Annotated in this window: 166 protein-coding genes and 3 pseudogenes (1 of these 169 running past the window's edge); 80 read left to right on the plus strand and 89 right to left on the minus strand. The window is 58.1% G+C overall.

Annotation, left to right across the window (positions count from 1 at the left end; genetic code table 11):
• Positions 1–771, minus strand: the 5' portion of a protein-coding gene (locus tag DXT96_RS20585; protein WP_153516239.1) for an efflux transporter outer membrane subunit. Its footprint begins 657 nt before the window's first position; the window shows 771 of its 1,428 coding nt (coding positions 1–771); the start codon lies at positions 769–771; its stop codon lies off the left edge, out of view.
• 148 nt (positions 772–919) lie between these two features.
• On the opposite strand from DXT96_RS20585, the gene DXT96_RS20590 reads away from it, so the two are divergent.
• From DXT96_RS20590 to DXT96_RS20600, 3 genes are all read left to right on the plus strand, one after another.
• Positions 920–1,606, plus strand: a complete 687-nt coding sequence (locus tag DXT96_RS20590; RefSeq protein WP_153516240.1) for a response regulator transcription factor — start codon at positions 920–922, stop codon at positions 1,604–1,606.
• Between the two features lie 2 nt (positions 1,607–1,608).
• Positions 1,609–2,883 carry a HAMP domain-containing sensor histidine kinase gene (locus tag DXT96_RS20595; RefSeq protein ID WP_153516241.1) on the plus strand — a complete coding sequence of 425 codons (1,275 nt, stop codon included), beginning with the start codon at positions 1,609–1,611 and terminating at the stop codon, positions 2,881–2,883.
• Between the two features lie 203 nt (positions 2,884–3,086).
• Entirely contained in the window at positions 3,087–4,271 is a 1,185-nt protein-coding gene (locus DXT96_RS20600; RefSeq protein ID WP_153516242.1) for a patatin-like phospholipase family protein, read from the plus strand.
• 253 nt (positions 4,272–4,524) lie between these two features.
• Here DXT96_RS20600 and DXT96_RS20605 read toward each other — a convergent pair whose 3' ends face one another.
• From DXT96_RS20605 to DXT96_RS20640, 8 genes are all read right to left on the minus strand, one after another.
• Positions 4,525–5,454: an electron transfer flavoprotein subunit alpha/FixB family protein gene (locus tag DXT96_RS20605; RefSeq protein ID WP_153516243.1), complete on the minus strand. Its 930-nt coding sequence runs from the start codon at positions 5,452–5,454 to the stop codon at positions 4,525–4,527.
• Positions 5,455–5,478: 24 nt separating this feature from the next.
• Positions 5,479–6,228, minus strand: a complete 750-nt coding sequence (locus DXT96_RS20610) for an electron transfer flavoprotein subunit beta/FixA family protein (protein ID WP_153516244.1) — start codon at positions 6,226–6,228, stop codon at positions 5,479–5,481.
• A 14-nt stretch (positions 6,229–6,242) separates the two neighbouring features.
• Positions 6,243–7,673, minus strand: a complete 1,431-nt coding sequence (locus DXT96_RS20615) for an aldehyde dehydrogenase family protein (protein ID WP_153516245.1) — start codon at positions 7,671–7,673, stop codon at positions 6,243–6,245.
• Between the two features lie 14 nt (positions 7,674–7,687).
• Positions 7,688–8,422 (minus strand): ABC transporter ATP-binding protein, encoded by a 735-nt coding sequence (locus DXT96_RS20620; protein ID WP_153516246.1) that lies wholly within the window; start codon positions 8,420–8,422, stop codon positions 7,688–7,690.
• On the minus strand, positions 8,419–9,237 hold the full coding sequence (locus DXT96_RS20625) for an ABC transporter ATP-binding protein (protein WP_153516247.1): 819 nt from the start codon (positions 9,235–9,237) through the stop codon (positions 8,419–8,421). Before DXT96_RS20625 ends, DXT96_RS20620 begins: the two co-directional genes overlap by 4 nt.
• Entirely contained in the window at positions 9,234–10,550 is a 1,317-nt protein-coding gene (livM, locus tag DXT96_RS20630; protein WP_153516248.1) for a high-affinity branched-chain amino acid ABC transporter permease LivM, read from the minus strand. Before livM ends, DXT96_RS20625 begins: the two co-directional genes overlap by 4 nt.
• A gap of 5 nt (positions 10,551–10,555) precedes the next feature.
• Positions 10,556–11,473 (minus strand): branched-chain amino acid ABC transporter permease LivH, encoded by a 918-nt coding sequence (locus DXT96_RS20635; RefSeq protein ID WP_153516249.1) that lies wholly within the window; start codon positions 11,471–11,473, stop codon positions 10,556–10,558.
• Positions 11,474–11,544: 71 nt separating this feature from the next.
• Complete coding sequence (locus tag DXT96_RS20640) at positions 11,545–12,666, minus strand: branched-chain amino acid ABC transporter substrate-binding protein (RefSeq protein WP_153516250.1); 1,122 nt, start codon at positions 12,664–12,666, stop codon at positions 11,545–11,547.
• A gap of 333 nt (positions 12,667–12,999) precedes the next feature.
• On the opposite strand from DXT96_RS20640, the gene DXT96_RS20645 reads away from it, so the two are divergent.
• The 6 genes from DXT96_RS20645 to DXT96_RS20670 are packed head-to-tail and all read left to right on the plus strand — an operon-like array spanning position 13,000 to position 21,740.
• Positions 13,000–15,084, plus strand: a complete 2,085-nt coding sequence (locus DXT96_RS20645) for a hydantoinase/oxoprolinase family protein (RefSeq protein WP_153516251.1) — start codon at positions 13,000–13,002, stop codon at positions 15,082–15,084.
• Positions 15,085–15,094: 10 nt separating this feature from the next.
• On the plus strand, positions 15,095–16,780 hold the full coding sequence (locus DXT96_RS20650; RefSeq protein ID WP_153516252.1) for a hydantoinase B/oxoprolinase family protein: 1,686 nt from the start codon (positions 15,095–15,097) through the stop codon (positions 16,778–16,780).
• Entirely contained in the window at positions 16,777–17,988 is a 1,212-nt protein-coding gene (locus tag DXT96_RS20655; protein ID WP_153516253.1) for a pyridoxal phosphate-dependent aminotransferase, read from the plus strand. Before DXT96_RS20650 ends, DXT96_RS20655 begins: the two co-directional genes overlap by 4 nt.
• Positions 17,989–18,009: 21 nt before the next feature.
• Positions 18,010–18,822: an NAD(P)-dependent oxidoreductase gene (locus DXT96_RS20660; protein ID WP_153516254.1), complete on the plus strand. Its 813-nt coding sequence runs from the start codon at positions 18,010–18,012 to the stop codon at positions 18,820–18,822.
• Positions 18,823–18,833: 11 nt separating this feature from the next.
• The gene (locus DXT96_RS20665) at positions 18,834–20,027 is read left to right on the plus strand and encodes an FAD-binding oxidoreductase (RefSeq protein WP_153516255.1); all 1,194 of its coding nucleotides are present in this window, start codon (positions 18,834–18,836) and stop codon (positions 20,025–20,027) included.
• Positions 20,028–20,054: 27 nt separating this feature from the next.
• Complete coding sequence (locus tag DXT96_RS20670; RefSeq protein ID WP_153516256.1) at positions 20,055–21,740, plus strand: thiamine pyrophosphate-binding protein; 1,686 nt, start codon at positions 20,055–20,057, stop codon at positions 21,738–21,740.
• A gap of 168 nt (positions 21,741–21,908) precedes the next feature.
• On the opposite strand, the gene DXT96_RS20675 is transcribed toward DXT96_RS20670, so the two are convergent.
• Both DXT96_RS20675 and DXT96_RS20680 read right to left on the minus strand, forming a co-directional pair.
• Complete coding sequence (locus DXT96_RS20675) at positions 21,909–22,640, minus strand: FadR/GntR family transcriptional regulator (RefSeq protein WP_156535496.1); 732 nt, start codon at positions 22,638–22,640, stop codon at positions 21,909–21,911.
• Between the two features lie 62 nt (positions 22,641–22,702).
• Positions 22,703–25,759 (minus strand): FAD-binding and (Fe-S)-binding domain-containing protein, encoded by a 3,057-nt coding sequence (locus DXT96_RS20680; protein WP_153516258.1) that lies wholly within the window; start codon positions 25,757–25,759, stop codon positions 22,703–22,705.
• Between the two features lie 93 nt (positions 25,760–25,852).
• Here DXT96_RS20680 and DXT96_RS20685 point away from each other — a divergent pair, with 93 nt between their 5' ends.
• The 4 genes from DXT96_RS20685 (at position 25,853) to DXT96_RS20700 (ending at position 28,386) form a co-directional block, all read left to right on the plus strand.
• Complete coding sequence (locus tag DXT96_RS20685; protein WP_153516259.1) at positions 25,853–26,602, plus strand: SDR family NAD(P)-dependent oxidoreductase; 750 nt, start codon at positions 25,853–25,855, stop codon at positions 26,600–26,602.
• Positions 26,595–27,341: an SDR family oxidoreductase gene (locus tag DXT96_RS20690; protein ID WP_153516260.1), complete on the plus strand. Its 747-nt coding sequence runs from the start codon at positions 26,595–26,597 to the stop codon at positions 27,339–27,341. Before DXT96_RS20685 ends, DXT96_RS20690 begins: the two co-directional genes overlap by 8 nt.
• 80 nt (positions 27,342–27,421) lie before the next feature.
• Complete coding sequence (locus DXT96_RS20695; RefSeq protein WP_153516261.1) at positions 27,422–27,604, plus strand: hypothetical protein; 183 nt, start codon at positions 27,422–27,424, stop codon at positions 27,602–27,604.
• Between the two features lie 8 nt (positions 27,605–27,612).
• The gene (locus DXT96_RS20700) at positions 27,613–28,386 is read left to right on the plus strand and encodes a pyrroline-5-carboxylate reductase (RefSeq protein WP_153516262.1); all 774 of its coding nucleotides are present in this window, start codon (positions 27,613–27,615) and stop codon (positions 28,384–28,386) included.
• A gap of 232 nt (positions 28,387–28,618) precedes the next feature.
• Here DXT96_RS20700 and DXT96_RS20705 read toward each other — a convergent pair whose 3' ends face one another.
• The 6 genes from DXT96_RS20705 to DXT96_RS20730 all read right to left on the minus strand — a co-directional run bounded on the left by DXT96_RS20705 (position 28,619) and on the right by DXT96_RS20730 (position 33,769).
• Positions 28,619–29,341 (minus strand): amino acid ABC transporter ATP-binding protein, encoded by a 723-nt coding sequence (locus DXT96_RS20705; protein WP_153516263.1) that lies wholly within the window; start codon positions 29,339–29,341, stop codon positions 28,619–28,621.
• A 99-nt stretch (positions 29,342–29,440) separates the two neighbouring features.
• Positions 29,441–30,106 (minus strand): amino acid ABC transporter permease, encoded by a 666-nt coding sequence (locus DXT96_RS20710; protein WP_246670612.1) that lies wholly within the window; start codon positions 30,104–30,106, stop codon positions 29,441–29,443.
• An 11-nt stretch (positions 30,107–30,117) separates the two neighbouring features.
• Positions 30,118–30,780: an amino acid ABC transporter permease gene (locus DXT96_RS20715; RefSeq protein ID WP_062577870.1), complete on the minus strand. Its 663-nt coding sequence runs from the start codon at positions 30,778–30,780 to the stop codon at positions 30,118–30,120.
• A 124-nt stretch (positions 30,781–30,904) separates the two neighbouring features.
• Entirely contained in the window at positions 30,905–31,708 is an 804-nt protein-coding gene (locus DXT96_RS20720) for a transporter substrate-binding domain-containing protein (protein ID WP_210251598.1), read from the minus strand.
• A gap of 136 nt (positions 31,709–31,844) precedes the next feature.
• Positions 31,845–32,852 carry a trans-3-hydroxy-L-proline dehydratase gene (gene lhpH / locus DXT96_RS20725; protein WP_153516265.1) on the minus strand — a complete coding sequence of 336 codons (1,008 nt, stop codon included), beginning with the start codon at positions 32,850–32,852 and terminating at the stop codon, positions 31,845–31,847.
• Positions 32,853–33,103: 251 nt separating this feature from the next.
• Positions 33,104–33,769, minus strand: a complete 666-nt coding sequence (locus tag DXT96_RS20730; protein ID WP_153516266.1) for a GntR family transcriptional regulator — start codon at positions 33,767–33,769, stop codon at positions 33,104–33,106.
• 213 nt (positions 33,770–33,982) lie between these two features.
• Here DXT96_RS20730 and DXT96_RS20735 point away from each other — a divergent pair, with 213 nt between their 5' ends.
• The 5 genes from DXT96_RS20735 to DXT96_RS20755 are packed head-to-tail and all read left to right on the plus strand — an operon-like array spanning position 33,983 to position 39,509.
• Positions 33,983–36,232 carry a N,N-dimethylformamidase beta subunit family domain-containing protein gene (locus DXT96_RS20735; protein WP_153516267.1) on the plus strand — a complete coding sequence of 750 codons (2,250 nt, stop codon included), beginning with the start codon at positions 33,983–33,985 and terminating at the stop codon, positions 36,230–36,232.
• Positions 36,165–37,244 (plus strand): Ldh family oxidoreductase, encoded by a 1,080-nt coding sequence (locus tag DXT96_RS20740; protein ID WP_371418949.1) that lies wholly within the window; start codon positions 36,165–36,167, stop codon positions 37,242–37,244. Before DXT96_RS20735 ends, DXT96_RS20740 begins: the two co-directional genes overlap by 68 nt.
• Before the next feature lie 32 nt (positions 37,245–37,276).
• The gene (locus tag DXT96_RS20745; protein ID WP_153516268.1) at positions 37,277–37,714 is read left to right on the plus strand and encodes a GNAT family N-acetyltransferase; all 438 of its coding nucleotides are present in this window, start codon (positions 37,277–37,279) and stop codon (positions 37,712–37,714) included.
• Between the two features lie 50 nt (positions 37,715–37,764).
• A complete protein-coding gene (gene solA, locus DXT96_RS20750) occupies positions 37,765–38,904 on the plus strand; it encodes an N-methyl-L-tryptophan oxidase (RefSeq protein ID WP_153516269.1) in 1,140 nt (379 codons plus the stop codon).
• 53 nt (positions 38,905–38,957) lie between these two features.
• The gene (locus DXT96_RS20755; protein ID WP_246670613.1) at positions 38,958–39,509 is read left to right on the plus strand and encodes a plasmid pRiA4b ORF-3 family protein; all 552 of its coding nucleotides are present in this window, start codon (positions 38,958–38,960) and stop codon (positions 39,507–39,509) included.
• 167 nt (positions 39,510–39,676) lie between these two features.
• Here the strand turns inward: DXT96_RS20755 and DXT96_RS20760 are convergent, their stop codons facing one another.
• The gene (locus tag DXT96_RS20760; RefSeq protein ID WP_153516271.1) at positions 39,677–40,558 is read right to left on the minus strand and encodes an AraC family transcriptional regulator; all 882 of its coding nucleotides are present in this window, start codon (positions 40,556–40,558) and stop codon (positions 39,677–39,679) included.
• 136 nt (positions 40,559–40,694) lie between these two features.
• Between DXT96_RS20760 and DXT96_RS20765 the strand changes: the two genes are divergently transcribed.
• The 5 genes from DXT96_RS20765 (at position 40,695) to DXT96_RS20785 (ending at position 43,745) form a co-directional block, all read left to right on the plus strand.
• Positions 40,695–41,438 (plus strand): SDR family NAD(P)-dependent oxidoreductase, encoded by a 744-nt coding sequence (locus DXT96_RS20765; RefSeq protein WP_153516272.1) that lies wholly within the window; start codon positions 40,695–40,697, stop codon positions 41,436–41,438.
• A gap of 14 nt (positions 41,439–41,452) precedes the next feature.
• Entirely contained in the window at positions 41,453–41,848 is a 396-nt protein-coding gene (locus DXT96_RS20770; protein ID WP_153516273.1) for a VOC family protein, read from the plus strand.
• Between the two features lies 1 nt (position 41,849).
• Complete coding sequence (locus DXT96_RS20775) at positions 41,850–42,833, plus strand: trans-acting enoyl reductase family protein (RefSeq protein WP_153516274.1); 984 nt, start codon at positions 41,850–41,852, stop codon at positions 42,831–42,833.
• 10 nt (positions 42,834–42,843) lie between these two features.
• Positions 42,844–43,170 (plus strand): nuclear transport factor 2 family protein, encoded by a 327-nt coding sequence (locus DXT96_RS20780; RefSeq protein WP_153516275.1) that lies wholly within the window; start codon positions 42,844–42,846, stop codon positions 43,168–43,170.
• A 104-nt stretch (positions 43,171–43,274) separates the two neighbouring features.
• Complete coding sequence (locus DXT96_RS20785) at positions 43,275–43,745, plus strand: nuclear transport factor 2 family protein (RefSeq protein WP_153516276.1); 471 nt, start codon at positions 43,275–43,277, stop codon at positions 43,743–43,745.
• Between the two features lie 81 nt (positions 43,746–43,826).
• Here DXT96_RS20785 and DXT96_RS20790 read toward each other — a convergent pair whose 3' ends face one another.
• Together DXT96_RS20790 and DXT96_RS20795 are read right to left on the minus strand one after the other, a co-directional pair.
• Positions 43,827–44,219 carry a VOC family protein gene (locus DXT96_RS20790; protein ID WP_153516277.1) on the minus strand — a complete coding sequence of 131 codons (393 nt, stop codon included), beginning with the start codon at positions 44,217–44,219 and terminating at the stop codon, positions 43,827–43,829.
• Between the two features lie 8 nt (positions 44,220–44,227).
• Positions 44,228–45,043 (minus strand): annotated as a pseudogene (locus DXT96_RS20795) (NAD(P)H-binding protein); the annotation flags it as partial.
• Positions 45,044–45,296: 253 nt separating this feature from the next.
• On the opposite strand from DXT96_RS20795, the gene DXT96_RS20800 reads away from it, so the two are divergent.
• The gene (locus DXT96_RS20800) at positions 45,297–45,695 is read left to right on the plus strand and encodes a winged helix-turn-helix transcriptional regulator (RefSeq protein WP_371418950.1); all 399 of its coding nucleotides are present in this window, start codon (positions 45,297–45,299) and stop codon (positions 45,693–45,695) included.
• 320 nt (positions 45,696–46,015) lie between these two features.
• Entirely contained in the window at positions 46,016–46,339 is a 324-nt protein-coding gene (locus DXT96_RS20805; RefSeq protein ID WP_153516278.1) for a helix-turn-helix domain-containing protein, read from the plus strand.
• A 31-nt stretch (positions 46,340–46,370) separates the two neighbouring features.
• Here DXT96_RS20805 and DXT96_RS20810 read toward each other — a convergent pair whose 3' ends face one another.
• The 3 genes from DXT96_RS20810 to DXT96_RS20820 all read right to left on the minus strand — a co-directional run bounded on the left by DXT96_RS20810 (position 46,371) and on the right by DXT96_RS20820 (position 48,780).
• Complete coding sequence (locus DXT96_RS20810; RefSeq protein WP_246670614.1) at positions 46,371–46,709, minus strand: type II toxin-antitoxin system RelE/ParE family toxin; 339 nt, start codon at positions 46,707–46,709, stop codon at positions 46,371–46,373.
• A 432-nt stretch (positions 46,710–47,141) separates the two neighbouring features.
• Positions 47,142–47,828: a nucleotidyltransferase domain-containing protein gene (locus DXT96_RS20815; RefSeq protein WP_371418951.1), complete on the minus strand. Its 687-nt coding sequence runs from the start codon at positions 47,826–47,828 to the stop codon at positions 47,142–47,144.
• A gap of 34 nt (positions 47,829–47,862) precedes the next feature.
• Complete coding sequence (locus DXT96_RS20820) at positions 47,863–48,780, minus strand: WYL domain-containing protein (RefSeq protein WP_153516281.1); 918 nt, start codon at positions 48,778–48,780, stop codon at positions 47,863–47,865.
• Positions 48,781–49,020: 240 nt separating this feature from the next.
• Between DXT96_RS20820 and DXT96_RS20825 the strand changes: the two genes are divergently transcribed.
• From DXT96_RS20825 to DXT96_RS20835, 3 genes are all read left to right on the plus strand, one after another.
• Positions 49,021–50,166, plus strand: a complete 1,146-nt coding sequence (locus DXT96_RS20825) for a metallohydrolase (RefSeq protein ID WP_246670615.1) — start codon at positions 49,021–49,023, stop codon at positions 50,164–50,166.
• 68 nt (positions 50,167–50,234) lie between these two features.
• Entirely contained in the window at positions 50,235–52,454 is a 2,220-nt protein-coding gene (locus tag DXT96_RS20830) for a hypothetical protein (RefSeq protein ID WP_194287692.1), read from the plus strand.
• Positions 52,451–53,236: a hypothetical protein gene (locus DXT96_RS20835; RefSeq protein ID WP_153516284.1), complete on the plus strand. Its 786-nt coding sequence runs from the start codon at positions 52,451–52,453 to the stop codon at positions 53,234–53,236. Before DXT96_RS20830 ends, DXT96_RS20835 begins: the two co-directional genes overlap by 4 nt.
• A gap of 76 nt (positions 53,237–53,312) precedes the next feature.
• Here DXT96_RS20835 and DXT96_RS20840 read toward each other — a convergent pair whose 3' ends face one another.
• Positions 53,313–54,452 (minus strand): RHE_PE00001 family protein, encoded by a 1,140-nt coding sequence (locus DXT96_RS20840; RefSeq protein ID WP_153516285.1) that lies wholly within the window; start codon positions 54,450–54,452, stop codon positions 53,313–53,315.
• Positions 54,453–54,639: 187 nt separating this feature from the next.
• On the opposite strand from DXT96_RS20840, the gene DXT96_RS20845 reads away from it, so the two are divergent.
• Positions 54,640–55,788 carry a site-specific integrase gene (locus DXT96_RS20845; protein WP_371418952.1) on the plus strand — a complete coding sequence of 383 codons (1,149 nt, stop codon included), beginning with the start codon at positions 54,640–54,642 and terminating at the stop codon, positions 55,786–55,788.
• A 204-nt stretch (positions 55,789–55,992) separates the two neighbouring features.
• On the opposite strand, the gene DXT96_RS20850 is transcribed toward DXT96_RS20845, so the two are convergent.
• Entirely contained in the window at positions 55,993–56,616 is a 624-nt protein-coding gene (locus DXT96_RS20850) for a hypothetical protein (RefSeq protein WP_153516286.1), read from the minus strand.
• 321 nt (positions 56,617–56,937) lie between these two features.
• Between DXT96_RS20850 and DXT96_RS20855 the strand changes: the two genes are divergently transcribed.
• Positions 56,938–58,257 carry a hypothetical protein gene (locus tag DXT96_RS20855; protein ID WP_153516287.1) on the plus strand — a complete coding sequence of 440 codons (1,320 nt, stop codon included), beginning with the start codon at positions 56,938–56,940 and terminating at the stop codon, positions 58,255–58,257.
• A 576-nt stretch (positions 58,258–58,833) separates the two neighbouring features.
• Here the strand turns inward: DXT96_RS20855 and repC are convergent.
• The 3 genes from repC to repA all read right to left on the minus strand — a co-directional run bounded on the left by repC (position 58,834) and on the right by repA (position 62,480).
• Entirely contained in the window at positions 58,834–60,048 is a 1,215-nt protein-coding gene (gene repC / locus DXT96_RS20860) for a plasmid replication protein RepC (RefSeq protein ID WP_153516288.1), read from the minus strand.
• A 173-nt stretch (positions 60,049–60,221) separates the two neighbouring features.
• Complete coding sequence (gene repB, locus DXT96_RS20865) at positions 60,222–61,181, minus strand: plasmid partitioning protein RepB (protein ID WP_153516289.1); 960 nt, start codon at positions 61,179–61,181, stop codon at positions 60,222–60,224.
• 102 nt (positions 61,182–61,283) lie between these two features.
• Complete coding sequence (gene repA / locus DXT96_RS20870; protein ID WP_020046783.1) at positions 61,284–62,480, minus strand: plasmid partitioning protein RepA; 1,197 nt, start codon at positions 62,478–62,480, stop codon at positions 61,284–61,286.
• A gap of 366 nt (positions 62,481–62,846) precedes the next feature.
• On the opposite strand from repA, the gene DXT96_RS20875 reads away from it, so the two are divergent.
• From DXT96_RS20875 to traR, 31 genes and pseudogenes are all read left to right on the plus strand, one after another.
• The gene (locus DXT96_RS20875) at positions 62,847–63,482 is read left to right on the plus strand and encodes an acyl-homoserine-lactone synthase (RefSeq protein WP_153516290.1); all 636 of its coding nucleotides are present in this window, start codon (positions 62,847–62,849) and stop codon (positions 63,480–63,482) included.
• Complete coding sequence (trbB, locus tag DXT96_RS20880) at positions 63,479–64,450, plus strand: P-type conjugative transfer ATPase TrbB (protein ID WP_371418953.1); 972 nt, start codon at positions 63,479–63,481, stop codon at positions 64,448–64,450. Before DXT96_RS20875 ends, trbB begins: the two co-directional genes overlap by 4 nt.
• Positions 64,440–64,844, plus strand: coding sequence for a conjugal transfer pilin TrbC (trbC, locus tag DXT96_RS20885; protein WP_153516292.1), 405 nt, complete (start codon positions 64,440–64,442; stop codon positions 64,842–64,844). Before trbB ends, trbC begins: the two co-directional genes overlap by 11 nt.
• Positions 64,837–65,136: a conjugal transfer protein TrbD gene (locus DXT96_RS20890; protein WP_153516293.1), complete on the plus strand. Its 300-nt coding sequence runs from the start codon at positions 64,837–64,839 to the stop codon at positions 65,134–65,136. Before trbC ends, DXT96_RS20890 begins: the two co-directional genes overlap by 8 nt.
• Before the next feature lie 3 nt (positions 65,137–65,139).
• The gene (locus tag DXT96_RS20895) at positions 65,140–67,608 is read left to right on the plus strand and encodes a conjugal transfer protein TrbE (RefSeq protein WP_153516294.1); all 2,469 of its coding nucleotides are present in this window, start codon (positions 65,140–65,142) and stop codon (positions 67,606–67,608) included.
• Entirely contained in the window at positions 67,580–68,389 is an 810-nt protein-coding gene (trbJ, locus tag DXT96_RS20900) for a P-type conjugative transfer protein TrbJ (protein ID WP_153516295.1), read from the plus strand. Before DXT96_RS20895 ends, trbJ begins: the two co-directional genes overlap by 29 nt.
• Positions 68,386–68,613, plus strand: coding sequence for an entry exclusion protein TrbK (trbK, locus tag DXT96_RS20905; RefSeq protein WP_371418955.1), 228 nt, complete (start codon positions 68,386–68,388; stop codon positions 68,611–68,613). The genes trbJ and trbK overlap by 4 nt, the downstream gene beginning before the upstream one ends.
• Positions 68,607–69,797, plus strand: coding sequence for a P-type conjugative transfer protein TrbL (trbL, locus tag DXT96_RS20910; protein WP_153516297.1), 1,191 nt, complete (start codon positions 68,607–68,609; stop codon positions 69,795–69,797). The genes trbK and trbL overlap by 7 nt, the downstream gene beginning before the upstream one ends.
• Before the next feature lie 18 nt (positions 69,798–69,815).
• Complete coding sequence (locus DXT96_RS20915) at positions 69,816–70,493, plus strand: conjugal transfer protein TrbF (RefSeq protein WP_153516298.1); 678 nt, start codon at positions 69,816–69,818, stop codon at positions 70,491–70,493.
• A gap of 17 nt (positions 70,494–70,510) precedes the next feature.
• Positions 70,511–71,362, plus strand: a complete 852-nt coding sequence (gene trbG / locus DXT96_RS20920) for a P-type conjugative transfer protein TrbG (protein WP_153516389.1) — start codon at positions 70,511–70,513, stop codon at positions 71,360–71,362.
• On the plus strand, positions 71,362–71,838 hold the full coding sequence (gene trbH / locus DXT96_RS20925) for a conjugal transfer protein TrbH (RefSeq protein WP_153516299.1): 477 nt from the start codon (positions 71,362–71,364) through the stop codon (positions 71,836–71,838). Before trbG ends, trbH begins: the two co-directional genes overlap by 1 nt.
• An 11-nt stretch (positions 71,839–71,849) precedes the next feature.
• Entirely contained in the window at positions 71,850–73,169 is a 1,320-nt protein-coding gene (gene trbI, locus DXT96_RS20930; RefSeq protein WP_153516300.1) for an IncP-type conjugal transfer protein TrbI, read from the plus strand.
• Positions 73,170–73,443: 274 nt separating this feature from the next.
• Positions 73,444–73,784, plus strand: a pseudogene (locus tag DXT96_RS27225) (DUF1403 family protein).
• A 490-nt stretch (positions 73,785–74,274) separates the two neighbouring features.
• Entirely contained in the window at positions 74,275–74,544 is a 270-nt protein-coding gene (locus DXT96_RS27425) for a DDE-type integrase/transposase/recombinase (RefSeq protein WP_371418956.1), read from the plus strand.
• 431 nt (positions 74,545–74,975) lie between these two features.
• Positions 74,976–76,163, plus strand: coding sequence for an FAD-dependent monooxygenase (locus DXT96_RS20950; protein WP_153516301.1), 1,188 nt, complete (start codon positions 74,976–74,978; stop codon positions 76,161–76,163).
• A gap of 109 nt (positions 76,164–76,272) precedes the next feature.
• Positions 76,273–76,956, plus strand: coding sequence for a TetR/AcrR family transcriptional regulator (locus DXT96_RS20955; protein ID WP_153516302.1), 684 nt, complete (start codon positions 76,273–76,275; stop codon positions 76,954–76,956).
• A 205-nt stretch (positions 76,957–77,161) separates the two neighbouring features.
• Positions 77,162–78,118, plus strand: a complete 957-nt coding sequence (locus tag DXT96_RS20960) for an alpha/beta hydrolase (protein ID WP_153516303.1) — start codon at positions 77,162–77,164, stop codon at positions 78,116–78,118.
• Positions 78,119–78,130: 12 nt separating this feature from the next.
• Positions 78,131–79,006, plus strand: coding sequence for an ABC transporter permease (locus tag DXT96_RS20965; protein WP_153516304.1), 876 nt, complete (start codon positions 78,131–78,133; stop codon positions 79,004–79,006).
• The gene (locus tag DXT96_RS20970) at positions 79,006–79,914 is read left to right on the plus strand and encodes an ABC transporter permease (RefSeq protein WP_153516305.1); all 909 of its coding nucleotides are present in this window, start codon (positions 79,006–79,008) and stop codon (positions 79,912–79,914) included. Before DXT96_RS20965 ends, DXT96_RS20970 begins: the two co-directional genes overlap by 1 nt.
• Positions 79,915–79,920: 6 nt before the next feature.
• Positions 79,921–80,994 (plus strand): ABC transporter ATP-binding protein, encoded by a 1,074-nt coding sequence (locus DXT96_RS20975; RefSeq protein ID WP_246670617.1) that lies wholly within the window; start codon positions 79,921–79,923, stop codon positions 80,992–80,994.
• Positions 80,995–80,996: 2 nt separating this feature from the next.
• Positions 80,997–82,430 (plus strand): aldehyde dehydrogenase family protein, encoded by a 1,434-nt coding sequence (locus tag DXT96_RS20980; protein WP_371418957.1) that lies wholly within the window; start codon positions 80,997–80,999, stop codon positions 82,428–82,430.
• 15 nt (positions 82,431–82,445) lie between these two features.
• Entirely contained in the window at positions 82,446–83,648 is a 1,203-nt protein-coding gene (locus tag DXT96_RS20985) for an aspartate aminotransferase family protein (RefSeq protein ID WP_153516391.1), read from the plus strand.
• Positions 83,645–84,685 (plus strand): agmatinase, encoded by a 1,041-nt coding sequence (speB, locus tag DXT96_RS20990; RefSeq protein WP_153516307.1) that lies wholly within the window; start codon positions 83,645–83,647, stop codon positions 84,683–84,685. The genes DXT96_RS20985 and speB (DXT96_RS20990) overlap by 4 nt, the downstream gene beginning before the upstream one ends.
• A 44-nt stretch (positions 84,686–84,729) precedes the next feature.
• Entirely contained in the window at positions 84,730–85,878 is a 1,149-nt protein-coding gene (locus tag DXT96_RS20995) for a PotD/PotF family extracellular solute-binding protein (protein ID WP_153516308.1), read from the plus strand.
• A 132-nt stretch (positions 85,879–86,010) separates the two neighbouring features.
• On the plus strand, positions 86,011–86,922 hold the full coding sequence (locus DXT96_RS21000; RefSeq protein WP_153516309.1) for an amidohydrolase: 912 nt from the start codon (positions 86,011–86,013) through the stop codon (positions 86,920–86,922).
• 116 nt (positions 86,923–87,038) lie between these two features.
• On the plus strand, positions 87,039–89,816 hold the full coding sequence (locus tag DXT96_RS21005) for an FAD-binding and (Fe-S)-binding domain-containing protein (RefSeq protein ID WP_246670618.1): 2,778 nt from the start codon (positions 87,039–87,041) through the stop codon (positions 89,814–89,816).
• 294 nt (positions 89,817–90,110) lie between these two features.
• On the plus strand, positions 90,111–90,812 hold the full coding sequence (locus DXT96_RS21010; RefSeq protein ID WP_153516392.1) for an Asp/Glu racemase: 702 nt from the start codon (positions 90,111–90,113) through the stop codon (positions 90,810–90,812).
• Between the two features lie 12 nt (positions 90,813–90,824).
• On the plus strand, positions 90,825–91,607 hold the full coding sequence (locus DXT96_RS21015) for an alpha/beta fold hydrolase (protein ID WP_246670619.1): 783 nt from the start codon (positions 90,825–90,827) through the stop codon (positions 91,605–91,607).
• 24 nt (positions 91,608–91,631) lie between these two features.
• Positions 91,632–92,663 (plus strand): leucyl aminopeptidase, encoded by a 1,032-nt coding sequence (locus DXT96_RS21020; RefSeq protein ID WP_153516312.1) that lies wholly within the window; start codon positions 91,632–91,634, stop codon positions 92,661–92,663.
• Between the two features lie 63 nt (positions 92,664–92,726).
• Positions 92,727–93,380 carry an isochorismatase family protein gene (locus DXT96_RS21025; protein WP_153516313.1) on the plus strand — a complete coding sequence of 218 codons (654 nt, stop codon included), beginning with the start codon at positions 92,727–92,729 and terminating at the stop codon, positions 93,378–93,380.
• A 325-nt stretch (positions 93,381–93,705) separates the two neighbouring features.
• Positions 93,706–94,410, plus strand: a complete 705-nt coding sequence (gene traR / locus DXT96_RS21030) for a transcriptional regulator TraR (protein WP_153516314.1) — start codon at positions 93,706–93,708, stop codon at positions 94,408–94,410.
• 61 nt (positions 94,411–94,471) lie between these two features.
• Here the strand turns inward: traR and DXT96_RS21035 are convergent, their stop codons facing one another.
• The 5 genes from DXT96_RS21035 to traA form a co-directional block, all read right to left on the minus strand.
• Entirely contained in the window at positions 94,472–94,780 is a 309-nt protein-coding gene (locus DXT96_RS21035; protein ID WP_025430017.1) for a transcriptional repressor TraM, read from the minus strand.
• Positions 94,781–95,092: 312 nt separating this feature from the next.
• Entirely contained in the window at positions 95,093–95,716 is a 624-nt protein-coding gene (locus DXT96_RS21040; RefSeq protein ID WP_153516315.1) for a TraH family protein, read from the minus strand.
• Positions 95,717–95,729: 13 nt separating this feature from the next.
• The gene (locus DXT96_RS21045; RefSeq protein WP_153516316.1) at positions 95,730–96,995 is read right to left on the minus strand and encodes a conjugal transfer protein TraB; all 1,266 of its coding nucleotides are present in this window, start codon (positions 96,993–96,995) and stop codon (positions 95,730–95,732) included.
• Positions 96,916–97,443 (minus strand): conjugative transfer signal peptidase TraF, encoded by a 528-nt coding sequence (traF, locus tag DXT96_RS21050; protein WP_153516317.1) that lies wholly within the window; start codon positions 97,441–97,443, stop codon positions 96,916–96,918. The genes DXT96_RS21045 and traF overlap by 80 nt, the downstream gene beginning before the upstream one ends.
• Positions 97,440–100,742, minus strand: coding sequence for a Ti-type conjugative transfer relaxase TraA (traA, locus tag DXT96_RS21055; RefSeq protein ID WP_371418960.1), 3,303 nt, complete (start codon positions 100,740–100,742; stop codon positions 97,440–97,442). The genes traF and traA overlap by 4 nt, the downstream gene beginning before the upstream one ends.
• Before the next feature lie 257 nt (positions 100,743–100,999).
• Between traA and traC the strand changes: the two genes are divergently transcribed.
• The 6 genes from traC to DXT96_RS21085 all read left to right on the plus strand — a co-directional run bounded on the left by traC (position 101,000) and on the right by DXT96_RS21085 (position 104,646).
• Positions 101,000–101,296, plus strand: a complete 297-nt coding sequence (gene traC, locus DXT96_RS21060; RefSeq protein ID WP_153516318.1) for a conjugal transfer protein TraC — start codon at positions 101,000–101,002, stop codon at positions 101,294–101,296.
• A 4-nt stretch (positions 101,297–101,300) separates the two neighbouring features.
• Entirely contained in the window at positions 101,301–101,516 is a 216-nt protein-coding gene (traD, locus tag DXT96_RS21065) for a type IV conjugative transfer system coupling protein TraD (protein WP_194287693.1), read from the plus strand.
• Complete coding sequence (traG, locus tag DXT96_RS21070) at positions 101,503–103,473, plus strand: Ti-type conjugative transfer system protein TraG (RefSeq protein WP_153516319.1); 1,971 nt, start codon at positions 101,503–101,505, stop codon at positions 103,471–103,473. The genes traD and traG overlap by 14 nt, the downstream gene beginning before the upstream one ends.
• Entirely contained in the window at positions 103,470–103,922 is a 453-nt protein-coding gene (locus DXT96_RS21075; RefSeq protein ID WP_153516320.1) for a thermonuclease family protein, read from the plus strand. Before traG ends, DXT96_RS21075 begins: the two co-directional genes overlap by 4 nt.
• Before the next feature lie 96 nt (positions 103,923–104,018).
• Positions 104,019–104,285: a WGR domain-containing protein gene (locus tag DXT96_RS21080; protein WP_153516321.1), complete on the plus strand. Its 267-nt coding sequence runs from the start codon at positions 104,019–104,021 to the stop codon at positions 104,283–104,285.
• Between the two features lie 82 nt (positions 104,286–104,367).
• Positions 104,368–104,646 (plus strand): HU family DNA-binding protein, encoded by a 279-nt coding sequence (locus DXT96_RS21085; protein ID WP_153516322.1) that lies wholly within the window; start codon positions 104,368–104,370, stop codon positions 104,644–104,646.
• A gap of 45 nt (positions 104,647–104,691) precedes the next feature.
• On the opposite strand, the gene DXT96_RS21090 is transcribed toward DXT96_RS21085, so the two are convergent.
• Positions 104,692–105,000 carry a DUF736 domain-containing protein gene (locus tag DXT96_RS21090; RefSeq protein ID WP_153516323.1) on the minus strand — a complete coding sequence of 103 codons (309 nt, stop codon included), beginning with the start codon at positions 104,998–105,000 and terminating at the stop codon, positions 104,692–104,694.
• A gap of 549 nt (positions 105,001–105,549) precedes the next feature.
• On the opposite strand from DXT96_RS21090, the gene DXT96_RS21095 reads away from it, so the two are divergent.
• Both DXT96_RS21095 and DXT96_RS21100 read left to right on the plus strand, forming a co-directional pair.
• Positions 105,550–106,161 (plus strand): hypothetical protein, encoded by a 612-nt coding sequence (locus tag DXT96_RS21095; RefSeq protein WP_153516324.1) that lies wholly within the window; start codon positions 105,550–105,552, stop codon positions 106,159–106,161.
• A 39-nt stretch (positions 106,162–106,200) separates the two neighbouring features.
• Positions 106,201–107,556: a phospholipase D family protein gene (locus DXT96_RS21100; RefSeq protein WP_153516325.1), complete on the plus strand. Its 1,356-nt coding sequence runs from the start codon at positions 106,201–106,203 to the stop codon at positions 107,554–107,556.
• 228 nt (positions 107,557–107,784) lie between these two features.
• On the opposite strand, the gene DXT96_RS21105 is transcribed toward DXT96_RS21100, so the two are convergent.
• The 3 genes from DXT96_RS21105 to DXT96_RS21115 form a co-directional block, all read right to left on the minus strand.
• Complete coding sequence (locus DXT96_RS21105) at positions 107,785–108,369, minus strand: hypothetical protein (protein WP_194287694.1); 585 nt, start codon at positions 108,367–108,369, stop codon at positions 107,785–107,787.
• A 692-nt stretch (positions 108,370–109,061) separates the two neighbouring features.
• Positions 109,062–109,712 carry a hypothetical protein gene (locus tag DXT96_RS21110; RefSeq protein WP_153516326.1) on the minus strand — a complete coding sequence of 217 codons (651 nt, stop codon included), beginning with the start codon at positions 109,710–109,712 and terminating at the stop codon, positions 109,062–109,064.
• 81 nt (positions 109,713–109,793) lie between these two features.
• Positions 109,794–111,509: a ParB/RepB/Spo0J family partition protein gene (locus DXT96_RS21115; RefSeq protein WP_153516327.1), complete on the minus strand. Its 1,716-nt coding sequence runs from the start codon at positions 111,507–111,509 to the stop codon at positions 109,794–109,796.
• Between the two features lie 320 nt (positions 111,510–111,829).
• Here DXT96_RS21115 and ligD point away from each other — a divergent pair, with 320 nt between their 5' ends.
• The gene (gene ligD / locus DXT96_RS21120) at positions 111,830–112,876 is read left to right on the plus strand and encodes a non-homologous end-joining DNA ligase (protein WP_153516328.1); all 1,047 of its coding nucleotides are present in this window, start codon (positions 111,830–111,832) and stop codon (positions 112,874–112,876) included.
• Positions 112,877–113,048: 172 nt separating this feature from the next.
• Here ligD and DXT96_RS21125 read toward each other — a convergent pair whose 3' ends face one another.
• From DXT96_RS21125 to DXT96_RS21230, 22 genes and pseudogenes are all read right to left on the minus strand, one after another.
• Positions 113,049–118,136, minus strand: coding sequence for a helicase-related protein (locus DXT96_RS21125; protein ID WP_153516329.1), 5,088 nt, complete (start codon positions 118,134–118,136; stop codon positions 113,049–113,051).
• A 99-nt stretch (positions 118,137–118,235) separates the two neighbouring features.
• Complete coding sequence (locus DXT96_RS21130; protein ID WP_153516330.1) at positions 118,236–118,853, minus strand: DUF1419 domain-containing protein; 618 nt, start codon at positions 118,851–118,853, stop codon at positions 118,236–118,238.
• Positions 118,854–118,983: 130 nt separating this feature from the next.
• On the minus strand, positions 118,984–119,919 hold the full coding sequence (locus DXT96_RS21135) for a DUF3991 and toprim domain-containing protein (protein ID WP_153516395.1): 936 nt from the start codon (positions 119,917–119,919) through the stop codon (positions 118,984–118,986).
• Positions 119,920–120,094: 175 nt separating this feature from the next.
• Positions 120,095–120,274 (minus strand): hypothetical protein, encoded by a 180-nt coding sequence (locus DXT96_RS21140; RefSeq protein WP_020046815.1) that lies wholly within the window; start codon positions 120,272–120,274, stop codon positions 120,095–120,097.
• A gap of 819 nt (positions 120,275–121,093) precedes the next feature.
• On the minus strand, positions 121,094–121,624 hold the full coding sequence (locus tag DXT96_RS21145; RefSeq protein ID WP_153516331.1) for a hypothetical protein: 531 nt from the start codon (positions 121,622–121,624) through the stop codon (positions 121,094–121,096).
• A gap of 129 nt (positions 121,625–121,753) precedes the next feature.
• Positions 121,754–122,446 (minus strand): annotated as a pseudogene (gene xth / locus DXT96_RS21150) (exodeoxyribonuclease III); the annotation flags it as partial.
• A gap of 445 nt (positions 122,447–122,891) precedes the next feature.
• Positions 122,892–123,845, minus strand: a complete 954-nt coding sequence (gene speB, locus DXT96_RS21155) for an agmatinase (protein ID WP_153516333.1) — start codon at positions 123,843–123,845, stop codon at positions 122,892–122,894.
• 21 nt (positions 123,846–123,866) lie between these two features.
• Positions 123,867–124,607, minus strand: coding sequence for an MBL fold metallo-hydrolase (locus DXT96_RS21160; RefSeq protein ID WP_153516396.1), 741 nt, complete (start codon positions 124,605–124,607; stop codon positions 123,867–123,869).
• Positions 124,608–124,864: 257 nt separating this feature from the next.
• Positions 124,865–125,245, minus strand: a complete 381-nt coding sequence (locus tag DXT96_RS21165) for a hypothetical protein (protein WP_153516334.1) — start codon at positions 125,243–125,245, stop codon at positions 124,865–124,867.
• A gap of 46 nt (positions 125,246–125,291) precedes the next feature.
• Complete coding sequence (locus DXT96_RS27340; RefSeq protein WP_153516335.1) at positions 125,292–126,917, minus strand: ABC transporter ATP-binding protein; 1,626 nt, start codon at positions 126,915–126,917, stop codon at positions 125,292–125,294.
• Entirely contained in the window at positions 126,914–127,831 is a 918-nt protein-coding gene (locus tag DXT96_RS21175; protein ID WP_153516336.1) for an ABC transporter permease, read from the minus strand. Before DXT96_RS21175 ends, DXT96_RS27340 begins: the two co-directional genes overlap by 4 nt.
• Entirely contained in the window at positions 127,824–128,777 is a 954-nt protein-coding gene (locus tag DXT96_RS21180; RefSeq protein WP_153516337.1) for an ABC transporter permease, read from the minus strand. The genes DXT96_RS21175 and DXT96_RS21180 overlap by 8 nt, the downstream gene beginning before the upstream one ends.
• A gap of 8 nt (positions 128,778–128,785) precedes the next feature.
• Entirely contained in the window at positions 128,786–130,381 is a 1,596-nt protein-coding gene (locus DXT96_RS21185; protein ID WP_194287695.1) for an ABC transporter substrate-binding protein, read from the minus strand.
• 100 nt (positions 130,382–130,481) lie between these two features.
• Positions 130,482–131,321, minus strand: a complete 840-nt coding sequence (locus DXT96_RS21190) for an SDR family NAD(P)-dependent oxidoreductase (protein ID WP_210251597.1) — start codon at positions 131,319–131,321, stop codon at positions 130,482–130,484.
• A 199-nt stretch (positions 131,322–131,520) separates the two neighbouring features.
• Positions 131,521–132,423: a LysR family transcriptional regulator gene (locus DXT96_RS21195; RefSeq protein WP_153516340.1), complete on the minus strand. Its 903-nt coding sequence runs from the start codon at positions 132,421–132,423 to the stop codon at positions 131,521–131,523.
• A 191-nt stretch (positions 132,424–132,614) separates the two neighbouring features.
• Positions 132,615–132,974 carry a cupin domain-containing protein gene (locus DXT96_RS21200; protein ID WP_153516341.1) on the minus strand — a complete coding sequence of 120 codons (360 nt, stop codon included), beginning with the start codon at positions 132,972–132,974 and terminating at the stop codon, positions 132,615–132,617.
• 53 nt (positions 132,975–133,027) lie between these two features.
• Positions 133,028–133,480, minus strand: coding sequence for a hypothetical protein (locus DXT96_RS21205; protein ID WP_153516342.1), 453 nt, complete (start codon positions 133,478–133,480; stop codon positions 133,028–133,030).
• The gene (locus DXT96_RS21210) at positions 133,477–135,162 is read right to left on the minus strand and encodes an ABC transporter ATP-binding protein (RefSeq protein ID WP_153516343.1); all 1,686 of its coding nucleotides are present in this window, start codon (positions 135,160–135,162) and stop codon (positions 133,477–133,479) included. Before DXT96_RS21210 ends, DXT96_RS21205 begins: the two co-directional genes overlap by 4 nt.
• Complete coding sequence (locus tag DXT96_RS21215) at positions 135,152–136,039, minus strand: ABC transporter permease (RefSeq protein ID WP_153516344.1); 888 nt, start codon at positions 136,037–136,039, stop codon at positions 135,152–135,154. Before DXT96_RS21215 ends, DXT96_RS21210 begins: the two co-directional genes overlap by 11 nt.
• A gap of 17 nt (positions 136,040–136,056) precedes the next feature.
• Complete coding sequence (locus DXT96_RS21220) at positions 136,057–137,028, minus strand: ABC transporter permease (RefSeq protein ID WP_153516345.1); 972 nt, start codon at positions 137,026–137,028, stop codon at positions 136,057–136,059.
• Between the two features lie 59 nt (positions 137,029–137,087).
• Positions 137,088–138,692, minus strand: coding sequence for an ABC transporter substrate-binding protein (locus tag DXT96_RS21225; protein WP_153516346.1), 1,605 nt, complete (start codon positions 138,690–138,692; stop codon positions 137,088–137,090).
• Positions 138,693–138,766: 74 nt separating this feature from the next.
• Positions 138,767–139,609: a phytanoyl-CoA dioxygenase family protein gene (locus tag DXT96_RS21230; protein WP_153516347.1), complete on the minus strand. Its 843-nt coding sequence runs from the start codon at positions 139,607–139,609 to the stop codon at positions 138,767–138,769.
• 317 nt (positions 139,610–139,926) lie between these two features.
• Here DXT96_RS21230 and DXT96_RS21235 point away from each other — a divergent pair, with 317 nt between their 5' ends.
• The gene (locus DXT96_RS21235; RefSeq protein WP_153516348.1) at positions 139,927–140,952 is read left to right on the plus strand and encodes a LacI family DNA-binding transcriptional regulator; all 1,026 of its coding nucleotides are present in this window, start codon (positions 139,927–139,929) and stop codon (positions 140,950–140,952) included.
• 25 nt (positions 140,953–140,977) lie between these two features.
• Here DXT96_RS21235 and DXT96_RS21240 read toward each other — a convergent pair whose 3' ends face one another.
• The 13 genes from DXT96_RS21240 to DXT96_RS21300 all read right to left on the minus strand — a co-directional run bounded on the left by DXT96_RS21240 (position 140,978) and on the right by DXT96_RS21300 (position 154,323).
• Positions 140,978–142,633 carry an IS66 family transposase gene (locus DXT96_RS21240; RefSeq protein WP_153516349.1) on the minus strand — a complete coding sequence of 552 codons (1,656 nt, stop codon included), beginning with the start codon at positions 142,631–142,633 and terminating at the stop codon, positions 140,978–140,980.
• A gap of 45 nt (positions 142,634–142,678) precedes the next feature.
• On the minus strand, positions 142,679–143,026 hold the full coding sequence (tnpB, locus tag DXT96_RS21245; protein ID WP_044459718.1) for an IS66 family insertion sequence element accessory protein TnpB: 348 nt from the start codon (positions 143,024–143,026) through the stop codon (positions 142,679–142,681).
• The gene (locus DXT96_RS21250) at positions 143,023–143,418 is read right to left on the minus strand and encodes a transposase (protein WP_153516350.1); all 396 of its coding nucleotides are present in this window, start codon (positions 143,416–143,418) and stop codon (positions 143,023–143,025) included. Before DXT96_RS21250 ends, tnpB begins: the two co-directional genes overlap by 4 nt.
• A gap of 485 nt (positions 143,419–143,903) precedes the next feature.
• Complete coding sequence (locus DXT96_RS21255) at positions 143,904–145,055, minus strand: mandelate racemase/muconate lactonizing enzyme family protein (RefSeq protein WP_153516351.1); 1,152 nt, start codon at positions 145,053–145,055, stop codon at positions 143,904–143,906.
• 57 nt (positions 145,056–145,112) lie between these two features.
• Entirely contained in the window at positions 145,113–145,937 is an 825-nt protein-coding gene (locus DXT96_RS21260; protein WP_153516352.1) for a carbon-nitrogen hydrolase family protein, read from the minus strand.
• Between the two features lie 58 nt (positions 145,938–145,995).
• Complete coding sequence (locus DXT96_RS21265) at positions 145,996–146,838, minus strand: ABC transporter permease (protein WP_153516353.1); 843 nt, start codon at positions 146,836–146,838, stop codon at positions 145,996–145,998.
• Positions 146,839–146,850: 12 nt separating this feature from the next.
• Positions 146,851–147,747 carry an ABC transporter permease gene (locus tag DXT96_RS21270; RefSeq protein WP_153516354.1) on the minus strand — a complete coding sequence of 299 codons (897 nt, stop codon included), beginning with the start codon at positions 147,745–147,747 and terminating at the stop codon, positions 146,851–146,853.
• Between the two features lie 67 nt (positions 147,748–147,814).
• Positions 147,815–149,023: a PotD/PotF family extracellular solute-binding protein gene (locus tag DXT96_RS21275; protein WP_194287696.1), complete on the minus strand. Its 1,209-nt coding sequence runs from the start codon at positions 149,021–149,023 to the stop codon at positions 147,815–147,817.
• A 52-nt stretch (positions 149,024–149,075) separates the two neighbouring features.
• The gene (locus DXT96_RS21280) at positions 149,076–150,164 is read right to left on the minus strand and encodes an ABC transporter ATP-binding protein (protein ID WP_194287697.1); all 1,089 of its coding nucleotides are present in this window, start codon (positions 150,162–150,164) and stop codon (positions 149,076–149,078) included.
• Positions 150,165–150,209: 45 nt separating this feature from the next.
• Entirely contained in the window at positions 150,210–151,679 is a 1,470-nt protein-coding gene (locus tag DXT96_RS21285) for a TCP-1/cpn60 chaperonin family protein (protein WP_153516357.1), read from the minus strand.
• Between the two features lie 23 nt (positions 151,680–151,702).
• Positions 151,703–152,461, minus strand: a complete 759-nt coding sequence (locus tag DXT96_RS21290) for an SDR family NAD(P)-dependent oxidoreductase (RefSeq protein ID WP_194287698.1) — start codon at positions 152,459–152,461, stop codon at positions 151,703–151,705.
• Positions 152,458–153,393 carry an NAD(P)-dependent oxidoreductase gene (locus DXT96_RS21295; RefSeq protein ID WP_153516358.1) on the minus strand — a complete coding sequence of 312 codons (936 nt, stop codon included), beginning with the start codon at positions 153,391–153,393 and terminating at the stop codon, positions 152,458–152,460. Before DXT96_RS21295 ends, DXT96_RS21290 begins: the two co-directional genes overlap by 4 nt.
• Before the next feature lie 66 nt (positions 153,394–153,459).
• Positions 153,460–154,323 (minus strand): cyclase family protein, encoded by an 864-nt coding sequence (locus tag DXT96_RS21300; protein ID WP_371418959.1) that lies wholly within the window; start codon positions 154,321–154,323, stop codon positions 153,460–153,462.
• Between the two features lie 341 nt (positions 154,324–154,664).
• On the opposite strand from DXT96_RS21300, the gene DXT96_RS21305 reads away from it, so the two are divergent.
• The 4 genes from DXT96_RS21305 to DXT96_RS21320 all read left to right on the plus strand — a co-directional run bounded on the left by DXT96_RS21305 (position 154,665) and on the right by DXT96_RS21320 (position 158,886).
• Complete coding sequence (locus DXT96_RS21305; protein WP_246670620.1) at positions 154,665–155,330, plus strand: GntR family transcriptional regulator; 666 nt, start codon at positions 154,665–154,667, stop codon at positions 155,328–155,330.
• A gap of 40 nt (positions 155,331–155,370) precedes the next feature.
• Positions 155,371–157,080, plus strand: a complete 1,710-nt coding sequence (locus tag DXT96_RS21310) for an IlvD/Edd family dehydratase (RefSeq protein WP_153516361.1) — start codon at positions 155,371–155,373, stop codon at positions 157,078–157,080.
• Between the two features lie 23 nt (positions 157,081–157,103).
• Positions 157,104–157,406: a GlpM family protein gene (locus DXT96_RS21315; protein WP_256368024.1), complete on the plus strand. Its 303-nt coding sequence runs from the start codon at positions 157,104–157,106 to the stop codon at positions 157,404–157,406.
• A gap of 352 nt (positions 157,407–157,758) precedes the next feature.
• On the plus strand, positions 157,759–158,886 hold the full coding sequence (locus DXT96_RS21320) for an oxidoreductase (protein ID WP_153516363.1): 1,128 nt from the start codon (positions 157,759–157,761) through the stop codon (positions 158,884–158,886).
• Positions 158,887–158,947: 61 nt separating this feature from the next.
• On the opposite strand, the gene DXT96_RS21325 is transcribed toward DXT96_RS21320, so the two are convergent.
• The 5 genes from DXT96_RS21325 to DXT96_RS21345 all read right to left on the minus strand — a co-directional run bounded on the left by DXT96_RS21325 (position 158,948) and on the right by DXT96_RS21345 (position 163,235).
• Complete coding sequence (locus tag DXT96_RS21325; protein WP_153516364.1) at positions 158,948–160,111, minus strand: M20 family metallopeptidase; 1,164 nt, start codon at positions 160,109–160,111, stop codon at positions 158,948–158,950.
• A 17-nt stretch (positions 160,112–160,128) separates the two neighbouring features.
• Entirely contained in the window at positions 160,129–160,920 is a 792-nt protein-coding gene (locus DXT96_RS21330; RefSeq protein ID WP_371418961.1) for an ABC transporter ATP-binding protein, read from the minus strand.
• Complete coding sequence (locus DXT96_RS21335; RefSeq protein ID WP_153516366.1) at positions 160,907–161,629, minus strand: ABC transporter permease; 723 nt, start codon at positions 161,627–161,629, stop codon at positions 160,907–160,909. The genes DXT96_RS21330 and DXT96_RS21335 overlap by 14 nt, the downstream gene beginning before the upstream one ends.
• Positions 161,629–162,345 carry an ABC transporter permease gene (locus DXT96_RS21340; protein ID WP_153516398.1) on the minus strand — a complete coding sequence of 239 codons (717 nt, stop codon included), beginning with the start codon at positions 162,343–162,345 and terminating at the stop codon, positions 161,629–161,631. Before DXT96_RS21340 ends, DXT96_RS21335 begins: the two co-directional genes overlap by 1 nt.
• Before the next feature lie 140 nt (positions 162,346–162,485).
• Positions 162,486–163,235 carry an SDR family NAD(P)-dependent oxidoreductase gene (locus DXT96_RS21345; protein WP_153516367.1) on the minus strand — a complete coding sequence of 250 codons (750 nt, stop codon included), beginning with the start codon at positions 163,233–163,235 and terminating at the stop codon, positions 162,486–162,488.
• Positions 163,236–163,316: 81 nt separating this feature from the next.
• Between DXT96_RS21345 and DXT96_RS21350 the strand changes: the two genes are divergently transcribed.
• From DXT96_RS21350 to DXT96_RS21365, 4 genes are all read left to right on the plus strand, one after another.
• On the plus strand, positions 163,317–164,108 hold the full coding sequence (locus DXT96_RS21350; RefSeq protein WP_153516368.1) for an IclR family transcriptional regulator: 792 nt from the start codon (positions 163,317–163,319) through the stop codon (positions 164,106–164,108).
• A gap of 1 nt (position 164,109) precedes the next feature.
• Entirely contained in the window at positions 164,110–164,877 is a 768-nt protein-coding gene (locus DXT96_RS21355; RefSeq protein WP_153516369.1) for an SDR family NAD(P)-dependent oxidoreductase, read from the plus strand.
• A 59-nt stretch (positions 164,878–164,936) separates the two neighbouring features.
• Positions 164,937–165,776 carry a polysaccharide deacetylase gene (locus DXT96_RS21360; protein WP_153516399.1) on the plus strand — a complete coding sequence of 280 codons (840 nt, stop codon included), beginning with the start codon at positions 164,937–164,939 and terminating at the stop codon, positions 165,774–165,776.
• A gap of 259 nt (positions 165,777–166,035) precedes the next feature.
• Positions 166,036–166,881 carry a transporter substrate-binding domain-containing protein gene (locus DXT96_RS21365; protein ID WP_153516370.1) on the plus strand — a complete coding sequence of 282 codons (846 nt, stop codon included), beginning with the start codon at positions 166,036–166,038 and terminating at the stop codon, positions 166,879–166,881.
• 421 nt (positions 166,882–167,302) lie between these two features.
• Here the strand turns inward: DXT96_RS21365 and DXT96_RS21370 are convergent, their stop codons facing one another.
• The 10 genes from DXT96_RS21370 to DXT96_RS21415 form a co-directional block, all read right to left on the minus strand.
• The gene (locus tag DXT96_RS21370) at positions 167,303–168,736 is read right to left on the minus strand and encodes an aldehyde dehydrogenase family protein (RefSeq protein ID WP_153516371.1); all 1,434 of its coding nucleotides are present in this window, start codon (positions 168,734–168,736) and stop codon (positions 167,303–167,305) included.
• 64 nt (positions 168,737–168,800) lie between these two features.
• The gene (gene kdgD, locus DXT96_RS21375; RefSeq protein ID WP_153516372.1) at positions 168,801–169,709 is read right to left on the minus strand and encodes a 5-dehydro-4-deoxyglucarate dehydratase; all 909 of its coding nucleotides are present in this window, start codon (positions 169,707–169,709) and stop codon (positions 168,801–168,803) included.
• A 72-nt stretch (positions 169,710–169,781) separates the two neighbouring features.
• Positions 169,782–170,987, minus strand: a complete 1,206-nt coding sequence (locus tag DXT96_RS21380; protein WP_153516373.1) for a pyridoxal phosphate-dependent aminotransferase — start codon at positions 170,985–170,987, stop codon at positions 169,782–169,784.
• Between the two features lie 61 nt (positions 170,988–171,048).
• The gene (locus DXT96_RS21385) at positions 171,049–172,686 is read right to left on the minus strand and encodes a hydantoinase B/oxoprolinase family protein (protein ID WP_153516374.1); all 1,638 of its coding nucleotides are present in this window, start codon (positions 172,684–172,686) and stop codon (positions 171,049–171,051) included.
• 14 nt (positions 172,687–172,700) lie between these two features.
• Positions 172,701–174,791 carry a hydantoinase/oxoprolinase family protein gene (locus DXT96_RS21390; protein WP_153516375.1) on the minus strand — a complete coding sequence of 697 codons (2,091 nt, stop codon included), beginning with the start codon at positions 174,789–174,791 and terminating at the stop codon, positions 172,701–172,703.
• Positions 174,792–174,963: 172 nt separating this feature from the next.
• Positions 174,964–175,809: a transporter substrate-binding domain-containing protein gene (locus DXT96_RS21395; RefSeq protein ID WP_153516376.1), complete on the minus strand. Its 846-nt coding sequence runs from the start codon at positions 175,807–175,809 to the stop codon at positions 174,964–174,966.
• Between the two features lie 40 nt (positions 175,810–175,849).
• The gene (locus DXT96_RS21400) at positions 175,850–176,500 is read right to left on the minus strand and encodes an amino acid ABC transporter permease (RefSeq protein ID WP_153516377.1); all 651 of its coding nucleotides are present in this window, start codon (positions 176,498–176,500) and stop codon (positions 175,850–175,852) included.
• A gap of 9 nt (positions 176,501–176,509) precedes the next feature.
• On the minus strand, positions 176,510–177,178 hold the full coding sequence (locus tag DXT96_RS21405) for an amino acid ABC transporter permease (RefSeq protein ID WP_153516378.1): 669 nt from the start codon (positions 177,176–177,178) through the stop codon (positions 176,510–176,512).
• A 10-nt stretch (positions 177,179–177,188) separates the two neighbouring features.
• A complete protein-coding gene (locus tag DXT96_RS21410; RefSeq protein ID WP_153516379.1) occupies positions 177,189–177,929 on the minus strand; it encodes an amino acid ABC transporter ATP-binding protein in 741 nt (246 codons plus the stop codon).
• Positions 177,930–177,964: 35 nt separating this feature from the next.
• Positions 177,965–178,438, minus strand: coding sequence for a RidA family protein (locus DXT96_RS21415; RefSeq protein WP_153516400.1), 474 nt, complete (start codon positions 178,436–178,438; stop codon positions 177,965–177,967).
• Positions 178,439–178,886: 448 nt separating this feature from the next.
• Here DXT96_RS21415 and DXT96_RS21420 point away from each other — a divergent pair, with 448 nt between their 5' ends.
• Positions 178,887–179,639 carry a FadR/GntR family transcriptional regulator gene (locus DXT96_RS21420; protein WP_153516380.1) on the plus strand — a complete coding sequence of 251 codons (753 nt, stop codon included), beginning with the start codon at positions 178,887–178,889 and terminating at the stop codon, positions 179,637–179,639.
• Between the two features lie 222 nt (positions 179,640–179,861).
• Here DXT96_RS21420 and DXT96_RS21425 read toward each other — a convergent pair whose 3' ends face one another.
• The gene (locus tag DXT96_RS21425) at positions 179,862–181,367 is read right to left on the minus strand and encodes a tripartite tricarboxylate transporter permease (RefSeq protein ID WP_194287701.1); all 1,506 of its coding nucleotides are present in this window, start codon (positions 181,365–181,367) and stop codon (positions 179,862–179,864) included.
• A 13-nt stretch (positions 181,368–181,380) separates the two neighbouring features.
• On the minus strand, positions 181,381–181,848 hold the full coding sequence (locus DXT96_RS21430; RefSeq protein WP_153516382.1) for a tripartite tricarboxylate transporter TctB family protein: 468 nt from the start codon (positions 181,846–181,848) through the stop codon (positions 181,381–181,383).
• Positions 181,849–181,969 lie beyond the last annotated feature (121 nt).

Below are 181,969 nucleotides of genomic sequence, written 5' to 3' on the forward strand. Positions count from 1 at the left end.
TCTGACGACGAGCTCATCTCCGCCTGTCAGCTGGACGAGCGATTTGACAATGATCTCGCAATCCCCACGCTGAGCAGTCAAGTTGGACGAGGATGTTGCTGCGCTCGCACGCGCAAGTGCCAGATCGGCCGTCGAGGTAAATCCTGACTGTGCCGATTTCTCAGTGACACGGATCGTTTCTGTCTGCGAAGCAAGTTCATCGCGGTAAAGCCGTTCCAGCTGACGACAAGCGCGATACTGCACATAGTAGTCACCAACTTCGGCCGCGACGGAAATCCGTGCGTCATGCCACGACCAGATCTGACCCTCAGCCCGTGACGCCGCGGCTTGTGTCTCTTTCTTGGTCTTGCCGAACAGGTCGAGCTCCCATCCGGCATCCAGAGCGCCACTTTTATTTGCTCCGGCAGTGATTTTGTTGACATCGTCACCCTTGTTGCCCTCGCGGGTTGCGGACGCCGAGCCATCGAGCGACGGAAAAAGGCCTGCTCTTGCGGTATCGAGCGTGGCTCGAGCCTTGTTGATATTGGCAATCGCCTCCTGGACCGACGGATTTTCGCGTGCCGCCAGGCCCAGCAGTCCATCCAATGAGGGGTCCTTGAAGCTTGCCCACCAGGACAAAAGGTCGGCGGGACGACCGCCATGCGGCAATGTCGCGTGCCAGTAGGCGGCCACGACAGACCTCGAAGGTTTGAGCTCGCCCAAGCTCGTGCAGCCGGTGAGTAACGCCACAGTGGCGAAGATCGAAATTAAACAAGAAACTATACTGCGCATGGGATCCGTGCTGCTTCGAAAGCTGTCGGCCGCACTATAGGGATCGTGGTGTTAATGTCGGTCAAGAACGTGTTAAGTTATGTAAAAGTGCTGTATTCGCCGCCTGCAAGCCTTAAAGGTGCGCGCATTGACCTGACGGATGCAACACATGACCAAGGTACTTTTGATCGATGACGATATCGAGCTCACGAATTTGCTCTGCGAATACCTGACTCAGGAAGGTTTCGCCGTCGAGACAACCGCGGACGGCAGGATCGGTGTCGCCGAAGCAATGTCGTCCTCAACCGATCTCATCGTTCTGGACATCATGATGCCTCGTATGAATGGCATCGAGGTCTTGCGGAAAATCCGGCAGGTAAGCGACGTACCGGTGCTGATGCTGACGGCCCGCGGTGACGATATTGATCGTATTTCCGGTCTCAATCTGGGAGCGGATGATTATGTTTCCAAACCCTGTTCGCCAGGCGAGCTGTCGGCCCGAATCCGCGCGATCCTCCGCCGTTCTGGCCGGGCAGAACGGGATGGCTCGGTAGAAGAATTAAAGACCGGCGAATTAGTCCTCTATCCATCGAACCGGAGAGCTGAGTGGCATGGTGCGCAGCTTGAACTGACCGGCACAGAGTTCAGCCTGCTGGAGGTTCTCGTGCGGTCTGCCGGCCAGCTTGTCTCCAAGCAGGAGATCTCGCTGCGGGCTTTCGGCAAGCCCCTGACCGCATTCGACCGACGGATCGACGTCCATATCAGCAGTATTCGTCAAAAGCTCGGGGCCCGCGCGGACGGACAGTCCTGGATACAGGCCGTGCGGGGTCGTGGCTATCAGCTACTAGAAGGCTAGCAATGCGTCGACTGTTCTGGAAGTTCTTCACCGTCGTATGGTTGGCCATGGCCGGGTCCATAGCGCTGCTATTTGCGATCAGCATACTGTTTGAGTCGCCCTTCGAGGAAGAAATCCTCAACCGTGAGCACGTCCTTGCGCTGGAAACTGCGGCGCAGATTCTTCAATCAGACGGAGTGGAGGCAGCGACGCACCTAATTGCGGCCATGGGACGAACGGGTCGCACCATCCCGATCAGTATAGTCCCGATCGGACCGGCAATCGACTGTGCATTGGCCAACGGCAATGACCTCATCAGAACCGCTGTGTGGGATGGGAACTGCTACCAGGTACGGATTGCCGGTTCGGCACAGAGTATGGTTTCCAAGACATGGCCACGGACGGTACCTTGGCTGGCGGCACTTCTTGCAGCTGCAGCGGCAGCTTACTGGCTGGGCCGCTATTTCATTACTCCGGTCGAGCAGCTTCGTTACGGGCTTCGATCCTTGGCAAACGGCCAACTCGATGTGCGAATAGCCCATACGATCGGCAGCAAACGCGACGAGATAACGTCTCTGGCGCACGATCTGGATATCACCGCGGCGCGCCTTCAGGAACTTCAGGTCGCCCAGCAGCAGTTGTTCCATGATGTCTCCCATGAGCTTCGCTCGCCGTTATCGAGGCTGCAGGCAGCCATCGGCGTGTTGCAGCAAAACCCCATGCGACTGACGGCGATGATCGAGCGAATGGGGCGGGAGGTTGAACGTCTCGATGAACTGGTTGGGGAAATCCTGACACTGGCAAGGCTATCTGAACGGGATACCCTGCGCTTTGACCGCCAGACGTTGGATGTCGTCGATCTCGTCAAGGAGATTATTGAAGACGCCGGCTTCGAAGGCCAGGGCCGGGGAATAGAGGTCCGGTATAAAGGCGTCGATTCGTGTGTAGCCTCGGTCAATGGCGAACTGATTTATCGGGCACTCGAAAACGTGATCCGCAACGCGATCGCACACACGGAAGCTGGCACATCGGTACTTGTCGCCTCAGAGGTGAAGGGGCATCAATTTTTACTGTCGATCGAAGACGAAGGCCTCGGTGTGCCAGAAGAGGAATTGGAGGCCATTTTCCAGCCATTCTCTCAAAGTTCCACTGCCACCGCGCGCTCAGGGTTCGGCCTCGGCCTTGCTATCACGCGCCGGGCAGCCGAATGGCATGGTGGCAGGGCGACAGCCCAAAATAAGGCGTCCGGCGGTCTTCGTGTAGAGATTACAATTCCGGTCTATCGCGCCAGTCAATAATCGCCCGCCGCCCTTAGGTTCTGGATCTGCCTGTTCAATTCGTGACGGCTTTGGTCTTCCCGCTCTGATTTGGCCATGGGGTATCGGACGAGGGAGTGCCTGTACCAGATTTCTAACCAAGGCCCTCCAATGGATCAAGATTCGCTTACAGATGGCAGGGTATGATGGGGTTAACACCGCTGGTTTTCGTCGCACGGGCATGCATGGATGGCTATATTTCTGCCTTGTCAGGCAAGCGAAAACCGTATCGGGCCTTTGCTTTGACGCTTGCGATCCTCGTTTCCCTTACCGTTTCCGGTTGCGTGACAACAGCCCGGGTTGCTTACACAGCCCGTGACGCGGCGGTCGCTTATATCGACGGTTTCGAGAATATCCGCGCGTATGTCGATGCATCGCGTGCCAGCCTTGGGGACCAGGCCCAGTGGGTACCGCTCACCTCAGCAAAGACCCTCAACATTCTCTGCCTGTCAGGTGGAGGATCAGGAGGAGCATTTACAGTCGGCGTTCTATCGGCCTGGAGCGATAAACAAACGCGCCCAGTGTTCGACGTTGTCACAGGAGTGAGCACAGGCGCGCTCATAGCGCCCTATGCGTTTCTGGGTTCGACATACGACACGGAGCTTTCCGAGCTTTATACCGGAGGCCAGGCAAAGGAACTCATAGACGCAAGGTGGATGGGTACCGGGCTCTTGGGAACAAGCATACTCAAAGGCGAGCGATTGCGGCAGATGATTTCGAAATACATAACAAACGGTGTCTTGCAACAAATCGCGGCTGAACACCGTCGGGGAAGACGGCTTTTTGTCTTGACGACCAATCTTGATTCACAGCGCGGTGTTGTATGGAACATGGGCGCCATTGCGAGCAGTGGCCAGCCCGAGGCGCTAACGCTCTTCCGGGATGTTTTGATCGCCTCCGCCAGCATACCAGGCGTGTTTCCAGCAGTGACTATCAAAGCCAAGGCCGGCTCCAAGCAAATTGAGGAACTGCACTCCGATGGCGGAGCATCCACGCAGTTCTTGGGCTTGCCTGAGGCAGTGCTCGCATCACCGATCAAATCGAATTTCCCTACGAAACAGCGACTTAATATCTATGTGGTTGTGAACAACGCCCTCATTCCGGAGTTTGCAACGACGAACAACTCTACAATCTCGGTCGCCGGTCGTTCTTATGCGACGATGGTGAAATCGCAGACCAAACAAGCTTTGCTTGCGCTCTATAACCACAGTCAAAGGACCGGCAGCCGACTGAGGATCGCATCAATCGATCAGCAAATTCCCTATAAGATGCTTGATCCATTCAATACCGACTATATGCGTGCCGTCTTCGCCGACGGTTATAGCCAGACGGTGGTTGGAAAAGTATGGAAGGAAACGCCAGTCTTTTGATCGATGAGCAATGCAAGCGGACGCTGCCACACCTATTTTCAGGGCATCGGTCCCTCCGACGTAACTTTGATTTCCCTGACGAAGTTCACCAAACAAGAGTCGATGATCAAGGAATGTATTGTGCGCGGCATACGGCTTCGTCGAGACAATCGGCTCGATCGTCGTCTAGTCCTGACCTGAGCCCCTTATCTTCCTCCAAGTTTTGGTAGAATCCGTCGTCTCACCTGCGCTCCGATCCCTGCAACAACGCCTCTTAGAGTGCTTTTTCGAGTTCCGGCAGGATGACGAAGAGGTCGCCGACGAGGCCGTAGTCTGCGACCTGGAAGATCGGGGCTTCCTCGTCCTTGTTGATGGCGACGATAACCTTCGAGTCCTTCATGCCGGCCAAGTGCTGGATGGCGCCGGAAATGCCGACCGCGATATAGAGCTGCGGGGCGACGACCTTGCCGGTCTGGCCGACCTGCCAGTCGTTCGGGGCATAACCAGCATCGACGGCAGCGCGCGATGCGCCGACGGCAGCACCCAGCTTGTCAGCGACGGGCAGGATGACTTCCTGGAATTTTTCCGCAGAACCGAGCGCCCGGCCGCCGGAGATGATGATCTTGGCCGAGGTCAGTTCCGGACGGTCGGACGAGGACAGGGCGTCCTTGACGAAAGTCGAAAGACCCGGATTGGCCGCAGCCGTGATGGTTTCCACGGCAGCCGAACCGCCTTCGCCGGCCGAGGCGAAGGACGCCGTGCGAACGGTGATGACTTGTCTGGCCTCGGTCGTCTGCACCGTCTGGATGGCATTGCCGGCATAGATCGGGCGCTTGAAGGTATCGGCCGAGATGACCTCGATGATTTCCGAAATCTGGGCGATGTCGAGCAGCGCTGCAACGCGCGGCAGGACGTTCTTGCCGGTCGAGGTGGCGGCCGAGAGGATGGTGTCGTAGGAACCGGCCAGCGAGACGATCAGGGCTGCTAAGGGCTCGGCCAGATTGTTGGCAAGGTCGTCGCTGTCGGCAAGCAGAACCTTGGAAACGCCGGTCAGTTTTGCCGCCGCATCGGCCGCGGTCTTGGCGCCCTTGCCGGCCACGAGAACGTGGACGTCGCCGCCGATCTTGGCAGCAGCCGTCAGCGCCTTGGCGGTCTGGTCGGAAAGCGTTGCGTTGTCGTGGTCAGCCAGAAGAAGAATGGCCATGGTGTTAGTCTCCTTTTCTGGACCTTAAAGCACGCCGGCTTCGTTCTTGAGCCTGTCGACCAGCTCGGCGACCGTCTTGACCTTGATGCCGGCCTTGCGACCCGAGGGCTCCTCGGTCTTCAGAACTTTCAGGCGCGGGCTCGTATCGACGCCGAAATCGGCCGGGCTCTTCTTGTCGAGCGGCTTCTTCTTCGCCTTCATGATGTTCGGCAGCGAGGCATAGCGCGGCTCATTCAAACGCAGGTCGGTGGTAACAACGGCTGGAAGTTTGATCTCGATGGTCTGCAGACCGCCGTCGACTTCGCGGGTCACTTGCGCCTTGCCGTCACCGATCTCGATCTTCGAGGCGAACGTGCCCTGCGCCCAGCCGAGCAGCGCTGACAGCATCTGGCCGGTCTGGTTGGAGTCATCATCGATCGCCTGCTTGCCGACGATGATCAGGCCGGGCTGTTCGGCTTCCGCCACGCCCTTGATGATCTTGGCAACCGCCAGCGGTTCGACGGCATCATCGGTCTCGACCAGGATCGCCCGGTCGGCGCCCATGGCAAGAGCGGTGCGCAGCGTCTCCTCGGCCTTGGCCGGGCCAACCGAGACGACGACCACTTCCTCGACCTTGCCGGCTTCCTTCAGCCGCAACGCCTCCTCGACCGAAATCTCGTCGAACGGGTTCATCGACATCTTCACATTGGCAAGCTCAACCCCGGAACCATCCGGCTTCACCCGGATCTTCACGTTGTAATCGACGACACGCTTGACGGTGACCATGATTTTCATCTTTGTATCTCCAGCTATGCCAACGTGTAGGCGGTCTTGACTGTTGTATAAAACTCGGCGGCGTACCTGCCCTGTTCGCGTGGCCCGTAGGACGAACCCTTGCGGCCGCCAAACGGCACATGGAAATCCACGCCCGCTGTTGGCAAATTGACCATGACCATGCCGGCTTCCGAATTTCTCTTGAAATGCGTTGCGTGCTTTAGACTCGTCGTCGCAATGCCGGAGGACAGACCGAACGCGGTATCGTTCGCCACCGACAACGCTTCCTCGTAGTCCTTGACGCGGATGACCGCTGCAACTGGGCCAAATATCTCTTCCCGGCTAATCCTCATCGCATTCGTGGCCTCGGTGAACAGCGCCGGCTGGAGATAGAACCCGGGAGTTTCTCGCTTAAGAGTATCGCCTCCAAAGGCGAGCTTTGCCCCCTCACCTTTCCCGATCGAAATATAGTCGACATCCTGTTTGAGCTGGCTCGCATCCACGACCGGGCCGATCTGGGTGCCGGCTTTCAGGGCATCGTCGACGACAAGAGACTTTAGGCGCTCGGAAAGGGCTGCGACAAACCGGTCATGGACACCTTCTGTGACGATCAGACGCGAGGACGCCGTGCAGCGCTGACCCGTCGAGAAGAAGGATGAATTGGCTGCAGCCTCAACAGCGACCGTCAGATCCGCGTCATCGAGAACCACAAACGGATTCTTTCCGCCCATCTCAAGCTGGAATTTCCGATTGTTCTCGACAGAGGAGACAGCGACGCGTTTCCCCGTTCCCGTAGATCCGGTGAACGTAATTGCATTCACGTCAGGACTATCCAGTATCGTCTGCCCGACTACTGAGCCCTTCCCCATCACAAGGCTAAGGACGCCTGCTGGCAGACCCGCCCGATGCAGTATTTCGACCAAGGCCCAGGAACTGGCGGGAACGAGGTCGGCAGGTTTGAAGACCACGGTGTTTCCAAAACACAGTGCCGGCGCGATTTTCCAGGCGGGAATGGCGATCGGAAAATTCCACGGCGTGATGATCCCGATGACGCCGACGGCCTCGCGGGTGATCTCGATACCGACGCCCGGCCGAACGGATGGCAGTGTCTCTCCGGAAAGGCGCAGGGCCTCGCCGGCGAAGAAGTCGAAGATTTGCGCGGCGCGGACGGTCTCACCGATCGCCTCGGGAAGGGTTTTTCCCTCCTCCCGGGCGAGGAGTGACCCAAGCTCCTCCCTGCGGGCCATGATTTCATCGCCAGCTTTCTTGAGGATGGCGTGGCGCTCGAGGATAGGCGATCGCGACCATGCGGGAAACGCACTTTTGGCGGCTGCAATCGCAGCCAGGGTGTCGTCAGTGGAGGCCCTGGCGAATTCGCCGACAACCTCGTTGGTATTGGAAGGATTGATGTTGGTGGATGCGTCGCCGCCGACCCACTCACCGGCAATGAGATTCTTATGTAACATCGTCGTTTCCTGAATTAGTGAAGACCGAGATAGGCCTTGCGCACGTCCTCGTTGGCGAGAAGCGAAGCGCTGTCGCCGGACAATTGGATCTTTCCGTTGACCATGACGTATGCGCGTTGAGACAGCTTCAGCGCATGATTGGCATTCTGTTCGACCAGGAAAATCGTCTTTCCCATTGCCGCGATTTCCGCCAGAACTTCAAAGACCCGTTTGACGACAAGAGGTGCTAAGCCGAGCGACGGCTCGTCGAAGAGGATGAGTTCGGGACGCGCCATCAAGGCGCGCGCAATGGCAAGCATCTGCTGCTCGCCGCCTGACATGGTTCCGGCAGTTTGATTGCGGCGTTCTTTCAGCCGAGGGAAAAGCTCGAACATCGCCGCCCGGTCTTCTTCGAAGTGCGACATTCCGATCGCCGTGGTGCCCATCATCAGATTTTCCTCGACAGTCATGTCCTGGTAAATCTGCCGGCCCTCCGGAACGAGAGAGATGCCCCGTCTCGCAATCGTGTTGGTGGGCAACTTGGAGATGTCTTCGCCGCGGTGGCGGATCTGACCCGATGATGCACGCGGGACGCCGAAGATCGTGGAGAGCAAGGTGGTCTTGCCCGCTCCATTGGCGCCGATCAGGCTGACGATCTCGCCCGCACACACGTGCACGTCGACGGTTTTCAGGGCCTGGATCGCGCCGTAATGGGCTTCGACGCCGACGAATTCCAACAGAGGTTTGGATGCGGGTGCTGGAGTGCTCATTGCGTTACTTCCTCTTCGCTGACGCCGAGATAGGCGGCGATGACGGCAGGGTCGTTTGCGACCTCGCTTGGGGTGCCGTCCGAGATCGCCTCGCCATGGTCGAGGACAACGATGTGATCGGCGATGCTCATCACGAGACCCATGTCGTGCTCGATCACGAGAACGGTCAGGTCATGATCCGATCGCAGGCGCCGGATCACCTGCGAGAGTTCCCGCGTCTCGGAGGGGTTGAGGCCCGCCGCAGGCTCATCCAGGCAGATGAGCTTTGGAGAGGTACACATGGCGCGAGCGATTTCCAGACGGCGCTGACGACCATAGGGCAGTTGGCCGGCAAGGCGGTTGGCATCCTCAACCAAGTTCATCTGACCAAGCCAGTAGTAGGCCCGATCGATGGCTTCGACCTCTGTCTTGCGGAAGCGCGGCGTTTTGAAGATGCCACTGAGAAGGTTGTTGGTGGTTGCCAGGTGCTGTGCGATCAGCAGGTTTTCCACGACCGTCATTTCCTTGAAGAGCCGGATGTTCTGGAAGGTCCTGGCGATGCCTGCGCGTGTAACCAGGTGTGAGCCACCTACGATCGGCTTGGTGATCAAATCACCGATGTTGCACGAACGACCATTCGACTGCAGGACGATCCGGCCTTCACTGGCGCGATAGAAGCCGGTGATGCAGTTGAAAATCGTGGTCTTTCCTGCGCCGTTCGGCCCGATCAACGCCGTTATGTCGCCCTGCTTTACCTTGAAGCTGACATTTCTGTTGGCGACGATGCCACCAAACCGCATCGTCACGTTCTCGACCTGGAGGACAGCGTCTCTCATCGTGCCACCTCCAAAGGCTGGTTCGCATTCATGGCTACGGCGGATGACGTCGAGGGGAAAAATGCGGGGCGCGTGATCCGCACGAGACCACGCGGCTTCCAGATCATCATGACGACCATGAGAATGCCAAAGACGAAGACCCGATATTCGGCAAAATCCCGCAGAACCTCCGGCAAAATGGTCAGGACCAGTGCGGCGAGGATAACGCCGACCGTCGATCCAAGTCCGCCGAGGACGACAATTGCAAGGATCAGGGCCGACTCGAAGAATGTAAACGACGTGGGATTCACGAAGCCCTGGTGCACCGCGAAGAAAACACCTGCGAGGCCACCGGTGGAAGCGCCCAGCATGAAGGCCGACAGTTTGGTGAACACGTGGTTCACGCCAAGCGAGCGGCAGGCAATCTCGTCTTCTCTGAGCGCCTCCCAAAGGCGGCCGAGCGGCATGGCACGCAAGCGATGGACCGCATAGACCACGGCGCAGACGACGAGAAACAGTACGATGTAGATCAGCCAGAATTTATAGTCGGCACTATAGGGAATACCGAAATATTCGTGGAAGGGCACGCCGCCCTGGCGCGCGGTTCGGGTAAATTCCAGCCCGAAGAGTGTAGGCGGCGGCGCCGGAGCGCCGTTCGGCCCACCTGTAAACTCCAGCCAGTTGGTCAGGACCAGGCGGATGATCTCGCCAAATCCAAGCGTCACGATGGCAAGATAGTCGCCGTGCATGCGAAGGACCGGGAATGCCAGGATCATCCCGAACAGGCCTGCGAGGAATGGGGCGATGAGAAGCGCGCTCCAGAAACCAAGCCCGAGATATTGGGACCCCAGCGCCAGAAGATAGGCGCCGACGGCGTAGAAAGCGACAAAGCCGAGATCGAGAAGCCCCGCAAGACCGACCACGATATTGAGGCCAAGGCCGAGCAGAACGTAGATAAGGGCGAGGATCGCCACACCAAGGTAATATTTGTCCGCGAAGGCTGGAAACGCCAGGCCCCCGACAATCACCAGAGCGAGAAGAAGGTAGGGAAATTTCTCCTTGCCCGTGTTGACGGTGACCCCGCCTCCGCTGTTGCGGCTGAAGCGTTCGAGCAGCCTTGAGCCGATTGCAGTGCTGAGCGCCAGCGAAACGAGAACGCGTCCGGCAGCGACGGTTGCAGCAAGCGAAAGGGCGCGCGCCAACTCGCTTTTGAACGAGAAACCCTCAAGAACGAGACCGGAGATCGGACCCAGGACGATAAGAGCGATTACGAACGTGAAGAGTGCCTCATTGGCCAGCTTCACAACTAAATTTGGCTTGATGGCGTTTTCCATTGACGTCAGACCTTCTGGATTTCCGGCCGGCCCAACAGACCGGAGGGGCGGAAGAACAGGATGATGATGAGCAGCGCGAAGGCGAAAACGTCCTTGTAGTCCGTGCTGACATAGCCAGCGAAAAGCGCTTCGGTCAGTCCAAGCAAGAGCCCTCCAAGGATGGCGCCGGGCAACGATCCGATCCCGCCGAGCACGGCGGCGGTGAACGCCTTGATGCCCATGACGAAGCCGATGAAGAAGTTGAACGATCCGTAGTTGAAGGTCACCAGTGTCCCTCCAACGGCAGCCGTGGAGGCTCCGATGACGAAGACGGTTGAGATAATCCTGTCGGTGTTCACCCCGAGAACGGCGGAGATCCCCCGGTTTTGCTGCGTGGCCCGGCACTGCCGGCCGATCTGCGTGTGGTTGATCACATAGGTCAGGATCGCCATGGCAATCAGCGACGCCAGCAGGATCACGACCTGCATGTAGGTGATCTGCGCGAAATCCTTTTCCGTGCCGAAGCGAAAGGCGCCGCTGATCAAGATCGGCACGCCTTGATCGCGAGCACCCTGGGCAATCTGCACATAGCTTTGCAGTATCAACGATATACCAATGGCGGAGATCAATGGGGCGAGTTTTGTCGAGCCTCGCAACGGACTATAGGCCACCCGTTCGATCGCCCAGCCGTATACGCCTGTGACAAAACAGGTGATGACAAGCACGGAGACAAGCGCGAAAGGAACCGACTGGACTCCGAAGAAGCTCAGCACGGCGAGCGTAATCGCTGCGATATAGGCGGAGACCATGTACACGTCGCCGTGTGCAAAATTGATCATCCGGATAACACCGTAAACCATTGTGTAGCCAACGGCGATCAAGCCGTAGATCGTGCCCAGTGTGATACCGTTCACCAGCTGTTGTGCCAGAATGTAAAAATCCATGGCGACCCCCATTTTTGTTTGGCAAAAGAATGCCGGCCGAAGATGCCTCGGCCGGCTCGCTTGAGCGGATGTCAGTTCGAAGCGACGGGGGTGCCCTTGTCGTCGAATTTGTAAAAGACGAACTTGAAGTCCTTGACGTCGCCCTTGTCGTTCCAGCCGAGCTTGCCGACCGCCGACTTGACGTCATTCTTTCGCAGCCACTCTATCTGCGATTTCACATCGCCATCCTTGGTGCCTTGCAGGGCAGCGACGATGGTCTGGGCGCTGGCGTAACCAAACAGCGTGTAGTTGTCCGGCGCGATATTTGCCTTCTTCAAGGCAGTCTGGGCATCGGCGGTCTCGGGGTCTTTCAGGGGATCGGCTGCCGATGAGTAGTAGACATTCGTCAGGTTCTGCGCACCGCCGGCGGACGTTACGATTTCAGTCTGCGCAAGCGCATCGCCGCTAACGAATTTGACAGTGAGGCCTTGCTCCTGAAGCTGGCGGATCAAAGGGCCAGCTTCCGGGATGAGGCCACCGAAGTAGACGGCCTCTGCGCCGGAGCTCTTGATCTTGGTGACAAGCGCGTTGAAATCGCGTTCGCCGCGGGTCAGGCCTTCATAGAGAACCGGCTCGACGCCACGCTCCGTAAGGGTCCGCTTGAGCGCGTCCACCAGGCCCTGGCCATAAGTGTCCTTGTCATGGATCAGCGCGATCTTGGTGAGCTTCAGCGTATCCAGAATAAAGCTACCCGCCACCACGGCCTGCTGGTCGTCGCGACCGCAGGTCCGGAACATGGTGTCGAAGCCACGGTCGGTCACGATCGGGTTTGTGGAAGACGGCGTTACGGTCAGAACGCCGGCATCATTGTAAATTTCCGATGCCGGAATGGTGCTTGACGAGCAGAAATGGCCGACAACCGCCTGCACCTTGTCCTGATCGACAAAACGGTTTGCAACCGCCACCGCTTGCTTTGGCTCGCAGGCGTCATCGCCCTTGACGAGCTCGATCTGCTTGCCTTCCACGCCGCCTGCCGCGTTAACTTCTTTGATATAGGCCGAAACGCCGGTCCAGACCTGCTCGCCAAATGTGGCGTTGGCACCCGTCATCGGGCCTGCCACACCAATCTTGATCGTGTCTGCGGCAAGTGCGGATGCCGCAAGTAGCGACGTCATCACCGCGGTGGTCGCCAAGAATTTTGTTACGGATTTCATCATAATTTCCCTCTGGTTTAAAACCGGTTCGTTGGCTTCATCCGGCGTGGGTGCGTCCCGCGTCCTGGTTTTCTTGCGACCGCTCAGGGCCGTGCAATCGATCTGAAAAGTTCCTTTCCGTTGCGCTCGCGGCGCTTCAGCCGTTGGAGGCCGTCGTGGTTGCTTTCCAGTTGACACATGTATGATAAGTGATATATCCGATGAACGTCAAGCGGAATTATCGGCGCGCCCGACTGCTGTAAAATGGGTTGGAAGCTATTGAAAACGCGAAGATAATGTGCGCGCCTGTATGAACGGGACCAAATAGCTGCTCACGAATCTGGGGATCAAAAAATGGTGAACAATGCACGACGAAACTGCCGCGTCGGAGTCGATATAGGTGGAACTTTTACCGACATCGCTCTCGATCTGGACGGCGCGCTGCATTCCACCAAGATCCTCACGGACTACACCGCTCCTGAGCGGGCCATTCTCAAAGGCGTCAAGGCCGTCGCCGAGCTTGCCGGCATTCACCTTTCAGAGATCGACATCCTCATCCACGGCACCACGCTCGCGACCAACGCGCTGATTGAGCGGCGCGGTGCGAAAACGGCCTTCGTCACGACGGAGGGATTTCGCGATGTTCTCGAGATGCGCACGGAAAACCGCTTTGAACAGTATGATCTGAACATTGTCTTGCCGCCCGCCCTCATCGAGCGCGCCGACCGCTTCGTTGTCCGCGAGCGCGTCGATGCGTCCGGAAAGGTGCTGCTTGCGCTCGACGACGCCTCGGTGAAAGCCGCTGTGGACGCGATTGAAGCTGGCGGATACGAAAGCGTTGCGATCGGCTTCATTCATGCCTATGCGAACGGCGCGCATGAGGCACAGGTCCGCTCAGCGATGCTGAAGCGCATGCCGGCCCTCTCGGTCTCGATATCTTCCGAGGTGTCGCCGCAGATGCGCGAATTCGAGCGGTTCAATACGGTCTGCGCGAATGCCTATGTAAAGCCGGCGATCAAATCCTATCTCGACCGTTTGGTAATTGCCCTTAAAGAGATCGGCGTCGGCTGCCCGGTCTACATGATCCATTCGGGCGGCGGGATCGTCTCCGTGACAAGCGCATCCGAGTTTCCGGTCCGCCTTGTCGAATCCGGCCCGGCGGGTGGCGCCATCTTCGCGGCCGATATCGCTCGCCACCATGGCCTTGACGCCGTATTGTCGTTCGACATGGGCGGCACCACCGCGAAAATCTGCCTGATCGAAAAACAGGTTCCAAAAACTGCCAAGACATTCGAAGTGGCACGAACCTACCGCTTCCGCAAAGGCAGCGGCATGCCGATCTCCATTCCGGTTGTCGAAATGGTTGAAATCGGCGCTGGCGGCGGCTCCATCGCCAGCGTGGATTCGATGCGCCAGATTCGCGTTGGACCGCATAGCGCGGCGTCCGAGCCCGGTCCTGCCTGCTATCAGCGTGGTGGCACGCGGCCGACAGTCACCGATGCAGACCTTATTCTCGGCAAACTCGATCCCGACAACTTTGCCGGCGGCGCCATTCCGCTGTCCGTCGAGGCAAGCCGTGCAGCCATGGTCAATGAGATCGGCGCGCTCCTCAATCTGGACGCCGATGCCGCCGCCTACGGCACGTGCGAGATGGTCGATGAAAACATGGCCAATGCCGGACGCGTTCACACGGTCGAAAACGGCAAGGACATCTCCGACTTCACCATGATCACCTTCGGCGGCGCCGGACCGCTCCACGCCGCACGTCTTTGCGAGAAAATGGGCATATCGACCTTCCTCGTTCCGCCCGGCGCCGGCGTCGGCTCGGCGATCGGCTTTCTGCGGGCTCCTTTCGGCTACGAATCTGTGCGAAGCGCTGTGTTCAATCTCCAGCGATTCAATGCGGCGGAGGCCAATAAACTCGTCGCCGCGATGACCGACGAGGCTCTGAGCTTTGTCGAAGGCGGTCTCGAGGGCGTGCAGCCTGTGATCGAGCGCACGGTGTTCATGCGCTATGCCGGACAGGGCTGGGACATTCCAGTCCCCCTCGCCTTCGAACAATTCGATGGCACGAGTGCTGCCGCGATCATTGAACTGTTCGAGCTTGAATATGCCCGCTTCTTTGGCCGCGCCATCGAGGGGCTGGAAATCGAGATCGTCAGCTGGTCGGTCAAGGCAAGCTCACCGCTCCCAGACGTCGCCAGGGTTGCGCCCGTCGCAACGGGCGCCGTGGTGACACCAGCATCGCAGCGCAAGCTTTTCGATGCGGCCAGCAACGCGTTTCTCGACGCAGGCATTCACGATCGCACCGGTCTGGTGCCCGGCAATGTCGTCAACGGCCCTGCCGTCATCGTCGAACGGGAAACGTCGACTGTTCTCACCTCTTCGTTCAAGGCAACCGTCCAGACCGACGGCTGCCTTCTCGTAACCCGTCTCTGAGGAAGATCCCATGAACCAGTCCATGATCGATATCCATATGCAGGTCATGTGGAACCGCCTCATCTCGGTCGTTGAGGAACAGGCGCAGACCCTCATCAGAACGGCTTTTTCCACCAGTGTGCGCGAAGCGGGCGATCTTTCGGCCGGCGTCTTCGATCTTAAAGGTCAAATGCTGGCACAGGCCGTCACCGGCACGCCCGGCCACGTCAACGCAATGGCGGAATCGGTTGCCCATTTCGTCAACGATATCGGCCCCGGCAATATTTTCGAGGGCGACATCTATATCACCAACGATCCCTGGAAAGGCACCGGCCATCTTCACGACATCACCATCGTGACGCCGTCCTTCCACCACGGCAAACTGGTCGGCTATTTCGCATCGACTGCGCATGTCGTCGATATCGGCGGTCGCGGCTTCGGCCCCGACGCGCGCGAAGTGTATGAAGAAGGCCTCTTCATTCCGATCATGAAGTTCTTCGATCGCGGAAAACTGGACCGCACGCTGATCGAGATCGTCAAGAACAACGTTCGCGAAAGCGACAAGGTGGTGGGCGACTTCTATGCGCTGGCGGCCTGCAACGAAACCGGTCATCGCCGCCTGATCGATATGCTGACGGAATTCAATCTCGACGATCTCGGCACGATCGGCGCGTTCATTCTCCAGCACAGCCGCGAAGCGACCCTTGAGCGGCTTCGGAATCTTCCGCACGGGAGTTGGTCCTATAGTCTCAATCTCGACGGCTACGACGAGCCGGTGACCCTGGCGGCCAAACTCACCATCAGCGCCGACGGCGTGCTTGTCGATTTCGACGGTACATCGGGCATGAGCAAATTCGGCATCAATGTTCCGCTCGTTTATGCCAAGGCGTATGCCTGCTACGGCATCAAATGCGTGGTTGCTCCGGAAATCCCCAACAATGCCGCATCGCTGGCTCCGTTCGATGTGGTCGCCCCGGAAGGCTGCATCCTCAACGCCAAGCGGCCGGCACCCGTGGCGGTACGTCACGTGCTCGGTCACTTCGTGCCGGATCTCGTGCTGGGAGCCCTTCACCAGGCGCTGCCCGGGCAGGTGCCGGCCGAAGGTGCCAGCGCGCTCTGGAACCTTCACATGAGCGTTCGCCCGGTCTCCGACCAGATCGGCGGCAAGGGTGCCGAAATCCTGATGTTCAATTCCGGCGGAAGCGGTGCGCGGCCTGCCCTGGACGGCCTCAACGCCACCGCCTTTCCAAGCGGCGTGCACACGATGCCGATCGAGGCAACCGAAAATGTCGGCCCGGTGATCGTCTGGCGCAAGGAATTGCGCGAGGGATCGGGTGGCGCCGGTGCGCATCGCGGCGGTCTCGGACAAACCATCGAGATCTCGGCTGCCGAAGGCTACAGCTTTCGGTTTTCGGCCATGTTCGACCGGCTCGAACATCCGGCGCGCGGCCGCGACGGCGGCAAGGCCGGTGCTTCCGGGTCGGTTTCGCTGGATGATGGCACCCAATTGCGCGGCAAGGGCCTGCAGTTCGTGCCGGCAGACAGGAAGCTCGTTCTCCAGCTTCCCGGCGGCGGCGGCTATGGCGATCCGTCCAAGCGGCCTGCCGCGACGGTGAGCCATGACCTGAAGCAAGGCTACATCACGGCCGAGCAGGCGGAGACCTATACGGACAAGAAGACGGGCACAGACAAAAAGACGCCAGGAGTGGAAGCATGAATATGATCAGGTTCGAGAGCACCAAGGCCGCGAGCATCAAGTCGTCGCCGTCCATGGCCGTTTCGATGGCCGCCAAGGCGATGCGCGCCAAGGGTGAGAACGTCATCGACCTTTCGCTGGGCGAGCCGGACTTCGAAACGCCGGATTTTATCGTCGAAGCGGCAATCGAAGCGATGCGCAACGGCAAGACGCGATACACCAGCCCCGATGGCCTGGAGGAGCTTCGCGCGGCGATCGTTGCAAAGTTCAAGCGCGAAAACGGTCTGGACTACGCCATGGACCAGATTTCGATTGGCAATGGTGCAAAACAGATTCTGTTCAATGCCTTTCTCGGCACGTTGGAGCCGGGCGACGAGGTCGTCGTTCCCGCTCCCTATTGGGTCTCCTATACGGATATCGTCATCCTCCATGGCGGCGTTCCGAGGGTTGTCCCCTGCGGCGTGGAAGATGATTTCAAGCTGACACCGGAGCGCCTCGAAGCGGCCATTTCGCCGAAGACCCGCTGGTTCCTGTTCAATTCCCCCTCCAACCCGACCGGCGCCATCTATACGGCAGCCGAGCTTGCGGCGCTGGGCGCGGTGCTGGACCGTCACCCACACGTGTCCGTCATGTCGGACGAGATTTACGAGCATATCGTCTGCGGCGATGTTCCGTTCACGTCGTTTGCCAATGCCTGCCCACAGCTTGCCGACCGGACGCTGATCATCAATGGGGTTTCGAAAGCCTATGCGATGACCGGCTGGCGGCTCGGCTATGCCGCCGGTCCAAAGAGCCTGACAAAGGTCCTGAACAAGATGCAGTCGCAAAGCACGACCTGCCCCTCGTCGATCTCCCAGATCGCCGCAGCGGCGGCTCTGAATGGGCCGCAGGACTTCGTGACGCGCGCCGTTGCCGAATACAAGCGGCGCGGTGCGCTGGTCGCCAAGGGCTTTTCGGCAATCCCGGGCCTGGAAATGCGGCCACCTGACGGAGCGTTTTATCTTTTCCCGAAATGCGCCGCTTATATTGGCAAGACCGCCCCGGACGGCAGCCGCATCGGCAACGATACGGAACTGGCGAGCTACCTGCTGACATCCGCCAAGGTGGCGACGGTTCCAGGGGCGGCGTTCGGCGTCGAACCCTATATCCGCCTGTCATTCGCGACGTCGCAGGAAAACCTGTCTATTGCGATCGATCGGGTCGCAGACGCGCTCGCCCAACTTCGTTGAATATGATTGCGGGATAAGATCATGACTGATTACCAGCGTACGCTTCTCACCGGTGCTGCCGGTGCGCTCGGGACCGAACTACGCAAATCGGGCACCAAGCTTGGCAAAATCGTTCGTCTATCCGCACGCAAATCGTGCCAGGATCTGGCGCCTCACGAGGAGGATATGCCGGCCGACCTTGCCGATTTCGACGCCGTCTCTGCCGCGGTCAAAGGCTGTGATGCGATCATCCACATGGGCGGCCAGGGTCTTGAAGGACCGTGGAAGACCATTCTCGATGCCAACATCGCAGGCAGCTACAACCTCTACGAGGCCGCGCGGCAGCACGGCGTGAAACGTATCGTCTATGCAAGTTCGGTGCATGCAATCGGCTTTTACGAACGCACCGAGATGATCGACGGCAATGTCCCGACACGGCCGGACAGTCTCTACGGCGTTTCCAAAACGTTCGTGGAAAATCTCGCACGCTACTACTTCGACAAGTTCGGCATCGAGACGGTGTCGCTTCGCATCGGCTCGAGCTTTCCCGAGCCAACCGACCGCCGCCACCTGATCACCTGGCTGTCCTATCGCGACTGCCGGCAACTCGTCGAAAAGAGCCTTGCGGCCCCTCGCGTCGGCTTCATGGTGGCCTACGGCATGTCGAACAACAGCGAGTCCTTCTGGGACAACCGGACGGCCGCCGTCCTCGGCTACAAGCCGCAGGACAGCGCGGACGACTACCGCGAAAAGGTATTGGCCAACACGTCGCAGGGCGACCCGAATGATCCGGCCGTGCGGTTTCAGGGCGGAAGCTTCTGTGCCGCCGGTCATTACGAAGACGATCACAAATAACGGGTGCAATCATGCAGTCTTCCAAGACGTCCTATGATGTGGTGATTGTCGGCGGCGCGGTCGTCGGCAGCGCCACGGCCTACTTCCTCGCCACCAATCCCGATTTCAAAGGCTCGATCCTGGTAATCGAAAAGGACTGGAGTTATGCCCGGTCGGCGACCGCGCTGTCGTCGAGTTCGATCCGTCACCAATTCTCCAATCCGATCAACGTTCAGATATCGCAATTCGGCACCGACTTCATCCGGGACTTCAGGACGCATGTCATTGTTGATGGCGACGCGCCGGAACTCGGCTTCCATGAGAACGGCTACCTGTTTCTGGCAGGCGACGAAAAAGGGCGGGCGGTTCTGGAGCGGAACCACGCCACGCAGGTGTCGTGCGGGGCGCAGGTCAGACTGCTGGAGCCGGACGCGCTCGGCGCTCGCTTCCCGTGGCTTAACCTCGAAGGTCTGACCCTCGGCAGCTACGGCGAGCGCGGGGAAGGCTGGTTCGACAGTTCCGGCCTGATGCAAGGGTTCCGCAAGAAGGCACGCTCACTTGGCGCCGAATATATCGAAGACGAGGTGATCGCAATCAATCGTCAGGGTGACAGGATCGTGTCGGTGACTACCAAAAGCGGGCAAACGATTGCCTGTGGCACCCTGGTCAATGCATCGGGCACCCGCGGCAAGAAGATGGCGCGCATGGCCGGTCTCGACATTCCCGTGGAGCCGCGCCGCAGGTCGCTTTTCGTCGTCGACTGCAAGACGCCGCTACCGGGCGTGGTCGGCCTGACGATCGATCCGACCGGCGTCTTCTTCCGCCCCGAGGGCCAGTTCTATCTGATGGGGACCTATCCCAAGCATGACCCGGAAGTTGACCCCGAAGATTTCGACGTCATGCATGACGAGTTCGAGGAAGAAATCTGGCCGATCCTTGCGGAACGCGTCCCGGCCTTCGAGGCGATCAAGGTCGTCAATGCCTGGGCCGGGCATTACGACTACTGCACGCTCGACCATAACGTCATTCTCGGGCCTCATAGCGCGGTCCGCAACTTCCTGTTTGCCAATGGCTTCAGCGGGCACGGTCTCCAGCAATCGCCAGCCATGGGCCGGGGATTGAGTGAACTGATCACCTACGGCGCCTTCAAGACGCTCGATCTGTCGCCGTTTGGGTACGAGCGCGTGCCAGCCAACCGCCCCTTCCTGGAAGACGCGGTCATCTAAATCAGAATAGAGTGAGGGGAAATGCCGATGGCGACCACCAAAAACACCCGCAACGGCGGGCAGGTTCTTATTGACGCATTGCGTATCCATGGCGTCGAACGTGCTTTTTGCGTGCCGGGCGAGAGCTATCTTGCGGCACTGGACGCACTCCATGACGTCGCCGACGACATCGAGCTGATCGTCTGCCGGCAGGAAGGCGGCGCGGCCTATATGGCGGAAGCCTATGGCAAGATGACGGGTAAACCCGGCATCTGCTTCGTGACACGCGGGCCTGGGGCGACCAACGCCTCCGTCGGTGTTCACACGGCCTTTCAGGACTCGACCCCGATGATTCTGTTCATCGGTCAGGTCGCACGCGATCAGGTCGAACGGGAAGCCTTCCAGGAACTCGACTATCGCCGGATGTTCGGCCAGATGGCCAAATGGGTTGTCGAAATCGATGACGCCGCCCGCATTCCGGAATTGATCAGCCAGGCGTTCCACAGGGCCATGAACGGTCGTCCGGGACCGATCGTCGTTGCGCTGCCGGAAGACATGCTGACGGATGAAGTAACCGTTGCTGATGTTCCAGCGTTCAAGAAGGTCGAGGCCCATGCCGGCGAGGCGCAACTCGCTGAACTGGTCACCCTTCTTGATAAGGCCGAACGGCCGATGATTGTCGCCGGCGGTGGCGGTTGGACGACAGCTGCGGTAAACAACCTTCGTAGATTTTCTGAGGCGTTTTCTCTCCCCGTTGCCGCGTCCTTTCGCTGCCAGGACCTGTTCGACAACACGCATCCCAATTATGCGGGTGATCTGGGATTGGCCGCAGGCCCGAAACTCATTCAGCACATGAAGGATTGCGACCTTCTCATTTCGATCGGCGCCCGGCTGGGTGAAATGACGACGGGGGCCTACACCCTCATCGACATCCCGGTTCCCAGGCAGATTCTTGTTCACATTCACCCCGGCGCGGAAGAACTGGGGCGTGTTTATCACGCGACGCTTCCAATCAACGCGGCAGTCGGTGCTTTTCTCTCGCAGGCAATCAAGCTCAAGCCGGCAGCTCCGCCCCAGTGGACGGAATGGACCAGGACCGCGCATGCTGATTATCTGGAAAACCTGGTGCACCCACAGGTTCCCGGTCCTGTCCAGATGGGCGACATCATGGCGTGGTTGCGCGGACATCTGCCCGTAGACTCAATCCTGACGACCGGCGCCGGCAACTACTCTGCATGGGCGCACCGGTTCTATCAGTACCGGCACTTCCGCACACAGCTGGGACCAACGAACGGCTCGATGGGATACGGCGTTCCGGCAGCGATCGCCGCGAAGATTACCGACCGCGCGCGTACAGTGGTCGCCTTTGCAGGCGATGGCTGCTTCCTGATGAACGGCCAGGAGTTGGCCACGTCAATGCAGTATGATGCGCGTGTCATCTTTCTCGTCATCAACAACGGCATGTACGGCACCATCCGGATGCATCAGGAACGGAGTTATCCTGGCCGCGTTTCCGGCACGCAGCTGACGAACCCCGACTTCGCCGCCCTTGCCCGTTCCTACGGGCTACACGGTGAAACGGTCGAGGCGACAGAGCAGTTCGCCGGCGCCTTCCTGCGTTCCGAGGCATCGGGAAAACCCGCGCTGATCGAGATCAGGATTGATCCTGAGGCGCTGACCCCGAAAATGAGCCTCTCGCAAATTCGCGACCAGGCCATCGCGCAAGGTCGATAGCCAAGCAGAACGGCAAAGCCCGCCTGCTAGCGCGGGCGGGCTTTGTATGTTTCAGCCCCATCGCCCCGGCTTGGGACTGGAGTCGATCTCGTCTCGCGCCGGATCATGGAACGCGTTGACATAGAGAGCCAGGAGCGACGCGAGAAACTGGCGCACGGCTCGCATGGATTATTCTGCCAGTTCGGTGCTGGCGGGCTCGTCCAGCATGGTCCGGTAGCGATTAAGGCTTTCCTCGAGGTGCTGTGCCAGCGCGTTCTTGGCAGCCTTGACATCGCCTTGCGTGATCGCCGACATGATCGCCGCGTGCTCCTTGTTGATCTTCTTCAGATAGCTCTGATAGGTCCGCGCCGATTGGCGGTGCTTCAACACGAGATCAAAGCTGATTTCACCGATGACCGCTTCCAGGAAGCGCGGAAAATGCGGATTGCGCGTGGCCTTTGCGATCGCCAGATGAAATTCGAAATCGGCCTGCGCTTCAATCTCTGCGTCGTCCGTCTGAAGACCCTCCAGATGATCATAGGCCCTGGCGATCTCGGCGAGCGCCTCTGGCGTGCGTCGCGCTGCAGCGAGCGCAACGGACTGCATTTCCACGCCAAGGCGCAATTCAAGGATCTGCATCGCAGACCTGATGTCGTCAATCCGGCTGATCTCGAAATTGAGCGACTTTGAGTCCCTGTCGGTCACATAGACGCCGGCGCCTTGGCGTGCAATAACGCGTCCGCTGACCTTAAGTGACGTCAGCGCCTCGCGAATGACCGTTCTGCTGACGCCGAACTCCTCGCACAGCAGTGCGCTCGATGGTATCTTCTCGCCGGGCGTATAAAGGCCCGAGTCGATGCGCGTGGTCAATTGCGCTACGACTATTTCGGCAAGGTTGCCGCGCTGGGTTATCACGGACACATTATTGCTCCAAATTTCGGCGGACTCGACAGAGACCTCACATATCACATATCATGTCAATCCTAGCTAAGCGACGGCGATTTATCAACAATGAGAGCGTTGATCACCTGAAGCGGATGTTTCAGGGACTTCTCCTCCATGATTTTTACCTGAGACCGGCAGGAATACCCCGTCGCCATCAATATCTCGCCTTCTACTGGACGAGAAAACGCATCACTCCAGCTCAACGCATAGATTGCCTCAGATAATCCGCGATTGCGAACCTCATGGCCGAAGGTGCCGGCCATTCCACAACACCCGACTTTCGCCAGAGCCAGTTTGATCCCGAGACTTGCGAAGATAGCCGACCATTGAGCGCCGGCGGCCGGAAGGCTGGTTTGTTCCGTACAGTGAAGAAACAGCTTGAAAACCCCGATATCACCGAGAGTTGCCTCTCGTTGAAGGAGATCTAGGTTCCTAGAAAGCCACTCCTGTGGCAGCAAGACCGTTGGCGCCTTTCCGATCGTAGGTAGGTTCGCGTATTCGCTGCGGTAAACCAGCGTCATTGACGGATCCAATCCAACGAGTGTCGCTCCCGCTTCGGACAGTGCGTTCAGGTAGCTGCTGGTATCCGATGCCTTTCTCGCAAATCTGCCGAGATATCCATGGACATGCAGGGCCTTGCCGTTTTCGTGGAGCGCCGACACGAACGGGATGAAGCCCATCCGCCGTGCCAGGTCGACAGCATCGAGGACAACCTGAGAATCGAAGTGCGTTGTGAAAGCATCCTGCACGAAGACAACTGCGCGCGCTCGTTCTTCCATCGGAAGGCGCAAGATCCGCTCAGGCGTCGCGGTTGCGACACCGCGATCCTTGACCCCTCGTCGGGCAGATCGCGGCGACATCTCAGGCAGCGCCGTCAATCCCACGAACGTCAAAAGACGCCGGCCAATTCGGCTGCCGACCCATGCGTTGTAGATCGACTTCATCCAAGCCATCGCAGGCAGGACTGTTTCGATGGACGCGACCAAGGGATCCTTCAGAGGACGCAGATACCGTCCATAGTAAAGTTCAAGGAATTTTGCCCGAAACGCGGGAACGTTGACTTTCACGGGGCATTGTCCAGCACATGCCTTGCAGGCGAGACAGGTGTCCATCGATCGTCGGACTTCGTGGGAGAAATCCGATCGGTTGGCGGGATTAATTGAATTCCAGGCCCGGGCAACCACTCGCCCGAAGCCGAGGGCGCTTCTTTGACGCTCCGCCTCACGTCTCGGGTCAATACCGTTTGTTGTCAGTAAGCGGAGCCATTCGCGCATGAGCGAAGCCCTCCCCTTTGGCGAATAGCGCCTGTCACGGCTTCCCTTGAACGATGGGCACATGAGCGAGGTCTCGCTGAAATCGAAGCATGCGCCGTTGCCATTGCAGTAGGCTGCATTGTCGAAGGCTGCGCGGATCTCGGCGCCAATCGTGCGATCGAAGCTGCCGCGCAGCGGCACTTCATCGATCTTTGTGAGATCCCCCGGCCCGGCGACCGCGATCTTGCCGGGATTAAGTTGATTAAAGGGATCGAACGCCTGTTTGATTTCCTGCAGGCACGGATAAAGATCACCGAAAAAGAGCGGCACATATTCCGACCTGACCCCCTTTCCATGTTCGCCCCAAAGCACGCCACCATATTTTCGGGTGAGTGCGACAACGCCATCGCTCACGCGCCTGACCAGGAGAGCGTGATCCTCACGCGTCAGATCGAGTGCCGGCCGCACATGCAAAACACCCGCGTCGACGTGACCGAACATACCGTAATCGAGGCCCTCGCCGTCCAGGAGCTCTCTGAACTCCCGGATATAGGCGGCCAGATTCTCGGGCGGCACTGCGGTGTCCTCGACGAATGCCACGGGCCGGACGGCCCCCTCGACATTTCCGAGCAGCCCCACGGCCCGCTTGCGCATCGTCCAGATCGCGTCGATGTCCGTCTTGGACGTTGCAACCGTAAAACCGTTTCTTCCCGGAATGGGATGACTGTCGAGTCGCGAGGTCACCGTCGCGATCTTACCGGCCAGTTCGTCCTGATTGTCCGCAAGAACCTCAACGATATTGATCCCGTTGGCCATTCCCGCGGCATCATTGGGAAAGAAGAGCGAGATTGCCGGCCAGACGATGTCACCCTTGGCCAGGCGCAACACCTTCTCATCCACGGTTTCGACGGAAGCCACCCTCATGGCCGTCAGCTCGCGCGCGTCTTCAAGGGCCGTGTTAAAATTCTCGTAGCGGATGTTGATGAGCGCGGCGAAGGCAGGAATTGGAAGTAGATTCAGTTCCGCCTCGGCGATCATAGCCAGGGTACCCTCCGATCCGCAGAGGACAGAATTCATGTTCAGCCCGCCGTCTTCCGATCTCAGATGGGCAAGGTCATAGCCGGTGAGGTAACGGTTCAGTTTCGGGAAAGTCTGGTCAATCAGCATCCGATTGTCCCGCTCAATCCGATCGAGGACACGGCAGATCTCCCCTACGCGATCGGATCGCTGTTGCAACTGCGCTAGTTGCTGCGGCGTCGTGGCACGGGACCACCAATCGGTTCCGTCCGCAAATATGACGCGGAGACCTATTACATGATTGCTGGTTTTTCCGTAGACGCACGACCCCTGGCCGCACGCATCCGTGTTGATCATCCCTCCGATCGTCGCCCTGTTGGAGGTCGAGAGCTCAGGCGCGAAGAACAGCCCATACGGTTCGAGCGCCCTGTTCAACTGATCCTTGACGACACCCGCTTCGACGCGAGCAACCCGTCGAACCGGGTCTATTTCGAGAATTCGGTTCATATGGCGCGAACAATCCACAACGATGCCGTCGGAAAGGGACTGGCCATTCGTGCCCGTTCCGCCGCCCCTCATGGCGAGGACGACGGTCGAAAACTTCGGCTCTGAGACCACCTTTGAAATGGCGACCAAATCGTCACCGCCTCGCGGAAAAAGGACACCGGCGGGCGCAACCTGATAGATTGAATTGTCAGTGGAATACACGGTGCGTGTCGCCTCACTGACGTCGATATCTCCGCGAAACCCCGCCTCGACAAGGTGTTCGAAGAAACCGGTTCTCGGCATGGCGTGGGAAGATGTGGCGACGAGGCGAGGGATCATTTGCGCGTCCGAAAAAAGATCTTGAAACCTTGAAAGTTGGCATATAAGTGATATCATACCAATAAAGCAAGGCAACTAAATAAGGGGTGGACTATGAAAGACCAGACGGTGGTTATCGTTGGCGGAGCATCCGGGCTGGGCCTAACGACCGCAAAGCTTATGGTTTCGCATGGCGCCACGAAAATCGGATTGATCGATCGCAACGAACAGCTGCTCGAAACGGCAGCCGAAACGCTGAGGGGCCTGGGGGTCGAAGTGGCAACCGCTGCGGCCGACATATCCATCTGCGAGAGCGCGCATCGTGGCTTTGATACGGTCGCCCAGAAGCTTGGCCGTGTCCATTCCCTGGTCAACAGCGCCGCCATTTACCCACGCAAGTCGATCCTCGAAATCACCGACGCGGACTGGGATCTCGAAAACGCAATCAACATCAAGGGCACCTACCATATGATGGTCGCCGCCGTCCTGCACATGCGCAACTACGTGAACCCGCCTGAGGTGACCGGCCGGATCGTCAACATCACCTCCGTCGACGCGTTCAAAGCGCACCCGCAAAACGCCCACTATGCGGCGACCAAGGCAGCGGTCGTCAGCCTCACCAAGTCCTTCGCGCAGGAATGTGCGAAGGATCAGATCCTCGTCAACTCAGTCGCGCCGGCCGGCTTTGCCACTGACCGCGCCAAGGAACTCGGTTTTCTCCCGGAGCTGGCAAAAGCGAGCGCTTTGGGTCGTGCGGCCGAGCCGGTCGAGATGGCGGAATGGATTGTCATGATGGCAAGCAGCCGCAACACCTATGCGACGGGCGAAAACGTCGTCATCAGCGGCGGTTACATCTATGTCTGAACCTCTCCCCTATCGCACTGCTGTCGTTACGGGTGCGACCAGCGGGATTGGCCGTGCGACGGTCCTGAAACTGCGCGAGCTTGGGCTGACAGTCTACGCTGTTGGCAGAAACGAAGATAAGTTGCAGGAATTGGCGGTGCTTTCCGGCGCCAAGCCCATCATGGCGGATGTCCGCGACACAGGCGAAATCTTCGACCAACTATCGGGTGTCGAAGTCGATATTCTCGTCAACAATGCCGGCATTCTTTCAACCCGGGCATCATTTCATGAGATCGACCCTGCCGAGATCGATGCCATGATCGACATCAATCTCAAGGCACCGATGCATCTGACGCGAGCATTCCTGCCGGGCATGGTCGAACGGAAGCGTGGCCATCTGATCTATCTCGGCTCCAGCGGCGGCCGGGCACCCTACCCCTCGATGGGCGCCTACGGCCCCTCGAAGGCAGGTTTGAGCCTCTTCTGCGACAACTTGCGCTGTGATCTGCTGGGAACGTCCGTCCGCGTCAGCGAGGTCGTGCCGGGTCGGGTCCAGACTGAACTCTATCGCACGGCAATCGCCGGAAACCAGGCGAGAGAGCTTCTTTACGATGGCTATCGCCCAATCCAGCCCGAGAATATTGCAACCATTATCGCCAACGTCATCACGCTCCCGACATTTGTCGATGTGTCGCGTGTCGAGGTCTTTCCCACTGACCAGGCAACCGGCGGCGGTACCATGGTCAAATATCAACCGTAACAACGACGGCAAACGCACTGCCATGGAAACCTCATTGATCTATTCGTTTCCATCATTGTCCCAAATTGAAGGAGGCCCAGTTGAAGGACAGAAAAACTGAAAGCGCCAAAGAACTGGACCTCTCTGTTCACTACCGTCCGATTGCGCTGAAGGCGGTACTCGCCGCGCACACGGTCTGCGCAGATACGCCCTGGACTGATCAGAAGGTGCCGCAACGGCAGAACCGGATGGTGAATCCTCGACTGGAAGCGGATAGGGATTGAGGGCTGTCATGGAAGGCAAATTGGGTTTCGTTGGCACCGGCACAATCACCGAGGCGATTATCACCGGTGTTTTCGCCGAGCCGAATCGTGCGGTCGAAATTCTGGTTTCGCCTCGCAATACCGACGTGGCTGCAAGGCTAGCGGAGCGATATCCTTCCGTCCGGGTTGCCAGCAGTAACCAGGAAATCGTCGATGCCGCGGATATGCTCTTCCTCGCTGTCCGCCCGCAGATTGCAGAAGAGGTGATACGGTCGCTGCGCTTTCGCCCTGATCAGCTCGTTGTCAGTCTCATCGCCGCGGTTCAGGAAGCAAAGCTCGTGGAGTGGATCAACCAAAAGGTTGATCTCGTCCGGGCGGTTCCACTTCCATTCGTCGCCGATCGAACGGGTGTTACGATGCTCTATCCACCCGAACTCCGCACCGCATTGTTCTTTTCGGAGCTCGGAACCGCCGTCGAATGCGAAACCCAGAATGAGTACGATCTGCTCACAGCAGCGAGCGCCACGATGGGGACCTATTTTGGTATTCTGGAGCGCGCGACAGATTGGCTGGCAAGCCAGGGCATACCCGATCAAAAAGCACGAGACTATCTTATTTCGCTTTTTGCCAGCCTCGGCAAGATCGGCGCAAAATCGGTCGAGCGCCCTCCGGGCGATCTACGACGCGAGTTCTCCACGAGAGGTGGCCTAAACGAGCAGCTCTTCAGAGAGTTCGAGCAGGGTGGCGGAAGTGAGGCGTTGACTGCGGCACTAGAAAGCGTCCTGCGTCGGATCAAAACATAGAGCGCCGTCAGATTTCGAGGGGGGCTAAGTCAGGGTAAGCGCAGATATAGATCAATGCTCCGTCGCTTCAGGCCTAGCGCATAAGGAACGTGTCCGGTTGACATCCCGGTACGCCGGACGATGTTGTCAGAGTCTCGCTCGCCGATCGTGGTCGCTTTGAAAGGATTTGAACTGCCGGCCAGGTCCAAACACATTGAAGATCAGGTAATATATCTTTCAAAGACTTATTTAATCAAAGCACTGACCGCAGGAAATCTGCCGTTTCAGAACGCTGCGGACTATCAAATATCTGCTCAGGCGTTCCGAGTTCATGGATAAGCCCTTCGCGAAAAAATGCCACGCGATCGGAGACCTCGCGGGCAAACCGCATTTCATGCGTGACTACGATCATGGTCATGCCTTCCTGGGACAGCATGCGCAGCGTGTCCAACACTTCGCCGACCAGTTGCGGATCAAGGGCGGATGTGACCTCATCAAACAGCATGTAGTCCGGCGACATCGCAAGTGCGCGCGCAATTGCCATTCGCTGCTGTTGTCCGCCCGAGAGGCGCGAGGGAAAAGCTTTCAGCTTTTCACCAAGGCCGACATGCTTGAGCTGCTCTACCGCGATCGCCTCGGCCTCCGCCTTTGATTTACCCAACACCTTTCTCAGCGCAAGCATCACGTTTTCGAGCACCGTTAAATGGGGGAACGCGTTCCACTGCTGAAACACGATCCCTATCTTTCGGCGCAGTTTGTTGAGATCGGTGCTCTTCGCATGCACGTCTGTGTTATCGACACGAATGCGGCCGCCCTGTATTTGCTCAAGTCCGTTGATACACATCAACATTGTCGATTTGCCTGAGCCCGACCCACCGATCATAGAAAGCACTTCGCCTTTCTGGACGTTCAGACTGACACCTTTCAAAACATGCAAGGTGCTGAAGTGTTTATGGACGTTTTCGATTTCAATCATTGTTTCTGCAACCTTTGTTCAAGTCATGGCAACGGCCGTGCCAAGGGCTGATGAGGGCTCGTGAGAGCGAGGATCAAGCCAACAAGTAGCCTTTCGGGTTCAATCGTTTTCGCGCCACCTGGCTTCCAGCCGGGCACCGAATCGAGAGATGGGAAAGCACAGGACGAAATAGGCCAGTCCAACGATACCAAGGACGAACAGCGGCTCCTGAATCCGTGTCACAATGATCTGCGAGGAGCGAAGCAACTCGACGACGCCAATCCATGAAACGAGCGCCGTGTCCTTCATGACCCCGAGCGTGAGGCCAATCCAGTTCGGCAATGCGACCCGCAGCGCAATTGGAAACACGACCTCCTTCAAGTCCTGGCCCCAGGTCATTCCAAGGGACCGGGCCGCGCGCCGGGTGGTTGGAGGTACGGCCAGAATGCCGGCACGAACCACCTCTGTGCAGAAGGATGCTGTATAGATGGCCAGAACCACACAGCCGACGGTAAAGGCCGACAAGTTCAAACCGATGATGGATTTGAATGAATTGGCGAGCACAAACTGGATCAACAGTGGAACCGAGCGGAAGATGTCGAGCACAAAGCCAATCGGTCCGTTAAGCCACCAGGGCGCGCTTGCACGTCCCAAACCGAGCAACAGCCCGAGTATGGATCCACCAAGCACAGCCCAGAACGTAATCGAGATCGTAACACCGGCACCTTTGAGCATGAACAAGAAGTCATTGAGGGTCAGGGAGGTGTCGAAAAAGGTCTGCATCATAGCGGTGGCCCTCAATATCGGAACAGGCGCCACGCCATCAGGCGCGCCGAGCCGATGACCAGCTTGGTCATCAAATAATAGAGAACAGCGGCAATCGCGAAGAACTCGAACGTACGGAATGATCTGACATTCAGGTCTTGTGTCACACCGGTAAGGTCATTCGTCAGGCCCACCACCACGCCGAGGGACGTCATCAGGATCGCCCAGACCATCTGGTTTGTGAGCGGCGGAAAGACGACGCGAAACATCTGTGGCAGCACGATGAGGCGAAACGCCTGTAATTGCCCCATCCCGAGAGACCGAGCGGCACGCATTTGCGTGCCAGGGACTGCTCGAAGTCCGCCACGGAAGGTTTCGGCAAGATAACCCGCATTGTTGAATGTAATGGCTGCCAGCAAAGCTAGGAAGCTGTCGAGGAAGATCCCCAATGACCCCAGACCAAAATAGACCATATAAATCTGGAACATCGCCGGCGTGTTACGGGCCAGCTCAACCCAACTGAAGGCAAGAGCCCGAAGCGCGCGGAAGCGGGAGCCGGATGCGACAGCCAGCAAGATCGCGAGGAACGTGCCAAGCACCATCGACAGCAGGGCGACCTCAAGCGTCACAAGGGCGCCCCAGAGCATATCAGGCAGCGCTCGAAACGCCGCTCGCCATTGAAAAGTATAGTCCATGGTCGTTCCCGCCATTTGGAAAAGATCGGGGAAAGAAACTCAGTTGGGAGATCCCGTCACGTCGAACTGCGGCGGGCACGACTTCCTGTCGGGAGGAATGTCTGCCCGCCGAGGTCGCAATCGATCAGCGATAGACGCCGGGGATCGTCAGATCAGGTGCGTCGCCAACGCCGACCCATTTATCCCAAAGCTCCTTGTAACGACCTGTGCGTACCTGCTGGTGGATGAAGAGGTTCAGGTAGTTGATCAGTCCCTGCTCCTGGCGAAGCGTGACCAGTGCCGTGTAGTCGATCTCATAAGGCGTCTCGCCGGCAACCACGACGCCCTTGTATTTGCCGTCGTTCACGATGGTTGCAGCAACAGGGGCCGTCACCACGGTCGCCTCAATCTGACCTTGTGACAGCGCGAGGAACACATCGGCCTGGCTCTGGAAAGCTCTGAAGGATCCGCCGCCCCACGCCTTGACATCCTTTTCGAGGGCCATTGCCTCATAGCCGCCGGCGACACCGCCGACATTGCGACCTTTCAGCTTTTCATAGGTATCGATCCCGAGCCCCTCTTTCGCGAGAACAACCACGGCCAGCGCGGTGTAAGGCATGGTGAAGCCGACCGTCTTCGCCCGCTCCAGAGTGTCCGATGTCTGAGCGACGGCGATGTCAGCCCTGCCAGACACCAGTGCCGGAATACGATCCGGGAACGTGGTCTCAACGATCTCCGCCGTCACACCGAGCGCTTTGGCGATGTCATTGCAATAATCGACGTCGTATCCGGCCGGATTGTTCTCCGCGTCGCGCAGGCCCATCGGCGGATAGTCGAGCACCACCGCGCAACGCAATGTGCCGGAAGCCATGATGTCATCCAGCTTGTCAGCATGAGCGACCGTGACAGTTGATGCCACCAGTGTGGTGGCTAGAATAATTGAAGCCATACGCATTGTTGCATTCCCCTTTTTGTTGATTGGAAGGACTTGGAGTACGGAAAATATCGTATTTCCAATATCGTATACGTTTATTCGCAGTAGGTTCGATCTAACGAACGAGTCTGCTGCGGATGTGAAACTGTAATTATTGTACCAAGAAGCCGAACGTCAGCGGGTCTTCTTCATCGATCGTCCAGTTTGCAAACCCGCATATGTAGGCCTTGCCACTAACTTCCGGAATGACAGCGTCAAAGTCGCCGACCTTCGTCTCGCTCAGCACGCGTCCCTTGAAGACCGTGCCGATGATCGACTCGTTCACCAATGTTTCCGATCCCGACAGCTCGCCGCGAAGGTAGAGTTGTGCAATCCGGCCGGCAGTGCCTGAACCTGTCGGCGAGCGGTCGATGGCCCTGTCCGCATAGACACAGCAATTCGCCTGGGTCGAGCCTTCGTGGCGAGGATCGCCATAGACCATGACGCCATAAACGTCATTGAACTCAGGGATCTCAGGATGAACCACGGGCATCTTGGCATTCACGGCAGTCTTGATCTCGTAACCGAACTGCTGGATTCTCTGCACGTCCTTTTCTCGGATAGCGATGTCGTGCGGGCGACCGTCAACATAGAAATAGGTTGCACCGCCATAGGCGATATCACCGGTCACCTTGCCGAAGGTCGGGGTATCGACCGTCACATCGCGCATAAAGATGAAGGACGGAACATTCACGAAGCGAACGTTCCCTGCCCGCTTTCCATCCCATTCGACGAAAGCCTCGATGAAGCCGCATGGCGCATCGATGCCGACGCGGGTTTCGGGCGACTTGCGCTCGACCCAGCCGAGCTCCAGGGCTGCGGTTGCGAGCGCAATGACGCCATGACCGCAATGCGGGCTGTAGCCCATGTTGTTCAGAAAGATCACACCGAAATCGGCATCCGCACTGACCGGCTCCGTGAGGTAGCCGCCGTACAGGTCTTTATGGCCGCGGGGTTCCAACATAACTGCGCGTCGATACTGGTCAGCATTCTCCTGAAGCCAGGCGCGGCGCTCGACGATGGTCGCTCCAGGGATCTTCGGCAGACCTTGGGTAACGAGGCGGAACGTCTCACCGCACGTGTGCAGCTCGACGGTTGTGAGTGATCTTTCAAATTGCATGCGGACTTCTCCAAGGCATCGCACCACACAGTCACCGGCAATTCGGTCGTCAGGTGGCTATTTTTAGATATCGTATACGATAAACGATAACGGTCAACCGCAAAAATGGAAGAACGGCGCTTTTTCATACAAGCATGATTTTTGTGCAGCAGCGTTCCGAGCCGTCGGTCAACCGAATGGTGTGCGCAGTCGCACCCGCGATCTTGCGAGCGCGGGTCACACGTGGGCTCCAGCGATACAATGGAGTTTGGTTATTTCCGGATGTTTGCGAGAAGCGACTCGCAGGCCTTGGTAATATGCTGTGTCAGCAGCTCAGCGGCCTTCTCAGCGTCGCGCGCCCGGCATGCGGCGAGGATCTCGCGATGCTCCCTGTCGTCGACACCGGTTCCTCCGGACAGCGTCAGCTGAATACGGAGATAACGCTCGATGCGATCATTGACTGAACGGATAAGGTTGAGAAGGAACGACCGCTCGGCGTCCTCGTACAGGCAGGAATGGAACTGCCAGTTCAATTCCGCCCATCTCGCGACATTCGTCTCCTGGGCAAATGCGTCGCAATATTCCTCTGCCCTTTGAAACGTACGTGCCGTCATCCTTGGCACCGCCAGCCTGATGGCGTTTGATTCGAGCATGGCGCGTACTTCGAAAATCTGTGCAATTTCCGGCTCGGAAACGCTTGTCACCACGGCTCCGCGGTTCTTCTGAAACTCGACAAGCCCCTCAGCCTCGAGCCTCTTCAATGCCTCACGCACAGGGATCTTGCTGACATCGAACAGCTTTGCGACGTCGTCCTGGCGGATCGGCTCGCCCTCGTCAAACTCTCCACTGACGATCGCTTCGCGAATGTGCTTGGCGATGATGTCAGACGCCGTTGGCGCTGTTCCAAGTGATGGCAGATCCGCGGGGTTAAGGGGCAATGAAATCTCCGAGTCTGCAGTCGATGCGGGAGTGATCGAATAACGTATTCGATATTAGATCGCAATGTTCGGGCTTGCTATCAGACACGGCCCTATCGTCTTCATGCTAAAACTGGGTTGACAGGGATAGATAACGTATACGATATTCTATTTAGTGTGCCGCCCGACGAATGTCCAGCGGCTCAACTAATCGCCCCTCTCGCCCGGTGAAGCATGTCTATCCAGGAATACAAGCCGCCAAGGGTTATTGGTTACGTGACCCCGCTCAGTGCCAGGCCGGGTGAACGGCTGGACTTCAAAATCTCATCGCTGGGCGATCGTGCGATCACCGCGAAGGTTGTCAGGCTGGATTGTTGTGATCCGAACCCACTCGGCCCCGGATTGAAAAGCGAACAGGTGGAATTCGGCTTATCGGCAGTCTATCGGGCCACAGAGCAAAAAGCCCATCTTGGATCCTGCGCCTTCGGCGCGCTGCCAACCATCCCTGTCACAAAACACCTGACGGTCGAACTGACAGTCCGCCCGGGCTTTGTCAGCGCAACCGATCAGACAATCTTTTCCTTGCAGGATGTTGCCGGCACGACGGGTGTCGCCTTGATTATGAAGGATGGGGGTCTCTTCCTCAAAAGTCTGCGGTCACCGGCGCAACTCGAAAGCCTGGATCTTTCGCTCAAATTGAACGCATGGAGCAAGCTGGAGGTCTGTTTTTCGGATGTTGGCGTGATCGTGCGCACATCGACACCAGAGACGTCAAAGGTCGCCGAGTCCAAGTTGATCGCAGGCATGGGCGAAGCATTGCGCGATGTCGACCATATCTGCCTTGCGGCATTGTGGTCAGGACATCCCAAGGATTGCTTCAACGGTTCGATCGAGGCGCCACGTCTGTCGGTTGCTTCGCCAGAGGCCCCAGAATCCGGCCGCACGATCATCGCCCAATGGACTTTCACCGATAGCGGCAACAGCGAATGGGTGAGCGACGATATCGATCGATCTCTTGGGCTTCAATTGATCAACCTGCCGATGCGCGCCGTTCGCTCTTCGTCCTGGACCGGCCAGCACATGGACTGGAAAGTTGCACCGGAAGAATATGCGGCAATTACATTCCATTCAGACGATCTGAGTGACTGCGCATGGGAGACGACGATTACACTCACCGTGCCCGACGGCATGCCTTCGGGGGTCTACGGCCTTGTGATCGATAATGAGATCGCAACCGATACGATCCCGTTTTATGTCCTTCCGGGTGCCAATGCCCAGCGCCAAAAGATCGTTTTCCTGGCGCCGACCTTCACCTACATGGCCTATGCCAATCATGCGCGCGGAAACTTTGCCGGCCCACTTGAGGCCCGTGTGAAGGAATGGGCGGCCTATCCCCATAATCCGGATATTGTCGGCAGCTACGGCTACTCCACCTACAACTGCCATCCGGATGGAACCGGCGTAACGATTTCTTCCCGGCTGCGTCCGATCCTGACGATGCGCCCTGGATACCTTGTCTATTTTGATGAACGCGGCTCGGGAATGCGTGGCTTCCCGGCAGACTCGCATCTGACCGACTGGCTAACCACAAAGGGTTTTGCATTCGACGTGCTGACCGACGAGGACCTGGACCGCGACGGTGTCGATGCGCTCTCGCCCTATGATGTGGTTCTGACCGGCTCCCATCCTGAATATCATACCCGTAGAACGATCGAGGCCATCCTCGCCTATCGCAGGGCCGGCGGGCGGCTGATGTATCTTGGAGGCAACGGCTTCTACTGGAAGATCGGCCGCGACCAAAACTTGCCACACATCCTAGAACTCCGACGCGCCGAGGGGGGCATGCGCGTCTGGGCCAGCAAGCCCGGCGAATATTATAACCAGCTTGATGGCGAGTACGGCGGCCTCTGGCGACGAAACGGCATCCCTCCCCAGGCGGTTGCGGGCGTCGGCTTTACCGCTGAAGGCAATTTCGAAGGGACTTACTACCTCCGCACCAACGAGTCGTTTGCCGAAGAGCTGGCCTTCCTGTTTGAAGGCATTTCAGCCGGCGAAAAACTTGGCGATTTCGGCCTGTCAGGTGGCGGCGCTGCCGGCTTCGAGATCGACCAGGCGTGCACGGAACTTGGAACGCCGGATTTCGTAAAGGTGGTGGCGGCGTCCGAAGGGCATGGGCCGTCGTTTGAGACCACATACGAGGAGCTTCTAACCCCCGGCGTCATCGATGGCGGCCCTCGCCCCTATGGTGGCATGCGCTCGAACATCGTCTACGGCCTCGACGAGAACGGCGGCGGCCTGTTCTCGGTCGGCTCCATCACCTTCTGCGGCAGCCTTTCACATAATGGCTACGACAACAACATTTCCCGGCTTCTCGAAAATTGCCTCCGAAAGTTTCTTTCGACCCCGCGCCGCGCCGGTGATCCGCACGCTCCGTCGTCCACCGACACCACTCCTCCTATCGGCAGCCATTCCCATGACACATGAACAACAGCACGTCCGCGTCGAATTCGACGCCCTGAAATCTCTGCTCCTGCAGATCTTCCTAAAACACGGGACATCGCAGACTGTCGCCGATATCCTTGCGGCAAACTGCGCCGGCTGCGAGCGCGATGGCGCGATCAGCCATGGCATCTTTCGTATTCCGGGTTACCTCGCATCGCTCGACACCGGCTGGGTTGATGGAAAAGCTGAACCCGAAATCTCTGTCGTCAGCCCGTCGTTCATCCGCATCGATGCTCGCAACGGATTTGCCCAGCCCGCACTCGCCGTCGCAGCAGACGCAATCGATGCGGCTGTGGAGGCGACTGGCATTGCTGTCGTCGCGACCCGCAACTCTCATCATTTCAGCGCGCTATGGCCGGATGTGGAGCCATTTGCACGAAGAGGCCTGATGGCGATCACATTTGTCAACGGTCTGGCGAATGTCGTACCCCATGGCGGTCGCGCCCCGGTGTACGGCACCAATCCGATTGCGTTTGCAACGCCGGTTTCTGGCGCGGATCCGCTCGTCGTTGATCAAGCGACGAGCGTGATGGCCAACGGCGAGGTCAGGCTACACGCACTGGCGAACCGAAGCCTGCCTGAGGGAACGGGCGTCGATCGTAACGGAATCCCATCCACCGATCCGCATGCGGTGCTCGCCGGCGGAGCGCTCAACACGTTCGGTGGCTACAAGGGATCCTCGATTGCATTGATGGTCGAATTGATGGCAGGCGCCCTCACCGGTGGCCAATTATCTTTCGAGAATGACTTTGGCGATTGTCTCGGAGCGCAAACACCGAAAGCGGGACAGCTCCTGATCGTAATCGACCCGGAGCGTGGGGGAAACAACGACTTTGCCAGACGCGTTTCGGTTCTCTGCGATCGTCTCATAGAGGCCGGCCAGGAAAGACTGCCCGGAGCACGGCGCTACGAGAACCGCCGGCAGTCAACTCTCCTTGGCATTCCCGTTTCGGATGGAAAGCTCCTCGAACTGGAAAACCTTGCCGGCAACTGAGCCGGTCAACACGCACATTTGCCGAGGCACACATGAACAACATCCCGCGCGACAAAAGCCGACTGCAGCTGCATCGCTTCTTGAACGACCACCAGCTCGACCAACTGGTGACATTGTTTCAGGAGGAGTGGTGGACCAAGGGCAGGACAAAGGCCGACGTTGTGACAGCACTCGCCTCCGGTGGCCCGATCTTCGCCTTCGTCGATCCTGAGGGCGATGAGCTCGTTGCGTTTGCCCGCGCGATGACTGATGGCGTCTACAAGGCAATGATCTTCGACATCATCGTCAAATGCACCTGGCGCAACACCGGGCTAGGCGGGCTGCTCATGGAAACGGTGATGAACGATCCCGCACTGGCGAACATCAAACACCGAGAGCTCTACTGCCTGGCTGAGATGGTCCCCTTCTATCAGAAGTGGGGTTTTACCGATGAACTAACCGGCCTGCATTTCATGCGGAAATCCATCTGACGCCGTGACAGTCCCGAGCCAATCTTCAACTGCTGGAGAAGCGACCCACAATGGATACCCATTCGATCGACTTAGCGGTTATAGGCTTGGGTGCGGTGGGCGCGGCGACGCTTTACCAGCTGGCCAGGCGGGGTGCGAAGGTTGTTGGCATCGATCGCTACCTGCCGCCGCATCCGTTCGGATCGAGCCACGGACATGCCCGGGTAACCCGCAACGCCGTGGGCGAAGGATCTGCCTATGTGCCGCTGGTCAGGCGTTCGCAGGAAATTCTCAGCGATCTGGAGCGAACATTCAATGCGGACCTGATGGGGCGGAGCGGCACGCTCATCGTCGGATCTGAACGACCGACCCATGGCGGCGATTTTGTCGCAGCTACGGTCAAGATCGCGCAGCAGGATGGGATCGAGCATGAGCTGCTCTCGTCCGCCGAGCTGAAACGACGATATCCGCAGCTGATTGGGTTAACCGACTTAGACTACGGATATTTCGAGCCCAAGGGAGGCTTCCTGAAGCCCGAGCCGATCGTATCGCTGCAGATTTCAGCCGCACAGCAACTTGGTGCGACGGTATTGACCGACAGCGCGATGGAGCGTGTTTCCCAGGAGAATGGCTGGGTGATCATTGGAATGGGTGAGTATCAGATCAGAGCCAGACATGCCGTCATTGCTGCGGGTCGTTGGGCCGGAGAAATTCTCGGGCCACCCTTCGACCGCCTCTTGAAGGTCACTGAGCAAAGGACTTTTTCGTTCAGACCTGAAGCTGCGGCACGGTATCAGGCAGGCAATTTCCCGGCTCTGATGTGGTTTCGCTCCGGGGCGGGAAACCGATGCATCACGACGTTTCCTCAGTCGCAGGATGGAACGGTTAGCTTCTTCGTCGAAGGCATAGACGTGGCGGCAGATGTTGGCGAAACAGGTGGGCACTTCTTCGAGCAGGAAATCGGGCCATTCTTCAATGGCTTCACCCCGCAGATTGTCGGTTCTGATCTCTGCTACTACACGCTGACACCCGACGGAGGTTTCATCATTGATCGCCCACCGGGCAATGACCGGATTCTGGTCATCTCGGCCTGCTCAGGGCACGGTTTCAAACACTCGCTTGCTGTAGGTGAGTTGGCGGCTCAAATGCTTCTTCGAGAAGGCACAACCTGTGACGCCACCTCATTTTCGGTTGGCCGATTTTACGGCTGATCAACTGCTTTTCTTTTGATGGGAACCGATCACACGACGACCCCGGAAAATCCTTGCACGCCGCGCCCCATTGGAACCTGGAGCATTTGCATCTCGGAATTCAGGCCGCATTCAACTGGTGGAACTATCATCTCTATGAGTTCCGCATCGGTGGTCTCCGGTATGGGGACGTTGAGATCCTCACGGAAGATGCGACCGACGACGATCCTCGGGTCTTCGATCAGAGCGAGGTTCGCCTGATGGACTTCGAGCAAGGTGCCGTCTTTAGCTATCACTATGATTTCGGGGATGGCTGGCGGCACACCGTCGCGGTCGAGGAGTTCCTGACGCTCACTGCTACACCCAAACACGGGAGCTGCGTCGCCGGGGAAAGGGCGCGGCCGCCCGAGGATGTTGGCGGCGTATCGGGTTACGAGCGGTTTCTGGAGATCATCGCCGACCGGGACGATCCCGAATATGCCGAAACCATTCAGTGGTGCGGCGGCTACTTTGATCCGGAATGGTTCGACCTGTCGATCGTGGACAAGGATGTCCGCAATGCTTTGCGCTTGAACGCCAAACGGCGTCTATATCAGCCGAAGCCGAAATCTGTCCCAAAGAAATGAGTTAGATAGGGTTCAGGGTGAGCGGCTTGAACGGGTTTGAACCAGTGTTCCACCAATCATGGGCGCGCTAAATCATTGATAAAATCAGGACCGCACGTTTGGTGCTAACAGTAATCCTTCGACCGGACATCCCTCAATAGTCGCCGCGCACCCTGCCCTCCGCGATGTCAGGCCGCCTCGCCTCGAAGCCGTATCGCGTCCTTGGATGGAGGCAATCCAAACTGTCGGGCATATTCCCGGCTGAACTGGTTCGGACTTTCATATCCTACACCGAACGCCACTGATGTCGCGTTTCCCTCCCCAGACATAAGAAGTCTCCGTGCATGCAATAGTCGCACCTGCTTCTGGTACTGGATCGGGCTGAGTGCCGTGACCGCCTTGAAGTGACGATGGAAGGCTGAGATGCTGAGGGAGGCCATCTCGGCAAGCGCCTCGACCCTGAGAGGCTTGGCAAAGTTCTCGCGGATCCAATGGATGGCAACGCCGATCCGCGAGATGGCGGCATCAGGTGCTGCGATATCACGGAGCATCCAGCCGAGCGGACCCTGCAGCACCCGGAACAGTATCTCCCGTTCATAGGCGGGTGCCAGCACGTCAATCTCGTCCGGACGGTCCATCAGGCGCAGCATGCGCACCCAGGCATCGAGAAGCTCTTCGCCAACTGGCGCAACCGAGAAACCCGATCCGAACAGCTTGCCGCAGACCTGCACGGGCAAGTCGCTGATGAGGGCTGCCACTGTCGGCGGATGCAGCGTCAGGCTGACCGCGAGATAGGGTTCACCGTGCGCAGATGGATGCACCGATCCGACGGCTGGAAGATCGACCGACATCACGAAATAGGTGGCGGGATCATAGGCGAAGGTCCGTTCACCGACCGTCATCGTCTTCGAGCCTGTCAGGATCAGGTTGATCATCGGCTCGTAGACGGCTGACAGCCGATGTTCGGGGATCTCGCCCTGAACCATTGCCACGCGCGGGATGCCTGTCTCAGTACGGCGGTTTTCCGCGGACGAGGCCAGTCCGCGCAGTTCCTGAAGTTGCTTTTCCATGAGAGCGACCGTGACAGAACAGGGGCCAGTCGGCAACGGCAAAGCAGAAATAGGCAAGCCTTAGAGAGAAATAGGTGAGCGCGGGAGAGCGTGCGGGCTTAGCTTGAGATCACACAGAACAGGGAAGGAATGCCCCATGAAGATCGTCATCGTCACCGGCAGCAGTCGGGGTCTTGGAGCCAGCACCGCCGTCGAATGCGCCCGCAACGGCTTAGGCGTAGTCGCCACCTATAACAACAATGCCGGCAAGGCCGAGCAGGTCGTGAAGACGATCGTCGAGGGTGGCGGCAAGGCCGTGGCGTTGAAGCTCGATGTCGGCGATGTCGGTTCATTCCCGGCGTTTCGAGATGCGCTTGCCGAGAAGCTTGAAATCCTCTGGGGGCGTGGCGACTTCGACTATCTCGTCAACAATGCCGGATACGGTCTCTACAGTCCGATTGCCACGGTGACGCAAGAGCAGTTCGACGGCTTGTTCAATGTCCATCTCAAAGGGCCGTTCTTCCTGACCCAGATCCTGCTGCCGTTGATGGCCGACGGCGGCCAGATCGTCAACATCACCAGCGCCACCTCGCGCGTGGCGACGGCCGGTGTCGCACCCTATGCCGCGTTCAAGGGTGGCCTCGAAGTCCTGACCCGCTACATGGCCAAGGAATTCGGCGAGCGGCGCATCCGGGCGAACTCGATCGCACCCGGCGCGATCCGCACCGAACTCGGCGGCGGGTTGAACGATGACTTCGAGGCAATGCTCGCGGGCCAGACGGCACTTGGTCGCGTTGGCGAGCCGGAAGAGATCGGCGGGGTCGTCGCCAGCCTCCTGTCCGGGCCGAACCGCTGGATCAATGCCCAGAATATCGAAGTTGCGGGTGGCTACATCATCTAACGAAAGAGGCCACCATGCTCGATCATGTCTTCATTTCCGTCAGCGATATCGCCCGGTCCATCGCGTTCTACGAGGCAGCGCTCGCCTCTCTCGGGATTGTTCACGTCCATGACTACGATGGAAAGGATGGCCCTCCCGGTCACCCAGACCTGAAGGGGTTTGGCGCGAATGGTCGGGTGTTCTTCTGGCTCCGCGAAGGTGTGGTCGAGGGACGCGCCGCACATATCGGCTTCGTCGCCAACAGCAAGGCCCAAGTCGATACCGCCTTTTCCGCTGCGATGTTGGCGGGCGCATCGGAAATCCATCCGCCCGGAGCACAGCTCCACTACGACCCACGTTACTACGCCGCGCAGGTGCGCGACCCCGACGGCTACAGCCTCGAATTCGTCTACAAGGAATGGCAGCACTGACATGACAAAACTGATGATCTATGGCGCGACCGGCTATACCGGCCGCATGGCGGCAGAACATGCGAAGACGGCAGGCACGCCTCTCGTTCTGGCTGGCCGCAACGAAGCGGCCCTCTTCAAACTCGCATCCGAACTTGGGGTGGACTATCGCGTCTTCAGTCTCGACGAACCGGCTGAGGTCGACAGGGGCCTCGCAGGCATCACCGTCCTCCTGAACTGCGCCGGACCCTTCATGCGCACCGCCGAGCCACTGATGACGGCAGCGATCCGCTCCGGCGTTCATTACCTCGACACTGCGGCCGAACTCGACAGCTACCGTCTGGCGGAAGTGCTCGACGATCAGGCCAAGGCCGCTGGTACAATGCTCATGCCCGGCGGTGGCGGAAGTGTCGCGATGCTCGGCAGTCTCGCGGGACATGCCGCTGCGCGGGTTGCGAAACCGTTCGGGATCCGGGTTGCCCTGCATGTCGCGGGCGGACTGTCGCGCGGGTCGGCGATCACCGCCATGGAGAATGTTACGACCGAGACCCTGGCACGCGTCGACGGCCAGCTCGTCGCCATCCCGGCGACCGGCATCCGCAAGTTCGACTTCGGCAAGGGCGCGGTCGACTGCTTCCCTGTGACGCTACCCGACCTTGTCACCATCGCTCGGGCCACAGGTGTCGCTGATATCGAGACCTTCGTGCATGTCACCGGCGACGGTTTTCCGCAGGGTGATCTCTCAGCTCTCCCGGACGGCCCGAGCGAAGCGGAGCGTCTGGCCAACCGCTACCAGGCAGCCGTCGAAATCACCGACACGGATGGAAGGATCACCCGTTCCGTTCTCGAAACCGTCAACGGCTATACGTTCACGGCAATGGCCGCAGCCGAGGCCGGCCGTCGTGTGCTGGCAGGCGAGGCCCTTCCCGGTTTCCAGACGCCCGCGGCACTGTTCGGAACCAGCTTCGCGCAGACCATTGCCGACACGATGATCATCGACATCTGAGGAGCCGACCATGCAAGAGATCGTCGAATCCTTCATCCGGACAGCCAATGCATTCGATGTCGAGGCAACCTTGTCCCTGTTTGCACCGGATGCGGTCATCGATGATGTCTCGGTGGGCGATGGCTTCGCGGGAACTGACGGCGTTCGCCAGTATCTCGAGCGATTCTTCGTTGGCTACCACACCGAGACCAGGCTCTTGTCCATCGAGATGCTCGATGACCGCACATCAGATGTCCGCGTCGATTTCACCGGAGATTTCGGTCATGAGATCGGCATCCTCAAGATCGTGATAAATGCGGCGGGACTGATCGAGCGGATCGACGCCGACCTCGAATAGCGGTTCCACCCAAGCTCACCCCACCACAACCATCGGCTCCCATGGCGCCGAGGCCGGAAAAGGTTTGCATTCCGCAGGCCTCCGGCATGACAAGGAGTACATTCATGACAACATCATCCTCCCTCACGCAAGACGCTGCCGACAGGCTGGCGGTCGTTGAAGCCCTCTATCGCTTCGCAGCAGGCATCGATCTGCGCGACCAGGCGCTTCTGTCATCGTCGCTTGCCGAAAACGCCGTTTCTGATTTCAGGCCAGCCGGGGCGAAGGCGGGTTTCGAATATCCGGTTATCGAAGGCAGGGATGTTATCGTTACGGCCCTGTCGACGTCGCTTCGCTCTGTCGACACGACCCACTCCGTCAGCAATCCTCTCGTCACCATCGACGGCGATACCGCCCGGATGGACGTGCTCGTGGAAGCCCAGCATGTTCTGCGCAGCGATCCATCACGATTTTATATGATGAAGAACCGCTACGATGTCGAACTGGCGAGGAGCGGTGATGTCTGGGTCATCACGCGCAACACGGTCGACAATGTCTGGCGTTCCGGGGACCCGGCCGTGCTTGCCGACATCTAGGCCGATGTGAAATCAGCGAAAGACGGCAGGAGCAAGGTTCCTGCCGTCTTTCGCTTGCTCGTTTTCGCGCAGCAGATCTATTCAACTCATCTGCGGCCCCAAGAAATACACCGCAAGCTTGTTGCCATCAGGATCGCGGGTGTAGGCTGCAACAGCATGCGGTGCCCAAGGTCTTGGCCCGACCGGACCCTCATCCGGGCTTCCGAAACGCAGCGCCGCAGTATGAAAAGCAGTGACAGCAGCACTCGAAGGTGCCTGGAAGCTTATAGTCGCACCGTTTCCGAAAGTCGCCGCTTCTCCGTTGATCGGCCTCACGGCGAGGAAGGCCGGGCGGTCAATCCCCCAAGCCGATCCGCTATCGCCCATGTCCCCAAGACGGCTCCATCCGAGCGCACTCAAAACGGCATCGTAGAACTTGCGTGACCGGACGATATCGTTCGTGCCGACGGTGACATGCGTGAATGATCGTTGCATCTCAATCCTCACGGCAACAGAGAAGAAAGAACATGGCGCAGACTCTGCGGAACGCGCCCTGTCAATCGTTCCACATCACCCGAGAGGTAGTCGAGGTTATGGGCTGCAGAATCACGCTTGGTTTCCACGATCGCCTCCACGAGGTCGGTAGGTAGGTTCGCCGCGGCAAGTCCGGATCGCAGATCGCTTTCTGAAAGTGCGATGAATCCGACAGGCTTCCCGATCAGTTCGCTGACCAGAGCGGCTTTCTGTTCGCCGCTGATCCTCTCGGGTCCACTGATCTGGTAGATGGCTCCCTCGTGCCCGTCGCCCGTCAGAACAGCCGCGGCGGATCGCGCGAGATCGTCGCGGGCCATATATGTCACCGATTCATATCCGAGCCCGGCCAGCATGCCATGGGCGGCCGACATCTGGACTTCCTGCGCGAAGGCCTCCGCATAGAATCCAGACCGAAGGATTGTCCAGGACGATGCGTTTGCAATGAGATGCTGTTCGCCGATCCAGAAATCGCGCCCCATGGAAGGCCCATCGACCTTCCGCGTGCCCTGCAGAGAGACCACGACGACATGCTTCACCCCCGCTGCGACCGCTGCGTCTATGGCGGCACGGAACTGTGGCCCCCGCACGTTTGGCCTGAGATCGGCACTGGGAATGAGAAGCAGCCGGTCAAGCCCGGCATAGGCTTCCGAAAGGCTGTCGGGTCGATCATAGTCGCCGAACCGCCCCTCGACGTTCGCGATCACTGTCTCCGGCTGGCGTGATATGCCGACGAGATCGTTTCCTCCATGCTCGACGAGATAACCGAGGACGGCCTTTCCAAGTTGCCCGTTCGCGCCGCTGACACATTCTCATACACATTCTCCAACGAACATTATGTTCGTGACAAACATATGGAAATCGGGGGTATCGGCACAAGAATGCACAAATTTGTTCCCTACGATCACCGATGTTCGTGGCATGGCTGGGGCGCGCACCTTGAGCGACGGCAATCCAGTTCTGATTTGATCGTCACGAACTATTTGTTCGTTTGGTCGCGTGCTATCGTGACCGCCATCTGCAGAAATCAAGGAGAAGCTCGTGTCGCAACAGGACCAGTCAGGTCTACCAAAATTCGCAGACAGCGATCATAGCCAGTGCCAGATGATTTCCAGCCTGCTTGACCGCGTCGGCGACAAGTGGACGGTGATGGTGGTCGGCGTGCTTGCCGATGGACCAGTGCGTTTCAATGCGATCATGAGAGAGGTCGGCGGCGTGTCGCACCGCATGCTCACCCTAACGCTGCGGGGTCTTGAGCGGGACGGCATCGTGGAGAGGCGGGCTTTTCCCACGATACCTCCGAAGGTGGAATACGAACTGACGCCCCTCGGACAATCGCTGGTCGAACCGTTGGAGCAGGTGATGAACTGGGTTCGTTTGAACCAGGAGATTATCGAGAAAGCGCGTGGTGCATTCGATGCTCGACCATCGACAACGTGAGAAGGCTGGTACCGGATTAATCGCGAGATCCAGTTTTTAATGCTCTTGAACGGATTCGAACGGGCAACCACCTTCACTTCATTGAAAAATCAATTATTTTCAAATGAGGCCTCAGCATCTGAAGAGAACGGCAACATTGTAGGCCGGATGGTGGAAGACCGCAGTGTGTGCGTAAAGACGTTTGGCGTTCGTTGACTTTGAACGCTGATAGTTCCGTGCAACATTTTGCCGGACCGTGCGATCCTTGGCCTCCCGACTTGACGGCCCCGTCATTTTGACCTATTTACAGAATTCTGTAATTTTAAGTTTGGAATTCTGCTATGACACAGCTCGAATACGATAACATTTTCGACTCGATCACGGACGATCCGGTCGAAGCTGCGGATTTGACGTTGCGATCAGATCTCGTCAACACGCTCGTCGCCATCTTCAAGGAGCGCGGCTGGAAGAACGTCGATATTGGAGCCGCACTTGATATCCCGCAGCCGCGAGTGAGCGAACTCGTGCGCGGCAAGATCGCCGTGCTATCGGTTCAGAAGCTCTTCGGATATCTGGCCGTTCTCGGCTACCGATTCAAGCCCTCGTTCGACGGCAGCCATCACGTCGTCTGCGGCGTTGAAGAAAAACAAAGAGAGGCCGCGTAAACGGCCTCTCTTTGATCCGGTCGCCGGAATTTTATTTCTTCGACGGCTTCTTGTCTTTCGCGGCTCTTGCTTCGGCCTGGGTTAACTCCCGGACCTCTGCCATCATCTCCTTGTAGCGGGAGAGTGCCGTATCCATTTCCTTCTGATCCGCCTTTTCGCTGGTCTTGGTGAAGGCATGGAGGATGTAGACTGTGTCGAGGTGCTTTGCGCAGTATACGGCTCTGTAGGCGGGCGAACCGTTTTCGCGCAGTTCGATGACGCCTTTCCATTCGCCCTTGAGAACCTTGAAATCGTCGAGTGGGTCGTCGCCGTCCTGAACTCTTCGTATCTCGCCTGAAAAATTGATTCTAATATCTTTTGGCAGGTCCATGAAAGCGCGCCTCGCGCCTTCGTTCACATACTTAAATTTCTTGGACATCGAATTTCGGATTCCTCATTGCTTATATGACTCTCTTTCTCCCGCTTAGCGGGGCTGGTTTCAGCCGGAATGCAAAGCGCACATAGGCCTACAAGCGTTAACATACGTTATCGCCTGACAAGAGTCAATAGCATCATAGAGGGATTTCCTATGATCCGACCATACAGGCCTTAAAAAAAGGTGTCAAGCGACTTTTTTAAAATAAATCAGATCATTTTTCGACGGCAGACGGCACAAGTGAGAGCGGCGCGGAAGCAAATATGCCCGAACTATTTATGCCCCTTAAATTAAGGGGCATCATGGCGTCGATAGCCAGTCAACGTCGGGGTGACGGGATTGTAACCGTCCACACTTGAAACTGCCCCTTTTCTGCGAGATGGGCATTCACTCGTGATACCCTAAGGACGCAACTGCATCGGCCCTAAGGGTTCCGAGACCAACTTTATTCATAGTGCTGTCAAACCGCCGGCGGTAGTCCGAATAACTACCCGTTGGTCGAAATATCCGCTTCCCGCCGAAGCTCGCTAAAAGAACCTCAAGGTCCCGCAGTATCTCAGCATCTATGATAGTCTCGTCCTTGTTCTTCACGAGTGTCAAAACAGCGTTTGATTTGGCGAATTCAGCCAAACTCAAAGCAGAGAAGACGGGGATGCCCGTTTCAGCCGATCTCGAGATCAATATGGTGCGAACGCACCAGGCGATGCGCTTATTGACCAGAGCACCGCTGCCTATGCTCATGCCGTGCTCGACAAGAAACCAGCCGAGGTCGGTCGCACGCTGAATCTCGTCCCCATAGGACTGCCGAAAACTGAACTCGGATCTGAGCATGTTCAGCTGGTCAGCGGGATCGTAAATTGGAATCGACTCCCGGAGAATATGGCAGACGAAAAGGTCCCCGTTTTGAGCGCGACTTCGAAGGTCTTCAAACGAGTATAGTGACGTCGAGAGATGTCCGTTCATCACATGCCTCGGAGCGTCTTCCTGCGTTATGAGAAGTAGGTCCGTGTCTGAACGTGAATCTTGGTCACCTCTTGCATGACTGCCAAACAGAAGCATTGCTGTGGCTGTCATGATGGTTGTTGACCGATACGTGAAAAATCCAAACTCATTTGGAGGGGTTCACTTTTCTCAGTGCTTCGACAGACATTTTCCGCGCAACATCTCTGGCCTGCAAAACGTCATTGACGTTTTGAAGAATTAACTGCTGCTTTTCCGGTTTTAGGGCGCCTACTGGCACGTCAAGGTTATGTTCGTTGATGAGGTAAAATGCGGCGCTGAGCCGGCTTGTCAGCACAAGTCGACCGTCGGTCATCTCGTACTCAGCCGCTACCGCGTCCTGCTTTGCTTGGGCGAGTGTTGGATTTGGAATGAGAATCAGATCGATTGTGTGGTGCCATTCGAGATCGAGCTTCGGGTCGACTGTACAGGACAGAGGCAGTCCCGTGCGCTTAATGCGATTCAGACTGTAATCTCGAAAATCGTTGTGGTCTTTGGACCATGCACGCACGTACCATCTTCCGCCGGCATATAGGAACGAATGCGGGGCTATTATCCGCGCGCCGCCAGCTGCCCCAGTCAAAGACTCATATTCAATTTCTAGCTCGGCATTCTGCTTTATCGCATCGAGCACTCGAAGCAGATGGTCTGGCCTAGTTGCGCGACGTCGAAGCGAGCCAACAACTTCGACCGGCGGCGTCTCATCAAACCATGTGTCGTCCTTACTCATCCAACCACGCTCCATCGCCATCAGCTGGAGCAAAAAGCGATCTGAAAAATGGCCAATGAAGACTGGTTCGTACTCCGCCGTTCTGACGTAGGTTTTCCTGGTTTTATCGTATTCGAGATTTTTGGTTGCCCGCTCTTGATAGTGAGAGATGTCCGATGACGCCTGTTGCGCAGAAATTCGGAAGAAATCCACAAGGTCCTTGCGGTTAAAGAACCCGTCCCAAAACAAACGAAAATCAATAAATTCCAGTCTCTTAACTACACCCCAGCGCAGTTCGCGATCGCCATCTTCCGACATTGACGCCTCCCATTTCCCGATTCGTTCATAAAAAACGCATCGCATTACTTGATTCGTTATGGCTTCGTGCTTACCTTTTATGGAGGCACACGAGTCTCGCGTCAATGTACTGGGGATAGCATCGAGACAACGATTGGAAAGAGTTGCTCGTCTGTCACGCATCATTCCTGAATTCATCAACCCAAGAAAGTTTAAGCAATGACTGCACAGACGACGCATTTCAAAGTGGGGAACGGGGATATGACCCTCATCGAAACCGGCGACGGACACTCTGTCCTTGTTGACATCAACATACGAGCCGCAGCCGATGACCCTAAAGGTGATGCCCCTGACGTCGCCGCACAACTTAAGGGGCGGCTCAAACGCGATGAACACGGCCGCCGCTATGTGGATGCATTTTTGCTTACGCATCCTGATAACGACCACTGCCGTGGGCTGCAGAAGCACTTTCATCTCGGTCCTTTGGACAACTGGAACGAAAAAGACGACAAAATCGTCATCAGAGAGATGTGGTCGTCGCCGATCGTTTTTCGGCGAGCGTCTAGCCAACACTCCCTCTGCGATGATGCGAAAGCCTGGGCTGCGGAGGCACGTCGCAGGGTACGTCACTTTCGAGCCAACGGTCACGCGTATGAAGGTGACAAGATCAAAATTCTCGGCGAGGACGTCGGCGGCAAAACCGACGACCTAACGGAGATCCTTGTGAAGGGCGGCGATGTATTCCACACGATCTGCGGCGTAACAGATGCCACTTTCGGGGCTCATCTTCTGGCACCGTTGCTGGCCAGTGATGACGAAGAGGCCGAGTTCCTTAGCAAAAATAATTCGAGTGTCGTAATCAACCTCTCCCTGGGAAAAATAGACCTTTCCAACCCGACGTACTATCTCCTCGGTGGAGATGCTGAAGTCGGCATTTGGGAGCGGATGTGGAACAAGTACGGAGAGGATCCTTCTGTTTTCCAATACGACATCCTTGTTGCTCCCCATCATTGCTCCTGGCACAGCCTCTCGTGGGACAGCTGGTCCGAATGCGGTGAAGATGCCGAGGTTTCGGAGGACGCTCGGAAGGCTCTGGGACAGCCGTTGTCGGGTGCAACGATCGTTGCAAGCAGCAAAGAGATCCTCGACGACGAGGCAGACCCTCCGTGCATCCGGGCCGAGCGCGAATACAAATCGATCCTGAAACCTGTCACTGGCACATTTACTTGCTTAGGCGAGCTCAAAGGCAACGAGCCTCTCGAATTCGAGCTCACGTCCTCCGGCGGGCCGAAACAAAAAGACAGAAAGGTAACGTCAAACCTCACAGCTCCCGCAATTCTTGGGCTTGCAGGGGCAGCGGCAGGAAGCTCCAGCGCACTTGGCGCTCAGCCGTTTAAACACGGATGACGGCGGTGGAGATCCCCAACTCGGCAATCCAGCGCGCGGTGCGGCTCATTCGAGCACATCCGCGCGTAATGGGTGTTGAAGACCATTTAGGAGTCAATCTTTCGATCGTCGTGCATATCGACACGGGGTTGGGCAACAGATGGCGCGCGCGTGGTTTCAGCGACAATGGCGTTCTCGCGATTGAGCCCCTTACGTTCCGATTTTCCAATTTGTACCCTATCGACGTTCCCGATGTGACCCTGCGGGCCGATTTTGACAGGTCTCATCCTCACCTCCTGCCCGCTTCATCATCAGAGCCCCCCAAACCTTGCTATATTGATGGCAGTCCACGTGATCTAATAAGGCTGAGAGGCGCACAGGGTCTTGTTACGCAACTTGCTGACTGGCTGGAAAAAGCGGCGAGAGCGGAGTTAATCAATCCGACTCAAGGGTGGGAACCTGTCCGTCGTGACCACTTGGACGATTTCGTCGAAGTCGACGCCGTCGCTCTTCGCAGCCGCGTGGATGCAAAGGGCGGCGGCACTTTCTATCAAGCGCCTTTCACAATGGTCACCAATGGTGATTGGCGCTGCTATTGCGCCCACTTCATCGGCCCCACAACGTTGCGAGATAACAGCCTCCAAGAGTGGAGCCAGCGCTTCGGTCAGGTCGGGCTTGGGATCGTGGTTTGGCCTGGACGTGCTGCATCGGGCGGCCCATTCCTCGCTGGGCGCTACCTACCAGAATCTGTTTCCAGCGTGGCTGAGCTTTTTGACCACGCCAAAAGCCTCGGCGTAGCGGATCATCTCAAAGCTCAGATAGGTTTGCTCCAGCGGAGACTGAAATTTCTTACGGGTTCTTCGCCTGTCCTTATTTCCATCATCCTGATGGCACGTCGCCCAATAGACGTCATAGGCCAGGATTCCCCAATAGAACTACTGCCATACGTTGTCGAAATCCAACGCACCAGCGATCTGGACGAGGCCAGCCTGTGTCACGTTCGACTTGCAGCCCAGCGAGATGTGATAAGCGACAAACTGATGCGGCGAATGTCGGGTAAGCCAGTAAGCCACAATCCCCGATGGACGCTGCTCGGCGCAGGAAGCATCGGCTCGAAACTGGCACTCCACTTGGCGAGAGAGGGATCGGCGCCGCGGATAGTCGTCGATAACGGCAATCTGAGGCCCCACAACTTTGCGCGCCACGGGCTTCTTCCACGTCACAGAATTGAGGCTTTCAACGACGGAAAGACACAGGCGCTCATCGATGCGATTGGCTTACTCGGACAGGCTACCTCTGGCTTTCATCGTGACGTAGTCGCGCTCTGCGCGCTGGGCGGTGACGACGAGCGCAAGACCGCATGGCCGAACGGAACTCAGTTTATCGTGGATTCGACCGGGTCGCCGGCAGTGACCGATGCCCTTTGTCTTCCCATGGTACTTCTCTCCAGGCCGAGAGCGATCGAGACGAGCTTGATGGGCGGCGGAAGGGTGGCTTACCTCGCTGTTGAAGGCGCAAGCTCGAATCCAAACGTACAGGACCTTGCTGCTGAGGCCTATCGTCTGATCAGCGCAAGCCCCACACTTAAGGAGACGGTCTTCGCCAAATCGGGAGATCTCGTCCAAGTCGGTCAAGGATGTTCAACGCTCACGGCGCGAATGTCCGACGCGACTCTTTCGGCCCCAGTTCCAGCAATGGCTATGACCTTGTCTCGGATCCTTAATGGTGATTCTACCAACGACGGTGAAATCATGTTAGGCGAGATCGATGACGATCTCCTCGGTCAGCAATGGACCCGACACGCCGTGCCGCCCTTCACGATCGTAGCAGGCGCAGGCGCGCCCTCAGTTCGAATTTCTGCGCATGTCGCCAATATTATCGAGAGAGCAATCTATGCCCGGCCGAATGTTGAGACAGGCGGTGTCTTGATGGGCCGTTTCAACGAGACCACCAACAGCTTTCACATCGTTGATGCGATACCGCCGCCTGCCGATAGCGAGTTTTCAGCTAGTCTGTTTCTGCTCGGAATCGAAGGGCTTGCTGAGGTACTACAGTCTTACATTGACCGGGCGAGCGGTACACTTTTCCCTGTTGGGACTTGGCACAATCATCTCGCGGAAAGTTCGGCATCTCGAACGGACCTCGCCACCGGTGTGCAAATGGCTTTTGCGCAAACGTTTCCCGCTCTCATCATCATCCGGACTCCGGAAAGATTTCATGGTCTGGTCGTCGATGCGGTGGGCTCCACGGAGCCTGGGGCTGAAAGCGCTGTTGCCCACGTAATTTCGATCTCGGAGGTAAATTCATGATACCTGGTTTGCCTGACACTTATACGCTAAGAGCGCGTATTATCCCCGCCTTGATCGCTGCCATTCCTGTATTCGTGCTTGCCACATTGCTCGTGCCATGGAACAGATTCAGTCTCTCGCAGGCTCTGTCGTCTCTATCTGTTGCGATCTTGCTCTTCGCTTTGTCGGATTTTGCCAGACGGCACGGGAAACGGATTGAACCAAAGCTCTATGCCAGATCGGGAGGCAAACCGACCGTGACCATGCTGCGTAATCGAGACCAGGTACTTGATGAAATCACGAAATTAAAAATTGTTTCGTTTCTTGCTGGCAAACTTGGTGAAAAACCGCCTTCAGCCGAGGAGGAGTTGGCGCACCCGGAAAAGGCTGATGCCTTCTACGAGCGGTGTGGAACCTGGTTACGGGAGAACACCCGAGACCAGAAGCGCTTTGCCATTCTGTTCAATGACAACGTCACTTACGGATATCGTAGAAATCTACTCGGCTTGAAATCAATTGCGCTCATCTTGAATGCACTCGTTTTGACGACAGTCGGCACGGTTCTGTGGCTAAGATGGGAAGATGGATTTACAGAAGACCTCAACAACAAAATGTTGGGTGTTGCGGCCATCGCCGGCCTGCACTCGGTCTATCTTTTGTTGGGCGTCACAGAAGCGTCGGTTGCTGAAGCGTCAAAAACATATGCCCGACAACTACTCCTGTCGTGTATCAGCCTCGGAGAGGCTGGTACCCCAAATACAAAACAACCATCTCGATCGTCGAGACGTCCGACAACATCTTAAGATCACTATTACTGTGCTGATTTGCGCAAGGTCTGCCGATCAGGTGGACGAGGCCGGGATGTTTGTACCCTCACCACTAGAATATTCCCCATGCCCGAAACCTCCCCCTCCCGGTCATTTCCCTCAAGCCCAGCTCCAAAACAATCCGCCGCGCCGCCTGCGGCGTGACGTCCAGCGTCTTTACGACCATCCCCGCCGACACCAACGGTCGCGCTATCACTAGCTCAACCAACTCCGGTAGTTTTGAAGACGTTCGTCGCCCGGTCAGCTTCCGCTCCATCATCGTTTTCGCGAGCGCCAGCCGGTCATGCTCCTTCATCCCGATCTCGGCAGCCGCCAAAAAACCGTGGGCGATGGCGAGCAGCCGGGTCTCGCGGTCTCGATGCCGGCGCCGATCGACAGGAATGGTTTTTAGGCCGAGATTGACGGCGCCGAGATGCGCGCCCGACGTCACACCGGCCTGGCGCAGGATCGACGCCGCGAACAGCCGGCCGAGCCAGGGCGCGTGCTGCAACACCGAAAACTCGTTCCAGGCATCGAGGGCAACAATCGCCTGCAGCACCGCCGGCAGATTTTCTGCCTGCCGCAGCACGCCGCGCCATTCGTCGAGCCTTGAATCCTCGTCCCAATCGAGATCATAGATCATCGGATCTTTTCCGGCCCCGCCGCCGCGGCCGGGCCTTGTCGCGTTTGCGATCGCCGCATCCGATCGTGCGAGCACGGCATCGATGGCGGCATAATCGATGCCGGGGAGATGTTCGATGTCGTCGGCGTATTCCCCCTCGCCTTCCGGATCGTTCGCGACAGCGCGCCGGATGGCATCGGGGGGCGTCACCTCGCCCGTGTCAGCCGCCGTGGTCTCCGAGGTTTTGCGCAGCGACCGAATCCCGTCTTCCGACAGGGCCCAGCCTGGGAGTTGGGCAGCGATCCGCCGACGAGTGCGCAGGACGTCGCGGGCGATTGTCAGCTCATGGGTAGGTGTGCGAATATCCTTCGTGGCGTCGTGGAGGACGAGGTCTTCGAGATGGACGAGTTCCCCGTCGATCCACAGCGAGGCGCAGGCGTCAGTGAAGTGGCTGCGCTCGATCCACCCCTGACCGACCGGCGAACGGGCGACGCGCTCGTCCAGACGCGTCAGCGCGACGCCGGCGTCAAATGCCGGCCGCATCAAGGTCGGTATGCTGATTTTCGCGATATCGTAAGCCATTGAAATCATGGTAAATGATTTGTTATACGAACTCTATTTAAATATTACAGTTCCCCACATGGTATGATTGCCGGTTGACGCTCTAACCACCGATAACTAGCGCTTATCGATGGTAGTTGATCTGGAGTCGCAAATCAGAAAGAATCGGGCCTATCATGGCCCTGGAGGCCGCTGAAACCGTCCTTTTGGAGCGTCCGTGGCCAAAGCCAAGACATCACTGACCGCCGTCGAACGACGCGCCGAAGAACTCGACACCATTGCCGCCGTGCTGCCGATGGAGCGCCGCGACGAACTCGCCGAGCTTTTGACCGACCAGGACATCGAGACGCTGCGCCATCTGGTCAACCAGGGCATGGGCGACAACACGCTGCGGGCGCTGACCTCGGATCTCAGTTATATCGAGGCGTGGGGCCTGTCAGCAACCGGGAAATCGCTGCCTTGGCCCGCGCCAGAAGCGCTCCTACTAAAATTCGTTGCGCATCATCTCTGGGACCCGCAACGCCGCGAAACGGATGCCAATCACGGCATGCCGGGCGACGTCGACGAAAACCTTCGAAGCCAAGGGTTTCTGAAATCCGTCGGCCCGCACGCGCCGGCGACGGTGCGCCGGAGGCTGGCGAATTGGTCGACCCTGACCAAGTGGCGGGGTCTTGATGGCGCCTTCGCCTCCCCTGCCCTGAAATCGGCCATCCGCCTTTCGGTTCGCGCCGTCCCCCGGACGCGGGGTCGCAAGAGCGCCAAGGCGGTCACCGGTGACGTCCTGGCAAAACTGCTGTCGACCTGCGCCACCGACAGCCTGCGCGATCTCCGTGACCGGGCAATCCTGATGGTAGCGTTTGCGTCCGGCGGCCGGAGGCGCAGCGAGATCGCCGGGCTGCGCCGCGAGCAGCTGACCGTCGAGCCACCGATCCCAGTCGAAAACGGCACCCCCCTCCCCTCTCTCGCCATCCATCTCGGCCGCACGAAAACCACCTCCGGGGAACAGGACGATGTCGTCTATCTGACCGGCCGGCCGGTGGAGGCGCTAGATGCCTGGATGGCGGCAGCCAAGATCGAGAGCGGAAGCGTGTTTCGAGCGATCGGACGCTGGGGAACTGTATCGCGGCGGGCGATCGATCCGCAGTCGGTCAACGCGATCCTCAAGCAGCGGGCTGAGATGGCCGGGTTGGAGAGTGGAGAGTTTTCGGCGCATGGCTTGCGATCGGGTTATTTAACAGAAGCTGCCTATCGCGGCATTCCGCTTCCCGAAGCCATGGAGCAGTCAAGGCATCGATCGGTGCAGCAGGCGTCGAGCTATTACAACAATGCGACACGGCGTAGCGGGCGCGCGGCGAGATTGCTGTAATCGCGAAAAAGAGTGGGACCGTTTGAGAATCGCTTCAACCAGCCGCAGCATCATAGGGTGCCGTACACACTTTCGGATCCAATGCCGCATCAATTGGCGCTCCGGTACATCAACCTATTGATGCAGGAAGCCGCTCAACTGCTATCAGTCTGACCCGCTGAACCTGATCGCCGGCGTGCGAGGCATGGAGCCCGAGGTTACAGCCTAAATTGCCTTTAGTTCCTTGATTGCCTCCCGCAATTCGATGTTCTGAAGTTCTAGCCGGGCAATCACGCTAGCGGCTTTCTTGAGTTGTGACAGGGAAAGTGCCGAAGAAATCGATATATCGAATGTGCGTGTAATCCGATGAACTTCGTTGGCGAGCACCTGCAAAGCGCTCGCTCGCCTCGCTGCCAAAAAAGCATCACGTGTGATCACAACCAAAGCCCCAGCCGTGGCTATGACGCCTATGGCTCGGTAAAGGTCGGCACCGAACGTGCAATACACGAGCATAATGAAAGATATAACCGCAGAGATCGCGTAAAACCATGTAGTGGACGCGTTAGCCGGGGCGGTCCGGGCCGCGTCCGAGTTAATGAACTTGGCAGCGGATGACAGCAGACCTTGCCTCTCGCTAGTGTTTGGGACTTGTGCTCCACTCGCGGTGATCGCTTTTAGCGTCGTATCTAAGTGCTTGAACTTCAGAACGCTCGACCGAAGGAGGCGGCTGACATCAGGCCCTGCCACAACGAAGGCTAACGATATGGCGACTGTCAGCTGAGCAACAGACTGGAAGTCTGACGCCTTCATAGTCCCGTAAACAAAAAAATTCAAAAACCAATCAAGCATGGATGCTCCTCGTATATATATACCTTGCGGACTACCATGCACGATTGAACATCGTGTTATCAGGATTGATTATATTGCACTTATTCATCTCCTGTGGTTGGTATTTTAATGTAGGTTTCGCAAACCGTTCAGCGGGAATACGATGCTCAATCACGAGTGTTCCGACGCAAAAATCGGGAGAACTTCGTCGCAGTCTTAGCGGGAATTCACAAATTAGGATGTCCACTCGGCTAGGTTTGAGTGTTTGACTTGCCGCTCAAGGTCAGATCACTCATAGGATGAGCGCTCAAGTGTAGTCAGTCGGCGACGAGGGACATCCGGATGTACGACTATCAAGAAACTCAGAAGCGCTTGGGCAAGAGAGACTACTTTCCTAACTCAGGCACCGTAGCCTATTTTGATCCGCAGTCCCAAACGATCCATCTTAATGCTTTCAAAAAGGGCGACTTTATCGCCGCTTTACAGAAGAAGCAGCCAACGGCCGACCTTCGAAACATGTTCGGCACAATGATGCACGAGACAACCCACTGGGCTGATCTGATTGGGACGCTTTGGGGTAGAACTCATCTTCGTTGCCTCTACGACTGCTACCGACTTCTGCCCCGTGTTAACTCGGCAGGGGTAGAGACCGATCTCCATCGCTTCATCGACCTACACGATCGCGAGCGGAGGATGATGCATTCCCGATACTTCCGGACAGTTCATCCAAACCCGACACCGCACGATCACAAGATGCCTTGGCGGCTTCAATTCACGGCCGGATGCGAGTTTGACCCGGCCGGCAAACTGGATGAGAGTCGACCAATCGTGTTTACGAGGTTTCTCGACAACAAAACGTCCGATCAAATTGCTCGGCAGCCCATCGTGGCGGGAGCACTGCTCGAAATCAACGCCGTCTGGTCCGAAATGAGGACCAATCTAGAATTCATGGGAGCCTTGGCTAAGGACGAGTTTGCCGTTGAGCAGCGGCTGTACGGTCAGCAACTCCTCAGATTTTTGTACAATCCGGATCTCACGCTCTATACGGCGCCCGCCCACCTCATCGCGCATTATTGCAAGATTTCAGATGTCATGCTCGCTTACGAGCTGTCCTCCGAGCTCGCACATATTGTGCTTAACCTGACGTCCGAAAATTTTGAGGCTCTGTCTCCTCCTGAGGCGCTATCGGATTGGAGGGGATTGTTCGCCGGATTCAAGAACACGAGAGACTGTGGCTTCGCATTCAAGGTGATCGCGTCCGTCAGCGATCGCTGGGAAGAGGGCATGAACAAGCGAGAATGGCTTGATGCATCCCTCAAACGGGCTGGCCTGCCTGAATCCCAAGAAATCCTCAGACAGGCCATCCTGAAGATGGAGCAGTACTCGCCTGGCAATCTGAACAGTCCAGTAAACATTGCCGAAAACTACCTTCTTGAACTAGGGCAGAAGATTTTTGGAATGCGATCTCTTGGCGATACAGCAATAACTCATAGACGGGTCATTGCGGCTGACCTGCCGATCGTTCCGATGTTCGATCCGGAAGGCGATTTGATTGCGATAGGCAAGACTTTCGATCTCGCGAAGTTCTCGCCGGAAGATATGCACGCCCTGTCCGCAACGCTTGTGACCCAGATGAAACTGTTTCGAGAAGCCTGCAGATAGCACGAGGCCATATACGCTCGGCACATCCAACGGGTATTCTGGGCGTCCGCAGTAGATGAAGCGCGAACTTAGCGCCCCAACCGTTTTATCATACCCGTTATTATATTGGCTGAAGTTGCCAGCCGGAAACTTTAATAAAACCGGAAAATATGGTCAAAATATCAGATGGTTAAACGTTATGATCAGTATTGAACAAACGCCATGCGGCGGCTTGGTTCGTCGCGGCGTGACGTCGTCTCGGTCTGGGATCACATCTACATTCGTAACCCGTATCTATACAAGCGATCGCGACCGTGCACCAGGCGAGCTTGTGGTAGACGTACCCGCCCTTGACGCGGGCTCAATCGCAAAGTTTACCCAGCACCAACCCGCACCCCCTCCATTTGATGGTCGATGGAAAAAGCAAAGGGAAATAAACGGCGCTTGGTATCTAGCCTTGAGGTTCGACATTGACAAGTCGGGCACCGGGCTTTGGATCGACGAAGAGCTCCTCTCGAGGAGCCGGTGAGGGGCTAAAACTCCGCTCTTGCGTGTGGCGTTTAGCGGTCTTGGCGAACCTTTCCGTTCCACGGTTATTCACGCCGATTTTTTCCCAGCTTCCCCGTTCAATCTCAGCAGTGCCATCACCATTGGCCCGAGCGAAAACTCGCCACGCCCCGCCCGGTTGGTGAGGTCACGCAGATAGCCACCGGCGGAATTGATGTGCCCTGCCCTCTCCAGGATACAGGCAATCGCAACCGCTGCATTTTCAGGCCCCATGGTTTCGCAGGCCTCCTGATAGGCGGACGGGCTGACGCCCAGCATCGATCTCACCACGATCGCGGCCGACATGAGATCGCGCCAACCAGCCACAGCGCCTGCCGGTCCATAGTCGATAATCTGCGGGCATGCCTTCAGCACTACACCGAGAGGAAAGGCCTTCAGCGTCTCGCTGTTAGGCCCGCGGATCTTGCTCGGCTTTTCGCCCTGCTCTTTTTCAGAGCTAGGTTCAAGTTCATTTAAGGATTCGGATTTTGAACTCTGTATGTGCTGCTCAATATGAGCAGCATTGGTGCTATTAAATTCTGAATTTGACTGCGAATTCAACAAATTAAGGATTTCCTCGCGAAGTAGCTCAAGTTCATCGAGGATGCTCGCGACGTCGGCGAGGGTTGGGGACCGTGGAATGCGGGCAACGAGGTCGATGTACATCGCCTCGATCGCCATCCAGTCGCCGTCGGCCCCCTCCTCTATCGCAGCAGTGATAAGCTTACGGACATCCCGGCGGCAGATTGTCAGGTTCTCTTTGGCCTTACGGAATGCGGACCGAGCAGCGACGACTTTTTGCGCAATGAGGGCAAGCTCTTCGGATCGGGCGAGGATTGGCGAAAGGTCGAACCCAAACGCATTCTCGATCTCGCCGGCGCCGTTCTTCCTCGCATAGCGTTTGCCGTTGGCACTATCCTTGCGAACAATAAGGCCCGCATCGACCAGAAGCGCAAGATGACGACGTAACGTGGCGCCTGCCATGCCATGGGCTCGAAGGATTAATTGCGCGTTTGACGGAAACACCACTAGATGCGCGTCCTTGCGCAATTCGTTCTCCGGATAGAAGCTCAGGAGCGCGTCGAGCACAGCCAGGCTATTCGACTGCAAGCCGAGCTCTTCTCTCGCTTCAGAGGCATCACGGAAGACTTTCCATTTCTCGACCGTTTTACCAGCCTTGATATCATTTGTGGCCACTTGCCGCTTCACCAAGGCGAGCGTCATCGGCCGCCGCCCAAAGGGCGTCGTCACACTTCCTGTCTGCATTTCGTTCACCTTTCAAAAGGCAAAGAAAAGGCTACGCCGGGGCGGCGTTGACTCTTGACTGGGATTCCGGGAAATGCGATTCTCTAAGCGACCAAACTGAGAGAGGCCTTCTGGAACACCGTTTCGGAGGGCTTTTTCTTTGCGCTATCGTTCCTTTCCTGGTTGCGATCTTCTTACTGCTTCGACCTCTTGAACGAAGCGTAGATTTCTGGGAGCGCCGACATCAGGTAGTCCGCAAATTCCGGAGCGGCCTTTTTGTCGATCATTAAAGTCAGTGTACGCTTGTCTTGCTTGTAACGAGCGGCCTTGGTGCCGTCCTCGGCTTTCCAAACTTCCGCCTCAATCTTCACTGCCTTTGTCTTCTTAGGGGTCACAGCTTCGAATACTCGAGCGAAACGCTCGTCAGAATTCAAGCGTTTCACCGCATCGTCATTGAGCAACGTACGGGCAGTTTCCGATGCGCCATCTTGTCCCAGACGGCCTGACAATTCGTACCAACGGTCCCGACCGGTTTTGGGGGCAGCGCCGATCAAGCGGATAATATCTGCTGGAAGCTGTTTAGCGGCCTGGATCAATCGGGAAAGATTGCTTTTATCAACTGCAAGCGCCGCCATAATGACCGGCCGCTGAAATCCACCGGCTTCGAGCTCTGCGGCGTATAGGGCGCGCTCGATAAATGAAAGATCCTGCCGAGCGCTGTTCTCTTGCCCTTGCGCCAGAACCAACTCGTCATCCGACAAGGTGCGAACCGCAGCCTTCACTTTGATGCCGGCAGCCTTCACTGCTCTCAGGCGTCGGCGCCCGTAGGCAATCTGGTATCGACCTTCGACAGACGGGTGAGGGCGCACGAGGATGGGGACCTGCTGACCGTGCTCTTTTATGTTACGAGCGAACTCTTCGAACTGCTCTGGAGACTCCTCCAAGCGGTCTGCCACGAGCGGCGCGTCAATGAGATCTGGATCGAGTTCCGTAAGCGACTGAGACTTCAAAAGCTCGATGGAGCGCGAGACCGCACCTATCGCACCACGTGGGGAATACTGCGGAGCGGCAGCATCCTGCGCGGCAATGTCTTCGGAGTTTCCGGCTGGCAACTTTGGTCCAGCGAGGTCGGAGAGCAGGTGTTTTCTAGCCATTAGTGGCCCCCTCGGGTGTCGAGATTGCCGCCCCACAATAAGCGGTTTCCCGAAAGTTTCCGGCTGACAACTTTTGCGCTTCTACGCGAGATGCGAGCGTCCTCATTTGCGCCCCCATGCGCTTTGAATGAGCTGTGCGATTTCAGTATTCACGTTGTCCAGCGACTCCATCGCCCGGTCGTAGGTCGCGCGCGTAAACTGGTCACGGCTGACTTCATAGAGCGTCTGCTTCGTAATCCCGGCGTCGGAGATAGCTGTACTTTTCAACATTGGATGATTGAGGACATGGTCACCGAACATCGTCCTCATAAACGATACCATCTGGTTCTGAGGACCATCACCGGGCTCGTAGCGAGTGACTAGGTACCGCATCCAGTCGTAATTCATGCTTCCGCCTGCATCGGCGACGACGCTCAGCAATTCCGATGTCATCAAAAGAAACTGGCACATGGACATGACGTCCAGCATCTGCGGATGAACCGTGACGAGGACTGCGGTCGCTGCACACAGAGCGGAAATGGTTAGAAAGCCAAGCTGCGGAGGGCAGTCGACGACGACGACATCATAGTCGTCCGCGACTGAAGCAATCGCATCGTCCATGCGCGTGAAGAAGATGTTTTTCCGATCGTTCGAGCCCAAGACCTTTGCCGTATCGTGCTCGAACTCCATCAGCTCCAGGTTGCCTGGCACCAGATCGAGGTTGGCGAAATAGGTCTTCTTGATCACGTCTTTCAACGGACGACGTTCAGCGTCATACCGCATCGCACCGTATAGCGTCTCATTGTCCTTGACGTCGAACTCAGGCTGAAACCCGTGCAGTGCCGACATACTGGCCTGCGGATCAAGATCGATGGCAAGAACACGATAGCCGTTCAATGCGAGATATTGCGCCAAGTGCGCGGCCGTCGTCGTCTTTCCGCTGCCACCTTTGAAATTGACAACAGTGATAACCTGCAAATGCTCTTTGCCTGAGCGTTTGGGTGAGTAGCGGCGATCGTTTTTCCCGGTTAGATCAAGGTATTCGCGTAGGGCCTGAATCGTTTCCACCGTATAGGACCGGCGATTGTTGTTGCCAATTTCCGGCTGCGGACCTTTCCCCTCGATCGAGAGGTGACGGAGATATCCGTCGTTGACACCGATAAGCTTTGCAGCTTCCGTTGAGGAGAAGGAACGCAATGTTTTGCGCGCCTCTGGCGGGTACAACTTCACACGGTGTTCGTGCAAGGCACCGGAGAGGTCTCGCGCGTGGGCAGCGATCAGTTTATGAATAGCCTTTTGAAGCTGAGCGGGATTTTCCACGACTTCCTCTCGTACACACGGTAATTTTCGTAAACACACCTATTTACCGTGGATAGCACAACCTATTCCACTACGGTTTGCAAGATATTTAAAGTTAATCAATAGTTAACGCGTTTTCACTCGATCAAAGGCCTATTCCGATTCATTGATTGGAATCGGTGACTTACATCTGTTTGCGTAAGTCGATCTCGTCGGGGCAAAATGCAGATTTGCACATGAATCTGCTCCTCGTAACTCACCACACGCTCACTTTCTAAGAGCCGGACCAGCGACTCGCTAGAATCACCTGAGGTGCAGATCTGCACATAGGCACACGCTGAATGAGATGATTTCTGTCCGCATGACCTTGTTCAAGCGGAGATCATCATGCGGATATTGACCGTCGCACCCGAGAAATGCGAGCGCCATCGCGACTTCCTGAGACAGATGCACCGTCTTCGCGCGACGGTATTTGGCGGACGTCTCGCCTGGGACGTCTCCATCACCGCGGGAGAAGAGCGCGACCAGTACGATGGTTGCAGCCCCACTTATCTTCTGGCAATTGCCGACGGTGGAAAGGTCGCAGGTTGCGTTCGTCTCCTTCCAGCTTCCGGTCCCACAATGCTGGAGCAGACCTTCCCCCAGCTTCTCGATGCAGGTTCACTTCGCCCTCATTCTGGGATGGTCGAGAGTTCACGCTTCTGCGTCGATACCTCGCCAGCCTCGCAGAGGGGGGCAAGCCAACTGCATCTTGCGACGCTTACCTTGTTCGCCGGTATCATCGAATGGTCTATGGCGAGCGGCTACAGCGAGATCGTCACGGCCACCGATCTCCGCTTCGAGCGCATCCTGAAGCGAGCGGGATGGCCGATGCAGCGTATCGGCGAACCGGCCAAGATCGGTAACACCATCGCTATCGCCGGGAGACTTCCGGCCGACCGTGGCAGCTTTGAGCAGGTATGCCCACAGGGTTATCATTCGACCCCGCAGATCGATGGGTCATTGCTCAGGAGCGCTGCGTGACCCAGCTCCGCTCCCATCCCCGCCTGGTCCGCAAACTACAGGACGCACTTGGCGACCAACTCTGCATCGCCCTCGATGATGCGACCGTGGTCGAGATCATGCTCAATCCGGACGGACGGCTGTTCATCGAACGGCTGGGGCACGGCGTGGCACCGGCCGGGGCAATGAGCACTGCCGCAGCCGAAGTTGTCATCGGCAGTGTTGCGCATGCCCTCCAGTCGGAGGCCGACGACGATCGGCCGATCATTTCTGGGGAGCTTCCGATCGGCGGACACCGATTCGAGGGGCTGTTGCCGCCGGTGGTATCTGGACCGACGTTCACGATCCGCCGTCGTGCCTCGCGTCTCATTCCATTGACAGAGTTTGTGAAGTCGAAGGTGATGACGGAAGCACAGGCGTCCGCCATTCGAAGCGCGATTGATGCGCGGATGAACATCGTCATCTCCGGTGGCACGGGGTCGGGTAAAACGACGCTTGCCAACGCCATCATCGCCGAGATCGTCACTGCGGCCCCGGACGATCGAATGGTCATCCTCGAAGACACCGCCGAAATCCAATGCGCGGCCGAGAACGCCGTGTCCCTACATACCAGCGATACCATCGACATGGCGCGCCTGCTCAAGAGCACGATGCGTCTGCGTCCCGACCGCATCATCGTTGGCGAGGTCCGCGATGGTGCGGCGCTAACACTGCTCAAGGCCTGGAACACCGGCCATCCCGGCGGCGTCACCACGATCCATTCCAACACGGCGATGTCAGCCTTGCGCCGGCTGGAGCAACTGACGGCGGAAGCCAGCCAGCAGCCGATGCAGGAGGTCATCGGCGAGGCCGTCGATCTCGTCGTCTATATCGAGCGAACGGGAAAGGGGAGGCGGGTCCGTGAGGTGATCCACCTCGAAGGATACCGCAACGGCCGCTACCAGACCGAACATTATGCCCAGATCGATGAGGACAGCCATGTCGCGTAAAATCGCCATTCTTCTCACAGGCGCGACACTTGTCGCCATTTCTGTCGGTTTTGCCGATTCCGCATTCGCTTCCTCAGGAGGCGGCGGTCTTCCGTGGGAATCGCCACTGCAACAGATCCAGCAATCGATCACAGGCCCTGTCGCCGGGTTCATTGCGCTGGCCGCTGTCGCCATTGCCGGCGCCATGCTGATCTTCGGAGGCGAGCTGAATGATTTCGCAAGACGGCTTTGCTACGTCGCGCTGGTGGGCGGGGTACTCCTCGGTGCTACCCAGATCGTTGCTCTCTTCGGTGCGACCGGCGCCTCGATCGGCGAGGCCCACGCACAGGCCGAGCAAGGTACTCCCGAACCAAGGGCGACGCCGGCCACAGCGGGGGAGGGGGCTCATGGCTGAGGCCGGCTCTTTTCTGGCACGCTCGCGTGTGCACAGGGCGTTATCGCGTCCGAACCTGCTAATGGGTGCTGACCGCGAGCTCGTGCTGCTGACGGCGCTGGCCGCCATCATCCTGATCTTCGTCGTCCTGACCTGGTACGCAGCACTGTTCGGCATCGCGTTCTGGATAGTCGTAGTCGCGGCACTCCGCATGATGGCCAGATCCGATCCGCTGATGCGCCGGGTCTATCTCCGCCACATCTCCTACAAGACGTCGTATCGCGCGACGTCGTCGCCGTGGCGCAAGTTCTAAGAGATGGTAGCGCTCAAATCATTCCGCCATTCCGGACCGTCATTCGCCGATTTGGTGCCTTATGCCGGCCTCGTCGATAATGGGATCATCCTGCTGAAAGACGGCTCCCTGATGGCCGGCTGGTATTTTGCCGGGCCGGATAGCGAGAGCTCGACCGACGCCGAGCGTAACGAGGTGTCGCGCCAGATCAACGCGATCCTGTCGCGGCTGGGCTCGGGATGGATGATCCAGGTCGAGGCTATCAGGGTGCCAACCGCCGATTATCCGACTGAGGGGGAATCTCACTTTCCCGATCCCGTCACGCGGGCCATCGACGATGAGCGACGGGCGCATTTTCAGACGGAAAGGGGTCATTTCGAGAGCCGGCACGCTCTGATCCTGACGTGGCGGCCGCCCGAGCCGCGGCGCTCGGGGTTGACGCGCTATATCTATTCGGATGCCGCAAGCCGCTCCGCCACCTATGCCGACAAGGCACTGACAAGTTTCCTGACCTCGATCCGGGAGGTCGAGCAGTATCTCGCCAATGTCGTGTCCATCCGCCGGATGATGACGCGGGAAACGTCGGAGCGCGGTGGGTTCCGTGTCGCGCGCTACGACGAGCTGTTCCAGTTCATTCGCTTCTGCGTGACCGGCGAAAACCATCCGGTGCGCTTGCCTGATATTCCCATGTATCTCGACTGGCTGGTGACGGCCGAGTTGCAGCATGGCCTGACCCCAATGATCGAAAACCGCTTTCTCGGTGTGGTGGCGATCGACGGTCTGCCAGCGGAGAGCTGGCCGGGGATACTCAACACGCTCGACCGCATGCCGCTCACCTATCGCTGGTCTTCCCGTTTCGTCTTCCTCGATGCGGAGGAAGCACGGGCACGGCTCGAGCGTACCCGCAAGAAGTGGCAGCAGAAGGTGCGGCCGTTCTTCGACCAGCTTTTCCAGACACAAAGCCGCTCGGTCGATCAGGACGCCATGATGATGGTGGCCGAAACCGAAGACGCCATCGCCGAAGCTTCCTCGCAGCTCGTCGCCTATGGTTATTACACACCGGTCATCGTCATCTTCGAAGAAGACTCAGGTCGCCTCCAGGAAAAGTGCGAAGCTATCCGCCGCCTGATCCAGGCCGAAGGTTTTGGCGCACGCATCGAGACGTTGAATGCCACGGACGCTTTCCTCGGCAGCCTGCCCGGGGTTTCTTACGCCAATATCCGCGAGCCGCTGATCAACACCCGCAATCTCGCCGATCTTATTCCGCTCAATTCCGTCTGGTCGGGCAGTCCAGTAGCACCTTGCCCATTCTATCCGCCGGCCTCGCCACCCTTGATGCAGGTGGCCTCCGGATCGACGCCGTTCCGGCTGAACCTGCATGTCGATGATGTCGGACACACGCTGATCTTCGGCCCAACGGGCTCTGGCAAGTCGACGCTGCTGGCGCTGATTGCCGCGCAGTTCCGGCGTTATGCCAGTGCCCAGGTGTTCGCCTTCGACAAGGGCGGCTCGATGCTGCCGCTAACGCTCGGCCTCGATGGCGATCACTACCAGATCGGCGGCGATATCGGCCCGTCGGCTGGTGGTAAGGTGAAGGCGCTTGCCTTTTGCCCGCTCGCCGAACTGTCGACCGACGGCGACCGTGCCTGGGCCTCCGATTGGATAGAGATGCTGGTGGCGCTGCAAGGTGTGACCATCACCCCTGACTATCGCAACGCCATCTCCAGGCAGTTGGTCCTGATGGCGGAATCCCGTGGCCGCTCGCTGTCGGACTTCGTTTCCGGCGTGCAGATGCGCGAGATTAAGGACGCACTGCATCACTACACCGTCGATGGTCCGATGGGCCAGTTGCTCGATGCCGAGCAGGACGGCCTGGCGCTTGGCGCGTTCCAGTGCTTCGAGATCGAGGAACTGATGAACATGGGCGAACGCAATCTCGTCCCCGTTCTCACCTACCTGTTTCGGCGCATCGAGAAACGCCTCACCGGTGCGCCCAGCCTGATCATCCTCGACGAGGCCTGGTTGATGCTCGGTCATCCGGTCTTCCGCGACAAAATCCGCGAATGGCTGAAGGTGCTGCGAAAGGCCAACTGCGCCGTTGTGCTCGCCACCCAGTCGATCTCGGATGCGGAGCGCTCCGGCATCATCGATGTACTGAAGGAAAGCTGCCCGACAAAAATCTGCCTGCCGAACGGAGCGGCACGCGAACCGGGCACGCGCGAGTTCTATGAGCGCATTGGCTTCAACGAACGGCAGATCGAGATCGTCGCAACCGCCATTCCCAAGCGCGAATATTACGTCGTCTCACCGGAGGGCCGAAGGCTCTTCAATATGGCGCTCGGTCCGGTCGCGCTCTCGTTTGTCGGGGCGACCGGTAAGGAAGACCTCAAGCGCATTCGAACCCTTCATTCCGAACACGGGGCCGCATGGCCTCTCCACTGGCTCCAGCAAAGGGGGATCGCCCATGCCGAAACACTCTTCCCGGCCGCCTGATGCGGCGCGCGCCGTCATGATCGCGGCCATCGTCATCCCGGTCACTTTACCCATTCCGACCTATGCGGGCGGTGTCACGGGTCAGGCCACGGAATGGACGCAGATTGCCAACAATACCGAACTGATTTCCCTGGTCGGCAAGTCGGCCGAGCAGGTGAACAACCAGATTACCCAGATCTCGCAGCTTGCCGAGCAGATCCAGAACCAGATCAACATCTACAACAACATGCTGCAGAACACGGCTCAATTGCCGAGCCACATCTGGGGTCAGGTCGAAAATGACCTGAAGAACCTGCAGAACGTCGTGGCGCAAGGGCAGGGCGTCGCCTTCTCGATGGGCAATATCGACGACGTGCTCAAGCAGCGTTTTCAGAGCTTTGCCGAGATGAAGAGCAATCTGCCCGACGGGGCAGGCTTCTCGTCCACCTATCAGAACTGGTCCGACACCAACCGCGACACGATCGCCGGTTCCCTGAAGGCCGCAAACCTGACGGCCGACCAGTTTTCGAGCGAGGAAAGCACGATGTCGTCGCTGCGCTCCATGTCGGAGACGGCCGACGGGCAGATGAAGGCGCTGCAGGTCGGGCACCAGATCGCCGCCCAGCAAGTCGCGCAAATGCAAAAGCTGCGCGGTCTCGTTTCCCAGCAAATGACGATGATGGGCACTTGGTTTCAGTCGGAGCAGGCGCAAAAGGATCTCGCCCAGGCGCGCCGTGAACAATTTTTCAGCGGAAGCGAGCACGACATCCGCGGCGGGCAGACGATGGAGCCCCGCTGGTGAGCCCGCGTCTTGTCTTCATCCTCGCGATAGTGGGGATCATCGCGTCCGGTGTCGGGATTGCCAGGGGGATCGTCCAGCCGCCTGCGGCAGCCCTGTCCGGAGCGGGCGAAGCGTCACCGCAAGCTGCATCCGACGCAGACCGCCGGGCTCACCGGGAGAAGTTCTTTGGCGGCAACGTCGAGCGCGACATTCGCGGCGGCCAGGAGATGAAGCCGAGATGGTGATCGTTCATCCCTCCCGGCGCATTGAGCGCGCCGTCGTCGCAATCGGCCTCGTCCTGGTCGCGAGCACGCCGGCTTTGGCGCAGCAGGGTCAAGTGCTGACGACCTTGGAGAACTCCGTCGTCGCGGCCGCCAAGGGCTGGGAGACGACGGTCATGAATGCGGCGCGGTCGCTGTTCTGGATCCTGGCGGGCATCGAGGTTGGCATCGCCGCAGTCTGGCTGGCGATCAGTGCTGCCTCGCTCGACAGCTGGTTTGCCGAGCTCGTCAAACGCATTATGTTCATCGGGCTCTTCGCCTTCATCCTCGATCAAGGGCCCGCCTTCGCAAAAGCCGTGGTCGACAGCCTTTACCAGATCGGCGCCGGAGGTGGGTCGGCCTCTCCAGCCAATATCTTTGACGCTGGCATTCGGGTTGCGACCAAGATGTCTGAGCAAGCGAAATTTGGCCTCTTTGAAGATAACTCTCTGGCGATCGCCGCCGTCTTCGCCATGGTCGTAGTCGTCGTCTGCTTCTCGCTCGTTGCCGCCATCTTCGTCTCGGTCATGGTGGAGATGTATGTCGGGCTGCTCGCCGGCATGATCATGCTCGGCTTGGGCGGTACGTCCTATACCAAAGACTTCGCAGTCAAATACTTGGTCTATGCCTTTTCGGTCGGCATGAAGCTGATGGCGCTGGTGATGATTGCCAAGATCGGCTCCGACATCCTGCTGGGCTTGGCCGAGGCACCGACAGCCACCTCCGAGCAGTTCATCACGACGCTCGCGATCGCCGGCATCTCTGTCGTGGTCTTCGTCATCGCCATGTACGTGCCCCCGATCCTGCAGGGCTTGGTCCAGGGTGCCTCCGTGTCCGGTGGCATGGAAGCGATCCGCCATGGAGGCCAGGCCGCATCTTTTGCGGCGGGGGCCGGCTTTTTGGCGACGGCAGCAGCCAGCAGAGGTTTTCAGGCAGCAGGCGCGGCACGGTCAGGGGGAGCGTCCCTTGGCAGTGCCGCGATGCGCGGCATGGAGGCAGGCATCGGTGGTGCGGCAGGTGCCGTCGGTTCAGCCGCGAAAGACAAGGCGGTCGGGTCCCCCGGCGCCTATGCCGGTTCGCTGCTCGGGCTTGCCAATGCGAAACTCGACCAGCAGTCGGGTCGGACCGCATCGCCGCCTCCACCGCCGCCCCTTAACGAGACCAAATAACCTGGAGGACGATCCGCCATGGCCGGACACAATCCGCTCGATAATCCCGATTTTGCCAATCCGTATATCGCCGCCCGCAACGAATGGAACGAGCGCTATGGCTCCTATGTCAGATCCGCCGCCGCCTGGCGCATCGTCGGCATCGCCGGCATGACCATGGCGGTGATCGGCTTTGGCTACGCGCTCTACCAAAGCACCCAGGTCAAGCTCGTTCCCTATATCGTCGAGGTCGACAAGCTCGGCACGGCCGTCAATGCCGGCTTCCCGCAGCAGATCGAATATGCCGATCCGCGCGTGGTGCGTGCGACCCTCGGCAGCTTCGTGTCGAACTTTCGAAGCGTGACTCCGGACGCCATCGTGCAGAAGCAGTACATCGACAGAACCTATGGGCTGCTGAGGACATCCGATCCGGCAACCGAGAAGGTCAATGCGTGGTTTCGCTCGAACTCACCGTTTGAGAAAGCGAAGAACTCGACGGTGGCCATCGAGGTGAACAACATCGTCGCGCTCTCGAACCAGAGCTACCAGATGGACTGGACCGAATTCGAGCGTGACCGGCGCGGCAAGGAAACGGCCGTCCGCCGTTTCCGCGGCATTGCAACCGTGACCCTGACGCCGCCGCAGGACGAGGGCGTCATTCGCTTGAACCCCATCGGTCTCTATCTCCGCGACTTCGACTGGACAGCACAGCTTTGAAAGGCATGGCCCCGAACATGATCATCCCGCGCACAAGAACACGGGCCACGCTGACGGGCGCGCTCGCCTCGGCACTGTTGGCGTCTTCAGTGGTTGCTCCTCTGCATGCATATGCTGCCGATCGCGTCACAGCCAACGAGGCAAAGGGCATGGGGATCTCGACCCAGTGGCGCGGGTCGCGCGGCTTGGTGACCAAGGGTGCCGACGGCAAGGTGATCTTCCTCTACGGCGAGGTCCAGCCCTCTGTCGTCTGCTCGCCGCTACAGGTTTGCGATATCGAGCTTCAGGGCGGCGAGGTGGTCCGCGACGTCTTGGTCGGCGACACGGTGCGCTGGAAGGTGGAGCCTGCGACTTCGGGTGCTGCCGGCGGTCAGGCGATTCACCTGATCGTCAAACCGTCGGAGCCGGGTCTCGTGACCTCGATGGTGGTGACGACGTCCAGGCGGACCTACCACATCCAGCTCAAATCCCATTCGACCCAGTATATGGCGCGTGTCGGGTTCGAATATCCTGAAGATGTTTCGGTGAAGCTGGCCGACATCAACGCCCGGATCGAGGCGACCACCATCCCAGGCGCAGGCGTCCCCGCCGAGCAGCTGAACTTTTCCTATTCGGTCTCGGGCAACGCCGGCTGGCGGCCTACGCGGGTCTACTCCGACGGGCTCAAAACCTACATCCAGTTTCCACGCTCGATCGCCGGCCAGGATGCGCCGGTTTTGTTCGTCACGTCAGGCGGGCAGAACCGGATCGTCAACTACCGGATGAAGGGCGACATGATGGTCGTTGACTACCATGTCGATCGCGCTGTGCTCGTTTCTGGCGTTGGCTGGAAACAGGAGAAGATCATGATCAGAAGGGGAGGAAGGTAATGCATATCGTGCTTTCCCATTCGCGCGGCCTGCCACCCATCCGCAACCTTGCCGCAGCCTGCGCCTTCGCTATCCTTCTTTCCGGATGCCAGTCGACGGGAACAGAAGGGCTGGTCGCCAGCAACGCGCCGCCAGAAATCTCGGGTCCCGCCGCCAGTGCGATCGCCGGCGATATGGTGAGCCGCCTTGCCGAACAGATCGGGCCGGGAAAAGCGACCGTTGCGCTCAAGACTGATACCTCGCCCTTCGGACAGGCGATGGAAGCGGCGCTGAAGGGATGGGGCTATGCCGTCGTCACCGACCAGAAGACGGATCGCGGCGCGACGGTCATCCCGCTCGCCTATGTGATCTTGACTGTCGATGGTCAGGTGCTGGCCCGTCTATCGACAAATAGCGTCGAGCTCGGCCGCGCCTATTCAGTCACGGCGAGTGGCGCGACGCCTGCGAGCGCCTTGTCGCTCATGCGGCGCGGGTGAGGGAGGATCATATGGTGCAATCTCTCAATCTCGGCGGCGCCCCAAACAGCCAGGGCCCATCCACTATCCGGCGGATCAACCGCCTGCCGATTGCCGTCATCATCGTTCTTGCGCTCGCGTTCCTTGGCGTCATCTTCTACGGGCTTGCATCCCGCGGACTGTACTTCGGCAAGGACACCGGCCCGGAGACGAGTTCGGGCAATCCGGCCTCAACCTATGCCGACCAGATCAAACGCGGCGTCACCGATGGTATTATCGGCGAGCCGCAGCAGCAGACCATCTTTCAGCCGACGCCGGTCGAGACGAAACAGGCGGAAGACAAGAACAACAATCCCTTCACGCCGCAGCCAGGGCAGCGCGAGGTGCAGCAGCGCGGTCAGGACCTCGAAGCGGAAGCGGTCTGGCGGGCTCGTCTTCAGCGAGAACAACAGGAACAACTTCTGCGTGAGCAGCAGCGCCAGCGGATGGCCCGCCTGCAGGCAAACAACGCTGCCTATGATGCGCCGCTTGCCATCGATCGCGGAAAATTGGACGGGGGTGCTGAAACCCATGATGCGACCGCAGACACGGCTGCAAGAGCCGCGATAGTTCCGACAAACAACGGAAGCTCCCCCGATCTCTATGCAGCAGCGCTCCGCGCCAGGCTCGGTGGTCAAAACGTTGATCCCAATGCCCAGGGCGCCAAGGAAGACTTCTTCAATGCCGACCTGAAAGAGCTTGGCTACCTGCCGAACCGTGTCGTGCCCCAACAATCGCCCTTCGAGCTAAAGCGCGGTTCGGTCATTCCGGCAACACTGATTACGGGAATCAATTCAGATCTGCCGGGCCGGATTACCGCGCAAGTAACCCAGAACGTTTACGACAGCGCGACAGGCCATCGTCTGCTTATCCCGCAAGGAACAAAGCTCTTCGGTCGTTACGACAGCAAGGTGTCTTTTGGTCAGAAACGCGTTCTTGTCGTGTGGACCGACATCGTCTTCCCGAACGGTTCGACTTTGCAGATCGGCGGCATGTCGGGGACGGATGCGCAAGGGTATGGCGGTTTCAGCGACAAGGTGAACAACCATTATCTGAAAACGTTCGGCTCGGCGGTGTTGATTGCCCTGATCGGGACCGGTATCGACATGGCCGTTCCGGAAAGCTCGACGCTCGCGACCCAGGACACGGCCTCGGATGCGACGCGGCGAAATTTCGCAGAGACCTTCGGCCAGGTGGCGGACCGCACGATTCAGCGCAACATGGATGTTCAGCCGACGCTTGAAATAAGGCCCGGGTACAAGTTCAACGTACTTGTCGATCAAGATGTTGTTTTTTCAGGCAGTTATCAATAATAATGGCAGGTAGCCGCGGTCATGGCGCAGCGCAAGCGAACTACAACCATGAACTTACGTGGAGATGATTTCGCAATATCTGACTGAGCCGATATTGCAAGATTACCGGACGTATTTTTATGACGACGAGTGGTGCGGTTTGTTGCGATGTGTGTGGCATAAACTATGCCCATGATTTATCCTTCGTCGTAAGGATTCGTACCCGCCCGCAACCCAACCACCGTCGAGTTGCTCCCCCCGCCTGCCAGGCTGGGCGCTGTCGCGCGGCTGTGATATCAGCGAGTCCGACGCTGTCTTTGCCGCCAGTATCGCCTTGAAATCGCTCGATAATCTAATTCGCGCCGAGCCGCCATGGTTTGGCTGCTGGCGCGATCCCTCGCTCTCAAATCGGCCGCCGTCGCCGCCAGGATGGTCGGGCGCGGCGAGCAGGAAGACGCCATCCGAGACGCCGTTTTGCTGACTGCAGCTGGTGACGATCCCGCCCCTGGCAGAAAGCTTTTTCTGGCCACGAATGCTGTCGCGCCGCTCCGTCCCGATAAAGACATCCTGCGTCAGGGAGCTCGCCGAGCTTCTCCCTCCGTGGGGATGATCGGCTTGCTGTGGTCGCCGATGTAGCAGATTTTGCGAATCAGTCCGGGCGAGCAGCCCTCTTCGCGGTGGCGCACTTTTTAACGCGATCTCTGCAGTTCGCCCCGGATGCCGAAGTACTAGCGCTTGGACTGGCCGAAGTTGTCCTGGCGAATAAGCTGAATGACCGCGACAAGTTACCCTGTTGCTGCCTGAACGTCTTGGTCCAGCCTTTCGCACGATCGGCGGACGAGGCCGTATCCGGCCGGGCGAACGGCTTATCCAAAAGCGATCTGTTTGTCTTTGGTCGATGGCGGCGATGCTGCGCACCAAGGGTGCGAAACCGGTGATCCGCAGTAAGCCTTCGGTCAGGCCATTTTTGCGGGAATTTGGACCTTCCACGGCAAGAGTTCATCGATCCGGTTGATCGGGCGGTCGGCAAGGCGGGTCCACGTTTTCGCACCACGCCGTGCGTCTTTGGGTTGACAAATTCGGTCGGCCCTTTGCTGGCAAAATCCGCAGGCGATCCACCCGACTGATGGGTGACAAATGTCATCTCGATGAGGTTGTCATCTCCACTGGGGGGATGAAGCATTGGCTGTGGCGTGCTGTTGGTAAGGAGGGCATCGTTCTCGACGTGCTAATTCAGAGCCGCCGCAACACAAAGGCCGCCAAACGCCTGATGCGAAAGCTTCCGAAGGGAGACGGGCTATTTCCTCGAGTTATGATCACCAACAAGATGCGATCTCACGGCGCGGCGAAGCGCGATATCATGCCAGGCATCGAGCATCGCTCTCACAAGGCCTGAACAATATGGCGGAGTATTGTCATCAACCCGTCCGACGACGGGAGAGGATAATGTAAGGCTTCAAATTAACCCGACATCTCAGCGTTTCGCCTCCATCCATGACCCTGCCGCCAACCTTTTCCACCACGATATTCCATCCGAACACCACCTCGAACTGAGAACTGCAGCCATGAAAATGTGGAATGAGATCGCGCGCCTTCAGGCCGCATAGGCGAAACCGGGGGGCGGCACTTTCGATCCGAGGCCGCTAATTCGAGAGTAACGAACTGCGTCATCGGTCAGCAAATTTGACGGGTCCGATTCCTTTCAGAACCGGATTGACAAAATTAATCACACGGGTAATTAAAAGAGAACGGCTTGGTGGATCTTACTTACTGATGTGAGTGTGGGGCCATGCATGCAAATAAACGGTAGCAAGTGAGGAAACCTTCATGCGAGTAGGCATTGTCGGCGGGGGAATTGGCGGAGTCGCGCTTGCGCACTCTCTTCGGATGAAGGGTCATCACGTTGAGATTTTCGAGCGTGCAACCGCGTTTGGAGAGGTCGGGGCCGGTATCCAGATGACCCCCAATGCTGTCAAGGCGATAAAGGCGATGGGACTGTTCGAAAAGATGAAAGCTGTGAGCTTTTATCCAAAAGCGATAGTTGGGAAAAATTGGCGCACTGGCCGACAGAACTTTCAAATACCTTTGGGAGAGGATTTCACGAAATTTTACGATGCTCCGTTCATCCACATCCATCGAGCGGACCTCCACGCACTTTTTGCCACAGAGCTTCCCGCAGATATTTGCCACTTTGGGATGAATTGCGAGAGCGTAAAAAGTAGCGGACGTGGCGCCAAAGCAATATTTTCCAACGGCACGACTTTCGAAGCTGATCTGATCGTGGGGGCGGATGGTGTGCGATCCGTTGTGCGCAATAGCCTATTCGGCAGTGAGGCGCCTAAGTTCACTGGACACATGTGCTATCGAGCGCTCGTTGAGACGGGCGGTTTGGTGGACTACGTTTTGCCGGCATCAACTTTCTGGATGGGGCCTAACGCCCACGTTGTAACCTACTACGTCAAAGGTGGCACGGCGGTAAATATTGTTGCTGTTTGTGAAGCGCGCGATTGGGTGGAGGAAAGCTGGTCAACGAAGGCCAGCAAAAGCGAGCTCCTCGCCGCCTTCAGCGGCTGGCATCCGGACCTTCAACAACTTTTCTCTAGGGTAGACGAGGTGTTCAGATGGGGATTGTTTGACCGCGATCCGATGGACACGTGGTCAGATGGAAACATAACCCTGCTGGGGGATGCAGCCCATCCAATGCTGCCGTTTCTATCGCAAGGCGCGGCGATGGCGATCGAGGACGCACTTGTGCTTTCCGAGGCTCTCACTTTGGCACCAAACAGACTTGCGGCTGCGCTGACCAGCTATGAGGAGGAGAGAAGGCCGCGCACTGCGAGGGTCCAGCTCGCAGCACGCGAGCGTGGACGGACCTACCATTTGCCAACACGCGGCCAGCAGATTAAGCGCGATTTGAGCTATCGTCTCCGCAGCATATTCAACCCGCGCAGCACGGGGATAAAAGCTGACTGGGTGTACGAATACGATCCCCGCGGATTTACGGTGCCCGACTAGCGTTTGGAAACCTACGCCGATAAACCTGTTGGACAGGACGCTTCACGGTTGGAATGATGGGAGATGTCCATCATTAACCGACCGGCAAACGAACAAGGGTTAACGGTAGATGGAAAAGCCACTTAAGCAGATTACAACGAAGAGGAAGAGTTCGACAAAGCGCAATGGACCTGGTCGGCCAGAGGGGCAGACTAATCTACGTGATAAAATCCTCGACGTAGGAGAGCGTCACTTCGCGGAAGTTGGCTATGCTGGCACGTCGATGCGACAAGTGGCGGTGGATGCGGAAGTAAATACGGCACTCATAAGCTATTATTTTTCCTCGAAAGAGAACCTATTCAGAGAGGTTTTTATACGCAAGGGCACTCAAGTGGCGGGCGAACGCATGGTGGCGCTCGAAAAGCTGCGTGCCGAGAAGGCGTTGAGCGTTGAGAGCCTCGTCCGTGCATTCCTGACTCCACCGCTACTCCTAAGAGAAACCCAACAAGGTTGGGCATTTCTGAGGTTGCATGCACGACTGCATATGGAGCCGGAGAGCCTGTCTTACGAACTGCGCAGCCGCGTATACGACGAATCAACCCACGCGTTTGCTGCCGAGTTTTCAACTTTGCTACCGCAAAGGAGTTTAGAGCAGATCTATTTCGATATGTCACTGATGATCGGTGCTTATCTATATGTCTCATCCGACAGCAACAGGTTGAGTCAGCTTGTTCCCGATCGAAAAGAGCAGGTGGAGCCGCAAAAGCATCTCGACAGGATGGTGGAATTCATCACGAAGGGGATGATGTCTTAACCAGGCGTGCGTGCCTAGGGGCCGACATAGGCGAGCGCTAATCGAGCATGCGGAATGAAACCAGGTTTTTCTTGAAGCATCGGTAGACAGGTCCGTAAATTAATTATACGATGGATTAAATAAATGCTTCTGTAGTTCTGGCTTGTGTGCGGAGCGTGCGGCAAATCTGAAATTCTGTCGTCAGATATCCAAGGGGAGGAAAGTTATGACAAAAAGAGAATTTGTGTTTTTCAGTGAGGGCGTGAAACTTCGCGGCGAGCTATATCTACCTGCCGACTACAAGGCTGGTGAGAAGCGTCCAACAGTGATCGTCGCGTCTGGTCGGCTTGGCCTTAAGGGCTGGATTCCGCCGCGTTGGATGCCGTTGTTCCTCGAAGCAGGCTTCGTTTGCGCTGCTTTCGACTATCGCAACCTCGGTGCAAGTGACGGTGAGCGCGGCCGTTTGTTTCCCGAAGAGGAAATTCGCGATGTCGTAAACGCATTTACCTTCCTTGAGCAGCAGTCCGAGGTTGATGCTGAGCGATTTGCACTGGTCGGATGGGGCTTGGGGGGCGGGATCGCTGTCTCTGTTGCTGCGCGTGATCCTCGTATTAAGGCAGTTGCCTGCGTAAATGGGTTCGGCGATGGCGAACGGACTGTTCGGGCTGGAGTTCCCTACGATTCATGGCTCCAGCGCAAGCACCAACTGGCTGCAGACCGTGTAAAGCGCGTTCTGGAAGGGAAGTCTGACTATATCTCATATGTCGACGTCACTCATCCCGGAAAGACACCTAACGTAGGGCAATATCAGGACTTCCGCAACGCTCTGAACAACGCGGTTGGCGAGCAAGACGACCGCTCCACGGGTTTGGGTCATGGCCTGCCGGACCGCTTTACCCTTGAATCAGCTGAGGCGCTTTATGAATTTAGGCCTGAACGGGAGGCACACCTCATCGCGCCGCGTCCGCTGCTTGTGATGCATGGCGAGGACGATGACTATTATCCCGTGGACGAGGCTTACAGCCTTTATCAACGGGCCGCAGAGCCAAAGAAACTGGTGATCATCAAAAACGCAGGCCACATAGATTGGATTGAGACGAGTCACCCTCTGCATCGTCCAAACGTGCAGGCTGCCGTCGAATGGTTCGTCGAGCAGATCGGAAATCTGCCCGCTTCAAGCTAGCGCGAGTTTGTCATGGGAAAGAAGTTCAAAAGTCACAATGATGGCGTGCCCTGGCTTTTGCTTGGGCCAGCCATGGTGTCGGTCGCATTCTTCATCGTCGCCCCGATCGTGTTTATCGGAGCTTACTCCCTGCTGGGGCGCGCGCCATCAGGTGCGATAGAATACCGTATAACGTTTGAAAACTGGAACTACGTTTTCAGCGATCTTTTCTATCTCGGTATCCTCGCAAAAACAGCGCTAATGGCGTTCATTGCCACGCTCCTCTGCGCGGTAGTCGGATACGCTCCAGCCTACTTTCTGACGAGCGTGTCCCCGGGTCTGCGCAACTTCTTGCTGATGCTGATCTTTCTGCCGTCATGGATTAGCTATGTCATTAGGACGATGGCGTGGATTCCAATTTTGGGGTCGGAAGGACTTGTGAACCGGCTGATTGTCCTTACAGGTTTTAGTACTGGTCCCATCGGCCTGTTATATAACGACTATTCCGTTTACGTCGGTATTGTCCAATACGTTCTGCCTTTTATGATAGTCAATATTTTTCTGGGGTTACAATCGGTGGACCAGAACGCGGTCCTGGCTGCGCGGACGCTCGGGGCCACCGGGAGCCAGGCCTTCTTTACCGTCACCTTCCCGCTTGCCTTGCCGGGGTTAAGTGCTGGAGCACTGCTTTGTTTCATCCTCGCGATGGGGACTTATGTCACTCCACTTCTGCTGGGTGGAACGGGGACGACATACTATGCCAAGCTGATCTACGACGCGATCATCATGGAGAACGACTGGCCGGTCGGCGCAGCGGTTTCGCTTATCCTGGTAGGCTTTCTCGGGGCTGCAATAGCACTCTACAGTCGCAAGTTTGGACTGAACCACGTTCTAAAGGGGGCAAGCTGATGAAATTGTTTCCTCTGGCGCGGATTTTGCTGGCACTGAGCTACATACTGGTTCTCATGTTTATGCTCGGGCCAGTTCTGGTAATCGTGCTCTTGAGCTTTAATTCCGCGCAGTATGGCAGTTTTCCCATAGAAAACTTCAGTTTGCATTGGTTCAAAGAGCTTACAAAAGACCAGTCGATCATTACAGCTGTAAAAACTTCGCTTCTAATAGGTGTTACTTCTAGCTTTATCGCTACGCTGATCGGGACGAGCGCAGCCTATGCGGTTTCACGATTTCGCTTTTGGGGTCGCGGTATAATCCAGATGCTGCTTACCCTGCCAATCCTAGTTCCTCATGTCATCTTGGGGGTAGGCCTACTGGTAAGCTTTCGTTTCTTCGGCCTCAACAAGAGCCTCCTGCTTCTCATCGTTGGCCACGTGGCTCTCATTCTTCCTTTTGTCGTGTTGACCACCCAGCACAGATTGCAACTCATACCGATATATCTGGAAGAGGCTGCACGCACCCTTGGAGCGGGACGTCTGCATACCTTCAGGACTGTTACGCTTCCACTGACGATGCCTGCGATTGTAGCAGGTTGGATTTTGGCATTTATGTCATCCTTCGACGAGGTTACTGCGACGCTGTTCTGGAGGCCGGCAAATACCGAGACGATTCCAACCTATGTCATGGGAATGCTTCAGTTCTCGGTTGATCAGCGGTTAAACGCGCTCGGAGCAGTTCTGGTTGGATTGACGACCTTCATCCCGCTCGCTGTAGCAATGATACGCCTTTTCTCAAGGCAATCCTCGATCTCTTTGCCGTCTCTGAGAGAGACGTCGTCAACCAATTTGTCACGTCGAGTTCTCTGTATCTCCTCACCTAAATTAACGCCGTTGGACGAGGCCACCGTCCCAATCAGGAGTTGAATGGCCATGGCCGGAAAAAACGTTACAATCTCAAATGTTAGCAAATTCTATGGAAGCGTTACAGCAGTAGATAGCGTCGAATTCGATGTGCGCGAGGGTGAGTTCGTTTCATTGCTCGGGCCCTCAGGATGCGGGAAAACTACCACGCTACGAATGATCGCAGGGCTCGAGACGATCAGCGATGGAGACATACGGATCGGTGGCAAACGGGTCAACGACGTCCCGGTGCATAGACGCAACATTGGTATGGTGTTCCAAAACCATGCCTTGTTCCCGCATAAAACCGCCTTCGACAATATCGCTTATGGTCTTCAGTTGCGCAAACTCTCGAAGACGATGATCGAGGAGCGGGTGCGCCGAGCACTTGATGTTGTGCGCCTCCCACACATTTATGACCGGCTGCCAGCTCAGTTGTCGGGCGGGCAACAGCAGCGTGTTGCAGTTGCACGAGCTATCGTTATTGAACCCGATCTGCTGTTGTTCGACGAGCCGCTCTCAGCGCTGGACGCAAATCTGCGCGAAGAGATGCGCGTTGAGCTGAAGCGGATTCAGCGTGATCTCGGCATAACCACGATTTTCGTAACCCATGATCAGGCAGAAGCTCTCGCAATGTCTGACAAGGTCGTTGTGATGAACCATGGTCGAAAGGAACAGGAAGGGCCGCCGGAGGAAATTTTCAATCGGCCGCGTTCCGAATTCGTAGCGAAGTTCTTCGGCCAGTTCTCCCGCGTACGGGCAGAGATTAAAGATAACGGAGAAACTTGCTCGTCAGCGCTCTTAGGTGGACAGTTTCCCGCTCGTCTAGCAGTACGACTCCCCATCGGAAAGACACAGGAACTTCTTTTGCGCAGCGAGAGGGTTCTCGTCGACACGGATCACCCGGAAATCTCGGATGCGGATATTTTCGAAGGTGTTGTCTTGGCGTCCGAGTACCTTGGAATGCTTGTGAGATATACCGTTGCTGCCCTCGGAACTGAGGTCGGCGCAATCCAGCCACATCATGGCCGATCACTGCCCGTCGGGAGTCGGGTTAAATTGCGCGTCGCCCATGACGCTTGGCTGGTTCTGCAGGAGGACTGAACGTGATTGAACCCAGAAGCTTCTACATTGACGGGATGTGGCGACCTGCCATCCAAAATCCTCGGATCGAGCTTGTCGACCCTGCAACTGAAGACGTTTTCGAAATTATATCGGATGCTGAACAAGCAGACGTTGAGGAAGCAGTTGCGGCCGCAAAGGCAGCGTTCTCATCGTTTTCAGCAACCCCGAAAGGGCAGCGCGTTGCCCTGTTGAGGCGAATCGCTGAAGTTTATGATCGCCGAAAGCACGAGATTTCCGAGACGATTATCCGGGAAATTGGCGCTCCCAAGTACTTAGCGGAAGGCGCACACGCCCAAGGCGGCTCGCTTTTCCTACGAGGCATGGCGGACACGCTTGAGAGTTTCGAGTTCGACGTTGCGGAAGCTAACACGTTGGTCATGAAAGAACCGATCGGCGTGTGCGCGCTCATCACCCCTTGGAATTGGCCGATCAACCAGATCGTCAATAAGGTTGCCCCGGCTTTAGCGGCTGGTTGCACGATGGTTCTTAAACCAAGTGAAATCGCACCACTAACAGCGATGGTATTTGCCGATATGCTTCACGAGGCGGGAGTGCCGAAGGGTGTCTTCAACCTCATAAATGGTTACGGACCCCGATCCGGTGCTTGGCTTGCGGCTCATCCAGATATCGACATGGTCTCATTCACAGGATCCACCAGGGCCGGTACGGAAATTTCGCGCGTTGCCGCCGCTTCAATCAAGCGCGTCACACTCGAGCTTGGAGGAAAATCGGCTAATATTCTCCTTGATGACGCAGATTTTACGACAGCGGTCCCAAGGGCGGTTGAGCTCTGCTTCAACAATTCGGGCCAAACCTGCAACGCGCCCACCCGTTTGGTCGTACCACGCTCCAAGTACGACGAGATCTGCGCTCTGGCAGTGCAGACAGCCGAAAACATCAGCGTTGGTTCGCCGCATGAGGAGAGTACAAAGCTCGGTCCGGTAGCGAATGAAACCCAGTTCACGAAGATTCAGCAGTTCATTGAAGCCGGCACCTCCGAAGGCGCGCGCATCTTGACGGGCGGTCCTGGACGACCCGCGGGACTTACGAAGGGATTTTACGTCAAACCCACCATTTTCGCAGACGTACAGTCGTCGATGACAATCGCGCAGCAGGAGATCTTCGGGCCAGTCCTCGTTGTTATTGCCTACGATGACGACGACGACGCCGTGAGGATCGCGAACGACAGTCCGTATGGCCTGGCGGGCGATGTCCAGTCTTCGAATGTCGAGCGCGCTCGTGCGATAGCGCGGCGCGTCCGCGCCGGTACTGTCCGTATCAACTATCCGCCGCTCGACCGAAACGCGCCAATGGGAGGCTATCGCATGTCCGGAAACGGTCGTGAACGTGGTGTCTATGGACTGCACGAGTACTTAGAAATCAAAGCCATTATGGGCTTCGGCGCCGGCCGCTAACGCTGAGAGAATATGATGACCATTACTGCCCTCATGCCTACTTTCAACCGTTCACCGATCGCCTTTGAGCGAGGAGAAGGTGTATGGTTGTGGACAAATAACAACGAGAAGTATCTCGATTTCGGCTCTGGTATAGCCACCAATAGCCTCGGCCATGGAAACAAGCATCTCGTTGGAGCTATCGCCGAACAGGCCGCGAAAGTGATGCATGTGTCTAACCTCTACAGTGTGCCCCAGGCATCCCGCCTTGCCGAGCGGCTCGTTGGCGCATCTTTTGCCGACAGTGTATTCTTTTGCAACAGCGGCGCCGAAGCCAATGAAGGGCTCATCAAAATGGTTCGCCGCTTTCAAAGCGACCAAGGCCGTCCCGAACGGTACCGCATGATATGCTTCAACGGAGCGTTTCACGGACGTAGCCTTGCCACCATAGCGGCCACGGGGAACCCGGCTTACCTGAAAGGGTTCGGACCGGTTGTCGAGGGTTTCGATCATGTCGAACCAAATGACCTCGCCTTAGTGGAAGCGGCGATTACACCGGAAACTGCGGGCATTCTCATTGAACCTGTTCAAGGCGAAGGCGGGATACGGGTCATTCCGGCGGATTTTCTTCAAGGTCTAAGATATCTCTGCGATAAGCATGGTCTGGTTCTTGCAATGGATGAAGTGCAGACAGGGGCAGGGCGTACCGGAAAGATGTTTGCCCACCAATGGACAGGCGTCACACCCGACATCCTCTCTGTTGCCAAGGGCATCGGGGGCGGCTTTCCGCTAGGCGCGATTCTGGCCACTGAATCGCTAGCGAAGCCGATGGTTCCGGGAACTCACGGCACGACGTATGGCGGCAATCCGCTTGCCTGTACGGCGGGCAACGCTGTGTTGGACGTTATCCTTTCGGATGGCTTTTTTGATGCAGTAGTTGCGCAATCTGTCCATCTGCGCGACGGACTTGAGCAAGTTGTGAGGGATTTTCCGCAACTATACTCCGATGTGCGTGGGAAGGGCCTTTTGCTCGGTGTGAAGTGCATTGTTTCCAATGCACTCGTGCGCAACGCGTTGCTCGACCAGCGGCTTCTGACTGTTAATGCCGGTGATAATGTTGTTCGTTTCGTACCGCCTTTGATCGTGAGCGCCGAAGAGTGCTCGGAAGCCGTTGAGCGATTTCGAAAAGCCTCGAAGCAGTTGGCGCAGGCGGATTGTGAAAGGAAATCCGTGTCATGAGCAAAACTGATATCGAAGCACTTCGGGTGCAGTTTGCCGATCCAGCCACCTCTAATGGCAATGCCGATGGACTGGATAGGGTTAGGGCCAGTCTTGCCCGAACCAGACCCCGTTCGCCGTATTCCGGAGTTCAGACATTTCTGTCGATGCCGAACCGGGAAGATCTGAGGGAGACATTATCCTTTTCAGAACTCGATGTAGCAATTGTTGGAATCCCGTATGATCTCGGGGTCACCAACCGGGCGGGTGCTCGGTTGGGACCAAAAGCCGTCCGGAATGTCGAACGCGTCGGTCCCTTTCATCCAGTCCACCGAATTGCGCCGTCCGCGAAACTTAATGTTGCCGATATTGGCGATGTCGATTTTCGAGAGCGATACAATATCGTTTCGTGTGTAGAAGACATTGAGGCACTTTACACGCATCTGGTTCGCCACTCTGTGACGCCGTTGACTGTTGGCGGGGATCATTCGATTAGCTTTCCTGTTCTTAAAGCGATCGGCGCGAAAGAACCTGTAGGCCTCATCCATATCGATGCGCATACTGACACCAGTGGGCCGGGGAACGGCACGGCTTTCCACCACGCCACTCCCTTCCGAAACGCGGTCCTTGCGGGCGTGCTCGACCCTAGCCGTACTGTTCAGCTGGGTATGCGTGGCTCAGGCGGCCTTTGGTCTGAATTTTCGCATGCATCGGGAATGACAGTAATTACCACGGATGCCTTTCTGGAACTTGGGCCTGTTGCTGTGGCAAATCAGGTTCGTTCGATCGTTGGCGACGCGCCGGCTTACGTTAGCTTCGACATCGATAGCGTCGATCCGGGTTTCGCGCCGGGGACCGGGACCCCCGAAGCTGGAGGCTTGGCGCCGCGTGAGATCTTTGCATTCTTACGCAAACTTGCCGGTGTCAATGTCGTCGGGGGCGACGTTGTGGAACTCGCCCCTCAATATGATCCGACGACTAATTCGGCGCTGGTTGCCGCGCAAACGTTATTTGAAATTCTCAGCCTGGTCGCTCTGAAGAAAACCCCCAATCGCTAAAAAAACAAGCCGGCGAAAAGACCGGTTCAACCGAGGAGAACAACATGGACATTACATCAGCATTCGACCGCCTTCATACCCGTCTTAAGGATGGGGATATCTCCCGCCGCACTTTCTTGGGAAGAGTTGGGCTTCTCGCTGTCGCGAGCGGGGTGAGCGGTTCGGCTGTATCCGCCTTTGCGCCATTCGCCCGAGCCGCCGGCAAGGTTCGTTTCGATGGATATGGCGGCGCCGCTCAAGACGCCTGGAGCGAGATCATATTCAAGCCGTTCAATGCCAAAACCGGCATGTCCGTCGATCAAGGCTCTTTCAGTAGCAACGATGAACTTCTGTCGAAGATCACAGCGGACGGAATCGAACAATACAACTACTTCGATTGTGGTAGCCCGCTCGACGCATTGCGCTACTGGCGGCAATCCTATCTGCAGCCGCTTGATGAAACCAAACTGCCAAATCTCACTAACGTGACACCCCGAGCCGTCGAGAGCTTCAAAAAGCCGTTTGACGGCAATCTGGTTGGCATTCCATATACCGTGACCGGCTACCTTGTTTGCTACAACACAGAACAGATTTCGGAAGACGAGATCAAAGCTAAGGGCGTGAACATACTGGTGGACCCTGCCCACAAGGGGCGTATCACTGGTCAGGACCGTTGGTCCACGCGCATCTGGTTTGCTGCCCTCCAGACCGGCCAGGACCCGAACGCGATCACCGATATGGATGCGATTTGGGAAAAGATTCGCGAGAGCCGAGAGTTGGTGCTGAAGTACTATACAAGCGGCGCCGAACAAACGCAGCTACTATCTTCTGGAACTGCTCATCTTGGCGACGGGTTCTTTATCAGGGTTCACAACATGGAGCGTCAGGGCTTGCCGATACGCGGCCACCAGGTGCCTGGATTGAGCCTTTCTTTCGGCGCATTGGTTCCGCTCAAGGGAAGCCCGCAGGAACCATTCTATGAAATGGCAAATATCCTCTTGATGCCAGAAGTCCAAATCCAACTTGCCCTCGGTCTGGGCACAATGTGCGCCCTCGACATGTCGAAAGCCGACGTCCCCCAGGAAATTAAGAACATGCCGGGCTACGATCCTACCGGCGAGCTCAAAGGGTGGACCATACCCGATCCTGTCTACTGGACGGACAACGCCGATCAGTGGCAACGCCAATATCAACGCCTGATGGCGCGCGGCTAAACCTTTCAAATCGCCGGGTGCGGCATACGTCGCGCCCGGTTTGTCGCTGGTCCGGACAAAGAAGACGCCGGCTTTTACCCCTATGTGTTGCTTCGATCTTTTCCGTGTAGTTTCCTTATCGTTGGATGTATGATGTCTACATTGCCCGCACCTCCGCCGTCCTGTCCTTCTCCCGACGGCATCACTAGACCTGCGCAACGCCTTAAACTTCCCGTTGGAGCGGTCGACTGTCACGCTCATGTAATTGGCTCGGCGCCGGATTTCCCGCTCATTGAAAACCGCAGCTACACGCCTGTCCCAGTCTCGTCGCAGGACTATCTCGCAATGTTGAGTGCATCTTCGGTGACCTTTGGTGTACTCGTGCAAATCAGCGTTCACGGAAATGACAACCAGTATATGCAGCAAGCTCTGCGTGCCGCGCCCGGTCGTCTCCGCGGTATTGCTGTCATTGGGCCACAGCCGACAGAGCGCGAGTGCAACCAATTGGCCGATGATGGTGTGGTTGGCTTAAGAATCAACGCAATGTTCCGCGGCGGCGCGTCTGTTTCGAAGCTTGAGCGTTACGCGGACATTTGCCGAGACCGGGGCTGGCATCTTCAATTGCTAGTGGACGGCAATGATATAGCCGAGGTCGGTCAAACTGTTTCTCGCCTGAGAGTGCCCGTGGTGTTCGATCATATGGGCCATCCGAACGTGGAAGTAGGCCTAGAGGGTCAGGGTTTCAAGACACTTCTTGGGCTAGTCCGAGATGGTGCATGGGTCAAATTGTCTGGTGCTTACCGGTTCAGTCAAACATTAGCCCCTTATGATGATGTCCTGCCATTTGCCCGCGCGCTTTACGCAGCAGCTCCTGAGCGCTGCCTTTGGGGATCCGATTGGCCGCACGTTGCACACTGGGGTCCAATGATGAATGTCGGAGACTTGCTCGACGCCTTGGCTGACTGGCTGCCTGAGGAAAAGCAGCAAATTCAGGTCTTGACCACAAACCCACAGCGGCTTTACGGCTTTGCGTCGGCAACAAGTACAAAACTGGGCCGGTCGTAATGGCACCGTCTAATTTACGAGACGCCTCAATAGACCTTTATCACCGACTCCGACTTTCACTTCTAGATGCTGGCTTCGAAGGCGAAATCATAGATGACCCTGCATCGCTAGCGTCCATGTCTACTGACAATAGCGTGTACGAGATTAAACCGGACCTGATCGTCTGCCCGCGCCAACAAGCGGACGTCCGCCGACTCACCAAAGTCTTGGGCGGACAGTCCTTTGCTGAAGTCGCCATCACCGCGCGTGGTGGTGGTACGGGTACCAATGGACAGTCGCTCAATCGCGGCGTGGTAGTTGATTTCCGGCGCCACATGAACCGGGTCATCGCTATCAATCTCGAAGAGCAGTGGGTTGAAGTGGAGCCCGGAATTGTAGTTTCCGAACTTAACGATGCGATCGCCTATACCGGATTGTTTTTTGCGCCGACCACATCCACTGCCAACCGATGCACGATCGGTGGTATGATTGCCACGGATGCCTCCGGTAAGGGATCCCGTGTTTATGGCAAGACCAGTGACAATGTTCTTGGGCTGGAGGCGGTTCTTCTCGATGGCCTTCTTCTAGACAGCTTCGCCGACCCTATTCCGGAAGCCGAGTTGCGTTTGAAAGAAGTGGCAGCTGCCTGCGATAGTGGTCGAAACGCACTGCTGGAGCGGGTGCCCGCGCTGTCGCGCCGGTTTACCGGCTATGACTTGGAGCGCGCGCGGCCTAATCGCCAGACATTGGAATGGTGGAGGCTGTTGATAGGAGCTGAGGGCACGCTCGGGCTGGTCACAAAAGCCCGCTTGAAGCTGGTACCGAGGCTTCAGGAAAATCGGCTTATGGTTATAGGCTATAGTCGTTTCGAAGAGGCGTTGGCCGCCGCTCCGTTATTGCTGCAGCAACAGCCGCTTGCCATAGAAGCTCTTGATGACTGGGTACAGCGGCTTGCTGACGATGCCGGCCTTCTTGATAACCTACCAGCAGCACTACGAGGCGGCGCGGGGAGCAGGCCGGTTTACAATTTCGTGGAATTTGCCGGAAATGATGCCGCAATCGTTGATGAAGCTGTCCAGAGTACTATTAAAGCATTATCGGATATGCGCGGGGTCAGGGGCTATCATGTTGCGACCAGTCCTTCAGAGATTGCTGATCTCTGGTCTGTTCGGGCCGCAAGCGTCGGCCTACTTGGAAAATCACGCACCCACCGTAAACCCATCGCTTTCGTCGAGGATTGTGTCGTGCCGCCGGAAAACCTGGTAGGCTTCGTGACAGAGTTTTCCTCAATGATCCGCGAACGCGGTTTGAGTTACGGTATCTATGGTCATCTCGATGTTGGATGCCTGCATGTTAGGCCTGCACTGGATATGGGAGAATTTAAGGATCAGGCGATACTGAAGAGTCTTTCCGATGATGTCTATCGATGTGTGACGCGTCATGGAGGCATTTTCTGGGGGGAGCACGGAAAGGGTGTGCGTGGCGAGTATTTGGCAGATTTCGTTGGTCCCACGGCTTATCAGTCGTTCAGACGGATCAAGGCCGCGTTCGATCCAGGGAACCGGTTTAATCCTGGAAAGCTTGTAAGCAATCGTGGTGCGTTGTATGGCGTGTCCAGCACACCGTTCCGACAAGCGCTCTCGCCCGGTGCGCCGGATGTGAACAGAGCGGTCGCATGCAACGGAAACGGGCTTTGCCTGAACTATGCCCCGAGCGTTGCGATGTGCCCGTCCTTTAAAGCGACAAAAGATCTGCGGCATTCACCAAAGGGCCGCGCGGAAGCGCTCAAGGCATGGGCGCAAGCCACGGCCACAAAAGCACCGGACCTAAACCTTGTGGAAGAAGCAACATTCGCGGCGCTGGACGGCTGTCTCGGATGCAAAGCCTGCGCGGGAGCGTGCCCGGTCCAGGTTGACATCCCAACTATGAAATCGCGATTTCTCGAGGCGTACTTTAATACACGCCAGCGAAGCATTGCAGATCGCGCAGGGATCGCACTTGAACGATTTTACCCGCAGCTAAACTTCGCTCGCCCGTTCTTACGCTTTGGGCAGTTACTTCGTATGGACCGGGCCATCGCTAAAATTACAAAGCTCTGTGACGTCCCGCGATTTTCAGCCCGTGGGCTCAGATCACTACCCTATCCGATGGTTGACCCTCGCACTCTGAGTTGTAGTCAGCCCAAGAAAAGGGTTTTCATCGCGCCAGACGCCTTCACGGCTCTTTTCGATGTGGAGGCGGTCCGCGACGTTTGTGATGGACTTGCTTCGCTTGGCTTTGAACCGGCAATTCTCGCGCTACCTGGTGGTGGAAAAGCTGCGCATGCAAAGGGCGATCGTCGCACTTTTCTCAAGCAGGCCACCCGTCTGGCACAGACCATAGAAAAAGTGACCCTTATGGATCGCCCGATCGTAGGCGTAGATCCCGCATTTGTGTTGATGCTGCGTGATGAATATCGGGACGCGGGTGTTCTCAACCATACAAAGGTCCTTCTCGTTCAGGAGTTTATCCTCGATAATCTCCAAGGCCTTGTTTTGCCTCCTATCTCCAAGGTGCAGCCGGACGCATCACTATTTTTACATTGTACCGAAGCGACGCGCAGCAGTTCTGCGCGGGATCAATGGCAGAAAGTATTAGACGGCTTGGGCTTGCCCGGTAGAGTAGTAAGTACAGGCTGCTGTGGCATGGCAGGTTTATTCGGTCACGAGCTGGAGAAGCTCTCTATCAGCCGAGATATTTTCAACTTGTCTTGGGCCAAGCCACTCGCGGCGCAAAAGAATGCCTACGCAACCGGCTTTTCCTGCCGATGCCAAGTCAAGAGATTTGGTCCCCGCCCTATTGCGCATCCGATGCGCCTCATCGCCAATGCTTTCAAAGGTTCGGACAACTCTAAACCCAGCCGACCCTTTCATTAGGTTCCAGCGTCCGAAGGGCAGGGTGCGCTCCCAGCCCGTCGTGGGCTGATTTCGACCGGCTTCAAAAGTCCGCAGTCATTTGATGTCCGTAGTGATGGGGGCGTGCAGTCGGGCTTCGGCCAGGCATTCGAACCTATTTACGAAATATTTGATGCCTTTTCGAAATGAGAAATGATGAAATCTGGCTTGTAATTACACGTGTAATTAAATATGTATGGGCGCATAGCAACGGCATAGGTAGTTCTCATAATGCACTTTCGAATCGGCCAGATCGTCCCGAGTTCCAACGTCACAATGGAGACCGAAATTCCGGCGCTACTGAGGGCTCGCGAACTCGTTTCACCGGAGCGCTTCACGTTTCACTCCTCCCGCATGCGGATGAAGCACGTCACGGCAGCGGAACTGAAGGCCATGGACCGGGACAGCGACCGCTGCGCCCTTGAACTGTCGGACGCGCGCGTTGATGTCATGGGTTATGCCTGCCTCGTCGCCATCATGGCGATGGGGCATGGTTACCATCGCCAGTCGCAGGAGCGCCTTCACAAGGCGACGGTAGATAATGGCAATCCGGCGCCGGTCGTGACGTCGGCAGGCGCGCTGGTCGAGGGCATCAAGGCGATCGGCGCGAAGAAGATCGCGCTTGTCGCGCCCTACATGAAGCCGCTCACGGAGCTCGTCGTGGACTACATCCGCAACGAGGGTATCGAGGTCAGCGTTTGGCGGGCGCTGGAAATCTCCGACAATCTCGCGGTCGCCGCGCATGACCCGATGAAGCTGCCCGGCATCGTCCGTGCGATGGACACCAGCGATGTCGATGCCATCGTGCTATCCGCCTGCGTCCAGATGCCCTCGCTGGCGGCCGTTTCCGAGGCGGAGGCGATCACGCGCAAGCCGGTCCTGACGGCGGCGATCGCCACCACATGGTCGCTGTTGAAGGCGCTCGACCTCAACACGCGCATTCCCGGCGGCGGCACGCTGCTCTCCGGCGCCTATTAAGGGGAGGGCGCCTTGGCTAGGGGATACAACGTTCACGCAAACGGCATTCGCCAGCACCTGCTCCACTATCCGGGGCCGGGCCCGCAGATGCTGCTCGTTCCCGGCATCACGTCGCCGGCCATCACCTGGGGCTTCGTCGCCGAGCGGCTGGCGGCGAGGTTCGACGTTCATGTGCTCGACGTGCGCGGCCGGGGACTTTCCGAGGGTGGTGCCCTGGATTTTTCGCTTGATGCTATGGCTGAGGACGCCGTCAGGGTCGCAGAATCGGCGGGACTCGAGCACCCAATTCTGCTCGGACACTCGATGGGTGCCCGTATCGGCATTCGAGCCGCGTGCAGGGATCGGCAAGCGTTTTCGGGTCTGCTCCTTATCGACCCACCTGTTAGCGGGCCGGGTAGGCGCCCCTACCCAGCATCCTGGGCCTGGTACGAGGATTCCATCCTCCTTGCGCAGCGCGGCTGCTCGGCATCGGAAATCAAGCGGTTCTGCCCGAGTTGGAGCGAAGAGCAGTGCGCCCTTCGCGCCGAGTGGCTGCACACCTGCCAGCTCGACGCGATCCGAACGGCCTTCGACGGGTTTCACACCGACGATATCCACGCCGACCTGCCCGCGCTCGGCCTGCCGATCCGGCTGGTTGTGGCAGGCGGCGCGGCGGTCATCGAGCCGGCGGATGTCGCGGAGATCGCGCACCTCGCCCCGGCGATCGAGATGCGCACGGTCGAGCGCGCGGGACACATGATCCCGTGGGACGACCTGGACGGCTTCCTCGCCGCAGTCATGGACTTTGCAGCGTAGTTTTCAAAAGAAGGATTCCGAGCAATGGACCACACGAGTTTCACCGAAATCTGCCTCCACCAGCTGAAGATGTCCGGCGTGCGCGACGGCGAGCGTCTTGTCGTGCTCACGCAGGGCAATGAACGGCTGGACTATGCCGATGCGTTTCTCGCCGCCGGCCAGCGTCTCGGCGCGAACATGTACCACATGCGCCTGCCGGCACCCTTGCCGAGGGGCGGCTGGAATGTCGGCGTCACCGGCCTTGCCGCAATGCCGGATGCGGTCGAAGCCCTCAAGAACTGCGACATGCTGATCGACTGCATCTTCCTGCTCTTCTCGCCTGAACAGATGGCGATCCAGGCCGCTGGCACCCGTGTGCTGACGGCGGTCGAGCCGCCCGAACTTCTCGCCCGCATGCTGCCCTACAAGGAACTGCGCGAGAAGGTGGAGATCGGCGGCGAGATCCTGTCGAAGGCCAAGGTCATGCGGATCACGTCCCCGCATGGGACCGACGTCACCTACAAGTTGAACACCTATCCGACGGTCACGGAATATGCCTGCACGGACGAGCCGGGCCGGTGGGACCATTGGCCGTCCGGCTTCGTCTTCACCGGCGGGGACGATGACGGCGTCGATGGCCAGATCGTCGTCGCACCGGGCGATATCCTGCTGCCGCAGAACATCTATGCGCGCGAGCCGATCATCTACACGATAGAGAAGGGCTGGATCACTGATATCCGCGGCGGCCTCGATGCGGAAATCGTCAAGTCCTACATGCAGTCCTTCAACGATCCGAACGGTTTTGGCATGAGCCATGTCGGCTGGGGCATGAATCCACAGGCGAAATGGCACAACTTCGTGCCGGGCGCCTTTCCGGGCGGCATGGGCATGGAGCCGCGTTCGTTCTACGGCAACGTCATGTTCTCGACGGGCCCGAACAACGAACTCGGTGGCCCGAACGACACGCACTGCCACCTCGATATCCCGATGCGCAGTTGCTCGCTGTTCCTCGATGACGCGGCAATCGTCATCGATGGCGACATCGTCGTGCCGGATATGAAGATGGAACGGCACTGATCGGTGGTGGAGCAGCCTCGCCGGGTGCGCAGCTGCTTCTCCGGAAGCACAGGAGGAACGGCAATGTCGCAGGAAGAAATCTATGAGGCGGCCGGCTTCGGTCGTGCCGTGCCGCGCGGTTCCCGGCCCGCCATCGTCGTCGTCGACTTTACCTATGGTTTCACGGATACGCGTTACCCGACGGCAGCGGACATGGGTACGGCGATCGCGGCGACTCGTCGGCTGACGGACTTTGCACGCTCGGCCGGCTATCCTGTCGTCTACACCACCATCGCCTATCACCGAGGAGAGATTGAACGAGTGGCTTGGCTGAAAAAGTCGACAGGGATGACGGCACTCATGCATGATACTCGTACAGTAGAGATAGATCTTGACACCGGCATACAGCCCGGCGATCCAGTGATCGAAAAGAAGGGCGCTTCCGCATTTTTTGGTACAGCTCTCGCTGGGCTACTTACCTCCTCTAAGATTGACACGGTGGTCGTAACCGGAGCAACAACATCAGGTTGCGTTCGCGCAACAGTGGTCGATGCGGTCCAGTCCGGCTTCAATGTGCTTGTCCCTCGTGACTGCTGCGCTGATCGTGCTGTCCCACCGCACGAAGCAAGCCTTTATGACATGCACCAAAAATATGCCGATGTTACTGATTCGGCGGATATTATTGAGTGGATGCGTTGCTTACTTGACGAGAGTGCAGGATTTCTATTCCGTCGCTGAGATGTTGTATTGCAGATCTTGCAAGGTATCCCGCGACCGTGGGTACCCACATTCAAGCACCGGGCCAGGGGCGTAGCGAGATCAAAAGGAATCTCGCCTTTGGCGGTTCGATTGGCAGGAGAGCAAAAAATCGCGAGTTCAATAGGGATTGCCGTTAAATGAGCCGACTCGCCGCGCGTGTCATTCGCGTTATCGGGTTCGGGTACCTCGCGATGTTCCATAAGTCTGCTTATGCAATCTAGGGTTGATTTTTGCGCGCATGTAATAATAAACGTCGAGGGGCTCTCGTGATCTGTTCCACCTGACCACCAAAACGGAGTGAAAAATGCAGCACTGGCTTGACAAGCTCACCGATCTTGCGGCGATCCAAGGCGACGAATGCATCCTGACGCAAGGTCTTGCAGACCTTACCGAGCATTTCGGCTTCACCGGCTACGCCTATCTCCATATTCAGCACCAGCACACCCTCGCGGTCACCAACTATCATCGCGAGTGGCGTTCGACGTATTTCGAGAAGAAGTTTGACAAGGTCGATCCGGTCGTCAAACGCGCGAAGTCAAAGAAGTATGTCTTTACGTGGTACGGCGAGCAGGATCGCGCGAGGCAATCGAAGGAGGACCGTGCCTTCTACGCGCTCGCTGCCGATTTCGGCATCCGCTCTGGGGTTACCGTTCCGATCAAGACCGCCAACGGCTCTATGTCGATGTTCACCTTGGCGTCGGAAAGGCCCGCAATCGATCTCGACCGTGAGATCGACGCGGTCGCAGCTGCTGCGGCCGTCGGGCAACTTCATGCCCGCATTTCATTCCTTCAAACCACTCCGACTGCGGAAGACGACGCCTGGCTCGATCCCAAAGAGGCGACCTATCTCAGATGGATCGCCGTGGGCATGACCATGGAGGAAATTGCTGATGTAGAAGGTGTGAAGTACAACACCGTTCGTGTGAAGCTTCGCGAGGCTATGAAACGCTTCGATGTCCGGAGCAAGGCTCATCTCACCGCGCTTGCAATTCGCAGAAAGCTGATGTGAAAGCGCCCCGACCGCCTCGACTTGACCTATCGGCGCACCAGTCTTGTCCAAAAAAGCCAGATCAGTTCGTGGCCATCTTTGGAACGTACCCAAGCACCCCCAGGAGCGTGTTAAGAGCGCTCATCTGTGCATGCATCTCGATCATTGCTTCGATGTATTCGAGATGCTGAACGCCACCAGTGATTTTTCCCGTCCTGTACTCCTCCGGCAAAGCCTGGAACAGTTGATCCGCTTTGTCCAGAAGTTGCCTGTGCAGCCGAATTGCGTTGACCGTCAACGTCTCTACGTCTGCCGGTGCGAGACCATCCGTCAACCCGATCACCGGGCGCAGTTCACATGTGTCCGACACTGCTGAATCTTTCAAATCCATTGGTGGTCCAACCCTTGAGTATAGTCTGCGGTGCGCCCCCGCAAACGTTAATCTCTGATCCCAAGCCGGGGGTTGGAAACTGTATCTGGACAGTCCTGCGACCTTTAGCCGGAGCCTGGACATACGTCACAGGCCCCCGGCCACATGGTCAGAGGATTCTGATGCTGCAACGGCCAGCACCAGCCACCAGATAGAGGTTTCCACACCCCGGGACAGCGCGTACTGCCCTACCCGCGCTTATATCGGGTGAATGTCGTTTTCGCTAGGGCGACGGATGAACAATTGCCGTGCAGAGCTGCAGATACGGCGAAGTCATTTTGAACCAATACCGGACAGGTCGATCCTGATCCCTGCTTTGTTGGGATCGGACGCCGAAGTTTCGGCTGGTTCTTCCGCCGTGGCTTCATTCTCCGGAATATCGACTTGCGTTTCTGAGCCATCGCGGCGACCCGGCTCCGGCTGGGCAAGGTTTACGTTTCCTGGATCTTCCACCCGAAACACTGCCGTTCCCTCGAAATATCCCGTCTGCCAGGCGATGATCGCGTCGTCGAACACTTGCGGCAGGACATCCTTGGCCGTCGGATTTCCATACCATTTCATCACGATCCGATAGACCTTGGCGAACAGGGCCGTGCCCATGCGCATGTTCTCGCAAGCATCGACCAGGTCCGGCTTCAGCTGGCCCGCCTCCAGGATGCCGAGCCCAGCGGGATATTGTGTGATCCCGACGCGAACGGTATTGCGACCGAGATTGTCTCGGATAAGCGCCAACGCTTCCTCCGCCGTCTTCGGCCTGGGCACCAGAACGACGCGGTTTCCGGAGCGAATCGTTACCGCCAAGGGATCCTGCGACCCTGCCTGCTCGATGAACTGTTCGACGATCGCCGGCTTCAGGCCGGGATCGCTGCATTCCTTGATGAGGGCGGCATCGACCATCGCGAACAATTCCTTATCTGTTGAACGCTGTGACGACGGGCAGTCCGAACAGTTTTGCCCAGGCCATCACGCTCGCAGTCTGAATGGCGACGATCGACGTTCCCGCGGTCCACCAACCGTTGCCCGGGGCAACGATTGCGGTGGGGGAATGCAGCATCGACTGCAGGACCGGCCAAAGGAGGAGCTGTTCATAGCAGATCAGCGCGGCGAGCTTCTGGCCGTCGCTTTGCACAACTGGATTGCCGAAGAGGTTGGCGCGGGCTCCAACGCCCTGCCCGGTCCATGCCCGCCACGGCCGCCACATGGACACTGGGACCGGCATGCGTTCGCGATAGAGAATTCGTGCCTCGTCAGCCGAAATCGCCACCATGACATTGTCGTAGCCGCCCGGATCGATAACGGCCGCGCCGGCGATCACAGTTACCTCCGAGCCTTGCAAGCCTTGGCTCCAAAGCCGCGCGACGGTCGGCGTCCAGAAGCCCAGCGCACTTTCGGGAAGAACGATGTAGCGGGTTTTCACTGATGCCGCCGCGCGAACCGTTGCGATCAGGTCGCGGTGATAGTCGAGCGAGCCGTCTCTTCCGAGTTTCTGACCCTGTTCGAGGTCGACGCCCTTCCATCCTTCCGGTAGGTTCGGTGATGTCCACGTAGCGGTGGACCAGAGCCACAATGCTCCCAGGACGATGGCGGTAGCCGGCCAATATCGCGATGTCATCATCGCGAGGCCGGCTGTCATCGCGATCAGCCCCCACCATCCCCATCCCGGAAAGAGCACGCCAGTAACAGTGAGCGGATGTGCCCAGCCGGTTATGCCGAGGGGCGGCAGTCCCATGAGAAGCGCCGCCGCCAGATAGCGCCCCGCCATTGCCATTCCCATTCGACCACCTCCCGGAGACTTGCCTTCCGGTCGCCCCTTCCAGAGCGCCGCATGCACGCCGGCAAAGGAAAGCGAAGCAGCTGCCCAGAGCAGAAGCCCGGGCCAGAGATCGGCGGCATAGAAGTTGGCGACGCCTTGCGGCAGCCCACGCGACGCAGCCAGAAAATATCCGGCCGACACGAGCAGCGCCGTCAGCCGCGACGGCGACATCGCCCAGAGCGCCGGCAACAACACAGCGACAGGAAGGGCCAGCAGATGACCGCTCCAGGCAGTCCAGCCGCAAGCGACTGATACAGCAATCAGCAGGCAGGTTAGCTGCCAATTACGGTTCGAACGTGAGGACTGGCCGCGCCAGGCCGAGAAGGCCCGTGTCGGGAACCGGCCCAAAGTACCGACTATCATAGGAGCTCGCAAAGGATGAGTGAAGGAACAGATTTTTGGGCGGCACGATGCCGGTTTTGAACGGTGTGATCGGCCTGCCCTCGCCATCGCTCGCGCGAACGATCGATGAGGCGAGAGGCTTGCCGTCGACAGTGACATTCACGCCGATTTTGGCATGCTGTCCGGGAAGCGCCGCCACTGTCTTGATCAGCGGCGCAAAGCCACCGGGGCAGAGGCCACGCCTGACATAGCCGCGGCGCCGTGCCTCCTCGAATGAGGCGGTCACCGGTGGGCATATGAACACAAGATCGCCGGCTTCGACCGGACGCTGCAGGGCCAGGATACGCCAGAGCCCAAGCGGCACGCTCGGCGTCAGGTTCAGCCGAAAGCCGCCGAAGTATGCGATTGCCACCAGAGCGGCGATCGCCACGCCCGCGCCGGGCAGGAATAGGGGAACGCGCCGCGTCATTGCTTCATCACCGGCGTCTGGCGCTGGGCGAGACGCAAATCTTCGGCTTGCCGCAGAGTCTGGACGGTGCGCTCGTGAGCGGCGAGCTGCTGGGACGTGCGCATGATCGGCCAGGCTTCCTTCAGACGCTCCTTCTGCTCGGGCTGCATCCCGTCGGAAAGTTTGTCGAAGAGCTTTCCGGAGGGTTCGCGCGCGGAAGTGGTGAGCATGGTACGCTCGCCGAAGCGTTCGGTGACGGCTTGGTTGAACCCGTCAATTTCCAGCTTGGTTTCCCGGTTGCTGACGGCATAGGCCATCGCCGCCGGCAGATCGTTGCGGTCGATCGCATCACGCACGCGCTCCAGCACCACATGTGCTGCCGGCGACAATGCCGGGATGTCGATCGACACGCGCTGACGCAATGCCTGCTCGTCAGCCTGCAGCCGCTGCACGGCAGCCTCGCGCATCCTTAGATACTGCTCAAGATCGCGCTTCAGGGCCGGAACATTGAGGTCCGCAACGCGACGGTCCTCGCGCTCAGTCTTGCTGACAAGAATGCCGGTCTTGCCCCGCAGCGGCCCAATCGATGCCGGCTCCGCCTCCAGCTTACGAAGCACGTGCCGTGCGGTATCCTTGTCGGCCAATACAGCGTCGAAGTTCAACGCCCGGAAAGCAGTTTCGGGATCGGCAAAGACGTAAGCAAAACGAGTCGAAACCTCTTCCCATTGTTGTCTGAGGGCTGGATCGGTGTCGAGCTTTTGCTCCACCGTATCGGCGACGGAACCGGAGAATGTCTTGATGCCTGTGACCATGGGCGCGGCCTCCTTCATCGTTTGGGTTTTCGGGGGATGGTGCAGACCGAGACGCTCTGCAAAGACGGCAAGGCGCTGGCCGAGATCGACCAATTTCGTCTTCTGCCGCAGGGTCCAATCGAGTTGGTCGCGTAGAAGCGTACGCGCCACCTGGACGATGTTGAGGCCACGGTTTTCTGCGTACCGCAGCGCCTCGCGGTAAAGCTTTCCGCGCTCATAATCGAGCGTGGTCTCCTTGGCTTGTCTTCGGGAAAGTACCTTGGCCAGGCCGCCGTTAAAGGCGAAGGACCGGTGGCCGTAATAAAGCTGGAGGTCCTCGCGATGGCGGGTCATCGCCACATAGGTCAGATGCCGGTCCAGCGAGAGGCTTGCCAACACCTTAACGCGATCGACGGTAGCGCCTTGCGATTTATGGATCGTCGTGGCGTAACCATGATCGAGATTGCTGTAGAAGCGTTGCTCGACGATGACCTGCCGACGCTGATCACCCTCTCCGACGACAGCAACGATCCTGTTCGGTGCGGCCTCAATGACATGAGCGATCATGCCGTTCTTGACGCCGAGCGAGGTCTCGTTCTTCAGGAAGACGATCTGGTCGCCCACGTCGAACTGGCGAATGCCGTCAGCCGTTTTGAAGACATGGCCCTCACCGACAATGCCGCGTTCAACGAGTTTTTTCCGAGCCATAATGTTCAGTATGCGCACGTCGCGGCGCAGATGCGCGACGATCAACGTTGTCTTCGTCTGATCGTAATCGTGGTTCCAGTCACCGATCAGCCGCTCGACCGCTTCGGCCTTGAGGCGCGTTCCCGTGATCCTGACATTGGCATCGTAAGCGGTCAGCGCCTTTTCCACGTTGCCCCGGGCAAGATCGAGCGACGCCGTGCGCATCCAGTCCTGGCGCTGGCGATAGATCGTCTCGAGTTCGGCATAACCGACGCGGTCGACAATGGCGCGGAAGGCAGCCCCCGCCTCGATCGGTTGGAGCTGTTCAGGATCGCCGACCAGCACGATCTTGGCGCCTGCCTTGACGACGGCATCGACAAAGCCGGCCATCTGTTTTGAGGCGACCATGCCGGCCTCGTCCATGACGAAGACGGTTTTATCATCGAGAACGTCACGGCCTCGGTTCCAGCGCAGTTCCCATGACGCGAGCGTGCGGCTTTCGATGCCCGCTTCGCTCGAAAGACCCTCGGCCGCCTTGCCGGCGAGCGCTCCGCCGACCACACGATAACCGGCAAGCTCCCAGGCTTCTCGGGCGGCCAGCATCATCGTAGTCTTTCCAGCCCCGGCGCGTCCAACGACGGCTGCAATCCGGGCAGGACCGGCGATCCGCTCGATTGCCGCTTTCTGCTCCTGGGACAACCGCACATGCCGCCGGAACGTTGCGTCCATAGCAGCTTCAGAGACAGGATGACCGTCCCGGTTCGCCAGCCATAACGCCTGCCGCACCATCGTCGCTTCCAGCCGGATCATTGCCCGGGTCGAATAACGGGCGGGTACTTTTTCTCCGGTCGCGAACTCGATGGTGTCACGCTGCAAACGCAAGACTTCCGGGTTCAGGATGATGCGAAACATCAGTTGCTGGAAGACAGTCGGGTCATCGACATAGCGATGCAGAACCTTGGCGACATCGCGTTCATCGAAGACACTCTTCTCTCGCGTGATCAGATCGAGCACGATGGCTGGATTGTTCAGAATGCGGCGGGTGTTTTCGCTCCGCCGCTGTTCGTTCAATTCGATGCGCTCAAGCTCTGGCCGGACGCCCTGCTCCTGCGCCTTGCGCTCGATCGCCTTGGCGCCAACGCCGAGATGGATCGTCGGTTCGAGGCCGATACCCTGCTTCTCGTAGGAACGGCCGTCGATCTTGAGATCGATCCCGCCAAGCGCCAGGTGATGGTTGAGCCGCTCGAACCATCCATCGCGTAAGGAATTGAAGTCGTCGGTCGATCCGGCCCAGAGCTCATAGAGGATTTTGCCGGACTTCGTTCGGATCGGCTGGCCGTCCTCGCCGATGACCGCCATCTTCTTCGATCCGAACCCGTCCTCGGTCAGCGGACGCAATGTGGTCATCAGATGGATATGCGGATTGCCGGGATTGTCATGATAAACCCAGTCGGCGACCATACCCTTGGCGTGGATGTGTTTTGCCACGAAGTCGCGAACTAACGCGATGTTCTGCTCCGGGGTGAGCTCCAGCGGAAGAGCGATTGTCAGGTCGCGAGCGAGCTGCGCATCGGAACGCTTCTCGAAGGCCTCGATCTTGTTCCAGAAGGCTTCCGAAGCTCCGGCGACAGAGCGGTCGGCGATCATCGCGCGGACCCATTTCGGGGCGTCGGCCGGAAGCATGAATTCCTCATGCAGCAGCCCCTCTTTACGGGTGTAGTCGATGGTGCGGGCCTCGCGCTCATATTCCATCTTCGCGCAGTGCCGGTAGGCCGCGGACAGCACCACGCTGCGGCCGCCGCCGCGGCTGACGATGCTGGCTGAGAAATGGGCGATGGCCACGGCGTAAAACACTCCCGGTTCGAACCTCGCTCATTGGGAGCGGCAACCCTACGACGGCCCCGCCAGGGCCGTGGGCAAGCACGTCGCATCAGCGACGTATAATTGCGCCCTTGGATCCGCTCCTTCGGAACGGCGGGATCATCCTCCAAAGTGTCGGCTTTGCCGACGTGCAGATCTGCACATTCCTTCGGAAGTGCTTTTGAGGAAATCTTGCAACGGAACAGAGCCGTCAAGATTTCCAGGGAGATACGACCGGAATGAAGAAACCATCGTCGAGGATCAGGGAAGAAATCGCCAGATTACAGGATCAGCTGAGACAAGCAGAAACACGCGAGGCCGAGCGCATCGGCCGGATCGCGCTGAAGGCCGGTCTCGGTGAGATCGAGATCGAGGAAGCCGAGCTACAGGCCGCGTTCGAAGAGATCAGCGGGCGGTTTCGCGGAGGTAAGGCGCCTTCGACCGGAAGAAAAAATGCCGGGGATGTTCGAACCGACGGTGAACCGGCGGCGACGATCGAAACTGGCGGGCCTGCGGGCAGGCCTGGTGAAGCTTGAACGCATGGCGCGCACGATGACGACTGACGCGCGAAAGAAAGACACGCGCGAAAAAATCGAGCTCGGTGGCCTGATCGTCAAGGCAGGACTTCGCTACGAGAAGCGGGCACTGCTGCTCGGCCTGCTGATCGACGCCAGTCGTCGCCTTAAGGGCAACGATGCGGAGCAATCGCGCCTCACGGCGATAGGCGCGGAGGCGTTCGCTCATGACGGCGAGTAAAGTGTTCCTCGCCGTCATCCCTGCCACGACGATGATCGCCGTGGTGGTCTTAATGCCGGGGATCGAACACTGGCTGGCCGCGCTCAGCAAGACGGCGCAGGCCAAGCTGATGCTCGGGCGTATCGGCCTCGCGCTGCCCTATGCCACTGCGGCTGCAATCGGCACGATCTTCCTGTTCGCGGCAAATGGCGCAGCGGGTATCAAGGCGGCGGGATGGGGTGTCGTCAGCGGAAATGGAGTGGCAATCCTCATCGCTCTCCTGCGCGAAGGGGTTCGCCTGGCCGGGATCGCTGGCGACATCCCGAAAGGTCAATCCGTGCTCGGATATGCTGACCCCGCAACGATGCTTGGCGCGTCGACAACGTTCCTCGCCGGCGTCTTCGCACTGCGCGTCGCGATGAAGGGCAACGCAGCTTTTGCCAAAGCCTCGCCACGGCGGATTGGGGGAAAGCGAGCGGTGCATGGCGAGGCTGACTGGATGAAAGTGCAGGAGGCGGCAAAACTTTTCCCCGATCCAGGCGGCATCGTCGTCGGAGAACGGTATCGCGTCGATCGCGACAGCGTTGCGGCTGTGTCGTTCCGCGCCGACGATCCGTCGACCTGGGGCGCGGGGGGCAAGAACCCGCTTCTATGCTTCGACGGCTCTTTCGGCTCCTCGCATGGCATAGTCTTCGCCGGATCCGGTGGCTTCAAGACGACGTCGGTCACGGTCCCGACCGCGCTCAAGTGGGGTGGCGGCCTCGTTGTCCTCGATCCATCGAGCGAAGTCGCGCCGATGGTATCAGAGCATCGCCGCAAGGCTGGCCGTAAGGTGATCATCCTCGATCCCTCTGCGTCAGGCGTCGGCTTCAACGCGCTCGACTGGATCGGTCGTCACGACAGCACGAAAGAAGAGGACATCGTCGCCGTCGCAACGTGGATTATGACCGACAATCCCCGCTCGGCCTCTGCGCGCGACGACTTCTTCCGGGCGTCGGCCATGCAGCTTCTGACGGCCCTGATCGCGGACGTCTGCCTGTCCGGTCACACGGACGAGCAAGACCAGACGTTGCGCCGGGTGAGAGCCAATCTCTCCGAGCCGGAGCCGCAGCTGAGGGCGCGCCTGACCAAGATCTACGAGCAGTCGGAATCGGACTTCGTGAAGGAGAACGTTTCGGTCTTCGTCAACATGACACCCGAGACCTTTTCCGGCGTCTACGCCAATGCGGTGAAAGAAACCCACTGGCTGTCCTATCCGAACTACGCCGCGCTCGTCTCGGGCGACAGTTTCTCGACCGACGATCTTGCCGATGGCGGGACAGACATCTTCATTGCGCTCGATCTGAAGGTCCTCGAAGCCCATCCGGGACTGGCGCGTGTCGTTATCGGATCGCTGCTCAATGCCATCTACAATCGAAATGGCGATGTGAAAGGTCGCGCGCTCTTCCTGCTCGACGAAGTTGCCAGGCTCGGCTATCTACGCATCCTGGAGACCGCGCGCGACGCCGGGCGCAAATACGGCATCACGCTGAAGATGATCTTCCAGTCCATCGGCCAGATGCGCGAGGCCTATGGCGGGCGGGACGCGACGAGCAAGTGGTTCGAATCCGCGTCGTGGATCTCGTTTGCTGCGATCAACGACCCTGATACCGCCGACTATATTTCGAAACGCTGCGGCGATACGACGGTCGAGGTCGACCAGACAAACCGCTCTTCAGGAATGAAGGGATCGTCGCGCTCACGTTCCCGGCAGCTCAGCCGGCGGCCTCTGATACTGCCGCATGAGGTGCTTCGCATGCGTGCTGACGAGCAGATCGTGTTCACGTCAGGCAATCCGCCGCTTAGATGTGGACGCGCCATCTGGTTCAGACGCAGGGACATGAGCGCGTCCGTCGGAGAAAACCGCTTTCACAAGCAAATCACAGACGGGGTGAAGACCTATAAGGCCGCTCCGATGACAGACAATGAGGATAAATGACATTGAGACTTTTTACGGCCGTCGCCAGCCTGTCTCCCTTAGCCATTGGCTTCCTCGCATCTGTTGCCTCAGCCCAGCCTTCAAGCAGTGCAAGCGGCTCGAGCGAAGCCTTCTCTATATGCGGAAGCGGGCAACGTATCACCTGCGTGGTGGACGGCGATACGTTCTGGTTTCGAGGCGAAAAGATCAGGATCGCCGACATCGACACGCCGGAGCTCAGCCCGCCAAGATGCGAACGCGAACGCGAGCGCGGACTTGCGGCGAAACAGCGCCTGCTCGAGATCCTCAATTCGGGTCCGCTCTCGTTCAAGACGTCAGCCAGAGATGAAGATCGCTTTGGCCGGAAGCTCAGGATCGTCTACCGGGATCGGCGCTCGGTCGGCGATATGCTCGTCGCCGAAGGACTGGCCCGGAAGTGGCAAGGATCGCGGCGGAGTTGGTGCGAATGAAACTAACGCCGACGGATCAACATTGTGAATCGATGATGCCCGACCGATTCAAAACTCTCATTGGACGGCAGATTCCGAACGCGCGATTCTGCGGGCATGATCACGCAGCCCTACCACCTCTATGTCGAACGTATCGCGCCGGAAAAGAACATGGCGCGGTTCTATGCGCTTTCTGTTCAGCCGACATTGTTCGGAGAGGTTTCGCTTGTGCGCGCCTGGGGTCGGATTGGAACGCGCGGAAAGCAGATGTTGCATCTGTTCGACAATGAGAGCCAGGCCATCAACGTGTTCCTCGACGTGCTTCGCGAGAAGCGTAAACGGGGTTATCGGCCAAAAGGACCTGTGGACATCCAGAGGATCTGAACTTTGTCCCAATCCTCGCCGATGACAATCCGCTCATAAGCTGACACGGATTTTATCTTTGACAGGAAGATGCGAGGAATCCATGACCACCACCAATGAAATCGCCGAAAAGATCGCCGCCGACAACGGCCTGACGAAGGTTCAGGCCAAGGGGATCGTCGAAGCCGTGTTCCAGGCCATCGCCGATGCCGCAGGCTCCGACGCTGAAACCTCCATCCCAGGCTTCGGAAAATTCAAGGTAAAAGCTTCGCCTGAGCGCGAGGGTCGCAATCCCGCGACCGGAGAAAAGATGACTGTTGCCGCTTCGAAGAAGCTGACCTTCGCGCCTGCCAAGGCGCTCAAGGATGCACTGAACAAGTGATCCCTGACGTGGAGAGCCCCGCCTTGGCGGGCGGGGCATCCAGTCTCAGTCCCGGTTCGACCGGGACCAGATGAGGGAGAGGCCTTCCTCGCCTTCGACCTCGATCAGCGTGGCGTAGATCGGGGCCGGGAAGCTCGGATCGTCGAGCTTGATCGAGAGGTAGTCGCGGCCTTCGTTCGAGGTCTTCTTCCAGCCTGCCCCGAATTCCGTGGCTCCCGCGAGGATGCGGTAGTCAGGGCCCTTTTCGGAAGTGCGCTCGACGGCGCGGATGGTTGCCTTGACGTTGAGGTTGAGGGTCTTGATGGTGCCGGAGAAGCCGTTACCGGAAGCGGTGAAAGAGCCGATAGTTGCCATTGTCGTAATCCTTTTCGGTTGTTCGGGCCGCGTCCATCGCGGCCTCGATGGCAGTCGATAGGACCGGGGACGATCGGCCTGCATCCAACGGACCGAAACGGAGTGGAGGACGGCCAGGGAGAGGCTTTCTTGTCTCGCGAGGAATGGGCGCTTCAGCGCACAGGGGAAGAAAACGAGCCGGCCGTTGCGGATGCCGATCGAGCCGAGCACCGCGAGGCGGTCTTTGGTCAGACATGCCCCATCGAGACCGCAGTGGACGTGCGAGCTGGCGGATAAAGGGGTACGGCAATGGCAACCATCTGGGCGGAATACGTTGCAACAGGTTAATGACGAGGCCAGCAACTAGCGCGGCAAAAGTGGACTGAACCAACGCTTTTCATTGTCCCAATCAAATCGACCCGGAAACCGAGGCAGGGCATTTGAAAGTGGGCGATGCTGGAAAACAGCCGGGTCGATCGACGCGGTACAGTCCTATACGATGCCAGATCAGATGATCCTCGGTGGTGCGATATAAGATCGTCCGGTAGATTCGACCAAGAGGAAAAGCCCGTGGTACGCAAACGACAAACTAAAAATGAGATCGCCTGGTCATCTGAAGCGGTCGTTTCTTTCTTCGGACGAAGCAATTGGCTCGACGAATTTGTTCTTCGCCCGCTTTCTCACATCGCATCCTGCTGGGAACTTCGTCGCACGGGAACAATCGGTGTTTTCAGGGAGGAGGAAGATAGCCTTGCGGGTCTCATGAACACTCTCATCGAGGACATTTCCGTGGCAACGCCGTCCGCCAACTATCATGCGCACGAGGATGAGGTCATTCGACTGCGCGATGGGCCAGAAAACAGCTCGATATATCTGGAGGGGAAGAGATGGCGTGATCGTAGGACCGGTGAGCCTCTCGGAAAATCCGCCATCGGCGGGCTACTCGAACAGGCTGCGATTGGTTACGACGACGTTCCCGACCTGATACTTGCCGCAGCTGGCCGCGTCGCGGTCGCCCTGAAGTTTGGTCAAGCAAACTTCGACGATCTCGACGATGGCCACTCGGACATGTTGTCGGAGGTATTGACGGTCATCCTATTCATTCGAGCAAACGCAACGTGGCTTCCAGAACAGGCAGAGCGCGAAGCGGCATTGGAAGCTGGTCTACCGAGCCAGTTCTGATCGAAAATAGCCGCCCTCCAACGCGACAAAGGATTTGTTTTGGAACTGCTTCTGAACGGGATTAACGGAAACTACCTGCGCAATATTCTGCTCCAAGCCACAGAAGAGACGCACCGCGTCGATGCCGCAGTCGCCTATGCAACTGAGAATGACCTGCTTTTCGACTGGTGCTGGGAAAACAAACTACCCCTTCGATTTTGGGGGCGTTTTGATGACCAGGTGCCCGTCAGCATTCCGATACTAGAACGTTTCTTATCCCGAAAATCCGGAAGGTATGTCTGCAAGCTCGTTCGCCAGTTTCATCCGAAGGTCATCTGGTGGAGAGGCTTCGGCGCCTACATCGGGTCCGCAAATCTCACTCAGAGCGCGTGGTGGAACAACGTCGAAGCCGGTGTATTTTTAAGTGAAACGGAGCTTGTCGATGGCGGCCACGATTTAGAGCTTGAGCAGTTTTTCGCGCAAATCGAGGCGCACGCTGCGCCTTTAACCCAAGAACTTTTCGATCTCCTGTCGGCGCGCAACAAGGAACTGACCAGGCGCAAGATAGCACACAAAGAAGCCGATGACGCATTTAACGCCACAACTCTAGTTCCCCATTTCCCGGGACTGGCTCGGACGAGCACCAAATCTGCCAACGAAAAACGCCGCCAAGCCTTCCTTGACGAGTGGAACAGCACGATTCAGACCATCCGGGACATTGCGGCTAAGATTTCCGTTGACGCCAATAGGCCTTCCTGGGTGGGAGCCACCGCTCCGCTGGGAGCCCAAGCCGATCAGTTCCTGCATGCCCATTATTACCAGAACACGTTTGACGGGCGTCGGGCGGACTTTGAAACCCATTTTACCAAAAATCACAACGACCCGGATGCCGCCGTTGAAGCCACGATCAAGTGGTGGCGTAAACTTCCGGACAGTTCTGCTGAAAACAGGATGCTTAACAAGACCGCGCCGGTACCGCGACGGGCGTTTTCTGAAGAGTTATTGCCTGGCCTGACTGAAGATCAGTTCGTCAAGGTGCTCGGCAAAGTCCATGCAACTCGCGAATACGCGCGCCGTGCGCCCAATCGCCTGATTGGCCTGAAGGGCGGCCAGCCGTATGACATTCCTGAAAAGGTTGACGCTCTGGCAAGGCATATTTATCGCGCTCCGACACGAGGGGGTGTTTCCGCTCTGGAGACCTTGTCCTACATCCTTTACGGCGGGCGCATCGACGATGTTCCGCAGCGTCTGTGGGATGCCATAGTCGACCCGAAAAGGAAAATCGAGTTGATAGGCGTTAGCGCACTCGGCGAGATTGTCGGCTGGGCGCTTCCGGATCGGTTTCCTCCTCGCAACGGACGAACCAGCAAGGCACTGCGGTCTCTCGGCTACGACGTAACCGTCCATGTCGGGTGATCAGATTGAAGACGGTCTACCAAAAGCGTCATGTGGATAAACATGATTTCATTCCATTCGTGCACTAATTGGTCTTGTTGGTGTGTGCATGGATTTCCGACTGCGACCGCGAGACCGGACTGGTAGTTCGGCCTCTTGTTTGCTCTTAAACGCTATCGTTCTTGCTAGCGAGACTGAGCCAGATCTGTTAGCGGCAATGAACGCGGGGCCGTGGCCCCGCGGTAACATTTATTCGAATGCTGACATCTGGGCAGTGGCGGCTTGCCTGTCGACCGAGTTGGCAGGCTGCTCGACCGTGCGCTCGTAAGGCTTCCAGGTTTCGCCAGTGATATCCTCGTAAGCAGAGACGGCACCTTCGGCTGCCATTCGAAGCACGTGGGCCTGCAGGCCCATGTCGGCGGCGAACTCGCGCTTGCGCTGGGCTCGGCTGTCGAAGCCTACCGGGCCGTCCAGGTCCTCGTCTCTGGTATCGTTGGAAAGCTTCATGGTGAGATCGCGGGCTTCTGTGACCGCGCGGCTGTAGAATTGCCCGGCGCCGTAGGCTGAGCCGACGAAGGATCCGACGATGCGCTGCATGTGGATCTGCATGGCCTTTTCGGCGAGGCCGTCCTTCAGGGCATCGGCGCTTTCGATCAACTGGCCGCGGTGGAGATCGCGGACCCCGTCGCTGTCGATGAGGGCAAGGCCGAAGCTTTCGGAGATGCGCAGTGCCTGGGCTGTATCTGGGCAGGCGTGCCTGACCATTTCGAGTGTAGTGGCGCGTTGGGATTTTGCCGGACGGTTCTTTTGGGTGGAGCGGTTGAGCGGTGCCATGATCGGATCCTTTATGAGCGATGTTTCAGCGAAGCCCGGGGTGCCGGTTGTCGTCCGGCTCAGCCTCTCGGGTGCGGGCAAAAGGACATGGGCACCAGCGGCCCGGCCCAAGGTCAGGGCATTGCCAGGAGGAGCGGGGAAGGTTTGCGGATGGTGCAGCCCGCACTTGCGGGCTGCGACAGACGCGGGCCTGCCTTGCAACGAGGCGATGATCCTGCCGCAACGCGGCGTGGCACACGGCCTTTGACCGGGACGCGCCCATGTCAGACCGCAGCAAAACCGAGGTGCTGTGCCGGCCGACGATCTGGTCCACGACAGCATGATGCAATCGCCATCCCCGATCCGACCCCAGGCAACGCCGCGTCACCCACTAGGGGAACTGACAAATCTCGGGGCCAAGCACATGCCATTGCAAGCCGGTTGCCCCGTGCCATGTCTTCCGCGCTTCCGATCAACGCTTTATCACACCCTCACCTTGGCTGGGCTTTCCGCTCTCACCCGGCTCCGTTGATATGGTGCAGAAGTCGATGGTGGGCGATGCCGTGCCTTGCATTTCCACCGCGACTTCGTTTTTCGTGTCCGCTCTGCCCGCCGGGAGCGGCAATCCTGCTGCCGTGCCCAGATCCTGCGATAGTGCTCGATGAAATCGATCACCTGATTTTGGGGAGGGTGACAGTCGGTGGACGCCACAGTCATCGCCGCGCCGCCCAGGTCACAAAGCTTGACGGACCATCATATGGCTCGTGCTTGACCGGATCGATGACGAAGCCATGCCGGCCGATCGTGTAGTCGGAGCGTGGAACCAGAAACCGCCGTTCGCCGGTCTCGCCCCGGATCCCGCCCAGCGTTGCTATGCATTCGACGAAACCCGGCTCGTGATCGGAATTGAGGGCTGCGATGACCACCCAGTCGTTGCGATGACGACTCTCGAATTCCTGTCGTTCCCGCAAATGAGACTGACTGGCATTCAGCGTGACGCTCATGACCCGCTCGTAGGCATCAGGGTAATAGTTGCGAAGTGTGCGATCAGCCATGCGCCGCTCATAGGCGGTGAACAGCTGCGGGAAGGCATGGGCGACCTTCGCCCATTCACAATCCTCCTCGTAGAATCCGCCGTCATTACGATAGAGGGGATGGACGACGGTGTTTGCAATTTCATCCAGACTGAAACCACCGTGGCCTGCGGTCGAATGCAGAATTATACCATCGGCATATCGCCGCGAGTCTTGTGCCATGCCCCAAGGCGTCGACGCTCCTGCCTGTATCGTCGGCCGGTCCAATGCCCTTAGTTCAGCCTGATGCACCGCTTTTTCGGTGGCCATGTCATCACGGATCTCTGCCATGACAAACTCCTTCTGATTGCTCGAAACGAAAACGCCGCCGGCGTGAGCGAGCGGCGGCGATTCAGATCCTGTTGCCTAGCGCTATTCGGCAGCCTCGCGGAAACCCTCGTCGGCCTCTTCCTCGGCGGCGGAATGAGATACAACGCCACTGCCGGGAGGCTGATCTTCAAGCGTAGCGGGAGCGTCTTGAGCATCCTCCGATCCGCTATCGACACTGGCAAAACGTCCAGCCCAGGACCGCACGTCCTCAGTCGAAGGCGCAAGTAGCGCTGCCGGATGCACCAGCTTTCCCTCGGCAAAATGCTCGACCAGAGCCACGCGCGTATCCTTCACCTTGATCCGGCCGGGCACGCCTGCTGTTTCCGCTGCAGCCTCCAGCGCAGTGCGTGACAGGCACGAGAGGAAGTCTTCAGTGCCCATATTGGGCAGGAACTCGTCAGCACCGATAGCGTCGCCGGCAATACGGGCGATCAGGCCGCTATCAGAGCGATTGCGCCGCAGAGACAGGACTTCGATCAGAACCCAGCGTGCGGCCTGCAGCAAGGTCTCGCGATCGAAGGACAGCTTGCCGTCCTCGCCGATCAGCCGGGCAGCATGCGGCGCGCATTTCGCATGACCATAGGGATTGTCCGATGCGCCGCTGGCAATGCTGACATTCGTGCCGGTGAAGGCCAGAATGAGCAGAGCCATCAGCGTGTCGTCCTCGATCGGCGCGCGAGCAAGCGCCTCGTGCAGAGCGTCAGTCCGCAAGTCGCCGATCATGTCGAGACCCTTCTGGGTCACATCGGGCCGCACTTTCGGCGCCTCGACCTCCTCGACGAGGGTATCGACACCCTCGGCATCCTTGACCAGCTTCGGCTTCTTCACTTCGGGCATGCGGTAGGCAACCGACTGAACCGAGCCATCGCGCGCATTGATGTACCAGCCGGTCAGGTCGCCCTTGCCGGGCTTGCCGTAGACCTGTTGTGCCTTGGCCGGGAGTTTGGCCTGGCCGTATTCGTTGGCCTCTATGACCGATCCGCGCTTGGGCAGATTGTTGGCCAGCCACTCCTGCTGCGCCCCGAGAAACGCCTCGACATCCGTGGTGTAGCGGCTGTCCTCGTCAGCGGGTGCAAACAGGTCCTCGACCCAGACGATACCATAGGCCTGCGCCAGATCATCACCGAAGCTTGCATGTTTGGCGAGCATCCGGGTCGTGGTCAGCGCCCGGGCAACCTCCCACCACGAGACCTGCGGGTCCTGCTTCTTCGGCCTGTACTTCTTCCACACTTCGGCCTGCTCGTCCTGGCCTGCGGCGGCGATCGTGCGCAACTGCTGCTCGTTCGGCATGTCGCCGCGCGCCATCTGGTCGAGCATGGCGGGCAGGATATTGGCGAGCAGCCGTAGCTTGCGGATCTGGCGGCTCGGAAGCGCCAGCGCCATCGCGATCGACTCTTCGGTCCACCCCAGGGCCACCAGCCGTTCGATGGCGCGCCATTGATCGACGGGGTTCAGCGGCTCGCGGGCGATGTTCTCCGCAAAGGACTGCATCGCGCCGAGATCGTCGGAGGGATCGGCCAGCAGCAGCGGAATTTCCAAGAGATCCGCGGCGATAGCCTGGGCGGCGCGGCGATGTCCGAAGACGATGACGTAGCTATTGCCGCCCTCCGGATCGAGTTTGACAATCGGTGGCTGAACGACGCCGATGGCCCTGATCGATGCGCAGAGCAGTGCGTCGGACTGGGGTGAGGATTTCGACTGGCGGGACCGGTCAGGATTGTCCTTCAGGCTGCGCGGATCGGCTGTAATCAACTGCATGGGAATGACCTTTCGGTTTCGGGCGGACGGAGTGTCCTTGCCTCCTCATCTTCTTTTCGAAGACATCTCCCGAACCGCAGGACGGGCCAGCGGCTGCAATTGCGCCGGAGCAGACCTGGCTTGCGGAAGAGCGAGGCACACCTGCCTTGCGAGACAAGCTGGCCCGGTCTCGGCGACCGGCGCGATTGAGGGAACCGTCAGCCGTTGGACCGTCCTTGCGAACCGGTTTCCATCTCCTTTTCCTCCCCCATCTTTTCCTCCCATCCTCCATCCCCCGGTGATGTCACACGATTTTAAGCAATTGCTGCTGAACTCTGACCATGACAAAGCCGCCGCGCCAAAAATCCCAACCGCTTTTGCGGGAGACGGATGCTCCAATCCGCTCGCGACCGCGCAAACCACGCGACCCGGCGCAACCGCAATTGCCGTTCGACCCGATGCCCGGTCGCATCGAGCCGTGCCTGGCGCTGTTGAAAGCAAAGCCGCCATCGGGACCGGACTGGATCTACGAGATCAAATGGGACGGCTATCGTGTAGCTGTTCATATTGAGCCGAACGCGGTGCGGATCATCACACGTGGCGGTCATGACTGGACCGACAGGTTTCCGGCGATCGCCGCCGCTGCGCGCAAGCTCGGCTTAGGAACGGCTATTCTGGATGGGGAAGCCGTTGTCCTCGATGCCGTGGGCCGCTCGGACTTCGGGGCGCTGCAGCGTTCACTTGGTGGGCGCGGGGGGAAGAAGGCGTCAGACGAGGCCATCCTCTACGCATTCGACTTGTTGTATTTCGATGGCCATGACCTGACGAAGATGGAGTTGTCCGGACGTCGCCACCTGCTGGAAGACCTGATCGGCGAGAGCGAAGGAGCGATCCGCATCTCGCAGGAGGTCGAAGCGGATGGCGCGACACTTCTGGCGGCCGCGCGCGAGCACGGCCTGGAAGGCATCATCGCCAAGCACCGCGAAAGCACCTACCGCTCGGGCCGACCTGGCGACTGGCTGAAGATCAAATGCATCCAGAGCGAAAGCTTCGTAATTGTGGGCTACGAGCCGTCGACCGCGGCACGCGGCGGGATCGGCAGCCTGTTGCTCGCGGCCTACCAGGGCGACGCGTTCGTCTATGTCGGTTCGGTCGGGACTGGCTTCAAAGAGAAGGATGCAATCGAGGTACGCCGGATGCTGGACACGCTGAACACAAAGCGTGCGCCGGTTGCGGTCGATAAGAAGGGGGTCGTCTTCGTTCAACCGACACTGATTGCCGAGATCGAATATCGTGCCTGGACCGACGATGGCAAATTGCGGCACGCTTCATATAAAGGCCTGCGGGAACAGCAGGACAATGCCGCGATCTACAAGCTCGGCGAATAGCGCCTGAAGATCAAAAACGAAAGGGCGCTCGACCCTTTCGGGGAGCGCCCTTCCAACCCGGACAGCTTCAAACGCGCGGCAATCGCCACTGCATGAAACCATCGAAACGGGTGATGACCGGTAGATGTGTATGACCCGACCCGGTTTCAAGTGACGGTGGAAATGCCGCTGTTTATGCAGCTTTCTTGCGATCCTCCTCTGGTTCGTCGGCGGTTGCCGCCAGATCCCTTTCGATCTCGTCCAGTTGGCTCAGCTTGAGTTCAAGCTCGGCTTCGAATGAGAAGCTTTCACCCAGTCGCGGCGTATAGGAGGCGAGACGCCTTTTCGCATCGGCGAGCCGATTGCGATAGTTCTCTCGTTCCTGTTCAAACCCGCCAAGCGCATGTTCGAGGCGGGAGATGGCGCCGATCGGGGTTGTGGTCACGGCCAGGTCGATCTCGTAGTCGCCACCGGTGCGCTGAAGAAACGTGTCGTAGCGGTAGCCGTCCTTTCCGAACCGCTCGCCATGATAGGCGAGATCGAAGCCGCCGATGGTGGCGATGATCACCTCTTTCTCTTCCTGTAGCTGAACCAGCGTCAGGATTTCCTTCATCAGCGCGCGGCCAGCAAGCTTGCGCTCGTCAAATTCGGCACTTACGACCTGCATCATGAATGCATCGCCCGCGGTCGCGACCAGACGGTCGATGTCCTTGCCCACATACTCGATCCGGCGGCTGGAGAATTCGATATCCCGTTCGGCGTCGCGGATCTGCCGGCGGATCGCATGCTGATCGTCGATATGGGCGGCGCGGAGGCGATCGAGGCGGGCGATTTCTGCTTCCAGCCCGGCCTTCTGCATCAGTCGCTCGTCGCCGGACGCGATGGCCTTGGCTATGGCAAACTGGTTTGCCTGCCCCTCGCCCATATCCTCCAGCCGCCGAACGCTGGTGTCACCGGAGAGAGCCGCCGCGATGAAGCGCGCCTTGCGCTCGTTGTTCTGCCACATGGTGGCATCGAGGCTGCCGAGCGTCGCATAGGCGAAGACATCGACCTCGTCATGCTGGTTACCCTGACGAATGATGCGGCCCTCTCGCTGTTCGATCTGCGACGGGAGCCAAGGCACGTCGAGATGATGCAGGGCTTTGAGCCGCGCCTGGACATTGACGCCGGTGCCCATGGTTTCGGACGAGCCGATGAGCACGCGGACCTTACCAGCATTGAAGTCGTTGAACATGCGCTGCTTGGCGTCCGACTTCTTATAATCCTGCATGAAGGCAATTTCCGAAGCCGGTACGCCAAGGCGGACGAGCTCATCTCGGATCCAGCGATAGGCGGAGAAGCCGCGCGTCGCCTCGACATTGATCGTGCCGAGATCGGAAAAGATCAGCTGGCCGGCGCCCGGCCGGTCAAACGGCTTGCCGTCCTTGCGACGATACTCTGCCTCTCCCGTTTCCTGCCAGATCCGGTGGGTGTTCGTGACCAGCGCATTCAGCTTGTTGGCGGCCTCGTTGCCCATCGCCTGATCGACGAGGCGCAGATCGATCGCGGCGTGACGTCCGTCGGTGATGACCGAGAGCAGGATGTCGTCGCCGGGCTTGACCGGGCCATCGCGCATCTCGATCGCCTTGATCCGCGCGTCCAGCTGTTTCTGGTAGGACTTGAAAGCGGCCGTCGGCTCGGCGGTGACGATCTGGCGCTTGCCGCCGGAGACATCGGGGACCTTCACATAGGTCCTGAGATCGACTGGCAGCACAACGTCGGCGAACGATCGGAACATGGCAATCAGTTCCGGCACGTTGACGAACTGGCTGAAGCGCGTGACCGGCTTGTATTTGCCTGATGGCTGCAGTTCGAGTTCCGTCGAGGTATCGCCGAAGGTCGAGGCCCAGGCGTCGAACTCGTGCAGACCACGGTGCGATAACGCTTGGCTGTCCATCATTCGCTGCACCGAGAACATCTCGCCGAGCGTGTTGGTGATCGGCGTGCCCGACGCCAGCACCAGCGCCCTGCCAGGGTTCTTCGTCTCAATGAAGCGGGATTTGACGAACAGGTCCCAGGCGCGCTGAGAGCCGTTCGGATCGACACCTCGAAGCGTCGACATATTGGTGGCAAAGGACAGCTTGCGGAACTCTTGCGCCTCGTCGACGATGATCTGGTCGATCCCGAGCTCCGAGATGGTCAGCAGGTCGTCCTTGCGGGTGGCCAGCGCTTCGAGCCGTTCCTTATGGCCCTCCTTCATGCGTTCGATGCGCTTGCGCGACAGCCGATCCTGGCTATCGACCTTAACCAGCAGCTCCTCGTAGAGCTCCAGCTCGTCCTGGATCATCTGTGCCTCGAAGACCGATGGCACCGAGATGAAGCGGAACGCCGAGTGGGTGATGATGATGGCGTCCCAGTTGGCGGTGGCAGCCCGCGACAGAAAGCGATGGCGCTTTTCCCTGGCGAAGTTGGTCTCGTCGGCGACAAGGATGCGGGCATTGGGATAGAGCGCCAGAAACTCACGCGCGGCCTGGGCCAGGCAATGGCCCGGCACGACGAGCATCGCCTTGCTGATCAGACCCAGACGGCGCTGCTCCATGATGGCGGCGGCCATGGTCAGCGTCTTTCCAGCACCGACGGCGTGCGCGAGGTAGGTAGTGCCGGCCGAAATGATCCGCCAGATGCCGCGCTTCTGATGACGGTACAAAGAAAAGGCGCCAGAGGCGCCGGGCAGTTGGAGATGATCGCCGTTGAAGGCTCGCGGCGCGATGTTGTTGAAAGTGTCGTTATAGACGCGCGCCAGCCGGTCGGTGCGATCCGGATCCGACCAGATCCAAGATTGGAAGGCGGACTTGATCTTGGCGAGCTTTTCCTTGGCGGCTTCCGTCTCCACAGTGTTCAGCACCCGACGCTCGGTCTCCCCATCGCGGATCGTGTCGAAGATCTGCGGTACGGACGAGTTGAGAGCGTCGGAGAGAAGCTGACCGGCATGGCGGCGGTGGGTGCCCCATTCCGTGGTGCCGGCTGCCGACCATTCCAGCTGCCGGGCATTGACCGTCCAGGTCGCCAATTCCGGCAGATGGTGAATGGAGATATCGGCATCCATGGTCTGCTTCACGAAGGCGACGACGTCATCGGCGGGGATCCATGGGGCGCCGAGGCGTGCGGTGATATCCGAGGGCCGCAGATCGGCTGGCTGGACGCGCTCAAGCGCCGCGACGTTGCGCGCAAATGCGGGAGCGAGATCCGCAGCCGCGCGTGCGGTCACCAGCTTCGACCGGACCGCACCGGACAGATAGGCATCGGCCATTTGCCAGGAGCCATTGGACGGATCGCGGAAGACCGCCTCGCCCAGCTCGCCGATGACATCATCAACGTCGCGGTGCAGTAGCTCGGAGACATGATTCAGATCGACATGGCCGCGCTCGTTGAGCACCACCGCGAGCGCATCGAGCGCCGAAGTGATCACTGGTGCCGGCGGCGGCGCTATGACGCGTCCGGTAAAGATCGGACCCGGCTTGGCGGTGTTGGTCTCCAGATCGTAGTCTTCGATCGAGGCCACCAGCCAGCAATCGGGATCGTCGAGGAACGGCGCCAGGTTCGGCCGGCGGTGGGTTTCTCTGATCTCCCCGGTTTCCGGGTCTTCCGCGGTAGAGACGCTGGTGAAATTGATCGGGCCGAACTCGCGTATGAAGCTCGACCAGGCGATGCGCAGCGACGCTTGCGCCTTTTGCCATGGCTGATCGCGTTCCTGAAGCTTGAGAATGAGCCGGACCGCATCGCGGATCGGGATGAGCTTGCGGATAACGAGGGCATGCTTGGCGAAGATGCCATCGGTGCTGCGGCCCTTCCTGACCTCGACCGGGACAGCAACCCCATCCACCACCTGCATCAGGGCCGTGGCTTTTCCGACGAAATAGCTGCCCTCGCGGACCTTGGGATCATCAGGCCGCTCGGCCATCGCATCCGCCACCTCATCCTGAAGTTCGAAATCGATCGTCGTCAAATCGCAGTCGTAGATGTCGGCTGGTAGCTGACTGATCGCGGCGTTCAGGCTTGTTTCGAGATCATCACCAATCGGGAGGCAGGTATAGGTCTCGCCGAATGGGCCTGAGCTGATCGCATGGCGGCCCAGCACCATGTCGGGATGATCGACGAACCACCTGTTGATACGGATGCTACCGCCCTCGCCTTCCGACTGGACATCCACGAGATCAAGCCAGCTGTCGTTGCCAGCCGGCTCGTCTGCATGACGCTTTCGGAAGAAGAGGATATCGGCGACCACATCCGTTCCGGCGTCGGCGCGAAAGCTGCCTTCGGGCAGACGGATGGCGCCGCTGAGATCGGCCATGCCGGCGATGTATTCGCGGGCGCGGGCGTCGGCCTTGTCCATCGTGCCGGACGAGGTCACGAAGGCTGCAAGACCTCTCGGCTTCAGCCGGTCGATGGACTTGGCGATGAAATAGTCATGCAGCCGAAAACCGAGAGAGCGGAAAGCCGGGTCGCTTTTCACCGTGCGGTCGGAAAACGGCGGATTGCCGATCGCCAGATCGAAATGCGCCGGTAACTCTGTTCGCGCGAAATCGCCGTTGAGAATTCTGGCCCGCGGTTGCAGCAGCCGGACGATGCGGGCGGTGACAGGATCGAGCTCGACGCCGGTAACGTGGCTGACCTTGGAGATCGCATCCGGCATCAGCGCCGGAAACATGCCCGTGCCAATACCCGGCTCCAGGATCCGGCCGCCCTTGAAGCCTATTCGGACCAAGCCTGCCCAGATGGCGCGAACGATAAACTCCGGCGTGAAGTGAGCATATTGCGTGCACCGCGCCAGAGACGCGTAATCGGCCGCCGCAACGGCGCTTTCGAGATTGCCGCCGAGTTCTTCCCAGCCTTTGCGAAACGCCTCGTCGCCCGGACGTCGGAATATGCCGTTGGCCAGATCCGATGCACCGAAGCCGGTGAACTTGATCAACCTTGCCTGCTGGTCAGATCGGGCCGGAAGGCCGTGACGCTCGATCTCGTTGGCCAGTTGGATGGCGGCGATATTGTCTCGTGCCCGGTCGCGCCAGGTTTTGGCGAGACCGCGAGTACCCTGCAACCGGAAATCGACCTTCGTCCGTATCTGCGGCGTGGTTTTCGGTTCTTTGCGGACCGGAGCGGCTGGCGCCAGCTTCGAGGGCCGGGGATCGATTTCGATAACGGGCCCGAAGTCTGCTGCGAAACCCGGCACACCGAGATCGAAACCGGATGCGAGAGCTGTATTGCCGAACAGGTCGACGGTGAAAGGATCGTCATGCGCCATTGGAAAACTCCTGTGAGTGGGCGCGCCAAGGCACACTCGCCGTCGGATGCGGGTGTTGCCAGGAGGCGGATGGTGGAGGTTTGGAAGTGAAGGCTGCCTTCAGGCTGCAATGGTTTCAGGAAGAAGACGGAACTGCACCGGCAGCTTGGCGGCAATCTCCTCGTCGGACAGATCGTCGAGCAGCTTCCAGACCTTGCCTTGAGCCGAGGGATAGACCAGCACGATCTGGCGATTGCGCAGATCGGCTGGAAATCTTTGGTCGGCATAACCACGGAAATCCGGACCGGTCGCGCTCCAGATATGATCGAGCTTTTCCTGTCGGTTCATGGCGCGGACGGGACGGGATTCGCGGGTGATGATTTCGGCGCGCATCCTGTCAGGCGACTGGCGATCGTCCAAGTCGCAATAGCCGTGAAACCATCGGGACCGATCATCGATCGGCAGGGAGAAGAATACGCTGGTGACGCTGGCGGCCAAAAACTCGCGCATGGCGAACATGTCGCCACGGTAAAACAGCGGCGGGAGGATCTCGAACATGTGGTCGTGGTCGGCTTCGGATATCTCAAACCACTCGCCGACATATCGCGTGCCGTTCATCCTGTCATCGTCGAACGGCGACTGGCTATGGCGATTGAACAGGGCGTACATTTCGTGGCGGCTAGTGACGCCTTCGAACACTTTGCGATGTGCTGGACGGATTGCGGGGGAAACGAACATTTGCGGCTCCTTCGGGGTTGCGACTGAAGCGAAGCCTGATCGACCTCTCTGTTCAGTCCTTTGATCACCCCTCCTCAGCCGGCGCCTCGCGGGCAGCGGGTCAAGGGCCGCCGTCAGGCGGGCGGCAGCTTCACCCTTGATGCGCTGGCAGCGTATGCGGCAGCTCTCCTCTCTCCCTCCTCTCCTTCAATTCCTCATTCCAATCCTCCGATTCTGGCCTCAGCCGCGAGAAATCGCAAGCAGCGCGATCCGCCATCTGGCGCAGGCGATCGGCAAAAACCTCACCCTGAACGTTGTTGTCGGTCGCGGCCACCAGCCATACGCCTTTCCCGGACGCCAGGGTCTCCAGCGCCAGCGCGGTCAGCGGCGACCAGCCGCCACCGGTGCTGACATAGAGCGTGTTAGATTCCATCTGCTCGATCGCGGCCAGGCTGAGTGCATCGATTGCCGCCTCCGTCACACAGATCCGACGAACGTCGTTCATTCCAAACCGGAAGAGCGCCTTGGCACCGCCGGTCGAAAAGCCACGCCAGTCCGGACCGCGCTCCTCCCAGCCAATGACGGCGCCAGCCTCATCGACATGTTTTGCCCACATCGAGCCATATGGGCCTTCTCGAAGAACGTCCGCCTCAATCGCCGCAGAGATGACCTGCCATGGCAGCGCCCGGTTGTGTCGAAGATAGCTCCATGTTGCCGATGCTCGCCACGGCCGCTTTCTATGGTTCCAGCGGTCAGGAATCGAAGCCCCTGTTTGCGTTTGACGAAGAGGCTTCTCCCAGGTCGCTGCGGTTCGCTGAAACGCGACCAGGTCGCCGACCGTCGCCAGGGCCTCCGTAAATCCGATTCCACGAAGATAGCTTACGAGCGCAAACACATCGCCCTTGGCATCCGAACGAGCGTCGAACCAGCCCCTATCGTCGTGTATTACGATGATGATGTCGTCGTCGCGGCGGAATTTGACTGCCCGGAGCGTGCTCTCTTTCCTGTCTATCGCGAAGCCCTCATGCTCAAGGACGGCTGCGCAGCCCACCCGCGTACGCAGCTCTTCGACGTCATTTTTCTCCATTTCACTTCCTTTAGCTTTCCTGACTGTTCGGACTGGCAGCGTCCAGGCCGCGAAGATGGAAGCGCGCAAGGGCGCGGTTCGCAATGTGCAGATCTGCCGGGAAGGATCGCGGCGAAGCCTCCCTTGCGCGCGCATCAGCGCAAGCGGCACGCCTTCCTTCGAAGGGGTGATCGGCTCAATGAGCCGATCCATAGGCAAAGGGATCGTATTCGTTGATGATGGCGTCTTCATCGCCGTCATACTCGGCGGAAGGCATGACGCCGATCTCGCCGTCGATTTCGAAGAGGGTGACCGGAACCATCAGGGTCCGGGCAAGATCGAGTGCGTGGTTTTGTGCAAGGCTGAGATCCGACATGTGAGGCTCCATCCGTTGGCGGGGCCGATCCCCGCTCGATGGCGCCCGTTTGATCCGGGCCTGACCGCGGTCACCTCGGCGGCGCACCCAGAGAGGTCGCAGCTCGCTCGCGAACCCCTTGCGGGTTGACCGTCCAAGGTCGGGACTGGATTAATAGGGATGCCGGAGAAAAGAGCGGGAATTGGGAACGCCGATGGGTGGAGCATCATTGCGCGCGGCCTGATTTGCACCGCCACCTGCCGATCATTCGATCCGTCAGTCCTATGCCCGGAAGATAGTGGAGAGTTTTCAGGGATCCCGGCCCCGAAGGGATAAGGCTCGTATGCCCAGCGTTCGTAGTGCCAACAGCCCGGAAGCGCGACGATCTCCGACCATTCCAAATTGGCCTACCGAATACGGACGGCAAGATGGATCGACCGTAAGAAGCTGGAATTGCAACAGCACCAGCCATCAGGATTCTATTCGATCAGATGGGTCCGACGAGATGTGAGAATAGGCAGATGGTTTGCGACACCTGGATATCGCATCACATTTTGGCAAAGCTGAACTGCAGCAACAAGGGGTATCTGTGCGGATGTCATTGCAGGAGGAGTGCACACCTCTTATATGTTGGCATACGGGATACAGATAGCTGTGTTTGCTCGCGGCCTATGGGCGCTTAGGACAGACTTGGTTCTTGACTTTTCGGTGCACAGTTGGCATATTGCGTGTGTTGCAGAGACGGACTTCAGCAGCAGCTCGCCAGGAAACTGGTTCACACCCAAGTGTGGAATAACCAAGAAGCGTCCGATTTAAAGGCTCCTACGGGAGCCTTTTCCATTATGGTGCCGGCTTCACGCCTTTTCCCGTCCAGATATTGTGCACGATCACGTTGAATCGAACCGGCTTTACATTTTTGGCGTAGGGCTGCTCGGGGCGCATGTGCGCCGTGGTGATGAAGAGGTTTAACCCGACCTTCTTTCCAGCCTTCGAGAGCGTAAAGAACACCGAGTAATATTGTTTGGTGCCCGTGCTGTCGATGATCTCAAACACATAGAAATTACCATGGGCGTCGTGATGGCATTTTCGAATTGCGAGCGATCTGACGATCTCGGGTAAGAATTTTGACAGGGCGTAACGGTCGAACTCAAATATCCGGGTTTCGCGGCTATCTCGATAAGCGAGCTCCGCTGGGATGCTTTCCCCTTTCCGCGCACCGCGCGTAAAGCAATGCATCGAATAGGACACATTCAACCTATAGCTCCGCTCCGGCTTGCCATCCTTTGCCGGCACCACAAGATCGTATTCGAACGGATCGAGATGACCGAGATCGTAATCCGTCTCCTGATATCTGAATGCTCTCCACTTCATAAAATCTGCATAGCGCAGCAGGATGATAGGTAAAGGAAAATCTGGCAGTTGGTTGAGACGATTGGTTTTTCGCTCGATCGTCCAGGTCTTCCGGGGCGACCGCGAAGTTGGCTCCCTATTCGCAACTCATCATTTCCTCCGCTTAACCTTTTTATAGGATAGCTCGATCCACACCGGAGCGTGATCGCTGGTGTGTTCCCAACCGCGCACATGCTTATCGACTTCAGCCTTTTTCGGTCGTTCGGCAAGGTCTGAACTGAGCAGGAAATGGTCGAGCCTCAAGCCCGCGTCGCCTCCATAGGCATTCCGGAAGTAATCCCAGAATGTGTAGATGCGCTCTCCGGGATGCATCTCGCGCAGCGCTTCCGTCCAGCCTTGACCGACAAGGTTTCGGAATGCTTCGCGCACCTCCGTGCGGAAAAGGGCGTCGTCTATCCAACGCTCGGGTTTGTAAACGTCCAATTCTGTCGGCATGACGTTACAGTCACCCACCAGGACGACGGGTACGTCCAGCTCCAGCAATTCTGCGGCATAGTCGTGCAGACGCTGAAACCAGCGGAGCTTGTAGTCGAACTTCGGGCCGGGATAGGGATTGCCGTTCGGAAGATAAAGGCCGCCGATCACCACTCCATCGACAATAGCCTCGATATACCGGCTTTGCTCATCTTCTGGCTCCCCCGGAAGACCTTTACGGGTCAGGTGCGGCTCTTGCCCACGGGAAAGGATGGCGACGCCATTCCAGGATTTCTGGCCATGCCAGACCGCGCGATAGCCCGCAGATTCGATAGCTTTCGCAGGAAATTTCGCATCCGGCGCCTTCAGCCACTAACTTGATTTGGCTAAGCCTCTCATTTTACTGCCGATACGCACTAGTACGGCGTTAGACTACTTGTAGAACTCGCGGCGATACAACGAGACCTACGCCAGTAATACCGTCCCGCATGACCACCGCTTCGTCAAAAAACAAGGCTAATCCGAGTGCAGCGAAAGAGGATTTGCAGAACTCCGCCCGGCCAATGGCAGTTACCCAATGCGACCTGGACTGGGTTCGCTAGCGGATTACGGGGCCGAACGCCACGCGGAAGCCAGCTAACCTGCTGAGGTCCCCGTCGGAGTTGACTGCGTGGTGCTGGAACGGCGCATGTGTCGCGACAATTTAGTTACCATTGCGGCAATCGTTCCGCTCTAGAAGGTGATTTAGGCTGGCTCGCATAGTCCGAGCGTGGAAACGATCATCTGCCGGGCGCAAGGCGAATGAAAACATGTTTCAGCCGCGCTTAACCCCCGGCAGCGCGCAGAGCATTTCATAGGCCAGATTTGCCCCGATCAGCGCCGTATTGCCCGACGGGTCGAACGGCGGCGAAACCTCGACCAGATCACCACCGACCAGGTTCAACCCCGCACAGCCGCGAATGATTTCCAACGCCTGCCATGTCGTCAGTCCGCCGATCTCGACTGTGCCGGTGCCTGGCGCGAAGGCAGGATCGAGGCTGTCGATGTCATAGGTGAGGTAAACCGGAGCGTTGCCAATCTTGGCTCGCACTTCCTCCATCAGCGGCTTCATAGACTTGCCCCAGCACTCCTCGGCCTGCACAACGGTCCAGCCCTTGCCACGCGCCCAGTTGAAATCCTCAGGCGAATAGCCTGTCCCGCGTAGGCCGATCTGGAAGACCCTGTCGTTCTGCAGCAGCCCGTCGTCATAGGCACGGCGGAAGGGCGTCCCATGAGCGATCTTCTCGCCGAACATCTCGTCATTGATATCGGCATGCGCATCGATATGAATAAGCGCCACCGGCCCGTGCTTTTTGGCGATTGCGCGCAGGATTGGATAGGTCAACGTATGATCACCACCGAGCGTCAGCGGAATGCACGGATGCTTGAGGATATCGTCATAAAAAGCCGTGATGATATCAACCGACCTCTTGAGATCGAATGTGTTGATCGGCACGTCGCCAATATCCGCTACCTGGATGGAATCGAACGGCGCCGCACCCGTGGCCATATTGTAGGGTCGCAGCATGCAACTTTCCTGTCGGATCTGTCGTGGCCCGAGCCGCGTACCCGACCGGTTCGACGTACCAACATCAAGCGGAATGCCAACGAAACATGCGTCGAGACCCTCGGCGGTGGGCTGCGTCGGCAGGCGCATCATTGTTGCGGGACCGGCAAAGCGAGGCATCTCATTGCCGCCGAGCGGCTCATTGAACTTGACGTGTGACATAGAATCTTCCTTGCAACCAATCTATTGTTTGTTGTCGAGCCAACCGCGAATGATCCGAATATGTTGGTCACGGCCATAGCTCGGGAAGTGACCGCCATGAACAACGGTCACGGGGAATTGCAGCAGGCGCTCCATGCTACGCCTGTAGTCCGCAGCGTCTGCATGATAGGTGTCCTCGATAAGTTCGCCGTCATAAACAATATCCCCGGAAAACAGGATGCCCGTGGAGCTTTCCCACAAAGCGATACCGCCTGGCGAATGGCCCGGCGTATGGATCACCTCGAAATGACGATCTCCCAGATCGATGACATCGCCATCCTCGACGAGGCGCGTAGCCGGCGCGGCCTTGACCCGATATGTCGTTGAATCATAGGGTACCGGCGGCAGGGCAGTGAAGATGTCATCTGTGACATAGGGTGTGGCAAGGGTGGCTTCCCTATCCGGATTTGCTAGGGTCGTCTCCTCGCACCGATGGACGACGCGCTCGTCGAATTCATGATGTCCGCCAATATGGTCGAAATGGGTATGGCTGCAAACCGCGCAGATGGGGCGGCCCGTCAACAGGGGCACATGCGCCCGTAGATCAACGACGCCCATGCCGCTGTCCACCAGCATATCTTTGTCGCGACCGCGCACATGCCAGATATTGCAGCGATAGAATTCCTTGATATGCGGCTCCGATATCAGAGTGACATCATCGGCCACCCTATCGATTGCATACCAATCTTCGGGCTTCATCCGCTTCACGCTTTTCCCTTTCATTCCATAGTGGCGTTGACCACTCACCTCCGCAAACCGAAACAGCACAACATGTCCAGTTCGTTGCGCGGCGATCAGCTGACGCATTGTAGAACATCCAATCATGTAGGTTTTTCTGCTGGCATTAGTTTTTTGAACGCGGCGATTTCAACTCCGAAGACTTCATCCGCTAAGGGCGGTGCGTTTCCTCGGCGCCGCTATGGCACGTGTTTATCCACCCGACCGATGCTCGGCACTCCCAGAAGCGTTGAGGTTATCCATCAACTCGGCAACCTGAAGTTCTTAAGCGTAATACCGATTTTAACGATTGGTTTGATCTGTTCCCAGTGGCCCAGTTCGTCCGAACGATAGAGAATCGCCTGTCCCGCCTGAACATGATGGATATGGCCGTCGCCATCGGTGATATCTACTTCGCCCGCGAACACTATGTCGAATTTGGTTTCGATGACATCTCCCGCGACGGCGGGGTTCAGAGGACCTATGTCGGCATCTCTCTGCCAGAAGTGGATGTCCACACCATCACATGTGCCATTCAGGACACCGAGGAGATGCCCAGGCGCCGCATCGGTACCGGTCTCATCGTCCGTCTGGCGATAAATCTGCCAGGCATCATTCAAGTCAACTGCATCAAAGATTCTCATGAACTATCCACATTTCGAGCCGCTCAAACTCGCTTGAGCGGAGCTATTAAAATCGATCTTGATCCCTCGACGCCTCGATCAGCATTCGTGTGTAGGGTTCGGCGGGCGTGCGAATGATTTGCGTCGTGCTGCCGGTTTCCACGATTTCGCCATCCTTCATGACGCAGATCCGGTCGGCGACAAGGCTGAGCATGTCGATGTCGTGTGAGACGATGAGGTAGGCTTGGCCGGTCTCATCTCGTAGGCGGCGCATCAGGCTCAGCACACTTGACGCAACAGAAAGGTCGAGGCCCGCTGAAGGCTCGTCAGCGATGACAAGGTCAGGTTTCAGCGACAAGGCTCGCGCTATGCCGATCCTGCGAGCTTGCCCACCTGATAACTGGGCGGGATACTTGTCCAGATGCTCCGGCGCCATCTCGACCGTTGCCAACATCTCAACCGGGTCCATTCGATCCTGCGGCGATATGCGGTGAATGTCGTACGCCTCATTCAGAAGCGCCCTGATCGTCATGTGTGGCGAAAGGCTCGCATGTGGGTCCTGAAAAATCATCTGGACACGGCGTCGAAGCAATTTCCGGTCGTTGCCATTCAGGCGGTGTACAGGTAGTCCTGACAACTCCACTGTTCCCGACGTGATTGGCTGTAACCCCATTACTGCTCGACCGACGGTGGATTTGCCTGCACCGGACTCCCCGATGAGACCGACAATCTCACCGCGCCGGATGGTGAGCGAGATATCGCGTACCGCGTGCCGTGCCGCTGACTTGAATCCCATCCGTGTAAACATGCCTGGCCGCTCATACGAAATGTTGACATTTTGCGTTTGCAGAATGATTGGACTGGCGGCTTCGGATCCATGGGTCGCAAGGCTGGTCGACGAGAATCGGGAAACCATGGGCGTGGAGCCCAGCAACCTGGCTGTATAGGCATGTTGTGGTTGATCGAATATCTGATCTACCCCGCCGGTTTCTACAAGGTACCCGTGATGCATGACGCCCACACGATCGGCGCTCCGCCTTATGGCCCGCAAATCGTGGGAGATAAGGATTATACCGGTCTTGTAGTCCCGAGATATATCTTTGAGCAGGCGCAGGATTTGTGCCTGAGTCGTCACGTCCAGGGCTGACGTGGGTTCGTCCGCGACGATCAGCCGGACCCTCAACATAAGCGCTATCGCAATCAGGGCTCGCTGCCGCATTCCCCCCGACAGTTCATGCGGGTATTTGCGTATCGCCTTTTCAGGATCAGGTATGCCGACTGCCTCAAACAGGGAGACTGCTTGACGGAATATCGCCTTGCGATCCCGGGATTCGCCATGTGCGGATACAGCGTCGTAGATATGCGTCCAAATGGTAAAGGATGGGCTCCAGCTCGTCATCGGATCCTGGAAGATCATAGCGATCTTACGGCCGCGTACGCTCTTCATGGCGCGTTCATTGTCGAGGCAGATTGGCTCTCCGTCGAGACATACTTCGCCACGGCTCATAACGAGCGGCGGCGAAAGCAAGCCAAGCAAGGTTGCCGCCAATGTCGACTTCCCGCTTCCGGACTCTCCTATAATGCCCAAAACCTCCCCGGGATGGACGTCAAAGCTAATATTATCGAGTAACTTTTTTTGGCTCTGCCCGACCGAGACTTGCAGAGCGTTTACCGAAATGCACGGTTGGGTCATCTCGGTTCTCCCAGGTTTCGTTCACCAACCATCTGTTTTAACCGGCCCCCGAGCAGGGTGAAACCCAGCGTTATGGACACGATCGCCAACGACGCAGCGACTACACCCCATGGCCAGGACGTGATGCGGCCAAAACCCTCATACATGATGCCACCCCAGCTTGGATTCGGTGGTCTTATGCCAAGACCAAGAAACGAAAGCCCGGATTCCGCGGTGATTATGGTCGGAATATCCATGGTCACCATCGTCAGCATCGAAGGGGCGACCGAAGGCAGAATATGGTGAACAATGATTCTGAAACTGCCTGCCCCCAGCGATCGCTCGGCGTGGATATAGGGGCGCTCCTTAATCTGCAGAACAAGGCCTCGAGTAACGCGAGCATAATATGGTGTGAATGCGACGATCAACACGGCAATCAGCACCGGAAACGAGGGCCCGATCAACGCTATGACGACCAGAGCCAGCGCCAGGTTGGGAAAGGATTGCAAAGTGTCGCAAAGAACGACGACGATTCTGTCAACGATACCACCGAAGTAACCTGCGAGGGTGCCTATGAGACCACCTGCCAAAAGTGCTGCGGCAGCCGTCACGACGCTGACGATCATGGCGGGACGGCTTCCCACTACAAGGCGCGAAAAAAGGTCTCGCCCGAGTTGATCCGTGCCCAGCCAGTGTTCAGTCGAAGGTGCTGCGAGCCTGTTTTGTATATGCTGCTGGATCGGATCATGCAGCGTCGGCTGAAAGACCGCCAGGACGATCATAGCCGTTACGATAGAAAGGCCGATCAACCCACCCCACGTCCTGCTAATCGTGCGGACGGAGCGGAATAGCGATCCAGGTGTACACAGCAAGACATTGCTGCGTGTGCGCGGCTGATTTGTCGCCGCGGCTACAACACAACTGAAATCATTCATTTGCCGCACCCACCTTTATCTTCGGGTCGATGAATCTGTAAAGAAGATCAGCGAACAGATTGGTCGCGACGCACAGCAAGGCAAGTGTCATGACGCCGCCACGCACGATCGGAAAATTTCGAACCTCGATGGCGGAAACAATGAGGCTTCCAATTCCAGGACGGGAAAAGATCAACTCCGCAAATACGGCGCCGCCAACCAGACTCGCCGAGCTGACACCAAGAAGGGAGACGAGCGGTATAGCCGCTGTCTTTAGCGCGTATTTGAAACGAATTTTCCAACCTGGCACGCCATTGGCTCGGGCAACACGGACGAATGGGCTTGCCATCGCGTCCTCAAGGTTCGCTTCCAAGAGCTTTGATACGTAACATATCCAGAAGAAGGAAACGGCCAATGTGGGCAACGTCAACGTACGAAGGTATTCGAGCGGCCTATCAAACGATGCGGTCCCGGTCGCTGGAAACAATCTGAGCTGTACAGAAAAGACCAGCAACAAGAGCAGGCCGACGACATAGGTCGGCATCGATAGCCCAATGGACGTCATGACATTCAAAATGGATCGAACAAGCCAATGGCGCGTGCAAGAAGCCACGACGCCAAGCAGTATTCCGAACACCCCGGCAAGGAAAATGGCGGAAAGAGCCAAGACGAGGGTGTGGGGGAGCGCAGCCGATATCCCATCGGCCACGGGCATGTTGTTTACGAAGTCACGTCCAAAATCCAGACGAACGGCGTCTGACAAGTAATTCCAGACTTGCTGTGCAACTGGCAAGTCAAGTCCCATTTCCTCTCGGACCCGTGCAACAGTTGCTTCATCGGCTCGAGGTCCGACGAGCATCTTGACCGGATCGCCTGGCAGAACATTGACGATCAGCGCCATAAATACCGCAACGAGAAGTGCTGTAACGCAGGCCCAGGCCACGCGAACCATTGAAAAGAGCAACATGATGGGTCTCAGCTATTCTTGTGCCGGAAGGACGGCAGATGGGGAGCGCTGTTGACCCAAAAAGCCTCTACACCTGCCCGGGTCGCAACAAAGACCGACGGCCACGCCAGCCACACCGTATGCTTGGCCTCATCCCAACGCTTTTGCCCCTCGATATACAACGCGGTCCGCTTGGCAGGATCAAGTTCACGCGTTCCCTCGATGTCAAGCCGATCATACTCGGCATCACACCAGTACATCCAGTTGTATTTATCGAACCCGCTACAACGCCACCATTGCGTCGCCCAGGTCGGATCAGGCGGCACTGCGGTGAATGAGCCAATGAACATTTCAAGTTCGCGTGCTTTGGCTCCCAGACTGACCAGATCACTACGAATGTCGATCTCGATCTGCAGTCCGATCTCCGCCAAATTCGCCTGGACGATCTCCGCGACCAAACGGAGTGTATCGTCCCGCGGGATAGCCAACCGAATGACCGCGCCGTCAGCATTGGCCTGCTCGACCAAATTCTTCGCACGGGCAGCATCACGCTCATAGACAGGCGCATCCTGCCAGTAGCCGATCGGCATGCCTGGCGCGACGGCACCGGTCGCCTGTGTAAAGCGGCCATCATAGGCTCCTTCGATAATCGACGGCACGTCAACACCGTAACGAATAGCTTCACGCAGTGTCTCATTCTTGAATATCGGACTTGAGAGGTTCATGCCAAGCCAGATCTGGTCGAGTGAAAGCGCGCGGTGCACCGCAAAAGCGCTATCCGATTCAAACCGGCTGATACTGCTGATCGGCAGGCGGCCTACATCAATGTCACCAGAGGCCAGCGCTATCTCCTGAGCACTGTTATCCCGAACCCAAACAAACTCGATTTCTTCAAATTCCGGCGTGTTCTTGCCGTGCCAGTCGGCAAATCTGCGCAAAAGAACACGTTGCTGCGGGGCAAATTCCACCCATTCATATGGGCCGGTACCGACAGGGTTCAGGCCGAACTGGCCGCCCAGTTCCTCGATGGCTTTACGGGGCGCAACAAAGCCCACCATCCATGGCAATGTTGTTCCCAAAAGGGGCGCATAGGGTGTCTTTAGAACAATTGTCCCCGAGTAGCGACCGCGCACTTCCACATGATCGAGCGCTCCCCAATCGTCGGCGAAGGCAAGCTTTTCACCGGTAAGTCCGGCAATTCGTTCGAAAGAGAACTTGACATCCTCGGCCGTCAATTCACCGTAGCCGCGATGGAATTGCACGCCTTCCTTCAAAGTGAAGTCATGGCGCAGACCATCATTACTTGACTTGAACGCGATTGCTAGCTGATCAAACAGCGCGTTCCGCACCACTCCGTCTGCATCGGGTTTGGCCGGCTCAAATCCAACAAGCCCTTCGTACAGGCACAGACTCATGATGACGGAGGTCCCGCCAAGGATCGAGCCGGGATCCAAGCTTGGATCGCGCGGGTCAGTAATCGAAAACCTCAGGCGTTTTCCCTCTGCTGCGAATGCGACCTTTGTCGCTCCGATGGAGAATGAACCTGTTGCCAAGGCAAGTGAGCCCGCAGCAATACCGCCCAATACTCTCCGGCGGCCAACTTGGAAGTTATCTTTCTTCTGCATCATATCCTCCATTTTAAGTCCCCAAGTGCCTTTGCGGCTTTATCTTGCTCAGAAACGCTTAAACTCCACGCATTCGCGTCGGTGTCGCTTTCCTGAGACGTCAGGCGAGGTCACCCGGCCGGCGGACATTTCCTCGGAACTTATAAGTGCGCATACGATTGATGCGGTCGTTGTCAGAAACGGTGCGTATGCCCGTCAACAGGCCGACCTGACCGCCATCGGCCATGATCGTCTCTCCTGCGATACCGGACGATGCGGGCGATGCGAGGAAGTAGATTATATTGCCAATCTCAGACGGCTCGACCGGCCTCTGTATGATGTTGCAATCGATCGGCTCACCTTTTATGTCTTGGAAATCGGCTTCGGCCATCGGGCTGTTTACCCAACCGGGCGCTACGGCGTTGACACGAATTCTAGATTCCGCAAGGTCGCAGGCCATCCCGCGCGTTAGAGGTATTACCGCAGCCTTGGCCACACTATGCGGTGTGAACCACGGCTCGACCTGCCACGCGTTAATGGACGAGATGTTGACGATGGCGCCGCCCTTACCACGCGCCTTCATTGCCCTGGCGACTGACTGCGAGGCATTTATGACGCCATGGATATGGATCTCGATCTCGTCGTCCCAATCCTTGCGCGTCAAGTCGAGGAAATGGACAAACGGACCGAAGACACCCGCGCAGTTGACGAGGGCATCGATGTGTCCAAAGCGTTCCAGCGTGTGCGACACCATCCTGTCACATTGCTCGACATCGACGACGTCGGCCACCACGCTTGCAACTTCGCCCAACCGCGCGAGATCGCTTACAGCGTCGTCCAGGCGCTGTTTGTTGCGGCCTGCGAGCATCACGGCATAACCATTCGTCAGAAATGTTTCGGCCGCCGCCTTGCCGCTGCCGCTGGCACCGCCAACCACCAACGCGACGCGACGATCTTCCAACGCACTATTCTTGGTCATTCCGTTCTCCCGAATTTCATCTCGGGTAATTATGTGAGTTTCCTACGTCGGAAACATCACCATCAGTCCAACTTCACTGCTGGAATATTCGACGTATCGGTCAAAGGGATTTTCGAGCACAACGTCGCTTAAGCCCTTCCCGGGCGAGACGGGATGCGAAGCGCTAGCCCTTAAAGCCACATCATGAGTTCGATCTGGAACCGGCCAACAGCTTCACGAAAATCGTCAGTGAGGCACCTGCACTTCGTGCGTCAGACTTATAGGCTGCGCTAAAAACAGCCCTGTAGCGGAGCAGATCTGGCCTGACAGATCGCATACGGCCGGCGCTTTCGAAAATCCGGGCATAATGTTCCGGTAAGTAGCCGAGAAATCGCCCCGAAAGGATGAGTTGCGCCTCAGCCTCCATGTCGCTGACGGTAGCCCTTGCCGAGATTGTCGGGAAAATGCTCAAATCTCGGTCGCTCCAATAAGAGCGCGCCACAATGGCATGGTCGGCAATTTCATCCAGGCCGACAGATGCCGCATCACGATTGAATAGCGGGTGCCCCTCCCCGCAATAAAATAGCTGGGTTTCGGCGTAAAGCTCATCGTAAGACAGGCTCTCCGGCGCTTGGGGAAAGCTCGCGATCGCAACGTCGATCTCACCGGAAATCAGATTCTTGATTAGCTCGTTTGGTGGCTTCGTTACAATGCTTATAACGACGTCAGGAGCGTCTTTGCAGAACTGTCCGATTATCTTGGATAGCGGCAATGAACCATCGAGAATCGTGTTGTCGGTTAGACCAATGCGTAGCTCGCCGGCCGGCGTTCCCTTCAGGCTGCTCATCCGGTCGTTGAACTGGGAGAGTGACGCAAGGACCCGAAGCGCCTCATTGTAAACCGCCTGCCCCTCATCCGTAAGACGAAAGCCCGACCTGCCACGATGGCAAAGTGTCAAGCCGAGCCTTGTCTCAAGGGAGGCCAAGTATCCAGATATGGTGGAGAGGGAAAGATTCAGATCCGCCTGCGCGCATGCAAGACCACCCGCCTCCACGACCGTTCGAAAAATACGCAGCAATCGGATGTCGCTGTCAGCACTAATCATGAAAACTCCTACCAGAGCATGCTTTGTTTTCGTTCGGGACACCCAAATTTTGCCAGCTCTTCGTGCCTGGCCAGGAACCACACAAAGTACACACGCGGCCAAGTCCAGACAGCGGAATCAATGCATTCGCCACCATTAAAACCTGCGTGCATTTTCGACCTGGTATCGCTATTTGACCAACTCGCGACCGCCTAGGTATTTGCAGTCATAAAATGCATCACATAGGGCTCGTGGACCTTGAAAACGCCGCTAAAACCTTTCGGAACAACAAAGCTGTCACCGGCCTTGAATTCGGCCTCCATGCCTTCCTGATCCGTAAGCGAGCAACGGCCAGAAATTATCCGGCACAATTCCCATGACGTTCGCTTGTCGAAGAATTCGGAATAGGGCTCACACGCCCAAACTCCGATTGTCACTCCGTTCTCATTAAAAAATATGTTCGCCCGCTCTCTCGGTTCACCTTCCAGAACTGCCGCCGGATCGATGTAGGATACAGCCCGTAGGGCCGTATCGTGGCGCAGATGGACGTTTTCTTTCAATGCATTCACCATTTCTGTCTCCTAGAAATACCTGCGGTATAGGCTGCTCTTATAGAATGGGAGGACTAGCCGATGATGATACGATCGAGATACGCCATCACTCCCACGGTTCGATAATGTCGCTCGAGTTTTGCAAGCAAGCTCTTGTTGTCCTCGACATCGATTATCTTCCCGCCTTCATCCATGTAGGCAGTGGGGCCACCCATGACGTAAAGCGCCTGCATCTCATCTTCGCTGTCCATGACGATATTCGTGTCCTGCGAAGCGGCCTCGATAAAAAAATCACCTTCGCTTATGAGGCAATTTTGTTCCACGAAGCGCATCGCCCCGCGGATAACATAGCCGTGGGTCAAACCCATTCTGCTGTAGCGAGTGAGCCAACCTTGCTTGCGTACACGCATTACCTCACTCCGCTCTCCCGTCATAAAATTGAGGGACAACGGCCAGACCCAGACCCCTTCCTCCAGGGGCACCCACATTTTTTCTTCCGGGGTAGTGAAAGAAAGGAAAGTTTTCATATGTTCTCCTCAGCCCGAATGGCGACTGGACCAAGCGGGACTTCATTCAGCTCCATAACGGGGGAACGCGATCCGAGCAGCCGCGTAAGCCAATCGGGATCGATTGTGGGGACTGACGAGAATAGCGCACGGGTATAGGCTTCTCGCGGCGGATCCAGCACGTCCGACTTCAAACCCTGATCGACAATCCGTCCGGCGCGCATCACGACGACGCGGTCGGAGATTGCTTTGACCGTGTTCAGGTCATGGGTGATGAAGATATAGGTTATGCCCAACGTCTCCTGAAGTGACAGCAGCAGCTTCAAGATGCCCTCTTGGACAACCTGATCCAGCGCCGACGTGACTTCATCGCAAACAATCACTTCAGGTTCGGCTGCCAGTGCACGGGCGATACAGACCCGCTGTTTCTGCCCCCCTGAAAGTTCGGCCGGGTATCGATCAAGGTATTCCGCGGCAAGGTCGACCTGTCCGAGGAGCTCGCGAAGTCTCGCCTCCTTCTTCGCCCGCTCCAGCGAAAAATAGAAATCCAGTGGGCGCCCGACGATTTCGCGGACGGATTGCCGGGGATTAATCGCGGTGTCAGCCGTCTGATAAATCATTTGTATCTTGCGAAGATCTTCGCGGCTCCGCTTTGTAAGCGTTCCCGCGAGTTGCCGTCCGAAGAACTGCAGCGTGCCGGAATCGGGCTTCAAAAGTCCGGCGACAACCCGAGCGAATGTGGATTTTCCGGAGCCCGATTCACCGACGATCGACGTTGTCCGGCCACGCGGCACTTTCAATGTTACATCATGGAGTACTTTGACCGAACCGTAGGAGGCACAGAGGTTATCGACACGTATTGCATATTCTTCGGAGTCGACCTCGGGTTTGTTCATTTTCCGAACGGCCCACAGGCTCCGTGTGTAGTCGCTCTTGGGGTTCGCGAGCATGTCCTTCGTCGGCGCTTCTTCAACCTCTTGACCGTCCTTCATGACCTTGATCCGATCGGCCATCTGACTAACCACCGCGAGATCGTGGGTGATGTAGATGGCGGCTGTGTCAAATCGCCGAACGATGTCACGCATCGCCGCGAGGACTTCGACCTGCGAGGTGACATCCAGGGCAGTGGTCGGCTCATCGAATACGATCAGATCAGGTCTCGGCGACATTGCCATGGCCGTCATTGCTCGCTGCAACTGCCCACCCGACGCCTGATGCGGATAGCGATCTCCAAAGGTTTCCGGCGATGGCAGGCCAAGCGCGGCAAAGAGTTCACGAGCGTCGCGCTCCGCCGCGTCTCTCCGGGACAATCGGTGAAGAATAGTCGATTCAACCGTCTGCTTGAGAAGGCGCAGGGCCGGATTGAACGACGCACTCGCACTTTGAGCGACATAGGTAACGCGTGCGCCTCTCAAGCGATCGCAATCGGCGTCGGGTGATTGCAAAAGGTCGTGGTCAAGAAAATGAACACTACCAGACGTTACCCGGCAGCCCGCCCGCACAAACCCCATGGCAAGCAGACCGAGTGTCGATTTTCCTGCCCCTGACTCACCAATAAGGCCCAACACCTCACCACGCCGGACAGTCAGATTCACACCTGAAAGAATCGACCGCCAACGACCGCCAGTCTTCCCCTCAAGGTGAATGTCCTTGATTTCCAGCAAAGGGGAAGTCTCACCAACTGGTACAGGATCAGAAGACATCGGCGCTATCCTTTCTTCCGAAGAACCAATCGACCACAAAATTGATGGCGACGGTTATTGCAGCAATAGACATTGCGGGCAGCAAGGGAGTGATGCCTGCTTTGAGATCGAAATCGGCGAATGTTATGAGCGATGCCGTCTCCCGCACCATCGATCCCCAATCGGCCGTGGGGGGCTGCAATCCGACCCCCAGAAATGAGAGTGACGCGATCGTCAGGAACACGAACGAAAAACGGAGGCCAAACTCCGCCGCGAGTGACGGCGCGATATTCGGAAGAATTTCCCGCGACATAAGCCAAAGAGTACCTTCGCCCCTAACGCGCGCGGCTTCTACATAGTCCATCACGGCGATGCCCAATGCCAGTGACCTTGCGACGCGGAACACCCTGCTGGCATCAAGGAAACCGATGATGAGGATTATGTTCAGGACACTCGATCCGAACATGGCAAGGAGCATGAGCGCGAAGATTAGACTTGGAACGGCCAGTACGATATCTGCGGCACGACCAAGAACTTCATCCAGCCAGAACCTGTTCAGTGCCGCCACAAGACCGAGCGCGACCCCGGTACAGAACGACAGAGCGGCCGCGGCCAGGGCGACGCCGATACTGTTTCGGGCGCCATATATAAGCCTGGTCAGCGTGTCGCGTCCCAGGCTATCGGTACCCAACAGGAAATGGCGGTCCCAGCCGGCATACGACTGCGGAAACACCTCACCTTCCCCATATGGTGCGAGCAGCGGTGCAAAAATTGCCGTTATCCCGAAGATTGCGAGAACGACGCCGCTGACGAGCACACTCGTAGGGATACCGCGCAACTTGCATACATAGAGCCAAGGATCGCGGGTCCGACAGTTTGACAGATTATTCAAAGGCATCCTCAACGTCCTTCTAATCACCGGGGATGGAGAAGTCTGGGATTGGTGGCGATCGACACGATGTCCGCGAGCAAATTGAGCAGAACGAAGATTGCCGAAAACAGCAGGATGCACGCCTGGATGACCGGCATATCGCGAGTGCGCACCGAGTCGACCATAAGCTGTCCTAGACCCGGATACACAAACACCACTTCGACAACCACCACGCCGACGATCAGATAGGCCAGGTTCAATGCGATGATATTGGCGATCGGCGCCCACGCGTTTGGCAGAACATGCCGTAAGATAGTCCTCAACCGGGACAAGCCCTTGAGGCGCGCCATTTCGACATAGCTGTTGCCAAGCAGGCCGATGATCGATGCTCGCGTCATCCGCATCGAGTGAGCGAGAATCACGAGAACCAATGTGAGTGCGGGAAGCGAAGCCGTATGGACCTTCTCATAGAGTGGCATGTCCGGGCGCACACTCGCCAAGGATGGGAACCACCCGGTCATGATCGACAGGACAAGGATCAGAGAGTAAGCTACAAAGAACTCCGGCAAGGCAATAGAGACCAGCGTGGTCGCATTCACGACCCGATCGAAGACCGTATTGCGCCACAGCGCAGTCAGCACGCCGAGGACTAAAGCGAGCGGTATCGCGATCGATGCCGCAAAACTCGCTAGAAAAAGCGAGTTTTGCAAGCGCGGCAACACCAGGTCGACGACCTCTCGCGGGGTTCCCTGCCCTCTTCCCACAAATGACGTGCCGAAATCGCCCTGTAGGACGCTTCCGATCCATATAGCGTAACGATGCAGCATTCCATCGTTTAGGCCCAGCTCGTCACGAAGGCCGGCAACGGCCTCTGGAGTAGCCGATTGCCCAAGTATCTGGGTCGCGAAATCTCCCGGGAGAAATTGCATCGAGAGAAACGCAATCATGGAGACGGCAATGAGCGTCACCACGCCCAGCGCTACGCGCTTTACCACCATAAGAAGTATGTGGTTCATGGATATCCCCGTCAGGACATTTTATAGGTGTGTTGATCGTCTCTGGCCATGCTAACGAGCTATTCAGAGAACCACCACCGCTCGAAGGAGCGTCCACCGTCCAGTTCCCATACGCCGGAGACCGAGCCAGCATGTGCAACATTACTACGACGCGCTGATAGGCGATTGCGGAAGAACGGGATGATCGCGCCGCCGTCCTCAGAACAGATCCGCTGCATTTCGCCATAGAGTGCCGTCCGCCGTTGGCCATCGAGTTCACCCTTCGCCTGATTTAAGAGCGTGTCGAACCGACTATTGCGCCAACGCGTTTCATTCCAGGCCGCATCGCCGGCGTAGACGAGCGAGAACATCGCGTCCGGCGTCGGACGCCCACCCCACTGAGACACAAAAAACGGCCTCTTCATCCAGACATTCGACCAGTAGGCGTCATCGGCTTCGCGGACCACCTCAACTTCGACGCCGGCAGCACGTGCTGTCTCCTTGAAGAGAAGCGCGGTATCGACTGCTCCGACAAATGCAATGTCAGCCGCCGACAAGGTTACCTTGAGGCCTTCGAAACCCGCCTTCTTAAGCAAGGACCGGGATTTTTCCGGATCATACTCCACAGGAGAGATATTGACATGAAAAGGCGTGATCGGGCCAATCGGATTATCCGAGCCGAGCGTCCCATGCCCGCGAAGAACCTTGTCGATCATCTCGTTTCTGTTCACAGCATGCTTGAGTGCAAGCCGGACATCTGAATTGTTGAACGGGGCGACGCTGCAATCCATTGCAAGACAAGCGTGGGCGCCGCTCGCAGTCTCATCGATCAAGATACCCGGAGATGCCGCCAATTGCGGTGCGAACCGTAAATCAAACTCACTGATTGCATCGACCGCGCCACTGCGTATTGCGCCGATGCGCGCATTGCCATCGTTCATGGCTATCAGCTGAACAGCATCGAACCACGCCCGATCAGGCTTATGATAGTTCGCATGACGGACAAGCTCGGTCGTGACGCCGGGCTCATGGCGAGTGATGCGATAAGGACCCGTCCCGTCCAATCCGGTCCAGTCGACCTTTCCCGATTCATCGGAAGGTCCGATCACCAGCTGTTTGTCCGTGAGAAAGTAGGGCAGATCCGCGAAAGGCCGCTTACATACGACAACAATTGCGTCGCCATCGGCACGCACACTTTCGACATCGGCAAGTTGCGTCGCGGCAGCCGACTTGTTTCCCTCACCGAGGTGATATTGAAGCGAGGCGGCAACATCTCGGGCTGTAAGCGTCTTGCCGCTGTGAAAAACGACGCTCTTGCGGATCGGAAATGTCCATGTAAGGGCGTCTGAACTTGCCTCCCACTTTTCCGCCAGATCGGGACTTATGGAATTGTCAGGGTTTATCTCGACCAGATAGCCCCGAAACGCACAGTTCAGCTGCGTCATAAAGATTCCGAAAGGGGTCGCGGGATCGACGTTGTCCGTGGTATTTGCATCATGAATCCCAACGCGAAACGTGCCGCCGCGGCGTGGGGCGACGGCCCTTGAACTGCCGGGCCAGCCTACCGCGCCGGCGGTCGCGCCAAAACCCACAATCGCCGCGGATTTCAGAAACTGGCGCCGGTCAACTCCGCTGCCATGCAGCAACTGCATCATCGAATTTGGTATCGTATCCCGGTTGTTCATCTCGTTCCCCTTTTTTATTTGTTTTCACAGCGACGGACCTGCCCGACGCGTAATCGGCGCTCCGGCAAGTCTCCCTAGTCAGGAAGCCATTGGTTGCCGAAGCGCTCCTGAAACCACGGCTTCAGGGGGCAATCGGCATCCTGCGGCGCTTGGTACCCCAGATGCGTCGCCTTGTGACCTAGAAGCTGCTTCTCTATCGGATCGCATCGATCGAGGAGCTCCTGAGGCATTTGTATGTAGTCGATAGGTCGAAGATAGCGGAACCCATAACCGAAATAGAGAACGACACGTGTCTTATCGGAGCTGTTTGTCGCACCTGCATGCCAAAGTCCTTCTTGAAATATCACCGCCGAACCGGCGCGAATTTTGAGCTCGACCGTACCGACAGGATCACTCCCGCCTGCTTCGAAAACAGGGGGTCCGGCCAGCCGGTGGCTTCCCGGCACGACCAGCAGCGATCCCATATTCGGCGACAGCAGGTCGGTGAGAAAGTATCCGATCTTGAGGCTTGTAAAGGCCCGCCGGCCTCCGATCTGAATACCAGGAATACCGCCATCCGGATGCCAGCCGACATTTCGCTTACCAGGCTGGGGCGGAACCTTGATGAGATGAGACGTCATCAGTTGAAGATTGTAATGGTTCAGGAACCTGACCGCGAGCGGGAACGTCGTGGGCCACGTCATCAGGTCGAAGAAGAGCGGGTCCTTGCCGACGATCGGACGGACATCAAGGCCAAACACATTTCGCCGATGATCCGATGCGCTGAATTCCGCCTCCAGCCCGTCTATGGTCTGAAGCAGCTGCCCGACAATTTCGCTCGACAGGGCATCTTCGATAACCAGGAACCCATCGCGCTCGAATTGCTCGATATGTTCTGCTGTGACCTTCACCTCGGGCATTGTCCGATTGATTTTCATATTTCGCTCCCAAACGGGGCCGACGATCGCGCCAGCCCTTCACATAAGGTGCGGCAACACAGACATCTCTGTCAATACGTTTTATCATTTTTTACCTACAGTTTATCAAGCCTACTCGTGTGACTCAACTGGTGCCATGTGAATAACGTGCTTAATTACATCGCAATAGCCGCGACTGCTGATCAAAAGCTCGCGAGGCGTATCAATTTCCGTTTTGACATTTTTGTTAAATAGTTTAACTGGCGAAGGCGGTTGCAATCCTCGCGTTTGAAGCGAGATTGAAAGACCTGCCCGGTTTAGTCGAATGGAGGCCATTGATGGCAGTCGATATCAGAGATGTCGCAAAGGCAATTGGGATGTCGTCTGCGACTGTATCTCTCGCCCTCAATAACAAAGGTAGGGTCAGCGCGAAGACCAGGCAATTGGTCCTCGATACCGCCAGGGAGATGGGATACTTTCCAAGCAGTTACGCGCGGGGCCTTCGTGGTTCAGAGACAGGCTTGATCGGGTTTCAGATAGGCCACGCCGCTGAAGGGTCACCAATAACAGATTCCGCTTTCGCGACGCAGTTGCTTAATGGCGCTTCGAGGGCCGCCCTTCAACAGGGGTGGCTGGTCGTCGTCGTCCCCCCTAACACGAACCGGGAAATTCTCTCGAAAATCGGCATTCGCCAAGCAATTGTCCTCGATCCAGTGGGAGATGAGGGGCTTTTTTTGCATGTTCGAGAAACCGGCGGATCTGTTATAACTATCGGTAAACCGAACAGAAAAATCGAAGACAAAGGTCCTGGAATTATCGGTATAATTGACTATGGCGTCGAAACTCTGCTGAGAACAGGACTGGACCACCTGTTTAATTCTGGCTATCGCCGTCCGGCATTGCTTACGTTTAACTACCCAATTTCATATCTTTCAGAGACCGCCGTTGAGTTCAAATCGTGGGCCAACGAAAAAAAAATCCCAGCCATCATAGCCTCTTCACAAAAACTGGACATTGCTGCATCTGCCCATATCGCGCGTGAGTTGTTGGCAGGCGACAGGGCCCCCGACGCTATCTACACTACGAATGAGGAGGGCGCCCTAGGAGTATTGCAGGCTGCCAGACAACTCGGCCTGCGCATTCCAGAGCAGCTTGGCGTCATCACGACGACAAATACGCCTCGTGTCCTTCAGTCGGACCCTTCCATCACAGCACTAGATCTTCATCCCGACCGCATTGGAGAGCGTGCGATCGCAATGCTGGTAAACCTGCTTTCCGGTGACATTTCACTGCAGAACAATGATGTGCCTTTTGATCTCTACATAAGACAGTCCACGCTGAAAGTCTCTTTTGACCGCTCATGAGTAAGCCTCCGGTGAAGGCCGCAGGTCAGGCCGCTTGAGCGTTGACGGTTGGCGGTGCCCAATTCCACGGAAGCAGTTGCTCGAGCTTGGTAATCGGCGTGTCAGCGATCCGGGCAAGAACGTCGGACAACCACGCCTGCGGATCGATGTCGTTGAGCTTTGCCGTCATGATCAATGTGGCCACGAAGGCTGCACGATCTGCACCGCGGTCTGATCCGGCGAAGAGCCACGATTTTCTGCCGAGCGCAAAGCCCCTGAGTGCTCGCTCTGCCGCATTGTTCGTCAGACAAATTCTGCCGTCGTCCAGGAATGACGTGAAGCCGTCCCAGCGCTTAAGCATGTAGTCAATCGCCTCGGCGACCGGAGAACTGCGGGAGAGCTTGGCCCGCTCGGTTTGAAGCCACGCCTGCAGATCATCAACGAGCGGCAGGCTTTCCTTGCGGCGACGTTCCAGGCGTTGGTCGGCGGCAAGCCCGTTGATCTCCCGCTCGATATCGAACAGGGCGTCGATCCGTTTGACAGCTTCGAGCGCCATAGGCGAGATCGGCGCGGCGTTCTTTCCACGCTTGGCGTTTGCGGCAATGTCGGCAAGCACGAAGAACTTGCGCCGCGAGTGGGCCCAGCAAAACGCCGGCCTTAGCGGATTTGGATCGCGATCAACCTTGAACAGTGGATTGTAGCCGCCATAGGCGTCCGCCTGCAGAATGCCGGTGAAGGTCTTCAGGTGGCGCTCCGGATGCTCCTGCCGTCGATCGCGCGAGGCATAATAAAGGGCGGCCGGCGGTGAGAGCCCTCCGAACGGCCGATCGTCCCGGACATAGGTCCAGATGCGGCCCGTATCGGTCTTTCCCTTGGCCAGGATCGGCACGGTCGTGTCGTCGCCATGTAGTCGCTTGGCGGCAAGGACATGCGCTTCGATCAGGGAGTGAAGCGGCTTCAGCGCCGCGGCACAGGCTCCAACCTGGCCGGCCAGCGTCGACAAGCTGAGGTCGATGCCTTCACGGGCATAACGCTCGCTCTGGCGATTGAGCGGTTGGTGCTGGGCAAATTTCTCAAACAGGATCATCGCCAGCAGGTTCGGTCCTGCAAAGCCGCGAGGTGTTACGTGGAATGGTGCCGGCGGCTGCGTGATCTTCTCACACTCGCGGCAGGTAAACTTCTCCCGTACCGTCTGGATAACCTTCCACTGACGCGGGATGACTTCCAAGGTCTCGGTGATGTCCTCGCCAAGCTTCGACAGTTTGGCCGATCCGCAGCAGGCGCAATTCGTGGGAGCGGCGATGACGACGCGCTCGCGTGGCAGGTGTTCGGGAAATGGCTTACGTGAAGGACGCCTGCGCTCGAAGGCTTTGACGGCTGAAGCTTTGGCGGCGATTTCCGCCGCCAGTTCATCTTCACCTGCATCTGCCTCGAGTTCTTCGAGCTGCAGTTCCATCTGCTCCAGCAGCCGCGCCGTGCGCTCAGACCGGCTGCCGTAGAGTTCGCGACGAACCTTGTCGATCTCCAGCTTCAGCCGTGCGATCAGCGCCTCGGAATGCGATACGAGTGCCTTTGCGCTGGCGGCTTCAGCCTTGGCGGTCGTTGCTTCTGCTTCGGCTGCGACACGTCGAGCACGTTCCTGGGCCAGCAGTGCAAGGGCACTGGCAAGATCGTCCGGAAGCTCTTCGGTCGCGTTGCTCATGACGGGATGGAATCATATTCGACCCCGTCATTCCAGTGTTTTTGCTTATCCGGCCGACGTCGGTCGCCACGTCTTTTGCGGCATCCGCCAGTCGATCCCTTCCAGCAGATAACCGAGCTGCGCGGGCGTGATCACCACTGTGCCATCGGCCGCTGATGGCCAGATGAAGCGGCCACGCTCCAGCTTCTTCGTGAACAGACAGGCTCCTTGGCCATCATGCCAGATCACCTTGATCAGGCCACCACCGCGACCGCGGAATACGAACAGGTGACCACACATCGGGTCGCGCTTCAGCGCCTCCTGCACCATCAAAGACAGACCCGGGAAGCCTTTGCGCATATCGGTATGGCCCGTCGCCAGCCAGACCTTCACACCAACAGGAACCGGGATCATCGCAGCCCCAGCACGCAGTCAAGAATCCGGCCAAGCGCTTCGGTATCGATGTCGCTATCCACGCGGACACGCCGACCCCGACCCAACTCGATCGTTACATCACTGCGCTTCCTACGAGATGTCATCGGCGCTTCTGTGGACGTGGGCTGCGCTGCATCCGATACGATAACCGGCACCAAGGTCGTGGTCGCCTGTTTCGCTGGTTCGTCGGATTGGCACAGCTCCTTGCGCCAGCGGAACAACTGACTGACATGGATACCGGCCGCGCGCGCAATCTCCGATACCACCGCGTCTGGCTCAAAGCAGGCCGCGACGAGCCGCTCTTTGTCCTCATGTGTCCAGCGCCGGCGGCGCTCTACAGATGTGATCACCTCGATGGGATGCTTCGTCATATGACTACTCCTAGTGTTACTACTAGGACTGCCAGTCAGCAGACCGTCATCGCAAGACGGCCCTCACCGGGGGATTACGCTCATGACGCGTTACCACATCTTGTTCGATCCGCATTTCGCATTTTAGCGGTCGCGTGCGCCCGAGGTTTAAGCTGCTGCCCGGAGAGCCACGGGAACCGGTCCCGCGAAAGGAAGGCGTGTAGCTCTACATTGGCCCATGCCAGCGTTTTGCACTGTTGGCGCAACGACACAGCTTCGCACGCCTTTAATCCGTTTGAACGGTCGGCATGTTCTTCAATTTTTACCACCCTCTTAACAAACTGAGCTTCATAGCACGTTCCCCGCCAATCAGATTATATCCAATCGATCTGCGGCGATGGAGTGCTTAGAGCTAATTGGCACGGCAACGGTTTGCACTCGCCTCTTAAGCTGCACAACACTGGATGCGACCTACGCCTGGAAGGTGAGGTCGATCTGCTGACGTGTCAGCTAGACATGAAACGCTCAACAGTAAATTCATCAAGGCTCTTCCTATCGAATTCAAACCCCCATCCTGCCTGGTCGGTGAGGATCAGTTTTCCATCTTTATAAATCTGACGCGTTTCGGGTGTCACAATGCGCTCAAAATTGTAGATGTCTTTTTCAAGCAGGAAATGTTCCACCGTAATGCAGTTTGGCGTGGCCGCCGCAAGTTGCGCATGGGCGTTGGCGTGCCAATGCGGCGCGACAGAAATGCCAAAACTCTCGGCGGCACGCGTCACCCTTATCCACTCGCTGACACCGCCGAGAACGCCGACGTCCGGCTGGAGGATATCGGCGGAGCCATGCTCGATGAGCCTGCGGAACTCGTGGCGTGTCTGGTGTATCTCGCCTGTCGCTACCGGCGTTTCGAGCGTGCGGGCAAGTTCAGCATGCCCGGCATAGTCATCGGGTGAAAGAGGTTCTTCGAACCACCAGAGGCCGCTGTCTCCCGCCGCCTTCTCGAAGGCGCGTGCCGCGAGCAATGCCTCGCTGTAGTCGCGGTAGGCATTGTTCGCATCGAGTGCCAACCTGCCGCGACCGTCCATCGCATCGATCGCCGCTCTTACACGGTCAGCGTCTTGCTTGATCGCGAGCCCACCCACCTTGATTTTGTGGTCCGAAAAGCCATGCTCAACGTTCAACCGGATTTCGCGATGAACGGCGTCGGCCCAGTCCCCGTCATCCGGCCGGTAATATCCGCCGGACGCATAGGCTGGCACTGGACGCACCGTACCGCCGAGCATGACGGCAAGCGGTAAACTCCTGCGTTTTGCCGCTAGCTCCCACAGCGCCATGTCAACGGCGGAAATAGAACGCAAAACGATCCCCTGGCGGCCGGTCAGAAGGGTCTCCTGGTACATTCGATCCCAGTGACCCCATATGTCGTCGGCATCGGCGCCTATCAGCACGGGCGACAGGAGTTCGGCGACGATCTTCGCAGCGACTGGGCCGCCGCGCGTACCTGCGTAAATATAGCCGGAGCCGACTACTTCGCTTTCGTCGCCGGCAATATCTACGACGAGGTAGTCGCGCTTGTCGAGAATTCGCTTGGCAATCCGTGTCGGCTTCGCAACAGGCACGCTCACGGCGCGCGCTTCGATCATCCTGATTTTCATTCCAAAATTCCCCACAGGCATACAAAAGGTACGTGCTTCGGCAAATGTGCGGTTCGATCAGACGAGCCTGTACGTAGCCGGCCGACGGTCCCTCCATGGTGACAGCTCAAACTCCCCCGCCTTGAACGCGATCGTCTTATTTCGCGCACGGCCGACGTCGGCCACCGCCAACACGATCCCTTCATCGGTCCCAGCGTTGATCATGACATTGCCGAGAGGGTCGATGATCTGGCTTTTACCGAGGAAATCAGCGTCACCTTCGCTATCGGCGCGATTGGCGACCAGGAAAAAGACGAAATTTTCAGCGGCCCTTACCCGCGTGAAGTAGTCGGCCAACAGAACGGACTGAACGGGCCAGTTCGTCGGGAGCGCAATGAAATCAGCCCCCGACAGCGCCAGCGTCCGCGAGACTTCGGGGAACCGGATTTCGTAGCATATGGCCACGCCGACCTTGCCCACCGCGGTCTCGAAGACGGAAACGTCAACGCCTTCCGGCTCGTCCACGAATCGGTCCGCGCCGAGGAAGGGCATATGGCGCTTGCGGTGAATGCCGGTCACGCCGTGGGGGCCAACAACCGCCGCCGAGTTGTGAAGTTTTGACCCGACCCGTTCCAGAAAACCAACAACGACCTCCATCGCGTGCTCCTTGCAAAGAAGGCGCACTTGTTCGAGTTCAGGGCCTGCGCGTTCGATGGCACTCGCAGAAGCGTCATCGCGCGTTTCGAACATGTAGCCGGAGAGATAGCACTCCGGGAAGACCAGGAGCTTTGCCCCTTTTGCGGCGGCCTCCTCCATCCAGCCGCTCATGGCGGCGAGGTTGTGGGCTACATCGCCCAGCACGACTGGCACCTGGGCCACCGCTACATATGCGTCTTCGGTCATCAGATTTCCTATTCAAGGTTTGAACGGTGTCGGGGAAAGTCTCGGGAAAGGGGCTGGGTTAGGCCTTTGGACGGGCGAAGAGGAAGATGAAAATCGCAGCCATTGTTGGCAAGGTGACCAGCAGGATCAGGGTCGATAGGGAAAAGACGATCGGCACCTGCGATTGCTGAGCCGACGCCATCGCCCAGTTGTAGATTGGCATCGTCGTTTCCGTTCCCCGCAGAAAGGTCGAGCGAAGCAACTCGTTGAAGGACAGCAAAAAACTGAAGATGCCGGCGCCGGAAATGCCCGGCATCAACAGCGGTAGCTCGATGTCTATGAAGCGCCGGAAGGGCTTGGCACCGAGATCTTCGGCTGCCTGGATCAGCCTCCTGTCGAAGCGCAGCATGACGATCAGGATGAGTAGCAGTGCGAACGGAAATGCCCAAACCATGTGCGCGATGAAGAGCGACCAAAAACCCAGCTTAAGATTTAGAACCGTACGCAGCAGAATGAAAAGTGCCGCCCCGATCGTCAGGCCCGGTACGAAGAGCGGAAGAACCGCCATCATAACGACGGGTCCCGGACGCGTGAGCGCAACAATCGAACGCGCCACGAAGGTGCCACAGACCATGCAAGCAACCGAGACTGTCAGACCGAGAAGAACACTGTTCAGGAAGGGCGCGTGCCAGTTGGTATTGGCGAACAGCTGTTCGTAGTGGTTGAACGTAAACGGATAGGGTCGGCCAGAGAGTGGTTCGGCGCTGATGGACATGATCCCCAGCCAGACGACGGGAATGTATATCAGCGCGAGAGCGAAGAAGCCGCACAGTCTGGCGACAAGGCTCCAGGCTCTGCCCGCATTGCCTGGTCGTGACGGGCGCGCGCCGGATGCGGCATCGGCATGAACGATCGTGGACATGGGCGTTCTCCTTCAATGGCCGTGGTTCTGAAAGATGGACGCCATGTTCATCCTGCCTTTGAGACTAAACATTAGTAGGGAGAGCAGCACGATCAGTATGGCGATAACGATAGTCGAAAGGGCGGCGGCGACCGGGTAGTTAAGGTTGGAAAGCGCGCTCTGGATGGATTGGCCAAGAAGATTGACCTGCCCGCCGCCGAGCAGCTGCGGTTCAACCCAGGCGGCCATCAAGGGAACAACGGTAAAGATGGCACCGCCGATGATACCAGGCATTGCGAGCGGCAGGATGATGTTGAGGAGCGTCTGTCGCGCGCTGGCACCGAGATCGGAGCTTGCCTTGATGAGATCGTCGTCGATCAACGAAATTGTCAGGAAGATCGGAAAAACCGCCGAGGGAAAATAGCTGCCGATCATGCCGAAATGCACTGCAAAGCCCGAGTAAAGGAGCCACGTGATCGGTTGATCGATTAGCCCGGCATTCATCAGGAGCGTGTTGACGACACCATTCGTGCCGAGGATCGAGCGCCAGACGATGATGCGCGAGGACGCATCCAAGAAAAACGGGATCGTCAGGAGCGTGATAATCAGCGCCCTCGCCCGATCTGACCGGCAACCCTTGGCGAGCCAGAGAGCGAAGGGGAAGGCAAGGAGAAGCTCGATGATCGTTATCGTCACGGCGAACTGGAGCGTGCGAACGACGACGGTCCAACGGCCGGATTCGAAGAGACCGGTCCAAGTTGTGAATGTTGGCTCGAAGACCATCTGGTACTGCTTGATGGAGAAGAAGCTGAACACGGAAATGATCAGCAGCGGCACCAGCACAATGCCAACCCAGCAACTGAGAAAGACCAGCGTGAACCAGCCTGTGGCTGTCTTTGGCAGAGTCAGTTTTCCTTGACCCGGAAACATCTTATTCCTCTCCTTCTCTTTACTGCTGATCCCGCCGGTTGCCTGGCGGGATCAGCCCGCGACAATGTCAAGCGCTGAGGAAGCGCTGCCATTCCTGTTCCATCACGTCGGCATTTTCCGCCGTCGGCTTACTCCAGAAAGCATTGGGATTGGACATTTTGCGCTCAATCTTCTTGTCCGTTTCCGACAAGGCATCGACCTGCGCCTGATCCCAGCCGGCCTTCTTGGCGTATTCGACGCCGAGTCCCATGTTAGGACCGGCATAGCCGCGATCGCGAGCTTGAATGGCGCGGAACTCGCCACCCAGGAAGTAATTGAGGACTTTGTAGATCGCGTCCTTGTTGCCCCGCTCGATCGCCTGGGCCGGCACATAGGCTCCGTGACCCCACTTTTTGCCGCCTTCGACAGCGAAGGCGTAGATAGGCGCCTTGTCGCCCATCGTCTTCTGCGCTTCCTTGACCGCGGGCTCCCAGCATTCCAGCACGTCAACTTCACGGTTCTGAATGAGTTGGACCTGCTCTTCAAAGGAGTTATGGAAGGTGCGGAACTGTCCCGCACGCTTGCGCTCTATGGCGTAATCGACAACGGCCTTGGCTTCTTCGGCCGTGAGATTGGCCGGATCGGCGATCTGGAGTCGCCCGTTTACCTTCAAGAAGTTCGCCATGCAGGCCATGGATTGCGACAATACGCGGTCGAGGGCGACACGACCGCGGGTGCGATCGTCTTCGTAAAGGACTGAATAAGGTATTTCGTCCTGTCCGTTCGGATTTGCGCCGATCACTTCTGGAAAGTAGGCGAAGGTATCGCAGTTGCCGAGGATCGGCACACCGTAAGTCTTGCCATCAAAGACCGAGATATCGGACTTCTTCCAAAAGTCCGGCGTCTGATCCCAGAGGTCGAGTGCGGGGTCGGCCGTGTCGATCTCGGCATAGAAGCCGTTGGGGCCGAGAATATTTTGCGTGCCGTTGTCAAAGATGAGGATGTCGTGCGTCTCGCCGATATTGTTCGCCATCACGTCGCGCATGAAGACGCCGATGTCAGCGTCGGTGCCGGTGAATTCGAGTTTGACACCCGTCGCCTTGGTGAGGAGTGACGGATCACTCATCTGCGCGGTCGTGACGCCATAAGCCTTTAGGACGGTTTCCTCCTGCGCGAACGCCGCCGATTTGAAGGCGCCGCCGGCCGCGATCGCGACACCGACTGTTGCCGTGGATTTCAGGAACGAACGACGACTGATGTCTGCGCCGGTATGCTGCTGCTGCTGCTGAACTGACATGCTGCTCTCCTTTGTGGTTATTGTGATGCTTGATGCGGTGTTGCCAGAAGGATCATGGATCCATGACTGTGCACGATGACTTTGACCAACCGATCCGCCGGACGCCGGTCGGGGCTTGATCCGAATCCCACAATCGGGCGCGTGCCGAACCGACAGACGTGTTGAAGGCGATATCGAGATATTTGCCTTTGTAAACAGAGGTTTGGAGCGTCGCATCAAGCACGTTTTCCAATCTCTCCTGAGGGTCGAGCCTTACCCTTTCTGCCCGAACACCAAGAACGGCGTTCTTCCCGATCACTGGCGCTGACGTGCCAGACCACTGTCCCTCCAATGTCTGACCGCCGACGGAGAGCGATACCGAAATGCCATCGGTCGCGATAATTTCGCCGTCGAAAACGTTGTCTACGCCCATGAACCTGGCGGTGAACCCGCTGTTTGGCCGGTCGAACAGGTCGGTCGGCGCGCCCTCCTGCGCGATCTTTCCGTTGCGCATCAGCAGGATGCGGTCGCTCATCGTCAGCGCTTCTTCCTGGCTATGCGTGATATAGACGAACGTAATACCGAGATTGCGTTGGATGGCGATCAGTTCTTCCTGCATGTCGACGCGCAGCTTTTCGTCCAACGCGCCCAGAGGCTCGTCGAGCAGCAGGATCGCGGGTTTGGTGACGAAGGCGCGGGCAAGGGCGATGCGTTGGCGCTCGCCCCCACTGAGCTGCGTAATAAGGCGATCCGCCTTGTGAGCGAGACGCACCATTTCCAGCGCGTCAATTGCTTGCTTCCTGCGTTCATCCCGCGAGACGCCACGGACCTTCAGCCCGTATTCGACATTCTCGCGAACCGACATGTGCGGGAAGAGCGCATAGTGCTGGAAAACGGTCGTACAGTTACGATCGGATGCACCAAGATCGCGCACATCCTGGCCTCCGATACGAAGCGCCTGCGCATCGCTGGGTGTTTCCAAGCCCGAGATGATCTTCAGGAGCGTCGTTTTTCCCGAGCCGCTCTCGCCGAGGATGGTCAGGAACTCTCCCTCGCCGGCGACGACCGACACGTTGTCCAGAGCCTTGACGTTGCCGTAAAAGAGCGAAGCGCCCAGCACCTCGAGCATGTTCGCCCGCGAGGGGCGCGGCGTCTCAGCCATGGTATGTTCCTTTGACATAAGCTTACCTTCTTGATTTCCCGTACGTCAGTTCGCCAGACGACGCGGGTGAGTGATGGCCACATCCGTACTTACGAGAGACGCCGCGGTTGCCGCCGCGCGCCGCACGACATCGACCAACAAATTGCATGGGTCACGCGGTGACAACGATGAGGCTGCAGCGCCATTGGCCGAAAGTGCCCTGAACGGCGCCTCGAACGCAGGACCCGTGACGCTGGAGTTTCCAAGGATCCTGCCGGCTTCCCGAAGTGCGATGCCGCCGCCTGCGATCGTGCCCGATTGTCGGGCAGCCTTGATGGCCTGTACGGCCCGCTGCGCCGACCCTATTCGCTGTGCCCGCTCCCGTTCCGTATGACCGCTGATGGACAGCGTCACGATGCCGGCGGATAGCCGAGCAAGGCGCTTTTCATGCCGCTCACGATCAAGCGAGAGATATCGCGACCGGGCGACGTCCCCGCGTATCTGCGCCTTGCGAAACTCCAGTTCGGGGCCTGTGTCGACGTCAATTTCGAACCGGCTTTCGTTCGCCGTCAGTTCTATTTTTTGAACGCGCCCGACCAACTCCGGCCGAACGTTCTTTAGCGAATATCCACCCTCGTCTCCGAACAACGTCGAACCAGTCGCAGCGGCGATATCGCCGATATGGAACCGCCTCCAGTCCCCCTCGCCAGGAGCGCGCACTGCGGCGATCTTTGCCCCAGTCCGGCGCACAAGCGAACCAAGCTGGATCTTCGCCTCGTCCGAGAACGAGGTGGCGACAAAGAGTAATGGCCGGTCCATACGGACGAAAACATCCAGCATCGGCCCGATCTCCGCGATCGATTGGACGGCACCGTCGAATGCGACGACGTAGGCCTTGTCCAGAACAACAGAACTCTTTCCCGAAGGCGCTAAATCAGAACTCAGCCAGCCGCCATCGAAGGCGAGACCCCGGCCAACTTCGAGCGCATCGGCATCGACCGCGGGCACCACATCGACATACCCCTGCGGCCCTGCAGAGAGGACAGCTTCAAGCAGGAGCTGTAATAAATCATCCCCTCCCGCCGCGGTTTCAATGACTTGTCGGAAGTCCTCTTCCTCCACGACCGGTGTCGTGGACCGGGTCAGTGTCGCGACCACTTCAGCGACCTCTGCGCCAAACGTGGCCGAAATAGTGCGTCGGTCCCGTCCGCTTTTGTCGGCCCGGTCAAGCGATTGCAGCAGCGCCGCCGCGAGAGAAACCACGGTGGCAGTGCCATCGCCCCATCGGTCGCTGACCTCCCAGGAAACATTGCGCATGGCCTGGGCTCCTATCTGCTCAACCGGACAGGCAAAATCGACCTGCAATGCCACGTCATAGCCACTAGAGGCGACGAGCGGTCTGCCCGGCGCCCTTTCGACAAGGACGGTGCGTGCGGCCGGACCGAGCGTCAACTCGACAAGCCGCGCGACCTTAGTGGCTCCGTCCACGATACTGCGTCTGGCATCATCGGCAAAATGAAAGCGCGTTGTAACCATGATCGCGTCATTCCCCGATATTGCTAAAGCATCACATCGCCGCCATTCGGCGACAGCGTCTGGCCGACGAAGTAAGACCCTGCCTTCGAGGCGAGGAGCAGCGCTGTCGGGGCGATTTCCTCGACCGTGCCGAAACGCCGGATCGGCAGTTCGGCATGCTTCATCGCGCGCCAGTCTTCCGTCATGCCGGCAAGTTGCGCCGTCTCGATCGGCCCTGGCGCGATGGCATTGACGGTCACGCCATGTGGCGCGCCGTCATAGGCGAGTGCCCGAGTAAATCCGACAACACCGCCCTTCGATGCACAATAATGCGCCATGGCGGGAGCGCCCTTATAGGCGAGTTGCGAGGCGAAATTGATGATGCGTCCGTGACCGCGGTCGACCATCTGCTGGAAAAACGCCTGGGTGACGATGAATGTGCCACGAAGATTGACGTCGATCATCCGATCGAAATCCGCGACCGTGACATCTGCAAACGGGCGGTCGCCGCTTATACCTGCCGAATTGACGACGATGTCGACGTGACCAAGTTTCTCGATGGCGAAATCGCGCAACCTATCGACGGCCGCGGTATCGCCGACGTCGCATTCGATGAAATCGACGATATGCCCCTCGTCTTTTAGGCTAGAGGCTAGGCGCTCGGCCTCAGGTCCGTCGCGATAGTGGCAGAACGCCACGCGTGCGCCTGCGTGTAGAAAGAGCTTCACGATGCCAGCGCCGATGCCGCGGCTGCCACCGGTGACAAGTGCCGTACGCCCCGCCAGACTGAAAACATCCATCATTCCTCAAGCTCCTTAGAATTGTCGTGTTCACGATTGATGGCCGCGACGAACTGTCGGATTCCCTGTTCCAGAGAGATAGATGGGCGATATCCGAGCTCATCTTCTGCCGCCGAAATGTCGAACTCGTGTTGGATGTCGTCTCCCGGATCAGGTCCATAACCCAGCGATATACGCGCCTGCGGCAGGATGCGCCCGACAAGAGCCGCAGTTTCCTCCAGCGTCTGATAATTGGCACCAGTTAGGTTAAAGACCCGCGTCGAGAGTACGTCCGCATCCAGGCCAGCGATTAAGCCGTTGGCGGCATCGTCTGCATGGATGTATTGGCGGTGGAAATCGCGCCCCCATGCAAGTTCAGTGGTCCTGCCAGATAGCGCATCTCGCAGCAGGCGCCCGAGGAAACAGGGCGTGCTCCGATTAGGCCCATATACCCAGGAAAGGCGGAACGACGCGGCATCGACCCCGTGCTCTCGTGCAAATGCTGTCACCAGTGCCTCGGCGGCAAGCTTCGTCGCACCGTAGACGGTGGAGGGCGAAAGATGCACATCCTCCCTCACCGGCCCATTTTCTGTCGGACCGTAAACGCTGACCGACGAACAGTTAATAAAACGGCGAACCCTAAAAGTTCGGGCGATTTCGAGTACGTTCGCGGTGCCCATGACGTTAACGGCCACGAGATCGTACGGATTGTCCCGCGCCACCATGGGACCGGAATAGGCGCCGCAATGAATGATCGAGTCCAACTCTTGGCCACCGGCCAGCGCATGAAGCCGATGCACATCCTTGAGGTCGCAGCCGATGACCTCTCCAAAGGAAAGGACGGCGGCGTTGCGATCGACCGCGGTCACGCGATCTCCACGGGCGACCAGTTTCTCGGCCACTGCCTGCCCGACTAGACCGGCCGCGCCTGTGATAAAATGGGTCCTTGCCGCCATGGCACACTCCGTCGCCGGCACGCATGACATCATGCGCACCCTCATGAAAAGCCGTTAAAAGAAAGCCTACTTCTTGAGCCGCATCGCCACCGGGCGCATCGGCGCACCCGTCGCACCCCGCAACTTGATGCACGCTCCGAAAAAGGCGAATTCATAAACCCCGTCTTGCGCCAGATCTTCCAGGTTCACAATCTCGAGAATCGGAACGCCGGCCTCGGCCAGAAGGTAGGTGTGCACGACCTGCCAGTTTTCCGGGTCCGCAGACGGAGCCTGTTCGAGGCAATGGTTGTCGGCGCCGATGATGATCGCCCCGGCCTTCGCCAGGAATTCCGCGCCCTCGCGGTTAAGGCCGGGCGGGTTGGGCAGGTAGGTCGAACGGTCGGGCCAGAACCGCATGCGGCCCGTGCGGATCAGCACGACATCGCCAACCATCAACTGGATGCCCTGATGCTTCAGACAGCCGCGAAGATCTGCCTCGCCGATACCGTAATTCGGCGGAAGCACATCGACGCCATGCATGGCAGCGATATCGAGCATGATGCCGCGCGCGATAATCGGCGGATGTTTGTCGGCGCCCGCCTTGCGCCAGGCACGGCTACCAAGATGATCGTCGGCAGAGAAGCCATTGAAAATCTTGCCGTCGTAACCGAAATGGTTGAAAGCGTCGATGTGCGTACCCGTATGCGTGTACATCGAGATGGCATCGCCGGAATAGGATACGAGATCGTTCGCCGCAGCGCCGACATTCATGATGTCATCGATCTTTTCGCCGCGCGGAGTATGGGTCATCCAGATCTGGTAAGGCTGATCCTCGGCCCCGAACCACCCCGGCATACCGATAAAATTGTCGACCGACAGATCGTACATATGCGTCGGATCGGCGCGATCCATGATTGCTTTGCGGGTATCGCCATTGATAAGATTGAGCATTCCAATCTCATCCTCGGCGCCGAAGGGACTGGCGGTCGCCTTTCGGAAGGCCGCCCCATGGGCCGCGATCTTTTCCTTAATCGCTTCTGTGACGAGACATTCGGAGCACATTGCAGATCCTCGCTTTTATGTTCCCCGAGCTTTTAAGGCTTGAACGCCCGCCGCTCGCTATCGTGTCAGCAATTCATGCAACACCTAAAATTTTTAGTCAACAGGATCTGCGATTATTTTGTCGACAATCGTCACGACATTCGATAACTTGAGGATTGGTTGGGTCGAAGCTATAAAGGACGTGAGGAAATATGAGCCCGAGTAACGAGCTTAAATTAGTGGGAAGCCCTTTGACGAACGAGAAAGAGACCAAAGAGGAACCGTTCGCTACCGTCGTGAGGGCGCTCGAAGAAGATATCGTTCTTGGAAGATTGCATCCTCGCGAAAGGCTGATTGAAGAGGAACTCGCTGAGAGATTTGCTGTGTCCCGCCACGCCCTGAGATTGGCTATTGTAGAACTTGACCGCATGGGCCTGGTCGAGCGCTTTCCCAACAAAGGCGCTATGATCAGAGCTTTTTCGGCTTCGGATGTCGAGCAACTTTATTCTCTACGAGAGATTCTGGAGACAACGGCAGCCTCACAAATTTTGTTTCCGGTTGAGGAGCCGGACATTGACGATCTGAAAGAAATCCAAGCTCATCACGACAAGGCCGTTGAGACCGACGATCTTGTTGGCGTATTCCGCCGAAATCATGAGTTTCATCGAAAACTGTTTAGCCTGTGCCGCAATCACTATCTTGCTAGCGCGATCGAAACCTACTCTCAGCGCGCCCATGGGATCCGATTTATGGTCCTGGCTGACAAAGTGGAGCGAAGTAAAGCTCGCGACCAACATCATCAGATGATCAGAGCTTTGGAATGCCAGGATGGCGAAGCATTGGTCGAGTTGTGCAAGAACCATCTGCCAGCATCGAAGCTCGCCTATCTTCGCACCTACGGGAAGATCGTCAACTAACGCGACTATCCCCCTCAATCCTAATTTCCGGAGTACTTTAATGACGGACAATCAAGAGCCGGTCGGGATTTCGCGCGGTCTCACCAACTATGGCGACTTCGATTTCGCGCGTTATCTCAGAATGTCGTTCGCGCGATCCATGGGATACTCCAAGGAAATGCTCGCACGTCCCGTCGTGGGCATTGTTGGAACCTACAGCGAGTTCAACAACTGTCACCGGCTGGTGCCGGAACTGATCACTGCAGTCAAGCGCGGTGTCATCGCCGCCGGGGGCCTACCCCTTGAGTTCCCGACAATTTCGCTAGGCGAAGTCTTCCTCAAGCCGACCAGCCTTTTCTTCCGCAACCTCATGTCTATGGACACGGAAGAAATGTTGAAAGGACAGCCGATGGATGCAGTCGTCCTGATCGGCGGCTGCGACAAGACCGTTCCGGCGCAGCTCATGGGCGCAGTCTCGGCCAACATTCCAGCCATCCAGCTCGTCACCGGGCCGATGATGACCGGTCGATGGCGCGGCGAACGCCTCGGCGCCTGCACGGATTGTAGGCGTTTCTGGGCGAAATATCGCGCGGGTGAACTGGACGATCAGAGCATACAGGAAGTCGAAGGAAGCCTTTCGACCACCGCTGGAACCTGCGCAGTCATGGGTACGGCCAGCACGATGGCTGCAATCGCCGAAGCGCTTGGCATCATGTTACCCGGCACGGCTGCAATTCCCGCGGTCCATGCGGATCGGCTCCGCGCGGCCGAAGCCAGTGGCGTTGCAGCCATGCGGCTTGCTCGTGACAAACTGACACCAGACCGGATCATTACCCCAAAATCGGTCGAGAACGCTCTTCGTATCCTCCTCGCGATTGGAGGATCGACCAATGCTATCATTCACCTGACGGCCATTGCGGGGCGTGCCGGCATTAAGATCGACCTAAACCGGCTGAACGAACTTTCTGACACGACACCCGTGCTTGTGGATCTCAAGCCCACCGGTAGCTACTACATGGAAGACCTTCATGCGGCCGGTGGGATCGGTGCGGTCATGCGGGAACTGAAGGACCTCCTGCATCTCGACTGCCTGACCGTGTCAGGGGAAACGCTGGGAGAGCGCCTTGCCGCGCCCCAGCCCTATGTCGATCGCAAAATCATACATTCGGTATCTGCGCCCCTTCAGCCCGAGGGTGGCCTTGTGGCGCTCTTTGGGACGTTGGCTCCGAACGGAGCCATCCTCAAACGCGCAGCCGCCGACCCGCGCTTGTTCGAATATGAGGGCCGGGCGGTCGTCTTCACAAGCCTTGAGGACATGGCTGCCCGAGTCGATGATCCGGACCTCGACATCAGCGAGAACGATATCATGGTTCTCCAGAATGCAGGGCCCAAGAGCGCGTCATGCATGCCGGAAGCCGGCTATCTGCCGATACCGACGAAACTCGCACGCAGGGGCGTGAAAGACATGCTGCGCATTTCAGATGCGCGGATGAGTGGAACGGCTTATGGCACAATCGTCCTGCATGTCAGCCCCGACGCGGCATCGGGTGGCCCTCTCGGGCTCGTGCGAACCGGGGACCGCATAAGACTCTCCGTAAAAGATCGCCGTGTCGATCTTCTGGTTGATGCAGCCGAGCTGGCCAAGCGCACGCCCGGCAAGGCGCCGCCGCTTGCCAAGCGGGGCTATGCCCGCCTCTACGGCCAGGAGGTTCTTCAGGCTGAAAAGGGATGCGACTTCGCCTTCCTCATTGACGAAGCATCGGACTTGTAGCCTTGGACGTTCTTTGGAAAAGTTTGCTTGGTGGCGCGATGACGGCAGTCATCGCGCTTGCAGCCAAGCGCGGCAACACTTTGCCGGGCATATTGCCCTTGTTTCCTCTGTTTGGTTTCATTGCTCTGATGATGATCGCCGCCAAGAACGACATCAGCGCCTTCCGGGAAACGTGCCTTGCCAGCGCGAAGACACTGCCCGCCTACCTGGCCTTCGTTGTCACATGCTATGTCGGCGTGGCGTTCGTTCCAGCTCCGCAGACCGTCTTCCTCGGCCTTTTCGTATGGGCGCTCGCCGCTTGGATAGTGTTCACGTCATTCCGATAGGGTGGAGAGAGCCGCATATCAAAGGACTTCCGAATTATCTCGTCTTAATGAGATACGAACTGCCAACCCTGAGATGGCGTGAAGCTATAGCTATGCGTGCGGTGCTTTGACCTTTCGCGAAAAGAAACCCGATCCACCGCATCTCGTTCTGTGCCGCAACTCATCGACGAACTGGTTTAGGCCACGCGGTTGTCGTCATCACTCCCGAGTATCTGCCAAAGCGAGCGAATTGGAGTCGTTTCCAGATGTGAACCTGATTTCGGTTGCCAACTGGCCCAAGGTTCTGTCTGTGGGGCAACATCTAACGGCTATACGCTCCTGACGCGAATGCCCAAATGCGAACCGGATCATAATGTCCAAAACCCCACTTTTCACACCGCTCTCCCTTGGCCCGGTAACACTTCCCAATCGCATCGCGGTCGCGCCGATGTGCCAATACATGGCCAATGACGGGTCCGCCTCGGCGTGGCATACGCAGCACCTCATGACACTTGGCATGTCGGGCGCAGGTCTGGTGATGATCGAGGCGACGGCCGTTTCACGCCAGGGTCGGATAACGCACGGCTGCCTCGGCCTCTATTCCGATGCTAGCGAGGACGCTCTTGGAACCGTTCTCGACCAGGCGCGTCGGGTGGCGCTGCCGGGCACAGAGTTTGGCATACAGCTATCCCATGCAGGCCGGAAGGGATCCGCACACCGCCCTTGGGAAACGCCGGGCGGCAGCCTCTCCGGACGTGATGCCTGGGAGACGCTCGCACCCTCCGACATTGCCCACCGCGATGGCTGGGCACGTCCACGTGCGGCAACCGATGAAGACCTCGAACAGATCGCCGAGGACTTTCGAAGCGCGACCGTCCGCGCGACGAGACTGGGCTTCAAGGTCATCGAAGTCCATATCGCGCACGGCTATCTGCTGCACCAGTTCCATTCGCCCCTGTCGAACAGACGCAACGACGGATGGGGCGGTGACGCGGAGAAGCGCATGGCGTTTCCGCTGCACATCGCCCAGACGATCAGGGCCGAGACGATCCGGCATGCCGCCAGCGGCGTTGCGGTTGGAGCGCGGATTACCGGCAGCGATTGGGCAGGAGATGGACTTGCGACCGCGGATGCGATTGCCCTTGCAATGCGGCTAAGGGCTGCCGGCCTTGATTATGCCTGCGTGACCTCAAGCGGCATCCCCGTCAGCAATCCGACCGTCGCCAACCCCGATCTGGAGCAGCTTGAACTGGCCGCGGCCGTTCGCCGCGAAAGCGGAATCACGACAAGGGCCGTTGGCCTAATTACCGGCGCGCAGCAGGCAAACGACATCATCGAAAGCGGCAAGGCCGATCAGGTTGCTGTGGGCCGGGCATTCCTCGACGATCCTCGATGGGGCTGGCACAGCGCCTTCGATCTTGGCGTGACCCTTCCCTATCCTTCCCCGTACGCCTGGGCAGCCCCATCCAATTGGAGCGGCTTGGAGCACCGCAGGGGCTGAACCCTGCGGCGTTGAACCGAAACGACGGACCGCCTCGCGGGTTGGGGTGCCCTGGAAATTGCTATCGCGCCAGCAGTGTCGTGATGGATGCCGCAACGATTGACGCCCGTTGCGAGAGCGTCTGCACAACAATGTACTCGTCCTCGGTATGCGCACTACCGCCGACCGGCCCAGTGCCGCAGACCGTTGGTGCGCCGGCGCTGGAGGCAATGCCAGAGTCGGCGCAACCGCCCGTATATTCGCCCGATATGGCGTAGCCGAGCGAAGCTGCGGATTTTTGATAGAGGTCGGAGAGTTCAACGTTTTCCGGCGTCGGAGCGAGTGGCAGGGACTCGCTTTGCCGCTCGAACGTGGTCATCGACATGGGGATCGTCGAGCGCGCGAGGACGGATTCGATCTGCGTGATGAGGTGGCCACGTTGCTCGTTATCGACAAAGCGGACATCGACCTCCCCGAGCGCGTGGGCCGCCACGGTGTTGGTGGACGAGCCGCCGCTGACCAGACCGACATTGAGTGTGATGCCGCTCTCTACGTCGGTCATGGCATCCAGAACCGTGATCTTGTGGGCGAGTTCGCTGATCGCGCTGACGCCATCCGTGAAATTGGCTCCGGCGTGAGCCGCCTTGCCGCTGATCTCGAAGCGGTAGGTGAACCCACCCTTGCGTCCGCTGACGAAGTTGCCCGTCGGACGTGCCGGCTCGGCATTGAAAACGGCCCGTGCAAACCGCGCCTCTTCATGAATATGCGCCAGCGACGCCTGGGAACCGATCTCCTCGTCTCCCGTCATCATCACGGCGACGGGCACATCCGGTGCAAACCGCTGAAACGCCGCGAGGATGTAGGCATTCATCACCAGCCCCGCCTTCATATCGGCGACACCCGGCCCGTAGGCGCGGTCTGCGGCGATACGAAACGGCCTACGGGAGGCTTCGCCCTTGTCGAACACAGTGTCCCTGTGCCCCATCAGCAGGATATTGTGCCGCCCGGCGTCGTGGCGGACGGAACCGGTTCCGACAAGGAGGGTGTTACCGAAACGCTCAACCGGAAGTGTCTTCGTAGGAAGGCCGTGATCGGTGAAGAAGCGCGACAGGAGCGCGCCGACAGCATCGACACCCGCTTTGTCGTAGGAACCGGAGTCGATATTCACCAGTGTCGCCAGCAGGGAGATCATGCTCTCCTGTTGCGACGATATCCATTCGAGGACCGCGGCTTCTCGCTGTTTCATCGGCATGCCTCCCGGTGTCAGCCACGCTGCACGTTGGAAATGAACTTGCGAAACCGCTCCGATTTCGGATTGCTGAAAACCACGTCGGCAGGCCCATCCTCTTCGATGACGCCCTCATGCAGAAAGATCACCCGGGTCGCCACATCGCGCGCAAAGGCTATTTCATGCGTGACCAGCAGCATGGTGCGCCCTTCGTTCGCCAAGGACCGCATCACCGCCAGCACCTCGCCAACCCTTTCGGGATCGAGGGCGGAGGTCGGCTCGTCGAACAGCATCACCTGGGGATGCATCGCCAACGCGCGCGCGATCGCGGCGCGCTGCTGCTGACCGCCGGAAAGATGGGTTGGGTAGGCGTCCCGCTTGTCCGCGATGCCGACTTTCTCCAGAAGGGCCATCGCTTCGGCGACACACTCGGCCCTGGGACGGCGCTGAACATGGATCGGCGCCTCGATCAGGTTTTCGAGAATGGTCATGTGGGACCAGAGGTTGAAGCTCTGGAAGACCATCGCCGCCCTGGAGCGGATACCATCGATCTGGCGGCGGTCGGCGATCGCAAGGCCACCGCGGTGCTGCCTGAGTCTGACCGTCTCCTCGCCTACCGTGACGTCGCCGGCGGTCGGGATCTCCAGCATGTTGATACAGCGCAGCATCGTGCTCTTGCCGGAGCCGGACGAACCGAGGATCGCGATGACATCGCCCTTGTACGCATCAAACGTGATCCCCTTGAGGACCTCGAGTGTCCCGAAGCTTTTGCGCAGATTGCGAAGCGAGATCACGGGTTGCATAGTCGCCTCTTCAGTCATTGGCATGCTCCAGTTTGCCGGCATTCGGACTGCTGCGCAGATGTGGCGTCAGCCACCAATCCAGCGTCGAAACAGCGCGTGTCAGCAGAAAATTGATGATGAGGTAGATCGTGCCGGCGGCGATGAAGACCTCCACCGGCCGGTACGTCTCGGAAATCAGCCGCGCTGCAATGCCGGTGACTTCCATCATGGTGATGATCGAGACGAGCGACGTCGCCTTCACCATCAGGATCAGTTCGTTGCCATAGGCCGGCAGGGCCTGGCGCAGCGCCAGCGGCAGGATGATCCGGCGATAGAGAAGAAAGCCCGACATGCCGCAGGCCCGCGCCGCCTCGATTTCGCGCCTGGATACCGACTGCAATCCGCCGCGGATGACTTCGCTGCCATATGCCGCGCTGTTCAATGACAGGGCCAGAATTCCGCACCAGTAGGCTTCGCGGAAAAACTGCCACAGGCCCAGGCTCTGCAAGGTCGGGCGAAACTGGCTCAGGCCGTAATAGATCAGGAATATCTGCACCAGAAGCGGCGTGCCGCGTATGACGAAGACGTAGGCGCTGACCGGAATTCGCAGCACGGATAAACCGGACACCTGCATCAGCGCGATCAACGTCGCCAGGACCAGCCCGATCACGAAAGCGAAGGCCGTCAGTTCGAGTGTCAACGGAACGCCGGAGAGCAGCTGAAGAAAACTGTCGCGAATGAAAAGCGGTTCCATCAGACGAGCCCTCCCGACGTGCTGCGCCGCGCCCGTTTTTCAAGCCATGAGAAAACGCGCTGTGACAGCCATGTGATGACCAGGAAGATCACCCCGGCGATGAGATAGAACTCGAACGGTTTGCGGGTCGATCCGGCCGCGATCTGGGCCTGGCGCAGAAGTTCGACCAGACCTGTCACCGAAATCAGCGCCGATTCCTTCAGCGCCATCTGCCAGATGTTGCCAATGCCGGGCAGCGCGTGGCGAAAGACCTGTGGCGCGATGATGCGGCGAAACAGGAGCAGTGGGTTCATGCCGACAGCCTTGCCGGCCTCGATCTCACCCTTGGCCAGCACACGGAAGGCGCCGCGAAACACCTCCGCCTGATAGGCGCCGGACACCACGCCGATAGCGGCCGCCCCGGCGATGAAGGGCGGTACGCCGACAAAGCCCTCCTGCCCCCCGAGATTGAAGAGCCCCGTCACCGCCATGCTGCCGCCGAAGTAGAACAGGTAGATCACGAGAAGGTCCGGTATCCCGCGCAGCACCGTCGTATAGGCATCGGCAAGAAACCGGACCGGCAGACCGCCGGCAAGCTTTCCCCACGCGATGACGGCGCCGATGACGCCGCCAAGAAGAAAACCGCACACGGCGACGGCAACCGTCACGGAGGCGGCGGTGAGCAATGCGGGTCCCCATCCGTCGGGGCCGAAACTCAACAGCTGCAACAACTCCATCATCTTTGCACTGCCCTCCTAGAGTTTGTCAGGGAAAAGTGGAAACCGGTTTTCCCGAAAGACAAACGAAAACAAAAGAATTTGGTGCATGCCTGGTCCAGTCTGAACCCGGCATGCACAAAAGCCGCTTCAATGGCCACTTAGACGTTAAACTGGAAGCCATCGACGGTCAGTGTCTGGCCGGTCATGAAGCACGGTTCCGATGTGGCGAGGAACGTCACCAGCCGCGCAACATCGTCGGCGCAGCCGAGCCGGCCGAGAGCGATCCCCTTGATAACCTCGTCGGCACGGTCGGTCACGTTCGTGTCGATTTCCGTGCGGATCACGCCGGGGCATATCGCATTGACCGAGATCACCGGTCCAAGCTCCTTCGCAAGCGCCCGGGTCATGCCCAGAATACCCGCCTTGGCCGCAGCATAGGCAAACCGGCTGACCGCCGCCGTCACGCCGCCCGAGAGCGCGTTGAGCGACGACATCGACACGATGCGCCCGTTGCCCTGACGCAGCATGTGGGGAGCGGTGTGCTGGATGTAGTTGAAGCAGCTCTTCAGGTTGATTGCGATCGCCCGATCGAACTCGTCCTCGGAAATTTCCAGAATGCCGACCGGCGCCGAACGACCGGCATTGTTCAGCAGAAAATCGATCCGGCCGAACGACTGGATCGTCTCGGCGACGATCTCGCCGGCACGCTTGTGGCTCGATACGTCGGCAACGAAGGTGAGCGCCTTCCGGCCTTCGGCGGCAATCTGCCCGGCCGTGTCGGCGAGTTCCTTTTCGAGCAGATCAACCAGAACCAGGTCATAGCCGGCGCGCGCCAAATCCATGGCGCATGCCTTGCCAATCCCGCGTGCCGCACCGGTTACGATTGCGACCTTCTGTTGTTCACTCATGTTCAAACTGCTCCTTTTCAAGATTTCAGGAACATGGTATGGCTGTACTCGTATTCTTCAATAGGAATTTGGTTCACATATATGAACATAAACAATGACTCGGAAGTGAAGTCCGCGGTTCGCGTTCTGGAGATGCTGGAACTTCTAGCCCGCGCGCAGAAGCCCCTGACCCTGAAAATGATCGTGTCAGAACTCGGATATCCGAAAAGCAGCACGTTCAATCTCCTGGCAACGCTCGTGTCCCGCGCCTACGTCACGCGGGATGAATCCGAAGCCTATCGCATCCACGAAGCCTTCCGGAACGGTCCCGGCTGGTCGAGCGGCAGCGACGCACAGCTGATCGCGACCGCCCAGCCGATCATGGATGCGCTTCGCGATTCCGAGGGCGAAACCGTGTTTCTCGGCGCTCGCCGCCGGGACGGCCGCATCAAGATCCTCGCAAAAAGCGTCAGCCACCAGCTGGTGCGATTCGATTCCGATCTGACCGGATCGGATGCGTCGTTCTGCACCGCGATGGGCCGCGTGCTGCTCGGGTACTGGCGACCCGAAAAGACCGCCGCCTATCTGGCGCGAGAGCGGATCGTCCAGATCACCGAGCATACGGTGATCGACCGGGTGAAAATTCGCCGGATCATCGAGACCGCACGCGAAGACGGCTACGCCATCAGCGACGAAGAGGCTGTCGCGGGCGGATCCGGCGTCGCAGCTCCCGTGCGCGATGCGACGGGAGACGTCATCGCGGCCCTCAATATCGCAACCGTCACGGCGCGTTTCGCGGCTAACCGGGACAGAATGATTGCCGCCGTCATCCGCAATGCGGACGAACTCAGCTCCAGGCTCGGCTACAAGAGCCCAAACACGGAAAATCAGTAACATGGACATTCAATTCGTAGGACAGAGGGTCCTCGTCACCGGCGCAGCTCGTGGCATTGGACGGGCGATCTGCGAGGCTTTTGCCGCCGACGGCGCCGCAGTTCTGGCAACAGACGTCAACCTGGCGGAACTCGAACCGTTGAAGCAAAGCACCATTGCCAAACGAGGCGGGTCGATTTCCATCGCCGCACTTGATGTGACCGACGAGGCCGGCATTGCCAGGCTCGTCGAGGAAGAGAGCGACGGCTTCGACATCTTCGTGCATGTCGCCGGCGGCGTCCTCGGACAGACCCGCAAACCGGTCGAGACCGTTCCGGCAGCGGACTGGGACAGCATCTACAACGTCAACGTTCGCGGCGCATTTCTCATCGCCCGCGCGGTGGTTCCGGCCATGAAGGCGCGCGGCGCGGGCAAGATGGTGTTCATTTCGAGCGGCGCCGGTCTCGGTGTCAGCCTGACGGGCATTCAGGCCTATGCCAGCGCAAAGGCGGCTTTGATCAGCCTGGCGCGGCAGCTCGCCCATGAGCTTGGGCCGTTCGGCATCAACGTCAACGCGGTAGCGCCCGGCTTCCTGCGGACAAGCCCGGACTATGAACGCCAGTGGGCGTCCTATGGCGATGAAGGGCAAGAGGCCATGCTCGCGCAGATCCCGTTGCGCCGCATCGGCCTCCCGGACGACATCTCGAACGCCGTTCTCTTCCTTGCCTCCCCCTTTGCAAGTTGGATAACCGGCCAGACCCTCTCGGTCAGTGGAGGGCCGGTGTCGTGAGCGTCGAAAACACCGTGCTTCCAACTTGGACGTGGCCCGAAGAACGCCTGCAGGGACTGATGAACCGCGCCCGCGCCGGGCGTAGCCTGCGGCCTGCCTCATGGCCGGGCGGCGCCAGATGCGCTGTGGCGCTTTCCTTCGATTCCGATCACGACACCTTCGAACTCCGTGACGGCGGCAAATCCATTTCGGCGCTATCGCAGGGCCATTTCGGTCCCCGGCAGGGTATTCCGCGGATACGCCAGCTGCTGGAGACGAATGGAATTCCGGCAACTTTCTTCGTGCCCGCCATTACCGCTCTCCACTACCCCGACGAACAGCGCGCCCTCGTCGCCGACGGCCATGAAATCGGCCTTCACGGCTGGATTCACGAACGCAACACGCTGCTGGACGAAGCGACGGAGCGTGATCTTCAATACCGCGCCGCCGACACTCTGGAGCAGATCACCGGCGTGCGGCCCGTTGGCATCCGCACGCCGTCCTGGGACTTCAGCGAAAACACCCTGAAGATCACGACCGAAATGGGCCTGCTTTACGATTCTTCGCTGATGGCGGATGTGGACTGCTACGAGCTTTTGCTGGACGGCGCCTCGACGGGCGTTGTCGAATTGCCGGTGGAATGGATTCGCGACGATGCAGCCTATCTAGTCATGGACCGCTGGGGCGGCCTTCGTCCGCAGATCGCACCCCACGACATTCTGCGCATTTTCATCCAGGAGTTCGACGCGGCGTATGAGGAAGGCGGCATTTTCCAGCTGACGATGCACCCCGATATCATCGGACACCGAAGCCGCATCTGGATCCTCAAGGAACTTGTCGGCCATATCTACGCCAAGAAGGATGTGTGGTTCGCCACGCATGCGGATGTCGTCGTTCATGCAAAGTCCGCCTGCCCCTAACTCCGGACAGGCAGGCACGAAACAGATCTTTTTGACCCGATCAGGCAAGGCCGGTCCGGCGCGCGTACTCGCGCCGGATTCTCGCCACCAGCCGATCAAACGGCCATTCAATTTCCTGAACAAAATTCACGTATGTGAACCTCATTTCGCTTTTCAGAGATCGGAACCGGGTTCAAACTCTCCTCAGTCAAGCCATCGCCCGGAAAACAGCGGGGCACCAAGCTTGCTCATGACACGACCAACAAACAACGAGGGAACCATGTTCAGAAAATCCGCTCTCGCAGCAGCAACCGCGCTCTGCGCATTCTCGACGATTCTGGCCGGCACGGCGCTCGCCAAGGATTGGAAGAAAGTCACGGTCGGCGTCGAAGGCGCATTTCCGCCCTTCAATTCGACCAGCGCCAGCGGCGAGCTGCAGGGCTTGGATCTCGATGTGATCAACGAGGTCTGCAAGCGGGCAGCGCTCGAATGCGATATCGTCGCGCAGGATTGGGACAGCCAGATACCGTCGCTGCTCTCCGGCAAGTTCGACGTGGTTCTGACGATGGGCCCGAACGAAGAACGCCGCAAGGCGATCGATTTTTCAGATCCTTATGTCATCACTCCCAACACTTTCCTGGTTGCCGCTGATGGCCCCCTAGCAAAGCTTCCCCATTCTGGCGAACATCTTTCCACCGATACGGAGGAAGGCCAAAAGGCGCTGGCTGAAATCAAGGAAGCCCTGAAGGGCATGACGCTTGGCGCGTCGCTCTCCACAAGCCAGTTGAAGTTCGTCGAACAGAATTTTGGCGACGTCGTCGAGGTCAAGACCTACAAGTCGTCCGAACAGGTACAGCTCGACATCGAGGGCGGCCGTCTCGATGGCCAGTTCGACAATGTCGTATTCGCACGCGACCGCGCGGAGGCAAGCAAGGGCACATTGACGACTAGCGGCCCTCTGCTCGTCGGTGGCATCCAGGCGACCAATGTCTGCCTCGGCATCCGCAAAAACGAACCGGAACTGCAGGCGACGCTCAACAAGGTCTTGGCGGAAATGTCTGCGGATGGAACTTTGGCTGAGATGTCGAAAAAGTGGTTCAAAGTCGATCTTAGCCCGAAGAGTTAATGGCGAGCCATACGACAGCATTTGCATTATCTGCCAACCCCGCTCCAATGCGGGGTTGAGACAATGTGAAAACAAAGGGTGGGCGCGTAGTCGATTTTGTAACGCCAAGCAGCTGGCATGGCAACAGCTCTTGAATTCGTTTCTACCCTGGTCACCACCTCCGTCAGCTAGGCCTTCGGTCGTGGCCATGCAAGTTGAACCTTTCGATGATCGTCAGGGTATTGACGATCAGCTCGCCACTTTTTGCCCGGCCCGGCAATAGTGGCCGATCGCCACACTCAAGATCGGAGTAAGCAACGGCTCCGGTAGTGATATCTCGATATCCTACCGGAGCAGTTTCGTCTCGAACCCCACAGCCTAGTCGAAACACGCATCGAAAGCTCCGTCAATTAAGGCTCGGCACGCAAGTTGAACGTTCTACCTATGCCAGCGTGTAAGCAGTCTTGACGACGGTGAAGAACTCGGCGGCATACTTGCCCTGCTCGCGCGAACCGAAGGACGAAGCCTTGCGGCCGCCGAACGGCACGTGGAAATCGACACCGGCGGTCGGCAGGTTGACCATCACCATGCCGGCTTCCGAATTGCGCTTGAAATGCGTCGCATGCCTCAGGCTCGTTGTTGCGATACCGGCGGACAGGCCGAACGGTGTGTCGTTGGCAATTCTGAGCGCTTCCTCGTAATCCTTGACCCGGATGACCGAGGCGACAGGCCCGAAGATTTCTTCGCGGCTGATGCGCATCTGGTTGGTCGCTTCGGTAAACAGCGTCGGCTGCAGGTAGAAGCCCGGGTTTTCGCGGGTGATGGTCTCGCCGCCGAAGGCGAGCTTGGCGCCCTCCTGCTTGCCGATGGCGATGTAATCGGTATCGGTCGCCAGCTGGCGCTCGTCCACAACTGGGCCGATATTGGTGCCGGCCTTCAGCGCATCATCGACCACCAGGGTCTTCAGCTTTTCGGTCAGGGCAGCGACGAACTTGTCGTGGATGCCTTCGGTGACGATCAGGCGCGACGATGCCGTGCAGCGCTGACCGGTCGAAAAGAAGCCGGAATTGGCGGCTACCTCGACGGCGACGGTCAGATCGGCATCATCCAGCACGACCATCGGGTTCTTGCCGCCCATTTCCAGCTGGAACTTGCGGTTATGCTCGATCGAGGCCGCAGCGACGCGCTTGCCAGTACCGGTCGAACCCGTGAACGTGATGCCGGCGAGATCCGGGCTGTCGAGCATGGCCTGGCCGACGACCGAGCCCTTGCCCATGACGAGGTTCAGGACGCCCTTCGGCAGGCCGGCGCGGTGGAGGATATCGACGATCGCCCAGGAGCAGCCAGGAACCAGTTCGGCCGGCTTGAAGACGATGGTATTGCCGTAGCAGAGCGCCGGCGCAATCTTCCAGGCCGGAATGGCGATCGGGAAATTCCATGGCGTGATGATGCCAATGACGCCGATCGGCTCGCGGGTGATCTCGACGCCGATGTTCGGGCGTACCGACGGCAGCACTTCACCCGCCAGCCGCAAGGCTTCGCCAGCAAAGAAATCGAAGATCTGCGCCGAACGGATGGTCTCGCCGATCGCTTCCGGCAGCGTCTTGCCTTCCTCGCGGGCGAGCAGGTTGCCGAGTTCTTCCTTGCGAGCAAGGATTTCATCCGCAGTCTTTTTCAGGATGGCGTGACGCTCGAGAATGCCCGAGCGTGACCAGGCCGGGAAAGCAGCCTTTGCGGCGGCAATCGCGGTCTTGGCATCATCGGCGCTGGCAGTGGCGTAAAGGCCGACAACTTCATTGGTGTTCGAGGGATTGATGTTCTCGACACCGTTGCTGCCGACCCATTCGCCGGCGATCAGATTGTGATGAAGTGTCATAGGGCTCTCCTCCATTCGATCGGGGAAAGGGCCGCCTCTCAAAAGTAAGCGGCCCTTGAAAGGGTTACTGGCGCTTGTGCTTTCCAATGAGGGTTTCCATCATACCCATTTCTTCGCTCGAAAGATCTTTGAGTGGCGCACGGACTGGGCCCGCATCGAAACCTTGCAGCCTGACGCCTGCCTTGACGGCCGAAACCGCATAGCCCTTGCTCCGGTTGCGAATTGCCATAAACGGGTAGAAGAAATCATTCAGATAAGCTTCGCACTTGGCCCGATCACCCGCCCGCAATGCCTTGTAGAAATCGATAGCAAGAGCCGGGACGAAGTTGAAGACTGCTGATGAATAGGTGGTGAATCCAGCGCCCATATAGGCTTCTGCGAAAAGTTCTGCAGTCGGCATACCACCGAGATAGGTCAGACGGTCGCCCATCTTTGCAGTGACCTGGCGAACGAGCCCGATGTCGCCTGTTCCATCCTTGAAACCAACCAGGTTCGGGCATGCATCACAGAGCCGGGCCAGGGTATCGGCCTGCAGCACCGAATTATCGCGATTGTAGACCATGACGCCCATACCCGTCGCATCGCAGACCGCCTTGACATGCTGGTACAGCCCTTCCTGTGGCGCGTCGATCAGGTAATGCGGCAATAACAGGATGCCGTCTGCTCCGGCCTTTTCGACTGACCGGGCGATAGAAACCGCGATCTCCGTGCCGTATCCGCAGCCCGAGACGATGGGGGTGGTGCCGGCAGCCTCTTTCGCTACTCTAACAATTTCGGGGATTTCATCGGGGGTGAGCGAGAAGAACTCGCCTGTTCCACCTGCGGCAAATAGCGTTGCGGCCCCGAAACCGGACAACCAATTGACATGCTCGGCATAGCTGTCGGCCTTGAACTTTCCATCTGCGCCAAAGTGGGTGACTGGAAAAGAAAGGAGCCCAGCTCCCAGCGCATGCTTCAAGTCTTCGGTCTTCATCGATTTAACTCCTGTGGGGGGAAGCGCACTCGAGCGCCGCCGGGTTGGTGATTGAGTGATTGAAAACGCTGTTCAGCCCTTCAGGGACTGAACCATGGCGCCCAGCCGGTCGCAGGCAGCTTCGAGTTCCCGGTCAGATGCCGCGATTGACAAGCGGATGAAACCGGGCGCGCCGAATGCGGCACCTGGCACGCTCGATAGGCCGAAACCGTTCAGCAGATGGGCGGCAAAGGCTGAATCGTCGGCAAGCACATCGCCTGCGGCGGTCTTCTTGCCAAGCAGCCGCTGAATTCCAATGAATGCATAAAAGGCTCCATCCGGTGGTTTGAAATCCACGCCCTGGATCTGACCCAAACGTTCGGCGACGATTTTGGCCCGGCTGGCAAATATCGCGGCCCCGTCCCCGACAAACGCCTGGTCGCCCGTCAACGCCGCAAGGGCTGCCGCCTGCGCGATGGTCGAGACCGAGGTGACGCTCTGCGATTGCATCTTGCTCAGCGCTGCGATCAATGCCGCGGGGCCTGCGGCATATCCGACGCGCCATCCGGTCATCGCATAAGCTTTTGAGACGCCGTTGACGATGAGGGTGCGGTCGCGCAACTCCGGGCAGGCCGTTGCGAGGGATACGAAAGGCACGTCTTTCAGGAGCACATGTTCGTAGATCTCGTCGGAGATCACCAAAACGCGCGGATGGCGGGCCAGCACCTCGCCGAGCGCGCGATATTCCTCCTGTGAGTAGATCGCGCCAGTTGGATTGGACGGAGAATTCAGCATCAGCCAGCGCGTTCTTGGTGTGATCGATGCCTCAAGCTTTGTAGCATCGATCTTGAAACCGACCTCTGGGCTGCAGGACACATAGACCGGTTCACCGCCATGCAGCGAGACGATATCGCCATAGGAAACCCAACAGGGCGTCGGGATGATCACCTCGTCCCCCCGCTCCAGTGTGGCAAGAAACACGTCGAACAGGATCTGTTTGGCGCCATTGCCTACCATCACCTCGTCGACAGAGTAATCGAGCTGGTTTTCGCGCTTGAACTTGGCCACGATCGCCTGGCGCAGCCTTTCCGTGCCGGCCGCAGCTCCATACCGGACGCCACCCTTGCGGATCGCTGCTAAAGCAGCGTCCGCGACATGTGCGGGAGGCTCGAAATCCGGCTCGCCAAGCGACAGGTCAATGATGTCGCGGCCTTCTGCGGCCAATTTCTTTGCTGCCATGGCGATCGCCATGCTCGGCGACGACTTGATACCACCCGCACGTTTGTTTTCAAAACTCATGTCCAAATTCCCGAAAAACTGTGGTGGTGACCGGCCGATTTCTCCACCGGTCACAAGCGGATTAGTTATTCGATACGTAGTCGAAATCCCGGTCGCGTTGCGCAGCCGTCGGATCGCGGTTCTCGGACGCGCCATATCCGCCGCCTCCTGGAAGCTGCAGGATCAATCTGCGGCCCGCGGGCACGTGCTGGCGCCCTTTGGTGGCAAGGATCGTCCCGTCATCGAGCAACACGGCACCTGCTGCGCCATTGGCTCCGCCCTCGCGTCCACGCGGTGGATGATCGACGCGGTCGAACATGGCGTTAAAATGCATCTCGTGACCGTCGGTTGGTGAGATCTCCACGACCTGGCCGAGACCACCACGGAACTTGCCCGCACCACCGGAACCGTCACGCAGTTCCTTGCGCCAGAAAATCACCGGGCCCACATGCTCGGTCGCCTCGATCGACATGGAATGCACGCCGCTCGGAAACGCCGTGGCGCTCAGACCATCGAGCGTGGAGCGTGCGCCGGCGCCACCGCTGTTGAACAGCAGCACTTCGGCACGCTGGCCGCCATCGGCCGGAGCCTTTTCACCCTGTAGCGGGCGAACGCTGACATGCAGGTTCCACAGCGCACCCGCGCCTTCCGCTGGCACCTTTCCGGGGAGCATCTTGTGCACGGCGCCGAGCACCGCGTCGGGGACAAGGTGGCCAAGCACGTGCCGAACCGAAACCGGCGCCGGGTGCTGAGCATTGAGGATGCAGTTTTTGGGGGCCGTCACGCGAAACGGCAGCAGCGAGGCGTGGTTGTTGGGAATCTCCGGCGCGATAGAGCATTTCATGCCATAGCAGGCATAGGCTGCCGAATAGATGAACGGGCAGTTGATGCCCTTGGGGCTCGGTGGCGATGTACCCTCGAAATCGGCAAGGATGTAGTCTTCCGCCACATCGAGGCGTACCACGATATCGATCGGCGAACCATAACCGTCGACGCGCATCGTATTGGAATAGGAACCCTTCGGCAGGGCGGCAATGCGCTCGATCGTGGCGTCATAGCTGCGCTTGAAGATGAATTCACCGAGCGTCTCCAGATCGGCCAGCTCGAACTCTTCCATCATGTCCATGAGGCGGCGGTGGCCGATCTCGTTGCAGGCCGCCAGCGAATAGACGTCGCCGACCACCTGATGGCTTTCACGCACGTTGTTGTGCAGGATATTGACGAGATCCTTGTTGACCTTGCCGCGTTCGGCAAACTTCATGATCGGAACGAAGATGCCCTCTTCGTAGACCTCATTCGCGTCCGGGCCAAAACCGCGGCCACCGACATCCACCACATGGGCCGTGCAGGCGAAATAGCCGACCAGCGCGCCATTTCGGAAGCTGGGCGAGACCACGGTGAAGTCGTGCAGGTGGCCGGTTCCCTTCCACGGATCGTTGGTGATGTAGACATCGCCCTCAAAAATATTTTCAGGGCCGATGTCGCGGATGAAGTGGCCGACGGCTTCGGCCATGGCGTTGACGTGACCCGGTGTGCCGGTCACCGCCTGGGCAATCATTTTACCGCCTCTGTTGAAGACACCGGCGGAAAGATCGCCCGATTCACGCACACTGGTGGAGAAGGCGGTGCGGATGAGGGTGACGGCCTGTTCTTCGACTACGGAGATCAGCCGGTTCCACATGATCTGCATGTGGACGTCGGAAAGTGCACTGGTTTTCATGTCAAATCCTCCGTTCAAGCGTTCTGCTTGACGCGTATGAGCAGGCAGCCATCGGCCTGCATGATGACTTCTCGGCTTGCGGTGATGATCGTTGAGGTTTCGCGTTCGGTGATGACGGCGGGGCCGGCGACGAAATCGCCCGGCTTCATGTCGGCGCGTGCAACGATCGAGGCCGTCTGGAAACTGCCTTCCTGAACATCGAAAATTTCGCGGGTGCCGCGGACTTTTGCTTCGTCCGCCTTCGCGGTCTTGCCAATCCTATCTGGGGGCGAGACTTTCGAGGTGGCGCGCAGCGACCAACTGACGATCTCGACATCGAGACCATCAATAACGCGGCCGAAGAAATGTTCGTATTGTTCGTCGAACAGCTTTCGGAACAGCTCGCCGTCGGCATCTGCGTAATCGCGCACTTCGATGGTGACCGGTACTTCCCATCCCTGGCCAACGTATCGCATGTAGGCCGTGCATTCGAGATCCGGATCGGCCTCGGGCGAACCGGAGCGCACGAAGGATATGGCCTCGGCGCTGAGGTCGGCGATCGTTTGGTTGATCGCAGCCGTATCGAACCGGCTGATGCGGCTGTAGGCGCTGCGCACACTCTCGAACCCGAAGGGAGCACGCAAGAAGCCGATGGCCGAGCCAACACCCGCACCCGGCGGGATCAGCAGTTCGGACATGCCGAGCTTTTCGCACAGACGCGCGGCGTGGATTGGTGCTGCGCCGCCGAAGGCGATCATGGTAAACTCGGAAAGCTCCTTGCCGTTTTCAACCGCATGCATGCGCGCGGCATTGCTCATATTCTCATCGACGACCTCGCTCAGCCCGTAAGCGGCCGTCGCAATATCCGTTTCAAGCTTCGATGCGAGATCCGCATCCATGGCCCTGTCGGAGGCCGGGCGGTCAAGCTTCATCGCGCCCCCAGCAAATTCATCCGGGTCGAGGCGACCGAGGATCAGATCGGCGTCAGTAACTGTCGGGTTTGCACCGCCGCGGCCATAGCAGGCCGGTCCCGGTTCGGAGCCGGCACTATGCGGGCCGACTCGGATCTGGCGCATGCTGTCGATGGTGGCGATCGAGCCGCCACCGGCGCCGATCTCGACCATTTCGATGACCGGAATGGAAATCGGCATGCCGCTGCCCTTCTTGAAGCGCCAGGTGCGGGCCACTTCGAAGGTCTTGGAGGTCTTCGGCGTCTGCTTTTCGATCAAGCAGATCTTTGCAGTCGTGCCGCCCATATCATAAGAAAGCACCCGATCGAGGCCGTAGCTGCTGGCGATGTGAGCGGCGAAGATCGCACCACCGGCCGGGCCGGATTCGAGCAGGCGCACCGGAAATTCGATGGCGCTCTCGACGCTGATGATGCCCCCGCCCGAGTGGATCATGAAGACCGGGCAACGGGTGCCTTCCTCGGTGAGACGACCGACGAGACGGTTGAGGTAGGATGCCATCAGCGGCTTGACGAAGGCGTTGGCGCACACAGTGTTGAAGCGCTGGAATTCCCGCATCTGCGGCGACACTTCCGACGAGATCGAGACGGAAATGCCGGCTTTCTTGGCCAGCAGCCGATCGCGAACGACCTTTTCGTGCGCACCATTGAGATAGGAATGGATGAAGCCGATGGCGACGCTGTCGTAGCCTGCGGCGGTGATGCTGTCGCACAGTGCGTCGACTTCGGCGAGATCAAGCGCCTTTAGCACCGAGCCGTCGGCACCAATACGCTCGTCGATAACGAAGCGTTCGTTGCGCGGCACCAGCGGCGCCGGCAGCACGATATCGAGGTCATACTGTTCGAAGCGGCTTTCCGTGCGCATCTCGATGACGTCGCGAAAGCCCTTGGTGGTGATGAAGGCGGTGCGCGCACCGCGCCGCTCGATCAGCGCATTGGTTGCAAGCGTGGTCCCGTGAATGATCGTGTCAATCTGCGAAAGCTCGACACCGGCGATCTCCGCCACCTCGTGGATGCCCTTGACGATCGCGTTTTCGGGATAGGAGTAGTCAGTCAGCACCTTGACAGAATGGAGTGTGCTGCCGACCTCCATCGCGACGTCGGTAAAGGTGCCACCGATATCGACACCGACCCTGATCTGCTTGCCATCTTTCGTCATTTTCTCGTCCATGCTCCCTAAGCGAGCTTTTGTTGCGCTTGCCCGATAACCCGATTTTCGGCGTGCAGCAGACCGTCCCCGCCCGCACAGACAGGCGGGGGCCAAAAACTCTTCAATTGTTGATTTCTCAAGCTCTGCGCGGTGGCTGTAACGGCCGCGCAGAGCTTTGGCGTTATTGTTGTCCGGTAAAGTCTACACCCGGCAATGTTGTCGGGAGTTTCGCGCGGTCGACACCGATCCATTTTTTGTAAAGGGCATCGAGAGATCCGTCCGCCGTGTGTTTGGCGACGAAATCAGTCAGGAAAGCGAGCATTTCGTGATCGCCCTTGCGAACCGCCATGCCTTGGAAATTGTCGGCAACCTTGTATTTGCGCTCGAATTGCTTGTCATAACCGGTCTCTTTGATGACGAGGCCATAGGTCACGCTTCCCAGGATTGCATCGACTTGGCCGGACAAAAGTGCCTGGACCGTCGTCGCATCATCGTCAAAGCGCTTGATCTGCGTATCCTTCGGCGCGACCTTGACCAGCAGCGGCTCGAAGGCGCTGCCGCGGTTGACGCCGATCACGTATTTCGAAAGGTCCTCGTTGCCTTTTATGGCAGCGTCGGTCTTGCCCCAGACGGTTATGTCGTTCGACGAATAGGGAATGACATACTGGATGACTTTGGCGCGTTCTTCGGTGATCGTCATCGACGGCACCAGGAAGTCAACATTGCCATTGACGAGCAGCGGAATTCGATTCTGGCCAGTGATGCGCTCGAACTTGACCTCAACGCCCAGTTCCTTGGCGATCATTTTGGCGATATCAATGTCGAAACCGTCATTGCCGCCGTTGGCATCGATGAAGCCCCATGGAAACTGGTCCATCTGTACGCCGATGGTGGCGGTACCCTTTGACTTGAGCTCTTCGGGTGTGATGGCGAGCGCCGTCGTCGCAAATGAGGTCGCGGCGAAGAGCATTGCGGCAAACCCACTCAGGATTTTCGAACGCGAAGGGGTCGATACTGTCTTGGTCATGTGATCACCTCTGGTTGGTTTCTTGGCATGCGTTCTTGTTTTACCGCGCAGCGTTGAGGCGCTGCTCGATCCGGGCACTGCAGTAGGTCAGGGGTACGCAGATGAAGAAGTAGATGACTGCGACCGCCCCATAGACCTGTAGCGGCTGAAACGTGATGTTCGCCATCAACTGACCGGAGCGAGTGAGCTCCGTCAGACCGAGCAGAGCGGCGAGCGCGGTGCCTTTGATCAGGTTGACGAGAAAGCTGATGGTGGCGGGCAGACCGATGCGAAAAGCCTGCGGTAACACGACATCCACCATGCGATGCATATAGCCAATACCGAGTGCTCGAGCAGCCTCGCTTTGACCATCGGGAACCGCCTGGATGCTACCGCGCCAGATCTCGCCGAGAAACGCGCTTGTGTGCAGCGACAGGCCAATCGTCAGCGCCACCCAGACATCCACCTTGAAGCCCAGAAGCGGCAGACCGAAATAGACGAAGAACAGTTGGATCAGCAGCGGCGTGCCTTGGAAGATCTGAATGTAGGTTGCCATAAGAATGCGCAACGCTTTCCATTTGCTGGTGCGTCCAAGCGCGACAGCCAGGCCCAGCGCTCCGCCGACGGTGAAGGCGAGGAGCGATAGGACAACCGTCCAACGCGCGCCTTCGAGCAGAAAGAGAAATTCATTCCAGCCAAATTGACGGATCATCGCACTGCCTCACTTTGCCGGATAGGAAAAATAGACCCGGCCAATCATGCCGAGAGCGACAGAGACGAGCTGGGACAACAGGAGGTAGATGACACCAAGCGTGAGATAGATCTCGAAGCTGCGGAATGTCTGGGCATCAAGCGTCTGCGCAAAATAGGTGAGCTCTTCCGCCGAGACCGACGAGACCAGACTGGAGTTCAGCATCATCAGGATGAACTGGCTGCACAGCGCCGGGTAAACGGCCCTGATTGCCGGCCGGAAGACAATGAACCGATAGATGTCCGCCGTATGCATCCCAAGCGCCCTGCCCGCTTCGATCTGGCCCGGACGGATGGACTGCACGCCACCACGTACGATCTCCGCCGCATAGGCTGCGCAGTTCAGCGTCATGGCAAGGATCGCCGCTTGCTCGCCGCTGAGCCGGATGCCAATCGCTGGCATGCCGAAAAATACAAAGAACACCTGCACAAGGATGGGCGTATTGCGGATCAGCTCGATATAGCAAATGGCAATGGTGCGCAGCACCTGCACCTTGCTCATGCGCATCATCATGAAGACAATACCGAGCGACAATCCGAAGACCATCGAAAGGGACGACATTCTCAACGTACCGATCACGCCTTCCAGCAGCATCGGCCACGCGGCAAAAACCGGTGCAAAGTCGAAGGTGTAATTCATCAACCCCTCCTCAATGGTTGAGGATCTGGCTGAGGAACGTTTTGGTTCGTTCGTGAGCCGGATTGCTGAAAAAGACGTCCGGCTTGGCGCTCTCGATGATTTCGCCACGGTCCATGAAGATGACGCGATGTGCGACGGCACGCGCAAAGCCCATTTCGTGGGTGACGCAGATCATGGTGATGCCGTCGTCTGCAAGTGAGATCATCGTGTCGAGCACTTCCTTGACCATTTCAGGGTCGAGCGCCGAGGTGGGCTCATCGAAGAGCATAATCTTGGGATCCATGCACAGCGCCCGGGCGATTGCCACGCGCTGCTGCTGCCCCCCGGACAGCTGGGCGGGATATTTTTCTGCCTGTTCAGCGATGTGTACGCGGTCCAGATGGCGCATCGCCTTTTCCTTGGCCTCAGTCATCGAAGCCTTGCGCACACGACGCTGCGCCAGCATGCAGTTCTGCAGAACGGTCAGATGTGGAAACAGGTTGAACTGCTGAAACACCATGCCGACATCGCGGCGAATATGGTCGGCATTGCTGCCCTTTTGGCTCAGCTCCGTGCCATTGACGGCGATGCTGCCCTCCTGGATTTCCTCCAGGTGATTGATACAGCGGATAAGAGTAGATTTGCCAGAACCGGAGGGCCCACACAGGACGATATGCTCGCCGCGCCCAACCTCAAGGTTGATCCCCTTCAAGACTTGGAGATGACCGTACCATTTGTTGACGCCCGTCATTGCTATGGCTTTTTCCGACATGCTGGTCCCGTTCATGGCCAGTTCCCCTTTTTCTTTCAGGCTTTCGGTGCGACTTCGAAAATAGCGTCGACCTCGACGGAGGATCCGCGCGGCAACGATCCGGCGCCAAGTGCGGTGCGAACATGGCGCCCCTTGTTGCCAAATATCTCCACAAGAAGGTCGGAAGCGCCGTCAATGACCGCCGGATGGCCTCTGAAATCAGCGGGCGCATTAACGAAACCACGCAGCTGAGCGCAGGCGATGACGCGGTTAAGATCGCCATCCAGAGCAGCATTGACCCGCGCTACGATATTGAGCGCGCAGAGGCGAGCGGCCTTGTATCCGTCCTCAGGCGAGATATCCTGACCCACCACGCCGACATAATGCTCAACACCGTCGATCCGCGGGATCTGGCCTGATACGAAGAGAAGGCTTCCGACGAGCCGATGAGGAATGTAATTTCCTGAAGCCGGGGCAATCGTAGGCAACACGATACCGAGCTCGGAGAGACGTGCGGCGACGACACCCATAGCATTTTCCATCATTGTCAGACGCGCGGATACGCGAACCATGTTCCCGGGAGCATTTCCCAACGCTACAATGCGTCAGATGTTGCTCCACTTTTCTGTTGATGAGAATTGTTGAAATAGTATCTCTTGTCAAGACGAAATCGAGAGATACTACCTCTTAGCGCGCTGATCTCGTAGAATATGTGTTTTATACAATATTAACAGACATTTACGAACAAACCCAAATCGATTTAATCGAAGTACCCTCGGTATTTATGGGCTTTATGAGCAAATTTTTTCCAGCTTCTAACCCGGTGAAATGTTTGTTGGCCCTCTCAGCCTGACCAGGTGTGCGCACTCTCAATCAACAAGATTACCACCGAGTGGTAGCATCACCTCCGAGAGAAGTGCTACCTTGCGCAAAATACTTAGACTCTGCAGCGTGATTTGGGGCAAAGGGAAACAGGTTTTGGACAGTTTAACGGGCCGAACAATTCAGGCGCTCAAGGCTCACATCGGCAACGGCCAATTCGAGAGCGGTGCCAAACTGGGGTCGCTCGCCGAATTATCCGAGCGGTTCGGCGTCAGCAGGACCGTCATTCGAGAAGCAGTATCGGCCTTGCGGTCCGACGGCATTGTCGAGTCGCGACATGGTGTCGGGGTGTTCGTCCGAAAAAGACCCGGTCCCGACATCGAAGACGCCAACTCGTTGGATGCGAACATCACGCTTGCTCCCCTGGCCCGTCTGCAAACGTCGTTCATGGACTTGCTGGAACTTAGAATGGCTTTTGAGGTTCATGCTGCCGGGTTGGCGGCCGTTCGGCGATCTTGGTCTCAGGAATCCAACATCTGGGACGCAGCCCGCGCGTTTGAAGCTTCACTTGAGGACGAGGCCGCGCTTGACCATCTCGACTTTGTTTTTCACCGATCGATCGCAGAGGCAACAAACAATGGAGCCTTCATCGAGTTCTTCAGCCTTATGAGCCTGCAGATTCTGCCTCAACCGGCTTTCTCCAAGCAGCTCAACCCGGCCCTTATTACTCTCGACTATATTCAGAATACAGTGGTCGAACATCGAGCGATCTGCGAGGCGATCAGCTCAGGGAGTGCTGAACGGGCGCGCGAGGCCATGCGGGCACACCTCAGCAGAAGTCACCTGCGATATAGAGGTTTTTCAGATGGAGACAATTCGCCCCTCAGCAACGTCGCGTCGGAAGGATGAAACACACACCAATCATTGCACGCCTTGATGGAATCGAACTTTCGGTTCCAGTTGTTTCGGTTAAGCCTTTGATCTGCAAGCCTACTACAGCAACTGGGCGGCAAAAGTTTATTATGGAACAGAGAGAAATCACACCATTCGGCGTTCGCGAAAGAGGGTAGCTCTCACGCCCCATCACTGGAAAACTCGCCCTGGAGCCCGACGACATGAAAATGTCCGGCATCAGTCATCCTCTACGAACACCTGATCGCGCTTGGAACGTATCGACGGTAAGAGCGCCAGGATTACGCAGATCAGACCCAAGCCGAGCAGCGATGCAGCGATCGGATTTGTGACGAACACGGTCGCGTCGCCGCGGGAGATGATCATCGCCCGACGGAGATGTTCTTCGAGCAACGGCCCCAGAACGAAGCCCAGCAGAAGGGGTGCAGGTTCGCAGCCCACACGGATCAGCATGTAGCCAAGTATGCCCGAGACGATGATTGCATAGACGTCGAACGGGTTGTTGTTGATGGAATAACATCCGATCGAGGCAAAGATGACGATGGCCGGAAACAGCATACGGTAGGGAATGGTCAGCATCTTCACCCACAGCCCGATCAGTGGCAGGTTGAGGATCACCAGCAGCAGGTTGCCGATCCACATCGATGCGATGATGCCCCAGAACAGCGCCGGCTGGCTGGTAATGACGTCCGGCCCCGGCGTAATCCCCTGCAGAATGAATGCGCCAACAATGAGTGCCATGACCGGGTGGGCCGGAATGCCGAGGGTGAGCAGCGGAATGAAGGACGTCTGCGCCGCTGCGTTGTTGGCGCTCTCGGGTCCGGCTACGCCTTCGATCGCGCCATGGCCAAATTCCGCCGGATTTTTCGACAGGTTCTTCTCGACCGAATAGCTGGCAAAGGACGCTAGTACGTGGCCGCCGCCCGGCAATACGCCGAGAAGCGAGCCAAGCGCCGTTCCCCGCAGGACAGGGCCGATAATCCGCCGGAAATCATCTTTCGTCAGCCAAAGGTTCGTGACGTGCTTCACGCCGACTTCGCGCGTGTGTTCATTCTGAAGATTGCGGAAGATTTCGGAGACCCCGAATATCCCGACGGCAATCGAGACGAAGTTGATCCCCTGCGACAATTCCAGGCGACCGAACGTGAAGCGCTCCTCGCCCGTATAGATGTCCTGGCCTACCGTCCCAAGCAGCAAGCCGATGACGATCATGCCCAGCGCCTTCAGGACGGAACCGTGAGCGAGTGAGATCGAAACGAGCAGCCCGAGAACGATCAGGGCAAAATATTCCGGCGCACCGAATTCGAGCGCGATGGAGGCAAGCGGCGGAGCGGCGATCGCCAGCAGCAGGGTTGCCACGCAGCCTGCGAAGAACGATCCAAGCGCCGCGGTCGCCAATGCCTGGCCGGCACGCCCCTTTCGGGCCATCTGATAGCCATCGATCGCTGTCACGGCCGAAGAACTTTCCCCCGGCAGGTTGATGAGGATTGCTGTCGTGGACCCGCCGTATTGGGCGCCGTAATAGATGCCCGACAGCATGATGAGCGAGGTTACCGGGGAGAATGTAAACGTGATCGGCAGAAGCATTGCGATCGTCGCTGTCGGCCCGATGCCGGGCAACACGCCAACGAGCGTGCCCAGCAGCACGCCAACGAAACACCAGACGATGTTTATCGGCGTGAGAGCCGTTTCGAAGCCAAGGGCAAGATTGGAGATCAGATCCATCATGGTAAGCACCTCATAGTCCGAAAACCGGCCCCAAAGTCGGAATGGCAACTGCCAGCCCGACCTTGAAGACCAGATAGCAAAGAGTGGCGATGACGGCGGCCATCATAGCCGCCGATACCAGTGAATTTCGGCGGGACGCGAGTGCCGTCATGAACGTGCAAAGCAGGACGACGGGCACGAGCCCAAGATCGCGGGCTCCGGCTGCAAAGATGGCAAGTGCGAGACAGATGAGGACGAGTCCGCGCCAGGGGACGGAACCATCGGTTGGCTCCGGCTCACTGCGCAAGCCATCAAGGCCGATGACGACGCCCAGTGCACCCAATACGAAAGCAAGAACCACCGGTAAAAAGCCCGGTCCCATCTGTGTCGCGGTCCCGAACTCATACCGTAGACCCTGCACAGCGAAAAAGGCCGCGATGGCGATGAATATGCCACCGGCAATCAGGTTTTTCCGAGTGGTCTTTTCGAGTGTAGCCATGGTCTCCTCCCCTCTGGCCTCCTCTGACGGTGTTCCGTTCAGATGATATTCGATCCTGCGATTGCGTTGCATACGGCTTCGGTGACTTGGCTGGTGTTGGCGGTGCCACCGACATCGGGGG

Source organism: Agrobacterium sp. ICMP 6402, from assembly GCF_009498615.1.
GTDB classification, from domain to species: domain Bacteria; phylum Pseudomonadota; class Alphaproteobacteria; order Rhizobiales; family Rhizobiaceae; genus Agrobacterium; species Agrobacterium burrii.

Excerpts from the sequence above, each read along its gene's own strand:
- DXT96_RS20680 (WP_153516258.1), bottom strand. The coding sequence starts at position 25,759 with ATGATCCCTCGCCTCGTCGCCACATCTTCCCACGCCATGCCGAGAACC.
- DXT96_RS21085 (WP_153516322.1), top strand. The coding sequence starts at position 104,368 with ATGACCACCACCAATGAAATCGCCGAAAAGATCGCCGCCGACAACGGC.
- ligD (WP_153516328.1), top strand. The coding sequence starts at position 111,830 with ATGACAAAGCCGCCGCGCCAAAAATCCCAACCGCTTTTGCGGGAGACG.
- DXT96_RS21125 (WP_153516329.1), bottom strand. The coding sequence starts at position 118,136 with ATGGCGCATGACGATCCTTTCACCGTCGACCTGTTCGGCAATACAGCT.
- DXT96_RS20970 (WP_153516305.1), top strand. The coding sequence starts at position 79,006 with ATGAAATTGTTTCCTCTGGCGCGGATTTTGCTGGCACTGAGCTACATA.
- DXT96_RS21225 (WP_153516346.1), bottom strand. The coding sequence starts at position 138,692 with ATGAACAACCGGGATACGATACCAAATTCGATGATGCAGTTGCTGCAT.
- DXT96_RS20600 (WP_153516242.1), top strand. The coding sequence starts at position 3,087 with ATGGATGGCTATATTTCTGCCTTGTCAGGCAAGCGAAAACCGTATCGG.
- DXT96_RS21115 (WP_153516327.1), bottom strand. The coding sequence starts at position 111,509 with ATGCAGTTGATTACAGCCGATCCGCGCAGCCTGAAGGACAATCCTGAC.
- DXT96_RS21210 (WP_153516343.1), bottom strand. The coding sequence starts at position 135,162 with ATGTCTTCTGATCCTGTACCAGTTGGTGAGACTTCCCCTTTGCTGGAA.
- traG (WP_153516319.1), top strand. The coding sequence starts at position 101,503 with ATGACGGCGAGTAAAGTGTTCCTCGCCGTCATCCCTGCCACGACGATG.
- DXT96_RS21110 (WP_153516326.1), bottom strand. The coding sequence starts at position 109,712 with ATGGCAGAGATCCGTGATGACATGGCCACCGAAAAAGCGGTGCATCAG.
- DXT96_RS21215 (WP_153516344.1), bottom strand. The coding sequence starts at position 136,039 with ATGCCTTTGAATAATCTGTCAAACTGTCGGACCCGCGATCCTTGGCTC.
- traR (WP_153516314.1), top strand. The coding sequence starts at position 93,706 with ATGCAGCACTGGCTTGACAAGCTCACCGATCTTGCGGCGATCCAAGGC.
- DXT96_RS20615 (WP_153516245.1), bottom strand. The coding sequence starts at position 7,673 with ATGTTACATAAGAATCTCATTGCCGGTGAGTGGGTCGGCGGCGACGCA.
- DXT96_RS21325 (WP_153516364.1), bottom strand. The coding sequence starts at position 160,111 with ATGAAACAGCGAGAAGCCGCGGTCCTCGAATGGATATCGTCGCAACAG.
- trbI (WP_153516300.1), top strand. The coding sequence starts at position 71,850 with ATGGTGCAATCTCTCAATCTCGGCGGCGCCCCAAACAGCCAGGGCCCA.
- DXT96_RS21175 (WP_153516336.1), bottom strand. The coding sequence starts at position 127,831 with ATGAATGATTTCAGTTGTGTTGTAGCCGCGGCGACAAATCAGCCGCGC.
- DXT96_RS20955 (WP_153516302.1), top strand. The coding sequence starts at position 76,273 with ATGGAAAAGCCACTTAAGCAGATTACAACGAAGAGGAAGAGTTCGACA.
- DXT96_RS20895 (WP_153516294.1), top strand. The coding sequence starts at position 65,140 with ATGGTAGCGCTCAAATCATTCCGCCATTCCGGACCGTCATTCGCCGAT.
- DXT96_RS21320 (WP_153516363.1), top strand. The coding sequence starts at position 157,759 with ATGTCCAAAACCCCACTTTTCACACCGCTCTCCCTTGGCCCGGTAACA.
- DXT96_RS21200 (WP_153516341.1), bottom strand. The coding sequence starts at position 132,974 with ATGGTGAATGCATTGAAAGAAAACGTCCATCTGCGCCACGATACGGCC.
- DXT96_RS21195 (WP_153516340.1), bottom strand. The coding sequence starts at position 132,423 with ATGATTAGTGCTGACAGCGACATCCGATTGCTGCGTATTTTTCGAACG.
- DXT96_RS20785 (WP_153516276.1), top strand. The coding sequence starts at position 43,275 with ATGACAACATCATCCTCCCTCACGCAAGACGCTGCCGACAGGCTGGCG.
- tnpB (WP_044459718.1), bottom strand. The coding sequence starts at position 143,026 with ATGATCCCGGTTCCTGTTGGTGTGAAGGTCTGGCTGGCGACGGGCCAT.
- DXT96_RS20660 (WP_153516254.1), top strand. The coding sequence starts at position 18,010 with ATGACTGATTACCAGCGTACGCTTCTCACCGGTGCTGCCGGTGCGCTC.
- DXT96_RS20975 (WP_246670617.1), top strand. The coding sequence starts at position 79,921 with ATGGCCGGAAAAAACGTTACAATCTCAAATGTTAGCAAATTCTATGGA.
- DXT96_RS20960 (WP_153516303.1), top strand. The coding sequence starts at position 77,162 with ATGACAAAAAGAGAATTTGTGTTTTTCAGTGAGGGCGTGAAACTTCGC.
- DXT96_RS20670 (WP_153516256.1), top strand. The coding sequence starts at position 20,055 with ATGGCGACCACCAAAAACACCCGCAACGGCGGGCAGGTTCTTATTGAC.
- DXT96_RS20595 (WP_153516241.1), top strand. The coding sequence starts at position 1,609 with ATGCGTCGACTGTTCTGGAAGTTCTTCACCGTCGTATGGTTGGCCATG.
- DXT96_RS20745 (WP_153516268.1), top strand. The coding sequence starts at position 37,277 with ATGAACAACATCCCGCGCGACAAAAGCCGACTGCAGCTGCATCGCTTC.
- trbC (WP_153516292.1), top strand. The coding sequence starts at position 64,440 with ATGTCGCGTAAAATCGCCATTCTTCTCACAGGCGCGACACTTGTCGCC.
- DXT96_RS21285 (WP_153516357.1), bottom strand. The coding sequence starts at position 151,679 with ATGGTTACAACGCGCTTTCATTTTGCCGATGATGCCAGACGCAGTATC.
- DXT96_RS20760 (WP_153516271.1), bottom strand. The coding sequence starts at position 40,558 with ATGGAAAAGCAACTTCAGGAACTGCGCGGACTGGCCTCGTCCGCGGAA.
- DXT96_RS20620 (WP_153516246.1), bottom strand. The coding sequence starts at position 8,422 with ATGAGCACTCCAGCACCCGCATCCAAACCTCTGTTGGAATTCGTCGGC.
- DXT96_RS20855 (WP_153516287.1), top strand. The coding sequence starts at position 56,938 with ATGTACGACTATCAAGAAACTCAGAAGCGCTTGGGCAAGAGAGACTAC.
- traF (WP_153516317.1), bottom strand. The coding sequence starts at position 97,443 with ATGACGCGGCGCGTTCCCCTATTCCTGCCCGGCGCGGGCGTGGCGATC.
- solA (WP_153516269.1), top strand. The coding sequence starts at position 37,765 with ATGGATACCCATTCGATCGACTTAGCGGTTATAGGCTTGGGTGCGGTG.
- DXT96_RS20685 (WP_153516259.1), top strand. The coding sequence starts at position 25,853 with ATGAAAGACCAGACGGTGGTTATCGTTGGCGGAGCATCCGGGCTGGGC.
- DXT96_RS21145 (WP_153516331.1), bottom strand. The coding sequence starts at position 121,624 with ATGAAGTGGAGAGCATTCAGATATCAGGAGACGGATTACGATCTCGGT.
- DXT96_RS20790 (WP_153516277.1), bottom strand. The coding sequence starts at position 44,219 with ATGCAACGATCATTCACGCATGTCACCGTCGGCACGAACGATATCGTC.
- DXT96_RS21105 (WP_194287694.1), bottom strand. The coding sequence starts at position 108,369 with ATGGCACCGCTCAACCGCTCCACCCAAAAGAACCGTCCGGCAAAATCC.
- DXT96_RS20775 (WP_153516274.1), top strand. The coding sequence starts at position 41,850 with ATGACAAAACTGATGATCTATGGCGCGACCGGCTATACCGGCCGCATG.
- DXT96_RS21160 (WP_153516396.1), bottom strand. The coding sequence starts at position 124,607 with ATGAAAGGGAAAAGCGTGAAGCGGATGAAGCCCGAAGATTGGTATGCA.
- DXT96_RS21250 (WP_153516350.1), bottom strand. The coding sequence starts at position 143,418 with ATGACGAAGCATCCCATCGAGGTGATCACATCTGTAGAGCGCCGCCGG.
- DXT96_RS20700 (WP_153516262.1), top strand. The coding sequence starts at position 27,613 with ATGGAAGGCAAATTGGGTTTCGTTGGCACCGGCACAATCACCGAGGCG.
- DXT96_RS21000 (WP_153516309.1), top strand. The coding sequence starts at position 86,011 with ATGTCTACATTGCCCGCACCTCCGCCGTCCTGTCCTTCTCCCGACGGC.
- DXT96_RS21385 (WP_153516374.1), bottom strand. The coding sequence starts at position 172,686 with ATGAAAACCAGTGCACTTTCCGACGTCCACATGCAGATCATGTGGAAC.
- DXT96_RS21020 (WP_153516312.1), top strand. The coding sequence starts at position 91,632 with ATGGACCACACGAGTTTCACCGAAATCTGCCTCCACCAGCTGAAGATG.
- DXT96_RS21405 (WP_153516378.1), bottom strand. The coding sequence starts at position 177,178 with ATGAATTACACCTTCGACTTTGCACCGGTTTTTGCCGCGTGGCCGATG.
- DXT96_RS20915 (WP_153516298.1), top strand. The coding sequence starts at position 69,816 with ATGGCCGGACACAATCCGCTCGATAATCCCGATTTTGCCAATCCGTAT.
- DXT96_RS20705 (WP_153516263.1), bottom strand. The coding sequence starts at position 29,341 with ATGATTGAAATCGAAAACGTCCATAAACACTTCAGCACCTTGCATGTT.
- DXT96_RS20770 (WP_153516273.1), top strand. The coding sequence starts at position 41,453 with ATGCTCGATCATGTCTTCATTTCCGTCAGCGATATCGCCCGGTCCATC.
- DXT96_RS21205 (WP_153516342.1), bottom strand. The coding sequence starts at position 133,480 with ATGAAAACTTTCCTTTCTTTCACTACCCCGGAAGAAAAAATGTGGGTG.
- trbL (WP_153516297.1), top strand. The coding sequence starts at position 68,607 with ATGGTGATCGTTCATCCCTCCCGGCGCATTGAGCGCGCCGTCGTCGCA.
- DXT96_RS21400 (WP_153516377.1), bottom strand. The coding sequence starts at position 176,500 with ATGATCCGTCAATTTGGCTGGAATGAATTTCTCTTTCTGCTCGAAGGC.
- DXT96_RS21365 (WP_153516370.1), top strand. The coding sequence starts at position 166,036 with ATGTTCAGAAAATCCGCTCTCGCAGCAGCAACCGCGCTCTGCGCATTC.
- DXT96_RS21165 (WP_153516334.1), bottom strand. The coding sequence starts at position 125,245 with ATGAGAATCTTTGATGCAGTTGACTTGAATGATGCCTGGCAGATTTAT.
- DXT96_RS21220 (WP_153516345.1), bottom strand. The coding sequence starts at position 137,028 with ATGAACCACATACTTCTTATGGTGGTAAAGCGCGTAGCGCTGGGCGTG.
- DXT96_RS20645 (WP_153516251.1), top strand. The coding sequence starts at position 13,000 with ATGGTGAACAATGCACGACGAAACTGCCGCGTCGGAGTCGATATAGGT.
- DXT96_RS20995 (WP_153516308.1), top strand. The coding sequence starts at position 84,730 with ATGGACATTACATCAGCATTCGACCGCCTTCATACCCGTCTTAAGGAT.
- DXT96_RS21290 (WP_194287698.1), bottom strand. The coding sequence starts at position 152,461 with ATGATGGATGTTTTCAGTCTGGCGGGGCGTACGGCACTTGTCACCGGT.
- DXT96_RS21350 (WP_153516368.1), top strand. The coding sequence starts at position 163,317 with ATGAACATAAACAATGACTCGGAAGTGAAGTCCGCGGTTCGCGTTCTG.
- DXT96_RS20780 (WP_153516275.1), top strand. The coding sequence starts at position 42,844 with ATGCAAGAGATCGTCGAATCCTTCATCCGGACAGCCAATGCATTCGAT.
- speB (WP_153516333.1), bottom strand. The coding sequence starts at position 123,845 with ATGTCACACGTCAAGTTCAATGAGCCGCTCGGCGGCAATGAGATGCCT.
- DXT96_RS21340 (WP_153516398.1), bottom strand. The coding sequence starts at position 162,345 with ATGGAGTTGTTGCAGCTGTTGAGTTTCGGCCCCGACGGATGGGGACCC.
- DXT96_RS21045 (WP_153516316.1), bottom strand. The coding sequence starts at position 96,995 with ATGATAGTCGGTACTTTGGGCCGGTTCCCGACACGGGCCTTCTCGGCC.
- repB (WP_153516289.1), bottom strand. The coding sequence starts at position 61,181 with ATGGCTAGAAAACACCTGCTCTCCGACCTCGCTGGACCAAAGTTGCCA.
- livM (WP_153516248.1), bottom strand. The coding sequence starts at position 10,550 with ATGGAAAACGCCATCAAGCCAAATTTAGTTGTGAAGCTGGCCAATGAG.
- DXT96_RS21135 (WP_153516395.1), bottom strand. The coding sequence starts at position 119,919 with ATGGAGAAAAATGACGTCGAAGAGCTGCGTACGCGGGTGGGCTGCGCA.
- DXT96_RS21425 (WP_194287701.1), bottom strand. The coding sequence starts at position 181,367 with ATGGATCTGATCTCCAATCTTGCCCTTGGCTTCGAAACGGCTCTCACG.
- DXT96_RS20835 (WP_153516284.1), top strand. The coding sequence starts at position 52,451 with ATGATACCTGGTTTGCCTGACACTTATACGCTAAGAGCGCGTATTATC.
- repC (WP_153516288.1), bottom strand. The coding sequence starts at position 60,048 with ATGCAGACAGGAAGTGTGACGACGCCCTTTGGGCGGCGGCCGATGACG.
- DXT96_RS20590 (WP_153516240.1), top strand. The coding sequence starts at position 920 with ATGACCAAGGTACTTTTGATCGATGACGATATCGAGCTCACGAATTTG.
- DXT96_RS20840 (WP_153516285.1), bottom strand. The coding sequence starts at position 54,452 with ATGATTTCAATGGCTTACGATATCGCGAAAATCAGCATACCGACCTTG.
- DXT96_RS21390 (WP_153516375.1), bottom strand. The coding sequence starts at position 174,791 with ATGACGAAAGATGGCAAGCAGATCAGGGTCGGTGTCGATATCGGTGGC.
- DXT96_RS21355 (WP_153516369.1), top strand. The coding sequence starts at position 164,110 with ATGGACATTCAATTCGTAGGACAGAGGGTCCTCGTCACCGGCGCAGCT.
- DXT96_RS21300 (WP_371418959.1), bottom strand. The coding sequence starts at position 154,323 with ATGCTCAATCTTATCAATGGCGATACCCGCAAAGCAATCATGGATCGC.
- DXT96_RS21090 (WP_153516323.1), bottom strand. The coding sequence starts at position 105,000 with ATGGCAACTATCGGCTCTTTCACCGCTTCCGGTAACGGCTTCTCCGGC.
- DXT96_RS21335 (WP_153516366.1), bottom strand. The coding sequence starts at position 161,629 with ATGGAACCGCTTTTCATTCGCGACAGTTTTCTTCAGCTGCTCTCCGGC.
- DXT96_RS21010 (WP_153516392.1), top strand. The coding sequence starts at position 90,111 with ATGGAGACCGAAATTCCGGCGCTACTGAGGGCTCGCGAACTCGTTTCA.
- trbH (WP_153516299.1), top strand. The coding sequence starts at position 71,362 with ATGCATATCGTGCTTTCCCATTCGCGCGGCCTGCCACCCATCCGCAAC.
- DXT96_RS20710 (WP_246670612.1), bottom strand. The coding sequence starts at position 30,106 with ATGATGCAGACCTTTTTCGACACCTCCCTGACCCTCAATGACTTCTTG.
- DXT96_RS21310 (WP_153516361.1), top strand. The coding sequence starts at position 155,371 with ATGACGGACAATCAAGAGCCGGTCGGGATTTCGCGCGGTCTCACCAAC.
- DXT96_RS20715 (WP_062577870.1), bottom strand. The coding sequence starts at position 30,780 with ATGGACTATACTTTTCAATGGCGAGCGGCGTTTCGAGCGCTGCCTGAT.
- DXT96_RS20985 (WP_153516391.1), top strand. The coding sequence starts at position 82,446 with ATGACCATTACTGCCCTCATGCCTACTTTCAACCGTTCACCGATCGCC.
- DXT96_RS20665 (WP_153516255.1), top strand. The coding sequence starts at position 18,834 with ATGCAGTCTTCCAAGACGTCCTATGATGTGGTGATTGTCGGCGGCGCG.
- DXT96_RS27340 (WP_153516335.1), bottom strand. The coding sequence starts at position 126,917 with ATGACCCAACCGTGCATTTCGGTAAACGCTCTGCAAGTCTCGGTCGGG.
- DXT96_RS20655 (WP_153516253.1), top strand. The coding sequence starts at position 16,777 with ATGAATATGATCAGGTTCGAGAGCACCAAGGCCGCGAGCATCAAGTCG.
- DXT96_RS21040 (WP_153516315.1), bottom strand. The coding sequence starts at position 95,716 with ATGGTCGATGCCGCCCTCATCAAGGAATGCAGCGATCCCGGCCTGAAG.
- DXT96_RS20950 (WP_153516301.1), top strand. The coding sequence starts at position 74,976 with ATGCGAGTAGGCATTGTCGGCGGGGGAATTGGCGGAGTCGCGCTTGCG.
- DXT96_RS20635 (WP_153516249.1), bottom strand. The coding sequence starts at position 11,473 with ATGGATTTTTACATTCTGGCACAACAGCTGGTGAACGGTATCACACTG.
- lhpH (WP_153516265.1), bottom strand. The coding sequence starts at position 32,852 with ATGCAATTTGAAAGATCACTCACAACCGTCGAGCTGCACACGTGCGGT.
- DXT96_RS20825 (WP_246670615.1), top strand. The coding sequence starts at position 49,021 with ATGACCCTCATCGAAACCGGCGACGGACACTCTGTCCTTGTTGACATC.
- DXT96_RS20690 (WP_153516260.1), top strand. The coding sequence starts at position 26,595 with ATGTCTGAACCTCTCCCCTATCGCACTGCTGTCGTTACGGGTGCGACC.
- DXT96_RS21180 (WP_153516337.1), bottom strand. The coding sequence starts at position 128,777 with ATGTTGCTCTTTTCAATGGTTCGCGTGGCCTGGGCCTGCGTTACAGCA.
- DXT96_RS21230 (WP_153516347.1), bottom strand. The coding sequence starts at position 139,609 with ATGAAAATCAATCGGACAATGCCCGAGGTGAAGGTCACAGCAGAACAT.
- DXT96_RS20735 (WP_153516267.1), top strand. The coding sequence starts at position 33,983 with ATGTCTATCCAGGAATACAAGCCGCCAAGGGTTATTGGTTACGTGACC.
- DXT96_RS21275 (WP_194287696.1), bottom strand. The coding sequence starts at position 149,023 with ATGTCAGTTCAGCAGCAGCAGCAGCATACCGGCGCAGACATCAGTCGT.
- DXT96_RS21270 (WP_153516354.1), bottom strand. The coding sequence starts at position 147,747 with ATGTTTCCGGGTCAAGGAAAACTGACTCTGCCAAAGACAGCCACAGGC.
- DXT96_RS21380 (WP_153516373.1), bottom strand. The coding sequence starts at position 170,987 with ATGAGTTTTGAAAACAAACGTGCGGGTGGTATCAAGTCGTCGCCGAGC.
- DXT96_RS21345 (WP_153516367.1), bottom strand. The coding sequence starts at position 163,235 with ATGAGTGAACAACAGAAGGTCGCAATCGTAACCGGTGCGGCACGCGGG.
- DXT96_RS21280 (WP_194287697.1), bottom strand. The coding sequence starts at position 150,164 with ATGGCTGAGACGCCGCGCCCCTCGCGGGCGAACATGCTCGAGGTGCTG.
- DXT96_RS20765 (WP_153516272.1), top strand. The coding sequence starts at position 40,695 with ATGAAGATCGTCATCGTCACCGGCAGCAGTCGGGGTCTTGGAGCCAGC.
- DXT96_RS21255 (WP_153516351.1), bottom strand. The coding sequence starts at position 145,055 with ATGAAAATCAGGATGATCGAAGCGCGCGCCGTGAGCGTGCCTGTTGCG.
- traC (WP_153516318.1), top strand. The coding sequence starts at position 101,000 with ATGAAGAAACCATCGTCGAGGATCAGGGAAGAAATCGCCAGATTACAG.
- DXT96_RS21005 (WP_246670618.1), top strand. The coding sequence starts at position 87,039 with ATGTCTACTGACAATAGCGTGTACGAGATTAAACCGGACCTGATCGTC.
- DXT96_RS21295 (WP_153516358.1), bottom strand. The coding sequence starts at position 153,393 with ATGGCGGCAAGGACCCATTTTATCACAGGCGCGGCCGGTCTAGTCGGG.
- DXT96_RS20820 (WP_153516281.1), bottom strand. The coding sequence starts at position 48,780 with ATGTCGGAAGATGGCGATCGCGAACTGCGCTGGGGTGTAGTTAAGAGA.
- DXT96_RS21075 (WP_153516320.1), top strand. The coding sequence starts at position 103,470 with ATGACATTGAGACTTTTTACGGCCGTCGCCAGCCTGTCTCCCTTAGCC.
- DXT96_RS21185 (WP_194287695.1), bottom strand. The coding sequence starts at position 130,381 with ATGCAGAAGAAAGATAACTTCCAAGTTGGCCGCCGGAGAGTATTGGGC.
- DXT96_RS20875 (WP_153516290.1), top strand. The coding sequence starts at position 62,847 with ATGCGGATATTGACCGTCGCACCCGAGAAATGCGAGCGCCATCGCGAC.
- DXT96_RS21130 (WP_153516330.1), bottom strand. The coding sequence starts at position 118,853 with ATGTTCGTTTCCCCCGCAATCCGTCCAGCACATCGCAAAGTGTTCGAA.
- traD (WP_194287693.1), top strand. The coding sequence starts at position 101,301 with ATGGCGCGCACGATGACGACTGACGCGCGAAAGAAAGACACGCGCGAA.
- DXT96_RS20605 (WP_153516243.1), bottom strand. The coding sequence starts at position 5,454 with ATGGCCATTCTTCTTCTGGCTGACCACGACAACGCAACGCTTTCCGAC.
- DXT96_RS20610 (WP_153516244.1), bottom strand. The coding sequence starts at position 6,228 with ATGAAAATCATGGTCACCGTCAAGCGTGTCGTCGATTACAACGTGAAG.
- DXT96_RS21330 (WP_371418961.1), bottom strand. The coding sequence starts at position 160,920 with ATGCCAATGACTGAAGAGGCGACTATGCAACCCGTGATCTCGCTTCGC.
- DXT96_RS21360 (WP_153516399.1), top strand. The coding sequence starts at position 164,937 with ATGAACCGCGCCCGCGCCGGGCGTAGCCTGCGGCCTGCCTCATGGCCG.
- DXT96_RS21140 (WP_020046815.1), bottom strand. The coding sequence starts at position 120,274 with ATGTCGGATCTCAGCCTTGCACAAAACCACGCACTCGATCTTGCCCGG.
- DXT96_RS20625 (WP_153516247.1), bottom strand. The coding sequence starts at position 9,237 with ATGAGAGACGCTGTCCTCCAGGTCGAGAACGTGACGATGCGGTTTGGT.
- DXT96_RS21025 (WP_153516313.1), top strand. The coding sequence starts at position 92,727 with ATGTCGCAGGAAGAAATCTATGAGGCGGCCGGCTTCGGTCGTGCCGTG.
- DXT96_RS21415 (WP_153516400.1), bottom strand. The coding sequence starts at position 178,438 with ATGGGTGTCGTCGCCGCACGTCTCTCCGAGCTCGGTATCGTGTTGCCT.
- DXT96_RS21430 (WP_153516382.1), bottom strand. The coding sequence starts at position 181,848 with ATGGCTACACTCGAAAAGACCACTCGGAAAAACCTGATTGCCGGTGGC.
- DXT96_RS21395 (WP_153516376.1), bottom strand. The coding sequence starts at position 175,809 with ATGACCAAGACAGTATCGACCCCTTCGCGTTCGAAAATCCTGAGTGGG.
- DXT96_RS21370 (WP_153516371.1), bottom strand. The coding sequence starts at position 168,736 with ATGACACTTCATCACAATCTGATCGCCGGCGAATGGGTCGGCAGCAAC.
- DXT96_RS21240 (WP_153516349.1), bottom strand. The coding sequence starts at position 142,633 with ATGAGCAACGCGACCGAAGAGCTTCCGGACGATCTTGCCAGTGCCCTT.
- DXT96_RS20805 (WP_153516278.1), top strand. The coding sequence starts at position 46,016 with ATGACACAGCTCGAATACGATAACATTTTCGACTCGATCACGGACGAT.
- DXT96_RS21260 (WP_153516352.1), bottom strand. The coding sequence starts at position 145,937 with ATGACCGAAGACGCATATGTAGCGGTGGCCCAGGTGCCAGTCGTGCTG.
- DXT96_RS21265 (WP_153516353.1), bottom strand. The coding sequence starts at position 146,838 with ATGTCCACGATCGTTCATGCCGATGCCGCATCCGGCGCGCGCCCGTCA.
- DXT96_RS20890 (WP_153516293.1), top strand. The coding sequence starts at position 64,837 with ATGGCTGAGGCCGGCTCTTTTCTGGCACGCTCGCGTGTGCACAGGGCG.
- DXT96_RS20720 (WP_210251598.1), bottom strand. The coding sequence starts at position 31,708 with ATGGCTTCAATTATTCTAGCCACCACACTGGTGGCATCAACTGTCACG.
- DXT96_RS20640 (WP_153516250.1), bottom strand. The coding sequence starts at position 12,666 with ATGAAATCCGTAACAAAATTCTTGGCGACCACCGCGGTGATGACGTCG.
- DXT96_RS21410 (WP_153516379.1), bottom strand. The coding sequence starts at position 177,929 with ATGTCGGAAAAAGCCATAGCAATGACGGGCGTCAACAAATGGTACGGT.
- DXT96_RS27425 (WP_371418956.1), top strand. The coding sequence starts at position 74,275 with ATGGGTGACAAATGTCATCTCGATGAGGTTGTCATCTCCACTGGGGGG.
- trbJ (WP_153516295.1), top strand. The coding sequence starts at position 67,580 with ATGCCGAAACACTCTTCCCGGCCGCCTGATGCGGCGCGCGCCGTCATG.
- DXT96_RS21235 (WP_153516348.1), top strand. The coding sequence starts at position 139,927 with ATGGCAGTCGATATCAGAGATGTCGCAAAGGCAATTGGGATGTCGTCT.
- trbG (WP_153516389.1), top strand. The coding sequence starts at position 70,511 with ATGATCATCCCGCGCACAAGAACACGGGCCACGCTGACGGGCGCGCTC.
- speB (WP_153516307.1), top strand. The coding sequence starts at position 83,645 with ATGAGCAAAACTGATATCGAAGCACTTCGGGTGCAGTTTGCCGATCCA.
- DXT96_RS20830 (WP_194287692.1), top strand. The coding sequence starts at position 50,235 with ATGGGTGTTGAAGACCATTTAGGAGTCAATCTTTCGATCGTCGTGCAT.
- kdgD (WP_153516372.1), bottom strand. The coding sequence starts at position 169,709 with ATGAAGACCGAAGACTTGAAGCATGCGCTGGGAGCTGGGCTCCTTTCT.
- DXT96_RS20965 (WP_153516304.1), top strand. The coding sequence starts at position 78,131 with ATGGGAAAGAAGTTCAAAAGTCACAATGATGGCGTGCCCTGGCTTTTG.
- DXT96_RS20810 (WP_246670614.1), bottom strand. The coding sequence starts at position 46,709 with ATGGACCTGCCAAAAGATATTAGAATCAATTTTTCAGGCGAGATACGA.
- DXT96_RS20850 (WP_153516286.1), bottom strand. The coding sequence starts at position 56,616 with ATGCTTGATTGGTTTTTGAATTTTTTTGTTTACGGGACTATGAAGGCG.
- DXT96_RS21035 (WP_025430017.1), bottom strand. The coding sequence starts at position 94,780 with ATGGATTTGAAAGATTCAGCAGTGTCGGACACATGTGAACTGCGCCCG.
- DXT96_RS20815 (WP_371418951.1), bottom strand. The coding sequence starts at position 47,828 with ATGACAGCCACAGCAATGCTTCTGTTTGGCAGTCATGCAAGAGGTGAC.
- DXT96_RS20650 (WP_153516252.1), top strand. The coding sequence starts at position 15,095 with ATGAACCAGTCCATGATCGATATCCATATGCAGGTCATGTGGAACCGC.
- DXT96_RS21080 (WP_153516321.1), top strand. The coding sequence starts at position 104,019 with ATGATCACGCAGCCCTACCACCTCTATGTCGAACGTATCGCGCCGGAA.